The sequence below is a fragment of the Herbaspirillum sp. WTB6 genome (assembly GCF_057457785.1).
The window spans coordinates 626301-854229 of the sequence record NZ_CP176522.1 but is presented as its reverse complement, the minus strand read 5'-3'; the positions used below and the strand labels follow the sequence as shown (position 1 = coordinate 854229).

199 protein-coding genes, 3 tRNA genes, 2 pseudogenes and 1 riboswitch (2 of these 205 only partly in view) are annotated in these 227929 nt (G+C 62.2%); of the genes and pseudogenes, 128 read left to right on the top strand and 76 right to left on the bottom strand.

The window, feature by feature from the left end:
- From fdhF to ACK2VC_RS03840, 14 genes are all read left to right on the top strand, one after another.
- A protein-coding gene (gene fdhF, locus ACK2VC_RS03905) for a formate dehydrogenase subunit alpha (RefSeq protein ID WP_486732288.1) crosses the window boundary here: on the top strand, positions 1 to 225 show its final stretch. The gene continues 2604 nt to the left of window position 1, outside the view; 225 of the gene's 2829 nt are visible here — the last part of the coding sequence; its start codon lies beyond the left edge, outside the window; the stop codon is at positions 223 to 225.
- Between the two features lie 147 nt (positions 226 to 372).
- Complete coding sequence (locus tag ACK2VC_RS03900) at positions 373 to 870, top strand: DUF3305 domain-containing protein (RefSeq protein ID WP_486732287.1); 498 nt, start codon at positions 373 to 375, stop codon at positions 868 to 870.
- A complete protein-coding gene (locus tag ACK2VC_RS03895) occupies positions 860 to 1450 on the top strand; it encodes a DUF3306 domain-containing protein (RefSeq protein ID WP_486732286.1) in 591 nt (196 codons plus the stop codon). The genes ACK2VC_RS03900 and ACK2VC_RS03895 overlap by 11 nt, the downstream gene beginning before the upstream one ends.
- Positions 1447 to 3546, top strand: a complete 2100-nt coding sequence (locus ACK2VC_RS03890; RefSeq protein ID WP_486732285.1) for a 4Fe-4S binding protein — start codon at positions 1447 to 1449, stop codon at positions 3544 to 3546. Before ACK2VC_RS03895 ends, ACK2VC_RS03890 begins: the two co-directional genes overlap by 4 nt.
- A gap of 22 nt (positions 3547 to 3568) precedes the next feature.
- Positions 3569 to 4186, top strand: coding sequence for a TorD/DmsD family molecular chaperone (locus ACK2VC_RS03885; protein WP_486732284.1), 618 nt, complete (start codon positions 3569 to 3571; stop codon positions 4184 to 4186).
- Positions 4187 to 4335: 149 nt separating this feature from the next.
- A complete protein-coding gene (locus ACK2VC_RS03880; RefSeq protein WP_486732283.1) occupies positions 4336 to 4527 on the top strand; it encodes a hypothetical protein in 192 nt (63 codons plus the stop codon).
- Between the two features lie 16 nt (positions 4528 to 4543).
- Entirely contained in the window at positions 4544 to 7504 is a 2961-nt protein-coding gene (locus ACK2VC_RS03875) for a formate dehydrogenase subunit alpha (protein ID WP_486732282.1), read from the top strand.
- A gap of 94 nt (positions 7505 to 7598) precedes the next feature.
- On the top strand, positions 7599 to 8228 hold the full coding sequence (gene fdh3B / locus ACK2VC_RS03870) for a formate dehydrogenase FDH3 subunit beta (protein ID WP_486732281.1): 630 nt from the start codon (positions 7599 to 7601) through the stop codon (positions 8226 to 8228).
- A complete protein-coding gene (locus tag ACK2VC_RS03865) occupies positions 8225 to 8449 on the top strand; it encodes a hypothetical protein (protein ID WP_486732280.1) in 225 nt (74 codons plus the stop codon). The genes fdh3B and ACK2VC_RS03865 overlap by 4 nt, the downstream gene beginning before the upstream one ends.
- A 21-nt stretch (positions 8450 to 8470) precedes the next feature.
- The gene (locus tag ACK2VC_RS03860) at positions 8471 to 9628 is read left to right on the top strand and encodes a formate dehydrogenase subunit gamma (RefSeq protein WP_486732279.1); all 1158 of its coding nucleotides are present in this window, start codon (positions 8471 to 8473) and stop codon (positions 9626 to 9628) included.
- A 111-nt stretch (positions 9629 to 9739) separates the two neighbouring features.
- Positions 9740 to 10591, top strand: a complete 852-nt coding sequence (locus ACK2VC_RS03855; protein ID WP_486732278.1) for a formate dehydrogenase accessory sulfurtransferase FdhD — start codon at positions 9740 to 9742, stop codon at positions 10589 to 10591.
- Positions 10592 to 10672: 81 nt separating this feature from the next.
- Positions 10673 to 12067 carry a glutamate--tRNA ligase gene (gene gltX / locus ACK2VC_RS03850; protein WP_486732277.1) on the top strand — a complete coding sequence of 465 codons (1395 nt, stop codon included), beginning with the start codon at positions 10673 to 10675 and terminating at the stop codon, positions 12065 to 12067.
- Positions 12068 to 12125: 58 nt separating this feature from the next.
- A tRNA-Ala gene (locus tag ACK2VC_RS03845) sits at positions 12126 to 12201 on the top strand.
- A 38-nt stretch (positions 12202 to 12239) separates the two neighbouring features.
- Positions 12240 to 12315 (top strand) — tRNA-Glu (locus ACK2VC_RS03840).
- Positions 12316 to 12903: 588 nt separating this feature from the next.
- Here ACK2VC_RS03840 and ACK2VC_RS03835 read toward each other — a convergent pair.
- The 5 genes from ACK2VC_RS03835 to ACK2VC_RS03815 are packed head-to-tail and all read right to left on the bottom strand — an operon-like array spanning position 12904 to position 19009.
- Complete coding sequence (locus ACK2VC_RS03835) at positions 12904 to 14541, bottom strand: acyl-CoA synthetase (protein WP_486732276.1); 1638 nt, start codon at positions 14539 to 14541, stop codon at positions 12904 to 12906.
- A 51-nt stretch (positions 14542 to 14592) separates the two neighbouring features.
- Entirely contained in the window at positions 14593 to 15645 is a 1053-nt protein-coding gene (locus tag ACK2VC_RS03830; RefSeq protein ID WP_486732275.1) for a phosphotransferase family protein, read from the bottom strand.
- Positions 15642 to 16877 (bottom strand): acyl-CoA dehydrogenase family protein, encoded by a 1236-nt coding sequence (locus ACK2VC_RS03825; RefSeq protein ID WP_486732274.1) that lies wholly within the window; start codon positions 16875 to 16877, stop codon positions 15642 to 15644. The genes ACK2VC_RS03830 and ACK2VC_RS03825 overlap by 4 nt, the downstream gene beginning before the upstream one ends.
- Positions 16878 to 16896: 19 nt before the next feature.
- Positions 16897 to 17667 carry an SDR family NAD(P)-dependent oxidoreductase gene (locus tag ACK2VC_RS03820; RefSeq protein WP_486732273.1) on the bottom strand — a complete coding sequence of 257 codons (771 nt, stop codon included), beginning with the start codon at positions 17665 to 17667 and terminating at the stop codon, positions 16897 to 16899.
- Between the two features lie 34 nt (positions 17668 to 17701).
- Positions 17702 to 19009: a hypothetical protein gene (locus ACK2VC_RS03815; RefSeq protein ID WP_486732272.1), complete on the bottom strand. Its 1308-nt coding sequence runs from the start codon at positions 19007 to 19009 to the stop codon at positions 17702 to 17704.
- Positions 19010 to 19095: 86 nt separating this feature from the next.
- Between ACK2VC_RS03815 and ACK2VC_RS03810 the strand changes: the two genes are divergently transcribed.
- From ACK2VC_RS03810 to ACK2VC_RS03750, 13 genes are all read left to right on the top strand, one after another.
- The gene (locus tag ACK2VC_RS03810; protein ID WP_486732271.1) at positions 19096 to 19941 is read left to right on the top strand and encodes a GntR family transcriptional regulator; all 846 of its coding nucleotides are present in this window, start codon (positions 19096 to 19098) and stop codon (positions 19939 to 19941) included.
- A gap of 54 nt (positions 19942 to 19995) precedes the next feature.
- Positions 19996 to 21174: an ABC transporter substrate-binding protein gene (locus ACK2VC_RS03805; RefSeq protein WP_486732270.1), complete on the top strand. Its 1179-nt coding sequence runs from the start codon at positions 19996 to 19998 to the stop codon at positions 21172 to 21174.
- Between the two features lie 38 nt (positions 21175 to 21212).
- Complete coding sequence (locus tag ACK2VC_RS03800) at positions 21213 to 22142, top strand: ferritin-like domain-containing protein (protein ID WP_486732269.1); 930 nt, start codon at positions 21213 to 21215, stop codon at positions 22140 to 22142.
- 10 nt (positions 22143 to 22152) lie between these two features.
- The gene (locus tag ACK2VC_RS03795; RefSeq protein ID WP_486732268.1) at positions 22153 to 23064 is read left to right on the top strand and encodes a hypothetical protein; all 912 of its coding nucleotides are present in this window, start codon (positions 22153 to 22155) and stop codon (positions 23062 to 23064) included.
- Between the two features lie 26 nt (positions 23065 to 23090).
- Positions 23091 to 23975 carry a branched-chain amino acid ABC transporter permease gene (locus ACK2VC_RS03790; protein ID WP_486732267.1) on the top strand — a complete coding sequence of 295 codons (885 nt, stop codon included), beginning with the start codon at positions 23091 to 23093 and terminating at the stop codon, positions 23973 to 23975.
- Between the two features lie 43 nt (positions 23976 to 24018).
- Positions 24019 to 25077: a branched-chain amino acid ABC transporter permease gene (locus tag ACK2VC_RS03785; protein ID WP_486732266.1), complete on the top strand. Its 1059-nt coding sequence runs from the start codon at positions 24019 to 24021 to the stop codon at positions 25075 to 25077.
- Positions 25070 to 25849 (top strand): ABC transporter ATP-binding protein, encoded by a 780-nt coding sequence (locus ACK2VC_RS03780; RefSeq protein WP_486732265.1) that lies wholly within the window; start codon positions 25070 to 25072, stop codon positions 25847 to 25849. Before ACK2VC_RS03785 ends, ACK2VC_RS03780 begins: the two co-directional genes overlap by 8 nt.
- Entirely contained in the window at positions 25842 to 26555 is a 714-nt protein-coding gene (locus tag ACK2VC_RS03775; protein WP_486732264.1) for an ABC transporter ATP-binding protein, read from the top strand. The genes ACK2VC_RS03780 and ACK2VC_RS03775 overlap by 8 nt, the downstream gene beginning before the upstream one ends.
- A gap of 20 nt (positions 26556 to 26575) precedes the next feature.
- Entirely contained in the window at positions 26576 to 27469 is an 894-nt protein-coding gene (locus ACK2VC_RS03770) for an alpha/beta hydrolase (RefSeq protein ID WP_486732263.1), read from the top strand.
- A gap of 1 nt (position 27470) precedes the next feature.
- Complete coding sequence (locus ACK2VC_RS03765; protein WP_486732262.1) at positions 27471 to 27860, top strand: RidA family protein; 390 nt, start codon at positions 27471 to 27473, stop codon at positions 27858 to 27860.
- A gap of 286 nt (positions 27861 to 28146) precedes the next feature.
- Positions 28147 to 29154 carry a YeiH family protein gene (locus ACK2VC_RS03760; RefSeq protein WP_486732261.1) on the top strand — a complete coding sequence of 336 codons (1008 nt, stop codon included), beginning with the start codon at positions 28147 to 28149 and terminating at the stop codon, positions 29152 to 29154.
- 900 nt (positions 29155 to 30054) lie between these two features.
- On the top strand, positions 30055 to 31158 hold the full coding sequence (locus tag ACK2VC_RS03755; RefSeq protein ID WP_486732260.1) for a carboxynorspermidine decarboxylase: 1104 nt from the start codon (positions 30055 to 30057) through the stop codon (positions 31156 to 31158).
- A gap of 37 nt (positions 31159 to 31195) precedes the next feature.
- The gene (locus ACK2VC_RS03750; protein WP_486732259.1) at positions 31196 to 32554 is read left to right on the top strand and encodes a saccharopine dehydrogenase family protein; all 1359 of its coding nucleotides are present in this window, start codon (positions 31196 to 31198) and stop codon (positions 32552 to 32554) included.
- Between the two features lie 436 nt (positions 32555 to 32990).
- On the opposite strand, the gene ACK2VC_RS03745 is transcribed toward ACK2VC_RS03750, so the two are convergent.
- The 6 genes from ACK2VC_RS03745 to ACK2VC_RS03720 all read right to left on the bottom strand — a co-directional run bounded on the left by ACK2VC_RS03745 (position 32991) and on the right by ACK2VC_RS03720 (position 39760).
- Positions 32991 to 34169, bottom strand: a complete 1179-nt coding sequence (locus ACK2VC_RS03745) for an ABC transporter substrate-binding protein (protein ID WP_486732258.1) — start codon at positions 34167 to 34169, stop codon at positions 32991 to 32993.
- A gap of 138 nt (positions 34170 to 34307) precedes the next feature.
- On the bottom strand, positions 34308 to 36170 hold the full coding sequence (locus tag ACK2VC_RS03740; protein WP_486732257.1) for an AMP-dependent synthetase/ligase: 1863 nt from the start codon (positions 36168 to 36170) through the stop codon (positions 34308 to 34310).
- A 57-nt stretch (positions 36171 to 36227) separates the two neighbouring features.
- Positions 36228 to 37001, bottom strand: coding sequence for an ABC transporter ATP-binding protein (locus ACK2VC_RS03735; protein ID WP_486732256.1), 774 nt, complete (start codon positions 36999 to 37001; stop codon positions 36228 to 36230).
- Complete coding sequence (locus ACK2VC_RS03730; protein ID WP_486732255.1) at positions 36998 to 37768, bottom strand: ABC transporter ATP-binding protein; 771 nt, start codon at positions 37766 to 37768, stop codon at positions 36998 to 37000. Before ACK2VC_RS03730 ends, ACK2VC_RS03735 begins: the two co-directional genes overlap by 4 nt.
- Positions 37765 to 38841, bottom strand: a complete 1077-nt coding sequence (locus tag ACK2VC_RS03725; protein ID WP_486732254.1) for a branched-chain amino acid ABC transporter permease — start codon at positions 38839 to 38841, stop codon at positions 37765 to 37767. Before ACK2VC_RS03725 ends, ACK2VC_RS03730 begins: the two co-directional genes overlap by 4 nt.
- A 25-nt stretch (positions 38842 to 38866) precedes the next feature.
- On the bottom strand, positions 38867 to 39760 hold the full coding sequence (locus tag ACK2VC_RS03720; protein ID WP_486732253.1) for a branched-chain amino acid ABC transporter permease: 894 nt from the start codon (positions 39758 to 39760) through the stop codon (positions 38867 to 38869).
- 306 nt (positions 39761 to 40066) lie between these two features.
- On the opposite strand from ACK2VC_RS03720, the gene ACK2VC_RS03715 reads away from it, so the two are divergent.
- Together ACK2VC_RS03715 and ACK2VC_RS03710 are read left to right on the top strand one after the other, a co-directional pair.
- Positions 40067 to 40897 (top strand): enoyl-CoA hydratase-related protein, encoded by an 831-nt coding sequence (locus ACK2VC_RS03715; protein ID WP_486732252.1) that lies wholly within the window; start codon positions 40067 to 40069, stop codon positions 40895 to 40897.
- 95 nt (positions 40898 to 40992) lie between these two features.
- Positions 40993 to 41643, top strand: a complete 651-nt coding sequence (locus tag ACK2VC_RS03710) for a TetR/AcrR family transcriptional regulator (protein ID WP_486732251.1) — start codon at positions 40993 to 40995, stop codon at positions 41641 to 41643.
- Between the two features lie 51 nt (positions 41644 to 41694).
- Here the strand turns inward: ACK2VC_RS03710 and ACK2VC_RS03705 are convergent, their stop codons facing one another.
- Positions 41695 to 42753 carry an NAD(P)-dependent alcohol dehydrogenase gene (locus ACK2VC_RS03705; protein ID WP_486732250.1) on the bottom strand — a complete coding sequence of 353 codons (1059 nt, stop codon included), beginning with the start codon at positions 42751 to 42753 and terminating at the stop codon, positions 41695 to 41697.
- A gap of 155 nt (positions 42754 to 42908) precedes the next feature.
- Entirely contained in the window at positions 42909 to 43796 is an 888-nt protein-coding gene (gene yedA / locus ACK2VC_RS03700) for a drug/metabolite exporter YedA (RefSeq protein WP_486732249.1), read from the bottom strand.
- Positions 43797 to 44053: 257 nt separating this feature from the next.
- On the opposite strand from yedA, the gene ACK2VC_RS03695 reads away from it, so the two are divergent.
- The 4 genes from ACK2VC_RS03695 to ACK2VC_RS03680 all read left to right on the top strand — a co-directional run bounded on the left by ACK2VC_RS03695 (position 44054) and on the right by ACK2VC_RS03680 (position 47443).
- Positions 44054 to 44509: an Lrp/AsnC family transcriptional regulator gene (locus ACK2VC_RS03695; protein WP_486732248.1), complete on the top strand. Its 456-nt coding sequence runs from the start codon at positions 44054 to 44056 to the stop codon at positions 44507 to 44509.
- A gap of 42 nt (positions 44510 to 44551) precedes the next feature.
- Entirely contained in the window at positions 44552 to 45553 is a 1002-nt protein-coding gene (locus tag ACK2VC_RS03690; RefSeq protein WP_486732247.1) for an LLM class flavin-dependent oxidoreductase, read from the top strand.
- Between the two features lie 10 nt (positions 45554 to 45563).
- Entirely contained in the window at positions 45564 to 46760 is a 1197-nt protein-coding gene (gene earP / locus ACK2VC_RS03685) for an elongation factor P maturation arginine rhamnosyltransferase EarP (protein WP_486732246.1), read from the top strand.
- 107 nt (positions 46761 to 46867) lie between these two features.
- The gene (locus tag ACK2VC_RS03680) at positions 46868 to 47443 is read left to right on the top strand and encodes an elongation factor P (RefSeq protein WP_486732245.1); all 576 of its coding nucleotides are present in this window, start codon (positions 46868 to 46870) and stop codon (positions 47441 to 47443) included.
- A 100-nt stretch (positions 47444 to 47543) separates the two neighbouring features.
- On the opposite strand, the gene ACK2VC_RS03675 is transcribed toward ACK2VC_RS03680, so the two are convergent.
- Together ACK2VC_RS03675 and ACK2VC_RS03670 are read right to left on the bottom strand one after the other, a co-directional pair.
- Complete coding sequence (locus tag ACK2VC_RS03675; RefSeq protein WP_486732244.1) at positions 47544 to 48251, bottom strand: MgtC/SapB family protein; 708 nt, start codon at positions 48249 to 48251, stop codon at positions 47544 to 47546.
- Between the two features lie 45 nt (positions 48252 to 48296).
- A complete protein-coding gene (locus ACK2VC_RS03670) occupies positions 48297 to 49328 on the bottom strand; it encodes an NADP-dependent oxidoreductase (protein WP_486732242.1) in 1032 nt (343 codons plus the stop codon).
- Between the two features lie 275 nt (positions 49329 to 49603).
- Between ACK2VC_RS03670 and ACK2VC_RS03665 the strand changes: the two genes are divergently transcribed.
- The 3 genes from ACK2VC_RS03665 to ACK2VC_RS03655 all read left to right on the top strand — a co-directional run bounded on the left by ACK2VC_RS03665 (position 49604) and on the right by ACK2VC_RS03655 (position 52330).
- Positions 49604 to 50119, top strand: a complete 516-nt coding sequence (locus ACK2VC_RS03665; RefSeq protein ID WP_486732241.1) for a bactofilin family protein — start codon at positions 49604 to 49606, stop codon at positions 50117 to 50119.
- Positions 50120 to 50265: 146 nt separating this feature from the next.
- The gene (gene purU, locus ACK2VC_RS03660; protein ID WP_486732240.1) at positions 50266 to 51135 is read left to right on the top strand and encodes a formyltetrahydrofolate deformylase; all 870 of its coding nucleotides are present in this window, start codon (positions 50266 to 50268) and stop codon (positions 51133 to 51135) included.
- A gap of 34 nt (positions 51136 to 51169) precedes the next feature.
- Positions 51170 to 52330 carry a cytochrome P450 gene (locus ACK2VC_RS03655; protein WP_486732239.1) on the top strand — a complete coding sequence of 387 codons (1161 nt, stop codon included), beginning with the start codon at positions 51170 to 51172 and terminating at the stop codon, positions 52328 to 52330.
- A gap of 173 nt (positions 52331 to 52503) precedes the next feature.
- Here ACK2VC_RS03655 and ACK2VC_RS03650 read toward each other — a convergent pair whose 3' ends face one another.
- From ACK2VC_RS03650 to yjgA, 3 genes are read right to left on the bottom strand one after another with little or no spacing between them, the layout of a single operon-like run.
- Positions 52504 to 53175, bottom strand: coding sequence for an alpha/beta hydrolase (locus ACK2VC_RS03650; protein ID WP_486732238.1), 672 nt, complete (start codon positions 53173 to 53175; stop codon positions 52504 to 52506).
- A gap of 27 nt (positions 53176 to 53202) precedes the next feature.
- The gene (gene mog, locus ACK2VC_RS03645) at positions 53203 to 53808 is read right to left on the bottom strand and encodes a molybdopterin adenylyltransferase (protein ID WP_486732237.1); all 606 of its coding nucleotides are present in this window, start codon (positions 53806 to 53808) and stop codon (positions 53203 to 53205) included.
- Positions 53792 to 54385, bottom strand: a complete 594-nt coding sequence (gene yjgA, locus ACK2VC_RS03640) for a ribosome biogenesis factor YjgA (RefSeq protein WP_486732236.1) — start codon at positions 54383 to 54385, stop codon at positions 53792 to 53794. Before yjgA ends, mog begins: the two co-directional genes overlap by 17 nt.
- 94 nt (positions 54386 to 54479) lie before the next feature.
- On the opposite strand from yjgA, the gene pmbA reads away from it, so the two are divergent.
- The 10 genes from pmbA to ACK2VC_RS03590 all read left to right on the top strand — a co-directional run bounded on the left by pmbA (position 54480) and on the right by ACK2VC_RS03590 (position 66261).
- Complete coding sequence (pmbA, locus tag ACK2VC_RS03635; protein ID WP_486732235.1) at positions 54480 to 55844, top strand: metalloprotease PmbA; 1365 nt, start codon at positions 54480 to 54482, stop codon at positions 55842 to 55844.
- Between the two features lie 363 nt (positions 55845 to 56207).
- Positions 56208 to 57128: a MurR/RpiR family transcriptional regulator gene (locus tag ACK2VC_RS03630; RefSeq protein WP_486732234.1), complete on the top strand. Its 921-nt coding sequence runs from the start codon at positions 56208 to 56210 to the stop codon at positions 57126 to 57128.
- Positions 57129 to 57151: 23 nt separating this feature from the next.
- Positions 57152 to 58378, top strand: coding sequence for a diaminopropionate ammonia-lyase (locus tag ACK2VC_RS03625; RefSeq protein WP_486732233.1), 1227 nt, complete (start codon positions 57152 to 57154; stop codon positions 58376 to 58378).
- Entirely contained in the window at positions 58375 to 59607 is a 1233-nt protein-coding gene (locus tag ACK2VC_RS03620; RefSeq protein WP_486732232.1) for a Zn-dependent hydrolase, read from the top strand. Before ACK2VC_RS03625 ends, ACK2VC_RS03620 begins: the two co-directional genes overlap by 4 nt.
- Positions 59608 to 59659: 52 nt before the next feature.
- Positions 59660 to 60628: an N-carbamoyl-D-amino-acid hydrolase gene (locus tag ACK2VC_RS03615; RefSeq protein WP_486732231.1), complete on the top strand. Its 969-nt coding sequence runs from the start codon at positions 59660 to 59662 to the stop codon at positions 60626 to 60628.
- Positions 60629 to 60692: 64 nt separating this feature from the next.
- The gene (locus ACK2VC_RS03610; protein ID WP_486732230.1) at positions 60693 to 62276 is read left to right on the top strand and encodes an ABC transporter substrate-binding protein; all 1584 of its coding nucleotides are present in this window, start codon (positions 60693 to 60695) and stop codon (positions 62274 to 62276) included.
- 102 nt (positions 62277 to 62378) lie between these two features.
- Positions 62379 to 63317, top strand: a complete 939-nt coding sequence (locus ACK2VC_RS03605; RefSeq protein WP_486732229.1) for an ABC transporter permease — start codon at positions 62379 to 62381, stop codon at positions 63315 to 63317.
- A 34-nt stretch (positions 63318 to 63351) separates the two neighbouring features.
- Entirely contained in the window at positions 63352 to 64236 is an 885-nt protein-coding gene (locus ACK2VC_RS03600) for an ABC transporter permease (protein WP_486732228.1), read from the top strand.
- Between the two features lie 13 nt (positions 64237 to 64249).
- Positions 64250 to 65263 carry an ABC transporter ATP-binding protein gene (locus ACK2VC_RS03595; RefSeq protein ID WP_486732227.1) on the top strand — a complete coding sequence of 338 codons (1014 nt, stop codon included), beginning with the start codon at positions 64250 to 64252 and terminating at the stop codon, positions 65261 to 65263.
- The gene (locus ACK2VC_RS03590) at positions 65260 to 66261 is read left to right on the top strand and encodes an ABC transporter ATP-binding protein (protein WP_486732226.1); all 1002 of its coding nucleotides are present in this window, start codon (positions 65260 to 65262) and stop codon (positions 66259 to 66261) included. Before ACK2VC_RS03595 ends, ACK2VC_RS03590 begins: the two co-directional genes overlap by 4 nt.
- A 130-nt stretch (positions 66262 to 66391) precedes the next feature.
- On the opposite strand, the gene ACK2VC_RS03585 is transcribed toward ACK2VC_RS03590, so the two are convergent.
- The 6 genes from ACK2VC_RS03585 to ACK2VC_RS03560 form a co-directional block, all read right to left on the bottom strand.
- Positions 66392 to 66895, bottom strand: a complete 504-nt coding sequence (locus ACK2VC_RS03585; protein ID WP_486732225.1) for a hypothetical protein — start codon at positions 66893 to 66895, stop codon at positions 66392 to 66394.
- A gap of 106 nt (positions 66896 to 67001) precedes the next feature.
- On the bottom strand, positions 67002 to 67763 hold the full coding sequence (locus tag ACK2VC_RS03580) for a metallophosphoesterase (RefSeq protein WP_486732224.1): 762 nt from the start codon (positions 67761 to 67763) through the stop codon (positions 67002 to 67004).
- A gap of 85 nt (positions 67764 to 67848) precedes the next feature.
- A complete protein-coding gene (locus tag ACK2VC_RS03575; protein ID WP_486732223.1) occupies positions 67849 to 69024 on the bottom strand; it encodes a c-type cytochrome in 1176 nt (391 codons plus the stop codon).
- A 197-nt stretch (positions 69025 to 69221) separates the two neighbouring features.
- Complete coding sequence (gene folE2 / locus ACK2VC_RS03570) at positions 69222 to 70049, bottom strand: GTP cyclohydrolase FolE2 (protein WP_486732222.1); 828 nt, start codon at positions 70047 to 70049, stop codon at positions 69222 to 69224.
- Between the two features lie 48 nt (positions 70050 to 70097).
- Positions 70098 to 70481 carry a c-type cytochrome gene (locus tag ACK2VC_RS03565; protein WP_486732221.1) on the bottom strand — a complete coding sequence of 128 codons (384 nt, stop codon included), beginning with the start codon at positions 70479 to 70481 and terminating at the stop codon, positions 70098 to 70100.
- A 60-nt stretch (positions 70482 to 70541) separates the two neighbouring features.
- On the bottom strand, positions 70542 to 71126 hold the full coding sequence (locus ACK2VC_RS03560) for a ferritin-like domain-containing protein (RefSeq protein WP_486732220.1): 585 nt from the start codon (positions 71124 to 71126) through the stop codon (positions 70542 to 70544).
- A 319-nt stretch (positions 71127 to 71445) separates the two neighbouring features.
- Between ACK2VC_RS03560 and ACK2VC_RS03555 the strand changes: the two genes are divergently transcribed.
- The 3 genes from ACK2VC_RS03555 to ACK2VC_RS03545 all read left to right on the top strand — a co-directional run bounded on the left by ACK2VC_RS03555 (position 71446) and on the right by ACK2VC_RS03545 (position 74284).
- Positions 71446 to 72093 carry a helix-turn-helix transcriptional regulator gene (locus tag ACK2VC_RS03555; RefSeq protein ID WP_486732219.1) on the top strand — a complete coding sequence of 216 codons (648 nt, stop codon included), beginning with the start codon at positions 71446 to 71448 and terminating at the stop codon, positions 72091 to 72093.
- A 500-nt stretch (positions 72094 to 72593) separates the two neighbouring features.
- Positions 72594 to 72812, top strand: coding sequence for a hypothetical protein (locus ACK2VC_RS03550; RefSeq protein ID WP_486732218.1), 219 nt, complete (start codon positions 72594 to 72596; stop codon positions 72810 to 72812).
- Positions 72813 to 72952: 140 nt separating this feature from the next.
- Complete coding sequence (locus tag ACK2VC_RS03545; RefSeq protein ID WP_486732216.1) at positions 72953 to 74284, top strand: TAXI family TRAP transporter solute-binding subunit; 1332 nt, start codon at positions 72953 to 72955, stop codon at positions 74282 to 74284.
- Positions 74285 to 74297: 13 nt separating this feature from the next.
- On the opposite strand, the gene ACK2VC_RS03540 is transcribed toward ACK2VC_RS03545, so the two are convergent.
- Entirely contained in the window at positions 74298 to 74762 is a 465-nt protein-coding gene (locus tag ACK2VC_RS03540; protein ID WP_486732215.1) for a rhodanese-like domain-containing protein, read from the bottom strand.
- 357 nt (positions 74763 to 75119) lie between these two features.
- Here ACK2VC_RS03540 and glnA point away from each other — a divergent pair, with 357 nt between their 5' ends.
- The 4 genes from glnA (at position 75120) to ntrC (ending at position 80059) form a co-directional block, all read left to right on the top strand.
- Positions 75120 to 76535 carry a type I glutamate--ammonia ligase gene (gene glnA / locus ACK2VC_RS03535; protein WP_486732214.1) on the top strand — a complete coding sequence of 472 codons (1416 nt, stop codon included), beginning with the start codon at positions 75120 to 75122 and terminating at the stop codon, positions 76533 to 76535.
- A 171-nt stretch (positions 76536 to 76706) separates the two neighbouring features.
- Positions 76707 to 77189 (top strand): DUF4124 domain-containing protein, encoded by a 483-nt coding sequence (locus ACK2VC_RS03530; RefSeq protein WP_486732213.1) that lies wholly within the window; start codon positions 76707 to 76709, stop codon positions 77187 to 77189.
- A 242-nt stretch (positions 77190 to 77431) separates the two neighbouring features.
- On the top strand, positions 77432 to 78517 hold the full coding sequence (gene glnL, locus ACK2VC_RS03525; RefSeq protein ID WP_486732212.1) for a nitrogen regulation protein NR(II): 1086 nt from the start codon (positions 77432 to 77434) through the stop codon (positions 78515 to 78517).
- Positions 78518 to 78568: 51 nt separating this feature from the next.
- On the top strand, positions 78569 to 80059 hold the full coding sequence (gene ntrC, locus ACK2VC_RS03520; RefSeq protein ID WP_486733162.1) for a nitrogen regulation protein NR(I): 1491 nt from the start codon (positions 78569 to 78571) through the stop codon (positions 80057 to 80059).
- Between the two features lie 59 nt (positions 80060 to 80118).
- On the opposite strand, the gene prpR is transcribed toward ntrC, so the two are convergent.
- Entirely contained in the window at positions 80119 to 81741 is a 1623-nt protein-coding gene (gene prpR, locus ACK2VC_RS03515) for a propionate catabolism operon regulatory protein PrpR (RefSeq protein WP_486732211.1), read from the bottom strand.
- Between the two features lie 233 nt (positions 81742 to 81974).
- Here prpR and prpB point away from each other — a divergent pair, with 233 nt between their 5' ends.
- The 7 genes from prpB to ACK2VC_RS03480 all read left to right on the top strand — a co-directional run bounded on the left by prpB (position 81975) and on the right by ACK2VC_RS03480 (position 91791).
- Positions 81975 to 82871, top strand: coding sequence for a methylisocitrate lyase (prpB, locus tag ACK2VC_RS03510; RefSeq protein WP_486732210.1), 897 nt, complete (start codon positions 81975 to 81977; stop codon positions 82869 to 82871).
- 27 nt (positions 82872 to 82898) lie between these two features.
- Positions 82899 to 84065: a bifunctional 2-methylcitrate synthase/citrate synthase gene (gene prpC, locus ACK2VC_RS03505; RefSeq protein ID WP_486732209.1), complete on the top strand. Its 1167-nt coding sequence runs from the start codon at positions 82899 to 82901 to the stop codon at positions 84063 to 84065.
- A 17-nt stretch (positions 84066 to 84082) separates the two neighbouring features.
- Entirely contained in the window at positions 84083 to 84415 is a 333-nt protein-coding gene (locus ACK2VC_RS03500; RefSeq protein WP_486732208.1) for an MliC family protein, read from the top strand.
- 43 nt (positions 84416 to 84458) lie between these two features.
- Positions 84459 to 87059 carry a Fe/S-dependent 2-methylisocitrate dehydratase AcnD gene (acnD, locus tag ACK2VC_RS03495; protein WP_486732207.1) on the top strand — a complete coding sequence of 867 codons (2601 nt, stop codon included), beginning with the start codon at positions 84459 to 84461 and terminating at the stop codon, positions 87057 to 87059.
- Between the two features lie 3 nt (positions 87060 to 87062).
- Positions 87063 to 88271, top strand: coding sequence for a 2-methylaconitate cis-trans isomerase PrpF (gene prpF / locus ACK2VC_RS03490; protein WP_486732206.1), 1209 nt, complete (start codon positions 87063 to 87065; stop codon positions 88269 to 88271).
- A gap of 47 nt (positions 88272 to 88318) precedes the next feature.
- Positions 88319 to 89773, top strand: a complete 1455-nt coding sequence (locus ACK2VC_RS03485; protein ID WP_486732204.1) for a bifunctional 2-methylcitrate dehydratase/aconitate hydratase — start codon at positions 88319 to 88321, stop codon at positions 89771 to 89773.
- 104 nt (positions 89774 to 89877) lie between these two features.
- On the top strand, positions 89878 to 91791 hold the full coding sequence (locus ACK2VC_RS03480; protein ID WP_486732203.1) for a propionate--CoA ligase: 1914 nt from the start codon (positions 89878 to 89880) through the stop codon (positions 91789 to 91791).
- Between the two features lie 291 nt (positions 91792 to 92082).
- Here ACK2VC_RS03480 and ACK2VC_RS03475 read toward each other — a convergent pair whose 3' ends face one another.
- Together ACK2VC_RS03475 and xth are read right to left on the bottom strand one after the other, a co-directional pair.
- On the bottom strand, positions 92083 to 93078 hold the full coding sequence (locus tag ACK2VC_RS03475) for an IS30 family transposase (RefSeq protein ID WP_486732202.1): 996 nt from the start codon (positions 93076 to 93078) through the stop codon (positions 92083 to 92085).
- 194 nt (positions 93079 to 93272) lie between these two features.
- A complete protein-coding gene (gene xth, locus ACK2VC_RS03470; RefSeq protein ID WP_486732201.1) occupies positions 93273 to 94049 on the bottom strand; it encodes an exodeoxyribonuclease III in 777 nt (258 codons plus the stop codon).
- A gap of 275 nt (positions 94050 to 94324) precedes the next feature.
- On the opposite strand from xth, the gene ACK2VC_RS03465 reads away from it, so the two are divergent.
- Entirely contained in the window at positions 94325 to 95197 is an 873-nt protein-coding gene (locus ACK2VC_RS03465; RefSeq protein WP_486733161.1) for a DMT family transporter, read from the top strand.
- On the opposite strand, the gene ACK2VC_RS03460 is transcribed toward ACK2VC_RS03465, so the two are convergent.
- On the bottom strand, positions 95169 to 103958 hold the full coding sequence (locus ACK2VC_RS03460) for a glycoside hydrolase family 94 protein (RefSeq protein ID WP_486732200.1): 8790 nt from the start codon (positions 103956 to 103958) through the stop codon (positions 95169 to 95171). The genes ACK2VC_RS03465 and ACK2VC_RS03460 overlap by 29 nt on opposite strands.
- A gap of 290 nt (positions 103959 to 104248) precedes the next feature.
- Positions 104249 to 105778, bottom strand: coding sequence for a leucyl aminopeptidase (locus ACK2VC_RS03455; RefSeq protein WP_486732199.1), 1530 nt, complete (start codon positions 105776 to 105778; stop codon positions 104249 to 104251).
- Between the two features lie 37 nt (positions 105779 to 105815).
- Between ACK2VC_RS03455 and lptF the strand changes: the two genes are divergently transcribed.
- From lptF to ACK2VC_RS03440, 3 genes are read left to right on the top strand one after another with little or no spacing between them, the layout of a single operon-like run.
- A complete protein-coding gene (gene lptF, locus ACK2VC_RS03450) occupies positions 105816 to 106952 on the top strand; it encodes an LPS export ABC transporter permease LptF (protein ID WP_486732198.1) in 1137 nt (378 codons plus the stop codon).
- Positions 106949 to 108079, top strand: a complete 1131-nt coding sequence (gene lptG / locus ACK2VC_RS03445) for an LPS export ABC transporter permease LptG (RefSeq protein WP_486732197.1) — start codon at positions 106949 to 106951, stop codon at positions 108077 to 108079. Before lptF ends, lptG begins: the two co-directional genes overlap by 4 nt.
- On the top strand, positions 108079 to 108462 hold the full coding sequence (locus tag ACK2VC_RS03440; RefSeq protein ID WP_486732196.1) for a sirohydrochlorin chelatase: 384 nt from the start codon (positions 108079 to 108081) through the stop codon (positions 108460 to 108462). The genes lptG and ACK2VC_RS03440 overlap by 1 nt, the downstream gene beginning before the upstream one ends.
- Positions 108463 to 108595: 133 nt before the next feature.
- Here ACK2VC_RS03440 and cobA read toward each other — a convergent pair whose 3' ends face one another.
- Genes cobA through ACK2VC_RS03415 form a run of 5 tightly spaced genes read right to left on the bottom strand, consistent with a single transcriptional unit; the run spans position 108596 to position 113256 of the window.
- Positions 108596 to 109372 (bottom strand): uroporphyrinogen-III C-methyltransferase, encoded by a 777-nt coding sequence (gene cobA / locus ACK2VC_RS03435; RefSeq protein WP_486732195.1) that lies wholly within the window; start codon positions 109370 to 109372, stop codon positions 108596 to 108598.
- A 27-nt stretch (positions 109373 to 109399) separates the two neighbouring features.
- Positions 109400 to 110725 (bottom strand): sulfate adenylyltransferase subunit 1, encoded by a 1326-nt coding sequence (locus tag ACK2VC_RS03430; protein WP_486733160.1) that lies wholly within the window; start codon positions 110723 to 110725, stop codon positions 109400 to 109402.
- Positions 110726 to 110736: 11 nt separating this feature from the next.
- Positions 110737 to 111690, bottom strand: coding sequence for a sulfate adenylyltransferase subunit CysD (cysD, locus tag ACK2VC_RS03425; protein ID WP_486732194.1), 954 nt, complete (start codon positions 111688 to 111690; stop codon positions 110737 to 110739).
- Positions 111687 to 112460, bottom strand: coding sequence for a phosphoadenylyl-sulfate reductase (locus ACK2VC_RS03420; RefSeq protein WP_486732193.1), 774 nt, complete (start codon positions 112458 to 112460; stop codon positions 111687 to 111689). Before ACK2VC_RS03420 ends, cysD begins: the two co-directional genes overlap by 4 nt.
- A 22-nt stretch (positions 112461 to 112482) precedes the next feature.
- Entirely contained in the window at positions 112483 to 113256 is a 774-nt protein-coding gene (locus tag ACK2VC_RS03415; protein ID WP_486732192.1) for a sulfite exporter TauE/SafE family protein, read from the bottom strand.
- A 136-nt stretch (positions 113257 to 113392) separates the two neighbouring features.
- On the opposite strand from ACK2VC_RS03415, the gene ACK2VC_RS03410 reads away from it, so the two are divergent.
- The 10 genes from ACK2VC_RS03410 to ACK2VC_RS03365 all read left to right on the top strand — a co-directional run bounded on the left by ACK2VC_RS03410 (position 113393) and on the right by ACK2VC_RS03365 (position 122331).
- Entirely contained in the window at positions 113393 to 114334 is a 942-nt protein-coding gene (locus tag ACK2VC_RS03410; RefSeq protein WP_486732191.1) for a CysB family HTH-type transcriptional regulator, read from the top strand.
- Positions 114335 to 114540: 206 nt separating this feature from the next.
- On the top strand, positions 114541 to 115083 hold the full coding sequence (locus ACK2VC_RS03405) for a carboxymuconolactone decarboxylase family protein (protein ID WP_486732190.1): 543 nt from the start codon (positions 114541 to 114543) through the stop codon (positions 115081 to 115083).
- Positions 115084 to 115169: 86 nt separating this feature from the next.
- A complete protein-coding gene (locus ACK2VC_RS03400) occupies positions 115170 to 116300 on the top strand; it encodes an acyl-CoA dehydrogenase family protein (RefSeq protein ID WP_486732189.1) in 1131 nt (376 codons plus the stop codon).
- The gene (locus ACK2VC_RS03395; RefSeq protein ID WP_486732188.1) at positions 116300 to 116485 is read left to right on the top strand and encodes a rubredoxin; all 186 of its coding nucleotides are present in this window, start codon (positions 116300 to 116302) and stop codon (positions 116483 to 116485) included. Before ACK2VC_RS03400 ends, ACK2VC_RS03395 begins: the two co-directional genes overlap by 1 nt.
- Positions 116486 to 116506: 21 nt before the next feature.
- Complete coding sequence (locus ACK2VC_RS03390) at positions 116507 to 117328, top strand: ABC transporter ATP-binding protein (protein WP_486732187.1); 822 nt, start codon at positions 116507 to 116509, stop codon at positions 117326 to 117328.
- A 35-nt stretch (positions 117329 to 117363) separates the two neighbouring features.
- The gene (locus ACK2VC_RS03385) at positions 117364 to 118572 is read left to right on the top strand and encodes an ABC transporter substrate-binding protein (RefSeq protein ID WP_486732186.1); all 1209 of its coding nucleotides are present in this window, start codon (positions 117364 to 117366) and stop codon (positions 118570 to 118572) included.
- 31 nt (positions 118573 to 118603) lie between these two features.
- The gene (locus tag ACK2VC_RS03380) at positions 118604 to 119398 is read left to right on the top strand and encodes an ABC transporter permease (RefSeq protein ID WP_486732184.1); all 795 of its coding nucleotides are present in this window, start codon (positions 118604 to 118606) and stop codon (positions 119396 to 119398) included.
- A 97-nt stretch (positions 119399 to 119495) separates the two neighbouring features.
- Entirely contained in the window at positions 119496 to 120497 is a 1002-nt protein-coding gene (locus tag ACK2VC_RS03375; RefSeq protein ID WP_486732183.1) for a fumarylacetoacetate hydrolase family protein, read from the top strand.
- A 64-nt stretch (positions 120498 to 120561) separates the two neighbouring features.
- Positions 120562 to 121728 (top strand): ABC transporter substrate-binding protein, encoded by a 1167-nt coding sequence (locus ACK2VC_RS03370; protein WP_486732182.1) that lies wholly within the window; start codon positions 120562 to 120564, stop codon positions 121726 to 121728.
- Between the two features lie 114 nt (positions 121729 to 121842).
- Complete coding sequence (locus ACK2VC_RS03365; RefSeq protein ID WP_486732181.1) at positions 121843 to 122331, top strand: DUF4124 domain-containing protein; 489 nt, start codon at positions 121843 to 121845, stop codon at positions 122329 to 122331.
- A 106-nt stretch (positions 122332 to 122437) separates the two neighbouring features.
- On the opposite strand, the gene ACK2VC_RS03360 is transcribed toward ACK2VC_RS03365, so the two are convergent.
- Positions 122438 to 123592: a hypothetical protein gene (locus ACK2VC_RS03360; protein ID WP_486732180.1), complete on the bottom strand. Its 1155-nt coding sequence runs from the start codon at positions 123590 to 123592 to the stop codon at positions 122438 to 122440.
- Between the two features lie 252 nt (positions 123593 to 123844).
- Positions 123845 to 124969 (bottom strand): acyltransferase family protein, encoded by a 1125-nt coding sequence (locus tag ACK2VC_RS03355; RefSeq protein ID WP_486732179.1) that lies wholly within the window; start codon positions 124967 to 124969, stop codon positions 123845 to 123847.
- 290 nt (positions 124970 to 125259) lie between these two features.
- Between ACK2VC_RS03355 and ACK2VC_RS03350 the strand changes: the two genes are divergently transcribed.
- The gene (locus tag ACK2VC_RS03350) at positions 125260 to 126255 is read left to right on the top strand and encodes an IS30 family transposase (protein WP_486730009.1); all 996 of its coding nucleotides are present in this window, start codon (positions 125260 to 125262) and stop codon (positions 126253 to 126255) included.
- Positions 126256 to 126354: 99 nt separating this feature from the next.
- Here the strand turns inward: ACK2VC_RS03350 and ACK2VC_RS03345 are convergent, their stop codons facing one another.
- The 4 genes from ACK2VC_RS03345 to ACK2VC_RS03330 all read right to left on the bottom strand — a co-directional run bounded on the left by ACK2VC_RS03345 (position 126355) and on the right by ACK2VC_RS03330 (position 131220).
- Entirely contained in the window at positions 126355 to 128163 is a 1809-nt protein-coding gene (locus tag ACK2VC_RS03345; RefSeq protein ID WP_486732178.1) for a chemotaxis protein CheA, read from the bottom strand.
- Entirely contained in the window at positions 128163 to 128948 is a 786-nt protein-coding gene (locus tag ACK2VC_RS03340; RefSeq protein ID WP_486732177.1) for a protein phosphatase CheZ, read from the bottom strand. The genes ACK2VC_RS03345 and ACK2VC_RS03340 overlap by 1 nt, the downstream gene beginning before the upstream one ends.
- A gap of 142 nt (positions 128949 to 129090) precedes the next feature.
- Positions 129091 to 129981: an alpha/beta hydrolase gene (locus tag ACK2VC_RS03335; protein WP_486732176.1), complete on the bottom strand. Its 891-nt coding sequence runs from the start codon at positions 129979 to 129981 to the stop codon at positions 129091 to 129093.
- 159 nt (positions 129982 to 130140) lie between these two features.
- Positions 130141 to 131220 (bottom strand): gamma carbonic anhydrase family protein, encoded by a 1080-nt coding sequence (locus ACK2VC_RS03330; RefSeq protein WP_486732175.1) that lies wholly within the window; start codon positions 131218 to 131220, stop codon positions 130141 to 130143.
- A 411-nt stretch (positions 131221 to 131631) separates the two neighbouring features.
- A riboswitch (cobalamin riboswitch) is annotated at positions 131632 to 131859 on the top strand.
- A gap of 149 nt (positions 131860 to 132008) precedes the next feature.
- Between ACK2VC_RS03330 and ACK2VC_RS03325 the strand changes: the two genes are divergently transcribed.
- From ACK2VC_RS03325 to ACK2VC_RS03305, 5 genes are all read left to right on the top strand, one after another.
- Positions 132009 to 133982, top strand: a complete 1974-nt coding sequence (locus tag ACK2VC_RS03325; RefSeq protein ID WP_486732174.1) for a TonB-dependent receptor family protein — start codon at positions 132009 to 132011, stop codon at positions 133980 to 133982.
- A gap of 1 nt (position 133983) precedes the next feature.
- Positions 133984 to 134964: a FecCD family ABC transporter permease gene (locus ACK2VC_RS03320; RefSeq protein ID WP_486732173.1), complete on the top strand. Its 981-nt coding sequence runs from the start codon at positions 133984 to 133986 to the stop codon at positions 134962 to 134964.
- Positions 134961 to 135782 carry an ABC transporter ATP-binding protein gene (locus tag ACK2VC_RS03315; RefSeq protein ID WP_486732172.1) on the top strand — a complete coding sequence of 274 codons (822 nt, stop codon included), beginning with the start codon at positions 134961 to 134963 and terminating at the stop codon, positions 135780 to 135782. The genes ACK2VC_RS03320 and ACK2VC_RS03315 overlap by 4 nt, the downstream gene beginning before the upstream one ends.
- Positions 135783 to 135896: 114 nt before the next feature.
- On the top strand, positions 135897 to 136712 hold the full coding sequence (locus tag ACK2VC_RS03310; RefSeq protein ID WP_486732171.1) for an isocitrate lyase/PEP mutase family protein: 816 nt from the start codon (positions 135897 to 135899) through the stop codon (positions 136710 to 136712).
- Between the two features lie 162 nt (positions 136713 to 136874).
- Positions 136875 to 137720 carry a DMT family transporter gene (locus tag ACK2VC_RS03305; RefSeq protein WP_486732170.1) on the top strand — a complete coding sequence of 282 codons (846 nt, stop codon included), beginning with the start codon at positions 136875 to 136877 and terminating at the stop codon, positions 137718 to 137720.
- A 103-nt stretch (positions 137721 to 137823) separates the two neighbouring features.
- Here ACK2VC_RS03305 and ACK2VC_RS03300 read toward each other — a convergent pair whose 3' ends face one another.
- Positions 137824 to 139140 (bottom strand): PQQ-dependent sugar dehydrogenase, encoded by a 1317-nt coding sequence (locus ACK2VC_RS03300; RefSeq protein WP_486732169.1) that lies wholly within the window; start codon positions 139138 to 139140, stop codon positions 137824 to 137826.
- Between the two features lie 375 nt (positions 139141 to 139515).
- Between ACK2VC_RS03300 and ACK2VC_RS03295 the strand changes: the two genes are divergently transcribed.
- Positions 139516 to 139818: a PsiF family protein gene (locus tag ACK2VC_RS03295; protein WP_486732168.1), complete on the top strand. Its 303-nt coding sequence runs from the start codon at positions 139516 to 139518 to the stop codon at positions 139816 to 139818.
- A gap of 125 nt (positions 139819 to 139943) precedes the next feature.
- Here ACK2VC_RS03295 and ACK2VC_RS03290 read toward each other — a convergent pair whose 3' ends face one another.
- Positions 139944 to 140219 (bottom strand): SHOCT domain-containing protein, encoded by a 276-nt coding sequence (locus ACK2VC_RS03290; RefSeq protein ID WP_486732167.1) that lies wholly within the window; start codon positions 140217 to 140219, stop codon positions 139944 to 139946.
- A 279-nt stretch (positions 140220 to 140498) separates the two neighbouring features.
- On the opposite strand from ACK2VC_RS03290, the gene ACK2VC_RS03285 reads away from it, so the two are divergent.
- Positions 140499 to 141194 carry a VIT1/CCC1 transporter family protein gene (locus ACK2VC_RS03285; RefSeq protein WP_486732166.1) on the top strand — a complete coding sequence of 232 codons (696 nt, stop codon included), beginning with the start codon at positions 140499 to 140501 and terminating at the stop codon, positions 141192 to 141194.
- Between the two features lie 63 nt (positions 141195 to 141257).
- On the opposite strand, the gene ACK2VC_RS03280 is transcribed toward ACK2VC_RS03285, so the two are convergent.
- A complete protein-coding gene (locus tag ACK2VC_RS03280; protein WP_486732165.1) occupies positions 141258 to 142031 on the bottom strand; it encodes an IclR family transcriptional regulator in 774 nt (257 codons plus the stop codon).
- Between the two features lie 328 nt (positions 142032 to 142359).
- Between ACK2VC_RS03280 and ACK2VC_RS03275 the strand changes: the two genes are divergently transcribed.
- From ACK2VC_RS03275 to cnbZ, 7 genes are all read left to right on the top strand, one after another.
- Entirely contained in the window at positions 142360 to 142893 is a 534-nt protein-coding gene (locus tag ACK2VC_RS03275) for an ureidoglycolate lyase (protein WP_486732164.1), read from the top strand.
- A gap of 215 nt (positions 142894 to 143108) precedes the next feature.
- On the top strand, positions 143109 to 144506 hold the full coding sequence (locus tag ACK2VC_RS03270) for an amidase (RefSeq protein ID WP_486732163.1): 1398 nt from the start codon (positions 143109 to 143111) through the stop codon (positions 144504 to 144506).
- Between the two features lie 34 nt (positions 144507 to 144540).
- Positions 144541 to 145536 (top strand): TRAP transporter substrate-binding protein, encoded by a 996-nt coding sequence (locus tag ACK2VC_RS03265; RefSeq protein ID WP_486732162.1) that lies wholly within the window; start codon positions 144541 to 144543, stop codon positions 145534 to 145536.
- Positions 145537 to 145557: 21 nt separating this feature from the next.
- On the top strand, positions 145558 to 146067 hold the full coding sequence (locus ACK2VC_RS03260) for a TRAP transporter small permease (protein ID WP_486732161.1): 510 nt from the start codon (positions 145558 to 145560) through the stop codon (positions 146065 to 146067).
- Between the two features lie 12 nt (positions 146068 to 146079).
- Positions 146080 to 147354, top strand: coding sequence for a TRAP transporter large permease (locus ACK2VC_RS03255; protein ID WP_486732160.1), 1275 nt, complete (start codon positions 146080 to 146082; stop codon positions 147352 to 147354).
- 82 nt (positions 147355 to 147436) lie between these two features.
- Positions 147437 to 148726, top strand: coding sequence for a M20 family metallo-hydrolase (locus ACK2VC_RS03250; protein ID WP_486732159.1), 1290 nt, complete (start codon positions 147437 to 147439; stop codon positions 148724 to 148726).
- A 127-nt stretch (positions 148727 to 148853) separates the two neighbouring features.
- Positions 148854 to 149609 (top strand): 2-amino-5-chloromuconate deaminase CnbZ, encoded by a 756-nt coding sequence (gene cnbZ, locus ACK2VC_RS03245; RefSeq protein WP_486732158.1) that lies wholly within the window; start codon positions 148854 to 148856, stop codon positions 149607 to 149609.
- A gap of 94 nt (positions 149610 to 149703) precedes the next feature.
- On the opposite strand, the pseudogene ACK2VC_RS03240 reads toward cnbZ, so the two are convergent.
- Positions 149704 to 150051: pseudogene (locus tag ACK2VC_RS03240) on the bottom strand (aldo/keto reductase); the annotation flags it as partial.
- Between the two features lie 212 nt (positions 150052 to 150263).
- On the opposite strand from ACK2VC_RS03240, the gene ACK2VC_RS03235 reads away from it, so the two are divergent.
- From ACK2VC_RS03235 to ACK2VC_RS03225, 3 genes are all read left to right on the top strand, one after another.
- Complete coding sequence (locus ACK2VC_RS03235) at positions 150264 to 151178, top strand: PhzF family phenazine biosynthesis protein (protein ID WP_486732157.1); 915 nt, start codon at positions 150264 to 150266, stop codon at positions 151176 to 151178.
- Between the two features lie 634 nt (positions 151179 to 151812).
- Entirely contained in the window at positions 151813 to 153630 is a 1818-nt protein-coding gene (locus ACK2VC_RS03230) for an RNA-directed DNA polymerase (protein ID WP_486732156.1), read from the top strand.
- Positions 153631 to 153724: 94 nt separating this feature from the next.
- Positions 153725 to 154972 carry an abortive infection family protein gene (locus ACK2VC_RS03225; RefSeq protein WP_486732155.1) on the top strand — a complete coding sequence of 416 codons (1248 nt, stop codon included), beginning with the start codon at positions 153725 to 153727 and terminating at the stop codon, positions 154970 to 154972.
- A gap of 320 nt (positions 154973 to 155292) precedes the next feature.
- Here ACK2VC_RS03225 and ACK2VC_RS03220 read toward each other — a convergent pair whose 3' ends face one another.
- Together ACK2VC_RS03220 and ACK2VC_RS03215 are read right to left on the bottom strand one after the other, a co-directional pair.
- Entirely contained in the window at positions 155293 to 159207 is a 3915-nt protein-coding gene (locus ACK2VC_RS03220; RefSeq protein ID WP_486732154.1) for an AAA family ATPase, read from the bottom strand.
- Positions 159204 to 160463 (bottom strand): exonuclease SbcCD subunit D C-terminal domain-containing protein, encoded by a 1260-nt coding sequence (locus ACK2VC_RS03215; protein WP_486732153.1) that lies wholly within the window; start codon positions 160461 to 160463, stop codon positions 159204 to 159206. Before ACK2VC_RS03215 ends, ACK2VC_RS03220 begins: the two co-directional genes overlap by 4 nt.
- 123 nt (positions 160464 to 160586) lie before the next feature.
- On the opposite strand from ACK2VC_RS03215, the gene ACK2VC_RS03210 reads away from it, so the two are divergent.
- From ACK2VC_RS03210 to ACK2VC_RS03195, 4 genes are all read left to right on the top strand, one after another.
- Complete coding sequence (locus tag ACK2VC_RS03210) at positions 160587 to 160964, top strand: YajD family HNH nuclease (protein WP_486732152.1); 378 nt, start codon at positions 160587 to 160589, stop codon at positions 160962 to 160964.
- Positions 160965 to 161241: 277 nt separating this feature from the next.
- Positions 161242 to 162588, top strand: a complete 1347-nt coding sequence (mtoX, locus tag ACK2VC_RS03205; protein ID WP_486732151.1) for a methanethiol oxidase — start codon at positions 161242 to 161244, stop codon at positions 162586 to 162588.
- Positions 162572 to 163291: an SCO family protein gene (locus ACK2VC_RS03200; RefSeq protein ID WP_486732150.1), complete on the top strand. Its 720-nt coding sequence runs from the start codon at positions 162572 to 162574 to the stop codon at positions 163289 to 163291. The genes mtoX and ACK2VC_RS03200 overlap by 17 nt, the downstream gene beginning before the upstream one ends.
- Before the next feature lie 155 nt (positions 163292 to 163446).
- Positions 163447 to 164277: a restriction endonuclease gene (locus tag ACK2VC_RS03195; protein WP_486732149.1), complete on the top strand. Its 831-nt coding sequence runs from the start codon at positions 163447 to 163449 to the stop codon at positions 164275 to 164277.
- A 187-nt stretch (positions 164278 to 164464) separates the two neighbouring features.
- On the opposite strand, the pseudogene ACK2VC_RS03190 reads toward ACK2VC_RS03195, so the two are convergent.
- The 3 genes and pseudogenes from ACK2VC_RS03190 to ACK2VC_RS03180 all read right to left on the bottom strand — a co-directional run.
- Positions 164465 to 164709 (bottom strand): annotated as a pseudogene (locus tag ACK2VC_RS03190) (transposase); the annotation flags it as partial.
- Positions 164710 to 164773: 64 nt separating this feature from the next.
- Complete coding sequence (locus ACK2VC_RS03185; RefSeq protein WP_486732148.1) at positions 164774 to 165976, bottom strand: extracellular catalytic domain type 1 short-chain-length polyhydroxyalkanoate depolymerase; 1203 nt, start codon at positions 165974 to 165976, stop codon at positions 164774 to 164776.
- 49 nt (positions 165977 to 166025) lie between these two features.
- Positions 166026 to 166433: a CopG family transcriptional regulator gene (locus ACK2VC_RS03180; protein WP_486732147.1), complete on the bottom strand. Its 408-nt coding sequence runs from the start codon at positions 166431 to 166433 to the stop codon at positions 166026 to 166028.
- A 446-nt stretch (positions 166434 to 166879) separates the two neighbouring features.
- Here ACK2VC_RS03180 and ACK2VC_RS03175 point away from each other — a divergent pair, with 446 nt between their 5' ends.
- Both ACK2VC_RS03175 and ACK2VC_RS03170 read left to right on the top strand, forming a co-directional pair.
- On the top strand, positions 166880 to 167734 hold the full coding sequence (locus tag ACK2VC_RS03175) for a DUF6920 family protein (RefSeq protein ID WP_486732146.1): 855 nt from the start codon (positions 166880 to 166882) through the stop codon (positions 167732 to 167734).
- A gap of 284 nt (positions 167735 to 168018) precedes the next feature.
- Positions 168019 to 168795 (top strand): hypothetical protein, encoded by a 777-nt coding sequence (locus tag ACK2VC_RS03170; RefSeq protein ID WP_486732145.1) that lies wholly within the window; start codon positions 168019 to 168021, stop codon positions 168793 to 168795.
- Positions 168796 to 169030: 235 nt separating this feature from the next.
- Here ACK2VC_RS03170 and ACK2VC_RS03165 read toward each other — a convergent pair whose 3' ends face one another.
- The 17 genes from ACK2VC_RS03165 to ACK2VC_RS03085 all read right to left on the bottom strand — a co-directional run bounded on the left by ACK2VC_RS03165 (position 169031) and on the right by ACK2VC_RS03085 (position 186036).
- Positions 169031 to 169300: a TIM barrel protein gene (locus tag ACK2VC_RS03165; RefSeq protein ID WP_486732144.1), complete on the bottom strand. Its 270-nt coding sequence runs from the start codon at positions 169298 to 169300 to the stop codon at positions 169031 to 169033.
- 155 nt (positions 169301 to 169455) lie between these two features.
- Positions 169456 to 169938: a VOC family protein gene (locus tag ACK2VC_RS03160; protein WP_486732143.1), complete on the bottom strand. Its 483-nt coding sequence runs from the start codon at positions 169936 to 169938 to the stop codon at positions 169456 to 169458.
- 153 nt (positions 169939 to 170091) lie between these two features.
- Positions 170092 to 170574: an SRPBCC family protein gene (locus ACK2VC_RS03155; protein WP_486732142.1), complete on the bottom strand. Its 483-nt coding sequence runs from the start codon at positions 170572 to 170574 to the stop codon at positions 170092 to 170094.
- A gap of 34 nt (positions 170575 to 170608) precedes the next feature.
- Complete coding sequence (locus ACK2VC_RS03150; RefSeq protein WP_486732141.1) at positions 170609 to 171382, bottom strand: VOC family protein; 774 nt, start codon at positions 171380 to 171382, stop codon at positions 170609 to 170611.
- Between the two features lie 333 nt (positions 171383 to 171715).
- Positions 171716 to 172492, bottom strand: coding sequence for a 2-oxo-tetronate isomerase (otnI, locus tag ACK2VC_RS03145; RefSeq protein WP_486732140.1), 777 nt, complete (start codon positions 172490 to 172492; stop codon positions 171716 to 171718).
- 33 nt (positions 172493 to 172525) lie between these two features.
- Entirely contained in the window at positions 172526 to 173434 is a 909-nt protein-coding gene (locus ACK2VC_RS03140; RefSeq protein WP_486732139.1) for a cobalamin-binding protein, read from the bottom strand.
- Entirely contained in the window at positions 173434 to 174273 is an 840-nt protein-coding gene (gene panC / locus ACK2VC_RS03135) for a pantoate--beta-alanine ligase (protein WP_486732138.1), read from the bottom strand. Before panC ends, ACK2VC_RS03140 begins: the two co-directional genes overlap by 1 nt.
- A gap of 68 nt (positions 174274 to 174341) precedes the next feature.
- Positions 174342 to 175211 (bottom strand): segregation and condensation protein A, encoded by an 870-nt coding sequence (locus tag ACK2VC_RS03130; protein ID WP_486732137.1) that lies wholly within the window; start codon positions 175209 to 175211, stop codon positions 174342 to 174344.
- Positions 175212 to 175214: 3 nt separating this feature from the next.
- Complete coding sequence (locus tag ACK2VC_RS03125; protein ID WP_486732136.1) at positions 175215 to 175430, bottom strand: DUF3460 family protein; 216 nt, start codon at positions 175428 to 175430, stop codon at positions 175215 to 175217.
- 221 nt (positions 175431 to 175651) lie between these two features.
- Positions 175652 to 176263, bottom strand: coding sequence for a TetR/AcrR family transcriptional regulator (locus ACK2VC_RS03120; protein ID WP_486732135.1), 612 nt, complete (start codon positions 176261 to 176263; stop codon positions 175652 to 175654).
- Positions 176260 to 177702: an efflux transporter outer membrane subunit gene (locus tag ACK2VC_RS03115; protein WP_486732134.1), complete on the bottom strand. Its 1443-nt coding sequence runs from the start codon at positions 177700 to 177702 to the stop codon at positions 176260 to 176262. The genes ACK2VC_RS03120 and ACK2VC_RS03115 overlap by 4 nt, the downstream gene beginning before the upstream one ends.
- Positions 177695 to 180859 (bottom strand): efflux RND transporter permease subunit, encoded by a 3165-nt coding sequence (locus tag ACK2VC_RS03110; RefSeq protein ID WP_486732133.1) that lies wholly within the window; start codon positions 180857 to 180859, stop codon positions 177695 to 177697. Before ACK2VC_RS03110 ends, ACK2VC_RS03115 begins: the two co-directional genes overlap by 8 nt.
- 12 nt (positions 180860 to 180871) lie before the next feature.
- Entirely contained in the window at positions 180872 to 182068 is a 1197-nt protein-coding gene (locus tag ACK2VC_RS03105; RefSeq protein ID WP_486732132.1) for an efflux RND transporter periplasmic adaptor subunit, read from the bottom strand.
- A gap of 263 nt (positions 182069 to 182331) precedes the next feature.
- Positions 182332 to 184020 (bottom strand): methyl-accepting chemotaxis protein, encoded by a 1689-nt coding sequence (locus ACK2VC_RS03100; protein ID WP_486732131.1) that lies wholly within the window; start codon positions 184018 to 184020, stop codon positions 182332 to 182334.
- A gap of 108 nt (positions 184021 to 184128) precedes the next feature.
- Positions 184129 to 184401 (bottom strand): hypothetical protein, encoded by a 273-nt coding sequence (locus ACK2VC_RS03095; protein ID WP_486732130.1) that lies wholly within the window; start codon positions 184399 to 184401, stop codon positions 184129 to 184131.
- 233 nt (positions 184402 to 184634) lie between these two features.
- A complete protein-coding gene (locus tag ACK2VC_RS03090; protein WP_486732129.1) occupies positions 184635 to 185819 on the bottom strand; it encodes an MFS transporter in 1185 nt (394 codons plus the stop codon).
- A gap of 140 nt (positions 185820 to 185959) precedes the next feature.
- Positions 185960 to 186036, bottom strand: a tRNA-Pro gene (locus tag ACK2VC_RS03085).
- A 156-nt stretch (positions 186037 to 186192) separates the two neighbouring features.
- Here ACK2VC_RS03085 and ACK2VC_RS03080 point away from each other — a divergent pair.
- Positions 186193 to 187359 carry a M14 family metallopeptidase gene (locus ACK2VC_RS03080; protein WP_486732128.1) on the top strand — a complete coding sequence of 389 codons (1167 nt, stop codon included), beginning with the start codon at positions 186193 to 186195 and terminating at the stop codon, positions 187357 to 187359.
- Here the strand turns inward: ACK2VC_RS03080 and ACK2VC_RS03075 are convergent.
- The 4 genes from ACK2VC_RS03075 to ACK2VC_RS03060 all read right to left on the bottom strand — a co-directional run bounded on the left by ACK2VC_RS03075 (position 187342) and on the right by ACK2VC_RS03060 (position 193548).
- The gene (locus tag ACK2VC_RS03075) at positions 187342 to 188589 is read right to left on the bottom strand and encodes a DUF2863 family protein (RefSeq protein ID WP_486732127.1); all 1248 of its coding nucleotides are present in this window, start codon (positions 188587 to 188589) and stop codon (positions 187342 to 187344) included. The genes ACK2VC_RS03080 and ACK2VC_RS03075 overlap by 18 nt on opposite strands.
- A 207-nt stretch (positions 188590 to 188796) precedes the next feature.
- Positions 188797 to 191517, bottom strand: a complete 2721-nt coding sequence (acnA, locus tag ACK2VC_RS03070) for an aconitate hydratase AcnA (RefSeq protein WP_486732126.1) — start codon at positions 191515 to 191517, stop codon at positions 188797 to 188799.
- A gap of 95 nt (positions 191518 to 191612) precedes the next feature.
- Positions 191613 to 192182, bottom strand: coding sequence for a hypothetical protein (locus ACK2VC_RS03065; protein ID WP_486732125.1), 570 nt, complete (start codon positions 192180 to 192182; stop codon positions 191613 to 191615).
- Between the two features lie 376 nt (positions 192183 to 192558).
- On the bottom strand, positions 192559 to 193548 hold the full coding sequence (locus ACK2VC_RS03060; protein ID WP_486732124.1) for a malate dehydrogenase: 990 nt from the start codon (positions 193546 to 193548) through the stop codon (positions 192559 to 192561).
- Between the two features lie 321 nt (positions 193549 to 193869).
- On the opposite strand from ACK2VC_RS03060, the gene ACK2VC_RS03055 reads away from it, so the two are divergent.
- From ACK2VC_RS03055 to ACK2VC_RS03000, 12 genes are all read left to right on the top strand, one after another.
- Positions 193870 to 194634 (top strand): GntR family transcriptional regulator, encoded by a 765-nt coding sequence (locus tag ACK2VC_RS03055; RefSeq protein ID WP_486732123.1) that lies wholly within the window; start codon positions 193870 to 193872, stop codon positions 194632 to 194634.
- A 146-nt stretch (positions 194635 to 194780) separates the two neighbouring features.
- Positions 194781 to 195191, top strand: a complete 411-nt coding sequence (gene sdhC / locus ACK2VC_RS03050) for a succinate dehydrogenase, cytochrome b556 subunit (RefSeq protein ID WP_486732122.1) — start codon at positions 194781 to 194783, stop codon at positions 195189 to 195191.
- Between the two features lie 2 nt (positions 195192 to 195193).
- A complete protein-coding gene (gene sdhD / locus ACK2VC_RS03045) occupies positions 195194 to 195556 on the top strand; it encodes a succinate dehydrogenase, hydrophobic membrane anchor protein (RefSeq protein ID WP_486732121.1) in 363 nt (120 codons plus the stop codon).
- Between the two features lie 2 nt (positions 195557 to 195558).
- The gene (gene sdhA / locus ACK2VC_RS03040) at positions 195559 to 197337 is read left to right on the top strand and encodes a succinate dehydrogenase flavoprotein subunit (protein WP_486732120.1); all 1779 of its coding nucleotides are present in this window, start codon (positions 195559 to 195561) and stop codon (positions 197335 to 197337) included.
- Positions 197338 to 197447: 110 nt separating this feature from the next.
- Complete coding sequence (locus tag ACK2VC_RS03035; RefSeq protein ID WP_486732119.1) at positions 197448 to 198158, top strand: succinate dehydrogenase iron-sulfur subunit; 711 nt, start codon at positions 197448 to 197450, stop codon at positions 198156 to 198158.
- Between the two features lie 93 nt (positions 198159 to 198251).
- Positions 198252 to 198521, top strand: a complete 270-nt coding sequence (locus ACK2VC_RS03030) for an FAD assembly factor SdhE (RefSeq protein WP_486732118.1) — start codon at positions 198252 to 198254, stop codon at positions 198519 to 198521.
- A 78-nt stretch (positions 198522 to 198599) separates the two neighbouring features.
- Complete coding sequence (gltA, locus tag ACK2VC_RS03025) at positions 198600 to 199904, top strand: citrate synthase (RefSeq protein WP_486732117.1); 1305 nt, start codon at positions 198600 to 198602, stop codon at positions 199902 to 199904.
- Between the two features lie 210 nt (positions 199905 to 200114).
- Positions 200115 to 202970, top strand: coding sequence for a 2-oxoglutarate dehydrogenase E1 component (locus ACK2VC_RS03020; protein ID WP_486732116.1), 2856 nt, complete (start codon positions 200115 to 200117; stop codon positions 202968 to 202970).
- Between the two features lie 60 nt (positions 202971 to 203030).
- A complete protein-coding gene (gene odhB, locus ACK2VC_RS03015) occupies positions 203031 to 204278 on the top strand; it encodes a 2-oxoglutarate dehydrogenase complex dihydrolipoyllysine-residue succinyltransferase (RefSeq protein WP_486732115.1) in 1248 nt (415 codons plus the stop codon).
- Positions 204279 to 204353: 75 nt separating this feature from the next.
- Positions 204354 to 205781, top strand: coding sequence for a dihydrolipoyl dehydrogenase (gene lpdA, locus ACK2VC_RS03010; protein WP_486732114.1), 1428 nt, complete (start codon positions 204354 to 204356; stop codon positions 205779 to 205781).
- Between the two features lie 174 nt (positions 205782 to 205955).
- Entirely contained in the window at positions 205956 to 207053 is a 1098-nt protein-coding gene (zapE, locus tag ACK2VC_RS03005) for a cell division protein ZapE (RefSeq protein ID WP_486732113.1), read from the top strand.
- Between the two features lie 40 nt (positions 207054 to 207093).
- Positions 207094 to 207882: a hypothetical protein gene (locus ACK2VC_RS03000; RefSeq protein ID WP_486732111.1), complete on the top strand. Its 789-nt coding sequence runs from the start codon at positions 207094 to 207096 to the stop codon at positions 207880 to 207882.
- Between the two features lie 43 nt (positions 207883 to 207925).
- On the opposite strand, the gene ACK2VC_RS02995 is transcribed toward ACK2VC_RS03000, so the two are convergent.
- On the bottom strand, positions 207926 to 208732 hold the full coding sequence (locus ACK2VC_RS02995; RefSeq protein WP_486732110.1) for a PP2C family protein-serine/threonine phosphatase: 807 nt from the start codon (positions 208730 to 208732) through the stop codon (positions 207926 to 207928).
- A gap of 111 nt (positions 208733 to 208843) precedes the next feature.
- On the opposite strand from ACK2VC_RS02995, the gene ACK2VC_RS02990 reads away from it, so the two are divergent.
- From ACK2VC_RS02990 to ACK2VC_RS02980, 3 genes are all read left to right on the top strand, one after another.
- Positions 208844 to 209044: a YdcH family protein gene (locus ACK2VC_RS02990; protein ID WP_486732109.1), complete on the top strand. Its 201-nt coding sequence runs from the start codon at positions 208844 to 208846 to the stop codon at positions 209042 to 209044.
- A 56-nt stretch (positions 209045 to 209100) separates the two neighbouring features.
- Positions 209101 to 211149 carry a DNA repair helicase YoaA gene (gene yoaA, locus ACK2VC_RS02985; RefSeq protein WP_486732108.1) on the top strand — a complete coding sequence of 683 codons (2049 nt, stop codon included), beginning with the start codon at positions 209101 to 209103 and terminating at the stop codon, positions 211147 to 211149.
- 247 nt (positions 211150 to 211396) lie between these two features.
- Positions 211397 to 212332 carry a flagellar brake protein gene (locus ACK2VC_RS02980; RefSeq protein ID WP_486732107.1) on the top strand — a complete coding sequence of 312 codons (936 nt, stop codon included), beginning with the start codon at positions 211397 to 211399 and terminating at the stop codon, positions 212330 to 212332.
- Positions 212333 to 212361: 29 nt separating this feature from the next.
- Here the strand turns inward: ACK2VC_RS02980 and ACK2VC_RS02975 are convergent, their stop codons facing one another.
- Positions 212362 to 213342 (bottom strand): NADPH:quinone oxidoreductase family protein, encoded by a 981-nt coding sequence (locus ACK2VC_RS02975; RefSeq protein ID WP_486732106.1) that lies wholly within the window; start codon positions 213340 to 213342, stop codon positions 212362 to 212364.
- Between the two features lie 112 nt (positions 213343 to 213454).
- Here ACK2VC_RS02975 and surE point away from each other — a divergent pair, with 112 nt between their 5' ends.
- From surE to ACK2VC_RS02905, 14 genes are all read left to right on the top strand, one after another.
- Entirely contained in the window at positions 213455 to 214192 is a 738-nt protein-coding gene (surE, locus tag ACK2VC_RS02970) for a 5'/3'-nucleotidase SurE (protein WP_486732105.1), read from the top strand.
- Positions 214189 to 215049, top strand: a complete 861-nt coding sequence (locus ACK2VC_RS02965; RefSeq protein ID WP_486732104.1) for a protein-L-isoaspartate(D-aspartate) O-methyltransferase — start codon at positions 214189 to 214191, stop codon at positions 215047 to 215049. Before surE ends, ACK2VC_RS02965 begins: the two co-directional genes overlap by 4 nt.
- A gap of 41 nt (positions 215050 to 215090) precedes the next feature.
- Complete coding sequence (locus ACK2VC_RS02960) at positions 215091 to 216011, top strand: peptidoglycan DD-metalloendopeptidase family protein (protein ID WP_486732103.1); 921 nt, start codon at positions 215091 to 215093, stop codon at positions 216009 to 216011.
- 184 nt (positions 216012 to 216195) lie between these two features.
- Positions 216196 to 217224 carry an RNA polymerase sigma factor RpoS gene (gene rpoS / locus ACK2VC_RS02955; RefSeq protein WP_486732102.1) on the top strand — a complete coding sequence of 343 codons (1029 nt, stop codon included), beginning with the start codon at positions 216196 to 216198 and terminating at the stop codon, positions 217222 to 217224.
- Between the two features lie 81 nt (positions 217225 to 217305).
- On the top strand, positions 217306 to 218673 hold the full coding sequence (gene rlmD / locus ACK2VC_RS02950; RefSeq protein WP_486732101.1) for a 23S rRNA (uracil(1939)-C(5))-methyltransferase RlmD: 1368 nt from the start codon (positions 217306 to 217308) through the stop codon (positions 218671 to 218673).
- 96 nt (positions 218674 to 218769) lie between these two features.
- Entirely contained in the window at positions 218770 to 219243 is a 474-nt protein-coding gene (iscR, locus tag ACK2VC_RS02945; protein ID WP_486732100.1) for a Fe-S cluster assembly transcriptional regulator IscR, read from the top strand.
- 13 nt (positions 219244 to 219256) lie between these two features.
- Positions 219257 to 220510: an IscS subfamily cysteine desulfurase gene (locus ACK2VC_RS02940; RefSeq protein ID WP_486732099.1), complete on the top strand. Its 1254-nt coding sequence runs from the start codon at positions 219257 to 219259 to the stop codon at positions 220508 to 220510.
- A 231-nt stretch (positions 220511 to 220741) separates the two neighbouring features.
- Entirely contained in the window at positions 220742 to 221143 is a 402-nt protein-coding gene (iscU, locus tag ACK2VC_RS02935) for a Fe-S cluster assembly scaffold IscU (RefSeq protein ID WP_486732098.1), read from the top strand.
- Between the two features lie 14 nt (positions 221144 to 221157).
- The gene (iscA, locus tag ACK2VC_RS02930; RefSeq protein WP_486732097.1) at positions 221158 to 221481 is read left to right on the top strand and encodes an iron-sulfur cluster assembly protein IscA; all 324 of its coding nucleotides are present in this window, start codon (positions 221158 to 221160) and stop codon (positions 221479 to 221481) included.
- Between the two features lie 101 nt (positions 221482 to 221582).
- Positions 221583 to 222104: a Fe-S protein assembly co-chaperone HscB gene (gene hscB / locus ACK2VC_RS02925; RefSeq protein WP_486733159.1), complete on the top strand. Its 522-nt coding sequence runs from the start codon at positions 221583 to 221585 to the stop codon at positions 222102 to 222104.
- Positions 222105 to 222180: 76 nt separating this feature from the next.
- Positions 222181 to 224046: a Fe-S protein assembly chaperone HscA gene (gene hscA / locus ACK2VC_RS02920; RefSeq protein ID WP_486732095.1), complete on the top strand. Its 1866-nt coding sequence runs from the start codon at positions 222181 to 222183 to the stop codon at positions 224044 to 224046.
- 83 nt (positions 224047 to 224129) lie between these two features.
- Positions 224130 to 224468: an ISC system 2Fe-2S type ferredoxin gene (fdx, locus tag ACK2VC_RS02915; RefSeq protein ID WP_486732093.1), complete on the top strand. Its 339-nt coding sequence runs from the start codon at positions 224130 to 224132 to the stop codon at positions 224466 to 224468.
- A 44-nt stretch (positions 224469 to 224512) separates the two neighbouring features.
- The gene (gene iscX, locus ACK2VC_RS02910) at positions 224513 to 224707 is read left to right on the top strand and encodes a Fe-S cluster assembly protein IscX (RefSeq protein WP_486732092.1); all 195 of its coding nucleotides are present in this window, start codon (positions 224513 to 224515) and stop codon (positions 224705 to 224707) included.
- A gap of 103 nt (positions 224708 to 224810) precedes the next feature.
- Positions 224811 to 225197 (top strand): MAPEG family protein, encoded by a 387-nt coding sequence (locus ACK2VC_RS02905; RefSeq protein WP_486732091.1) that lies wholly within the window; start codon positions 224811 to 224813, stop codon positions 225195 to 225197.
- 176 nt (positions 225198 to 225373) lie between these two features.
- Here ACK2VC_RS02905 and ACK2VC_RS02900 read toward each other — a convergent pair whose 3' ends face one another.
- The 3 genes from ACK2VC_RS02900 to prfB form a co-directional block, all read right to left on the bottom strand.
- Positions 225374 to 226036 carry an outer membrane lipoprotein gene (locus ACK2VC_RS02900; RefSeq protein WP_486732090.1) on the bottom strand — a complete coding sequence of 221 codons (663 nt, stop codon included), beginning with the start codon at positions 226034 to 226036 and terminating at the stop codon, positions 225374 to 225376.
- A 111-nt stretch (positions 226037 to 226147) separates the two neighbouring features.
- On the bottom strand, positions 226148 to 227677 hold the full coding sequence (gene lysS, locus ACK2VC_RS02895) for a lysine--tRNA ligase (protein WP_486733157.1): 1530 nt from the start codon (positions 227675 to 227677) through the stop codon (positions 226148 to 226150).
- Between the two features lie 110 nt (positions 227678 to 227787).
- Positions 227788 to 227929 (bottom strand): peptide chain release factor 2 gene (gene prfB / locus ACK2VC_RS02890; protein WP_486732089.1); it runs 963 nt beyond the window's last position. Within the gene, positions 227788 to 227929 belong to an annotated coding region that runs on past the window's edge; the region does not span the whole gene.

The following is a 227929-nucleotide window of genomic DNA, read 5'->3' as shown; positions in this document are numbered from 1 at the left end:
AGCCTGTATGCGCGCGCCGATGAAGGTTCGCCGCCGGGCGCGGTGTTCGTGCCGTTCTGCTATTACGAGGCAGCCATCAACAAGCTGACCAACCCGGTGCTCGACCCGTTCGGGAAAATTCCCGAGTTCAAGTATTGCGCGATCCGCATTGCGCTGGGCGGTGCGCCGCCGCTGCAGGCCAGCTATGGCGGCGGCCAGGCGCTGGGGGTGATCACCGGCGGGTGAGGGCGGGGCATTGCGGTACATCGGCCGGCACGGCGTCTCAGGTCGCCGCGCCGGATTGCTGCAAAGCGGTGGCATCTGTGCCATGATCTAGCCACGCAATGGATTGACGCGCAAGACAATTCCCCCTTTTGAAAGGTGCGGTTGGTCATGAATGTCATCATGCAGCGCATCTCGCTCGACAACCGCTGGCGCCCCCATCAATGGCGGCCGCTGGAGGTCCTGAATGACGTGGCCCCGGCGCAGGGCGCCGCGCATTGCCTGCGCGATGATCCAGACGACACGCGCTGGATCTTTTCCGGATTCGATATCCAACTGTTCGCGGACGAAGCCGAGGGCTATTTCCTGAATGCCAGTTCGCCACTTCCCTGCTGGTTCATCATGTGGCGCCTGGAAGCGATCGACGGCATTGAAGTCGCAGTGCCGAAAGCCGTCACGCTTTCCTACAACGAGGCCGCGCGCTTGATGGATGGTGGCGAACAGGTTGATACCCTGCCCGCCTCGCGGCAGGTAATCGACTGGCTGCAGGAGTTCATCGGGCTGCACTATCGCCCCGAGGCCAAGAAGAAGCGCAAGAAACCCTCGTTTGAAGGCGGCGCTGCGGTCGAGGAAATGGCTCGGGCCGAAGGCGGGCGTCATGGCGGCTGACGATTTTTTCGCGCGCTGGAGCAAGCGGCGCCAGCCGGAAGCGGAGACCGTTCCGGCGCCAGTTGCCGTGGATGGTGCCGCCGCTGCTGTGCAGCCTGCTCCGCCGGAACCATCCGTACAACTGGCGCCGACCATGGAAGAGGTGAGCCGGCTGACTGCCGAATCGGATTATTCGCGCTTCATCGCGCGCGGAGTCGATGAAAGCGTCAAGCGGGCCGCCATGAAAAAGCTGTTCTCCGACCCGCACTTCAACCTGATGGATGGCCTCGATACCTATATCGATGACTACAACGTCTTCGAGCCGATTCCGCCCGACATGCTGCGTGCCCTGAATCATGCCAAGGCATTGCTCAATCCACTGGGGCAACTGGAAAAGCCGCTAATGGAGCTGGTTCAGAAAGTCGTGGAAATCGATCCGGCAATGCCTGCCGGCGCGGCGCAAGCCGCGGCTGCGGTGCTGCCGGATCCGCAGCCGGTCAGCGATCCGGCCGAACCCGGCATGCAGCAGCCCGATGTGCAGCCGCTCCCATGTGAAATACCAATAGCCACTCCGACGACTTCCGACCGAGGTACGACATGACGACACGCTTCAAGGTATGCAGCTGCAATCACACCATGCCGCTGGATGCTGCCGCCGGGGCCAAGCTGGGGGCGGCGCTGGGCACCGAGGCGCTGCCGGTCGCGCATCAATTGTGCCGTCGCCAGATCGGCGAATATCTGAATGCGATCGATGGTGTCGACACCGTGGTGGTTGCCTGCACCCAGGAGCGCCCGCTGTTTGCCGAACTGGCACAGCAAAAGAACTCAGCGGCGCCACTGCGTTTCGTGAACATCCGCGAGACCGGCGGCTGGGGCGCGCAAGCCGGAGCTGCGTTGCCAAAAATGGCGGCGCTCCTGGCCGGCGCGGCGCTACCCGATCCGGATCCGGTCCCGGCGGTCGGTTACGAATCGGGCGGCCACGTGCTGATCATCGGCACCGCTGACCAGGCGCTGCCCTGGGCCAGGAAGCTGGGTGGGCAACTGGAGGTGAGCGTATTGCTGACTGCCGGCCACGACAGCGGCGAGATGCTGCACGACCGCTCCTTCCCGGTTTTTTCCGGCAGCCGGATCGCAATTTCCGGCTGGCTCGGCGCCTTCAAGGTCAACTGGCGCCAGGACAACCCCATCGATCTGGAAGCCTGCACTCGCTGCATGGCGTGCATCGACGCCTGCCCGGAGAGTGCGATCGACCTGACCTACCAGATCGACCTCGACAAGTGCAAGTCGCATCGCGCCTGCGTCGCCGCCTGCGGCGCGATCGGCGCCATCGATTTCGCCCGCCAGGCCAGCGAGCGCAGCGGCGCATACGACCTGATTTTCGATTTGTCGAACACGCCGGTACTGGCCAGGCATCAATTGCCGCAAGGGTATTTCGCCCCCGGCCGCGACGCCGCGCGCCAGGCGGGCGATGCGCTGAAGCTGGCGCAGATGGTCGGCGAGTTCGAGAAACCCCGTTTTGTCCGCTACAAGGAAAAATTGTGCGCCCATGGCCGCAATGGAAAGATCGGCTGCACCGCCTGCATCGATGTCTGTTCCGCTGAAGCGATCAGCCATGACGGCAACCACGTCCGGATCGATCCGAACCTGTGTGCCGGCTGCGGTGCCTGCACCACCGTCTGTCCGTCAGGCGCGATCGAGTATTCCTGGCCGCGCGCAACCGATATGGGTACCCGCTTGAAAACCATGCTGGCGGCCTACCACCGCGCTGGCGGACAGCAGGCGGCACTGCTGTTCCACAGCAGGGAGCAGGGTGCGGCGCTGATCGAGCAGACTGGCCGGTTGGCGATGGTCGGCGGGCGCGGGATACCGGCGCGCGTGATCCCGATCGATGTCCATCATACGGCGGCAGTCGGGATCGACCTGTGGCTGGCGGCGCTGGCCTATGGCGCTGCCAATATCGCGGTATTGATGACCGGCGAGGAGGCGCCGCAGTATGTCGATGCGCTGGAACAGCAGATGGCCAGCGCACAGGCAATCCTGGCGGGATTGGGTTATGCCGGCACGCACGTTCAACTGCTACGGGTGGCGAATGCGGCGGAACTGGAAACGGCGCTGCATGCGCTGCAGCCGGCCGCGGTACCGCAGGCGCAAGCGAGCTTCAACGTCGCTGTCGACAAGCGTGGCACGTTGGATTTCGCGATCGATCATTTCCTGAAATTCGCGCCGCAGCCCGCCGAAGAAATCGCCTTGCCGGCCGGGTCGCTGTTCGGCACCGTCAACCTGAACACGGATACCTGCACCCTGTGCATGTCCTGCGTCGGCGCCTGCCCGGAGTCGGCGTTGATGGACAACACTGATTTGCCGCAACTGCGCTTCGTCGAAAAAAATTGCGTGCAATGCGGGCTGTGCGAGAAGACCTGTCCGGAAAACGCAATCACGCTGACGCCGCGCCTGCTGCTGACCGACGCCGCGAAAAAAGCGCGGGTGATCAACGAGGCGGCGCCGTATCACTGCATTCGCTGCCAGAAGCCGTTCGGCACCTTGCAGATGATTAACAACATGTTGAGCAAGCTGTCGCTGCACGGCGCCTTCGCCGGCAATCTGGACCGCATCAAGATGTGCTCCGATTGCCGGGTGATCGACATGATGGAAAACAAGCAGGAAGTGTCGATTCTCGATGTGAGCCGGCGGCATTGATTTTTAGGAACCAGGGACGTTCATGACAAACGAAGAACCGCTGATTGCCGAGACGCCTGGGCGCGATGAGGAACTGGCGCGGGCCGCCTGGTATGGCACCCTGGCTAGTCTCTTTTATGCGCCACCTTCACAAGAACTGCTGGACCGAATCGCCGCCACCGAATCGGGCGGCGGCGGTTTCCTCGAGGACGCCTGGCTTGGGTTGGCGGCCGTCGCCCAAACGACGGATGCCGAAGCGGTGCGGGACGAATACGAACGCCTTTTCATCGGCGTCGGCAAGCCGGAAGTCATGCTGTATGGATCCTATTACCTGTCAGGCTTCTTGATGGAGAAGCCTCTGGTCGCCTTGCGTACCGATTTGGCCGCCTTGGGCCTTCAGCGTGCCGACACAACGGTTGAGAGCGAAGACCATATTGCCGCCTTGTGCGAAGTGATGCGCTATCTGATTACGTCGGATGATTCTGTGCATTCCGGCCTGTCGGTGCAAAAAAAATTCTTTGCCGAACACCTGCAGCCGTGGGTCAATACCTTGTGGGAGACGCTGGAACGGCGAGGGGACGCGGCATTTTATGGGCCGGCCGCGCGGGTGGCACGCTGCTACTTTGAAATTGAGATGCAGGCATTTGATCTGTTCGGCTGACTTGCCACAAGGAAATTTGTCGATGGAAATGTCTTGCGCCGGCTCAAGATATTATTTGTTGCACTTGTTGGAAGAAGCTGCAATACTGCATTTTAAATAAACAATTAAAAAACGCATTTCTTCCTGTCGTATCCTTTTTGGAGACAAACATGACAGAGCAAAAGAAAATCGCGAGGCGCAGCTTCTTTGCTGGCCTTGGCCTGGTCGCAGCAGCCGGTCTGGCCGTCAAACTCTCCCCTAAGGCAAGTCCCTTGAATTCGTCTGCACCGGAAGAACCGGCGGGCGACGGTTACCGTTTGACCGAGCACGTCAAAAAATACTACCGCACCACCGCAATCTAACCAACGAGGTGACACCATGCTGTTGACTCGCAAGGGCCAGGGCGGCCAGCATTCCCACTCGCGTTTTGCGTCGAGCTTGTCCGATTCCCTGTCGCGCGCCCTGCCGACTATGGATCGGCGGATGTTCCTGAAACGATCCGGAATCGGCGTCGGTGCGGGTATTGCAGTCTCCCAGTTGGGGTTGATCGAAAAGGCAAAAGCGGCCGCCGATGACAAGCCTGCTGGCAAGAAAATCGAAGTCAAACGCACCGTTTGCACCCATTGCTCGGTCGGATGCGCGGTGGATGCGGTGGTCGAAAACGGTGTCTGGGTCCGGCAGGAACCGGTATTCGATTCGCCGTTGAACCTCGGTGCCCACTGTGCCAAGGGGGCCGCGCTGCGCGAGCATGGGCATGGCGAATATCGCCTGAAGTATCCGATGAAACTGGTCAACGGCAAGTATCAGCGCATCAGCTGGGACCAGGCCTTGAACGAGATTTCCGCCAAGCTGCTGGAAATCAAAAAGGCCAGCGGGCCGGACGCGGTGTTCTGGGTCGGCTCTTCCAAGCACAACAACGAACAGGCGGCGCTGTTGCGCAAGTTCGTGTCGTTCTTCGGCACCAACAATTGCGACCATCAAGCGCGCATTTGCCATTCGACGACGGTCGCAGGGGTCGCGAATACCTGGGGCTACGGCGCCATGACCAACAGTTACAACGATATGCAGAATTCGAAAGCTGCTCTGTATATCGGATCCAACGCAGCCGAGGCGCACCCGGTCTCGTTGCTGCATATGCTGCACGCCAAGGAAAGCGGGACCAAGATGATCGTGGTCGATCCGCGCTTTACCCGCACCGCAGCCAAGGCGGACCAATATATCCGTATCCGGTCCGGTACCGACATCCCGTTCCTGTACGGCCTCTTGTATCACATCTTCAAAAACGGATGGGAGGACAAGAAATACATCCATGATCGCGTCTACGGCATGGAGAAGGTTCGGGAAGAAGTGATGACCTGGACGCCGGAAAAGGTCGAAGACGCCTGCGGCGTGCCGGAAGCAGAAATGTACAAGGCAGCGGAGACGATGGCGAAGAACCGGCCATCCACCCTAGTCTGGTGCATGGGACAAACCCAACACAGCATCGGCAACGCCATGGTGCGGGCGTCCTGCATCGTGCAACTGGCACTCGGCAACGTCGGGGTGTCGGGTGGCGGGGCGAACATCTTCCGCGGCCATGACAACGTGCAAGGCGCGACCGATATCGGTCCCAATCCGGATTCATTGCCCGGCTACTATGGGCTGGCGACCGGCGCCTGGAAGCATTGGTGCGCCGCCTGGGGCGTCGATTACGAATGGGTCAAGAAGCAATATCCCTCGCAAGCGATGATGGAAAAATCCGGTACCACGGTGTCGCGCTGGGTGGATGCGGTGCTGGAGAAAAACGATCTGATCGATCAGGACAACAATGTCCGGGCGATCGTGTTCTGGGGTCACGCGCCAAATTCGCAAACGCGCGGCCTGGACATGAAAAAAGCGTTGGACAAGGTGGATCTAATGGTCGTGATCGACCCCTATCCGTCGGCCACTGCGGCGATGACCGCGATGAAGGTCGAAGGCCAGGAATTGAATCCGAACCGCGCCGCTTATTTGTTGCCGGCCGCAACCCAGTTTGAAACTTCGGGCTCGGTGACCGCTTCGAACCGTTCGCTGCAGTGGCGCGAAAAGGTGATCGAGCCGCTGTTCGAATCGCGCACCGACCAGATGATCATGTACCAGCTGGCAGAAAAGCTCGGATTCGGCAAGGAGTTGGTGGCGAAAATCAAACTGGTGTCCGGCAAGGGCGGGATGATGGAACCAGAGCCGGAAGACATGCTGCGCGAGATCAATCGCGGCTCCTGGACGATCGGCTATACCGGCCAGTCGCCGGAGCGGTTGAAGGCGCACATGCGCAACATGCAGATGTTCGATGTGAAGACGCTGAAATGCAAAGGCGGCAAGGATGCGGCTACAGGCTATGACCTGACTGGCGATTATTTCGGACTGCCGTGGCCGTGCTATGGAACGCCGGAGCTCAAGCACCCGGGTTCGCCCAACCTGTACGACACTTCCAAACATGTGATGGATGGCGGCGGCAATTTCCGCGCCAATTTCGGCGTGGAACGGGAAGGGGTGAATCTGCTGGCCGAAGATGGCTCCTGTTCGCTGGGTTCCGAAATCCCAACCGGCTATCCCGAATTCGACCATGTGCTGCTGAAAAAACTGGGTTGGTGGAACGATCTGACGGACGCCGAGAAGCAGGCGGCCGAAGGCAAGAACTGGAAGACCGACTTGTCGGGCGGAATCCAGCGTGTGTGCCTGAAAGTGCATGGCGTGCATCCGTTCGGCAATGCCAAGGCACGCGCGCTGGTCTGGAATTTCCCTGATCCGGTACCTTTGCATCGTGAACCCATCTATGGCACACGACCGGACCTGGTCGCCAAATACCCGACGCACGACGACAAGAAGGCATTCTGGCGCATGCCGACCCTGTATAAATCGCTGCAGCAGAAGAATGTCGAAGCAAAATTGTACGAAAAATTCCCGATCATCCTGACTTCCGGCCGGCTGGTTGAATTTGAGGGCGGCGGCGAAGAGACGCGCTCCAATCCGTGGCTGGCCGAACTGATGCAGGAAAATTTCGTCGAGATCAATCCGAAAGCTGCTGCCGACCGCGGTATTCGAAATGGCGATTTCGTGATCGTAGCAACTCCGACGGGGGCCCGTATCAAGGTCAGGGCGCAGGTCACGCCGCGCGTCGGACCCGATACTGCGTTTGTTCCCTTCCATTTTTCCGGTTGGTGGCAGGGCAGGGATCTGCTCGAATATTATCCAGAAGGAGCCCATCCGGTCGTGCGTGGCGATGCCGTGAATACCGCAACCACGTATGGTTACGACTCGGTGACGATGATGCAGGAAACCAAAACCACGATCTGCAATATCGAGAAATTTCAAGCCTGAATTGAGGTCGCACAGGGGAGTCGGGCAGCTTTCATCTTCGGCTTGATCTAAAACCGGACGGGCCCGCATCCGGTCGGACAAGGAGACAAGGCAAATGGCACGGATGAAATTTATTTGCGACGCGGAACGCTGCATCGAGTGTAACGGCTGTGTAACCGCATGCAAGAACGAGAACGAAGTGCCCTGGGGCGTGAACCGGCGCCGGGTGGTGACCATCAATGATGGGGTAATCGGCCAGGAAAAATCCGTATCGGTCGCCTGCATGCATTGTTCCGATGCGCCGTGCATGGCGGTCTGTCCGGTAGATTGCTTTTACCGTACCGATGACGGTGTGGTACTGCATGACAAGGATATTTGCATTGGCTGCGGCTATTGCTCCTATGCGTGCCCGTTCGGCGCCCCGCAGTTTCCATCCAACGGCACGTTTGGTTTGCGTGGCAAGATGGATAAGTGCACATTTTGCGCCGGCGGCCCTGAACCTGACGGCTCGCAGGCCGAGTTTGAAAAATACGGCCGTAATCGGCTGGCCGAGGGTAAATTGCCGGCTTGTGCGGAAATGTGTTCCACCAAGGCATTGCTGGGCGGGGATGGCGATGTGATCGCGGATATTTTGCGTACCCGGGTGATCCAGCGTGGCAAGGGCAGCGAGGTTTGGGGTTGGGGCACGGCGTACGGCAAGTCGCACAATCCGGAGGCGAAAGCGCCCGAGGAGAAAAAATCATGATGCGGCTTATCGGAATTTTCCTGCTGATTGCAGGCTTGGCCGCATGCAGCGAACCAGACCAGTCTTTGCGTACATCGAATGCGAAAGTGGATGGCAAGGCGTGGCAGGGCGCGCAGAATGCTTTTGTTACGCCGGGTTGGCAGCCGGGCGACAAGATGCGCTGGGAAACCCAGCTTCGTAATCGTGCGCAAACGCAGAATGAATACCTGAAGGTTCACTGACCGCATGGCGCAGGAGTCATCATGAAAAAATTGATTGCCGGCTTGGCATTGGGTTTTTCGCTGATGGTGCTGCTGACCGGTAGTGCCGTGGCCCAAAATCAAGATGCCGGCCGCGTCGTGGCAGCTCCCGGTACGCCGCAATCCATTCCGAACGTGGAATCGGAATCGCTCGATTATCTGAAACAGAATCAGGCAGAAAGGACCCGCGACCAGCCCGGCAATCTGGCGCCGACCTATCGGATCGTAAAAGAAGGGCGGCAGAATTATTCCAGCTTGCCGGCGCGCGAGGCTGGCGTACTGATCCAACCGAAGGTTCGGTTCCCGGGGCAGGCGCACGCCACGACTGCGGGGGAGGCTTGGCGCAATTACCGCAATGGTCCGCTCAGCCAGATCGGCGGCTGGATGCTGATTGTGGCGCTACTGGCTGTTGTGGCAGTGTATTTTCTGTTTGGAACGGCAAAATTGAAAGAGCGTCCGAGCGGACGGGTGATCGAGCGCTTTACCTCTCTGGAGCGCGTCGCGCACTGGACCACCGCAATCAGTTTTGTTCTGCTGGCGTTGACTGGCATTACCATGCTGTTCGGCCGCTACATCATATTGCCGCTATTCGGCCCAAGTCTGTTCGGATGGTTTTCGTTTGCGTGCAAGAATATTCATAATTTCGTCGGTCCCATTTTCACGATAGCGCTGGTCGTGGTTTTTCTCCTGTTCGTCAAGGACAATCTGGCGGAAGCAACGGACGTGAAATGGCTGACCCGGCTGGGCGGCTTGTTCGGCAAGGAAAATGTCAGTTCGGGGCGTTTCAATGCCGGCGAGAAGCTCTGGTTTTGGGGTGGGGTGGTGGTACTCGGCCTGTTTGTCAGCAGTTCCGGCTTTGTATTGAACATGCTGATTCCAGGTTTCGATTACACACGTGGAAACATGCAAATCGCTAACGTGGTTCATATCATCAGTACCGTGATCTTCATGAGCATTGCGCTTGGGCATATCTACATGGGTACGCTCGGCATGGAAGGCGCCTATAAAGCAATGGCCACTGGTTACGTTGATGACGAATGGGCAAAGGAACATCACGACCTTTGGTACAACGAGATTCAGAGCGGAAAAATTCCACGCGTCCGCAGCGAAGAGAGCGCCAACAAAACCGGCGCTGCTTATCGGCTACCGGCCGAGGGTTGAATGCGGCCTGCGTACCGGATTTGTTGTATCGTTGCCTTTGCGCGCTGATGGTCAAGTCAGCAAATGATTAATCCACCATGAAGTGTGTTGCCTGGCGCAACTTGCAAACCTATGTCGTTTCGCCCGCTGCTGTCCAATTCCAGTGCTGATCTGACCCGCGAGGTCGAAGCGGTGGACGAGCGTGGCCGGGTGTCGACCATCTCGATTCCGGCGGAACGCCCGCTGACGATGTATGTGGACAAGCGCGAATTGGTAACCTTGATGACGCTGGGAGGCGCGCCAGAAGCTTTGACGCTCGGCTATTTGCGCAATCAGCGGCTGGTCAAGAAAATCGAGGACGTTTTGTCGGTGCAGGTGGACTGGGAGGTCGAGGCGGTTGCGGTTACCACTCGCAGCGGCATTGCCAACGTCGAGGAACGCACCAAGAAACGGGTGGTCACCACCGGCTGCGGACAGGGATCGGTATTCGGCGGGCTGATGGACGAAGTGGACAAAATCCAGTTGCCGCCGGATGCAAGGCTGGCGCAGGCTGTTGTGTACAAGATTGTCGATACGATTCGGACCCAGCAATCCATCTACAAACAGGCGGGGTCGGTGCATGGTTGTGCATTGTTTTCGGCCAGCGGAGACCTACTCTATTTTGTCGAGGATGTCGGGCGCCATAACGCGGTGGACGCGATTGCCGGCAGAATGTGGTTGGACGGTATCGACGGCGATGACAAGGTTTTTTACACGACCGGCCGTTTGACTTCCGAAATGGTCATCAAGGGAGCGCAGATGGGAATTCCATTTCTGCTCTCCCGTTCCGGCACGACGCAAATGGGGCACATGGTTGCCGAGCGTTTGGGCATGTCGCTGCTCGCGCGCTGCTCGGGCAAGCATTTCCTGTTGCTGTCGGGCCGCGAGCGCCTGTTGCTGGACCCGGCGTTGGCGTTGGCCGGCGGGGCGTTGAAAGTCGCATAGATTTCGTCCACGCAGACAAGCGGGTAAAATGGGGTTTTTCCGCATCGCGGCTTTGGCTATCCAAGGCCGTTTTTATTTGCCATGACTGTGCGCACCCGTTTTGCTCCAAGCCCCACCGGTTACCTTCATTTGGGCGGTGCCCGTACCGCACTCTTTGCGTGGGCATATGCGCGCCACTTCAGCGGCACCTTCATTTTGCGTATCGAAGATACCGATCTGGAGCGCTCCACGCCGGAAGCGGTACAGGCAATCCTGGACGGCATGCAATGGCTGGGCTTGCAACACGACGAGGGGCCGTTCTATCAGATGCAGCGCATGGATCGGTACCGCGAGGTGATTGCGCAGATGCTGCAGGCAGGGACCGCCTACCATTGCTATTGCACCCCCGAGGAAGTCGAGCAAATGCGCGAACGCCAGCGTGCCGCTGGCGAAAAGCCGCGCTACGACGGCACCTGGCGGCCGGAACCGGGCAAGGTATTGCCACCAGTGCCGGAAGGGCGCAAGCCGGTGGTGCGCTTTCGCAATCCGGTCGATGGCGATGTCAGTTGGGACGACCTGGTGAAAGGTCCGATCCGAATCGCCAATCGCGAGATGGACGACCTGGTGATCGCCCGGCCGGACGGCACACCGACCTACAATTTCTGCGTTGTGGTCGATGATTGGGACATGCGAATCACGCACGTGATCCGCGGCGACGACCATGTCAACAATACACCGCGCCAGATCAACATCCTGAAAGCGCTGGGCGCCACGCTGCCGCAATACGGTCATGTGCCGATGATCCTCGGCGCCGACGGCGAGAAGCTATCGAAGCGGCATGGCGCGGTCAGCGTCATGGAATATCCGGCGCAAGGGTATTTGCCGGAAGCGATGCTCAACTACCTCGCGCGACTCGGATGGAGCCACGGTGACGACGAGATATTTTCGATGCAGGAATTCTGCTCCTGGTTCGACCTCAGCCATCTGTCGAAATCGCCGGCACAGTTCAACCCGGAAAAGCTGGCATGGCTCAACAATCATTACCTGAAGGCGGCCGATGATGACCGCCTGGCTCAGTTGGTGCGGCCGCTGCTGGAACACGCCGGCGCGCAATTTGATGGCGCCCCCGACCTGCCAGCGGTGTTGGGCTTGCTGAAGGAACGCGCCAATACCACGGTCGAACTGGCAGATGCGGCGATGCTGTTTTACCGGCAGCCGAATCCGGATGCCGATTTGCTTGCGCAGCATGTCAGTGAAGCGGTCAAGCCGGCGTTGGTCGACTACCTGGAGCGTTGTCGCAGCGTCGAATGGAATCGACAGCAATTGTCGGCGATGCTGAAAGAAGTGCTGAAGGCGCATCAGCTGAAGATGCCGCAATTGGCGATGCCGTTGCGCTTGATGATTACCGGACAGTTGCAGACGCCGTCGATCGACGCCGTGATCGCGTTGTTCGACCGTGACGTGATCATTGCCAGACTCGAGAAATATCTCGCATAACTACTGAAAGTAGATTTACACAGAGGGAAAAGCTTTGCTATAATCTCGTTTCTTTGCAGGGGGTATAGCTCAGCTGGGAGAGCGCTTGCATGGCATGCAAGAGGTCAGCGGTTCGATCCCGCTTACCTCCACCAACAAAGAGTAGTCAGGTCGGTAGTACGGACAGGTCACTGTCCCCATCGTCTAGAGGCCTAGGACATCACCCTTTCACGGTGAGTACAGGGGTTCGAATCCCCTTGGGGACGCCAAATTTCCAGATTCATCTGGTACGAAAAAAAACCCTGATTATTCAGGGTTTTTTTCGTTTCTGGATGCTACTAGTTTCTGGCTGCTACTACACAGTTGGTTTTTGGGTTATGTCACAAAACGATTGCGAACGGTCGAGAGGCAACGCTTTGCGCCAACTTCGAATTCGGTAGTATCGTACCAAGCGTGGCCGGCGGCTTTTGAGCCTCACGCGTTAGGTCTGAGATATCGCGCTTCTTCGCAATCCCTCGCCGTATCCACTGAAATTCTTCAAGCAAGAAAAATGCGCTCCTCCCGAGAGAGCACTGGGAGTGCGGGCCCTCATGCCCGCGCAGGGGTATCGCTGGTTGCGGCAAACCATCGGTATGCCGACCTTGCTGGTTGCGGGATCCTTGGCGAGTTCCGTCGGCTTGCGCTTGAAATCATTCATTGACTGGCGGTGCCATAGCTTGCCTCCGATAGTCGAACCATGCCTATCGAAAACACCCGTCCTTCAGTGGCAAATCTCATGGATTTTTTCATCTCTTTCTTAAAAACGTGGACAATAAATTTGCATTCATCAACCGGTGCTAATTTGCGGAGTGCTCCCGCTATTCAAGGCTCCTCGCCTGCTCTCGCAGGGCAAATTTCTGGATCTTGCCCGTCGCCGTTTTCGGCAACGGCCCGAGAATCACGGTGCGCGGGATCTTGAAGCCGGCTAGCCGTTGGCGGCAAAATGCGATGAGTTCATCGGCGCTGGCTTGTTGGCCTTCCTTGAGCGTGACGAAGGCGCAGGGCGTTTCACCCCATGTCGGATCCGGCCGGGCTACGACTGCCGCTTCCAGTACCGCCGGATGCGCATACAGGGCATCCTCGACCTCGACAGTGGAGATGTTCTCGCCGCCGGAAATCACGATGTCCTTGGCGCGATCCTTGACCTGGATGTAGCCATCCGGATGCACCACGCCCAAGTCCCCGGTGTGAAACCAACCGCCGGCGAAAGCTTCCGCCGTCGCCGCAGGATTGCGAAGATACCCTTTCATCACGGTATTGCCGCGCATCATGATTTCACCCATGGTGCTGCCGTCGGCCGGCACCGGCTCCAGCGTCGCCGGGTCGAGCACGCGTACCTGTTCCATATTGTGCTTGCGCACGCCGATGCGGGATTTGAGAGCAGCGCGTTCGGCCATCGGCAAGGCATCCCATTCCTCGTGCCAGGCGCAGCTCACCGACGGGCCGTAGGTCTCGGTCAGGCCATAGAGATGGGTGACGCTTATCCCCAGCGTTTCCATGGCGGCGATGATGGTAGCGGGCGGCGGTGCGCCGCCGGTCTGCACTTCGACCGGATGCGATATCGCGACCTGCACTTCCGGCGGTGCGTTGGCGAGCATGTTCAGGATCACCGGCGCGGCGCAGAAATAATCGACGCGATGCATGGCGATCGCCTCGAAAATGGCCGCGGCTTCCACGCGCCGCAGACAGACATTGGTGCCGGCCAGCACCGCCATGGTCCATGGGAAACACCAGCCGTTGCAATGGAACATCGGCAGCGTCCACAGATAGACCGCATGCTGCCGCATGTTCGAGGCCAGCACGTTGCCGACCGCATTCAAGTAGGCGCCGCGATGATGGTAGACGACGCCCTTGGGATTGCCGGTGGTGCCGGAGGTGTAGTTGAGGCACAGCGATTGCCATTCGTCTTCCGGCCAGTCGTAGGGCTCGTCGGCGCCGCCGCTCGCCAGGAAGGCTTCGTATTCGCAGTCGCCCACGAGTTCACCGGGGCCGGTGTAGACCGGGTCGTCGATATCGATCACGCGCACGGTCCGCACGAGCTTGGCCAGCACCTTTTTCACGGTGGCCGAGTATTCGCGGTCTGCAAACAAGATCGCGGCGCCGCTGTGCTCGAGGATGAAGGCAAGCGTGTCGGCGTCGAGCCGGGTATTGAGCGCATTCAATATGGCGCCGGCCATCGGCACGCCGAAGTGCGCTTCGTACACCGCCGGGATGTTCGGCGCCAGCACCGCGACGGTATCACCGCGCTGCACGCCGGCGTGCTTCAAGGCCGAGGCCAGACGGCGGCAGCGCAGATAGGTCTGGCGCCAGGTATGGCGCTGGGCACCGTGGATGACGGCCAGGCGATCCGGATAGACGGCAGCGGCGCGTTCGATGAAGTTCAGCGGCGACAGCGCCACGTGGTTGGCGGCATTCGGTTCGAGGCCGGCTTCCTGGTAGATGGGCGAAGTAGTCATGGTGTCTGCGCGAAGAGAGAGCGGAGGGTTTGGCGTTGGTTTAGCGGCGGTTCAACCGGTTTCGGCCATGGCGCGCTGCGCGCACGCCCAGCCGAGTTCTGCCAAGGGTTGCGCCTTGAGCCCCATTTGTACGGCATCGGCGGCATTGGCGTTGCCGTCGCGCGCCCGGCCGGCGATGCCCTGCAGGATAGCGGCGATGCGGAACAGGTTGTAGGCCAGGTAAAAATCCCAGTGCGCGATGCCGGCGCGGCCGGTATGGCGGCAGTAGGCGGCAATGTAGGACTGCTCGTCGGGAATGCCGAGCGCCGCCAGGTCGAGACCGCCGATGCCGCGCCACAGCGTGGCTGGGATGTGCCAGCTCATGCAGTGATAGGAAAAATCGGCAAGCGGATGGCCGAGCGTCGACAGTTCCCAGTCGAGCACCGCCAGCACGCGCGGCTCGGTGGGGTGGAATACCAGATTGTCGAGCCGATAGTCGCCATGCACGATCGAAGTCTCGTCGCCCGCCGGAATGTGCGCCGGCAGCCAGTTGATCAGCGCATCCATGGCAGCGATCCGCGTGGTCTGCGAATCGCGGTACTGGCGGCTCCAGCGAGCGATCTGGCGCGTGAAATAGTTCCCAGCCTTGCCGTAGTCCGCCAGGCCGACGGCGGCGTAGTCGACGCCGTGCAGCGCCGCGATCACGCGGTTCATTTCGGCGTAGAGCGCGCTTCGCTCAGACGCGCCCATATCCGGCAGCGACTGGTCGACGAAGATGCGGCCATCGACGAATTCCATCAAGAAGAAGGGTGTGCCAATGACTTCTGGGTCGGCGCAGTACAGATGCATGCGCGGTACCGGCACGCCGCTGCCGGCCAACGCCTGCATTACGCGGTACTCGCGATCGATCGCGTGCGCCGAGGGCAGCAGCTTGCCCGGCGGCTGCTTGCGCAGCACCAGCCGCTCGCCGCCGCTGCGCAACAGATAGGTCGGGTTGGATTGGCCGCCCGACAGCGGCGTGATTTCGAGTGGCGCCGAACCGATGTGGCCGCCGGCTTTCAGGTAGGCCTCCAGCTGCTCGGCATCGAGGCTGAAGCCGTTTTCCGGGCGTGCGGGACTGCTCATGATGCGGCAGGTCCGGACGAGGCGGCGGCGCTTGCGCCATCCCATTGCCAGAAGGCGTCGCCTTCGTCGATCAGGTATTTGGCGAGCACCATCTTGTGCACCTCGGAAGCGCCGTCGACCAGGCGCGCCTGGCGCGCGTAGCGATAGATCCATTCGAGCGGCGTGTCCTTCGAATAGCCGCGCGCGCCGTTCAGCTGGATCGCGGTGTCGGCGGCCTTGTGCAGCGTCTCGGATACGACGATCTTGGCCATCGAAATTTCCTTGCGCGCGAAATCGCCCTGATCGAGTTTGCTTGCGGCGCGCATGGTGAGCAGGCGGCCGATCTCGATCTGCATGGCCGCCTCGCCCAGCAGCCACTGCACGCCTTCGCGCTCGGCCAGCGGACGGCCCTGGCTGTGGCGCGTTTGCACATAATTGCGGGCGATCGCCATGGCGCGGCGCGACAGTCCGAGCCAGCGCATGCAGTGCGTGAGGCGCGCCGTGCCGAGGCGGATTTGGGTCGCCTTGAGGCCGTCGCCGACGCTCATCAGGCGGTTTTCGTCAGGGATTTCCAGGCCGTCGAACACGAGCTCGCAGTGGCCGCCATGCTCCTCCGGGCCCATGATCGGAATCCGGCGCTCGATGCGCCAGCCCGGCTGGTCAGCATCGAACAGGAACGCGGTGAGGCCCTTGCGCGGATCGTCCGAGGTGCGCGCAATCAGAATGAAATGCTGCGCCACGCTGGCGCCGGTGATGAACCATTTGCGGCCGTGGATCAGCCAGCGGTCGCCGCGGCGCTCGGCCGTGGTCTGGATCATGCTCGGATCGGAGCCGCCGCCCGGGTGCGGTTCGGTCATGGCGAAAGCGGAGCGCACCTTGCCGTCGATGATCGGCTGCAGCCAGCGCGCTTTCTGCGCTTCGGTGCCGACCTTGTTGAGCAGGATCATGTTGCCATCGTCGGGTGCTGCGCAATTGAAGGTCACGGGACCGAAGATCGAATAATTCATGGCTTCATAGCAGGCCGCCATGCCGACCACCGGCAGTCCCATGCCGCCGCGCGCCGGCGGCATCTGTGGCGCCCACAAGCCGGCGGCGCGCGCCTTGGCGCGCAGGGCTGCCAGCACCTCGTCGCGGATATTGTCGTGTTCGTCGTAATTGGCGCGGTCGGCTTCGACCGGGAGCAATTGCTCCGTAACGAAGGTGTTGATGCGCTGGCGGATGCCTTCGATCTCGGGACTGATTGAAAAATCCATGAAAATTCCTTGGGTAGGGTTAAAGGGAGCTGACCAGATGGCCGCCATCGACGGCGAGCACGGCACCGGTCATGAAGGCGGAAGCGTCCGAAGCTAGCAGCAGCAGCGGGCCATCCAGGTGTTCCGGTTGGCCGAGACGGCGTTGCGGTACCCGGCGGAGCAAGGCTTGTCCCGCTTCGCTGGCGAAAAATTCACGATTCAGGTCGGTTTCGATATAGCCGGGGGCCAGCGCATTGACGCGGATTCCATAACGCGCCCACTCCAGGGCCAGGGCACTGGTCAGATGGATCAGGCCGGCTTTGGCAGCAGCGTAGGCCGGTACCTGCTGCGCCACGCGCAGGCCCAGAATGGAGGCAATGTTGATGATGCTGCCCCCCTGGTGGCCGCGCATATGGCGGCCGGCACATTGCGCCACTCGCCACGCGCCATTGAGATTGACGTCTATCACTCCAGTCCAGTCGGCCTCGTCCTGGCCGAGCGCCGGCTTGGTCACCGCGATACCGGCATTGTTGACGACGATCCGGATTGGCCCGAGTTGCGCAGCGGCGTGCGCAATGGCCTGCTCAACACTGTCTGGATTCGTGACATCCATCGGCACGGCACATGCTTCGGCGCCCGCTGTGCGCAATTCGTCGGCGAATTGTTCACCCTCGGCAATACGCCGGCCGGCGAGCGCCACACGTGCGCCGGCCCGGGCCAGAATGGCGGCAAAATGGCGGCCTAGGCCACCGAAGGCGCCCGTGACCAGGGCGGTCTGGCCTTGCAAGGCCGCGGTATTGAAAATCGTCATGGTGGTAGTTCCTTGTTTGGCTGCGAGATGGAAGTCAGTGCCTTGAATTGACGGCTCGCACCAGCGAGGTCGAGGCGCTCTGTTGCAGCGATGTCCATAGCGCTTCGTCATCCCACTCCAGAGCCGCCGTCAAGGCTTCCGGGCCGGGGCCGTCAACCTGCATGAGCCAGCCGTATAAGTGTATTCCTTGCAAGTAGAGAACTTGGTGGGGCCGGACAAGCGCGGCTACCACCGGTGCAGCCGTACGTTCCTCGATTCCCCGCGCGTTTTCCGCGCAGTCGGCCAGCAGCATGCAGACAGGTTTGTTGAAATAATCAGCGATGCGCGTTCGTGCGCGCTCCAGTGCGGCGAAATATCCGGTTTCCAGCGTCTCTTCCGGCAAATGGACCTTGACGACGAGGAGGCGCTCGCTCAGTTCGACGATCAGCAAGCCTTCCTCCAGCCAATCCTGCTGGACGAAGGCGCCTTTCTTGCGGAACAGTTCGGCGATCGCCAGCCGCACGCCGCTGCCTTCGCCACCGACAAGCTGCTTCTGGAACTCCAGTTGCTCGATGGATTTTTGGGTCGTATTGAGTTCTTCCTGCAGTGTGCCGATTTTCCGCAGCAGATTGTTTTGTCGGCCGATCAGGTCTTGCTCGGCAACGGTGCGATAGCTTTCCATCCAGGCCGCGTTATGGATGCCGGTAACGCAGCCAAGGCGCTCGGTGCAGTGACGCAAGGCCTCGACGAAGCGCTTCGAGTGCACGGCATCGGCGATGGCATTGTCCGTCAGGGCCGGCAACAGCAGGACACGGCCCGGTGGCAGGCTGACATAAGCAGCCAGCGGCAAGCCGGCATCATCCTGCAGTATGGCGATGCCGGGAAAGTCGGTCAGGATCGCCTGCGGTTGCAATGCGTCGCCGACATGCTCAAAGAAGGTCAGGAACGGATCGCCGGCACGGCAATGCGGCGTGCCCGGCTCGGCGTGCGCAATAGAAGCCCGCGAAGGCAACAGGGCCGTCAGGGGTTCCAGCGGCGCATAGTCGATCACCTCCTGCAAGGTGTGGATGCCGAATGTGCGAGGTGGGGGCAGGATCAGCACCATCGTGCCACCCCGTTGCAAAAATCTGCGGAACTGCTGACGCCAGTGACGCGACACGGCAAACACTTCTTCCGATGCACGCGCCGAGAGTACATCGGGGGAGCGGCGCTCCAGCCGGCTCTCGAATTCCGGGAAGGTGCCGGCGGGATTCCATATGACAGTGTCGAACTCATCTAGCGCTTGTGGCTGCATGAACGCAAGATGATCCAGTCGGGTGCCGCCGCTGGCGGCGAGCTGTAAGTCGATAGCGGCGATTTTCATGATCAAAAAGAAGTTGACGGGCGGAAGTAATATAGCATAATGTATAGACTAATAGATGTTTAGATTACTGGACAACTTGACTACCTATGACTAAACAATCCGAACTTCAGGTCGTGGCTGCTCCCTTACTGGATCGGCAGTCGCCTTTGCCGCTCTATGAGCAGATCAAGCGGCGGGTGCTGACGATGATCCTGAGCTGGCAGCAGGAGGACGAGCGTTTTCATACTGACCTGGAGTTGAGCGAACAGTTCGGTGTCAGCCGGATGACCGTGCGGCAGGCCGTGCAGGAGTTGGTGGAAGAGGGTTTCCTGCGGCGCGTACGTGGCCTTGGAACTTTCGTCTGCGCACCGAAGATCGACGAACAGTTCACGCCTTCTATGGATTTTCTCGATCAATGGGCGATGAAGGGACGGCCCCTCAGCCTGCGGGTCCTGCATTGCGCCCTGGAGCGCCCCAGTACGCACATCGCTCGTCTTCTGGATCTGCCGGCGGACAGTCAAATCTGGAACATACATCGTCTGCGCACCGTGCAGCACGTACCGATCTCGATCGATTACCGCTATATCGATGCCGCCCGCATTCCCGACCTGAATTCAAAACAGGTGGCATCAGGTTCCTTGCTCGACCTGATTCGCAAGCAAGTCGATATCGCCTATGGCGAACTGAAGGTCGAGGCAGCGGCGGTGCGCGAAGAACATGCCGACTACCTTGGATTGTTGTCAGGAGACCCGATTCTCACGCGCGATCTCGTCTACTACGACAGTGCCGACCGCCCTGTGATGGCGGGGGTATCGCACTACCGGGCCGACCAAGTGCGTTATTCGGTGCGCGTGCCGCTGCAAGGCAGTAAGAAGGCAATGAGCGGTGTTACTGATGCGCTTGAAGTGCGCATGGGGCCAGCCAGCAAAAAAGCGGGCGGCAAGAAAAATTGAATTGAAGTGCCGAAGTATTGCGTCCAGTTAAACAAAAGGTGAAGGAGACACACCATGCTGCAACTGAAGAGCTTCATTCGTACCATGACCAAATCCCTTGCGGCTGCCGCTCTAGTGGGCGCCGCCGGCGTTTCGGTCGCCTACGCCCAAAATGCGCTGAAGATAGGCTCGATCCTGTCGGTAACCGGACCGGCCGCATTTCTAGGCGAAGACATGAAGGCAGGGATGGAAATGGCTGTTGAGGACATCAACTCGGCGGGCGGCATCCGCGGTAAAAAGCTGGAATGGGTGTTCTATGACGCGGAGAGCCAGACATCTAAGGCAATCAACGCCACCCGCCGCCTGATGTCGCAGGACAAGGTCGACATCATCGTCGGCGGCGGCAACATGAGCGGGATTGCGCTCGCCATGATCCCCATGACGGAGAAGGCTGGCATGCCCTTCATCTCTACCGAAGGTAGCATGCAGATCGTCTCACCGGTGGCCGAGCGCAAATATTCGTTCAAGAGCACGGTCGATGACGACCAGGTGCTCGATCGCGTACTCGACTATTTCGTCAAGAAAGGCATCAAGAAGGCCGCCCTGCTGGCCGACAGCAGCGGCTTCGGCCAGAGCGCGGTCGAGCAGATGAAGCGTCTGGCGTCGGCACGCGGCATTGAAATGCTGTACGAGTCATTCAATCCTTCCGATACCGACCTCACGCCGCAGCTGGCAAAGATCAAGGGCAGCGCGGTTCAAGCCATCATCTGCTGGACCGTCACCCCAGCCGGAGCAGTGTTCATCAAGCAGGCGCAACAGCTCGGCCTCGACAAGCTGACGCTGGTGCACAGCTATGGTTTTGTCGATCAACGCTACATGCGCCTGGCCGGCGATTCGGTCAAGGACCTGCTGCTGGTCAGTGTCAAGTTTCCAGTTGGCGACGATCTGCCCGACAACGACGGTGTGAAAAAAAATATCCAGGACTTGACCAAGCGCTTTGAAGCCAAGTACAAGCGCAAGCCCAATCAGTTCGTGGCGCAGACCTACGACGCCGTGATGCTGGCAAAGACGGCGCTCGAGCAGGGCGGTGCGGACAGGGAAAAAGTGCGGGCGGCGCTGGAGTCGATCCAGAACTACAAGGGTGTAGGCGGCATCTTCAATTTCTCATCTGCTCGGCACTCTGGATTGCTGAAGGACGACATCGTGATGTTGTCCTACAAAGACGGCGCATTCCGGCTCGCCGACTATAAATGATTTCAACTTTTAGCTAACCTAAATTCTGGAGCATGGCTATGACAGCAGCAGTGGCTGAACAGCACACCATCCTCGACGAGGCCAACGACATCTTTCCGCTCGACCTGGATACGCGGATTCCCAAGATTCGCGAACTCTTCCATCTGGCGACACAAAAGCAATGGGATCCGCGTACCGACATTGACTGGAGCGCCTTCGATCCATCACTCTATACCGAAGAGCAGCGCTTCGCGGCCCGCCAGTACTGGAGCCGTCGCGCGTGGAGCGAGTACGGCGCAATCTCCGAAAGCCCGGCGCTGCAAATTCGGTTTTGCCACGACAAATGCGCACCTGACCTGCGCCTGTTCTTTACCATCCGATCGCAGGAGGAAAGCCGGCATTCCGAGGTGTGCTACCGGATGGCCGAACTGCTCGGCGGATACGTCGAGCAACCGATGCACGCAGGGTTCCAAGGCTCTGTTGCAACGCATGGTGTGCGCAAGATGGCGCTCGACCCCAATGTTTCGGTCGAGGCGATTCTGGCGGCGCTGGTGTGCGCAGCAGAAGAAATCGCGTTCGATGTCTTCCGTCATTTGGTGGACATCACCCGCGATCCCGTGGCGAAGCAGATCTGTTCGCTGATCATGCGTGACGAGGTGCGCCATTGCGCGTTCGGTTGGCGCTATCTCGACCACCGTATCCCGCAGATGACCGCCGACGAAATCAAGGTCGTCGAAAATGCCGTCATCACGATGATCGAAAAAGTCGAATTGAACGGCTACCACAGTCCGTGGCTGGCTCCGGACAATCCGGCTTCACGCAGCGAAATGGAGGTCGACCGGATTACCTGGGAGGCGGGGCTAGGCGCCACCGTGGAAGAACTGGAAAAACCTATTTTCGTTGACACGGTGCAGCGGATTCGTCGTCAGATGCAAAGCTGGGGCGTCAACCTACCGACTTTTACACACCCCAAGATCGGTGAATTTTGAGCAGGAGACCATGATGATGCAGACCCAATCCACCAAAATTCTGGTTGAAAGCCGCTTTCCGCTGGAATTGAAGCGTTCGATCGTTTCGATCCGTGACCTATATGAGACCGGCAAGCAGCAACGCTGGGATCCGGAAACGGATGTCGCCTGGGGGGAATTCGCGCCCCAGAATTATGAGGCTGCCGCCCTCGATGCCGGCCGTCTTGTCTGGAGTCGCCGTGCCTGGCTCGAGTACGCTGGCCTTGCGGAAACACCAGCTATCCTGATCCGTCTCTGCCTGGAAGCCGGACGGGAATCCGATCCGAAATATTTTCTGACGATACGTAATACCGAGGAGGCCTGGCAGATCGAAAGCGCCCATCGCTTCGCGCAATTGCTGGGTGGGTATATCGATCGGCCGTCTTCGGCGCAGCAAAAGGCGCTGTTCAACCAGTATCGCCATCGTCAGGCGCTGGATGCGGAGCAGCGTGCCGATGCATTCTTCACCACCCATTCGGCAGTGGAGGATGGATTGGAGCTGGAACTCCATCGTGCCTATCTGGCCAACGCCACCGATCCGGTCGCGCACCAACTGCTGGAAAAAAGTGTCCAGGCGAAAGAGCGTCATGTCACTTTCGGCTGGCTGTACGTCGCCGAACGTGCCGCCAATTGGTCGGATGCAGACCGCGCAGCGATTAGCGCGCATGCCCACAGATATCTGCAAGAGATCGAACTATCGGGTTACCACTGCCCATGGTTGGCAGCGCCCGACGGCGAAGAGGCGATCGCTGCCGAGACGGCCGCTAAAGCCGGCCTTGGTGCGGCGACTCGTGCCACCGAGCAGGGTATTTTCGTCGAATATGTCGCCAGTGTCCGCAAGCGTCTGGGTGAATTCGGGGTGGTGCTGCCGTCACTCACTCATTCTGCCCTTGGTCAGCTGTAACTCGAAAACGGACCTGGAATTTCTCTATGGATCTTTCAACGCAAGTCATCCAGTCTCTGATCGCGGGCCTGACCACGGGCAGCATCTATGCCATTGTCGCGGTAGGTTTCAATGTCATCTTCAAAAGCACGGATGCGATCAATTTCGCCCAGGGCGAATGGGTCATGATGGGAGGCATGGTGGCCGCCACCACGTATGCCGCATGGCATCTCCCATTGTGGGTGGCTTGTGTCGTCGGTGTGCTGGTGGTGGGAATCGTCGGTGCGCTATCGCAGCGGCTTACCATCCAACCCCTGGCGAACCCCTCTCCGGTGCTGGTGACGATGGTCAGCATCGGATTGGCGATTTGTACGAAAAGCCTGGTCATGCTGGTATTGGGCAAGACGCCGATGGGCTATCCGGCTTTCTCCGGCGATGTGCCGGTGATGGTTGCAGGCGCAAGCATCCAGCCACAGAGCTTCTGGGTGCTCGGTGTGGCGGGCGTTTTCATGCTGCTGACTGACTGGTTTTTCAAGCACACCCTGTTGGGCAAGACCCTGCGCGCGACGGCCGCCGATCGCGATGCGGCGGCGCTGGTCGGAATCAGCGTCAAGCGCTCAGCCACCTGGGCATTTCTGCTGGCGGCGTTGGCGGGCGGCTTGGCGGGGGTGATCATCACGCCGCTTACCTTCACTTCTTACGACCACGGCACGATGCTGGGATTCAAGGGATTCAGCGCGGCGATGCTGGGTGGTTTGGGCAGCCTGCACGGTGCTTTTCTCGGCGGACTTCTGCTGGGGGTGGTCGAAGCGCTGACTGGCACGCTGATTTCGTCCCATTTCAAGGATGCCGTGTCGTTCATCCTGCTACTGCTGGTGTTATTCCTGCGGCCGCACGGCATGCTGGGCAAGGCCGAAATTAACAAGGTCTGAGCGCATTGCAATCTCCTATCGAATCGCTTCAATTTTCGCGAAAATGGATGACAACATGAATACGATACCTCCAAGTGCGGCCCCGCCGGCTGCCGGCGCAGTTCCCGTGGTCGGGCAACCCGGTCAGGTTCGTCCGCTGCTGATCCTGTTCGGCCTGTGGACAGTCATGCTGGCCTTTCCATGGGTTGCGGCCAGCACCTATATGGTTGGCCTGGGGGTGATGTTTTTCATCAACCTGCTCCTGATCGCCAGCTTGAACCTGATCATGGGTTACTGCGGGCAGATATCGCTGTGCCATAGCGGATTTTTCGGACTGGGCGCCTATGTCAGCGGTGTGCTTTCCGCCAAATACGGAATTTCAGCGCTCATCGGTATTCCCTGCGCCATGGCGCTTACTGCATTGGCGGCGCTCCTGGTCGGTCTGCCGGCATTGCGTCTGCGCGGGCATTACCTGGCCATGGCGACCCTCGGTTTCAATGCAATTCTGTCAGTACTGTTTGTGGAACTGGTCGACTTCACCGGTGGCCCGAACGGCCTGACCGGTGTCGAACCGATCAGTGTCGGTGGCTTCGCCCTGGATAGCGATATGCGGTTTTTCTACCTCGCATGGGCGATCGGCCTGATCGTAATGTGGGGCATTCTCAATCTGACCCGATCGCGCATCGGCCGTGCCATGAACAGTCTTGCCGGCAGCGAGATCGGCGCGGCCAGCCTGGGGGTCAATACGCAATGGCTGAAGACCGCGATTTTCGTGATTTCGGCCACATTGGCGGCGCTTGCGGGCGCGCTGTATGTCCACTTTACCCAGTTTGCATCGCCGGAAACTTTTAGCTTTTTCGCTTCCGTGCTGATGGTGGTGATGGTAGCGGTCGGCGGCTGGGGCAAGTACTGGGGACCGCTGTTCGGAGCGCTGATCTTTACGGTCGTGCCGGAGATGTTGCAGGCATTTCACGATCTCGAACTGTTTTCGTTTGGGCTGGGCATGATCGTAGTGCTGATTTTCTTCCCCAGCGGGATTGCCGGCTTTCTTGAACGCTTCGGCCGTCGCAAGGCAGCGGCCGGAATAGACGCCGTCACGGCGCGGAGGGCGACCAATGGATAACTCCGGATTCTTGTCCGTGGCCGACGTCGGCATTCGCTTCGGCGGACTGGCGGCCTTGTCCGAGCTGTCATTCGATATGAGGCAGGGCCAGGTCAAAGGCTTGATCGGTCCAAATGGCGCCGGCAAGAGCACGCTTTTCAATATCATCGCCGGCGTACTCCGACCATCGAGCGGCAGCGTTGCTTTCCGCGGCCAGCGGATCGAAGGCCTTCCCTCGCATATGCGGATTGGCCTTGGCATTGCGCGCACTTTCCAGAACCTACAGATATTCAAGGATATTACGGTGCTCGAAAACGTGATGGTCGGATGCCATTCGCGTTTCCATGCCGGCATCCTGGCTTCGGTATTGCGTACGCCGCGCCAACGGCGGGAAGAAGACCGGATTTACAGCATTGCCATGGAAAAGCTGGCGCTGCTTGGTCTCGCGCACAAGGCATTTGCAAAAGCCTCCGATCTCAGTTTCGGCGAATCCAAGATTCTCGAAGTCGCCCGTGCACTGGCCGCCGAGCCGGCCCTGCTTCTACTTGACGAGCCGGTGGCCGGAGTGCCACATGCCGAGGTGGAGCGGGTGGTCGAGGTCATCCGGGAAATCAACCGCAACGGTGTCAGCGTGCTGCTAGTGGAGCACAACATGAGCTTCGTCATGAAGCTCTGCGACGACATCGTCGTGCTGAATTATGGCCGCAAGATCGCCGAAGGAAGCGCCACCAGCGTGCGCGCCGACCCCCAGGTGCTGCAGGCTTATCTGGGAGAGGATATCGAGCATGCTTGAGATCAGCGGCTTACACGCGGCCTACGGCGCGGGCGACGTTTTGCGTGACGTCAGCATGCGGATTCCTGCCAATCAGATCGGCTGTCTGCTGGGCGCCAATGGTGCTGGCAAGAGCACGACAATGCGCAGTTTGAGCGGATTGCTGCGGCCTCTGCGCGGCAGCATACGCTTCGAGGGCGAGGCGCTCGAAACGCTGTCAACCGAACAGATCGTTGCGCGCGGCATCGTACTAGTGCCCGAAGGGCGGCGTGTTTTTGCCGCGTTGAGCGTACGTGAAAATCTCGAAATGGGCGGTTACACCTTCCTGCGGGCGCGCCGTACGACCGAATTCAAGCGCAATCTGGATCGCGTACTGGATTTGTTTCCGCGCCTGGCCGAGCGTTCCCAGCAGGCGGCCGGCACGCTCTCGGGTGGCGAGCAGCAAATGGTGGCGATTGGCCGCGCGCTCATGAGCGGGCCGCGCCTGTTGATGCTTGATGAGCCGTCCATGGGACTCGCGCCGCTGGTGGTGAAAGACATTTTCGCTTCCATCCGGCGCCTGAAGGAGGAGGGCCTGACGCTACTGATCGCCGAGCAGAATGCCAACCTGACACTGCAGAGTTCCGATTACGGCTATGTGCTGCAGGAGGGCGGGGTCGCGTTTTCCGGTTCCTCGGAGCAATTGCGCAACGAACCACGCGTACAAGCGGCCTATCTGGGCCTCTGAGCGCAATTATGAAGCCACACATGTCACATTCGCCGTCCGCCATCGACTCCGCTCTCGAAGGGAGCTATAACCTGCGAGTCCGCCATCCCGAGCGGACCATGATCTACCACGACTTTGCCGAACGCAGTGCGGTGACGCGCCAATGCCCCACAGCATTGCTGGATATGGCTTACGGCCCTGCGCCCACCAGTCGGGTCGATATCTTTCTGCCGCACGGCACCGAACCGGCTCCCTTGTTGATATTCATCCATGGCGGTTATTGGCGGGCGCTCGACAAGCGCGATTTTTCATTCGTGGCGGATGCCTACCTTGCGGCCGGCGTCGCGGTGGCAATGCCGAACTATGCTCTGGCGCCGCAGGTGACTGTCAGTGAAATCGTCGCCGAGGTGTGTTCCGGCGTCGCCTGGCTGATCGGTACGGAAGGCGCCCGGATCGGCTATGACGCCAATCGCGTCGTGGTGGCCGGCCATTCCGCCGGTGGCCATATGGCAGCAAGCGCGGTGCGCCGCGACCGCGTCCCGAGTCTCGAAGGGAAACTGCGGGGATGCGTGTGCCTCAGCGGCCTGTTCGATCTCGAACCGTTGCTGCATACCTCGGTAAACCGCGATCTGCATATGAGCTCCGCCGAGGCGCGCGCATTAAGCGTATATGACGCGGACCTGATCGATGCGCCCTTGCTGCTGGCGGCCGGCGCGCTGGAAACCAGCGGCTTTCAGGACCAGAGCCTGAGCTTTGCACTGCATTGCCGGACGGGCGGCAGGGCTGCCGAGGCCATGCTGGTGGCAGGACGCAACCATTTCGACCTGGTCGATGAATTCGCCGATTCTGGCAGCACCCTGTTTCATAAAACACTCGGCCTGCTTTGCAATCAGGGCGAGTCCACGCTTTTGATCACGGAAACTAAGGAAAACTGACATGATTCAACAACTTAACCCAGACCAGATCGCCGTGCCGGTAGGGCCATACAGCCAGGGTGTACTGGTCTCCGGTACCGGCAAATGGCTGTATATCGCCGGCCAGGTCGGCATGCGCAAGGATGGCAGCTTGGGGCAGGGAATGGCCGAGCAGGCGGATCTCGCCTGGTCGAACCTGAGGGAAGTGTTGCGCGCGGCCGATCTGGACATTGCAGACCTCGTAAAGGTCGTCACCTATGTCACCGACGAGACCCAACTTGCCGCGCTGGCTCCGGTGCGCCTCAAGTATCTTGGCGAAACCCGTCCGGCATCGACCCTGGTAGCAGTCAAGGCGCTGGCCCGGCCTGAATGGCTGTTCGAGGTGGAGGCGGTAGCATACAGGTCAATATAGAGCTTCCCTGCGGCTTGGGCGTGTACCTGTGAGCTCGCCGAGCGGTACGCGCCTAGCGCAGAATAGTTGGCACCTCAAAGGCGGAATGATGTTGCCGTTCAGGCTGCTTCCTTAGGTTCGTGCTTAGGGATATGGCGGCCCCGTTCAGCGGGCGCCTGCCGGTGCAAGCTTCCAGCGCATCTGGTGTTCGAACCGGCGGCTCTCAGGTTCCCATTTACTCCGATTCGCCGGTTTCAGCGAGTTGGCCGCGGAGTCAATTTCCAACGCATTTCCAAGTAATTTCCGAATGAATTTTCTCACTGTGTGGCATCCCGCGGTATTGCGCAAATGCTGGCCGGGGATGGCGATCGCGGCCGTGATTGCGCTGGCGGCGACCTTCGTCTCCGACAGCTATGGCGGTCCGCAATTCCTGTACGCGCTGTTCTTCGGCCTGGCTTTCCATTTCCTGGCGGGCGATCCGGTATGCCAGCCCGGCATCGAGTTTTGCAGCCGCACCATCCTGCGCACCGGCGTCGCACTGCTGGGAGCGCGCATCACCGTCGGCCAGATCGCCTCGCTCGGGATGGCGCCGATCGTGATGGTGGTATGCGGCGTAGCGGCGACGATGCTGTTCGGCTGGTGGCTGGCGCGCCGGCTCGGGCGGCCGAATGCCGAAGGACTGCTATCGGGCGGCGCGGTGGCGATCTGCGGCGCCTCGGCGGCGCTGGCGATCGCCGCGGTGCTGCCGCAGAACAAGGAAAACGAAAAATTCACGCTGCTGGCGGTGGTCGGCGTCACCACGCTCTCGACGCTGGCGATGGTGGTCTATCCGCTGATCGTCGCGTTGTTCGGCATGACGCCGGATGCCGCCGGCATCTTCATTGGCGGCTCGATTCATGACGTGGCGCAGGTGGTGGGCGCCGGCTACCTGATTTCCAACCATACCGGCGATGTCGCCACTTTCGTCAAGCTGACCCGGGTTGCTTGTCTGGTGCCGGTGGTGCTGTGCCTGTCGGTCGTCTTCAAGAGCCGGGTCGGCAAGACCGAGGTGCAAACGCAGCCGATGGTGCCGGTGTTTCTGATCGGCTTCGTCTGGTTCGTGCTGGCCAACAGCCTGGGCCTGATTCCCGCCGCGGCGGCGGACTGGATCAACCATGCCTCGCGCGCCTGCCTGGTGATGGCGATCGCCGCGCTCGGCGTCAAGACCTCGTTCCAGGCGCTGGCTTCGCTCGGCTGGCGGCCGGTGGCGATGCTGCTGGCGGAAACGGTGTGGCTGGCCGGCTTCGTGCTGATCGCGCTGACGGTGATCGGCTAAGCACGGCGCTTCTCAGCGAATCTGCGCACGATTTTTCCAATCATATTTTCGGGACAGATGGCTCGTTGCACTAAACATTTGAAACCTCGGGTATCTATTCGGCGCCCTAAATGGCTTTCGCGAAAGTAGTTGTAAATAAATGCAAAGCAGTGCAGCGGACATCCTCGCATCAAGCAAACCGTCCCGGCGCCCAGGCGTATCAGGCGCTGAGCGACAGTACCTGCTCGCTCAAGTAGGTAGGGCCACTATTGTGGCGGCAACTGTCAAGACCGACACCGCCGAAGCGCGGTGCCGGTCTTGCCGTCCTGAATTGCATTGGCCGAGGACTGCTCCGGCCGGGCTGGCGGGCTGACCGGGACGAAAGTATGGGCAAACGCAAACAAACGCTCTACTGACTTGAATGTAATTGCAACGTCGGTTATCATCGCCGATTCCGTGTTTTCGGATTATTTCATCTACTGGTTGGGGATGGCGCAATGTCAATTTACGCCCTCTTCCGATTGGGGATCGTCTCAGAATCTCTGAACACCGCCCAAGGGGAAGATTTTTCTGGCTCGCCGCGCGCGGGCCGGCACGCACCATACCCGGTGCGTCGCGAGTACCCGGTCCGGCTCCTGCGGGAGCCGGGTCCAGGCCACGCCGCCGCCGTGCGGTGCATCCGGCTGTGGGCGAACCGTCTGTTCCATCACGCCCAGCGCCGCCTGCCAGGCGCGGCGAGCAACGATTCCCGTCCCGCTCGAACACCGATCTGACGGCAAGCGCTGCGCTTGCCGCCGGCAAACCTCCCGATCCGCTTGACGACCGGGCGGCGGCGGCGCATGCCTGCTCCACTTTCTTGCCTGGCGGATCGTCCAGGACCTTAAGCCCGATCAACCCGCGACACCAAGATTTTTGCTATCGATGATTCAAACGCCCTATTACCTGATCGACAAGATGCTGTTGCGGCGCAAGCTGGAAACGGTGCAGTACGTGCGCCGACACTCGGGCGCCCGGGTGCTGCTGGCGCTGAAGTGCTTTGCCGCCTGGTCGGTGTTCGACCTGATGCGCGAGTATATGGACGGCACCACCTCGTCGTCGCTCCATGAGGTGAAACTGGGTTACCGCAAGTTTGGCGGCGAGACCCACGCCTACAGCGTCGCCTTCGCCGACCACGAGATCGAGGAAGTGCTGGATCACTCGGACAAGATCATCTTCAATTCGATCGGGCAGTTCGAGCGCTTTGCCGCCGATGCCGAGCGCCGGCGCCGTCCAATCGGCCTGCGCCTGAATCCGCGCATCAGCGCCTCCCATTATGACCTGGCCGATCCGGCGCGCCCCTTCAGCCGCCTCGGCGAGTGGGATGTGATGCGCATTGAGGCGGTGGTCGATCGCCTGGCCGGCTTCATGATTCACAACAACTGCGAGAACCGCGATTTCGAGCGCTTCTCGGAGATGCTGGCGCAGATCGAGCGGCGCTTCGGCCACCTGCTGTACAAGGTCGATTGGGTCAGCCTGGGCGGCGGCATCCACTTCACGGCCGACGGCTATCCGCTGGACGATTTCTGCCGGCGGCTTCGCGATTTTGCCGACACCTATGGCGTCCAGGTTTACCTGGAGCCGGGCGAGGCCGTGATCGGCGACACCACCACGCTGGAGGTCTCGGTGCTCGACATCCTGGACAACGGTAAGGCGCTGGCGGTGATCGACAGCTCGACCGAGGCGCACATGCTGGACCTGCTGATCTATCGGCTCGAAGCCAAGGCGGTGCCGGACCGGGGCCCGTACCGCTACATGATCTGCGGCAAGTCCTGCCTGGCCGGCGACGTGTTCGGCGAGTCCAGTTTCCCCGAGCCGTTGAAGGTCGGGGACCGCATTTCGATTCGGGACGCCGGTGGCTACACGATGGTTAAAAAGAACTGGTTCAACGGCGTGCACATGCCTTCGATTGCGATCCGCGAGCTGGATGGCACGGTGCGCGTCGTGCGTGAATTCTCGTTCCAGGACTACGTGGACAGCTTGTCCTGAGCGTAGGTTGATTCATTTTGATTGGAGACCCAGGGATATGAAACGTAATGTCCTCATCATCGGCGCCGGCGGGGTGGCCCACGTCGTGGCCCACAAGTGCGCCCAGAACAACATCCTGCTGGGCGATATCCACATCGCCTCGCGCACGCTGTCCAAGTGCCGGGCCATCATCGATTCGATCCGCGCCAAGGGCGGCCTGCAAGGTCCCGGCAAGCTGGCGGCGCATGCGCTCGACGCCATGGATATCGAAGCCACCAAGGCGCTGATCCGCGACACGCGCAGCCAGATCGTCATCAACGTCGGCTCGGCCTTCCTGAACATGTCGGTACTGCAGGCATGTGTCGAAAGCGGCGCGGCCTACCTGGACACCGCGATCCACGAGGACCCGGATAAGGTGTGCGAGGCCCCTCCGTGGTATGCCAACCATGAATGGAAGCGCCGCGAAGCCTGCGAGGCGGCCGGCGTCACCGCCGTGCTCGGCGTCGGCTTCGATCCCGGCGTGGTCAACGCCTACGCCCGTTACGCGGTCGAGACCTGGTTCGACCGGGTCGATTCGATCGACATCATCGACGTCAACGCCGGCAGCCACGGCCGCTACTTTGCGACCAACTTCGATCCCGAGATCAACTTCCGCGAATTCACCTCGACCGTCTGGTCCTGGCAGCAGGGGCAGTGGCAGGCCAACCAGATGTTCGAGCACTGCCAGGAGTGGGAGCTGCCGACCGTCGGCCGCTCGACCACCTACCTGACCGGGCACGACGAACTGCACTCGCTGTCGCGGCACCTGGACGTTCCCAATATCCGTTTCTGGATGGGGTTTGGCGACCACTACATCAACGTCTTTCGCGTGCTGAAGAACCTGGGGCTGCTGTCGGAAAAGCCGGTGCGTACCGCCGAGGGCCTGGAGGTGGTGCCGCTGAAGGTACTCAAGGCGGTGCTACCCGATCCTGCTTCGCTGGCGCCGGACTATAGCGGCCAGACCTGCATTGGCAATCTGGTGCGCGGCGTCCAGGACGGCCATCCGCGCGAGGTATTCATCTACAACGTCTGCGATCACCAGGCTTCGTTCCAGGAAGTAGGCAGCCAGGCGATTTCGTATACCGCCGGCGTGCCGGCGGTGGCCGCCGCGATGCTGATCGCCGACGGCCAGTGGGATATCGGCTGCATGGCGAATGTCGAGCAGCTCGACCCGCGACCCTTCCTGACGCTGCTCGAGCGTCTGGGGCTGCCGACCCGGGTCAAGGACGAGCAGGGCGACCGCGCGCTCGAGGTTACCGCAGGAAACCGCGCCGTTGCATCTGGCGCCTGGCCGCGCAAGCAGCTCGGCCAGGTCCCGATGCCGCGCCGCGCCGAACTGCCGCAGCCGGCCGGGCAGCACAGCGCTTTCCCGCAATGACGGTCCGCTGAGGTTTCCCTTGTGGGTTCCGGGCGGAGCGGCGCTTGCCGGCAGCGGTCGGCCGATTGCCCTTGCCGCCGTGAAGTGATGCTGGACATCATTGCCAAGACGATGGGAATCCATCCTGGCAAGCCATACCGATGAGGCGCGCCGGAAGCGCATCTGGCGCTTCATATACTCCAATACTGCTATCTGTTTTTCGTAGATATTTATTGTAGTTTTATCGCATACTCTATGAATATCGGGGGCGGTTTCTGCCTCGCTGCATTCGTTCCGGCTGCATCCGGCCGGGGCGGAGGTCGAATGGAATTTTTAGCCGAGGGATGGGAAGGCGTGAGCGCTGAACCGGTGCGGCAACCGGCTTTTCCCGGTGAGCCCGATGCCAGGAACAAAAAAAGCCCGCGCGAGGCGGGCTTGATCAAGGAGGGAGCGCTTCCTAGTAATCCAGGTAATCGGTGACCGCGGCCCATCGGCCGTTCTGGATCTGGCCGACGCGCGACTTGGCATTGCCGAGGTGACTGGTCTTGCTGAACTTGTATTCCGGGCTACCAAACATGTCGCGGCTGAAGCTGATGGTTTCCAGCGAATTGGCCAAGCTGTCCACGGTTGGATTGGCGCCGGCCTTGTCCAGTGCCTGCGCGAACATGCTCATCATCGAGTAGCCGTAGGCGGAAAATTCGCTCGGGTCTTCGTTGAAGCGGGCCTTGTACTTGGTGCCCCAGTCGCGCACATTCTTCGACGGATCATCCATGTACGGCACCGCGACCTGGAAGGTCGAGTAGAAGCCGTCCATCGCCTTGCCGCCCAGCTTGTGGATCAGCTCGGTGTAGGAGGCGGAGGTGCCGATGAAGTTCGGGTTCCAGCCGTTCTTGCGGGCTTCGCCGATGGTGCCGATGGTTTCGCGGATGACGGTGCCCATCACCACGGTGTCGCAGCCGGAATTCTTCATCTTCGCCACTTGCGACGAAAAATCGGTGGCGCCGCGCTTGTAGCTGGTTTTTTCGGTGAAGGTGAGGCCGATGTCCTTCAGTCCGATCTCGGCGCCGCGCAGGATTTCCATGCCGAAATCGTCATCCTGGTAAATGATGCAGAATTTCTTCGCGCCGCGTTCCTTTTGCATGAATTTGACGCCGCTTCTGGCCTGGTCGTAGTACGGCGCGGCAAAGGCGAATTTAAGCTTGCTGAGCGGTTCATAGACTTCGCGCGCGGCGGTCAATGGAAACAGGTTGGGTACGTTTTTATCAGCCAGCGTCGGCAAGGTCGCCATCACGACGCCGGTGCCGATGGTGCCGATCATCGCGAAGATCTTGTCGCGCTGCACCAGCTTCTGCGCCGCCAGCAAGCCTTTTTTCGGATCGTAGCCGCTGTCCTCCACCAACAGCTTGATCTTGCGTCCCTGCACTCCGCCCGCCTCGTTGATTTCCTCGACCCGCATGATCAGGCCGTTCCTGGCCTGCTTGCCGAAGCCGGCGATCGGTCCCGACAAATCCTGGATCGAGCCGAGCACGATTTCATTCTTGCTGACGCCCTGGGTCTGGGCTTGCGCCAAGCCGGCGCAAGCCAGCAAGCCCAGCAGTACGGCGGGGGCGAAGATACGGCGTGTCAACGTTTTCATATTGCCTCCTTTGGAATACGCGTGGTGGTGATGATGTGCGCTGTTATCGGTTTGCCAATCCGTAATATAGTGGAAACGAAGCGGCATTCCCTTGAATCAATATAAAAAGAAATCATTTCTTCGTCGGCCGGCGCAGCTTCATGCTTCCCGGTACATGGATGCGATCAAATCGCTGTACTTCTGGTGGACGAATTTGCGCTTGAGTTTCATTGTCGGCGTCAGCTCGTCGTCTTCCGCGGTCAACTTCTGCTCGATCAGGCGGAATTTCTTTACCTGCTCGACGCGCGCGAATTTTTGATTGACCCGTTGCAGTTCGGCCTCGATCAGCGCCTGCACCTGCGGCGCGCGGCACAGGCTGGCGTAGTTGGAAAACGGGATGTCGTGATCCTGTGCGTATTTCTCGACGTTGTCCTGGTCGATCATGATCAGGCACACCAGGTACGGGCGGGCGTCGCCGACCACCACCGCATCGGTGATATAGGGCGAGAACTTCAGTTCGTTTTCCAGTTCCGACGGCGTGATGTTCTTGCCGCCGGCGGTGATGATGATGTCCTTCATGCGATCGGTGATCTTGAAGTAGCCGTCGGCATCGACCCAGCCGACGTCGCCGGTGTGCAGCCAGCCGTCGGCGTCGATGGTCTCGGCGGTCTTTTCCGGCTGGTTGATGTAGCCCATGAAGACGTTGTCGCCGCGCACCAGCAGCTCGCCGGTTTGTTCGTCCACCCGCACTTCGTTGAACGGTGCCGCCGGCCCGATCATGCCGGGCTTGATGAGGGACGGCCGGTTGGCGGTGCCGCCGCCGGACGATTCGGTCATGCCCCACACTTCCAGCATCGGCACGCCCAGCGCCAGGTACCAGCGGATCAGGTCGGGCGAGATCGGCGCCGCGCCGGTGGCCACGTAGCGGCAGCGGTGGATGCCGATCGATTTGCGCACATTGTTCAGCACCAGTACCCGCGCCAGCCAGAACAGGGCTGCCAGCGGCATCGGGGGGGCTTGGCCTTGTTCCAGGTGGGCGGCGGCCTTGCGGCCGATGGCGAGCGCCGTCCTGTACGCGAACTGTTCCAGGCGGGTTCCTTCGGAGACGGCGATGGTGACGCCGGAATAGAATTTTTCCCAGATGCGCGGTACCGCCAGAAACACGGTCGGCGCGATTTCGCGCACGTTTTCCGGAATCGTCTCCGGGTTTTCGACGAAGTTCAAGCGCGAGCCGGTGTACAGCGAGAAGTACGCGCCCGCCAGGCGCTCGGCGACGTGGCACAGTGGCAGAAAGCACATGCGCTCATCGTCTTCATGTTGCGCCAGCACGGTGTTGAAGCCGTGCAGCGCGGCGATGATGTTGCGGTGCGATAGCATCGCGCCTTTCGGCTTGCCGGTGGTGCCCGAGGTGTAGATCAGGATCGCCAGATCCTGCGGCGAGCGGCTGTCGATGCGCTGTTCCCATTCGGCTGCGTGCTGCGGACTGGCCGCTTCGCGCGCGCGCCCGAGGGCGCGCAACTGGTCCAGGCTCATGACCTGGCTGTCGTCAAGATCGCGCAAGCCTTCCATGTCGAACACGATGATCTTACGCAGCAGCGGCAGCCGCGTGCGCACTTCCAGCACCTTGTCGAGTTGTTCCTCGTCTTCGACGAAGATATAGACCGAGCCCGAGTCCTGCATCAGGTATTCGACCTGCGCAGCGGCGTCGGTCGGATAGATGCCGTTCGAGACGCCGCCGGCGCACAAGGCGCCCAGATCGGCGAACAGCCATTCCTTGACGGTATTGGCCAGAATCGAAACGCATTCGCCCGGCTCGAAACCACAGGCGATCAAACCCTGGCCCACTTCGCGCACGATGGTCGCCATTTGCGCATAGCTGACGCTTTGCCAGATGCCGAATTCCTTTTGCCGCAGGCAGATCCGCTCGCCGCGCTGCTGAGCGGCGTTCCAGAACATGCGGGCGATGGTGTCGCCCGGGATGACGATGTCGTTGCGCGAGGCAGGGTGCTGGCTTGGTGTCATGGCATCCAGAAGTAATCGATCAGGCGCGGCTGCGCGCCGCTACTTTCCACAAGTGGTTCAACGCCAGTTCTTCTTGCGCTTCCAGCGCCGGTGGCCGCGCACACCGGAGTCTTTCAGGCCGAGATAGAACTCCTTGATGTCGTCCTTTTCGCGCAGCGCGGCGCAGGTATCCTCCATTACGATGCGGCCGACTTCCAGCACATAGCCGTAGTCGGCATAATTCAATGCCACCAGCGCGTTCTGCTCGACTAGGAGGATGGTGGTGCCGCGCTCGCGATTGATGCGGCGAATGATTTCGAAAATCTCTCCGGTCAGCTTCGGCGACAGGCCCAGGCTTGGCTCGTCCAGCAGCATCAGCTTCGGCTGCGCCATCAGGCCGCGCGCGATGGCCAGCATTTGCTGCTGGCCGCCGGACAAGAGACCGGCTTCCTGTTTCGCGCGCTCCTTCAGGATCGGGAAAAAGGCGTAGGCGGCTTCGATGTCGCGCGCCACGCCATCCTTGTCGCTACGGGTGAAGCCGCCCATCAGCAGGTTGTCGTACACCGACAACAGCGGAAACACTTCGCGTCCTTCCGGCACGTGGACGATGCCGCGCCGCACGATCTGCGCCGGGTCCTTTTTCTGGATCGCATCGCCCTGGAACAGGATCGAGCCCTTTTGCGGGTCGATGATGCCGGAAATGGTTTTCAGGATGGTCGACTTGCCGGCCCCGTTGGAACCCAGCACGGTGGCGATGCTCCCCTCCTTGACTTGCAGGCTGACGCCGCGGATCGCCTTCACCGGGCCGTAGCTGCTTTCGACGTTGTTCAGTTGCAGGATGGCGTCGCTCATGCGCTCACCCCGCCCAGGTAGGCTTCGATCACGGCCGGGTCGGCCTGCACCTCGGCGGCGCTGCCGGTGGCCAGCACTTCACCGTAGTTGAGCGCCAGCACGCGGTCGGAGACGCGCCCGACCAGCGTCATGTCGTGCTCGACCATGACGATGGTCACGCCCAGGTTGCGGATGTCTTCGATCCAGAACGCCATGTCGTCGGTTTCCTCGGTGTTCAGGCCGGATGAAGGCTCGTCCAGCAGCAGCAGTTGCGGCTGCATGCACAGCGCGCGCGCCAGTTCCACCACCTTGCGCGCGCCATACGGCAGGCCGGCCACCAGGCTGTCGCGGTAGTGCTGCAAATCGAGCAGGTCGATCACCTTTTCGATCTCGTCGCGAAACGCCAGCTCGGCACGGCGCGTGGCCGGGGTGAACAGCAACTCCTGCCACAGCTTGGTGCTGCGCCGCGTGTGACGGCCGATCAACAGGTTCTGCAGCACGGTGGCGTGCTCGAACAGTTCGATATTCTGGAAGGTGCGGGCGATACCCTTGGCCGCGATCCGGTCCGGCGGCAAATGCGAAATGGTCTCGCCGCGAAAGCGGATGCTGCCGCTGCTGGGCCGGTACAGGCCGCTGATCAGGTTGAAGGTGGTGGTCTTGCCGGCGCCGTTCGGCCCGATCAGCGTGAAGATCTCGCCTTCGCGCACCTCGAAGCTGACCTGGTTGACGGCAGTCAGGCCGCCGAAGCGCACGGTCAGGCGCTCTGCCTGCAGCATGGGCGCGCTCATTTCAGGCGCTCCGATTTCATGTAGGTTTTCTGCCGCTTGAACATGCCGCGCCGATAGAACGGGAACAGTTCGAAATAGGTGCGGATCTTGAGCCACCTGCCATACAGGCCGAGCGGCTCGAACAGCACGAAGGCGACCAGGATCAATCCAAAGATGGTGGGTTGTAAACCGGTTTGCTGTGCAATCCCCTCCGGCAGGTAATCCTTGGCCAGCACGATCAACTGCTGCGCCACGACCCAGAAGGCGGCGCCGAAAAACGCCCCGTGCAGGAAGCCGATGCCGCCGATCACGATCATCATCAGCAGCTCGATCGACTGCACGAAGGTGAACTGGTCGGGTGAAATGAAACTGATCTTGTGCGCGTACAGGGCGCCGCCGATTCCGGCCAGCGCCGCGGAAAGCGCAAAGGCGATGGTCTTGTAGCGCGCCAGGTTGATGCCCATGCTCTGCGCCGAAATTTCCGAATCGCGCACCGCGACGAAGGCGCGTCCGGTCGGGCTGCGCAGCAGGTTCAGCGCCAGCAGCGTGACGCCGACCGTGATCGCCAGCGCCAGATAATAAAAGCGTTCCTCGCTGTCGATGGCAAGGCCGAACAGGTCGATCTTACCGACCTGGATGCCGGAGTTGCCGCCGGTGACGCTCTCCCAGCGCGCCAGGATTTCCTCGACGATGAAGCCGAAGGCGAGAGTCGCGATCGCCAGGTACATGCCCTTGGTGCGCAGCGCCGGCAGGCCGACGATCACGCCGGTGGCCGCCGACAGCAGGGCCGCCGCAGCGAGCGATAGCGCGAACGGCCAGCCCCGGCTTTGCAGGTACGCTTCGGTATAGGCGCCGACCGCAAGAAAGGCCGCGTGGCCGATCGAGATTTGCCCGGTGTAGCCGGACAGCAGCATCAGGCCGAGGCCGACGATCGCATAGATCAGCACGAACACCAGTTGCGACAGAAAATATTCCGGCAGGATGAAGGGCGCGGCCAGCAGCAGGACACCCAGCACGCCATACCAGAAGCGCATGCCCGCGTGCTTCAACAGGCGGACATCCTGGTCGTAATCGGTCTTGAACAGAAAACGCATTTGCCCTCGCTTCTCTCTGGTGCAATTACACGCGCTTGCGCAATTTTTCGCCGAACAGGCCATTCGGCCGGATCGCCAGCATCAGCAGTACCACGATGTAGGCCGCGACATCCTTGAAGCCTTCCGGCAGATAGAAGCCGGAGAAGGATTCCACCACGCCGATGGTCAGGCCGCCGACGATGGCGCCGGGAATGCTGCCAAAGCCGCCGACTACGGCGGCCGGAAACGCCTTCATGCCGATGAAGCCCATGTTGGAATGGATGAAGGTAATTGGCGCCAGCAGGATGCCGGCGCAGGTGGCGACGGCGGCGCTGATGCCCCACACCAGCGCGTTCAGGCGGCGCACCGGGATGCCCATGTAAAACGCCGCCAGCTGGTTTTGCGAGGCTGCCTGCATCGCGATGCCGATCCGGGTGAACTTGAAGAACAGGAACAGCAGCGCACACAGCAGGGCGGTGGCGGCGATGATGGCGACGTGCTCCATGCTGACCACCCGCGGTTGCCCGGAACCCGACAAGGCAAAGCGCAAGACCTGATCCTTGTAGGGGACCGGCATGCTATGCGTGTCGGTTCCCCAGCCCGGAATCATGGTGACCGCGCCACGCGCCAGATAGCCGAAGCCGATGGTTACCATCACCACCGTGAACGCGGGCTGCCCCAGCAGCGGGCGCAACAGGCTACGCTCCAGGATGGCGCCGAACAGGAACATGACCCCCATGGCGCCGGCGATCGAGAGCCAGAACGGCAAGCCCAGAATGGTGGTGCCGGTCAGCCCGAGAAAAGCTCCCAGCATCATCAACTCGCCCTGGGCGAAGTTGACGGTTTCGGTGGCCTTGTAGATCAGTACGAAGCCGAGCGCGATCAGGCCGTAGATACAACCTTGCGCGACCCCGCTCAACGCGATCTGCAATGCTTGCATGTCTCCTCCGTGCAGTCGTGCTGCCTGGATGTTTTGCTTTTTTATTGATGGTTTGCTTGCAGCCGGAAGCTATCACAGTCTCCGGGAAGTTGCGAGCCAGTGTAGCAAGTTTGTTTTCGAAGAACAACCAAGCGGTTGCTTTTTATGTGGTATCGGCCTAGGATGGCCAAATGCCGGTGCCTGCCGGAGCCGATTACATGAGCCGTTGCGCATCGTATCTGCCGCGGCCGTTCGAGGAGACGCCATGCAGAAGCAGATTCACCCGGTATCGAAGGTGTCGGCTGGCGGCGGGTCGCCAGCCAGGATATGGCGCCTATCCATCAGCAGCAATGGATTCCGGTGCGGCGGGAGAACGGCATGACGCTGGACTTGCAGATCGCCGACGGCCTGGCGACGATCGTGCTCGGTAATCCGGGCGCCGTCAATGTCATGAGCATGGAGCAGATCACCGCGTTCGGCGAGGCCACCGAGCGGCTGGCCGCCAACCCCGAGGTCAGGGTGGTGCTGTTGCGCGCCGAGGGGCCGATATTCGGCGGCGGCGGCGACATCGCCAGCTTTCGTCCGGGCGCCGCCGATGCCGCTGACCAACTGCGCGAAATCGGGCGCGTGCTGAACCCGGCGATCCTGCGCCTGCGCGCGCTACGGGCAATCGTGGTGGCGGCGGTGCACGGCGCGGTGGCGGGCGGCAGCGTCGGCATGATGAGCGCCGCCGATCTGGTGATCGCCGCCCAGGACACCCAATTCAACCTGGCCTATGCGCGCATCGGCGCCAGTCCGGACGTCGGCAACAGCTGGTTCTTGCCGCGCCTGGTGGGGGCGCGCAAGGCGCTGGAATGGCTGCTGCTGTCGGATAGCTTCGATGCCGACACCGCGCTCGCAGCCGGCCTGGTCAACCAGGTGGTGCCGGCCGCGCAGTTGCGCGCTGCGAGCGAGCAACTGGTGGCGCGCCTGCTGGCCGGTGCCCACGGTTCGCAGGTGCGGATCAAGCGCCTGATCCATCAATCCGAATCGACGCCGCTGGCGCAGCAGTTGTATGACGAAATCGAACATTTCGCGCAAGCGACGCAAACGTCCGATTTTGCCGAAGGCGTCAGCGCCTTCCTGCAAAAGCGCACACCGCATTTCGGGCAAAAATGAACACACCCGGCATCGGTGGGCAGGCGCGGCCGCAAGCGCGGCGCGGTTGCCGTGCCGACGCCAGCGCCGGCCGGCCGCTATAATTGCGTCCCTGAATGAATCCCGCACCCAAAAAAAACACTTCGTCCGCCGTTGCTTCGGTCAAGCGCCGTGCGCGCGCGCAACCATTGGCGACCGCCAGCGACGACGAAGGCAATCGCCGGGCCGACCTGATACGCGGCTCGGCCCGCCTGTTTCGTGAAAAGGGGTTTGACGGCACCACGGTGCGCGACATCGCGAACGCGGTTGGCATGCGTTCCGGCAGCCCTTTCTACCACTTCAAGAGCAAGCAGGAAATCCTGGCGGCGGTGATGGAAGAGGGCCTGGTGGCCGGCCTGGCGGAAACCGAGCGCATCGTGACCAGCGACTTGCCGCCACGGGAAAAATTCCGCACGCTGGTGCGCTCGCACCTGGAAACCGTACTCGGCGAAGGCCAGGATTTCATTCCCGTACTGCTGTACGACTGGCGCGCGCTCAGCCCCGAACTGCAGGCGCGCATCATCGGCTTGAAGGATCACTACGACAAGCGCTGGCAACAGGTGCTCGGCTTGCTGAAGAAGGCCAAGCTGATCAAGAGCGACAGCAAGGTGACGCGCCTGCTGCTGCTGGGCGCGATCCACTACTGCATGCAATGGTACAAGCCGGGCAAGGGCTTGAGCCTGGATCAACTGGCGGATCAGATCGTCGAGTTTTTCCTCGGCGACTAGAGAGCGGCCAGGGGCGGCCGCGGGGGCAACCTGGCCGCCCGGGTTTGCCGGCTACTCTTGCTGCTGCAACGACGCCATGTCGATCACGAAGCGGTATTTCACATCGCTTTTCAGCATGCGCTCATAGGCTTGGTTGATCTGCTGGATCGGAATCAGTTCGATGTCGGCGGCGATGCCATGCGCGGCGCAAAAATCCAGCATTTCCTGGGTTTCCGCGATGCCGCCGATCAGCGAGCCGGCCAGATGCCGGCGCTTCAAGATCAGGTTGAAGACGCGCGGCGAAGGATGCGGCGTGGCCGGCGCACCGACCATGGTCATCGTGCCGTCGCGTTTCAGCAGCGCCAGGAAGGCATCCAGATTGTGCGGCGCCGCCACGGTGTTCAGGATGAAGTCGAAACTGTTCTTATGGGCCGCCATCTCTTCGGCATTTCTGGAGATGACGACCTGGTCGGCGCCGAGCCGCAGCGCATCCGCCTGCTTGTCCGGCGACGTGGTAAACAGCACTACCTGCGCCCCCATCGCGTGCGCCAGCTTGACCCCCATGTGGCCCAGCCCGCCGAGGCCGACGATGCCGACCTTCTGGCCGCGGCCGACTTTCCAGTGGCGCAGCGGCGAATAGGTGGTGATGCCGGCGCACAGCAAGGGCGCGGCGGCCGCCGGGTCGAGCGCGTCGGGCACGCGCAGCACGAATTTTTCGTTGACCACGATATTGCTGGAATAGCCGCCATGGGTCGGCTGCCCGCTCTCCTTCTCGGTGCCACCATAGGTGCCCGTGAAGCCGTTTTCGCAGTATTGCTCCAGCCCTTCCGCGCAACTGCCGCAGTGCTGGCAGGAATCGACCATGCAGCCGACGCCGGCCATCTGGCCGGCACGGAAACGCGTGACCTCGGCGCCGACACGGGTTATCCGGCCGATGATTTCATGGCCCGGCACCAGCGGATAAACGGTGCCGCCCCACTCGTTGCGGGCAGCATGCAAATCCGAATGACAGACGCCGCAATACAGAATCTCGATTTGCACGTCGTGCGCTCCGGGCTCGCGCCGCTCGAAATGATAGGGTGTCAGCGGCTGTGCGGCGTCGGTAGCGGCGTAGCCAAAGGATGGCTGCATGGGATCTCCTTGAATGGGTGAAGGGGCGCTGCGCTGCGGCCGGCTCCAGGCGCGGCGTGCGCGGCGGCAGCGGAAAATCGGGGGAACCTCGATTTGTTTATACACCAAAGCGGCGCGCCCGATGCGCGGTGCGACAAGCCGCCGCCCAAGCTAAGTCATGCGGCCGCCTGGCGCGGCGCGGTGGTCAGCAGCATCACGCTGGCCAGAATCACCGCCATCGCCAGCACTTCGCGCGCGCTGATGGTCTCGCCGCCGAGCCAGACGCCGAGCGCGACCGCGATCACCGGGTTGACATAGGCATAGCTCGACGCCAGCGCCGGTGAGACCCGCGCCAGTGTGTACATATAGGCCGAGAATCCGACCAGCGAGCCGATCGTGATCAGGTAGAACCAGGCCAGCCACGCCTGCCAGCTGGCTTGCGCCAGCATGGCGGACGACAGCGTCTCGCCTTTTAGCAAGCCGACGGCCAGCAGAAAGCCGCCGCCGACGATCATTTCGCTGGCGAAGCCCATCGGCCCGGGCGCCACTTTCAGTTTTTTCTGCGACAGCACCGAACCGAGCGACCAGCAGGTGACCGCGCACAGCAGCGTCAGCGCGCCGAGCGGCGAGCCGGACAGGCCGGCGCCGCTGGCCAGGAGCAGTACGCCGGCGAAGCCGATGCCGATGCCGACCCATTCGCGGCGCGTCGGCCAGTGGCCGAACCAGCCCGACCACAGCGCGAACAGCAAGGGCGTGATGGCGATGAACACCGCGGTCAGGCCGGACGCCACGGTCTGCTCGGCGATCGCTACAAAACCGGTGCCGCCAGCCAGCAGCAGCACGCCGACGATGCCGCCGTCGCGCCATTGCGCCAGTGTCGGGCTGGCAATGCCGCGCCACTTCAGCGCGCCGAACAGCAACAGGCCAGCCACCAGGAAGCGCAGCGCGATCATCAACAGTGGCGGAAACGATTCGAGGCCGATGCGGATCGCAAAATAGGTAGAGCCCCAGACCACGTAGACGATCAGCAGGGCAATCAGGACAAAGCGGGGCAGGTGGCGCATGGCGACGTATAGTAAGTTTGAAAAATGGGAGTATATGTAAAAAATATAATTTTTATCGGCGTAGATCTGTTTTGCATGTGGGAGTATGCGATTGCGTCGGGATCTTTGGACGGTTTCCCGGCGCGCCAGTCGGAGACGGGCTGGCATAGTTGCAAACTGTAATACAGTGTAGGCTGCGAATGACGATTTTTACAGTGATAGATGAAGTCTATAATTGGTTTTTTCCTTGTTTTTAATTTAATTTCGGATGATCTGCCATGAAGATAGAACTTGATGCGGTGGATGGAAAAATCCTGGAAATCCTGCAGGCCGACGCCCGCACCACGCTGGCTGAAATCGGCCGCCGCATCCACATGAGCCAGCCGGCGGTAGCGGAGCGGGTGCGCCGCATGGAGGCGGCGCAAGTCATCACCGGCTATCATGCGCGGGTCAATCCGGCGGCGCTCGGCTACCCGATCACGGCCTTCATCCGGGTCGCCAAGCGCATCCACGAAACGCCGCTGGAAGTGGTGGCCGCGCAGTTGCCGGAAATCGTCGAATGCCACTCGATCACCGGCGACGACTGCGGCGTGGTCAAGGTAGTGGCCGCCTCGGTCAGCGACCTGGAGCGCGTGATCACCGCCTTGACGCGCTGCGGCGTCACCTCCAGTTCATTGATCCTGTCTTCCAGCATCGAGCGCAAGGCGCTCAAACCGCTGGCTGCCAGTGCTTGATGCCGATTGTTTTTTCCGCTGCCGGCCCGATATATGCAACCGATGATTCCCTTTTCGATACTCGATCTCGCCCCGATCACCGCCGGCAGCAACGCCGCGCAATCGTTTCGCAATACGCTCGACCTGGCCCAGCACGGTGAACGCTGGGGCTACCAGCGCTACTGGCTGGCCGAGCACCACGGCATGCCGGGCATTGCCAGCGCCGCCACCGCGATCCTGATCGGCCATGTCGCTGGCGGCACGGCGCGCATCCGGGTCGGCGCCGGTGGCATCATGCTGCCGAACCATTCGCCGCTGGTGATCGCGGAACAGTTCGGCACGCTGGAGTCGCTGTATCCGGGTCGGATCGACCTTGGACTCGGGCGCGCACCCGGCTCCGACCAGACCACGGCGCGTGCGCTGCGGCGCAACCTGGCGTCGGACGCTGACGAATTTCCGCAGGACGTGGTCGAGTTGATGGATTATTTTGCCGACTCGGGGCGGCAGCCGGTGCGCGCAGTGCCGGGCGCCGGGCTGAACGTGCCGCTCTGGATCCTCGGCTCCAGCCTGTTCGGCGCGCAACTGGCGGCCGCGCTGGGCCTGCCGTATGCATTCGCCTCGCACTTCGCGCCGGCGCAGATGATGCAGGCGATCGCGCTGTACCGTGCCACGTTCCAGCCGTCCGCGCATTTGCAGAAGCCGTACGTGATGCTTGGCTTCAACGTCTTTGCCGCCGAAACCGATGATGAGGCGCAACTGTTGGCGACCTCGATGCAGCAAGCCTTCGTCAACCTGCGCAGCGGCCGGCCGTCGCAGTTGCAGCCGCCGGTGGCCGGGTACCTGGACAGCATCGGACCGGCCGGGCTGGCACTGCTGGAGCAAGTGCTGTCGTGTTCCGCAATCGGTGCGCCGGCTACGGTGGCGGCGCAACTGCGGGCATTCGTCGAGCGCACCGGCGCCGACGAACTAATGATCACGTCGCAGATCTTCGACCATGCGGCGCGCCTGCGCTCGTACCGGATTGCGGCCGAAGTGCGGGCTGCGGCCGGTTCCGCGCAAGCTTGAAGCATCCACCATGTTCTTTGATCAAAGCCGGGCAACCTCCCTGGCCATATTCTGCAAAGTCGTCGACAACTATGGCGACATCGGTATCTGCTGGCGCCTGGCAAGGCAATTGCAGCAAGAGCATGGCATCGCCGTCACGTTATGGGTAGATGATTTGCGCAGCTTCCGGCGCATTTGCCCGCAGGCGGCGGCCGACGCCGAAGTGCAACAGCTCGCCGGTGTGACGGTGCGCTACTGGCGCGATCAGGAAGGCGTATTTGCGGCCGGCGACGTCGCTGACATCGTGATCGAATTTTTCGGCTGCGACATTCCGCCCGGCTACATCGCCGCGATGACGCAGTGCAATCCACGCCCGGTGTGGCTCAACCTGGAAGGCTTGAGCGCTGAGGAGTGGGTGGAAGGCTGCCATACCCTGCCATCGCCCCACCCACGCCTGCCGTTGACGAAACATTTTTTCTTCCCCGGCTTCACCGCCAAGACCGGGGGCTTGCTGCACGAATCTTCCCTGGACGAGCAGCGCCGGCAATTTCAATCGGAGCCGGCGGCCACGACGGCTTTTCTAGCCCGGTTTGGCATGACGCCGGCGGAAATGGCGTCGCGGAAGGTGTCCCTGTTTTGTTATCCGCACGCGCCGGTCTCGGCATTGTTCGAGGCATGGCAAGGCGCCGATGCGGCAATCACTTGCCTGGTGCCGGAAGGCGTTGCGGCCGAGGCGATCCAGGCATTTCTTGGCGGCGAGGCCAAGCCGGGAGCGGCGCGAACTGTCGGTGCGCTCACGGTGCGCGTCCTGCCCTTCGTCGCGCAACCGGACTACGACAGGCTGCTGTGGGCCTGCGACTTGAATTTCGTGCGTGGTGAGGATTCCTGGGTGCGGGCACAGTGGGCGGGCAAGCCGTTCATCTGGCACATCTACCCGCAGGATGAAAACCTGCATCACAAGAAATTGCGCGCATTCCTGCAGCGCTATGCAGCCGGCAGCGACAATTTGATTGCCTTCTCCTGGCGCTGGAACGGCGCATCGCCGGAGGGCGTGAAGGAGCAGGCTGGCTGGTCTGAACTGTGGACATCATTTCAGGCTGGCATGCCGGAAATTGCCAGCAAGGCTGCCGATTGGCAGCGGCAAGTGCTGGCAAACGGCGATCTGGCAAGCAATCTGCTGAAATTTGCCGATTCGCTGCGGTCGGTAGCCGCCCAAAACAAGGTATAATGCACGGCTAATTTTTTAACGCCTTTCGATCAGTGTGAGCTTACTGCGCCATTGGCCATGATGCGACAGATGATCTTTATGCAATCCATTTTTTTCGTACATTCATTATGAAACCTGCAAAAGAAGTTCGTGTCGGTAACATCATCATGGTCGACGGCAAGCCCTTTATCGTGCTGCGTTCCGACGTCAACGGCTCGAGCCGTACCGGCTTTACCTATAAATGGAAGATGAAAAATCTTCTGACCAACGCACCATTTGAAAACGTATTCCGCGGCGACGACAAGTTTGACGTCGTCGTTCTCGACAAGAAGCCGGTGACCTTTTCGTATTTCGCCGACCCGCTGTATGTCTTCATGGACGAGGAATACAACCAGTACGAAATCGAAGAAGAGAACTTGGGTGAGGCGCTGAATTACCTGAAAGACGGCATGGAATGCGAAGCCGTTTTTTATGATGGCAAGGCGATTTCGGTTGAATTGCCGATCACCATTGCCCGCAAGGTGGTGTACTCCGAACCGGCAGTCAAGGGCAACACTTCTGGCAACGTCTTGAAAGAAGCCAAGATTGAAAATGCCATCGAGGCGCATTCCCATATCGTCCAGGTGCCGTTGTTCGTCAGCACCGATGATGTGATTGAAATCGATACCCGTACCAACGAGTACAAGCGGATAATTCGCAACTGAATCGGCTGAAACCAAAAAACGCTGCCAATGAGCAGCGTTTTTTTGTCCCGTTATTGTGTCGGTTTTGCGGATTCTGGATTCTGCTACGGTGGAGGCTGAGTTAATCGCTGGTAGGCGACAGACGGAAGCGCAGCACTTGCGGGTCCCGCCGCAGGTTTTCCACCAGCTGCCGGATATTGTCGGTTTGCGCGGTGCGCAGCGTCGCCCGATATTCAAACAGATCGCCATCCTGGTGAATCCCATAGCCCATTTCCTCGGCATCCAGCCCGAGCTGCGCCAGGCGCTGCGTGAGCGCCTGTTCGGTTGGAGCGTCGGCGCGGGCGAAGCCGATCGACAGGTATAAATACTGATTCGCCGGCATCAACGATTCAATCCGCTTGAACAGCGACAGCACGATCAGCGTTAGCACCGTACCGACCACGCCAAGCGTATAAAAGCCGATCCCGAACAGCACGCCGATCGCCGACACCACCCAGATGCAGGCGGCGGTGGTCAGTCCGCGCACGGTGAAGCCATCGCGAAAAATCACGCCGGCGCCGAGGAAGCCAACCCCGGTGACGATCCCTTGCATGACGCGGCTGGGATCGATGCGGGCCCAGCTTTCGACCGGCGGTTTCCAGTCGAGCGGATTGGAGGTGGCCACCATCAACAGGCAGGCGCCCAGCGCCACCAGCGAAAAGGTGCGAAAACCGGCGGCACGGCCATGATAGCTGCGTTCCAGCCCGATCAGGCCGCCTGCCACCAAAGCCGCCATGATCTGGCCGAACATGGTGCCGATCGTGGTCCAGTCGATTGCGAAATGCAGCATGTCTGTTCCTGTAAGTGAGGTCGGACGAGTGCAGCCGGCAGCGAACTATTCCGGCGCCACCTGCAGGATCAGCTTGCCGAAGTTTTTCCCTTCGAACAGCATCAGCAGCGCGTCCGGGAATTTTTCCAGGCCTTGGACGATGTCTTCGCGCGACTTGAAGCTGCCTTCCTGCATCCACCGCGCCATTTCGGCCGCGGCCAGATGGTAGCGATCGGCATAATCGAACACCACAATGCCTTCCATCCGTGCCCGGTTCACCAGCAGCGACAGGTAGTTGGCGGGGCCCTTGACCGGCGTCGTGTTGTTGTACTGCGAAATTGCGCCGCAAATGATGATGCGCGCTTTCATGCGCAGCCGGGTCAGCACGGTATCCAGGATGTCACCGCCGACGTTATCAAAATAAATATCGACGCCGTCCGGGCAGTAGGTCTTCAAGCCGTCCTTCAGATTGCCGCCCTTGTAATCGATGCAGGCATCGAAGCCCAGTTCGTTGACGACGAAATCGCATTTCTCCTTGCCGCCAGCGATCCCCACCACGCGGCAGCCCTTGTGCTTGGCGACCTGGCCCACGGTCTGGCCGACGGCGCCGGCCGCGCCCGACACCACCACTGTTTCGCCAGCTTGCGGCTGGCCGACTTCCAGCAGGCCGAAGTACGCGGTCATGCCCGGCATGCCGAGCGCGTTCAGGTATTTCGGCAGCGGCGCGATGCGCGCATCGACCTTGTAAAAGCCAGCTGTCTTGTCGTCGGCGGCGCCGACCCAGTACTGCTGCACGCCGATGCCGCCCGAGACCGTATCGCCGACCGCGAATTTGGGCGATTTCGAGGCGATCACGCGGCCGATGCCGCCGGCGCGCATCACTTCGCCGATCGCCACCGGGCGGATGTAGGACTTGCCCTCGTTCATCCAGCCGCGCATGGCCGGATCGAGCGACAGGTAGAGCGTCTGCACCAGGATTTCGCCGTCGGCGATGTCGCGCACTGGTTCCGTGCTCAGGCTCCAGTCGGATGGCTTGGGCAGGCCCACCGGTCGTGCGGCCAGGCGGAATTGCTGATTGGTCAATGCCGAGGTACTCATGCAGATCTCCTGTTGAAATTGTGATCAGAGACTATAGCTTAATTTGAACGGTCGTGCTTTTTTATTCTTCCTGCCAATTTGGAACTTTGTTCAGATGCATGCATCAATGCAAGAGTCTCATGGTTTCCATGGGACATGAATGGTGTGCCAGCTTTCTTTCCCGTTGTGCGCAAGCATGCGGAATGCCGCTTCGCCCCGCTTGCCTGGATGTCGGTGCCGACCGGTTCGATGCCTCGGCCGCATTCCAGTTCCGCAACTTAATTCAAGGAGATTCCATGCTTCGATCCGATACTTTGTTTGGCAAACGGGAAACCGCAACGCCCAATCCGCCTCTGACCAGCAGCCTGACCCCGTCCGCCGCCGCGAATATTCCCAAGCCAGCTTATCCTGCTGCCAGTACTGGCACGGTGCACACTGCCAGCACCAACGAAGTTGGCAGCAAGCTGATCGTCGGCCCCAACATCAAGCTGAAGGGTGTTGAAATCACCGATTGCGACACCCTGGTGGTTGAAGGCCGGGTCGAGGCGACGATGGATTCGCGCGTGATCCAGATCGCCGAAACCGGCGCCTTCAAGGGTTCGGCCGAGATCGATCTGGCCGAAATCCGCGGCGAATTCGACGGCGATTTGACGGTGCGCGAAAAGCTCGTGATCTACGCCACCGGCAAGGTCTCCGGCAAGATCCGCTACGGTCGCGTGGTGATCGAAGAGGGCGGCCAGATCATGGGCGATGTCCAGGTCGGCGGCGCCAGCGTCAAGGCGGTGTCGGTGGCGAAAGTCGTGTCGTCGTAAGGGCGCGCACAGCGTTCTTCCACACCGCCACCCCGGCAAACCCGGCTCGATCCCAGATCGGTCCGGGTTTTTGTTTGCCTGCGGAAAGCGTGCGACAATCAACGCATTGTCATGCGGCCATGGTCGCGCTTCCTCAGCCCTTCAGCATGAAATACGCAGAATATATCCTCACCCTCTCTTGCCTCGATCAGCGCGGCATCGTACGCAACGTTTCCGGATTTTTGGCCGATCATGGCTGCAACATCATTAATTCCGCGCAATTCGGCGACGCCCAGACGCGCCGATTCTTCATGCGCGTGCAATTCGCGGCGGAAGACTCGTCCTATGGCGATGCCGTCCTGCGGGCCGAATTCGATGTACTGGCCGCTACCATGCAAATGGACTGGCAGATGCACGATGCCGCCAAGAAACCGCGCCTGATGCTGATGGTGTCGAAGATCGGCCACTGCCTGAACGATTTGCTATTCCGCTACAAAAGCGGCCTGCTGCCGGTGGAGATTCCAGCGATCGTCTCGAATCACCGCGACTTCTATCAGCTGGCGGCCAGCTACAACATCCCGTTCCACCACTTGCCGCTGGCGCCCGGCGCCGCGCCCGAAGCCAAGCGCACGCAGGAACAGAAAATCCTGGAAATCGTGCAGGCCAACGACATCGATCTGGTCGTGCTGGCGCGCTACATGCAGATTCTGTCGCCGGAAATGTGCAACGCGCTGGCCGGTCGCGCGATCAATATCCACCATTCCTTCCTGCCCAGCTTCAAGGGCGCCAAGCCGTACTACCAGGCGCATGATCGCGGCGTCAAACTGATCGGCGCCACTGCCCATTTCGTCACCGGCGACCTCGACGAAGGCCCGATCATCGAGCAGGGCGTCGAGCGCGTCGACCATGCGATGGAGCCCGATACGCTGACCGCGATCGGGCGCGACGTCGAGTGCGTAGTGCTGGCGCGCGCGGTGAAGTGGTTCGTCGAGCACCGGATTCTTCTGAACGGCCACAAGACGGTGGTGTTCAAATAGTCGTTACGCCAGCGGGCGTATGGAGATCGGAAACATGAAAGCGGATGAGTTGCCTGAGGAAGACTGGGACCCGAAAGCGGACGATGTGCAGCGCGATCAGCGCGCCGCCTACGATGCGATGCGCGAACGCTGTCCGGTCGCCTACAGCGATTTCCTCGGCTGGACGCTGTTCCGACACGCCGACGTGATGCGCGCGCTGCACGACCCGGACACCTTCAGCAGCGTGGTCTCGCGCCATCTCTCGGTGCCGAACGGCATGGACCCGCCGGAGCACACCGACTTCCGCGCCGTGCTGAATCCCTATTTCGAACCGGAACAAATGGCCGCGTTCGAGCCGCACTGCCGCCAGCTGGCGCGGGAACTGGCGGCGGCGCTGCCGGCTGACGGCGAGGTCGAATTGATCGGCCAGTTCACCAGCTGGTTCGCGGTGCGGGTGCAATGCCGCTTTCTCGGCTGGCCGGTGCGCTTCCACGAAAAGCTGTATCAGTGGGTGCAAAAAAATCACCAGGCGACGCTGGCCGGGGACCGGTCGGCGATGGCCCGGATCGCCCATGAATTTCAGGAGTACGTCGAGGAACTGCTGCAGGATCGGCGCGGCGCCGACGCGGGCGCCGACCTGACCGCGCGCCTGCTGCACGAACAGGTGGCCGGGCGACCGCTGCGCACTGAGGAAATCGTCAGCATCCTGCGCAATTGGACCGTCGGCGAAGTCGGCACGATTTCAGCGTCAGTCGGTATCCTCGCTCACTACCTGGCACAGCATCCGGAATTGCAGCAGCGCCTGCGTACCGAACCGGAACTGTTGCCGGCGGCAAACGATGAAATCCTGCGGCTGCACGGGCCGCTGGTGACCAACCGGCGCGTCACCACCGGCGCGGTGCAGTTCGGCGAGCGCCGGATCGGCAGCGGCCAGCGCGTCACGCTGAACTGGGTGGCGACCAACCGCGACCCGGCCGTGTTCGAACAGCCCGACGAGTTTCGGCTGGACCGCGACCCGGCCGACAACCTGCTGTATGGCGCCGGCATTCATGTCTGCCCGGGGGCACCGCTGGCGCGGCTGGAATTGCGGGTGGTGATGGAGGAGCTGCTGACGCGCACCACGGCGATCGAACTGATTTCCGGGCGGCCGCCGACTCTGGCCAGCTATCCGGCCAGCGGTTATGCGCTGCTGCCCCTGCATGTACGTTGCGCCTGAGCGGCGCTACAGGGTCGCCAGGACCGCTGGCGATCTCCTATACTCGCCAAGTTGATGCCGGTCACCGGGCATGAAACGGCGTTATAGCCCGCATACCCAAGCTCTGTCGGTCGGCAAGATCGCCGGGATGATGCGGCGCCCTGGCCTTCGTAACCGCCGCCGCAATCGTGGCGTCAGCCCAGCGCATGCCTGAGCCAGGCGCCGATATCGTTGATCTCTTCCGGGCACACGGAGTGCGGCATCATGTACTCATGCCACTCGACCGGATAGCCGAGCGCGCGCAGCAGGTCGCGCGATTTTTCGGCGCGGTCAATGGTGATCACAGGGTCGCCGCGGCCATGCGCCAGGAAGATCGGCGTGTCCTGGTTGGCTGGCGTGCGTTCCGCCGCCAGCGTGTTGCCGAGCGGCACATAGCCGGACAGGCACAGGAGGCCTGCCAGTTTTTCCGGATGGCGCAAGCCGGCTTGCAAGGTCATCGCGCAGCCTTGCGAAAAGCCGGCCAGCACGATGCGCTCGGCGCGGATGCCATGCGCCTTCTCGCGCGCGATCAGCGCCTCGACCAGTTTTTGCGAGGCGCGCAAACCGGCTTCGTCTTCCCGTTTGGCGCTCTCGGTGCCGAGAATGTCGTACCAGGCGCGCATCACATAACCGTTGTTGATGGTGACCGGCATGGTCGGCGCGTGCGGAAAGACAAAACGGATCGGCGGGCAGCCGGTCAGATCCAGTTCGCGCACGATCGGCACGAAGTCATGGCCGTCGGCGCCCAGGCCGTGCATCCAGATCACGGCCGCGGTCGGGTTCGATCCGGTTTCGAGTTCGATGGTTTCCAGCGTGCTTTGGGTCATGTCGGTTCTTGAACAATAAGGGACGGCTTATTTGGGGCGGATGGCGGATTTCGGCCGGAACGCCTTGCACACCGCCTCGTCGGTTTCGAGATACGGGCCGCCGATCAGGTCGATGCAATACGGCACGGCGGCGAAGATGCCGGCCACCAATTGCTTGCCGTCGGCATCCTTCAAGCCTTCCAAGGTTTCCTTGATCGACTTCGGCTGACCGGGCAGGTTGATGATCAGCGCCGCGTGCTCCGCCGTCTCGCGCACCACAGCGACCTGGCGCGACAGGATCGCGGTCGGCACGAAGCGCAGGCTGATCTGCCGCATCTGCTCGCCGAAGCCCGGCATTTCCTTGGTCGCCACTGCCAGCGTCGCTTCCGGCGTCAGGTCGCGCCGTGCCGGGCCGGTGCCGCCGGTGGTCAGCACCAGGTCGCAGCGCTGGACGTCGACCAGTTCGATCAATGCCTGCTCGATCAGCGCCTGTTCGTCCGGGATCAGGCGCGACACGGCCTGCCACGGGCTGGTCAGTGCGGCGCCCAGCCAGTCGCGCAAGGCCGGGATGCCCTGGTCTTGATAAGCGCCGCTGCTGGCGCGGTCGGAAACCGAGAGCAGCCCGACCAGCAGTTCGTCAGGGTTCTTCTTCATCGGCACCGTCCGTGGTTTCGGGTTCTTCAGGTGCGGCCCCGGCCTGCAATTGCTTCAGCACCTGGAAAATCTCGCGATAGGCTTTGGGTGGCTTGCTTTCCGCCTGCTCGCGGCGCGCATTGCGGATCAGCGTGCGCAGATGCTGCGCATCGGCTGCCGGATGCTCGGCCAGCAGTTCGGTCAGCGCGGCATCATTGGCCAGCAGCTTGTCGCGCCGCCGCTCCAGCATGTGCATCGCATTGGTTTCGGCCTTGGAGGCGCCGCGCCAGCTATCCAGCGTGCGCTGCACTGCGGCCAGTTCCTCTTCGTCCAGCGTGCGCATTTTCTTGCCGACGTATTGCAACTGGCGGCGCCGGCCTTCATGGTTGGTGATCTGCTGGCATTCGAGGATGGCGTCGCGTACGTCTTCCGGCAGCGGCACGCGCTTGACGCGGTCGCGCGGCTGCGCCACCAGTTCTTCACCCAGTTTTTGCAGGGCGGTCATTTCGCGTTTCAGTTGCGATTTGGAAGGGCGCTCGTATTCCTGCTCGAATTCGTTGGACTGGAAGCCGCAGGAACCGCGGTTGGGATTTGGCATATGCTTGGCGATTTATTTGGCTATCGATGGCGTCGCGCCATTCTGTAAACGACTGCTATCATAACTGCTTTACCCGCATCGAAGAAATCCGCCCATGACCGCTTCCGTTTTCATCTACAGCCAAGACCAGTTGCAGCAACTCGCGCAGGACGTGTTGCGTTACGCCAAGGAAAAAGGGGCGACGGATAGCGCGGTCGAGTTCAGCGAAGGCAATGGCTTGTCGGTTTCGGTGCGCAAGGGCAAGGTTGAGACCATCGAGCAAAACAAGGACAAGGGCATGGGCGTCACCGTGTTCCTGGGCGAAGGTCGGCAGATCCGGCGCGGCAACGCCAGCACCTCGGATTTTTCGCCGCAGTCTCTGCGCGACACGGTCGATGCGGCCTACAACATCGCGCGCTTCACCGCGCCCGACGACTGCGCCGGCCTGCCGGACGCGGACACCCTGGAAATGCAGCCGCGCGACCTGCGCCTGTATGCGCCCTGGCTGATTTCGGCGCAGGAAGCGGTGGAACTGGCGCAGCGCGCCGAAGCGGCGGCCTTCGCGGTCGACAAGCGCATCACCAACAGCGAAGGCGCCGGCGTGTACGCGCAGCAATCGCATTTCGTCGCCGCCAACAGCCGCGGCTTCACGGGCGGCTATCCGTATTCGCGCCATACGATGTCGGTCGCCCCGATCGCCGGCCGTGGCGCCCACATGCAGCGCGACGACTGGTATTCGTCGATGCGCGATCCGAAAAAACTGGCCAAGCCGGAAGCCATCGGCCGCTACGCCGCCGAGCGCGCGCTGGCGCGGTTGCATGCGCGCAAACTGGATACGCGCAAGTGCCCGGTGCTGTTCGAGGCGCCGTTGGCGGCCGGCTTGCTGGGCGCTTTCGTACAGGCGGTGTCGGGTGGCGCGCTCTATCGCAAATCGAGCTTTCTGCTTGATTCGCTCGGCCAGCAGGCGCTTGCCCCGCATGTGCAGATCGTGGAAGACCCGCACGTGATCGGCGGCGTCGGTTCGGCGCCGTTCGACGAGGAGGGCGTGCGCACGCAGCGCCGCGACGTGGTCAAGGACGGCGTGGTGCAGGGCTATTTCCTGTCGACCTATTCGGCGCGCAAGCTCGGCATGCGAACCACCGGCAACGCCGGCGGCTCGCACAATCTGGCGCTGACCTCGAGCCTGACCAAGCCCGGTGACAACTTCAAGGCGATGCTGAAGAAGCTCGGCACCGGCCTGCTGGTGACCGAGCTGATGGGGCAGGGGACGAATTACGTCACCGGCGACTATTCGCGCGGCGCCGCCGGTTACTGGGTGGAGAACGGCGTGATCCAGTATCCGGTCGAGGAAATTACGATCGCCGGCAACATGAAGGACATGCTGTTGCAGATCGTCGCCGTCGGCGCCGATGCGCTGGTGCGCGGCAGCAAGCAAACCGGTTCGATCCTGATCGAAAGCATGACCGTCGCCGGCAGCTAGACCCGTGGCGCCCTGCCTGCGCCGCTTCCCGAATACCGACACTCCGCGCGCTCCCGTTCCGGAGCGCCTGCCGATTCCCCTCGCTGCCGGCACTCACTGAGCATGATTCAGAGGGTTGTCTGCTTGTCAGCGGACGCTTCCTGTAAACCCGCGGGCCGATGCCGGCCACCCGGCCCCAGCAATTCACACCCGATATCAAAGCGCAAAGCATGACCCGACGGCGAGCGCCGATGCGCCGGCGCTGGTGCTTTTCCACGCAAACCATCCGTGATGAAAACTTGTCATGAGAGCCGGCAGCGACGCAATTTTATGTGAAAATATTGTTTCACGAAAAAAAAATTGTGGTACGATTGTTTCAGTGCGATGAAACTGCATCTGAAATCGGCGAGAGACAATCCCATGAAAAATAACGCAGCCAAGCCCAGGCAAGAAAATGGATCGCAAACGATCGAGCAGTTGATCCGCAGCCTGTATGATGATTTTTCGCCTTCCGACCGCAAGCTGTCGGATGTGATCGTTGCCCGCCAGAAGGAGTTGGCAGCTTACTCCGCGACCGAACTGGCGCAACTGGCGGGTGTTTCCAAAGCCAGCGCCGCACGTTTTTTCAAGCGCCTTGGTTATCAGGATTTCAGTGATTTTCGTGCCGAAGTTCGGGCGCAGGTTTCTTCCGAGTCGCCGTTGTTCAATCTGGACCGGATACCCAAGTCGGACGACCAGCACCCCGGCTTCGCCAGTCACGCGGAAGCCGATGCGCGCAACCTGGTCGAGACGCTCGAGCGCTTGAATCCGCAAGTCATGAACAAGACCCTGGCGCTTCTGAAAAAAGCGCGTCGCATCTGGGTGGTGGGCTACCGCAACGGTTATGCCACCGCTTTTTACGCGCACGCATTGTTTTCCAATGCCAAGGCCGAAGTAGCGCTGCTCAATGAAGCCGCCGGAAATAAGGCTGAGGTTCTGGCAAATATCGAAAAGGGCGATGTCTTGTTTGCCGTCGATTTTCGCCGCCGTACTCGTCTGCTCCCCAAGGTAGTCGATGTGGCGCAGGAGGCTGGGGCCTCGGTGATCCTGCTGACCTATGCCGCGCTGTCGGGCGTGGCGTCACGGGCCAATGTCGTTCTGACCTGTTCGGTACACGGGACGGCGATCTTCGATTCCTATGTCGCTGCGATGAGCATCGTCAATTATCTCGGTACCGAACTCGTCACGCACGCCCGTTCCACCTCCCGCAAACGCATGCAGCGCATCGAGCGTGTCCACGAACTGCTCGATGATCTTGATGAATAAACCACTTTTTCATGGAAAGAAAAATGTCTTCTCTGCCTTCAATTGCTACTGACCTGTTCCTGAATCCAGCCTGCGAGCGCAATGCCACCTACGGCGATTCGCGCGTGCAAATTCTCGGCCAGCCTGCCCTCGACGTTGCCAAGTCCGAAATTCAGGCGTGGCCCGGCTATGCCGTGACGCCGCTGCATGACCTGAAGGCAATTGCCCGGCAAATGAACGTTGCGTCGATTCGTTACAAGGATGAAGGCGGACGCTTCGGCCTGGGCAGCTTCAAGGCGCTGGGCGGCGCCTATGCCGTTGCGCGATTGCTGTGCCGGGTGGTGGGCGAGCAACTGGGGCGGGTGGTGACGACCCAGGATTTGCTGACCGACGCATGCCGCGATCTGGCGCGCGCCATCACGGTGACCTGCGCGACCGACGGCAATCATGGGCGGTCGGTGGCGTGGGGAGCGCAACTGTTCGGTTGCCAGTGCGTCATCTACATTCACGCCACGGTGAGCGAGGGGCGCCGCGAGGCGATCGAGTATTACGGCGCAAAGGTGGTCCGCACTGCCGGTAACTACGACGACTCGGTGCGCCAAGCCGATGCGGACGCCAAGTCGATGGGGCGCTACGTAATTTCGGATACGTCCTATGAGGGTTATATGGACGTGCCGCGCGACGTGATGCAGGGTTATCAGTTGATGGTCGAAGAGGCGGCGCAGCAGTTGGGTGAGATGCCGACGCACGTCTTCATTCAGGGTGGCGTGGGTGGCCTGGCTGCGGCCGTGTGTGGCTACTTTTGGGAGCGTTGCGGTAGTGCGCGGCCGCGCGTGGTCGTGGTCGAACCGGACCGCGCGGATTGCCTGATGCAGAGTGCCCGCAACCGCAAGATTACTGCGGTTCATGGCGACCTGGATACCGTGATGGCCGGGCTGGCGTGCGGTGAAGTGTCGTTGCTGGCATGGGAAATTCTGGAGGCCGGCGCGGACGCGTTCGCGGTGATCTCGGATCAGGCCGCGATCGACACGATGCGCCTGCTGGCAGCCCCGGCTGCCGGCGATCCGGCGATCGTGGCGGGCGAGTCGGCCGTGGCCGGTTTGGCTGCGGCAATCGGCGTGGCGCTGCAGCCGGAGCAACGGGCGGCATTGGGACTGGACGATGGCAGCCGCCTGTTGTTCTTCGGCAGCGAGCGCGACACCGATCCTACCCTCTACACCCGGCTGGTGGGGCGCAGCGGCGAAGAGGTAATGGCGCAGGTGCAGGCATGAGCGAGCCCGTGATCAACGGCCCGCGCCTCTTGGCATCGCTGCAGGAGCTGGGCGCGATTGGCGGCCTGCCCGGGGGCGGCGTATGCCGACTGGCGCTGACCGATGCCGACAAAGAGGGGCGTGACTGGACCGTGGCCCGCATGCGCGCACTGGGCATGTCAGTGACGGTGGACGCGATCGGCAACGCGGTGGGCGTGTATGCGGGGCGGGAGGATGTGCCTGCGGTGATGACCGGCTCGCATATCGATACGGTGCGCACTGGTGGCTTGTATGACGGTAATTATGGTGTGCTGGCTGGACTCGAAGTCGTAGCTGCATTGCGCGACGCCAACCTGCGCACCAGGCGGCCGATCGCGGTGGCATTTTTCACCAACGAAGAAGGGGCGAGATTTGCTCCGGACATGATGGGTAGCCTGGTGTTTCAAGGGGATTTGTCCCTTGACGAGGCGCTGGCCACGCGCGGTATCGATGGCGCGACGGTGGGCGAGGAGTTGCGCCGTATCGGCTACGCCGGCGACGCGCCGGTAGGCCGTAACCGTGTCGACAGTTTTGTCGAACTGCACATTGAACAAGGGCCGGTGCTGGACCGCGAGGGGATTCAGATCGGAGTGGTGGAAGGCGTGCAGGGAATTTCGTGGACCGAATTCACGCTGCATGGGGTTTCCAACCACGCCGGAACCACGCCGATGAGCATGCGCAACGACGCCGGCTATGTCGCCGCTCGCGTGACCACGTTTGCGCGCGAGCTGACCGTGCGCTACGGCGGCAACCAGATCGCCACGGTCGGCGCCATGACGCTGACGCCGAATCTGGTCAACGTCATCCCCAACAAGGCCCTGTTCACGGTTGACCTGCGCAACACGGACGGCGCCGCGCTGCTGGCGGCCGAGCAAGAGTTGTGGTCTTTTGCCGAGCGCATTGCGGCGGAGGAAGGTGTGCAGTGCGAGCGGCGCATGCTGGCGCGTTTTGATCCGGTGCAGTTCGACCCGACCGTGATAGATCGCGTGGAAAACGCCGCCATCGCCCAGGGCTTGAGCCACCGGCGCATGCCCAGCGGCGCCGGCCATGACGCACAGATGCTGGCGCGGATGTGTCCAACGGGAATGATTTTTGTCCCCAGCGTGAAGGGTTTGTCGCACAACGTTCGGGAACACACGGAGCCGGCCGATCTGGTGGCTGGTGCACGGGTATTGATGCAGGTGTTGACGGGTTTGGCGGATCGTCCCTGACGATGGCCGGATTGGCACCGTTTTGATTTAGTCATCTTTTTTGGAGCGAATTGTGGCGCGTTTTGTCAATGTTGCACTCGGTCAGTTGGGTCCTATTCAGCGTAGCGATACCCGTTCGCAAGTGGTTCAGCGTTTGTGCGAACTGATGCGCGAAGCGCATGCGTTGGGGGCGGATCTGATTGTTTATCCGGAACTGGCCCTGACCACGTTTTTCCCCCGCTGGTACATCGAGGACCAGGAGGAGATCAATAGCTATTTTGAAACCTCGATGCCGAATGCGGCGACCCAGCCCCTGTTCGATCTGTCCCGTGAGTTGGGCGTCGGCTTCTACCTCGGCTATGCCGAACTGGCGCAAGAGGGTGCGGAACTGGTCCGCTACAACACTTCGATTCTGGTTGGCAAGCAGGGCCAGATCCTGAGCAAGTATCACAAGGTGCACGTGCCGGGCCATGCCGAACATGAGCCCTGGCGCCGTTTCCAGCATCTTGAAAAACGCTACTTCAAGCCGGGCCACCATTTTGGCGTCACCAAGGCATTTGGCGGCGTGATCGGGATGGCGCTGTGCAACGACCGCCGCTGGGCCGAAACATACCGGGTCATGGGCCTGCAGGGTGTGGAGATGGTACTGATCGGTTACAACACCCCGGTCCACAATGCGCCGGCGCCCGCGCATGACGACTTGTCCCTGTTTCATAACCAGCTGTCGATGCAAGCTGGCGCCTACCAGAACGGAACCTGGGTTGCCGGGGTGGCCAAGGCCGGCATCGAGGAAGGCGTCGACAGCATTGGCGGCAGTTGCCTGATTGCACCATCGGGAGAGGTCGTCACGGCTTGCATCACCAAGGGCGACGAGGTGGCCGTCGCTCGTTGCGATCTTGATTTTTGTGCCATCTACAAAAAAACCACTTTCAATTTCGACCTGCACCGCCAACCCAGGGCTTACGGCCTGATTGTCGAACGCAAAGGTGAAACGCTGGCGGCGGATGGTTCGCCGTTGGCAGCCACCGGTCGGATTGATTGAGCGCAGCGCAACTGACGTACCCTCGATTCACCTTACATCCAGTTCTTTCCGAAGGAGACACCAAGTGAAATATCGCCCGAAGTTTTCGATTCGTCTGCTGCAATCGGCAGTCCTCTCGGTTGCCGCATTGAGTGCCGGCCTGGCATTTGGCGCAACCGATCCCAAGACCATCCACATGATCCCCCAGGGCGACCTGAAGATCCTGGACCCGATCCAGAATCCGTCCTATATCACCCGTAACCATGGTTACATGATTTACGACACGCTGTTTTCTCTCAACAGCAAGGGCGAAGTCAAGCCGCAGATGGTGGACACCTACAAGGTATCCGCCGACAAGAAAACCTGGACATTCACGCTGCGCCCCGGGTTAAAGTGGAGCGACGGTACCCCGGTGACGGCTGCCGACTGCGTTGCCTCCATCAAGCGCTGGGCCGCTCGCGACGTGTCGGGCCGGCTGTTGGGCGCTGCGATTGGCGACATGAAGGCAGTTGATGCCAACACCTTCACGATGACCTTGGCGAAGCCGTTTGGCCCGGTGATTGAAATGCTGGGCAAACCGTCGTCGAACGTGCCGTTCATGATGCCCGAGCGCGTGGCGAAGACGGAGGCGAGCGAGCAGATCAAGGACACCACCGGTTCCGGCCCCTTCATGTTCAAGCGCGATGAGTGGGTACCCGGCAGCAAAGTTGTGTACCTGAAAAATCCGCACTACGTGCCGCGCAAGGAGCCGGCTGATGGCTTGGCAGGCGGGAAGGTGGTCAAGGTCGAACGCGTGGAGTGGAACGTGATTCCCGACCAGAACACCGCCTTGTCCGCATTCAAGAGCGGGGAAATGGATGTCTACGAACTGCCGCCGGCAGACTTCCTGGTGCCCCTGTCCGCCGACGCCAACGTGAAGCTGGCTGTGGACCCGCTGGGCAATCAGGGCTGGCTGCGCCCGAACCATCTGGCAGCGCCATTCAACAATCCCAAGGCCCGCCAGGCGCTGATTTACCTGGTGAACCAGGATGAGTATCTGGCCGCTGCCGGCTATCCGGCCAAGTACCGCCACCCCACCTGCACCGCCTACTTCATGTGCGGCAGCGTGAACGACACGAAGGCTGGCGCGCAACCCTATCAGGGCGGTCAAAACCTGGAAAAGGCCAAGCAACTGATGAAGGAAGCCGGCTACAAGGGCGAGAAGGTGGTGGTTTTGGCACCGTCCGAACCGCCGATCCAGGCCGCAGCCGCGCTGGTCACGATCCAGAACCTGAAGAAAATCGGGGTGAATGTCGAGGCGCAGGCGATGGACTGGGGTACCTTGCAGGCCCGCCGCGCCAAGAAGGACGGCTGGAACATCTTCCACACCTATTCGGTTGGAGCTGACGTTTATTCGCCAGCGGTGAATGCCTACGCGCAAGCCAGTTGCGATGCCGCTCCGTCCGGCTGGCCCTGCGACGCCGAACTGGAAAAGCTGCGGGCTGAATGGGTTGCCGAAAGTGACCCTGCCGCGCGCAAGGCGCTGACCGACGCCATCCAGGCCCGCATGTATGAAGTTGTGCCTTACGTGAACTTTGGCCAGTTTTTCCAGCCTATGGTGTATCGCAGCAACTTGAGCGGGGTTCTGAATGTCGGTATTCCGGTGATGTGGAATGTTGAGAAAAAATAATCCGATGAAGTGATGCAGGAACCACCGTCGACCAAGGCAAACTCAGGCCCGCCTTGGTCGGTCGGTGGCAAATCCGGCCCTTAAAACAAGCAGAGACCTCTAATGTATTTTCTGATTAAACGGATTGCCGCAGTCGTCCCGGTGATGGGCGTGGTGGCTGTGATTGTGTTCCTGCTATTGAGGCTATCGCCCGGCGATCCTGCCGTGATCATCGCCGGCGACACCGCCAGCGCACAGGACATCGAACATATCCGACGTTCGCTAGGGCTCGATCAGCCGCTATTTCAGCAGTTTTTTCAATGGATCTGGCGCATGCTGCAAGGTGACTTCGGCACCTCGATCTTCACCGGCATGCCGGTCCTGACATTGATCATGCAAAGGGTTGAGCCCACGCTGTGGCTGGCAGCGTTGACCATATTGTTTGCGGTTGTGTTCGCGCTGCCGATGGGTATCTGGGCTGCCTGGAAGGCGGGAACCTGGGTTGATCGGCTGATGACCGCCATGTCGGTCCTGGCATTTTCCCTGCCGGTGTTCCTGATTGGCTATGCCCTGGTGTACGGATTTTCAACCAAGCTGGGTTGGTTGCCGGTGCAGGGCTTCAAAAGCCTGTCCGACGGCTGGACTCCCTTCATTCGCCACCTGATCCTGCCGGTGATCAGTGGTGGTCTGATCTACACCGCTTTGCTGGCGCGCATGACGCGGGCGACCATGCTGGATGTATTGGGCGAAGACTATATCCGGACCGCGCGCGCCAAGGGCTTGCTGCTGCCGCGCCTGCTGCTGCGCCATGCACTCAAAAACGCCGCCGTACCGATCGTCACCACGATCGGCCTGGGTATTGCCATGCTGCTGGGAGGCGTGATGGTCACGGAAAGCGTGTTCGCGATACCAGGTATCGGCCGTCTTACGGTGGACTCCATTTTGCGGCGCGACTACCCGGTGATCCAGGGCATCGTGCTGGTGACCTCGATGGCTTATGTCCTGATCAATCTCGTAATCGATTTGCTGTACGGATTGTTTGATCCGCGCATCCGTTACTGAACCGAATACCGCTTTCATATAGGACTTTATCAAGATGGATGCCACCCTTGAGCGTCTGGAGCGGCGCATCGCACGCGAAGCGCGTCAGCCCCGCCTGTTGCGCTTTGCCAAACGCCACCCCATGCTCGGCTTCGGCCTTGTGCTGCTGTTGATCATGGTCTTCATGGCTGTATTCGCGCCATGGCTCACCGCGTACGACCCTACCGAGATGAACCTGATTCAGCGTCTGAAACCGGCGTCTGCGGAGCATATCTTCGGCACCGACGCCATGGGCCGCGATATATTTTCGCGCACGCTGTATGGTGCACGCGTGTCATTGCTGGTCGGATTCTGTGTGGCGCTGTTGAGCGTCGCCGTCGGTATCCTGATCGGCACGGTGGCTGGTTTCAGTCGCTGGCTGGATGCAATCGTCATGCGCATCATGGATGGGATGATGGCCATTCCCGGCATCTTGCTGGCGGTGGCATTGATGACACTGATTCAGGCCAGCGTCCAAACCGTGATCATCGCCATTGCGCTGCCAGAAATCCCACGCGTGGTCCGACTGGTGCGTGCGCTGGTGCTGACCATTCGTGAGCAGCCTTATATCCAGGCGGCGGAAGCCATGGGTACACGCCTGCCGTTGATTCTGGTGCGCCATGTGGCGCCGAACCTGATCACACCGCTGATTGTCCAGGCCAGCTTCATCTGCGCATCGGCCATGATTTTCGAAGCGTATCTGAGCTTTCTGGGAGCGGGCACGCCGCCTGAAGTGCCGAGCTGGGGCAACATCATGGCCGACGGGCGCTCGGTGGTCCAACTGGCGTTTGGGGTGATCCTGTACCCGGGTCTTTTCCTCGGGCTGACGGTGTTGGCGGTGAATCTGATCGGCGATGGCTTGCGTGATCTGCTGGATCCCCGCATCGCTAAAAAATTGTGAGCAGAAATCAAATATGAGCACTCCCATACTTGAAGTTGATAACCTGCACTTGACCTTCCCCAGCCGCGACGGGATTACCCGGGCGGTGGAGGGGGTTTCCTACCAGGTGCATGCGGGCGAAATGCTGGGCGTGGTCGGGGAATCCGGCTGCGGCAAAAGCGTGACGGCAATGGCTATCCTCGGCCTTTTGCCGCCGGCGCCGGCGACGCACGCGACCGGGGCGATCCGTTTCCGCGGCGAGGATCTCTTGCAAGCCAGCGAGCAACGCATGCAGGAGATCCGCGGTAATGCGATTTCTATGATCTTTCAGGATCCGATGACCTCGATCAATCCGGTCTTGACCGTTGGCGAGCAGATTGCCGAAGTTCTGATACTGCATCAGCGCATGGGGCGCAAGGAAGCTTGGGCGCGGGCGGTCGAGCTGCTGGCCCTGGTCAACATCCCCGATCCGCAGCGGCGCGTGAAGGAATACCCGCACCAGTTTTCGGGAGGCATGCGGCAACGCGCCATGATCGCCATTGCGCTTGCCTGCAAGCCCGCCGTCTTGATCGCCGATGAACCGACTACGGCACTGGACGTCACGATCCAGGCGCAAATCATGGATCTGCTCGATCGCCTGCGGCGCGAAACAGGAACCGCCATCGTGCTCATCACCCACGATTTGGGAGTGGTCGCCGAAAGCTGCGACCGGGTGGTCGTGATGTACGCGGGACGCAAGGTGGAGGAAGCTGCGACGCCGGATCTTTTTGCGCGGCCCAGCCACCCATATACCCGAGGCTTGCTGGGTGCCATCCCCCATCTGGACACGCCTCTGACGCAGCCCCGCACACGCCTGTCTGAAATTCCTGGCATGGTGCCGTCGCTGCGCACCGCAGCGGTGGGATGCCGGTTTGCTCCTCGCTGCGCATTGGAGGCGGATGTTTGCCGAAAACAAATTCCGCCATTCAAACCGGTTGTCGTTTCGAATCAACTGCATCGTGCGGCTTGCTGGCAGACCACGATTGTCTCTGAAGAGGTTGTTGCATGAGTGCTATTCCTGTTGAAGTTGGGACGCCGGACAAACCGGGTCAAAAGCCGGCCTTGCTGGAGGTACGGAATCTGGTCAAGTATTACCCGGGCAGCAGCGGTTGGCGCCGGCCGCGTCCGATCAAGGCGGTGGATGGCATCTCCTTTTCCATCGGCTATGGTGAAACCCTGGGACTGGTGGGGGAGTCAGGGTGCGGGAAATCCACTGCTGCCAAGACGATCTTGCGCTTGATCGAGCCGACGTCCGGAGCAATCGAGCTGGAAGGCAAGGACGTGGCAGGCTTGTCATCGGCCAAGTTCCGCCCCTATCGGCGCGACATGCAGATCGTGTTTCAAGACCCCTATGCCTCACTGAATCCGCGCATGCGCGCGCGGGATATCGTGGCGGAGCCCTTGCGGAATTTTGCCGATCCGGGCGGGTGGGATGACGAGCGGGTTGCTGCGCTGTTTGAGCGCGTCGGACTTGACAAGGCCGCCATGCGCAAGTTTCCCAGCGAGTTCTCGGGCGGCCAACGTCAGCGGCTTGGCATTGCGCGCGCGCTCGCGCTCAACCCCAAACTGATCGTCTGCGACGAACCGGTGTCCGCGCTTGACGTTTCCATCCAGGCGCAAGTGATCAACCTGCTGGAGGATTTGCAACACGATCTGGGTTTGTCTTACCTGTTCGTGGCCCATGATCTGGCTGTGGTGCGGCATATCAGTCAGCGTGTGGCCGTGATGTACCTGGGCCGCATTGTCGAAATCGGTCTGGTGGGCGAACTGTACGCGAACCCGCGCCATCCCTACACGAAGGCGCTGTTGGCGGCGGTACCCAAAGTGGGTGTCGGCATGGCGCGCGAGAAGACCCTGCTCAAGGGTGATATTCCCAGCCCGGCAAACCCACCCTCGGGTTGCACCTTTCGGACCCGCTGTCCGATGGCGCGAAAAGAATGCGCTGAAAGCGCCCCAACCCTCGAGCCGCAGGGTCAAGAGCACTGGGCAGCCTGCCATTTTATTTGACCAAACCGGTAAGAACCGACCAGAGCCGGAATGAAAGCCGGCCGGCCGCGCCCGCGATCGTTTTATCCGCGCTCTGCGGGCGCATCGCCGCTGCCGAACCACCGCTCAGGAAGCCGGGGTCGGCGCGGGTTTATTGGAGCGGCTCGCGCCGCTCCAGCTTCCAGTACACGGCGGCTGCCACCATGCCGAAGATCAAGTGGGCCACCAGCGTTGCCCAGCCGCGCATCTCGCCAAACCACGGGAATGCCCGTTCCATGCCGTAAAAGTTGAACAGGTAGATGACCAGGCCAAAGACGGCGCCGGCCAACAGCGCCATGCCGGCGCTGGAATCAAGACTGAATGGCGCCATGATGGCGGCCAGAATCATGCCGAAAGCAATTCCCAGCACATAGTGCGTGACCAGTGCGGCGACCACCACTGTCATGCTGAAACCGGCCGACTGCAGGACACCTGGTCCCATGATAAGGGCCGCTACCCGATGCGCGGTATACCAGGGGCCGGCCTCGCCAAAGCCGGTACTCCAGAGTAATTCCAGCACCATCAATACCGCGCCGGCGACAAATCCGGAAGCCACGGCCATTGGCCAGTCCGGCAGGCGATGCTGCCAATGGTGGGCATGCATGTGAAGTTCCATATGACCTCCGAAGCAAGCGGATAAAAACTTCAGTCTAGTATGGAATTTTCAGGATTCAATCCTGGAAGAGGGCCGCAGGAAAAGATGCATGCCGTACGGTCAGGCGTTAGATGCTCACCACCAATTGCGGATCGAACGCGGGATTCTCCGGGGTTCCCGAGCGGGCATAGCCGCGCGGATTGCAGAGCACTCGGGTGCTGCCGACCGGATAGTCATAGCTGTCATGTACATGGCCATGCACCCACAAACTCGGGCTCCAGCGTCGTAGTTGCGGCTCCAGATCGGAAACGAAAGCCGGGTTGACCGGCGAGCCGGCATACTTCGGATTGATGCTGCCGCGCGCCGGCGCATGATGCGAAACCACGACCGTCGGGCCGGCAAACGGCTCTGCGAACCGCTCTTCCAGCCAGGCAACCGCCTGGTCAAACAATTGCCTCGATGCGGCGGGAGTAAACCGTTCGGCGGTGCTGTCACCCAGCGTGATGCGGCTGAAGTCACGAATGAACTGGCTCGCCACCGCCATCGACGTCGAGCGTTCTTCCTCGCTTTCCAGCAAGCGAAAATCGCTCCATAACGTGCAACCCAGAAAGCGCACGCCGGCAATCTGCAGTTCGCCTCGATCCAGCACGTGGATTCGGCTGCCGGCGCTCAGGGTTTGCAGTGCCTGCAGCGTGCCGGAGAGGCTGCCGCCGTAGAATTCGTGATTTCCCGGGACGTAAATCACCGGCTGCGCAAATTGGCGGGCCCATTCAATCGCTTGCTGCGGGCGGGAGATATCACCGGCCAGGATGACGACATCGCAATCCGGCGCCGGTACTGGCATTTCGGCCACGCTCAAGTGCAAGTCGGACAAGACGGCCAAGCGCATGGATCAATCCTTTCGGAAAACGAGAGATACCGAACTGGAGCGGGAGTCTTCCGCTCTCCCGCTCCAGAGCTTATCGGAAATCCCGTTATAGCGACTTCAGATATTGCGCCAGATCGGAAACCTCGGCGGCGGTGAGGCCGAGCGCCATCTTGCCATTGTAAGCCTTGACCACATCCTCCAGCGTGGCGGCACTGCCGTTGTGGAAATAGGGCGCATGCTGCCAGACGCCGCGCAGCGGTGCGGTCCGGTACATCTTGGTGGCGCTGCGCGAGGCGTAGCTGGGCGCACCATTTGGTTCCGGTTCGCTGGCCACCTCGCTCGGCAGGTGCAGGCGCAGGTTGGCGTCGGTGAATTCGCCGCCGCTATGGCAGGTGGCGCAGCGGCCGGTGGTGGCGAAGATCAGCTTCCCGCGGCCAGCCGCAGCGGCATCGAAGCTGCCGGCGGGCGGCGTTGGTGCCTGCAGCGTCAGTTGATACGCCTGCAGTGCCGGCAGCTTGGCGCTGATCAGGTCATCGGTGCCGTTGGTGACATTGACGCCGGTGCGCGTATCGGAGAACGAGCCGTGTCCACCCATCTGCGTGACGCCGACGTAGCGGTTCCAGTAGGCAAGGTCGTCGCCATCGCCGGTCGATGTGATCTTATGGATGCCGTTCAGGCCATAGGCCGGCGGAATCACCTGCGGACCATTCTTGCCGTCGAAGTTGAAGCGCGGATCGTACTTGCCCGGCCCCCAGGAATTGTAGACGGCCTTCTTCACCGCATCCAGCGCCGGCGACAGCGCGATGATGGCACCCGGGTTCAGGTCGCGGTTGGGCCAGCCGTCCAGCCGCTTGCCGATACCTTTCGCGAAGGAGTCATCCACTGTCGAATGGCACAGCGCGCAGGTGATGCCGACCCGGGTCAGCGTGTCCTTGCCATTGACGACCTCGACCTTGCCCTTGACGCCGACCACTGCATTGAGTTTCAGCAAGGTGATCGTGGTGGCAGGACTTTTCAGGTCGACACTGCCGTCCTGGATGGCCTTGACGACCTCGGCTGGCAAGGCTTCCGCATCGACTTTCAAGCCGACCGACAGCGCGGTGACCGGATCGACCGCAGCGCTGATGACTTCATGCATGCGCAGGGTGTCGGTCCATTGCGTCTCGTCGCCAAAAGTATCGTTGCGGAAGATATCCTTGCCTTGCGCCGCGAGGACGGGATCGATTGCTGGAGGCGAACTATCGGCCTGCGGGGTGCTGCCGCCGCAGGCGGCAAGCAGCACGGATGTTGCTGCCGCCAGGCAGACGCCGCGAAGGGCGCGCGCCCTGAAAACAAACCGGCGCGGACGCCGAACTCGACCGGCTGTTGCCCGCGCCCTGTTGCGCGTCATGCCGGGTATGGTGGTAAAAGCCATGACCAATCTCCTTGATGGTGCGTGCAGCAAACAGGCTGCAACTGTGCGGTACTCGGGAACAGGGATCAGTGCGTTGCGGGCTGGCTGTCCTTATCCTGCGAGTCCGATCGAACGATCCGTGCAAACGCTGAATGGTTATGGATCGATTCGAAGTTTTCCGCTTCCACGACATACGCGCCGATGCGTGCATCCTGGTTGAGCGAAAGCGCAACGTCCCGCACCAGGTCTTCGACAAACTTGGCATTTTCGTAGGCCCGTTCGGTAACGTATTTTTCGTCCGGCCGCTTCAGTAGGCCGTAAACTTCGCAGGACGCACTGCGTTCGGCGATGGTGACCAATTCCTCGATCTCCATTTCGCCGCTCAACGTCGCCTCGATGCTGATATGGGAGCGCTGGTTATGCGCGCCATAGGCGGAAATCTCCTTGGAGCAGGGGCAAAGGCTGGTGGCTGGAACGATCACGCGCATGCCGAAATCGGACCGGCCGTCGACCGTCGCGCAGGCACGCCATAGAACGTCGATATCCAGCAAACTCTGCACGCGTGATACCGGCGCGGTTTTCTTCATGAAGTACGGAAACTGCATTTCGATCATGCCGCTGCGCGCGTGCAGCCGCTCCAGCATATCGAGCGTCATCGCCATGAAGCGGCGCTGGTCGAGCGGTGCTGACTGCGCTTCCAGCATTTCGATGAAGCGCGACATGTGCGTGCCCTTGACGGCGGCCGACAAGCCGACCGTCATCGACAGGTTCGCAACCGTGGACAGGGCCGAGTCGGCCGAGGCGATCGTTACCGGATAACGCACGCCCTTGACGCCGACGCCGTCAATCACCAGGTTGCGGCGATCTGGCTGCGACTGGATATCGGGCAGGATTAATCGTTCAGGGGCATTCATGGCGGGCATCCTTTCTTATGGTGTTGGCAGGGGGCGCAGGTATTTCCGCTACTTCTGGCTTTTCAAATAGGCGATCAGGTCGGCGCGATCCTTGGCGTCCATGACGGAATAGCCCATTTTTTGTCCGGGGATCAGTTTTTCCGGGTCGGCCAGCCACTGATCCAGGGTTTTCTCATTCCAGATGACGGTCGATCTTTTGAGCGCGGGACTGTATTCATAGCCAGCGACCGCGCCTGCCTTGCGTCCAAAAACACCGCGATGCGAAGGACCAACACGGTTGGCGTCAACCGAGTGACAGGCGAAGCAGCGTGAGGAGTACAGCTCCTGGCCATGCTTGACGTCGCCGCCGGCCTCGGCCAGCGCCGTATTGATGCAGGCCGTGGCGATATACAGGTAGGACGCTGCAATGCATAGGTGAATCAGGGTTTTCATGGTGATATTCCCTCTTGAAAAATTGACCGGCTGAAAAATCAATCTTCAGCCGGTCATGCATCACGCGCCGAACAGCATTGCTTTGGGCAAAGGCATGCCAAGCGTCTGATTGAGAACCGCCCAGTGGGCAACTTCGTCGGCAGCCAGGCGCGCCGACACCTTGGCGAAGGAGTGATCCTTGAAGGCCGGGATGACGCCGAGATAAGCATTGGTCGCGCCCAGTTCCAGGCCCAGTGCCAGCTTCAGCACGTCTTCTTGGGTCTTGAGTTGCGCTGCATTCAGCGCCTTGGCATAGGCGTCGAGCGATTTTTCCTCCACCGGCTTGCCGCCCAGCTTGGTGATGGCGGCAATCAGCAGGTCGCGATGCACCTTGTGGTCGTCCTGGAACCTGACCGCCACCGCCAGGACCGGCTTTTGCAGCAAGCCGCTCTTTGCGCCCAGCGTGTAAGCGTTGATGCCTTCATGCTCCAGGCCGAGAGCGGTGTTCAGGATGCCGACGTCATTTGCCGCATCGTCTTTGCTGCCGGCGGCACGCACCGATTGCCCGGCCAGCAACAGCACGGCGCCGGTTGAGAGAGCCGCAGTCGTGGTTCCACGCAAAAACAGACGGCGGGACGGGTTTTCCTGCGAGAGGGTTTTGTGCATTTTCTTGCTCCATAAAATAATGGCCCGGTGCTGCCGGAGATGTCTCCATTTACAGGCAGGGCGCTGTTCCTACTACAGCTGAAAGGCGCTGTCCCAGTTCTCCGTGAAAGATTCGCTTGCGCGGCAGTGCCGAAATCTTCAACGCGCTGCGTGTTACGGAATCGATCACTTGTGATGCAGGATAAACCACTTAAATTACTTTGTACAGTTAAATATGTTTTTAATGGCGTATTAATCGAATTGATATAGAATGTCCCTCATTCATCCGTGAATGGCTGGCATGTCGCCACGGCGCGTTGAGGCGTCAGAGGGAGTATCAATGCTTGAAATACTGGGGGTCCGGCAGAAGGAATTGCTGAAGCTGCTGCTGAAAAACAAGAGCGGCATGACGGCGGATGAGTTGTCCGCCCAGTTGGGGGTTACCCGCAATGCGGTGCGCCAGCATCTGGCTACGCTTGAGACCGACCGCCTGGTGGAAAAATCGGTGACCCGGCCGTCCGGCGGACGACCGCAACAATTGTATGTGCTGACCGAAAAAGGGCACGAATGCTTCCCGCGCCAGTATTCATGGTTTGCCCAATTGCTGGTGGAATCGTTGATGCAGGAAAGCGGCACGGAAGGTCTGGGAGAGCGCCTGGGAGCGATGGGCACGCGTGTAGGCGCGCAACTGCGGGCGCAATACCCGGACTTGAAGACGCGAGAAGAGAAGGTGCGCAAGTTGTCCGAAATCATGCAAGACATCGGTTACAGCACGCATACGCCCGGCGCCGCAGTGGGCGATGCCCCGGTGATTGATGCGGACAATTGCGTCTTTCATCACCTGGCGATGAAAAATCCGGATATCTGCCAGTTCGATCTGGCGCTGGCGGCGAGTTTCACCGACAGCAAGATCGACCATCTGGAGTGCATGGCGAAGAACGACAATATATGCCGCTTCAAGTTTGATCCGAAGACCAAGCCCACATAGGAATGATTTATAAAGTCCGCGATTATATGAATTATGAATAATGGCTATCAGTCGAATAAATTGGCTGCTTATGCTGCGCTGCGATATAGTTCGTTCGTCTCCTCCGATTCCTCCTAGAATTGGATTTAGCCCGCCGCCGCAAGGTGCGCGGGCTTTTTTTTGGTGCGCCGCAAAAATCGATCCCGGTTGTCCGGCGCGCACGGTGCTGCCATTCCCCCGGTTTGGCACAAGTCGCGGCGCATGCGAACTATTCAAACTGATGCGCATCCCAGATACAGGCAGGCAAAGGGACAGGCAACATCGGGCTCAAGCCTGGACAGGAGGAATCCATGCATCGAGCACCCACCCCGGCTCCGGATAGCGAACCGTCCGAAGGCGACGATCCGATTCCAGCCGAAATTCCCCAGCGCGATCCGACTCCGCACCAGGAGCCGGTTCCGCCTCAAAATCCGAGCGCGCGGCCACGGTCGACCGTGCGCCGCGCATGACTGGAGAAGCGCATGACGGGGCGCATCTTGAAGAGCGGCTCGCATATTGCCCGCATGGCGGTGGCGGCGCAGCCGGGCGGTACATTCGAGGCGCAAGTCTATGTGCGGCTGGCGCGCGAACCGGAAGTGGCGGAAACCTATATCCCGGCCGGGATTTTCGACACAGAAGAAGAAGCCTGGGCAGGCGCCAGGCAGCGCGCGACGCGGGCACTGGCGGAGCACGAATTCTAAGAGACTGCGCTAGCGGCGGGTTATGGTTGCAACAGGTCTGGCGACCCGTTTGCCTGTCCCGCCTTTCAGCCCGCTCCGGTAGCTTGCATAATTTCCGCTTTCTTGGCATGGTGGGGCAGCTATTTTGAGACAGGCTCGTCATGCCCCGCGTGTTCCGTTTTTTCCGATTTTCGATTCGAGACTTGCTGGTTACCGCCGGCCCGGCGCTGCTGGCGATCGCCGCCCTGTGCGGGCTGGCATACTGGCTGGTGGATCCTTCCCCGCCGTCGCATCTGACGATTTCCACCGGCCAGGAAAATAGCGCCTATGAAGAATTCGCCAAAAAATATGCAAGCGCGCTGGAAAAAAATCATATCCGGCTCGCGCAAAAACCCTCGCTCGGCTCGCAGGAGAACCTGCAGCGCCTGAACAACCCGGCTGCCGGTATCGACATCGCCTTCGTGCAGAGCGGATCGACCGATCAGGCGGAGGCCGAGCGCAAGGGCTTGATCTCGCTTGGCAGCCTGTTTACGGAACCGGTCTGGCTGTTCTTTCGCGACGGCCGCGATGTCGGCCGGCTGTCCGACCTGAAAGGCTTGAAAATAAATGTTGGCCCCGAAGGCACCGGCGTGCCGCGTCTGTTCCGGCAACTGCTGGACGTCAACGGGGTCGAGCCGGGTCAATTGACACTCGGCGCGCTGGAAAACACACCGGCCACGGTGGCGCTGCTGGACGGCAGTATCGATGGCCTGGTGTTCAGTTCGGCGCCGGATGCGCCGCTGATCCAGATGCTGCTGCAAACGCCCGGCATCCGCCTGCTGGATTTTGCCCAGGCCGAAGCGTATACGCGGCGCCTGCCGTTCCTGTCGCATGTGGTGCTGCCGCGCGGGATCGTCGATCTGGGGCGCGATTTGCCGCCGCACGATGTCCATCTGATCGCGCCGACGGCGACGCTGGTGGGGCGCGAGACGCTGCATCCGGCGCTGATCGATCTGCTGGTGCAGGCGGCGGCCGACATCCACGGCAGCGCCGGCTGGTTTCGCAAGCAGGGCGAGTTTCCGACCGCCAGCTACACCGAAATCCCGGTCGCGTCGGAAGCTGCCAAGTTCTACCGCAACGGCCCGCCGTTCCTGCAGCGCTATCTGCCGTACTGGATGGCCAATTTCACCGAGCGCATGTGGGTGGTGCTGGTGGCGCTGGGCGCGCTGCTGCTGCCGCTGTCGCGCATCGTGCCGCCGCTGTATGTGTGGAAGGTGCGTTCGCGCGTGTTTCGCTGGTATGCGCAACTGCGCTCGGTGGAGCAGGCGATTGAAGAGGTGCCGCCACAACGACGGCGGCAAGACCTGCCGCCCCAGTTGGCGCGCCTGAACGACATCGAGGAACGGGTCAACCGGATTTCGATTCCGCTATCGTTTGCCGACGAGTTGTATGGCTTGCGCGGTCATATCAACCTGGTGCGCAAGCGGGCGCTGTATCTAATGCACGCGCAGTAAGCCGGGTGGCCCGTTACGCCCCGAGCCAGGGCAGTCCGGCGTGGCACCAGCCGCCCACGGTTTTGCGGTGGCCGGCGGCATCCTTACCGCCTTCGAAGCCTTCCAGGATGTCGAAGCAGTTGCGGTAGCCGTGCTCGGTCGCCAGCCTGGCCGCGTGCTGCGAGCGCACGCCGGAACGGCACAGGAACAATAGTACGCTGTCTTTCTCCGCAACCTGCGCCAGTTGCGACAGGAACTGCGGGTTTTGCGCACCGCCTGGATAGCCGTTCCACTCGATTGCCGCTTGCTGGCTCGGCAGGATATCGACTCGCCCGACCCAGTCGCGTTCGGCGTTGGTGCGCACGTCAACCAGTTTAACGTCGGGCTTGGCTTGCAGCAGCGCATATGCTTCCTGCGGGGTCACCGCGCCGGCATAGGGCAGGTTGGCGGCGCGCCCGCGCGCGCAGGCGGTTTCTAGAACTTCAACGGAATTGATCATGGCGAATACCAGGAAAATCGGAATTTAATTTTATGCCATTCCTGAAACAATGGGGCGTAGCGCAGGCGGGGCCGAGTTGCCGCTGCAATACGGCAGAGCATGTGCGCACCAAATTGGTGCATACACGGTTTTTTGCACGATTATCGTGCATTGGCGGGCTCTCTGACGTCGAACCTGGCCGTAATTTTGGTGGCATGGAACCTGCTATCATTCCACGCCAAGTTCCGGCCTGATTGCATGCCGGACGACACCACATCGCGACGCGCGCTGGCCGGAGCGGGTTTTCTGCTCCAGCTTGTCGACGTACAAACTGATGCATTATTGACGCAAACCAGTGGCTCAATTTAGGAGATTTTCATGGCAATGACCGCCGCAGAGGTGTTGAAGATGGCGAAAGACAACGAAGTCAAGTTCGTCGACTTCCGTTTTGCCGACACCAGGGGCAAGGAACAGCACGTGACGGTTCCGGTTTCCCATTTCGACATGGACAAGTTCGAATCCGGCCATGCCTTCGACGGCTCGTCGATCGCTGGCTGGAAGGGTATCGAGGCGTCCGACATGGTGTTGATGCCGGACCCGAACACCGCCAACATCGACCCGTTCATGGAAGAGACCACGCTGTTCATGCAGTGCGACGTGATCGAACCAAGTGACGGCAAGGGCTACGACCGCGATCCACGCTCGATCGCCAAGCGCGCCGAAGCCTATTTGAAGTCGTCCGGCCTGGGCGACACCGCCTACTTCGGTCCGGAACCGGAATTCTTCATTTTCGACAACGTGCGCTGGAACGTCGACATGTCCGGCTGCTTCGTCAAGATCGGTTCCGACGAGGCCTCCTGGTCGACCGGCGCCAAGACCGAAGGCGGCAACAGCGGCCATCGACCGACCGTCAAGGGCGGCTATTTTCCGGTGCCGCCGGTCGACAGCTTCCAGGACATGCGTTCGGAAATGTGCCTGATCCTGGAATCGCTCGGCATCCCGGTCGAAGTGCACCACCACGAAGTCGCCGGCGCCGGCCAGAATGAGATCGGCACCCGCTTTTCGACGCTGGTGGAGCGTGCCGACTGGACCCAGAATACCAAGTACGTGATCTGGAACGTGGCCCACACGTACGGCAAGACCGCCACCTTCATGCCGAAACCGATCGTCGGTGACAACGGCTCCGGCATGCACGTGCACCAGTCGGTCTGGAAGGACGGCAAGAACCTGTTTGCCGGCGACGGCTATGCCGGCCTGTCGGATTTCGCGCTGTACTACATCGGCGGCATCATCAAGCACGCGCGTGCGCTGAACGCGATCACCAACCCCGGTACCAACTCCTACAAACGGCTGGTGCCCGGCTACGAAGCGCCGGTCAAGCTGGCGTATTCCGCGCGCAACCGCTCGGCGTCGATCCGCATTCCGCATGTGCCGAACCCGAAGGGTCGCCGCATCGAAACCCGCTTCCCCGACCCGCTGGCCAATCCGTACCTGTGCTTCGCCGCCTTGCTGATGGCCGGCCTGGATGGCGTGCAGAACAAGATCCATCCGGGCGAAGCGGCTTCCAAGGATCTGTACCACCTGCCGCCGGAAGAAGACAAGCTGATCCCGACCGTTTGCTCCTCGCTCGAGCAGGCGCTGGAAGCCTTGCACAAGGACCGCGAATTCCTGACCCGCGGCGGCGTCTTTTCCGACAACATGATCGATGCCTATATCGAACTGAAGGAGCAGGAAGTGCAGCGCATGCGCATGACCACGCATCCGGTCGAGTTTGACATGTATTATTCGATCTAATCCCCCGGCCCGGCTGCGGCGCCATCAGGAAAGACGGGAGCATTGCCCCCGTCTTTTTTATTTGTGGGAAGGGTGCCAGCCGACCGCGCCGTTGTGGTGGTGGTCGTTTGTCAAGCCTTGGCCGTTATCCTAAAATGGGCGCCGATAGGTTCGCTCCATAGAAGAAGGTGTATGAAACGTCAGTTCCCCGTAATCTTGCTGTTGGCCGTTGCCGCCAGTGCCGCGCATGCACAAAACGAGGTGTATTTGTGCGTCGACCAGAATGGCACCAAGGAATACAAGAATACCGGCGCCACCAAGGGTTGCAAGAAGGTCGATCTGCCGCCGCTGACGATCACCGCACCGGTGAAACGGGCCGCGCCCGCAGCGGCTGCCAAGGCGGCTTCGGCACCGGCCGATTTCCCGAAAATCGACGGCGCCACGCAAAAGGCGCGCGACAACGACCGCAAGCAGATCCTGCAGGACGAAATGAAGCGCGAAGAGCAAAAGCTGGCCGATCTGAAGAAGGAATACAACGACGGCGAACCGGAGCGCCAGGGCAACGAGCGCAATTACGCCAAATATCAGGAGCGGGTGGCGTCAATGAAAGAGGCGATCGAACGCAGCGAGAGAAACATCGAGGCCTTGAAGCGCGAGATGGGCAACCTGAAGTAGGCTGCTGCACGGCGCTTACGCAACATCAGGCCGCCTGCTGCGGCCTTTGTTTTTTTATCGCCGATATCGTTGGTTTTTTCCTATACTATTCTGAAAATGATGGGGTATATGGAAAATATGTCCGTATCAAAAACGGAAATTGCGGTTGATGATGGGAGTATATGAGCGGGGCCGAGTTGGATGACGATATTCCGGCAGCGTCCCGCAACCGTTTCCGGCTCCTTCCTTTTTCTTGCCGATCGATGAAAACACCGCTTGCCCACTTTGACGGCCTCGACCTGCTGGCATCGGCGGTATTGGTCCTGGATGCCGGCGCGCGCATCGTGTACGCCAACCCCGCCGCGGAAAGCCTGCTGGAAAGCTCGAAGAAGAGCCTGCTGCATCAGCCGCTGCGCGAGCTGTTCCTGAATGGCGAGAGCCTGAGCGAGGCGTGCCGCCAGGCCGCCCAGCATCAATTCGCCGATCAGCGCCAGGATTTGACGCTGGAACGCCCCGGGCGCGAAGCACTGCAGGTGCATTGCATCGTCACCGCGCTGGACGACCCGGCGCGGCCGGTACTGATCGAGCTGCGCGAAAACCTGCAGCAGCGCAAGCTGAACCGCGAGCAGCGCCTGCTGGACCAGAGCGTTGCCAACAAGGAGCTGATCCGCAACTTGGCGCATGAAATCAAGAATCCGCTGGGCGGCATCCGCGGCGCGGCGCAACTGCTGGAACTGGAGTTGCCGGAGCTGGAGCTGGCCGAGCGGCGCCGGCGCGAATTGCGCGAGTACACGCAAGTGATCATCAAGGAAGCCGACCGCCTGCAAACGCTGGTGGATCGCCTGCTGGCGCCGCACCGGCGGGCGCAGGTGGTGGGCGACGTGAATATCCATGAAGTCTGCGAGCGGGTGCGCAGCCTGATCCTGGCCGAGTTTCCGCATGGCCTGACGATCACGCGCGATTACGACCTGTCGGTGCCGGAGTTTCGCGGCGACAAGGAACAACTGATCCAGGCGGTGCTGAACGTGGCGCGCAACGCGGCGCAGGCGCTGGCCGCGCGCATCCGCGCAGGCGATGCCGAGTTGACGCTGCGCAGCCGCATCGCGCGCCAGGCGACGCTGGCCGGGGTGCGCTACCGGCTGGCACTGGACTTGCATATCATCGACAATGGTCCGGGCATCCCGCCCGACATCCAGGAGCGTATTTTTTACCCGCTGGTGTCCGGCGGCGACGGCAGCGGCCTAGGGCTGACGCTGGCGCAGAATTTCGTGCAGCAGCACGGCGGCGTGATCGAATGCGAGACCCGGCCCGGATATACCGATTTCAGGATACTGCTGCCGCTGCCTTGACCCATGGCGGCAGCCAACACGGAAGCCAAACCGATGGAAGCTGAACCGGCCATGAAGCCGATCTGGATCGTCGACGACGATGAATCGATACGCTGGGTGCTGGAAAAAGCGCTGGCGCGCCAGAATCTGGCGAGCGCAAGTTTTTCCAATGCCCAGGACGCGATCGAGGCGCTGCGGCATGGCACACCGCAGGTGCTGGTCACCGACATCCGCATGCCGGGCGAATCCGGGCTGGCCTTGCTGCAGGCAGTCAAGGCCGCACATCCCGGCCTGCCGGTGATCATCACCACCGCCTTTTCCGATCTCGATTCGGCGGTGGCCGCGTTCCAGGGCGGCGCCTTCGAATACCTGGCCAAGCCGTTCGACGTCGACCGCGCGGTCGAGCTGATCCGGCGCGCCCTGGCGGAAAGCGTGCGCGAGGCGAATGTCGAGCAGGCGGTGGGCGATACCGCCGAGATGCTGGGCCAGGCGCCGGCCATGCAGGACGTGTTTCGCGCCATCGGCCGCCTGGCGCAATCGCACGTGACGGTGCTGATCACCGGCGAATCCGGCACCGGCAAGGAACTGGTGGCGCGCGCACTGCACAAGCACAGCCCGCGCGCGGCGCAGCCGTTCATCGCGCTGAACACGGCGGCGATCCCGAAGGATTTGCTGGAATCCGAATTGTTCGGCCATGAGCGCGGCGCCTTCACCGGCGCCCAGGCGGCGCGCCGTGGGCGCTTCGAGCAGGCCGAGGGCGGCACCCTGTTTCTCGACGAAATCGGCGACATGCCGTTCGACCTGCAGACGCGGCTGTTGCGCGTGCTGTCCGACGGCCATTTCTACCGGGTCGGCGGCCATCAGCCCTTGAAGGCCAACGTACGCGTGATCGCCGCCACTCACCAGAACCTGGAACAGCGCGTCAAGGAGGGCTTGTTCCGCGAAGACCTGTATCACCGGCTGAACGTGATTCGCCTGCGCCTGCCCAGCCTGCGCGAGCGGCGCGAAGACATTCCGCTGCTGGCGCGCCATTTCCTGGCGCAAAGCGCGAAGCAACTCGGCGTCGAGCCGAAACGGCTGTCGAATGCGGCGCTGCGATTCTTGAGCGGGCTCGACTTGCCCGGCAACGTGCGGCAACTGGAAAACCTGTGCAACTGGATCACCGTGATGGCGCCGGGACAGACAGTCGGGATCGAGGACTTGCCGCCGGAACTGGTGGCGGCACAAGGCTCGCATCCTGTGGCGCCCGCGGCGGCCCATGCCGGCAGCGTGGCCGCCGTAGTCCCGGATGGCGGTCTCGTGGCCGGCGACAACGTCGCGCAGAAGAGCGTCAGCGCCGACTGGATGAGCTTGCTGGAACAGGCCGCGGCCGGCATGCTGACGGACGGCCGCGCCAACATCATGGCTACCCTTGGCCGCGAATTTGAAGCGGCGCTGATCAAGGCCGCCTTGAAACATACCCACGGCCGCAAACACGATGCGGCAATCCGGTTGGGCATCGGCCGCAATACCATCACGCGCAAGATCCAGGAATTTGCCATCGACGGTGCGCGCGAGGATTGATACGGATTCGCGCCTTGTTTCCCTCTTTGATTGCGAGTCCGTACAAGGGCCGGCGCGCCCTATCTGGTTGAGTTCGGCCGCTTCAGTTTGCGCCACAGCGTCGTGCGGCTGATTCCAAGGTGCTTGGCCGCCGCTTCGCGATTGCCATCAAAGCGCGCCAGCACCTGTTCGACCGAGTCGATTGGTACCGCGGCGCCGCGCGCTGGCGGCGCGCCGCTTGCCAACGCCTGGCCGAGTTCCGGCGCGGCCGCCAACATGAAGCTCGAGGTAAGCGCCTGCAGCGGCTCGGCGGCCAGAAACAGCGCGATGCGCTGCATCAGGTTGCGTAGTTCACGCACGTTGCCGGGCCATGCATAGCCGGCCAGCAGCGGCGCGCAGGCGGCCACTTCCGCATGCAGGTTCGGGTGCGGGCGGGCACCGAGCGCGGCCAGCGCATTCTTCAGGCACCACACCGTCAGCGGCACCAGATCCTCGGGCCGTTCGCGCAGCGGCGGCAGCGCCAGCCGCAGCACGCCCAGCCGGTAGAACAGGTCGGCGCGGAACAAACCCTCCTTGACGCGCTGTTCCAGGTCGCAGTGGGTCGCGCTGACGATGCGCACGTTGACCGGGATCGGCCGGGTGCCGCCGACGCGCACGATTTCGCGCTCCTCCAGCACGCGCAGCAAGCGGGTTTGCAGCGGCAGCGGCATTTCGCCGATCTCGTCGAGAAACAGCGTGCCGTGGTTGGCAGCCTCGAACAGGCCGGCATGACCGCCGCGGCGCGAGCCGGTGAAGGCGCCTTCCTCGTAGCCGAACAATTCTGATTCCAGCAGTGATTCGGCCACCGCACCGCAATTCAGCGCCACGAACGGCTTGTTCACGTTGCCGTGCGCGCGGATGCTTTCGCGGTGGATCGCCTGCGCCGCCAGTTCCTTGCCGGTACCGGTCTCGCCCTGGATCAGCACCGTGGCTGGCGAGCGGGAAAACAGCACGATCGCTTGCCGTACCCGCTGCATCGCGTCGGAATCGCCGCGGAGGTCGTTGATGCCGTGTTTGGCGCGCAGGGTGTCCACCACTTGCGGCAGTCGGCCGCGCACCGCTTCCAGCCTTGTCAAGCGCGCCAGTTCCAATGCGTCGCCAAAAGCCTGCCGGATCGAAGCCGGTGAATAGACGAAGATGCCGGCCAGGCCGGCTTCCTGCGCCAGGTCGGTAATCAGGCCGGCACCGACCACGGCCTTGATGCCGGCCGCCTTCAGCTCGCTGATCTGGGTGCGCGCATCTTCTTCGGTGACGTAGGTGCGCTGGGCGATCTGCAGGCCGAACACGGTCTGGAATTCGGCCAGTTCCGGCATTGTTTCCTGGTAGGTGACAACCGCGACCGCCGGCGTGATCCTGCGCGCCCGCGCCAGCGCCGCCATGACATCGAAGCCGCTGGCCTTGGCGATCACCACCGGTACCGCCAGCCGGCTTTTCAGATAGGCACCGTTGGAGCCGGCGGCGATCACGGCATCGCAGCGCTCGGTAGCGAGACGTTCGCGGATATGGCGCACCGCGTCTTCGAAGCCGAGGTTGATCGGTTCAATCGTCGCGCGGTCGTCGAATTCAAGCGTGATGCCGCGAAACAATTCGATCAGGCGCGAGACCGAAACGGTCCAGATCACCGGTTTGTCGCTATCGGGCATGGAGTAGGAAGCGGGTGGCATGTCTCAATCTATGTTTCAAGCGTTTCAATTGTAACGTACATTGAAACAAGACAGGTCTGGATATTTTTGACGGGCAATGGCTGCCGTGCCGCTAAGTATCTGAATCCGCAAGCATCCTGGATAATTGGCAAAAATACGAATTGTCGATCCGGCAAGATGTGAATCTTGGCACGCTGCTTGCAATAGAGTGGCAAGCCTCTTTTCATGAAACATCCCATCGCACAGGATTACCTATGACACTTCGTTCCGCAGGAGCTGCCTTTCGTCAGGCGGTGCAAGAAGAATCGCCGCTGCAGGTGATCGGGGCCATCAACGCCAATCACGCGCTGCTGGCCAAGCGCGCCGGCTTTCGCGCCATCTATCTGTCCGGCGGCGGTGTCGCCGCCGGTTCGCTCGGCTTGCCGGATCTCGGCATTTCCAATCTCGACGACGTGCTGACCGACGTGCGCCGCATCACCGACGTCTGCGACCTGCCGTTGCTGGTCGACGTCGATACCGGCTTCGGCGCCTCGGCCTTCAACGTCGCCCGCACTGTCAAGTCAATGATCAAGTTCGGCGCGGCGGCCATCCATATCGAGGACCAGGTCGGCGCCAAGCGCTGCGGCCATCGGCCCGGCAAGGAGATCGTCGGCAAGCAGGAGATGGTCGACCGCATCAAAGCCGCGGTCGATGCCCGCACCGATGACGATTTCGTCATCATGGCGCGTACCGACGCGCTGGCGGTGGAGGGGCTGGAGGCTGCGCTGGAACGCGCGATTGCCTGCGTCGAAGCCGGCGCCGACATGATCTTCCCGGAAGCGATCACCGAGCTGTCGATGTACAAGACCTTCGCCGACGCGGTCAAGGTGCCGGTGCTGGCCAACATCACCGAGTTCGGCGCCACGCCGCTATATACGGTGGAAGAGCTGAAGGGTGTTGGCGTCGGGCTGGTGCTGTATCCGCTATCGGCCTTCCGCGCGATGAACAAGGCGGCCGAGAACGTCTATACCGCGATCCGCCGTGACGGCACGCAAAAGAACGTGGTCGATACGATGCAAACCCGCATGGAGCTGTATGAGCGCATCGACTACCATGCATTCGAACAAAAACTGGATGCGCTGTTCGCGCAGCAGGGCCAGAAAACCAAATAACAGCTTAACGCAAATGAGGAGAGCCACATGAGTGAAGTACGCAACGAAGCACAAGCTGCAGGCTTCAAGCCGAAAAAATCGGTCGCGCTGTCCGGCGTCACCGCCGGCAACACCGCGCTGTGCACCGTCGGCAAGACCGGCAACGACCTGCATTACCGCGGCTACGACATTCTCGACATCGCCGATACCAGCGAATTCGAGGAAATTGCGCACCTGCTGGTGCACGGCAAATTGCCGACCACGGCTGAACTGAAAGCCTACAAGGCCAAGCTGAAGGCACTGCGCGGTTTGCCGGCCAACCTGAAGGCGGCGCTGGAATGGCTGCCTGCGTCCTCGCATCCGATGGACGTGATGCGCACTGCGGTCTCGGTACTCGGTTGCGTATTGCCGGAGAAGGACGACCACAATACCCCCGGCGCGCGCGACATCGCGGACCGCCTGATGGCCTCGCTCGGCTCAGCCTTGCTGTACTGGTACCACTACAGCCATAACGGCAAACGGATCGAAGTCGAAACCGACGACGACTCGATCGGCGGCCACTTCCTGCACCTGCTGCATGGCGAGAAGCCGTCCAAGCTCTGGGAAAAGGCGATGCACACTTCGCTGATCCTGTATGCCGAGCACGAGTTCAACGCCTCCACCTTCACCGGCCGCGTGATTGCCGGCACCGGTTCCGACATGTTTTCCGCGATCGCCGGCGCGATCGGCGCTCTGCGCGGCCCGAAACACGGCGGCGCCAACGAGGTCGCGTTCGAGATCCAGAAGCGCTACGACAATCCGGACGAAGCCGAAGCCGACGTCAGGAAGCGCGTCGAGAACAAGGAAGTCATCATCGGCTTCGGTCATCCGGTCTACACTGTTTCCGATCCGCGCAACAAGGTGATCAAGGAAGTTGCCAAGCATCTGTCGAAGGACGCTGGCTCGATGAAGATGTTTGACATCGCCGAGCGGCTGGAGTCGGTAATGTGGGACGTCAAGAAGATGTTCCCGAATCTCGACTGGTTCTCGGCCGTGTCGTATCACATGATGGGCGTGCCGACCGCGATGTTTACGCCGCTGTTCGTGATCGCGCGCACTTCCGGCTGGGCCGCGCACATCATCGAGCAGCGCATCGACAACAAGATCATCCGTCCTAGCGCGAACTACGTCGGGCCGGAAGACCTGAAGTTCGTGCCGATCGGCAAGCGCAAGTAGGCCGGAGCCGCGAGCGAATGAAGCTGCGCATACTCTGCCTCCTGCTCGCCGCCACCTGCATCTCCGGGGCGGCGGGCGCGGCAGGCAAGCCGGCGTATTTTGCTGCGCGCTACGCCTGCGAGGACGGCCTGCGAATACGCGTCGCCTACCCGGTCGATCACCTGGCCGGGCATCCGATCACCCTGCGCTTCGGTGGCAGGCGCGTGACGATGCGCCATGCGGTGTCCGCCTCCGGCGCCCGCTACGAGAATCGTGGGGAGCGGCTCGAATGGTTCATCAAGGGCGACCAAGGCATGCTGATTGACGGCGCGGCCGGTCGCACCGTCCATTGCAAGGTTACGGCACCCTGAAAACGGAAGGGCGAACCTTCCTCATCCTGAGATTGACTTGTACATGAATACTGCATACCGCAAACCTCTGCCGGGCACCCAACTGGATTATTTCGACACGCGCGCCGCGGTCGATGCGATCCAGCCCGGCGCTTACGACAAGCTGCCGTACACCTCGCGCATCCATGCCGAAAACCTGGTGCGCCGCTGCGACCCGGCGATCCTGGCCGATTCCCTGAAGCAACTGATCGAACGCCGCCGCGATCTGGATTTTCCGTGGTTCCCGGCCCGCGTGGTTTGCCACGATATCCTCGGCCAGACCGCGTTGGTGGATCTGGCCGGCCTGCGCGATGCGATTGCCGACAAGGGCGGCGACCCCAGCCAGGTCAACCCGGTGGTTCCAACTCAGCTGATCGTCGACCACTCGCTGGCGGTCGAGTACGGCGGCTTCGACAAGGAGGCGTTTGCCAAGAACCGTGCGGTTGAAGACCGCCGCAACGAAGACCGCTTCCACTTCATCGACTGGACGAAAAAAGCGTTCAAGAACGTCGACGTGATCCCGCCGGGAAACGGCATCATGCACCAGATCAATCTGGAGCGGATGTCGCCGGTGATCCATGCGCGCGATGGCGTGGCCTTTCCCGACACGCTGGTCGGCACCGACAGCCACACCCCGCACGTTGATGCGCTGGGCGTGATCGCGGTCGGCGTCGGCGGCCTGGAAGCGGAAAGCGTGATGTTGGGCCGCGCCTCCTGGATGCGCCTGCCGGACATCGTTGGCGTGGAGCTCGCCGGCAGGCCGGGCCCGGGCATTACCGCCACCGACGTGGTGCTGGCGCTGACCGAATTTTTGCGGCGCGAAAAAGTGGTCGGCGCTTATCTTGAATTCTACGGCGAGGGCGCCGCCGCGCTGACATTGGGCGACCGCGCCACCATCTCCAACATGACGCCGGAGTTCGGCGCCACCGCGGCGATGTTCTACATCGACCAGCAGACCATCGACTACCTCAAGCTCACCGGGCGCGAAGACCAGCAGGTGAAGCTGGTGGAAACCTATGCGAAACAGGCCGGCCTGTGGGCCGATGCGCTGCAGACCGCGGAATACGAGCGCGTCCTCAAGTTCGATCTGTCGACCGTGGTGCGCAACATGGCGGGCCCGTCCAACCCGCACAAGCGCCTGCCGACCTCCGACCTGGCGACGCGCGGCATTGCCGCCCGCTGGGAAGAAGTCCCTGGCCAGATGCCGGACGGCGCCGTGATCATCGCGGCGATCACTAGTTGCACCAACACCAGCAATCCGCGCAACGTCATCGCTGCGGCCCTGCTGGCGCGCAACGCCAACGCGCGCGGCCTGACGCGCAAGCCCTGGGTAAAATCCTCGCTCGCCCCAGGCTCCAAGGCGGTCCAGCTCTACCTGGAAGAAGCGAAGCTGCTATCGGAGCTGGAGCGCTTGGGCTTCGGCATCGTCGGCTTCGCCTGCACCACCTGCAACGGCATGAGCGGGGCGCTGGACCCGAAGATCCAGCAGGAAATCATCGACCGCGACCTGTACGTCACCGCCGTGCTGTCCGGTAACCGCAACTTCGACGGCCGCATCCATCCTTACGCCAAGCAGGCCTTTCTCGCCTCGCCGCCGCTGGTTGTCGCCTATGCGATTGCCGGCACCGTGCGCTTCGACATCGAAAAGGATGCGCTGGGCACCGGCGCCGACGGCAAGCCAGTGACGTTGAAGGACATCTGGCCAAGCGACGAGGAGATCGATGCGGTGATCGCCGCAAGCGTCAAGCCCGAGCATTTCCGCAAGGTATATGAGCCGATGTTCACCTTTACCAGAGGCCAGGGCGAGAAGGTCAGTCCGCTGTATGATTGGCGGCCGCAGAGCACCTACATCCGGCGCCCACCATACTGGGAAGGCGCGCTGGCCGGCGAACGCGCGTTGCGGGATTTGCGGCCGCTGGCGGTGCTGCCCGACAACATCACGACCGACCATCTGTCGCCGTCCAACGCAATTCTTCTGGATTCCGCTGCCGGCGAATACCTGGCGAAGATGGGTTTGCCGGAGGAGGACTTCAACTCTTACGCCACTCACCGCGGCGACCACCTGACTGCGCAGCGCGCCACCTTCGCCAATCCGAAGCTATTCAACGAAATGGTGCGCAACGCCGACGGCAGCGTGCGCCAGGGTTCGCTGGCGCGCATCGAGCCGGAAGGCCAGGTGGTGCGCATGTGGGAGGCGATCGAAACCTACATGGCTCGCCGCCAGCCGCTGATCATCATCGCCGGCGCCGACTACGGCCAAGGCTCCTCGCGCGACTGGGCCGCCAAGGGCGTGCGCCTGGCTGGGGTGGAAGCAATTGCGGCCGAAGGCTTCGAGCGCATCCACCGCACCAACCTGGTCGGCATGGGCGTGCTGCCGCTGGAATTCAAGCCGGGCACGACGCGCCTGACGCTGGGCATCGACGGCACCGAAACCTTCGACGTGATTGGCGAGCGCAAGCCGGGCGCCGATCTGACGCTGGTGATCCGCCGCCGGAATGGCGAGCGCGTCGAGGTCCCGGTGACCTGCCGGCTTGACACTGCCGAGGAAGTCTCGATCTACGAAGCAGGCGGTGTGCTGCAGCGCTTCGCCCAGGATTTCCTCGAATCGTCAACCAAGGTTGCCTGAACCATGGCTCATCTACCCCAGATCAGGATTCCCGCCACCTATTTGCGTGGCGGCACCAGCAAGGGCGTGTTCTTTCGGCTGCAGGATTTGCCGGCGGCTGCGCAGGTGGCAGGCGCGGCGCGCGATGCGCTGCTGTTGCGCGTGATCGGCAGCCCGGACCCGTACGGCAAGCAGATCGACGGCATGGGCGGTGCGACTTCAAGCACCAGCAAGACCGTGATCGTCGGCAAGAGCAGCCGGCCGGATCATGACATCGATTACCTGTTCGGCCAGGTCTCGATCGACAAGCCGTTCGTCGATTGGAGCGGCAACTGCGGCAACCTGTCGGCGGCGGTGGGGCCGTTCGCGATCGCCAACGGCCTGGTCGATGCCGACCGCATCCCGCAGGACGGTGTCGCTACTGTGCGCATCTGGCAGGCCAACATCGGCAAAACCATCATCGCGCGGGTGCCGATCACTGGCGGCGCGGTGCAGGAAACCGGCGATTTCGAGCTCGACGGCGTGACCTTCCCGGCGGCCGAGGTACAGCTCGAATTCATCGACCCGGCCGCAGAGGAAGAGGGCGTGGGCGGCGCGATGTTCCCGACTGGAAACCTGGTGGACGATCTCGAAGTGCCGGGTGTTGGCACGCTGAAGGCGACCATGATCAACGCCGGCATTCCGACCATCTTCGTCAACGCCGAAAGCCTCGGCTATACCGGCACCGAATTGCAGGACGCGATCAACGGCGATCCCAAGGCGCTGGCGATGTTCGAGACGATCCGCGCCCACGGCGCGCTGCGCATGGGCTTGATCAAGCATCTGGAGGAAGCCGCCAAGCGCCAGCACACGCCGAAGGTGGCGTTTGTCGCCAGACCGGCCGACTATATTGCCTCCAGTGGCAAGAAAGTCGCCGCCGGCGATATCGACCTGCTGGTGCGGGCGCTGTCGATGGGCAAGCTGCATCACGCGATGATGGGGACCGCGGCGGTTGCCATCGGCACCGCCGCCGCGATCCCGGGCACGCTAGTCAATCTCGCCGCCGGCGGCGGTACGCGCCAGGCGGTGCGTTTCGGCCATCCCTCGGGCACCTTGCGGGTTGGAGCAGAAGCGATCCAGAGCGAGGGCAGCGGCGAATGGAGCGTCACCAAGGCGATCATGAGCCGCAGCGCCAGGGTGTTGATGGAAGGGTGGGTACGCGTACCCGGCGACGCGTTCCAGGAAACCCGCTGAAGAGCCAAGTCGCCGATTTTCGGAGCCGATTCAACATGAAACCTGATATGAAATCCGATTTGAAATCGACCAGGCGCCCCAAGTGGGACCAGGTCCTGACCGATATCGTCGACTACGTCACCAAGTACAAGATTAGCTCGAAGCTCGCCTACGACACCGCCCGCAACTGCCTGATCGACACCCTCGGCTGTGGCCTGGAGGCGCTGGAATATCCGGCCTGCAAGAAGCTGATGGGGCCGATCGTGCCCGGCACCGTGGTGCCGCACGGCGCCAAGGTGCCGGGCACGCAGTTCCAGCTCGATCCGGTGCAGGCCGCGTTCAACATCGGCGCAATGATCCGCTGGCTGGATTTCAACGACACCTGGCTGGCGGCCGAATGGGGCCATCCGTCGGACAATCTGGGCGGCATCCTGGCCACCGCCGACTGGCTCTCGCGCAACGCGGTCGCGGCCGGCAAGAAGCCGCTGACGATGAAGGACGTGCTGACCGGCATGATCAAGGCGCACGAGATCCAGGGCTGCATCGCACTGGAAAACTCATTCAACAAGGTCGGCCTGGATCACGTGGTGCTGGTCAAGGTGGCCTCGACCGCGGTGGTGGCCGAGATGCTCGGCTTGAGCCGCGACGAAATCCTGAACGCGGTGTCGCTGGCCTGGGTCGATGGCCAGTCGCTGCGCACCTACCGCCACGCGCCGAATACCGGCTCGCGCAAGTCGTGGGCGGCGGGCGACGCCACCGCGCGCGCTGTGCGCCTGGCGCTGATGGCGAAGACCGGCGAGATGGGCTATCCGTCGGTACTGACCGCCAAGACCTGGGGCTTCTACGATGTGCTGTTCAAGGGCCAGCCGTTCCAGTTCCAGCGCAAGTACGAGTCGTATGTGATGGAAAACATCCTGTTCAAGATTTCCTTCCCGGCCGAGTTCCACTCGCAGACCGCAGTCGAGGCGGCGATGAGCTTGCACGCGCAACTGGCGAAGGCCGGCAGGTCGATTGAGGAAATCAAGGGAATCACGATCCGTACCCACGAAGCCTGTATCCGCATCATCGACAAGAAGGGGCCGCTGAACAACCCGGCCGACCGCGACCACTGCATCCAGTACATGGTGGCGGTGCCGTTGATCTTCGGCCGCCTGACCGCCGCCGACTACGAGGACGGCGTCGCCGCCGACCAACGCATCGACGCCTTGCGCGAGAAGATCGTCTGCGTCGAGGACCCGGCCTTCACCAAGGATTACCACGACCCGAAGAAGCGCTCGATTGCGAATGCGCTGACGGTCGAATTCAAGGACGGCAAGAAGTTGAAGGAGGTCGTGGTCGAATATCCGATCGGCCATGCGCGCCGGCGCAAGGAAGGCATTCCGCTGTTGGAGGCGAAGTTCAGGACCAACCTGGCGCGCCAGTTCCCGGCCAGGCAGCGGCAATTGATCCTGGACGTGTCGCTCGACCAGAAGAAACTGGAAGCGATGCCGGTGCACGAGTATGTGGACTTGTATGTGATTTAAGCCGGCAGACCGACGACCCCGCCCCCGGGCCGGGCCGCTGCTGCCAAAATCGAAAACGGTGCGACTGCAAAAAAGCCGCGCAAGCATTTTAATTCGGAGGAGACATGGATTACGCGGAATTCTACCAACAGTCGGTCAACGATCCTGAGGCCTTTTGGGCGCGCGAAGCGGGGCGCATCCACTGGCACCAGCCGTTTTCGAAGGTGCTCGATTATTCCAGGCCGCCATTTGCCAAATGGTTCGTCGGCGGCCAGACCAACCTGTGCTACAACGCGGTCGACCGCTGGGCCACGAGCCAGCCCGAGGCGGCGGCGCTGGTCGTGATCTCGACCGAGACCAATAGCGAAAAAGTGTTTACCTTTGCCGAACTGCTGGCGGAAGTCAACCGTACTGCGGCGATGCTGCAATCGCTTGGGGTCGCCAAGGGCGATCGCGTCTTGATCTACATGCCGATGATCGCCGAGGCGATCTTCACCATGCTGGCTTGCGCGCGCATCGGTGCGATCCATTCGGTGGTGTTCGGCGGCTTTGCCGCCAACAGCTTGGCAACCCGCATCGATGATGCCAAACCGAAGCTGATCGTTTCGGCCGACGCCGGATCGCGCGGCGGCCGGGTGGTGCCGTACAAAGTGCTGCTGGACGATGCCATCAACCGCGCGCAGCACAAGCCGGCCGCGGTGCTGATGGTCGATCGCGGCCTGGCGCCGATGGCGCTGGTGGCCGGGCGCGACCTGGATTACGCCGAACTGCGCGCCGCCCACCTGGAGGCGCAGGTGCCGGTGGTCTGGCTGGAATCGAACGAACCATCCTACATCCTGTATACCTCCGGCACCACCGGCAAGCCGAAGGGCGTGCAGCGCGACGTCGGTGGCTACGCGGTGGCGCTGGCGGCGTCGATGGACTACATCTTCTGCGGCAAGCCGGGCGAAGTGTATTTCTCCACCTCCGATATCGGCTGGGTGGTCGGGCACTCGTACAACGTCTATGGGCCGCTGTTGGCCGGCATGGGTTCGGTGATCTACGAAGGCTTGCCGGTCTTGACGACCACGCCGCCGGACGCCGGCATCTGGTGGCGCATCGTCGAGAAATATCGCGTCACGCGCATGTTCTCGGCGCCGACTGCGGCGCGCGTCCTGAAGAAACAGCCGCAGGAATTCATGACCAAGTACGACATTTCCTCGCTGAAAACCCTGTATCTGGCCGGCGAGCCGCTGGACGAATCGACTTCGCAATGGATCGCCGGCGCGCTCGGCGTGCCGATCATCGACAACTACTGGCAGACCGAGACCGGTTGGCCGATCCTGACCGTGGCCAAGGGCGTGCAAGATACGCCGACGCGGCTGGGTAGCCCGGGCCTGCCGATGTATGGCTTCAAGGTAAAGCTGCTGAACGAAGCGACCGGCGCCACCTGCGGCACCAATGAAAAAGGCGTGCTGGTGATGGAAGGGCCGCTGCCGCCGGGCTGCATGCAAACCGTGTACGGCGACGACGCCCGCTTCGTCCAGACCTACTGGTCCACCTTCAGCCAGTTCGATCCGCCGCAGCAGGTGTATTCGACCTTCGACTGGGGCATCCGCGACGAGGACGGCTACTATTTCATTCTCGGTCGCACCGACGACGTGATCAACGTCGCCGGTCACCGGCTGGGCACGCGCGAGATCGAGGAAAGCATTTCCAGCCATCCCAACGTTTCGGAAGTGGCGGTGGTCGGCGTACAGGACCAGGTCAAAGGACAGGTGGCGGTGGCGTTCGTGATCCTGAAAAATTCGGACGTAGCTGCGACAGCCGAATCGCGCCAGGCAGTCGAAGCCGAAATCATGGCGGTGGTGGCGAAACAGATCGGCGCACTGGGACGGCCGGCGCGCGTGCATTTCGTCAGCGCGCTGCCGAAGACGCGCTCCGGCAAGCTGCTGCGGCGCTCGATCCAGGCGCTGTGCGAGGGCCGCGATCCGGGCGACCTGACCGCGATCGAAGATCCGAACTCGCTGCAGCAGATCAAGGCGGTGCTGGCCAGCTGAGCGAGCACCTCCCGGATGGTCGTGAAAAGCCGCGCGAATGATCGGCAAAGAGTGCGGCTAATCACATATGCAGCCAGGGCTGTTAATGGTTTGCGCTAAATGCCCAATTTGCCTGTCATTCCCGCGGTCTTTAGCGGGAAAACGAAGTTTCGAGGAACGGCCATCCAGCGGCGTTTTTCGTGCGCTGATCCGGCGCAATAGGGTGTTTGCAGGCGATGAACGGCCCTAGGTTCCCGCCTACGCGGGAACGACAGGAAAATAATTAACGGCCTGCGGGCCCAGCACGCGGTTTCAAACACGAAGTGCAACATGGGCTAAATCCAGAGGAAGTGTAGCAAGGTTGTAAAAGACCTCATGCGGGGTTCTGTAACCAAGGCATTTGCGGGGGCGGTGGTTGAGTTTGTCGACGGCGGCCTGGAGCGCTTGCTGGCTGACGGTTTTCAGATTGGTGTTCTTCGGGAAATACTGCCGGAGCAAGCCATTGGTGTTTTCATTCAGGCCGCGCTCCCAGGAATGATAGGGGCGGGCAAAGTAGACATCGGCCCGCAGGCGGGCACTGATCAAGGCGTGGTCGGCGAATTCCGATCCGTTGTCGAAGGTGATGGTGTGGCACACCCGCCGATGCGGGCTGAGCAAATCGACCACCACCGCACCCACGCCCTCGGCCTGCTTGCTGTTGGCTGGGGCGGCCAGGGTGAAGCGCGACCGCCGTTCCACCAGCGTCACCAGCACCCCTTGCTGGCCTTTGCCAATCACGGTGTCGCCTTCCCAATCGCCCAGCCGCAGGCGTTGCTCGACCATCAGGGGACGATGCTCGATGCCGATCCGGCCCGGCAGGATTCCCCGACGCCGCCGGCCGCTGCCGTGGCGCTGGCGCCGGGGTTTCTGGCTGCGCAAGTGCCGGATCAAATCGCCGCCGCCACGCCGATCGGCGTAGATCCGTTGATAGACGCTCTCATGACTGATGCCGATCGGGCTGCCCCGTTCCAGCGTCAGGCGGTGGATCGCTTGTTCGGGCGACAGGTCCAGGCGGATATAGGCCTGAACCGCCAACCAGGCGGCGTCGGCAACCCGGCTCGCATTACGACTGTTCTGTTGCCGTGCCAAGGCTTTATCGTGTGCCTGGCCAGGCCGCCATTGATGCACGCCCCGGTTGCGCCGCAGTTCGCGACTGATCGTCGAGCGATGCCGCCCCAGCCGGCGCGCAATCTCGCTGACTGAATGATCGTCTGCCTGCAGTTCGTGAATTTGGTATCGTTCGTCTCGGGTGAGGTGCGTATAGCGCATATTCGGCAACTTTCGACTGGCTGGTCAAAGGGTTCGAATGCTAGCGCATCTCGCCCTCCTTCCGTTGATCGGTGTTGCACTTCGTGTTTGAAACCGCCGCAGGCTGGGCTGGAGTATGCTGTCAAGGTGAATATATTTAGGACGGAATTGGCTGGTAATGCCTGGAGTATATGGTTCCAGGCAGATCACCACGGTCAAGCCGGGGGCAAATCGAGCGTCGCCACCACCGGCGCATGATCCGACGGCTGCTGCCATTTGCGCGGCACGCGGTCGATCTGGCAAGCGCTGCAGCGCGCCGCCAGCGCCGGCGACAGCAGGATGTGGTCGATGCGCAAGCCCTTGTTGAGCTGGAAGCCGAGCTGCCGGTAATCCCACCAGCTGAACAGTCTTTCCGGCTGCTCGAACAGCCGGAACGCATCCCGCAGTTCAAGCTCGCCCAGGCGCCGGAATGCCGCGCGCTCCGGCTCCGACACCAGTACCGAACCCTGCCACGCCACCGGGTCGTGCACGTCGCGGTCTTCCGGCGCGATGTTGTAGTCGCCCACCAGCGCCAGTTGCGGGTGCGCCTTGCATTCCTCGGCCAGCCAGGCGTGCAGTCCATCCAGCCATTTCAGCTTGTAGCGGTATTTGTCGGAATCGACTGCCTGCCCGTTCGGTACATAGGCGCAGATCACGCGCACGCCTTCGATCGTGGCCGCCAACAGGCGTTGCTGCTCATCCTCGAAATGCGGATTGTTCTTGATCACATCGGTGATCGGGTGGCGAGCCAGGATCGCCACACCGTTATAGGTTTTCTGGCCGGCGAACACCACGTGATAGCCGGCCGCCTCGATCTCCGCCACCGGAAACTTGTCGTCGGTGGTCTTGGTTTCCTGCAGGCCCAGCACATCGACCGGATTTTCCTGCAGCCATTGCAGTACGTGCGGCAGGCGCACTTTCAGCGAGTTGATATTCCAGGTGGCAATTTTCATGAAATCGTGAATCCTATTGCGGGTGCGGCTTGCGCCGGCTATTTGTGGCCCGGTCCGAGCTGCCACGCGCGGGAAGCGCATTTGCGGGCTTGCCGAATCATCGAAGCTGCGATGTTACCGTACCAACCCATTATCTGTGCGTCCTTTGGTCTTGCTGTAACCGGCGCCATCGTCGATCAATTCAAGCGCAAGAAACGGAGTGCCTGCGGTTCCGATCGCTTCTATATTGTGAGTGTGCGGCAGATGCCGCATTCAACCTCACGCACGCTTTCACCATGAACCCTGTCGAACTTGTCTTGCTGGCCGCGATTTGGGGCGCATCGTTTCTATTTATGCGGGTTGCGGTGCCGGAATTCGGGCCGATCGCGTTGATTGCCGTGCGCGTCGGCATCGCCGCCATCGTCCTGGCTCCCGTTCTGCGGACCGCCATCGCGCGCAGCCAGTTCCGCGCCGCGGCCTGGCCGTTGCTGGTGGTCGGCGTCACCAATTCGGCAATCCCGTTTTGTCTGCTGGCCTATTCAACGTTGTACGTCGATGCCGGTTTCGACTCCATCCTGAATGCGACGACACCGCTGTGGGCGGCGCTGATCGGCGCAGCGGGGTTCCAGGTATCCATGGGCCGTCAGCAAATTGCCGGCCTCTTCATCGGCCTGGTTGGGGTCGTGACCCTGGTGTGGGACACGCTCGACGCCGGCAGCGCGGGCGTACCCATGGCGATTGTTGCCGCGCTGCTGGCGGCGTCGTTTTACGGATTTGCAGTCAACTATTCAAAGCGCCACCTGGCCGGAATACAGCCGTTCGTGGTCGCCTTTGGTAGCCAGTTCTTTGCCTCGCTCATCCTGCTGCCGCTGGCTTTGCTGGATTGGCCGCAGCAGGCTATCGCATCCTCGACCTGGGCTTGTGTGGCGGCGCTCGGCATCGTCTGCACCGGGTTTGCCTACATCCTCTACTTCCGGCTGATCGAGCGCGCCGGCGCCACCTATGCCGCCTCCGTCACTTTCCTGATTCCAGTTTTCGGGCTGGTTTGGGGCGCAGTCTTTCTTGGCGAGAAAATCACCATGACGATGATCGGCGGCTGCCTGATCGTCCTGTTCGGGACGGCGCTCGCCAGTGGAAGGCTCAAGGCGCGGGCCGGCTCTGCGGCGTGAAACCGGAAGCGAGCGGATCTTCGGACGGCAGTCGAACCTCGACCGCATGCGGCTGGCCGTCGTCGACCAGCAGCAAGGCGCCGCCGTCTTGCACCGCGCCATCGACGCTGATGCGGACGGCGCCGCCGCTGTCTTGCACCACGGTGATTCGGTACGGCGTCTGGCGATAGCGGTAATCGAGCGCGAAGCCGCTCCAGTGCGGCGGCAGGCAGGGCGTAAAGGTCAGGCGGTCGACGTTTAGCCGCACACCCAGCAGCGACTCCAGGATCAGCCGGTACATCCAGCCCGACGACCCGGTGTACCAGGTCCAGCCACCGCGCCCGGTATGCGGCGCCACCGCGTAGACGTCGGCCGCCACCACGTAGGGTTCCGCCTTGTAGCGGGCAATCGCTGCGGGCGAATCGCCATGGTGGATCGGATTGATCATCTGCAGCAATTCCCAGGTGCGCTCGCGGTCTCCCAGTTGGGCGAATGCCATCGCCGTCCAGATCGCCGCGTGGGTATACTGGCCGCCGTTTTCGCGCACGCCGGGCACATAGCCGCGAATATAGCCCGGGTTCAGGTCCGATTTGTCGAACGGCGGATCGAGCAGTTGTATCAACTGGTAGTCGCGCCGCACCAGGCGCTGGTTCACTGCATCCATCGCCATTTGCGAACGCTCCGGATCGCCGGCGCCGGACAGCACCGACCAGCTTTGCGAGATCGAATCGATCTGGCATTCCTCGCCGGCAGCCGAGCCGAGCGGGGTGCCGTCGTCAAAGTAGGCGCGGCGGTACCACCCGCCATCCCAGGCATGGCTGCGCACGTTTTGCCGCAGCTTGGCGGCCTCGCCGGCGCAATGCTCGGCAAAAGCCGTGTCCTCGCGCAGGCGCGCCAGCCGGCCGAACTGTTGCAACACTTCATACAGGAAGAACGCCAGCCATACGCTTTCGCCCCTGCCATGTTCGCCGACCTTGTCCATGCCGTCATTCCAGTCGCAGGAGCCGATCAGCGGCAAGCCGTGGACGCCGAAACGCAGGCCGTGCTCGATCGCGCGCATGCAGTGCAGGTAGAGACTGCCGCTTTTGCCAGAATGGCCGGGCAGGTCGTAGTACGAATCTTCATCCGGATTCACCGGTCGGCCTTCGAGGAAGGGCGCCTGCTCTTCCAGCACACCGGAATCGCCGGTGGTGAACACATAGCGGCAAGCGGCCAGCGGCAGCCACAGATAATCATCCGAACACTTGGTGCGCACGCCGCGGTCGGATGGCGGGTGCCACCAGTGCTGCACGTCGCCGTCGACAAACTGATGGGCGGCGCACAGCAGCAATTGCGCACGCAGCAGCTCCGGCCTTGTATGCACCACCGCCATCGCATCCTGCAATTGGTCGCGGAAGCCGAAGGCACCGCCGGACTGGTAATAGCCGCTGCGCGCCCATAGCCGGCAGGCGATGGTCTGGTACATCAGCCAGCCGTTGGCCAGCACGTTGAGGGCCGGGTCGGGGGTGTCGATCCGCACCGCCCCCAGCGTGTGGCGCCAGTATTGATGCACCGCTTCCAGGGTTTCATGCGCCGCCACCGAGCCGCGGAAGCGGCGGATCAGGCCGCTGGCATCGGAACTGCGGCGGCCGGCTACTCCCAGCTTGAACACGATTTCGCGCTGCTGGCCATCGGCCAGTTCGAACGGCACCTGGATTGCCGCGCACGGATCAAAGCCGGCGCCGACCTTGCCTGACAGGCGCAGCCGCTCCATCGCCGCCGGGTGCTGCAGGGAGCCGTTGCGGCCGATGAATTCGCCGCGGTCGCCGGTGAAGGAGCGGGTCATGTCGTCGACATCAAAGAATGCGATTCGGCCGACGAATTCGGTGTTGTATTCGTTGTGCGCAAACAGCGCGCCGGTATTCGGATCGGCCTCGGTCGTAATGTACATGTTGGACTTGGCGCGCAAATCGCCCAGCACCCATTCGACGTAACCGGTGGCCGACAGTTGCCGGGTGCGGCCCGATTCGTTGCGTACCTTCAGTACCGAGAATTTGACTCCGGCGTCGAGCGCGATATACACCCATAGTTCCGAATGGATGCCGCCTTCTTCATGCTCGAATACGCTGTAGCCGAAGCCGTGTCGCGTGACATACGGCCCAGTTCCGGGGACCGGCCCCGGGGTAGGTGACCAGAAGCGCGCGCTTTCTTCGTCACGCAGGTAAAACGCTTCGCCGCAAGTGTCCGATACCGGGTCGTTGTGCCACGGCGTGAGGCGGAATTCGTGCGCGTTCTCGCTCCAGGTATAGGCACTGCCGTGATCCGAAATGACGCTGCCAAAATTTTCGTTGGCCAGTACGTTGACCCAGGGGGCGGGCGTACTCTGGCCGGCGGCAAGCGTGATCACGTACTCGCGGCCGTCCGCGCTGAATCCGCCGATGCCGTTGGACAGGAGCAGGCCGGGCGCGGCCGCAGCCGATGCCGGCTTCGGCGCTGCCGGCGCCGCGGTACGAGCAGGCTGCAGCTTCAGGCGCGGTATCCGCACTTCGGCTCTGGGGTGGCGATTCACCTGTTCGGCCAGATTGCCGCTGTCATCGGAGATGATCGCGCGCGCCACGGTCTGCAGCAGTACCCGGTCTTCGGTTGAAATCTGGTCGCCGGGACGCACGAAAATCCCGCCCGGACGATCCACTACATGTGCTTCGATGCCGGCGGCAATCAAGCCCATGATCTGTTCCTGCAGCAGTTGCCGGTAGCCGGCGTGGTCTTCGTTCCAGATGACCAGGTCGACCGCCAGCCCCTTCAGGCGCCAGTAGGCGTGCGCCTGCACCAGTTGGCGCACGATCTCGATGTTGGCCGGATCGCGGATCTGGCACAGCACGATCGGAAAATCGCCGGAAATCGCGTAGCTCCACAGGCCCGACTGGCCGCGCCGGTTGCGCAGCAGGATGCTGGCGTCGGCCCGCAGCGAAGCATTCGGATAGATCACGCTGCTCGCCAGCCGGTTATATAGTTGGGCGTCGGCTTCGGTTGCGTTCAACTGGCGCAGCACCACCTGGCTATGGGTCCAGGCCAGTTCGAATACGCGATCGGCCAGGCGTCGGTCCTGGTATTTGCCGATCAGCGCCAGGCATTGTTCGCGCGTCTCGGCGGCGCCCGTGACGATGTCGACAATCGCGGTCTGCTCGGGTTCGAGCGTGATCCGGTAGCGGATGGCGACGATCGGATCGAGCACCGAACCCTGGTGGCCGGACAAGGCACCCGCGGCGAGCAGCGCCTGCGGCGCCTGGGTGGTACGGTTGCGGCCGATGAACTGCATGCGGTCGGTTTCATACGAAATCTCGCCAACCTCGGCGCCGTGCACCGCCATCAGATGCAGCAGCCAGGGCGGCCGTTCGCCTTCCGAGCGCGGCCGCCGGGTGCACAGGATGGCGCGCTGGCGGTCCAGGATTTCGGTCTGGACGAACAGGTTGCTGAAGGCGGGGTGGGCGGCGTCGGCGGCGGCCGGCGCCAGCACGACTTCGGCGTAACTGGTGATTTCGACCGTGCGCCGGGCGCGCGCGCGATTGGTGATGCGGCTGCGGCGCAACTCGATATCGTCTTCCGGCGACACCACGATTTCGGTGTGCGTGTCGAAATCGTGGTCGCGCCGCCGGAACTCGGCCCGCCCCTCGGAGAAAATCACTTCATAGCTTTCCGGCTGCGTCAGCGTCGGCTGATAGGCGGTGGACCAGAAGGCGCTGCCGGCGACATCGCGCACATAGCAGAAGGTGCCCCACTCGTCGCGTGTGCTGTCCTGGTGCCAACGGCTGACGGCCAGCTCCTTCCAGCGGCTGGCGCCGCCGCCGGCGTTGGTCACCATCACGTGATAGCGCCCATTCGACAGCAATTGCACTTCCGGCAGCGGCGTGTTGGGAGTATTCAGCACCCGCACCGGAACCTCCATGTTGCTGGAGGTGGCGGTGCGGATGATCGCCAATTCGGTGGTGTTGGAGTAGAAAGCGGCGGTTTTCGGGATTTTTTCGTGTAATAACAGGGCCGTGGCCTGAAACCGCGGGTCCGATGCAAAGCGTCGCTGCATCGGGCGATCCAGCAGCAGGTAGCCAAGCGCCAACAGGCTCATGCCTTGATGGTGCGCCATCCACGACTGGATCAGCGCATACGGCTTGCCGCGCGGCAGGCGCGCCGAGCTATAGTCGATCGCTTCGTAAAAGCCGAAGCGCGACAGGAAGCCCTCGGCCGCCAACCGCTGCAGGTTGGCGCACGCCTCTTCCGGCGCCACCATCAGTGCCAGCGTCGAGGCGTAGGGGGCGATCACCAGGTCGTCCGCGAGGCCGCGCTTCAAGCCCATGCCCGGCACGCCGAAGGCGCGATACTGGTAGTTGAGGCTGGCGTCGAACGCGTTGTAGCCAGATTCCGAGATACCCCACGGCACGCCGCGCTGCTGGCCGTATTCGATCTGGCGCGCGACCGCCGCACGATAGGTTTGATCCAGCAGGGTGCGCTCAAAGGTCGGCATCACCAGCAGCGGCATCAGGTATTCGAACATCGAGCCGCTCCACGACAGCAGCAGCGGCGCGCCGCCCACCGTGGTCAGTTGGCGGCCGAGCGCGAACCAGCCTTCCTGCGGCAACTGGCCCTGGGCGATGGCGACGAAGCTGGCCAGGCGCGCTTCGGACGCGAGCAGATCGTAGAAGCTGTTGTCGCGCCGGCGTTCGCTGACGTTGTAGCCGATCGCCAGCAGGTGGTTGCCGCGGTCGTACAGGAATTCGTACTCCATCCAGGCCATGGCGGTGGCCTGCCGTGCCAGTTGCTCGATGGCGGCAATGCGCTCGCGCGCGTGCTGGCTGGCGATCGCAAGCAGGGATTGCAGTGCCTCGGCTTCCACGGTTTCGGCGACTGCAATTCCGGCTTCCTGCATGGATGCGAATGCCTGCGCGGGCCGCGCCGGCAAGTCGCCATCCAGTTGCGCCAGCTCGCTCAGGCTCGGTATGCGATCCAGCTCGGGCCGCTGCTGCCACCAGTCGGCGGCGGCCGGCGGCAAGGCCCACGGCGCCAGAAATTCCAGCTCCTCCTGCAATGCCGTGTACTGTCGCTGCAGCGCCGCCAGCCACCAGGCCAACTCGTCCTGGCCGGCGTCCGGCGCCAGGTCTATCCGGAACAGTTCGACCGCGGTGCCGACCCGCCCCAGCAAATCCACCGCCTCGTGCAGGGTCAGCGTCGGGGCGTGCGCCATGGACCTCAATTCGGCGGCGATTGGTGCCAGCCTGGCGCCGCCGGCTGTCCCGGCGGCGTCGATCACGATATGCAGCGTATCCAGCAAGCCGGCGAACACCGGCGGCTCGAAGATGTTGCGGTTCATCAATTCGAGCAGACCCGGTGCCAGCGTCAGCAGATGCCCGGCCAGGTTGCCGCTGTCCACCGTGGAGACGTACATCGGATGCAGTGGCTGCAGCGTTCGGGTGTCGTACCAGTTGTAGAAATGACCCTGATGCTGCTCCAGTTTCTGCATCGTGACGAAAGTGTTGCGGGTGCGCTCGAGCAGTTGGCCGGTCCCGATATAGCCGAAATCGTGCGCGGTCAGGTTCGCCAGCAGCGCCATGCCGATGTTGGTGGGTGAGGTGCGATGGGCGATGACGGCCACCGGCTGCTGCTGGATGTTGTCGGGCGGCAGCCAATTGTCTTCCGCTCCGACGTAGGTTTCAAAGAAGGCCCAGATTCGGCGCCCCAGCCGGCGCAGGAAGATGCGCTGCTCGCGGCCCAGTTCAACTTCCACGCGCGCCTGCGGCCGGCTGATGGCCCAGGCGACGGCTGGCGCCAGCAGCCATAACAGCAGGATCAGCGAGGCCGCGTCCAGTGCCGGCCGACGCCATGCCGCCAGCCACAGTGCGGCCGCCAGCGCCAGCAACGGCGCAATCCACATGTCACGGTAGCTATCGAGGATGCCGGCACGCTCCGGCCCGGCGTCGCAGTATGGATTCCATTCCAGCAGTCGGCGCCGCGTCACCAGCATGCGCCAGTGGGTACGCAAGACGGCGTCCAGGTTGGAAAACGCTTCATACGGCAGGCAGATCAGCGTGAACAGCGCCTGCCCGAAATGGCGCCCGGCGGCATATAGCGCGTTGACGACATGCGGCCGCCACAATACGTCGTTGGGCTTTTGCAGCAGGTCATACAGCGATGCGCACAAGGACGGAATCAGCAGGATGCCGATCACGGCCCAGGTCCAGAACCAGGGCGCGGCCAGTTCGCTCCAGCCCAGCAGTAACAGCAGCACCAGTGCCACGGGCACCACGCTGCGGCGCAGGTTGTCGAGAATTTTCCAGCGCGACAAGGCCGACAGGGGGTTCTTGCGACGCCCGCCGCCCTGCTGCGGTATGCGCGGCAACAGCCAGCCTGCCACCTGCCAGTCGCCGCGCACCCAGCGGTGGCGTCGCCGCATGTCTGCGCGGTAGCTGTTCGGATATTTTTCATACAGCTCGACATCGCTCAGCACGCCGGCGCGGGCGTAACAGCCTTCCAGCAGGTCATGGCTCAGGATGCGATTTTCCGGCAGGCATTCCAGTGTCTGTTCGAAGGAGTCGACCTCATAGATGCCCTTGCCGATGAAAGATCCTTCCCGAAACAAGTCCTGGTACACATCCGATACCGCCCGGGTGTAAGGGTCGATGCCGGGTTCGCCGCCCCACAACTGGGCATACAGCGACGCGCCGCTGCCGGCCAGGCTGGCCGCCACGCGCGGCTGCAGCACGCCATAGCCTTCCACCACGCGCCGCTTGTCGGCGTCGTACCGGGCGCGGTTCAGCGGGTGGGCGATGGCGGCAACGAATTTCCAGGCGGCGTCGCGCGGCAACTGGGTGTCGGTATCGAGCGTGATGACGTAGCGCACCTCGGACAGGATGCCGGTATTGCCGACGATCAGCGAGAAGCAGTCGCGCGCGCCGCCGCGCAGCCAGGCGTTCAGCTCGCCCAGCTTGCCGCGCTTGCGCTCGTAGCCCATCCAGATTCGCTCGACCGGGTTCCAGCGGCGCGGACGGTGAAACAGGGAAAAAATATCACCGCCAGGATCCGGGCTTGGGTACTTCTGGTTCAGTTCGATAATGTGCTGCTGCGCCTGCTGCAGCAATTCGGCATCGCCAGGCATGTCAGCCGCGGGGGCGTCGGTAAAATCGGTCAACAGGCAGAAATGCAGATGAGGGCTGCGATTTGCCAGAAAGCGTACTTCCAGCGCCTCGCACAGCTCCTCGATGTCCTGGCTGGCACTGAGCATGGTCGGTACCGCTACCAAGGTGCGTGCATGCGCCGGAATTCCCTTGGCAAAATTCATCCTCGGCAGCGACCTGGGCGTCGCCAGAATGGTGGCCATCCAGTTCAATAAGGCAATCGTCAGGTGGCTGCCGGCAATCAGGCACAGCAGGGCCGTTACCGCCAGCAATACGCCATGCACGCCGTCCTGGTAAGCCTTGATGGTGAGCGCCGCGCACAGGCCGATGGTCAGTAGCGAGATGCTGGCCAGATAGATCGGGAACGGCGTGCGGCGTGCCAGCCGGCGCCAGGCTTCGATGCGCGGTGGCCGCATCTTGGCCGCTTGTTCGAGTTGTCGCAGGCCGGCGTCGACCAGGAAAAATCCGACGTGACTGCAGCGGTTACTGCGGCCGTGGAGCGTCGCGCTGGCGGCGCTCAGGGCGATTGCCTGTTGCGCCACTTCCGACTCCGACCAGGTCGAATAGCGCGCAATTCTTTCGACGCAATGCCGATACAGGTCGCGGGTGGCAAAGTCCATCAGATGGTAGGTTCCGGACGGATCGGTTTCGAGAATCCGTTCGACCAGGCTCATGGCCTCGACGAATTTGCGCCAATTCATGCTACCCAGAAAGCGCAGGCTGCCAATGCTGTTGGAAATCGAAACCTGGTCGGCCGCCTGTTGCTGGATTTCGCTCAACACCATCTGCTCGATGGTGGTGCCGGACTGCGCCAGGCGCTGCTCGATCCAGGTCAGTGGCAGCGCCAGCGCCGGCCCTTGCCCCTGCAGGCGGCGTGCCAGTTCTGCCACGAATGATGCCTGCATCGGCGGCTCCGAGCGCGCCATGTCGGCAATCACCACGATCAGGTTGCTGGGGTCTTTTTCCGCGGTTTCCGTCATTTGATCCGACCAGGTGTCGGCCAGATTGCGATTGACCCGGCTGATCGCTACCCGCACCGCCACGCGCCGCAGGTTTTCGATCAGCGCCAACCGCAGCATGATCGGAATCGCCCACAGTTCACCCAGCTTGAGCGAAGTCTCCTGCTGGTAGGCGGCAACGAAACGGCTCAACCCCTCCTGGTCAAGCCGGGCGTCGCCATGGGCGATGACTTCCAGCGCGATGTCATAGACGCGCGGCAAGCCGGCTGACGGCCCGCGTTGCAGGCACGGCAGTTCGCGGTTGTAGTTTTTCGGTAAATGGCGCTTGGCGGTGCGGATCTGCTCTTCGATCAGGTAGAAGTTGTCCAGCAGCCATTCGGAGGCTGGGGTGATCTGGCGTCCCTGGCTGATGGCTTCGATCAATAGTGTGCAGGACTGGCTGAGGATCCGCTCGTTTTCCGCCAGGCGGCGCAGCAACTGATTTTCCGCGTGAGCCTGACTCAATTGGTGCGAGCGCGCCAGCGTCTTGCCGTGCTGTTCCATCTGGCGCGTACTGAACAGTTCTGCCCGCAATGGCGGCTCATCGTTCCATGCGTTGTGTGAAGTCCCCGGCTTGCGCAAGGCAAAGCCGAGCGGCGGGAAATTGGCCCGCAAGGTCTTGTTGACGGATTTCAATTTCATCTGCCTTCCTATTCCTCGAAGCGGGAATGGCCCAGATAAAAAAACCGATGGTAAGCGGGACGATGCGTTTGCGTTCACCGCCGTATGCAGTGCGCCTGGCGATCGAATCGATTGGTGCGGCATCTGCTGTCACACCCTGAGTGGGACTGCGGATTCGTGGTGTTGTTCCACGATAAGAGGGAGATGCAGCGGGGCGGCGAGGCCGGGGACTGAATTGGCGTCTGCTGCCGAGGGAGCGGACCGGTGCGGCGAGTCGGGCCGGCGAGCAACGTTGCCCGCCGGGTTGGGTGCTATTGTGTGGTCGAGGCGGCGCGGTTGATCAGGAACCGCGTCAGCAGCGCCACCGGGCGTCCGGTGGCGCCCTTGGCGGCACCGCTTTTCCAGGCGGTACCGGCAATGTCCAGATGTGCCCAGGTGTATTTGCGCGTGTAGCGCTCGAGGAAGCAGGCCGCCGTGATGCTGCCGGCCGGTGGGCCGCCGATGTTGGCCATGTCGGCGAAATTCGATTTCAACTGTTCCTGGTACGAGTCTTCGATCGGCATGCGCCAGGCGGTGTCGCCGCTGGCGCGGCCGGCGGCGAGCAGTTCTTCCGCCAGTTGGTCGTGCTTTTGATCGTGGCGCGTGAACAGGCCGGAATTATGGTGCCCGAGCGCGGTGATGCAGGCACCGGTCAGGGTCGCCAGGTCGATCACCACGGCCGGCTTGAAGCGCTCGACATAGGTCAGCGCATCGCACAGTACCAAACGCCCTTCGGCATCGGTGTTCAGGATCTCGATGGTCTGGCCCGACATCGAGGTGACGATATCGCCCGGCTTGGTGGCGCGCCCGGAAGGCAGGTTTTCGCTGCTGGGGATGACGCCGATCACATTCAGCTTCAGCTTCATTTCGGCCACCGCGCGCAGGGTGCCGAGCACCGAGGCCGCGCCGCACATGTCGTACTTCATCTCGTCCATGTTGGCGCCGGGTTTCAGCGAAATGCCGCCGGAATCGAAGGTGATCCCCTTGCCGACCAGTACCGTCGGCGCATCTTTTGCCTTGCCGCCCATATATTTGAGGACGATGAACTTGGGCGGTTCTTCGCTGCCGTGGGTGACCGACAGCAGGCTGCCCATCTTCAGCGCCTGCATCTGCTTGCGGTCCAGCACTTCGACGCCGAGCTTGAATTCCCTGGCGAGTTTCTTGGCGGTGTTGGCAAGATAAGTGGGGGTGCAGACATTGCCCGGTAGATTGCCGAGGTTCTTGGTCAGTTCGATCCCGTCGGCAATCGCCTCCGCTTGCAGCAGGGCGCTTCTGGCCGTGCCGGCGGTGGCCGAGGCGACTAGTAGGGCGAGCTTCTTGAGGCCGGGCGCGACCGCTTCCGGTTTGCTCTTCATCACATCGAAACGATATGCCTGTTCGCGCGCCGCCAGGATCACCTGGTTCACGGCCCAGCCGAGGTCGCGATCGACGACGGTATCGAATGGTAGCGCCAGGATGGCGTCGTTGGCGCCGAGCGTGGAAAAGACCCGCAGGGCGGCGCTCACCGCGCTCGAGAAATTCTTTTCGACGAGGGCATCGGCGCTGCCCAGGCCAAGCAGCAGTACGCGCTCGGCGGCGATGCCTTCAATATTGCGCAGCAGCAGCGTGGAGCCGGGTTTGCCGGACAAATCGCCCGATTTCAGCGCGGCGCTGATCGCGCTGTTCTGGCCGAACGCTTGCGTGATCGCCGGCATCGTCTTGTTTTCAAACACGCCGATCGCGATGCAACCGGTGCGCAGTGCGCCGATTGCGGTTTTCGCATCGAATCCCTTAGGGTCATAGCCCTTTATGCTAAAGTCCATTGCTTGCTCCTTGTCGACCTGCAATTATAATCTCCCGATGATTTTCCAGCGTGCCCTCCGCCGCGAACTGCTTAGCGCCGCCGGCGCGGTATTTACGACGCTTTTTACCATTACCATCACCGTGATGCTGATCAAGATCCTGGGCCAAGCGGCCGGGGGACAGGTGGCGTCGCAGGACGTGCTGGCGCTGATCGGCTTGCAGGCGCTCAACTATTTGCCGATCCTCCTGATCCTGACCGGCTTCATTTCGGTGCTGCTGGTGGTCACCCGCAGTTACCAGGACTCGGAAATGGTGGTGTGGTCCGCTTCCGGCCTGAGCCTGCTGCACTGGGTCGGTCCGGTGTTGCGTTTCGGCTTGCCGCTGCTGGCAATGACTGCGGTGCTTAGCTTTGCGCTGACGCCGTGGGCCAATCGGCAAAGCGCCGAATTCAAGGAGCGCTTTGAAAAGCGCGAGGACATTGCCCGCATCTCTCCGGGGAAATTCCAGGAATCCGGGGCCGCCGACCGCATCTTTTTTGTCGAGGCCTTGTCGGACGATGCGAGCAGGGTCAAGAACGTCTTCGTCAATACCGTCGAGAACGGCCGCACCAGCATCGTGGTGGCAAAGGAAGGGCGGATCGAAATCGACGCCAGGGGCGACAAGTTCGTGGTTCTGGACAAGGGCCGGCGCTACGATGGTGTTGCTGCCCAGCCGGATTTCAAGATCATGGAATTCGAGCGCTACGGCGTGCTGGTGACGCCGCACGGCGGCAAGCTGGTTGGCGACCAGTCGGCGCGTTCGCTGACGACCGCGGATCTGCTCAGGAATCCGAATGGCTTGAACCGCGGCGAGCTGCTATGGCGTCTGGCATTGCCGCTGATGGCCTTGTCGCTGATGCTGCTGGCGATTCCGCTCGGTTTCGTCAATCCGCGCGCCGGCCGCTCCGCCAATTTGCTGATCGCGCTGCTGCTGTTCGTCACCTACAGCAACATGGTCAGCGTCTTGCAGGCGTCGGTTGCGCAGCAGCGGCTGTCGTTTGCGCTGGCATGGTGGCCGCTGCACCTGCTGGCCCTGCTGATCGTCGCCGCATTGTTCTGGTGGCGTCTGGCGGTGAACAGCCGCTTTCATCCCTTGCGGCTGTGGTCGGCCGTCAAGCGCGCCATGCAGGCGAAACGCAGCGAGCAGCCCGTATGAAAATCCTGGAACGATATTTTGCGACCGAAATCCTGCGCTCGGTGCTGTTCGTGCTGGTGGCGTTCCTGGCGATCTTCGCCTTCTTCGATCTGATCGGCGAGCTGCAGTCGGTCGGGCGCGGCGGCTACCGCTTGCAGCACGCCTTCCTCTATGTGCTGATGGGCCTGCCCGGCTATGTCTACGAACTGATGCCGATCGCGGTCCTGATCGGCACCATCTATGTACTGGCGCAGATGGCGGCCAGCTCCGAATTCACCATCATGCGCGTGTCCAGCATGTCGACCCGGATGGCGGGCTGGATCCTGTTCAAGATCGGCATCCTGTTCGTATTGATCACGGTACTGTTCGGCGAATTGATTTCACCGGCGGTGAGCGGGCTGGCCGAGCGGCTGAAACTGCAGGCGGAAGGATTACCGGTATCGCAGGAATTCCGTTCCGGCTTGTGGACCAAGGATCTGATCCGCGAGCACGGCGTCAGCGGCGCGGTGATCGGTTCGCGCTTTTTTAACGCGCGGTCGATTCGCCCGGATGGCCAGTTGCAGGACTTGAAATCGTACGAATTCGATAGCGACTTTCATCTCGCCGCGATCATCTCCGCCAAAAGCGCCGAATACGAGGGCGAGAATGTCTGGTTGCTGTCGGACGTGGCGGAAACGCGCTTCGTCAGCGCGGCTCCGGGGCAACCGGTCACGTCGGTGACGACCACCCGCAGCGCCAGCCGGCAACTGGTTTCGGAAGTGACGCCGGATATCCTGTCTGTGCTGTTTGCCGATCCGGATCGCATGTCGGCCTGGGATCTGGCCGCGTATTCGCGCCATCTGGCGGAAAACAACCAGCGCAACGAACGCTATCAAATCGCCTTCTGGAAGAAGGTGGTGTATCCGTTTGCGGTATTCGTGATGCTGGCGCTGGCGCTGCCGTTTGCCTATCTGCACTTCCGCGCCGGCGGCGTCAGCCTGAAGATCTTTACCGGCATCATGATCGGCGTCAGCTTTCAACTGGTCAACAACCTGTTTTCCCACCTCGGTTTGCTCAACACCTGGCCGCCGCTGGCGACCGCGGCGGTACCCGGCTTGCTGTTCTTGTTGATGGCGATCATGGCCCTGTGGTGGGTCGAGCGGCATTGATGGAACCGGTCCAAAGCGGATTGATCCTGTTCGCGCACGGCGCGCGCGATCCCGCGTGGCGCACGCCATTCGAGGCGGTGCGGCAGATGGTGCAGGCGCAACGGGCAGCGACACCGGTGCGGCTGGCGTTCCTGGAACTGATGACCCCCGACCTCGCCACGGCGGTCGGGGAGCTGGTGCAGGATGGCTGCAGCGAGATCACGGTGGTGCCGTTGTTCCTCGGCCAGGGCGGCCATGTGCGGCGCGATTTGCCGGCCCTGATTGCGCAAGTGCAAGGCGATCACCCGCAACTGGCGCTGCGCGCGGTGCCGGCGGCGGGCGAAGATCCGGCGGTGCTGGCGGCCATCGCGCAATACTGCATCGGCGCGCTCGGCCGCCGGTAGGCCAGTTGTCGAATTCGGATTCAGGAGTATCGTGTAAAAGGGCAGGTTATATGCCCGTATTTGGCTTGCTATTGTGGCAGTATATGGATGAGTCGAGAGGCTGTCCGGAACTGCGGACTGCGCGGCCGGCGCGTCATGCCGCCTTGCTTGCGATGCATCCATCGTCACCAAGTGCGGTAACGCGCGTCGCCAGCGCCGCGCCGATCATCATTAGCACCGGCCCTTGCCATTGCAATTGACTGCGTTCCAGTTCGCGCAAGCGCATTCGCAGCACGCGCTGCTCGGGCCGGCTGCAGTTTTCCACCAGTACCACCGGCGTATCGGCGGCATGGCCGGCGGCCAGCAGCGCGCGCGCGCTGGCCGCCGCTTCCCGACCGCCCATGTATTGCACCAGCGTGTCGCAGTCGGGCAGCCGGGTTTCCGGCGGCTGATCGGGCGCGGCGCTCGATGTGAAAAAGGCGACGCTGCGAGCCACACCGCGTTGCGTCAGCGGCTGGCCGGTGGCGGCGGCGGCGGCCAGGGCTGCGGTAATGCCAGGCACCACTTCGACTTCGATGCCGGCCGCTTCCAGCGCCCGCAATTCTTCCTCGGCGCGGCCGAACAGCATCGGGTCGCCGCCTTTCAGGCGCACCACCAGCGCGTGTTTCCTGGCGTAATCGACCAGTTGCTTGTTGATGAAAGCCTGCGCGGTGGAGCGCTGGCCGCAGCGTTTGCCGACCGCGATTTTTTTCGCTTGCGGGCATAGCTCCAGCATTTCCTCGCTGACCAGGGCGTCGTGCAGCACGACCTCGGCCTGCGCCAGCAGGCGCGCGCCACGTACGGTAATCAGGTCGGCGGCGCCGGGACCGGCGCCGATCAGGTAGACCTTGCCGGGAGCGGGCGGATGGCGGGCGGCTGGCAGATGAAGCATGCGGATTCCTGTGGCGGTGGGACCGATTCAGGGCAGCCGGATCATGCCGGCGGCGACGGTCTGGTGGCTGGCCTGGTCGATCAGGATGAAGGCGCCGGTGGCGCGAATCTGCTGGTAGGCGTCGGCGGCAATCGCCTGCTGCAGCCGGATCGACACGCGGGCGATGTCGTTCAGCCGCAGCTCGCTGGCCGGGCGCCGCTGCTGAGTATTGATATCCAGCAGCGATTCGATTGCGGTGACCTGCGCCGCGACTTGCTGCGTGGTGTGCTTCAGCCAGTATTTGCGGCGCAGATCGAGCGGTTCCTCGGACAGCCAGCAGAGGTCGGCGTCGACGGTTTTCAGCAGCGCCGGCGGCTGTTCGGCCGAAGCCAGCATGTCGCCGCGCGAAATGTCCAGCTCCTCGGCCAGCAGCAGCGTGACCGACTGGCCGGCGCGGGCCGAGCCGAGCGTACCTTCCAGCGTGCGGATTTCGCGTACCGTGGCGGCTTGGCCGCCGGGCTGGGTCAGCAGGCGGTCGCCCGGGCGCACGGTGCCGGCTTCGATGCGCCCCATGTAGCCGCGAAAGCCGGTGCTTTCGTGGCCGTTGTGGCGCGCCACCAGTTGCACCGGGAAGCGCAGCGGCGCCCGATCCAGCGCATCGCCGACGGCCAGCGATTCCAGCAGCTCGATCAGAGTCGGGCCCTGGTACCACGGCATCCGGCTGCTGGCTTCCACCACGTTGTCGCCGGCCAGCGCCGACAGCGGAATTGTCCGCACATCGTCCAGGCCGAGCTGGCGCGCGAACTCCTGGTAGGCGGCGACGATGCGCGCATACACGCTTTGATCGTAATCGACCAGATCCATCTTGTTGACGGCCACCACCACGTGCGCGATTTTCAGCAACTGGGCGATGGTCGAGTGGCGCTTGGTCTGGGTCAGCAGTTCGACGCTGCCATCCGCCCCCAGCTTGACTTTCGAGACGTCGATCAGGATTACGACGGCGTCGGCGGTGGAGGCGCCGGTCACCATGTTACGCGTGTACTGCTCGTGGCCGGGCGTGTCGGCGATGATGAACTTGCGTTTCGGCGTGGCGAAATAGCGATAGGCGACGTCGATCGTGATGCCTTGTTCGCGTTCGGCTTCCAGGCCGTCGGTCAACAGCGACAGGTCGATCGTGTCGCCAACCGTGCGCTTGTGCCTGGAACGCCCGATAGCATCCAGTTGATCGGCGAAGATGCCTTTGCTGTCATACAGCAGGCGGCCGATCAGCGTGCTCTTGCCGTCGTCGACCGAACCGGCGGTGATGAAGCGCAGCAAGCCTGAGCTGTTTTCGCCGGCGGCCGGACCGACCTGTTCTGTCTGCGTTTTCAACATGGCGGCGGCCATCAGAAATACCCTTCCTTCTTGCGTTTTTCCATCGATGCTTCGGAGGTCTGGTCGTCGGCGCGGGTGGCGCCGCGCTCGGTGATTTGCGTCTGCGCGGTTTCGGCGATGATGGCCTCCACCGTGGCGGCCTCGGAGGCGACCGGGCAGGTGCAGGAAATGTCGCCGACCGTGCGGAAACGCACCGTTCGCGTTTCCACCGTCTCGCCGTCGCGCGCCGGCGTCAGGCACGTTACCGGCACCAGCATGCCGCGCCGTGGGATCACCTGGCGCCGATGGGCGAAATAGATCGACGGCAGCGCCAGTTTTTCACGTCCGATGTATTGCCAGATGTCCAGCTCGGTCCAGTTCGAGATCGGAAATACCCGCATGTTTTCGCCCGGATGCACGTGGGTGTTGTACAAGTCCCAGAGTTCAGGCCGCTGCGCCTTCGGGTTCCATTGGCCGAATTCGTCGCGGAAGGAAAAAATCCGCTCCTTGGCGCGCGCCTTTTCCTCGTCGCGGCGGGCGCCGCCAATGCAGGCGTCAAACTGGTGTTCGGCGATGGTTTCCAGCAGCGTCACCGCTTGCGCCGCATTGCGCGAATCGGTTTGCGGCTGGCGCAGGCGCACGCTGCCGCGCCGGATCGACTCCTCGACCGAGCCGACGATCAATTGTTCGCCCAGTTCGGCCACGCGGCGGTCGCGGAAGGCGATCACTTCGTCGAAGTTGTGGCCGGTGTCGATGTGCACCAGCGGAAACGGGAAGCGGCCTGGGCGAAACGCCTTTTCAGCCAGCCGCAGCAAGACCACCGAGTCCTTGCCGCCCGAAAACAGCAGCGCCGGCTTGCTGCATTCGGCCGCGACTTCGCGCAGGATGTGGATCGCTTCCGATTCCAGCCATTGCAAGTGGCGGTCATTCAGCAGCTGTATGTCGCTGGCCGGCTCTTCAAATATTCGTTCGACGACGGTATTCATACGGTTCTCGGCTTCGGGTGATGACCGGCCGGGTCCGGCTCGGTCGCTTGCTTGATTCGGACCAGCTTGCCGTCCACCACGTGCAAGCCGCATTCTTTCGATTCCGGCGTTTCCCACCACCAGCGGCCGGCGCGCAGGTCTTCGCCGGGGGCTACCGGGCGCGTGCAGGGGGCGCAGCCGATCGAGCGGTAGCCCTGATCGTGCAACGGGTTGTAGGGCACATGGTGGGCATGGATGTAATCCCAGACGTTCTGTTCCGACCAATCGGCCAGCGGGTTGAACTTCGCCATGCCGTGGGCGGCGTCATGCTCCTCGATCGCCAGCGTGCTGCGCGTCACTGACTGGCTGCGGCGCTGGCCGGTGAGCCATGCGCGCCGGCCAGCCAGCGCGCGCTGCAACGGTTCCACCTTGCGGATGCGGCAGCACTCGTGGCGTAGCTCGACGCTGTCGTAGAAGGCGTTTTCGCCGTGCCGCGCCACATAGTCCCGCACTGCTGCCGCTGCCGGTTTCCAGGCAGTGATCTGGTAACCGTAGATATCCTTGACGCGCGCCAGCATGTCCAGGGTTTCGGCATGCAAGCGTCCGGTATCGAGTGTGAAAATGCTGATCGGCAGAGCCTCGCGCAAGATCAGGTCGGTCAGCACCATGTCTTCCGCCGCCAGGCTCGAAGCCAGCGCTGCAGGCGAAAAATCGGATGCGATGCGCGCCAGCGTGGCCTTGGTCGCGGCAACCAGGTGGTCTAGTTGCAAATATTGGCTGTCATGATGCATGGGTGCCTCGAATCGGATCGAATCAGTAAGCCAGCTTGATGGCGACCCCGGTCAGCATGGTCGCCAGCAGGCCGCGCAGGAATTTTTCGGGAATCGAGCGCGCCGCCAGCGAACCGAGGGTAATGCCGGGGATCGAACCCAGTAGTAGCGTCGCCAACAACTGCCAGTCGATCGAACCGAGCCACCAGTGGCCGAGCGCGGCAACCGCGGTCAGCGGCACCGCATAGGCGATGTCGGTGCCGACGATTTCCGCCGCCGACAGGCGCGGGTAGAGCAGTACCAGCAAGGTGGCGCCGATGGCGCCGGCGCCAATCGACGAAATCGTCACCAGCGCGCCCAGCAAGGCGCCGGTCAGGACGGTGAGCAGCGCCAGCCGCCGGCCTTGCAGGTGTCTTTCCGGATGGGCGTCCAGCCAGTTCAGCATGCGCCCCTTGAACAGCAGCGCGATCACCGTCAGCGAGACCGATACCGCGATCGAATAGCGGATGAAGCGGCTGATTTCCGGCGTCAGCGCACCAAAGTGGTTCAGTCCCAGAGCGGCCAGCACGGCTGCGGGCAGCGCGCCGAGCGACAGGCGGCGGACGATTTGCCAGTTGACGGTGCCGGAGAAGCGATGCACGAAGGTGCCGGAAACCTTGGTGATCGATGCGAAGGCCAGATCGGTGCCGACCGCAGCGGAAGGCGAAATGCCGAACAGCAGCGTCAACAGCGGCGTCATCAGCGACCCGCCGCCGACGCCGGTCAGCCCGACCAGCAGGCCAACCGTAAATCCGCATGCGACGAAAGAAAGAGTCATATTGCCCCTTACAAAGTAGGGAAATCGTAATAAACTCCCCCTTTATTCCAAAGTACATAGTATTTATTTGCTTATATGTGCATTTCGCATAGCTGAATCGCAAGTACGCGTTCGCTATCGTCATTCAGGGACTGCAATGAATCTTCATCAGTTGCGCTTCGTACGCGAAGCCGTGCGCCAGAATTTCAACCTGACCGAGGCCGCCAAGGCGCTGTTCACGTCGCAACCTGGGGTGTCGAAAGCCATCATCGAGCTGGAGGAAGAACTGGGCGTGGACATTTTCCTGCGCCACGGCAAGCGGATTCGCGGGCTGACCGAGCCGGGGCGGGCGGTTCTGCAGTCGGTGGAACTGGTGCTGCAGGAAATTGACAGCCTGAAGCGGATCGGCGAGGAATTCGCGGCGCATGACAGCGGCAGCTTCACGATTGCCACCACGCACACCCAGGCGCGCTATGCGTTGCCGAAAGTGGTGCAGGCGTTCGCCCTGAAATTCCCGAAGGTGCGCTTGTCGTTGCTGCAGGGCAGTCCGCGCCAAGTGGCCGACATGGTGCATAGCGGTCAGGCTGACCTCGGAATTGCGACCGAGTCGATCGCCGCCATCGAGGGCCTGATTACCTTGCCCTCGTACCAGTGGGAGCACGTGGTCGTGGTGCCGCCCGAGCACCCGCTGCTGAAGTCAAAGGCATTGACGCTGGAAGAGATTGCCGGTTATCCGCTAATTACCTACGACAGCGCGTTTGCCGGACGCAGCAAGCTGGACCACGCATTTTCGTTGCGCGAACTGAAGCCGGACATCCTGCTGGAAGCAATCGACGCCGACGTCATCAAGACCTACGTCGAGCTGGGCATGGGGGTCGGCATCATCGCCGGCATGGCGTTTGACGCCGAGCGCGACAGCGCGCTGCGCGCGATTGCGGTCGGCCATCTGTTCGGCACCAACGTCTCGCGCATCGCGCTGAAGAAAGGCGCCTATCTGCGCAGCTATGTGTACACCTTCATTGAACTGCTGACGCCGACCATGAACCGCAAGCTGATCGAGCAGGTGATGGCCGGCGAGAAGGAAATGTACGAACTATGAGACGGCCTGCCGTGACAGCCGGGTAAAAAAATCGCTGTTAAAAAAGGAGGAGAGGACGATGGCATGACGGTTGTTCCTAAGTAAGGGTGGATGCGGGATGGTTTCAAATTCGAAAAACGCATAACGAAATAACTTTATATTCGTTTTTTGTTGGAATGATTCTCAATAGAATCCATGGCATCTCAACCACCTCAAAGATTGCCATCATGAGCCGCCTTGCCATCCAAACCATCGATTCCGCACCTGCCGAAGCCAAAGAACGCCTGCTGGTGGCGCAAAAGAACAATGGCTTCCTGCCGAATCTGCTGGGTGTGCTGGCGAATGCTCCGACTGCGCTGGAAACCTATCAGGTGGTCGGCGCCATCAATGCCCGTACCGGTTTATCGGCGGCCGAACGGGAAGTGATCCAGATCACTGCCGCCGTGCGCAACGGCTGCGGCTTTTGTGTCGCCGGCCACACCGCTGTCGCACGCAAGAAAGTCGCGATGCCGGAAGACCTGATTGCAGCCCTGCGCGGCACCCAGGCGTTGAGCGATCCGAAACTGAATGCGCTGGCGCAATTCACGCTGGCCGTGATCGACCAGAAAGGCCAGGTAGCCGATGCCACGCTGGGCGACTTCCTGGCTGCCGGCTACAGCCAGGCGAATGCGCTGGAAGTGGTGCTCGGCGTCAGCCTCGCCACTCTGTGCAACTACGCCAACAACTTGGCGCAAACCCCGATCAATCCCGAGTTGCAGGCATTTGCCTGAGCGGCACAGTCCCTCGTTCGGTTCCGCGGCGCCGTCGAGCGCCGCTGTCGCTATCCCCATTGAATTGTCTGAAAAGGAGTTGCTTCATGAGCCAGTCCGAACCCGCGGCCGCATTGCTGGAGGCGGTGGCAGCCCAGGTGCAAGCCGAGTTGGCGCCGCTGGTGACTGCGATCGACCGGGAAGGCGAGTTTCCAGCCGACTATCTACGCAAGCTGGGCGCGCTGGGTGGATTCGGCGCCAGCGTGCCGCGCGCCGCGGGCGGCCTCGGGCTTAGCCTGGCGCAGCAGATCGAAGTCACGGCCGAGGTGGGCGGCGAGTGCGGCGCGACCGCGTTCCTGGTCTGGTGCCAATCCAGTTGTGCCTGGTATTTGCAGCACGCGCCGAACCCGGCGGTGCGCGAGCGCTACCTGCGGAAAGTAGCCGGTGGCGCCCTGTTTGCAGGCACCGGCATGTCGAATGCGGTCAAGCATCTGGCCGGGCTGGAGAAAATCCAGTTGCAGGCGAGCCGCGATGGCGACGACTACATCGTCAGTGGCAACCTGCCGTGGGTATCGAATGTCGGCGTGGATCATTTGGCGATCGTCGCGGCCGCGGTTGAAAACGGCGGTTACGTGATGTTCGCGATCAAGGGCGACGCCCCCGGCCTGCAATTGCACTCCTGCCCCGAATTTTCCGGGTTGGAAGGCACGCGCACTCTGAACCTGCGTTTTAAGGAGGCGCGCATTGCCGCCGACCACGTACTGGCGCATCCGCATCAGTTTGCGTCGTATCTGGCACGGATCAAGGCCGGGTTCGTGCTCGGCCAGACCGGAATGGGTTTCGGTGTGATTCAGGGTTCCCTGAAAACCATCCGCGAAAGCAACGTCACGCACGCTGCGGTCAACGCCTTCCTGGATGACCAGGGTGCTGAGTTGGCAGTGGAGCTGGCCGGGTTGAAGGCGCAAGCGGCAGCGCTGGCGCACCAGGCGCAAAACGGCGATGCGCCGATCCTGGAGGCCTTGAAAGTGCGCGCGCGCACGTCCGAGCTGACCCTGAAAGCCGCACATTCCGCCGTGCTGCATGCCGGTGCCAAGGGTTATCTGATGCGCCATCCGGCGCAGCGGCGCCTGCGCGAAGCTGTGTTCGTCTCCATTGTTACGCCGGCATTGAAGCACTTGCGCAAGGAGATTCACGACCTCGAGCAGGCCGCATTGCGGCCGGCGGCGGAGGCGGCGTAATGACCCAGATAGCGGCCAAGGCGGTGCAATGGATGTGCGGTCCGTGCGGTTTCATCTATGACGAAGCGGTCGGCATACCGGAGGACGGCATTCCGCCCGGCACGCCGTTTGCCGACATCCCGGACGATTGGGAATGTCCCGATTGCGGCGTCGGCAAGACGGATTTTTTTCTGCTTCCGGACTGAGGGCCACATGAAGGGAAACGCATGACCCGCGCAACCGGATCAGAACGGCCAATTGTCTTGAATGCGCAGCAGATCGAGCTCAGCTATGGCCGCGCCAACCAGCCGGCCAATACCGTACTGCGCGATTTTTCGCTGCAACTGGCAGCCGGCGAAGTGGTGGCAGTGCTCGGCCCGAGCGGCGTCGGCAAGTCCTCGCTGCTGCGGGTGCTGGCCGGGCTGCAGGCGCCTGACAAGGGTACCGTGCATGTGCATGGCGAACGCTTGCAGGGGCCGCATCCGCGTCTGGGTTTCGTGTTCCAGGATCCGTGCCTGCTGCCGTGGCTGACACTGGAGGAGAACGTCGGTTTCGGCCTTGACTTCAAGCATCAGCCGCAGATCAGCATCGCCGAAAAAAAGGAGCGAGTGCGCTCGGCGATCGCCGAAGTCGACCTGCAGCGCGCGGCGGCGCGCTATCCGGCCGAACTCTCGGGTGGCATGGCGCAGCGCACCGCATTGGCGCGCAGCTTGGCGCGGCAGCCGGAAATCCTGTTGCTGGACGAGCCGTTTTCCGCGCTTGATGAAATCACCCGCAGCGAGATGCAATCCCTGCTGCAGCAGATCACCTCGCGCCATCAAACTTCGGCGGTTCTGGTCACGCACGATATCGACGAAGCGCTGATCCTGGCCGATCGCATCCTGCTGATCGGCCTGTATCCGGGCCGCCTGATCGGCGAGTGGCATATCGACCTGCCGCATCCGCGCGACGAGGTTGCGGCCGAACTGACCGAGGTACGAGTCGAAATCGTGCAGGCATTGCGCGATGCCCGGCGCGCGATTCCCAACCCACACCATGTGCATGCCTGAGGCAGGCTTTAGAAAACGACAAGGAAAACCGATTCATGAAAACCAAACCCGCACCCGACAACCTGGTCGCCGCAGGGCGCCGCGAATTCCTGAAACGCTCGACGGCAGTCGGCGCGATGGGTGCGCTGCCTCTGTTGCAGAGCGCCAGCCAGGCGTTGGCGGCCGAGCAGAACGAGCCGGTCAAGATCGGCTACCTGCCGATCACCGACGCTGCGCCGCTGCTGGTCGCGCATGGCAACAAGATTTTTGAAGCGCAAGGCCTGCAGGTCGAGAAGCCGCGCCTGTTCCGCAGTTGGGCGCAGATCATCGAGGCGTTCCTGGCCGGTCAGGTGAATGTGGTGCATCTGCTGATGCCGATGACGATCTGGGCACGCTACGGCAGCAAGGCGCGCGCCAAGGTGGTGGCATGGAATCACATGGAAGGCTCGAGCCTGACGGTGCTGCCGGAAATCAACAGCCTGGCCGACCTGGGCGGCAAGACGGTGGCGATTCCGTTCTGGTACTCGATCCATAACGTGGTGCTGCAGCACCTGCTGCGCGGCCAGGGCCTGGAAGCGATCAGCGAAGGCACCCCGGGTCCGAAGCAGGTCAAGCTGGTGGTGATGTCGCCCGGCGACATGCTGCCGGCGCTGGGCACCAAGCAGATTGCCGGCTATACCGTGGCCGAGCCGTTCAATGCGCTGGCTGAAACACTGAAGGTCGGCAAGATCTGGCGCTTCACCGGCGATGTCTGGAAGGATCACGCCTGCTGCGTGGTGTTCATGCACGAGCGCGACCTTGAGCAGCGCCCGGAGTGGTCGCAGAAAGTGGTCAACAGCATCGTCCAGGCGGAAGCCTGGATCCGCGATCACCGCGACCAGGCCGCGCACCTGCTGGCGAAGGACAATCCGGCACAGTACACGCCGCATGCCTACGACACGCTGGCGCAAGTGCTGGCGCCGCACGAGGAGTTGACGCCCAAGTACAGGGCATCGGGTGCCGTACGCAATACCGACTGGAACGAAAAGCGGATCGATTTCCAGCCGTATCCGTTCCCCAGCTACACCGAAGAACTGGTGAAGATGCTGAAGCAAACCACCGTCCTCGGCCGCAACGATTTCCTGCAGGCGCTCGACCCCGCCTTCGTGGCGCGCGATCTGGTGGACGACCGCTTCGTCAAGAAAGCGATTGCCGATGTCGGTGGCCTGAAGGCGTTCGGCTTGCCGAATTCGTTCACGCGGCGCGAAACGATTGCGCCGAAATAAGGCGATGCGGCCATTGCACCAGGAGCAGATCATGGAAACGATACTCAAACTGTCCCGCCACTCCCCGCGCAGCGCACAACTGCTCCTGAGCCTCGGCGGGCTGGCGACGCTGGTCCTGCTGTGGGGCCTCTCGACGCAGTGGCTGCAACACAGCATCTCGCTGGCCCAGTTGTTGAGCCCGAAAGAAACTTTCGACAGCCTGGTTCAATTGCTGGCGCAGAATCAGTTGACCATGCACACGCTGACCAGCATGAAGCGGGTGCTGGTCGGCCTCGCGTTGGCCCTGGTATTGGGAATTCCGATCGGGCTCGCGGTCGGCACTTCGCGCATGCTGGAAAACAGCACCAACAGCGCATTCCAGTTCCTGCGCATGATCTCGCCGCTGTCGTGGATGCCGATCGCGGTGATGGTGTTCGGCATCGGCGATGCGCCGATCTACTTCCTGCTGAGCTTCGCCGCCGTCTGGCCGATCATCCTCAACACCGCCGCCGGCGTGCGCCAGCTCGATCCGAAGTGGCTGATGCTGGCCAAGAGCCTATCCGCCACGCGGCGCGAAGTGCTGTTCAAGATCGTCATGCCCGGCATCCTCGGCAATATCCTGACCGGCTTGCGGCTGGCGATCGGCATCGTCTGGATCGTGCTGGTGCCGTGCGAAATGCTGGGCGTCAGTTCCGGTCTCGGCTACTTCATCCTGGATACCCGCGACCGGCTGGCGTATTCGGAATTGATGGCGGTGATCGTGCTGATTGGCGCGCTCGGCTTCCTGCTGGACGGTCTGGCGCAAAAACTGTATCGGCGCTGGACTCACAGCACGCAAGGCAATTGAGCGCGATTCCGTCCGCAGCGATCGGCGCCGCGCGCGTTTAGCGGTATTTGCCGCAGGCTATAATCGGCCATCTTTGTGCAGACATTCAGGATGACCGATGAAACTTGCCACTCTCAAGGACGGCAGCCGCGACGGCCAACTGGCCGTGGTGGCGCGCGACCTGAAAAGCGCCGTGCTGGCGGACGGCATCGCGCCGACGCTGCAGCGGGCGTTGGACGACTGGAACTTCATCGCGCCGCAACTCGAACAGCTTTATAGCGACTTGAACGATGAGCGTGCCCGGCACGCGTTCGAGTTCAATCCGAAGCGCTGCATGGCGCCATTGCCGCGCGCCTTCCAGTGGGCTGACGGTTCCGCCTATGTCAACCATGTCGAACTGGTGCGGCGCGCGCGCCATGCCGAGATGCCGGAATCGTTCTGGCACGATCCGCTGATGTACCAGGGCGGCTCCGACGATTTCCTTGGCCCGGCCGACGACATCGTGCTCGGTTCGGCCGAATGGGGCATCGATTTCGACGGTGAAGTGGCGGTGATCACCGGCGACGTGCCGGTGCAAAGTGCGCCGGAGACGGCGGCGCAGCAGATCCGGCTCTTGATGCTGGTGAATGACGTTTCCTTGCGCAACCTGATTCCGGCCGAGCTGGCCAAGGGCTTTGGTTTCCTGCAGTCGAAGCCGGCCACGGCCTTTTCGCCGCTGGCGGTGACGCCCGACGAACTGGGCGGCGCCTGGCAGGATGGCAAGGTCCATCTGCCGCTTCTGGCCACCTGGAACGGCGTGCTGGTTGGCAAACCGCAGGCTGGGGTCGACATGGTGTTCAACTTCCCGCAATTGATTGCGCATCTGGCCAGGACGCGCAACGTGCGCGCCGGCTCGATCGTCGGTTCCGGCACTGTTTCCAACAAGGATGCCAGCAAGGGTTACACCTGCATCGCGGAAAAGCGCTGCCTGGAAACGATTGCCGACGGCGCGCCGAAGACGCCCTTCATGCAGTTCGGCGACACCATCAAGCTGGAAATGCTGGATGCGAATGGCAAGTCGATATTTGGCGCCATCGACCAGACCGTGGTGCAGCATGCGGCCGGCGGCAGGGCGCGCTGAGCGCATGCTGCAGCAAAACCCGTTCCAAGCGGTTTCTTTTTCACTTTTCATTTCGGAGAACCACATGCAATTTCGACCCTTGCGCTGCCTCGCCGGCCTCTCCCTGCTGGCGCTGGCCTTCGGCAGTTCGTCCGCGTTCGCCCAGATCAAGATCGGCGTCAACATCTCCACCACCGGCCCGGCGGCCGCGATTGGTGCCCCCACCAAGAATGCGATGCTGCTGTGGCCGAAGGAAATCGCCGGCCAAAAGGTCGAGTACTTCATCCTGGATGACGGCTCGGACGCCACCAACGCGGTGCGCAATGTGCGCAAGCTGACCACAGAACAGAAGGTCGACGTGATTGTCGGCCCGAATACCACGCCGAACGCTCTGGCGCTGCTGGACGTGGTGTCCGAAGCGCAGACGCCGATGATCACGCTGGCCGCTTCCTCGTCGATCGTCGAACCGATGGACGCCAAGCGCGCCTGGGCCTTCAAGATGCCGCAGAATGACTCGCACATGGCGACCATCCTGACCCAGCACATGGCCGATCACGACATCAAGACGGTCGCTTTCATCGGCTTCAACGATGCCTATGGCGAGGGCTGGTGGCGCGAATTCGCCAAGCTGGCCGAGCTGCGCAAGATCAAGGTGCTTGCCAGCGAGCGCTACGCCCGCACTGACACCAGCGTTACCGGCCAGATCCTGAAGATCATGGCGAGCAAGCCGGACGCGGTGCTGATTGCCGCTTCGGCGACACCGGCGGTGCTGCCGCAGAAAACCCTGGTCGAGCGCGGCTACAAGGGCCGGATCTACCAGACGCATGGCATCGGTACGCTGGAGTTCCTGAAGGTCGGCGGCAAGGATGTCGAGGGCACTTTCTTCCCGACCGGGCCGGCGGTGGTGGCCAAACAACTGCCGGCCGCCAACCCGGTGAAAAAGACCGCGCTGGATTTCACCAATCGCTACGAAGCTGAATACGGCCAGGACACGACGACACAATTCGCCGCCGACGCTTGGGGCGCCTACCTGCTGATCGCCAACGCCGTGCCGCAGGCGCTGAAGACTGCGCAGCCGGGCACGGTACAGTTCCGCAGCGCGCTGCGTACCGCGCTGGAAAACACCAAGAACCTGACCGTGCCGCAGGGCGTGATCAACATGAACCCGCAAGACCACGTCGGCCTCGACCAGCGCTCGCGCGTGATGGGGCAGATTCGCGGCAACAAGTTTGCCTATGCGTATGGCGGTTGAGTTTGCCGGCTTCGCTCGGTGATTAATTAACGTGAGCGTCAGTGAAACCAGGGGTAGAGCTTTTTGCGGTTGTTTATGAAAATCCGACCTTGCCCCTGTTTATCCAGATCATCGATGCCGAATAGACAATTTGCCAAGCCGGGGGCAACCACGTTGCTCGCACTATTGGTATCTGCTTCGAGTTTGGTGTTCGCCCAGAATCTGCCGTCGCCTTCCAGGGCTGTGTATAAATGCGATGTCGCTGGAAAGAAAGTCTATTCGGACTCACCTTGTCTTGGCGCTGAGAAGATTGATGTCGAACCAACGCGCGGACTCAATAAATCCTCCGGCCGTACGTTGGTCGGCCCTGACGTCAGTCGGGAGCATCGGAGAGAGGCATTCGCCGACGCTGTCCGCCCCTTGACCGGGATGGATGCGAAACAACTGGATGTCCAGTCTCGCAGGATGAAGCTGAGCGCGGATGCGCAGCGAGAATGCCGCCGCCTGGATGCAAGCATTCCGGCCGGCGAAAGTGAGGAAAGGCGCGCAACCGGACAGGCGCTGGCGCAAGTTCAGATTCGTTTGCTCGGCATGCGGAAACGCTTCCGGGAACTGGGATGTTGAGGAAAATACCAGGAGCCACAGTATCGTTGTGGCGCTGGCCCAACTCCAGAAATCGGGAGGCGTCCCGGACGGCGCGCCAATTTGGAAAATTTTTCCGGAGGCACGATCAGTTTTCAGGTTCGGGCAGCTGCAGGTCCGAGGTGTCGGCGCATACCCAGCGCAAATATTCGCGGGTGGTGTCGATGCAGCCGCCATCCTGATAGACACCGCTTGGCTCCCGGTGCCGCAGCATTTCCCGCATGATGCGCTGTGTCTCGACCGGGTCCGCGATCGATTCGCGCACGTGCTGTTCAACCAACGCTTCATCCATTCGCAAGTCGCCGGCCGCATCGCGGAAGGTCGCGTTTCGCCAATGATAGATTTCGAGGCATTTCCTGGTGAGCGTATAGGGTTGGGTTGATTGCCAGAAATTGTTGAATAGGCCATTGCCGAGATACAGGACCCAGGATCCCTCGTAGCCGCTGGCATCCGACGAGTGGGCATCGGGGTTGCGGAACCAGACCCGGTCTCCGGGAACGTAATACTTAAGCGGCAGCGGGTCGGTCATTGAGCCGTGTTCGCGCAGGAACACCTGGTGGAATTCGCCCGACATGATGGCGCGCGATTCCCAGTGTCGCTGCAGCCGCGCGAGCAGGTCCGGATTGCATACCGTTAATTCCTGCGCAACCCCGAGCAGGATCACATACTCGCTGGCGCGGTAGCAGGAGAATCCGTAACGGATGCCGGAGGCATCCGGTTGGGTCGCCTTTTTCAGCGCGGCGATCAGGGATTTGCCGGGCAAAAGAGTGAATCCGCGGCCCTTGGCGTAGGTCCAGTAATCGGCCGGCCGCTCGGCCTCGCTGGTACGGAAGGAAAGTTCGGTCTTGCGCGCCGCGGCGACGATGTTTTGCCGGATGCGGACCGCCGATATCAGTTCGGCGCAGGACGGAAACTGGAACGGGCGTGGACCGAGCAGCATCGCCAGCAGGATTTCCCGTTCCAGATCGGGGCCGCTCTGATCCGTGCCGAGGCCGAGTCTTCGGCATAACTGCAGGGTGTCGAAATCGGGCGCCCATTCGTTGCGGAATTCGCGGCGCAGGCTGAAGCGGGCAGCGGGGCCGCCGGCCTCCGATTCCTGGCTTGTTTCCACGTACTGCCGGAGGGTGAGCCGATCGAGAAGACCGAGGAATTTTCGTGTCTCCGCGTTGGTATCCGCGGCGCTGGCTCCCTGTAGCAGGATCCCGCCGCTGGTTTCGTCCCTCCCGTTGCACGATGCCGCCATGCGCGCGTCTCCCCGCTTTCGCTGAACGTATCTGTTTTATCCGCCGGCCATTGCAGCGGTTTTGTTTTTGCAAGGGCAGCATGCGCTGCCGATGTGCTCGTGCTGATTCCGAAGCAGCGGGGTTTCCCGCACGAACGAATGGGCGACAGACTACTCCCGGCGACCTGTGGCGGTCAATCGGGGTGGTTGGTCGTGATGGCTTGAGCGAGGGATTCCTGCCGGCCGGCGATCTTGCAATACCGGCCGCCGGGACTAGCGGTTTTTGAAATGCGGCAAAGGGATCGGACTGGAGGGTAGTGGCAGGCGGCCGAGAGGGAGTTCGATCCAGTGGTGGAATGCCGCTCCGGCCGCCAGGCTGGCCGCCCATGCCAGCAGCATGCCGCACGCCTGTACCAGGGGCTCGGCCGGCGCAAAGCGGGTGAATGCGGCGTTTACGATCAGGCATACCGGAAAGTGAACCAGAAATACCGAGTAGGAAATCCGCCCCAGGCGGTTGATCAGGGCCGTTCCGCGCCCGCTGTCTGTGAGCCGGATGCGGCCGGCCAGTGCCAGCAGGCATGCGACGGCCAGCGCCAGCGCAATGCGGCTACGGAAATCGATCGTCAGCGCCGCCAGCGTCGGCAGCACGATCGTTGCCAATAGAAGCAGGGAGGTGGCTGGCGGGCGGGTTCGATCGCCGGCCCACCATGCCAGGATGCCCAGCCCGTAGCTACCGAAGAAATACAATGCCCAGGCATCCCAGTCGGCATCCCGATTGAAGTACAGCAGCGAGGTGCTGGCGACCGCTGCGATCAGGACTGGCCGCAGCCATGGCGTCGGCCGCCTAGCGGTGAGGTTGCCGGACCACCACAGCAGCAACGCGGTGACGGCATACAACTGGAAATCGATGGCGACATACCAGGCGCCGGCCGACACCGCTTCATAGCCGAGGATGTCATGCAGCAGGAAGACATAAGATAAAAGCTGCGGCAATTGCGGGAGCGCTGATATCGAGTCGTGTTCCATCCATTGGCCGGCCCAGGCCGAGGCCATGATCGCCAGCCCGGTCGCCGCCAGGAATGGCGGTACCAGTTTGGCGTAGCGCCGCCACACGATTGCCAGCGGATTGGGAAGCGCCGCATGGCCTTTCGGGCACAATGACTTGGCCGCCAGGAAACCTCCGATTACCAGGAATACCTGTACCGCGATGCGCGCATCGGAGCCCAGCCAGTCGATCAGTTCCGAGGCCAGCGGCCGAGCATGGTCCGCCATCGGGCCGTAGAACGCCAGATGGTGTAGCACGATCAATTGCGCGGATACGGCCTTGAGCAGGTTGATGACGCAAAACGGCGCGTGGCCGGTGCCATTGACGGCACCGGGAAATGAAGATGGTGTCACGGGGAATGTTGTTATTGCTGTTGCCCCATTTTACTTCGTTGGCGGTGAACGTGTACTGCGTGCGCGACGCATGGCAAAGGGGCGCTGCACATCACCGCTGGTGACGGCAAGCTTTTCTTATCCCTTCAGATCTTTATCCGGAGCCGTTCCAGATGCGCCGAATTCGGATTGCCGAAGCCAGTCAATCCGACAGGCGGTTTCAAAGACGAAGTGCAACACCGATCAACGGAAGGAGGGCGAGATGCGCTAGCATTCGAACCCTTTGACCAGCCAGTCGAAAGTTGCCGAATATGCGCTATACGCACCTCACCCGAGACGAACGATACCAAATTCACGAACTGCAGGCAGACGATCATTCAGTCAGCGAGATTGCGCGCCGGCTGGGGCGGCATCGCTCGACGATCAGTCGCGAACTGCGGCGCAACCGGGGCGTGCATCAATGGCGGCCTGGCCAGGCACACGATAAAGCCTTGGCACGGCAACAGAACAGTCGTAATGCGAGCCGGGTTGCCGACGCCGCCTGGTTGGCGGTTCAGGCCTATATCCGCCTGGACCTGTCGCCCGAACAAGCGATCCACCGCCTGACGCTGGAACGGGGCAGCCCGATCGGCATCAGTCATGAGAGCGTCTATCAACGGATCTACGCCGATCGGCGTGGCGGCGGCGATTTGATCCGGCACTTGCGCAGCCAGAAACCCCGGCGCCAGCGCCACGGCAGCGGCCGGCGGCGTCGGGGAATCCTGCCGGGCCGGATCGGCATCGAGCATCGTCCCCTGATGGTCGAGCAACGCCTGCGGCTGGGCGATTGGGAAGGCGACACCGTGATTGGCAAAGGCCAGCAAGGGGTGCTGGTGACGCTGGTGGAACGGCGGTCGCGCTTCACCCTGGCCGCCCCAGCCAACAGCAAGCAGGCCGAGGGCGTGGGTGCGGTGGTGGTCGATTTGCTCAGCCCGCATCGGCGGGTGTGCCACACCATCACCTTCGACAACGGATCGGAATTCGCCGACCACGCCTTGATCAGTGCCCGCCTGCGGGCCGATGTCTACTTTGCCCGCCCCTATCATTCCTGGGAGCGCGGCCTGAATGAAAACACCAATGGCTTGCTCCGGCAGTATTTCCCGAAGAACACCAATCTGAAAACCGTCAGCCAGCAAGCGCTCCAGGCCGCCGTCGACAAACTCAACCACCGCCCCCGCAAATGCCTTGGTTACAGAACCCCGCATGAGGTCTTTTACAACCTTGCTACACTTCCTCTGGATTTAGCCTATGTTGCACTTCGTGTTTGAAACCGCGACAAGATTAAGCAGAGTATGTTGAAATAAATGCCATAATCCGCCCGGAATGGGCGGTTATGGATAGGAGTATGTTGATAGTGGGGCGGTTTTCTAGGCGGCCAGGCGCGTGCTGTCGCGGCAGCCGTCGAGCAGGAACGCCAGTCCGATCACCAGCACCAGTTCACCCTCGGCCGAGCGCGCCGTGCCGTTGATGCCGGTCACCGCCAGGGCAGTCAGCGGCTTGATTACCAGGTCGGCTGTGCTGTCCACCGCTTCCACCGCCAGGATGTAGGGTTGCGGTGCCATGATCACGATGCCGACCTGTTCGGTGCCGGGTGTGTAGCCAAGCACGGCGGCCAGCGAACGCACAGGCAGTGGCCGTCCCTGGTCGCGCAGGACCGGCGCGCCACCCACCTTGTCGAAGTCGTCAGGTAATTCCACCACGCGCTGCACCACGGCCATCGGCAGCGCCAGGATCGCGCCGGCGGTGCGCACCAGCAGGGTCGGTACGATCGAGAGTTCGATCGGCAGCCGGATCAGGAAGCGGGTGCCGCGGCCCATCACCGAATCGATCCGAATCGCGCCGCGGTGCTTTTCCACCGCGGTGCGTACCACGTCCATGCCGACCCCGCGCCCGGAAACGCTGGAGGCGACCTGCTTGGTCGAGAAGCCAGGCAGAAACACCAGGTTCAGCGCTTCTTCATCGGTGGGCGCGGCGTTCTCCGCGATCAGCCCCTTGGCAATCGCTTTCTTGCGCAGTTCGTTGGGATCGATGCCCTTGCCGTCGTCGCCCACCTCGATCATCACGCTGCTGCCTTCCTGCCAGGCTTTGAGCGTGATCGCAGCCTTGCCCGGTTTGCCGGCTGCCAGCCGCACCTCGGCGTCCTCGATCGCGTGGTCAAGCGAGTTGCGCAGCATGTGCACCAGCGGATCATAGAGGCTGTCGACCACCACCCGATCGACCTCGGTTTCGGCGCCTTCGATGACCAGCTCGACCTCCTTGCCGAGGTCCTTGGCCAGTTCGCGCACCAGGCGCGGGAATTTCTGGAACAGCCGACCGACCGGCTGCATCCGGGTCGAGAGCGTGGCGCGCTGCAGCTCGGTTGAATAGCGTGAAGCGCGGTTCAGGGTTTCGGCCAGCGCCGTCATCAGTTCGGTGGCGGCATCCTCGAACTTGAATTGCGCGAGCTTTTCCAGCAGCACGCTGGCCTGGTTGGCCGCCTGCACCGATTCTCCGGCCACTTCCAGCAGCGCGTCCAGCTTGATGGCGTCGATGCGGATGCTGTCTTCCTTGACCGGTGCTGCGGCAGCGCGGGTTTCCGGCTGGCGTCGTTCGATGCCGTCCCAGCCGCTGGCGGCGGCGCCCGCTGCCGCGGTGGTTGCTGCACCGTCGATCGCCGCGCCGTCGGTTGCAACTGGTTCGGCTTCGAGGCCGGTCACCGCATGGTACAGCGCCGCCCAATCGGGGCCGCTTGCGGCGGATGAATCGGGGTTGCCGGGCGGGGCTGCGGCGGCCGGTGCGGCGGTCGGTGCCGCTCCGCCTTCGATTGCCTGCTTCAGGATCGCTTCGAGCGAACCCGGCATCGCGGATAACTGTTCCGGCTGGGCGCCGTTGGCCAGATCGGTCAGTTGGTCGGCCACAAAGCCGCTGGCTTGCAGTGCCGCTTCGATCGCGATGCCGGTTACCGGCGCCTTGCCGGTACGCAGCGCGTCAAACAGATTTTCGGTCAAATGGCAGGCGGAAACCATGGCCGGCAGTCCCATGAAGCCGGCGCCGCCCTTGATGGTGTGGAACGAGCGGAACACCGCGTTCAGCGTTTCCATGTTATCCGGCTGCCGTTCCAGCGCCAGCAGGTGTTCCTCGACGTTGGTGGCCAGCTCGAGCGCTTCCACCACGAAATCCTTGAGCATGTCGTCCATCAGAAACCCAGGCTCTCAAGCAGGCTGTCGACGCCGTCCTGCTCCATGGCGGCACCGGGCGTGGAAGGGCCTTGCATCAGTTCGGCCGGGCGTGCCGCCGTTTCGGCTTGCGCGGCCAGCAGCTCGGCTGGCGCATTGTCGCGCAGCAGTTGCGCCAGTTCGCGTTCGGCGGTGTGCGTGATGGTGACGATTTTCTTGATCAACTGGCCGGTGATGTCCTGGAAATCCTGCGCCATCATGATTTCCAGCAGCCGCGCCTTGGAGGCTTCGGCGGCATCCGTCACGGTAGCGGTGAATGCACGCGAATCGCTGGCCAGTTGCTTGAATTCCTCGATGCCGAGGTTGCCCGCGTACAGCGCTTGCCAGCGGTCGCCGATTTCCTTCGATTGCCGGGCCAGTTCCTCCTGCAGCGGGATGCCCTCGTCGATCACGTTCAGCACCTTGTTCGCAGCCTGTTCGGTCAGCGTCGCCACGTATTCCAGGCGGCCCTTGGCATCGGTGATTTGCGAGGCGACGTCGGACAGCGAGCGGTCATAGCCAAGTTCGCGCAGCGAATCGTGCAGCAGGCGCACGATGCCGCCCAGGCGTTCGTACATTCCCTTGTCGGCTACGTTTTCGGGCTGGCTCGCCGCGGCGGGGGTGGCACTGTCGGCGTTGGCAACCACTGCCTCGACGGCCGGCGCCGCACTGGCCTCGCTGCTCACCGGCGGAGTGCTGGCGCCGCCATGTTGCTGCGCCGCCGATATTTCGTCGAATAAAGCATCCAGATCAACAGCGTCATCCATAGTCAAGGCTTCTCCATTGTTTCAGCGAGCGGGTCCGGCATGGGTGCCGGGAAATCGGGTTACAAGCGGCGCCTGCGCGCAGGCCGGTGTTTATGCGGCGCATCACAGTATATCGGCAGCGCCGCGTCAATCTGTAGGTGCCTCATGCCGGTTTCGCCTCGGTGCACGCCGATCGGTCATGGTGCGATGGCGACCCCAGGAAATCGATGACGGCCTCGAACAGCGGTTCGCCAGCATCGGCGAAGGCATCGCAAATCGTCAAGTGATTGGCGGTGGGCAGGGCGATGTCGTTCCGATGGCCGGCGTTCCAGGCCTGGCCGATCAGCGCATTCTGGCGCTTGAATTCGTCCGATTCGAGGCCGCCGACGGCGGTGATGAAGGGCGTCGCCAGCGCTGGCGACAGACCGGCCGGCGACAACCGCGCGGCGCGCTGCGGCGTCAGCCGCAAGTCGGACTGGACGAACGGCGCATGAACCAACGGCGCGAGATCATACAGGCCGGACAACAAAATCCCGGCATGCAACAGATCGGGCGGCAGGTCGCTCTCGAGTTGGGGCCAGTCGCTGGCCAACAGCATCGCCGCCAGATGGGCGCCGGCCGAATGGCCGGCCACGCAGATGCGCGCCGGGTCGAAATCATAGTGCTCGGCATGGCGGTACAGCCAGATCAGCGCCTGTTGCTGCTGGCTGACGATCTGCTCGATGCCGGCTTCCGGTGCCAGCGTATAGTTGGTCAGCGCGACATTGAAGCCGGCGCGTGTGTAGGCTGGCGCAATGAAGGAAAAATCGGATTTGTCGAGCGAGCGCCACCAGCCGCCGTGGATGAACACTAGCAATGGCGCATCGCTGCGGCTGGCCGGGAAGAAATCCAGACGCTCGGCGGGAGCGCCGCCATACGCCAAGTCGAGCAGCGCCGCGCTGCCGCGCCGCACCCGTTCCGATTCGCGCACCCAGCGCGTGAAGACGTAGGGGTGATCCGGAATCGCGGCGCGCGCGTCGTACTGCTGGCTGTAGTATTCGATGGGGTCTTGCATCAGGAGCAGGCCGAAAAAGTTGCTCTAGTTTAACGTTTTGTGCTCCCGTGCGCACTGTCAAAGTAGGTTGATTTCGCGGGCGGACGCCGGTCAGCGCTTCCTGCACGGATCGCGGCTGGTTTGTATGCTCTTGGCTGGGCACTGCCGCAGATATCGGCATTACTCGAAATTGCCATTTGAGAAATTTTTGAATGATCCGGTGGCAGCTTCCTGCGCCAAGGAAAATTCTGTTGCGTACTCGCGGTAGGTGAGGGCGGATTGCCGGATCAGATCGCGCTTGCGCTGGTCCAGACGCGCAATCGGACGTGCTGGACGGCCACCCCATAGCCAGCCGCTTTCCATTACCTGGCCCCGCGTGGTGGTAGAACCGGCGGCGAGCAGCAGGTCGTCCTGCACTACCGTACCCGGCGCCAGCGTGCTTCCCATGCCGACCAGGACCAGATCGCCTACCGTGCAGTCATGCAGCAGCACGTTATGGCCGATGGTGGTGTCTTTCCCGACCATAACCGTGCGTTCGCTCGACCGCAAAATGCTGTTGTCCTGTACGTTGGCGCCGGCTGCGATGGCGATGCCGTGGCCGCCATCGTCCACGACGCAACCGAACCACAGGCTGCTCCCTTCTCCCATACGCACTTCTCCGATGCCGCCAACCGTGGCTGCGAGATATCCCTCCGCATTGCTTGCCGCCCCAGCCAGATAATAGGTACTCGGCACCGCCGATGGAAGCGCCAGCGCACGCGTGCGGATACGGTCGTGCAGCGCGTCCAGTTCAGCCGCATCGACCGGGCGCACCGGGACTGCCGGCACGCCCTCGCACCAGTGGCCGGGCGGCAGCTCGCTGCGCGGGAAGACCACCGAGCCGCGCGCAACCACCGAACCATGGCCGATCACGCTGCCATCGAGAATCGAGACATCGTCTTCGATCACGCAATCATTGCCGACGGTGCAGGCATGTACCACGGCGTTCGCACCGATGGTCACGCGGTCGCCGATGGTCGTGCCGTAGACGGCATGCGCAATATGGACGGTGCTGTGCGCGCCGAGATGCAACTCGCTGCCCGCCTTGATCACATGGCCGTCGGCGCGCAGCACGGCAAAGGGCTCGAGCACGGCCCCGGCTCCCAGCGTGACGCGGCCCAGGACGGCGCTGCCGGCTGCGGCCCGCAAGGTGGAGCATTGCAGTGACGGGGTGATGCCGTGGTAGGGCAGTACGAAAGGTGTATTCGGAAGCGGGTTCATGGTGGAAGGCGCGATAGGTAACGAGGCTCGCCGGCTGCGGCAGCTGGTACAAGCCGATTCGGCGTACCGGCGGGCAGTGGTCCAATTCAGGCACCTGCCCGAAGCAATATCGAGCGGACTGCGGCTTGCGGCTGTAGCCATCCCGCAGGCCGGGAAACGACGGCCAAGTTTATGGCTTCCCACGGGAAAAAGATAGGGTTGTCGTCAATGTAGGGAGTGGAGTCCGGCGTGCACATGATGGTCTTCCAGAAACCGGTCGCCGGTTTGAACTTGCAGCGGCAAATGGCCCGGATTTTGATCACAGGCTTTTCAATCCACGAATATTGCATGGGCATCGGGCTATGCCCGGCCTCCATAAATGAATTGCGAAACGATAGCTTTCTTGAGATTGACTCGGGTGCTGCCGCCCACATACACTGGCATGGTTTTGGTGCACGCCGGCATGTTCATGCCGGCAGTTAAACGGGAAACACGGTGCTTCGAAAGAATGGTTGAAGCCTGCGTGTGCTGCCCCCGCAACGGTAAGCAAGTGTCGCTTCGGCGACTGGCCGCCTCTCAATACCACTGTGCGCTTTTGCATGGGAAGGTAAGGCGGACCGATTTGTGAGCCCGGATACCGGCCAGAACAGGTGGAAGTGCCGCGAACGGGGATCTTTGCAACCATGAAGCCATGTCAGCGCGAACCTGCGCCGCACATAGCTCATTGCTGTTTTCGATTCCTGTCAGGGCCTTCTGTTGAATCCGGTGTGCGGGGACGCAGGCCGGAGGTTCCCAATCGAAAACACATCATGACTTCTTCCGTTTTTCGCAACGGTGCTGGCGTTGGGCCAGCGCTCGCGCTCGTTTCCGTTTTTTCCATTCTTGCCGCCGACACGCTGGCCCAGGTTCCGGCCTTAACCGACATCAGGCTGGAGCCGGTGGTCGTGACCGCTTCACGCTTCGCCAACGATCCGGCGTTCAGCCCGATTGGCGCCACCGTGATCAGCGCCGAGCAAATCCGCGATGCCGGCGTCGCCGACGTCAATCAGGCGATCCGCAAGATCGGCGGCGTCTATGGCCGCCAGAACCTGGTCGGCACGCAGGACTATTCATTGGATTTGCGTGGCTTTGGCGACACCAGCGATCAGAACATGGTGATCCTGCTGGACGGCGTGCGATTGTCACAAAACGAGCAGGCGACGGCCTTGCTGTCGTCGATTCCGATCGAATCGGTGGAGCGCATTGAAATCGTGCGCGGTGGCAGCAGCGTGCTGTACGGCGAAGGCGCCACTGGCGGCACCATTCAGATCATCACCAAGCGGGTGCAGCGCAACCAGTTGCGCGGTTCGGTGGCGGCCGAGGCCGGCTCCTATGGCCACAAGGAACTGCGCGCCTCGCTGGCCAAAGGCTGGGACAATTTTGCGCTCGATGCAAACCTCAGCAAGCAGCGCGCGGACAACTATCGCGCCAACAACGCCGCCGACCAGGGCAATTTCACCGGCGGCATCCAGTGGGGCGACCAGCAGGGCCGGGTCGGCCTGCGGGTGGATTCTGCGCGCCAGAATTCGCGGCTGGCGGGACCGCTCTCCCTGGCGCAATTCGAAGCGGACCCGCGCCAAACCGTAAAGCCGAACGATTTCGCTTCGTACGATGTCGATCGTTATACGCTGTTTGGCGAGCGCCGCCTGGGCGCCTTCGAGCTGGCGGCGGAATTTTCCCATAGCGAGAAGACCGGCAGGCTGTTTGAAGACTATGGCGGCGGCTTCAGCACCGCCACCGAAGCCCGCACCCGCGTCAACCAGTTTTCTCCGCGCCTGCGCCATCTATCGGCAGCCGATGGCTGGAAAAATGAACTGGTGGCGGGCCTGGATTTTGCGAACTGGTCGCTGGCCAGCAACACGATCAGCATGTTCGGCAGCCAGGAGCAGGCTTCGCAGAAATCGAAAGCGGTCTACGTCCGCGACCAGATCGTGCTGAATGACAGGGCGCGCGTGGCGCTCGGCGCCCGACATGAAGTGTTCGACAAGGACGCCGCGAATGCGGGCGCCAGCACCTACCGCGAGTCGTTCGGCCTGAATGCTTGGGACTTGCAGGGCTCCTATGCCTTCACGCCGGCGGTGCTGGCATTTGCCAAGGCCGGGCAAAGCTACCGCGTGGCCAACGTCGACGACAACCGCTTTACCAGCACGCCGAACCATCCGCTGCGGCCGCAGACTTCGCATGATCTCGAACTGGGCGCCACCTTTGGCGATGCCGGGCGCAAGCTGACCGTAAAATGGTTTGAACATCGCCTGAAAAATGAAATCATGTTCGATCCTCCGACCTTTACCAACGTGAATCTGGACCCGACCCGGCGCCGTGGCATTGAACTGGAAGCGCGGGCCCGCCTGAGTGCGCAACTCACCGCACTGGCGAACTTCCAGCATGCCAGCGCCACGTTTACCGAAGGGCCGAACGCCGGCCGGGAAGTGGTGCTGGTGCCGCGCAATACCGCTTCGGTGCGCCTCAATTGGACGGCCGGCAAGCAGAGCGCCGACGCCGGCTTGCAATGGGTGGACCGCCAGCGCTATGGCAATGATTTCGCCAATACCTGCGGTGCGCTGATGCCGTCGTTCGTCACGCTGGATGCGCGCTATGCGCTGCGGCTCGACAAATGGGAACTGGCCGTCTCCGGCAGCAACCTGAGCGGGCGCGATTATTTCAGTCGCGCCTATGGCTGCCGGGGCAACGTCTATCCGGACCCGGGCCGCCAGTTGAAGCTCACCGCGCGTTACGACTTCTAAGATGAACTTCCGCCGCGCGCTGCTGATCGCCGGCTGGCTGGCGCTGCTGGCCATTGTCGCGTTGACGGCGGCAGTGGCCTGCGGCAGCAGCGGCTGCCGCATTTCTTCTCCGCTGGATGAAGTGGCCTGGGCGCTGCGTCTACCGCGGGCGCTGGCCGCGTTCGCGGTCGGGGGCCTGCTGGCGCTGGCCGGGGCGCTGATGCAAGTGCTGCTGCGCAATCCATTGGCCGATCCCTACGTGCTCGGCTTGTCCGGCGGCGCTGCCGCCGGCGCGCTGGCGGCGATGCTGGCGTCCGGTTATTTCGGCTTCGCGCAGGATGGTGCCGCCGGCATCGGCGCGGCGCTGGGGGCAGCCGTGGCGCTGGCGCTGCTGTTCGGGCTGGTGCGGCAATCGATGCGGCAATTGTCGGTGACGCAATTCGGCGCCGGCCATCGGCTGATTCTGACCGGCGTCATGATTGCCGCCGGCTTTGGCGCGCTGATCACGCTGATGCTGACGCTGGCGCCGGATGCGCAATTGCGCGGCATGGTGTTCTGGCTGATGGGCGATCTGGAAGACAGCCGTTTTGTCGGTCCGGCCTGGGGCGTGCTGGCGCTGGCGGCCGCGTGGGCGCTGCGCCATGCCGGCCAGTTGAATCTGCTCGGGCGCGGCGAAAGCTTCGCCCAGTTGCTGGGCGTGCCGGTAGTGCGGCTGCGCATCGCCACCCTGTGCGTGGCGTCGCTGGCGACTGCGGCGGCGGTGACGGTGGCCGGCACCATCGGCTTCATCGGGCTGGTGGTGCCGCATGCGATCCGGCTGGCGCTGGGCAACGACCAGTGCGTCCTGTTGCCGGCCTCGGTGCTGGCCGGCGGCGCGCTGCTGACGCTGGCCGATCTGGCGGCGCGCACCGTGGTGGCGCCAACCCAGTTGCCGGTCGGCGTCATCACCGCGCTGATCGGCGTGCCGGTGTTCCTGTGGCTTACCACGCGGAGCCGCACATGAGCGCGCAGCTGATGACTGTCGGCTTGCGCATCGAGGCGGGCGGCAGATTGCTGTGCCGCGATCTCGACTGGCAGCCGGCGGGCGGCGAATTCTGGTGCGTGCTGGGACGCAACGGTGCCGGCAAGAGCACCTTGCTGCATACGCTGGCCGGCCTGTTGCGGCCGGCGGCGGGACGGATTTTCCTGCAGGGCGAGCCGATTGACGCCGTGCGCCCGCAACTACTGGCGCGCCGGCGCGGCTTGCTGGCGCAGCAGCAGTTCGACGCCTTTTCCAGCAGCGTGCTGGAAACCGTGATGAGCGGCCGTTATCCATATCAATCCGGCTCCGGCTGGGAAAACGGCGAGGATCGACGCCTCGCCCTGGCTAGCCTGGCCGCGGTCGGCCTCGCGCAATATGGCGCCAAGGATGTCTGTGCCTTGTCCGGCGGCGAACGACAGCGGGTGGCGCTGGCGACCTTGCTGGCGCAGGACCCGGATTTGCTGCTGCTGGACGAGCCGACCGCGCATCAGGATGCGGCGGCACAGATCGTGGTCATGCAATTGGCGCGCGATCTGGCGGCACCGGCCGGGGCAGGGCAGGCGCGCGGAAAAACCGTGATCGCCGCCTGCCACGACCTGAACCTGGCGGCGCGTTTTGCGACCCACACATTGGTCCTGGGCGACGGCCGGCACTGGTTGGGAACGGTTGCCGAGGTGATGACGGCGCCGGTGCTGCAGCAGGCATTCGGCTGCGGTTTTCGTATCATCGACAGCGCGCATGGCCGTTTGTTCGTGCCGATTCCCGGCGCCGACCCGGACGGCCTGGCGGGAAGTCCATAAGTTCGGCGGTTCTTTAGGGCCGGCGCAACCCGGGGCGCAAGCGCCAATCTCCGCCCTCGAAATTTGGTGTATATATAGCAAGCTAGCTCACGCCAAACTTCCACGAGGGACGCCATGCCGACTCAATTCGAAAAAGGAGCACGCTTTCGCGCGCTGCATCAACGGGAGCGCGCGTTCGTCATTCCCAACCCGTGGGATGTCGGCACCGCGCGCTTGCTGGCGGCGCTTGGCTTCGAGGCGCTGGCCACCACCAGCGCCGGCCATGCGTTTTCGCTCGGGCGGCGCGACAACACCATTAGCCGCGAGCAGGCGCTCGAGCACATCGCGGCGCTGGTGTCGGCGACCGATCTGCCCGTCAGCGCCGATCTGGAAAACGGTTTTGGCGATGCGCCCGAAGCGGCAGCAGAGACCATCCGCCTGGGCGCTGCCGCCGGCCTGGTCGGCGGTTCGATCGAAGATGCGACCGGCCGTGCCGGCGAGCCGATCTATCCGTTTGAACTGGCGGTCGAACGCATGCGCGCTGCGGCGGAAGCGGCGCACGCACTGCCATTTCCGTTCACATTGACCGGCCGCGCCGAGAATTTCCTGCATGGCCGCGCCGACCTGGCCGACACCATCAAGCGGCTGCAGGCCTATCAGGAAGCCGGCGCCGACGCGCTGTACGCACCCGGCTTGCGCAGCGAGGCGGACATCGCCACCGTAGTCAGCGCGGTCGATCGGCCCGTGAACGTGCTGATGGGATTGCCGGGGTTGAGCGTGGACCGCCTGTCCGCCATTGGTGTCAAGCGCATCAGTACCGGCAGCGCCTTGTCGCGCGCGGCGCTCGGTGCGTTCTTGCGGGCCGCGCGTGAAATGCGCGAGCATGGCACGTTTACCTTTGCCGATCAGGCAATCGGCTACGCCGATATCAATTCGATGTTCAAACCTTAAAGGGCTGCGCGGCGCGCCACCTTCTGGTCCGGTAATTTTTCCAATAAAAGTTGGAGTATGCTAAAAAGTTGCAGTACTTGATTGCGAGATTTTAGATTCAGTCCTGGAGTAGCTGAAAGAGGCGGTAACCGCCAGCGCAATCGTTCGCCGCAACCCAAGCCCATGTCGCGCCTGCAGATATTTCTGTTCACCACGCTCTCGATGCTGGCGTTTGCCGGCAATTCGCTGCTGTGCCGGCTCGCCCTGCGCCAGACCGAAATCGATGCTGCCAGCTTTTCATCGATCCGGATCTGCAGTGGCGCGCTGGTGCTGTGGCTGATCGTACGGGCGCGCTCGGAACGCATCGCCAGCGCCGGCAACTGGTCTTCCGGCTGTGCGCTGTTCGCCTACGTTGCCGCCTTTTCGTTTGCGTATGTCAGCCTGCCGGTCGCCTCCGGCGCACTGCTGCTGTTCGGCGCGGTGCAGGCGACGATGATCGGCTATGGTTTGTGGAATGGCGAAAAGCTGAGCGGCCGCCAAATCCTTGGTCTGGCAATCGCGCTGCTAGGCCTGGTCGGCCTGTTGCTGCCGGGGTTGTCAGCGCCGCCGCTGCACGGTTCGCTGCTGATGGCGGTGGCCGGTATCGCGTGGGGCGTGTATTCGCTGCGCGCGAAAGGCGCGATCGATCCGGTGCGCGTCACGGCCGGCAATTTTGCGCGCGCGACACCGTTCATCCTTGCGCTGAACCTGCTCCTGCTGCCGACGGTCGTGCTGGACCGCGCCGGCGTTCTGTACGGCCTGGTATCCGGCGCGCTGGCTTCGGGTGTCGGCTACGTGTTCTGGTACGCGGTGCTGCGGCAACTGAGTGCCACCAGCGCCGCCACGGTCCAATTGAGCGTACCGGTACTGGCCGCGATCGGCGGCATCGCCTTCCTCGGCGAACCGGTGACCTGGGACCTGTTCATCGCATCGGCAGCGATTCTGGGCGGCATCGCGCTGGTCACGATAGGGCCACGGCAGATTCGGTGACGGTGCGGAGCGCAGAGATGTCGGATAGATGGCGTATGCGTGGAATTTGGTGCCCTCTCAAGTAGCCTTGCCGGCCTTTCCCGTGCGCCACCAGGAATGAAGTTCAGGGCGCCGCCGGCGTGACGCGCCAGACCACGTTGCCGACGTCATCGGCCACCAGGAAGGCGCCAGCCTGATCCACCGCGACCCCGACCGGGCGGCCATAGGCGTCGCCGTCCGGACTCAGGAATCCGGTCAAGATATCTTGCGGCTGGCCGGCCGGGCGGCCTGCGGCGAAGGGCACGAAGATCACCTTGTAGCCGCTGCGCGGTTTGCGGTTCCACGAGCCGTGCTGGCCGACGAAGGCGCCGCCGCGGTACTGCCCGGGTAACAGATCCTTGTCATAGATGGTCAGGCCGAGCGAGGCGGTATGCGCCCCCAGCGCGTAATCGGGAATCATGGCGCGCGCCACCAAGTCGGGGCGCGGCGGCACCACCCGGTGATCGACGTGCTGGCCATAGTAGCTGTACGGCCAGCCGTAAAAACCACCGTCCTTGACCGACGTCATGTAGTCCGGCACCAGGTCGCTGCCGATTTCGTCGCGCTCGTTGACGGTGGTCCACAAGGCGCCGGTCTTCGGTTCCCACGCCAGACCGTTGGGGTTGCGCAGGCCGGATGCGAACAGGCGGCTCCTGCCGCTGGCACGGTCGACTTCCAGAATCGCGGCGCGCCCGGTTTCCTTGTCCATGCCGTTCTCGGCCACATTGCTGTTGGAGCCGACCGTCACGTACAAGTGCGCGCCATCCGGGCTGGCGATCAGGTTCTTGGTCCAGTGGTGGTTGATCGGGCCGGCCGGCAAATCGGCCAGCCTGACGCCGGGCGCGGTGATCTCGGTCTGGCCTTCCCGATACGGAAAGCGCAGGATCGCATCGGTATTCGCGACATAAAAATCGTTGCCGACCAAAGCCATGCCAAACGGCGAATTCAGGCCCTTGAGAAACACGAAACGCTCTTTCGCGGCGCCGTTGGCGTCGAGGCCGCGCAGCAAGGTAATCCGGTTGGCCGACGGCGTCGCCGCGCCCGCGCGTTGCATGACATGCTTCATCACGAAGCCGCGAATGCCGCTGGCGTCCTCGGGTTTCGGCGGTGCATTGGTTTCCGCCACCAGGACGTCGCCGTTGGGCAAGGTGTAGAGCCAGCGCGGATGATCCAGGCCGCTGGCGTAGGCGGCAACCGAGAGGCCGGCGGCGGCGGTCGGCCTGCCGCCTGCCGGCCAGCCCTTGGCTGTGGCGATATGGATCGTCGGAATCCAGGTCGGATGCGGCGGCGGCAGCACCGGGTGTGGACCGATTCCTGCCTCGACCGGCAAGGTCGCCATTTCCCCGCAGCCCGGCAGGCTGACCAGCAACGCGCTACAGAGGGTAAGAAGTACTTTTCGCATCAGTTTCTTTATGCGGGGCGGCAGGGCGCCGCCAACCGTTCGCCGCATTGGCCAAGGCAAGCCACGAATGCCTACCTTAAACCAGCCATCGAAAAAAGTTTGACCGATCACAGACACGGTTGTTGCGCTTGCCTGGAATCCATGAACCCGATTTGGCCGCTGTCGCAAGATAAGCCGTTTTTTATGCTCCCGGCTGCGCCACGTCAAACTGCCGTCATATCAGATTGATAGCATGTGTCATGTTCTTCGGAACGCCCCTAGCTTTGAAATAGCTACCACCGGAGCCGGCGGTTGGGAAATATACCGGCACCAATTCAGTCGTTCTACCAGGCTTTTGCTGCACCGCCAGGCGGCAAAAACCGCCGGGAGCCCACCATGAAACAGTTACTTGCACTTGCCGCCTGCGCGTCCTTTCTTCTCTTCAATTCCGCCTTGGCCCAAACCGCGGCGCCCGACGCGGCACCCACCGCCCAGCAGTCGAGAATGACTCAGTGCAACAAGGATGCCGCAGGCATGAAAGGGGAAGAGCGCAAAGCCTTCATGAAAAACTGCCTGTCCGCAAAACCGGCGTCCGCCGGCAATACCCAGCAGAACAAGATGACGCAATGCAATAAGGAGGCTGCCGGCATGAAGGGCGACGAACGCAAGAAATTCATGAGTGAGTGCCTGAAGAAATAGGAATCGCCCGTCTGATCAGACCGCGATGGCGGGCTTTTTTCGTGTGCCGCGCCGATCTTTCCGGCAGCGTCCGCAGGACTGAAAAGCGCGGGTCGAGTCGCCGCGCCTGCGGGTCCTTGTTTCCGCTATTTTTCCAGGAGGTCGTCCCGCTTCTGCAGGTACTCTTCGCGGCTGATGTCGCCGCGCGCATAGGCTTCCTTCAGAAGATCGAGCGCCGACGCCGTCTGCGGTTGCTGCGGTTTGTCTACGCGCTCGCCGGGGCCGCGCGGTTTGGCGAACAGGTATTTCAGCAGTGCAAGAATCACCAACAGCGGCACGCCCCACATCAACAGCATCCACAAGCCGCCGATCAGCATGCCGCCTCCCCCGAACATCCAGCCATGGTCGTATGGGCCGTACATGATGCCTCCCTGGAGCAAAACGCCGGATTCGATCGGATGCAGCGTCAAAATTTTCCCGCGCCACGCAATCAAGCCAACGGTATACCAATCCGATCGCTTCGATTACATTGAAGCCGGGCATGACTCTGCACTCAGCCAGTCGAATATCGGCTCTCTTGGCCCGCTACAATTTGATCATCCACAAGCTTCCAGTGAAATCGGGTGCAAGGCCTGCCTGCGGCAGCCGACTGCTTCCGGATCGGTTGAAGTTCAACATTGGCTTATCAGGAGACTCATGCAATGGTGCACGGACACTTTGAATTTCATAAGGCAGACAGAATCGGCTGGCTGCGAGCGGCGGTGCTGGGCGCCAATGACGGAACCATTTCGGTCGCAAGCCTGGTGGTCGGCGTTGCAGTTTCCGGAGCGTCACAAGGCAGCATTCTGCTTACTGGCATCGCCGGCCTGGTCGCTGGTGCGATGTCGATGGCGGCCGGCGAGTATGTCTCGGTTCAGTCGCAGGCCGATACCGAAAACGCCGATCTGGAAAGGGAAAGGCGGGAACTGGAAGCGCATCCCGAGCGCGAACTCGCGGAACTGACTTCAATTTATGTGAGCCGGGGTCTCGATCAACCGCTGGCGCGGATGGTGGCGGAAAAGCTGATGTCCGGTGATGCGCTTGGAGCGCACGCCCGTGACGAACTCGGTATTACCGAGACTCTGCGGGCGCGGCCGATTCAGGCGTCGCTCGCCTCGGCACTGTCTTTTGTGGTCGGCGCCATTGTTCCAATCGTCACTGTATTGCTGGCGCCGACAGCCTGGGTGACCGAGCTTGCATCCGCGACCGCGCTGGTCACTTTGGCCATTCTGGGCGCAATCGCCGCCTATGTTGGTGGCGCGTCGGTCGCCAGGGGTGCGATCCGTGTGGCTTTCTGGGGAGCACTCGCAATGGGGCTGACCGCCGGCGTCGGCAAGCTGTTTGGTGCGGCGGTGTGAGATACCGGCAGGCGCGGCAGGGTGCCTGCGGATCCCCCCGCGGTCAGGCTCGGCAAGGCAGAGCTACTGACGCAGAAGCCCGGTCAAGTCCCGGGCAGCGTGCTGGAGCAAAGGAAGAATGTCGGCAACGCGCGATTCGACCATGCGCGTACTGATCGCCGCTACCGAAATCGCCGCAATGGGCGTTCCGTTTTCGTTCAGCACAGGAAGTCCCACCGCCGTCACGCCGGGCGCCGCGAAGTTGCCGATCAAGGCGTAGCCGGCAAGACTGGCGCGTCTCCAGTGATCAAGCAATTGCCCGGCGTCGAGGTCTCCATACGCGCTCAGACGGTGTTCGACGGCGTTGATGATTTCCGTCACTTCAGCATAGGGCAGCGTACTGAGCAGCGCGAGGCCACCCGCATTGACGCCCAGCGGCTGGCGTGCGCCGACCGGCACGGCCGGCGTCTGGATCGCATACGTACCTACCGAGCGGGCGATGCAGACGGCATCGTTGGCGCTGCGTATGAATAGAAAGGATGTGTCTCCCGTCGCTTGGGAAAGCGCGCTTAGCACCGGTTGGCAAATATCGCGCAGATTGAACTGATGCGCGGCCGCGAGTCCCAGCTCGAAAACCAGCGCGCCAAGACTATAGCGGCGCGATTTCGGGTCTTGAGTCAGCATTCCTTCCTCAGTCAGCGACTTCAACAGTCGGTGCGCCGTGGGGTGCTCGAGTCCCATTTGTTCGGCAAAGTCGACCAGACGAATGCCGGGGGCAGGGTGGGCGGCAACAAGCTTGAGCGCCCGAATTGCGCGCTTGACAGTCTGCGTGCCAGACGAATTGAGCGATGGATGCATGGCACCCCCTCCTGTAATGTCCATATAGTGGAATGAAATGGAATGAGGTTGACTCGTAGATGCCGCTCAACCTATGATGATTTTACTCTTTGGATAAATAATAATTCCATTATATGGACTAAGTTGCCGCAGTAAGTTGTGCGACAACAAGAATACCAGGCTGACCTTGTTCCCGGTATGGGGCGTGACCTCAGGGTGTAACAGGCGCTCGGCAATGTCCGAGCCGACTGCCGCTCCAATGGGGCAGGTACAGAGCCGATTGATAATCTTCCCGAGATGGCCTGGGTTGGCTGGAACAACAGCAAAGCACGGGCCAGGGGGATAAGTGATGAGGTTTGACATGGACGAGGCGAGCCCTCAAAGGCGGCATGTTTCATGCCAGCCGCTGACTGCGGAAGGCTTTGCCCGCTTCGGTATGCTGATCGACCCGAACGGTGTTGCGCCTGAAATGATCAACGATGGCACGACCAGGCGCTATTCGGATCTGGCGGCGCTGGATTTGAATGCCGATGCCGCCAAGCCGAAGATTGGCGTATATGTGTCGAGCGCCCGCAGCTTTCCGCTGCAAATTGCCAAACTCGAGCGGCACCGGCAATCCAGCCAAGTTTTCGTACCTCTCGGAATGCACCGGTTTGCGCTGGTGGTGGCGCCAGGGGCGGAATCTCCCGAGCTGGACGGCATTGCGGCGTTCGTTACGTCTCCTGGCCAGGGAGTCAGCCTGCATCGCGGAACATGGCACCACAGCTTGATCGCGTTAGGCGAGGGCGACCGCTTCATCGTCATCGATGGCGGAAACTACCGCGTTGATACGCAGGAGCACACGCTGGTCAATCCGCTCTGGCTCGCCAATCCGCTGGAATAGGCCACAGCGCCGACACCTCAACCCCCGAGCGAATCCAGACCACGCCTGAAGCGTGCCCGAGCTACTCGGTACCGGGGTGCCGATCCACACCTGATCCAGATGGTCGAGATCACAGAACAATTATTGTCGATTTGCCGTTAAACCGCCTGTCGCCTCAAGTGCCATACCGCGCACGCTGACAGGCAAGGGTTTGCCGGCTCAAGGGAGAATCACTGATGAGCACAGCATATGTATCCATGGCGAACTACGCCCGTCGCCTACGGGAGCGCAAGCTCGCCGCCGTCGAGTTGATCGAGGAATGCGAGGCGCGTTTTCAGCGTCATGAGCCGAAGTTCAATGCCTACAAGACCTGGAACGGCGCAGGCGCGCGGGCGCAGGCACAGGCGGCCGACCTGTTGCTGGATCAGGGCCAGGATCTGGGCCCCCTGATGGGTCTTCCTGTGTCCGTCAAGGATTTATACGGTGTGCCGGGATTGCCGGTGTTCGCCGGTTCGGATACCGAATTGCCCGAGGCTTATCGGCAAGCGGGGCCGGTCGTCCAGGAGGTGATGCGCCAGATCGGCGCCATCGTCGGCAAGACGCATACGGTCGAGTTTGCCTTTGGCGGCCTGGGTGTCAATGCGCACTGGGGGACGCCGTTCAACCCCTGGTCGGCGGAAGGCGCTCGCGTGCCTGGCGGCTCCAGTTCCGGCGCGGGGGTGTCGCTGGCGCAGGGCAGCGCGCTGCTCGCATTGGGAACGGACACCGCCGGCTCGGTCCGGATTCCGGCTTCGCTGACCGGGCAGGTCGCACTCAAGACGACCTACGGGCGCTGGTCGAATCAGGGGATCGTTCCGCTATCGTCGTCCCTCGATACCCCGGGGCTGTTGTGCCGCACGGTGGAGGATCTGGTGTACAGCTTCTCGGCGATCGATCCTGCATTGAGTGCGCATGCGGCACCGGTGGTCGAGCCTGAGTCCTTGTCCGGTTTGCGCATTGGGGTTCCAGATAATTTCTTTTGGAGCGATGCCGACCCCTCCATCGTGGCATCGATTGAAAATGCCATCGGCAGCCTCTCTCGTGCCGGCGCGAAAGTCACACGGCTGTCCCTGCCCCTGTGCGACGAGGTGTATGACATCTTCTGCAAGGGCGGTCTGGCGGCATCGGAACTCGCTGCTTACATGCAGATGAACTTTCCCGAGAAAATCGCGCGTCTCGATCCGGTGGTGCGCGCGCGCGTCGAAGGAGCCGACCAGGTGTCGTCGGTGGAATACCTGCGGCGCAAGGCGGTCCTACAGCAAAGCGGCCTGCGCGCGGCGGCGGTATTCGCTGGCGTCGATGTGCTGCTGACGCCCACCGTCCCGATCTCGCCGCCGCTGCTTGCCGACATCGGCGAGATGGCCGCCTACGGCCGGGCGAATCTGCTCACCTTGCGCAACACCTCGATCGTCAACCTGTTTGGCTGGTGCGCGCTCAGCATGCCGGTCGGCCTCGACGCCAACGGCATGCCGGTGGGCATGCAACTGATTGCACCGCCGATGCACGAGCCGCGTCTGCTCGGCATGGCGGCGGCGATGGAAAGGCATCTCGGCAACGGGATCCAACTTCTCGGATCGGCGCCGCACACGCGCTGATCAGTTTTTCACCCTAGTCAACCAAGGAGACTACATGTTTAAAAATAGCTGGAAACATATCGCGCTGGCATCGGTGTTCGGCGTCTTGAGCGCCGGTGCGGCCAACGCGGCCGATTTCAACTTCACGTTTGCGCACGTTCTGACCGAGAACACGCCGAACGCCAAGGCAGCGATCAAGTTCAAGGAGGAAGTCGAGCGCAATTCCAAGGGACGGATCCAGATCAATATCCGCCCGGCGGCTCAGCTTGGCGGCGACGTCGAGATCATCGAGCAGACGCAGATGAATGTGGTGCAGATTGCGATTCCTCCAACCGGCAATCTGGCGAACTTCGAGCAGAAGATGTACCTGTTTGACCTGCCATTCCTGATGACCGACATGAACGCGGTCAAGCGCGTGCTCGACGGCGCGGTAGGCCGGCAGTTGCTGGAGTCGCTCGACAAGAGCAACCTGTACGGCGTCAACTACTGGGGCGCGGGCTTTCGCCACATGACGAACAACGTCCGTCCGATCACCGGCCCGGATAGCCTGAAGAACATCAAGATGCGCACGCTGCAGGCGCCGGCAATTCTCGCCACCTACCGTGCCTATGGCGCCAACCCGACCGCGATGGCGTATACCGAGGTGTACAACGGTCTCCAGCAGGGCGTGGTCGAAGGACAGGAAAACCCGTTCGCCAATATTGCTTCGATGCGCTTCTATGAAGTACAGAAGTACATGACGCTGACCGGCCACACCTACCACACCTACGCCGCCGTGATGAATAAAAAGGCATGGCAGTCGCTGCCTCCCGATCTGCAGAAGGTCGTGCGCGCCGCCTTTGATACCGGCCGCGATTACGCGCGCCAGCTGACCGACGAAGAGGACGTCCGCATTCGCAAGGAGATCCAGAGCAAGATCCAGATCCAGGAGCTGACGCCCGAGGGTCGTGCCGCGTTCATCGAGAAATCCAAGCCGATCTACAAGGAATTCGAGAAGCGCATCACGCCGGAAGTACTGGAAAGCGCCATGAAGGCGGCCGCAGGCAAATAAGCCGTTGCCTGGGGGACTGACATGATTGAAGCACTCAACAAGATCGTCGACCGTATCGAGAACGTGCTGGTGGTGGTACTGATCTTTATCGCCACCAGTGTCGCCATCATCCAGGTGGTGGCACGGTACGTATTCAACAACTCGCTGTACTGGTCGGAAGAGCTGATCCTGTATTCGCTGATCTCGATGAGCTTTCTCGCCGCGAGCATGGGAGTGCGGCACTCGGCTCACATCTCCGTCGAGGCGGTGTACGCCTTCGTCGGTCCCCGCGCGGCCCGCAATTTGAAATACGTCGCTGCCAGTCTCGGCGTGGTATTTGCGGGCACGCTGATCTATTACGGATCGAGGCTGTACCTGAACACATCCGACATGGGGCAGCTTTCCCCGGCGATGCAGATACCGGTGGCATACATCTATCTGATCATTCCGGTTGCCGGCGTGTTCATGGTGATCCGCTACCTTTCGGTGTTCAGTAATCTTGCGCGCGGAATTGAGAGCAGTTCTTCCGTTGCGAACATTAGCGTGACTTAAAAAGAGAATTTGATGGTATCCGCTCTCGTTCCTATTTTTTTCAGCCTTCTGCTGTTCGGCTTGCCGATTTTCGCCTCGCTGGCGCTCGCGGTCACCGCGGCGCTGCATTTTTTCGGAGGCGTTGATCCGCTGGTCGTGCCGATGCGCATGTTCTCCGGCATGAACAACTTCTCCCTGATGTCGATTCCGTTTTTCATTCTGGCGGCGGAATTGATGCGCATCGGCGGCTTGTCCGACCGCCTGATCGAATTGGCCAAGGCGCTGATCGGCTGGCTGCCGGGCGGCCTGGCCGCCGCCACGGTCCTCGCCTGCCTGTTCTTCGGGTCGATTTCCGGCTCCAGTCCGGCCACCGTGATCGCGATCGGCACGATCATGTATCCGGCCATGGTCGCCGCCGGTTACGACAAATACTTTTCGATCGGCCTGATCGCCACGGCCGGAACGCTGGGTCCGATCGTGCCGCCCAGCATTGCACTCATCATCTACGGCTCGGTCACCGGCACCTCGGTCGGCAAGCTGTTTGCTGCGGGCCTGCTGCCGGCGCTGCTGATTGGCGGGCTTCTGATCGCCTACAGTTGCTGGTATTCGATACGGCGCAACTATCCGCGCGATCCTTTTCCCACGTTCAAGTCGATCTTTCACGCGTTCAAGCGCTCGGCCTGGGGCCTGGGCTTGCCGGTGATTCTATTGGGCGGCATCTATAGCGGCGTGTTCACTCCGACCGAATCGGCCGCATCCGCTTGCCTGTATGGCTGGATCGTCGGCGCGCTGGTATATCGCAGCATCAGCATGCGGGATTGCCTGGAGATTCTGCGCAACACCGGCCTGCTGTCCGGCACGCTGCTGCTGATCACCGCGGGCGCCTCGGCATTTTCCTGGATTCTGGCCAGCACCGGCGCCCCCACGCAGCTTGCGACCCAGGTGCTTTCCGGCACTGATTCCCCGGTCGTGATTATGTTGCTGTTCAACCTCATCATGCTGGTGGCGGGATGTTTTCTCGACAGTGCTTCGGCGATCATCATCCTGTCGCCGCTGATGCAGCCGATTGCCGCCCAGGTTGGCGTGGATGCGATTCACTTCGGCATCATCACCCTGGTCAACCTGTCGGTTGGCATGCTGACGCCGCCGGTCGGCCTGAATCTGTTTGTTGCCATGGGCGTGGCCAAGATGACGCTGTACGAAGTGTTCCGGGCTTCGCTGCCGATGATCGGCCTCATGCTGGTGGCACTGGTGATCGTCACTTATGTGCCGGCGTTGAGCATGCTGATGCCGAACCTGCTGTTTTGAGGCGGAACGACATGGCATTGCTGATCAGGCGAATCTGTCGCCAAGCGTATCTCATGCCTGCGCTGACGGCGGGGGCTGTAGCATGAAGCAGCCTGTCCTGCGCTCGACCGGGGGCATGCATGACGACGCGCGGGCCGCGATGGCGCAGGTCAAGCCCGAGCGCCTGATCGGCATGCAGCGCGACCTGGCGACGTTCGGCGCGCTGGGCGGCGGCGCCATTGCGCGCGAGGCCTTGACCGCCGCCGATCTCGATGCCCGCAGCTCGCTGCGCAGCCGCTTTAGCGCTGCGCATTACCGTTGGCTGGTCGACGATGCGGCCAATCTCTTTCTGCGGCGCGCCGGAGACGACGAGAGCCTGGCGCCGGTGATGACCGGCAGCCATATCGACACCCAGCCGATAGGCGGCTGGCTCGACGGCGCGTACGGCATCATCGCCGGGCTGGAAGTGATGCTCGCATTGGATGACGCGGGCATCCGCACCCGCAGGCCGCTTGAAGTCGCTGTCTGGACCAATGAGGAAGGATCGCGATTCAAGCCCGGCGCCATGGGTTCCAGCGCGTTTGCCGAGCCGTCCCGGTTGTCCGGTTTTCTCCAGGCGCGCGACAGCGCAGGCATCAGTTTTGAAGCCGCGCGCGATGCCGCGCTGCAGGCAGCATCCCATGCCACGCGAGTTGCGCTCGGGCGCCCGGTGCATGCCTATCTGGAAGCGCATATCGAGCAGGGTCCGGTGCTGGAGGCCGGCGGCCATACGCTGGGCGTGGTCACGGGAATACAGGGCGTACGCTGGTTCGAGATCACCGTTCACGGCAGCAGCGCGCATGCCGGCACCACGCCGCATGCCGCGCGGCAGGACGCGCTGATGACGGCCGCGCGCCTTGTTACCCAAATCGGCGAGGTGGTTGAGCGCCGCGCCGATGAGGCACTGCGCGTCACCGTCGGCCGTTTCGAAGTGGCTCCAGGCTCGATCAACACCATTGCGAACCGGGTCCTGTTCACGATCGACCTGCGCCATCCGGATGAAGCCGTGCTCGAGCAACTTGAAACCGCGTTCCAGTCCATCGTCGAGACGGGCGCCGGAAAATGCCGCTGCGACATGCGCAACCTGATGCGGCGCGCTCCCACCGTTTTCGATCCTCAAGTGCTGGCGGGGCTCGACGCCGCGGTGCGCGAGTGCGGCGTGCCGTCCAGCCGCCTGGGGTCGGGCGCCTTCCACGATGCGATGTACTTGGCCGACGTTTGTCCCACCGCCATGCTGTTTGTCCCCAGCCTTGGCGGCATCAGCCACAATCCCGCCGAAGATACCGCTGAAGCGGATCTGGTTCACGGCGCCCGCGCGCTTGCTGGTGCACTCACCGCACTTGCCATCGCATGAATCCCGGTGGACGGAATGAAACGCAGGCATCGACCGTGAAGCTGCACCGCGCAAGTGCGATCTCGCCGGCTGAATTGCCAGTCCGCCCATCCCAGCAATTATTCGAACTGTCATAAGGAAACTCATCATGTCCAGCGCTCAGGTTTTTGCCGCAGGCAACTATCGATTCGTCCCTGCCGTCTTTCAATACTCGGGAGGCGTTGCCGCCGAACCCGGATACCGCATCGAGCGGGTCCAGTTCAGCAAGCCGGTTCCGCTGAATGAGGGTTTTCGTCGCATCGAGGCAATTCTGCGCGCCGCCGGACGTCCCTTGACGGCATTTTGCGCTTGCGAATTGCGCTCCCCCGCGCCGTTTGATGAAGCGGGTTTTGAGGCCTTCAACCGGATCTATACCGGCACCCTTGCGCGCTGGGATATTTTTGACGGAACCAGCAACCCGGTGGCGCGCAGCAACGTCTGTCCCGCGCTGAATCCGCCGGGCGATCCCAGCCTCCACGCATTCTCGTACACGGTCCCGGAGCAGGATGCAAAGCCTTCGTTCGTGATCGCGGGAAGTGCCGAAGCGCCAGAAGGCAAGGGCAACTACCAGGACCACATCATCCGTCGCGGAGACCTGTCGGTGGCGGGCTTGCGCGCCAAGGCCGCGTGGGTACTGGGTGAAATGGAAAGACGCATGGCCGTGCTCGGATTCGACTGGTCGGATACGACAGCCGCGCAGCTTTATACCGTGCACGACATTCATCCATTCATCGCCGAGGAACTCGGCGCCCGGGGCGCCATGCACGCCGGCCTGACCTGGCATTTCACGCGACCGCCGGTAGCTGAAATGGAATATGAGATGGACTGCCGCGGTGTCTATTTTGAAAAGGTGCAGCGGGTCTGACGCCGCCCGTTCGACTATTGGCGCGGCGCCCCGGGAATCCACGAGCTGCGCTAAACCTGTATCAGTGTTTTAAGCGCCAAGTCGGGTTGCCCGTTCAAATCATGGCAAGCGGTTGCGGCCCGTCCGGCAATGGAAACGCCTGATCCAGTTGCGCCAGATCTTCCGGCGTCAATTTCAGATCTAGCGCGGCGCGGTTTTGCTGCACATGGCCCAGCGTCGCCGCCTTGGGAATCGCGATCACGCCCGGCTGGCGCAGCACCCACGCCAGGGCTACTTGCGCCGCCGTCACGCCATGCCTGGCGGCGATCCGCGCCAGTTCCGGCGACTCGGCCAATCGCCCTTGTCCGATCGGTGAATACGCCATCAGCGGCAGGCCGTGCGCCTACGCTTGTGGCAACAGATCGACTTCGATGCCGCGCCGTGCCAGATTGTACAAGACCTGACGTCCCGGCGCAGAACGGGAAAGTAGTTTGAGGTAACGAGCGAAGCCTCGTGTTCCTGATTTTATTGATTATGTGGCGTCTTCGCCTGCGCTGCCGATCGATCTTCACGGAGTTTCCTGACAAGAAAGCTATGCTTTAATCGACGCTGGCGGCATCGGTCGGCCGACTCTTGCTGCGAGACGAATTACTGCAAACTATCTGAGAAAAAATCATGCCCTATCTGCGCTACCGCCTACTCAACGTATTTGCCGAAACTCCCTTCGGCGGCAACCCTTTGGCCGTGATCGAAGACGGCAGCAGCTTGTCCGACACCGACATGCAGCGCGTAGCCCGTCAATTCAATTTATCGGAAACCACCTTCCTGCTGCCATCCGCGCGCGCCGTCGCCCGAGTCCGCATCTTCACCCCGAGCTATGAAATGCCGTTCGCCGGTCATCCGACCCTGGGTTCGGCGCAAGTCGTGCGCGAAATGTTTGGTGCCGGTGACGACTTCGAGCTGGAGATGCAGGCGGGGCTGATCCCGGTGCGGGCCGAGGGCGAGCGCTGGACCTTATCGGCGAATCCGCCCACCTATCGGCCGATGACGGCCACGCCGGCCGAACTGGCCGCCATGCTGAACCTGCCCGAGGAAGCCATCGCCGGCCCGGCCATGTGGGTGAATTGCGGCACAGAACAACCGATGATTCCGCTTGCCAGCGTCGAATACGTGCATGCCTGCCGGCCGAATCCTGCGCTGGTAGCGCAATTCAGCACGAACTGCGCGGGTCAGGCGAAGGCCTATGTGTTCGCCCGCACCCCGGAGGGCTTCGAAGCGCGCTATTTCTGGATGGCTGACGGAACCAGCCTCAGTGAAGACCCCGGCACCGGCTCCGCCTGCGCCAATCTGGGCGGATGGTGGCTGGCGACCGAGGGCGAAAAACCACTTAGCGCCCGAGTCAGCCAAGGCACGGCGATCAATCGCCCAAATCTGCTGACCTTGGAAGTGCAGGACCGCCAAATCCGTGTCGGCGGCCGAGTGGTGGAACTTGGGGGCTGGAGAACTGCACTGGTGATCCAGGCAAGCTCGAACAGGCACCACACGCTGATGTCACCTTGCGTGGTGCGCCATGGCCATCGATTGAATTGATATGTGGTGCACGCGTTCTGGAAAGACGGGAATGCCAGAGTGCGCTGGTGTCGGACATGCTGAATGGTCGCGGTGCGACTATTTGGGGAGGGTTGAGTGTTCTTCGAATGTCCGCTTCAGACCGGCCCTTGCCAGCACCTGACGCATTCACGGTTACAGGCTCATTTTGGTTGTTCGGGCGACAAGGACTTCCCGCTACCGACAATCATTCTCAAGGTCGTAGCGCGGGCGTGCGATTCCATCGCGCATGACTTTCACATCTAGTAATATTCGTTGCTGCTGGTAGCGGGCGAGAACAAGAACCGCCTTAACCGACTGAGCGGCCACTTTGATGATGGAAGGTGGCGACGCTGCAATTCTGCCTCGAACTTTCCCTGAGGATGCTGAAACTATGCCGTTTCCAAAGATCGCAGCACGATTGGAGAACCTGCAGCGGGCATGGCAATGGATTCGGTCGAATCCGGACCGCACCTACAAGTCTCACTTCAGGGAGCTTTAGTCGGCCTACGCGACCGCCGATGGGGCGCTGCTTAAGCATCTGAAGAGCCGGCTAGATCGAAGCATATTCGATCCATCCGACGCGTGCAAACTGTTCCTGCCAAAGCCTTCGGGCATTCTTCGTCCGTACACACTGTTGGGCATTGAGGACCAAATCGTCTATCAGGCGATGGCCAACGTCGTTGCTGAACGACTCAGCCCCCGAGTCAGGGGCAAATACAACCGCCAAGTGTTCGGACACCAGTACGCAGGCGCCTCCAGTCTATGGTTCTATCGAAAATGGACAGAGGGCTATAGGACTTTCAACAAGTCTGCTGAAAGCGTGTTCGCAAGGGGCTTTGTCTGGACTGCAAGCTTCGACCTGACGGCGTTCTACGACAGCATTGATCACAACGTGCTGCGTCATATGCTCAGTGGGATTGGCTTGGATCATGACTTCTGCATGGAGCTGACACGACTTTTAAACAAGTGGACAGCCACGACGACACAGATATACCACGACCACGGAATCCCGCAGGGACCATTGAGCTCGGGCTTGATCTCCGAGGCGGTACTCAAGCACTTCGATGACAACTTTCACACCCGTTTCGATGTCAAGTACTTCCGGTACGTTGATGACATCCGCCTCTTCGCAAAAAGTGAAGATCACCTTCGGCACGCGCTGGTTTCGTTGGATCGGCTGAGTAAAGACGTAGGCTTGTTTCCTCAGTCGGGCAAGATCGATATCCACCGGGTGACGAATATTGGGGACGAGTTGAAGTCTGTCAGCTCACCAGTAGAGACCGTGTTGACCGGTCCAGTGCCTGACCAGCCCGGCATCCGGCGAAGGCTCGCCGAGCTAGCTTCGCGCGAAGGCGGTTACCGGGTGACAGACTCAACGCGTTTCAAATTTTTGCTTGCTAAGGCCGATCCGTCCCTGCGCATTCTTGACCGACTCTGGCGAGTCTTTGAACACGCGCCGCACTACTACCCACAGGTTTCCGCGTACCTCCAGAAGTTTTCTGCGCTGCCCGATAAGCATGGCGACCGCCTACTGTTTCATATCCAGACGCAGGATCTCTATCCCGCGATCAGAGCCAGCCTGGTCACGGCCGCCGATGATCGGCTTTCGGCAGCACGCACCAAATGTCTGCGCACTTCGCTAAAAAGGCTCTGGGCGCCACGTACAAGCACGCCCGAATTGACGGTCGCCTTGTGGAACGCGCTCCATCACCTGTCGCACCTGACCGAGCGCCAGACTGACTATGCACTGCTGTATTCCCGAGCGCCTTGGCTACGGACACGGCTGCATTTCGGCATGCCGTGGTTTGAGATTTCCGAAAGTCGGCGAGAACGGCTCCTGAACGCATCGATGCGAAGCAGAGATGCCGATGTGGCGCTTGCGGCGGCGTGGCTTGCTGCTCTGTTGGACTGCAAGATTCAAAAGCCAACCCGCGACATTCATGCACTGGCCAAAATCGTGCTGCGAGAGAACGGCAAGCTTAAGCGAGCCGGCGCCAAGGTCTGTGGCATACAACAGGCGGTGCTCGAAATGACCGGTGTCGCCAGTGAAGTGAACTGGCGAAAATTCTTTGGAAATAACTATCGTCACGCCGAGTCAAAAATCGTCGCTTGTAAGGGCTATTTCAAGACGAATCCGACTGCCTGGGTGAGCATGCTCGATGTTTTTAACGATCTTTTCGTCGACGACCTGTTCAAGCGTGACGGAACAATAGGAGCTCGCAACCTTGGCAACTTTGGCGGGGTGATTGGAAACAAGGCCTTCATGGCCAAGTTCCCAAAAACATATGCCTATGTGCAGGCCGTTCACGCGAAGCGTGGCGAAAGCGAGCTTTCTCACCCAATCGTAAAGACAACCAAAGCTCCCACTGGGCGCATTCCGTTCAAATGGCTAAGAACTGGCCGAAATCTCATGACCGCAGCCCTGGCTGAAGTAAAGGCTGCAGGATATTAATGGAATATACCGATGGAGCTAAGCCTGATACGGATCGGTAAGTACGGCGAGCATGAGCCTCGGTTCTTCGCTGACAAACACTTGGAACAGGGCGATGGAACAACTTGAACAGACACTTGCAACCGTTCACGCGCTTCTGCGCGCCGAGGGCATCAGCGAAGCTGCCTCCATCGTGCGCGACTATCCCGCGCAGTCGGAGCAGACGGGCTACGATAATTGGAACGGGGGCACAAACATCTGGGAGGTTCAATTCCAACTCCCCGCACAAGACTATGCCTGTCTTGGTGCAAAGCGCAGCCAATTGGAAGAGCAAATTACTGCAAGACTAAAGACAGTCCTCGAGCACGAATCCCAGGACTGGTACTCAGCCAAGATCGTGCCGGCGAAGGAACGGCGAGCGGATTGGAGATCGGAAACCTCAGATCTTCCGCGGCAAGTCCGCGTCAACATACTAGACGGCCTCCGACTGGACAGTGTGGCATGGCACGGTCAGTTGGATGACGTCGAGTTCTTGAGTCGCCTGTTCGACCTCGAGAGACTTCCGTCGACTGACCGTCGGTTCAAGGACGCGGCCGGTGATATCTGGCAGCATCGCTACAACAACGACGATTGGGACAGCGACTGGGTCTTCACCGACAGCCGATTTGGACTCATCGACGGGCCGGCTGACCAGTTCCTACGTTTTCTCTGCGAAGTAGTGCACCCAGTGGTTCGTCCCGAGCGCGACGAGGTGCTCAAGCTAGTGCTCCACTTCAACGACCAGCTTCGGCCTGCCGGTTGGGAGCTCTACGAGGAGGAGCGCATCGCCGGCCGGCCACGTTTTTCGTTCCGCCAATTGCGCAGCAGCTCTTCCCGTGCCGTGCTGCGAGCCAAGACGGTGGCAGACGCGTTGAACGCTGGCTGGATGGCGAAGGAGATTGAGCGGCTAGAGAATGCAATCGATCGAGACCCAGCCCTGGCCATCGGCACAGCCAAAGAACTGATCGAAACCTGCTGCAAGTCCATCCTGACAAAGCGAGGTATTATCTTCACCAAATCCGATGATATTGGCGACCTTACCAAGAAGGTCGCCAAGGAGTTGCAACTCGTACCAGAAGGAATTACTGACGAGACGAAAGGAGCGGAGAACATTCGCCTGATCCTTCGTAATCTGACTCAGCTCACCAACAACCTCGCGCAACTGCGTGGCCTCTATGGCACTGGACACGGGCGGGATGGTCAGTATCGCGGACTCCATCCGAGGCATGCCCGACTTGCGGTCGCCTCGGCGGTTGCTTTCATCGACTTCGTATCGGAGACGTTTAGCCACAGAGAAGGTTCAAGGAAGGGGGGCAACCTGTGAGCCGTATTGGATAGCCGTTCCAATGTCGCTTCTAGCGACTGATCCAAGTGTCAGCTTACGGTCAGAGACCGAGGTTGAGCGAGGACAGGAATGCTGGACCAAATACTTGGTCGTTTTCGGTTGATGCCCGCTCTTGGCGTTGGATTCAACTGGTCAATGCAACACACTAAACACTGGGTAGCAGATATTCAAGAAACCTGGATGACCGTCTGGTTCGGATCGATTTGAAGCTTTCTCGCTCCGATACATCGTGTAAAATAGGTTTTCGATTTACATCAGTGTTTGTCTGCCAATTTGGCGGAATTTTCCAAGGTTCGATCTCATCCAATCCCCACCAGACTTCTTCCCCCCGCCGTCCTCTGCACCAACACCTTGGTCGCGATCCGTTCCGTCATTTCCTGCACATGCGAGATCACGCCGACCTTGCGCCCCATCGCCTGCAGGCCGTCGAGCGCATCCATCGCCACGCGCAGGGTGTCGGCATCCAGGCTGCCGAAGCCTTCGTCGATGAACAGCGATTCGACCCGCACGCGGTTGCTGGATAACGAGGCGAGGCCGAGCGCCAGGGCCAGCGAGACCAGGAAGGATTCGCCGCCGGACAGCGAGTGCACCGAACGCAATTCATCCCCCATGGCCTGATCGACCACCATCAGCGCCAGCGTGTCGCTGACGCGTTGCAGCCGGTAGCGGCGCGACAGTTCGTTCAGGTGGCGGTTGGCGTAGCCGAGCAGGATGTCGAGCGTGATTTGCTGTGCGTAGTTGCGGAATTTCTTACCGTCGGCGGAGCCGATCAGTTCGTTTAGTTGCGCCCATACCCGGTAGCGGGATTCCTGGCTGGCGATGCTGCCGAGCATGCCGGCGGCTTGTGCGCGCCGCGCCTGGTCCTGCTTCAGCTCCAGTTGCAAGGCGGTGGCGGCGGCGTTGGCATTCTGGCGCTCGGCGGCCAGCGCCTGCAGTGCGCGCTGCAGCGCGTCGATCGGGCTGGCGCCAAGGTCGGCGGCGCGCTGCGGTGCGGACGCATCGGCTTCACCCGGCGGCTGGGCGGCATTGGCGCTGCCGTCTTCTGGCGGCCGCTGTTGCTGGTGCGCTTGCCGTTGCAGGCTGCGTTCGTGCAGCACGGTGGCGGCTTGCTGGGCTGCGGCGTCGATGGCCTGGAGCGCGGCGCGTTCGCTGTTGATCCAGGCGGCGGGGTGCGCCAGCAGCGCGCGCAGTGCGGCCGCGTCGAATGTCGTTTCCGCTGCGGCGCCGGCGACGTCGGTGTGCGCGCGATGGGACTTGGCGAAATCTTCGATCCAGTCCTGTAGATCTTGCTCGGCGGCCTGCGCTTCGCGCTGGTGGCTGGCGAGGCGCGCTTTGGCTTGATCCAGCGCTTCCTGGTGGCGGGTTTGGTTTTGCCGGCTGTCGATGCTGGCCTGCGACTGCTGGGCCAGCAGGGTTTTGGCGGTGTTCACCGCTTCCGCCAGGCGGGCTTCGACCTGTTGCACCGGCTGGCCGTCAAACAGGGCTTGGCGCTGCACCTGTATGTGTTTCAGGTTGGCGTCGCTGGCGGTGAAGGCGCCGGCCGCGCGCTGCTGTTCGAGTTCCGCCTTGTGCAGCGCTTCCTGCAATCCTTTCGTTTCCAGCACCAGCGTGGCGTGCCGCTGCCGGCCCTGATCGCGCGCCGTGCAATGCGCTTGCCACTGGCGAGCCTGCTCGGCGCATTGCGCATGGAAGGCGCCGGGGTCGGCCTGCCACTGGCGGCGCCAGCGGCGCGGGTGGTCGCCTGGGTCATGCTCGGCGCGGACGTTGTCCGCGCGGGCTGGCTCGTCAGCGGTGTCGGGGGCGTCGAAGGCGGCGTCGAGCTGGTTCAGGCCGTCGTCCAGGCGTTGCCGGGTTTGCCGCAGTTGGTCGTCGCTTGCGCGTTGCCGGCCCTGGATCTCGGCCAGCGCGGCCTGCGCGGCTCCGGCGGCTTCTTTGCGCGCGCTGTGTTCGCTGGCGGTATGTTCAAACGTGGCCTGGGCGCGGTCCCTGGCTTGCGCGGCACGGCGCCAGTCGTCCTCGATTTGCTGGATCTCGCGTAATTGGTTTTGTACGCTCTCGCGCTGGCGGGCGCACCAGTCGGCGGCCGCTGTGGCCGAGTCAGATTGCAGCTCGGCGGCCCATTCCGCCGCCAGCGGATGCGCCTGGCACTGCTCGCGCAGGCCCTGGCTGGCGGCCTGCAATTGCTGCTGTTCCTGCCCGATGGCGTCCAGTTGACGGCGGTGGCTGGCGGCGTCGGCGCTGTGGATGGCGTGCTGCCGCTGCGCGTGCTGCTGTTGCTGGCGGCAGTGTTCGACTTCGCTGTGCAGGCTGGCGAGCATGGCGCGCAGTTGCGGGTGGGCGCTGGCGTAGGGATGTTCGGTGGCGCCGCAGACCGGGCAGGGCGCGTCCGTTTCCAGCGCGGCGCGCAGGGTTTCGACGTTGGCGCTGCAGGCGGCTTCGGCGTTTTTCAGCGAGCGCTCGGCTTGCGCCTGAGCGGCGGCGAGTGCCGGCAGTTGGGCGTTGATCCGGCCCAGAGCCGCTTCGGCCTCGGCCACGGCTTGCTGGCTGATGCGCGCCTGGGCGTCCAGCGCTTGCCGGCGGCTTTCCTGCTCGGCCAGTGCATGCCAGGTTTGCTCGGCGCTGGCGAGTTGATCGCGGCGCGTCTCGGCGCCTTGTTTGCGCGTTTGCAGCGCGGCGCTGTCGAAACCGGCCAGCAGTTGCGTGGCGTGCTGGCGCTGCTGGTCGGCTTCTACCAGGGCGGTGGCGGCGGCGGTCAGGGCGGCTGCGGTGTTGCCGATCAGGGCGTTCTGCTGCGCTTCAGTTTTCGATAATGTTGCCAGTATGCTTTCAATTCCGCTTATTTCATTGCGGGAATGATGTGCTTGTGTAAGGAGTATATCCCAGCGCGGCCACTGTTCCGCGAGCGGTTGCAGCGCCGCGTGCTGCGCCAGCCAGCGCTCGGTGTCGTGCTGCTGCTCTTGCGCCTTGCCTAGTTCGGTGTGCTTGTCGCGCAGGTGTTGGCGGGCCTGCGCGGCGGCCTGTTCGGCCTCGGCCTGGGTTTGGTGCGCCTGGCGATGGCCGGGCAGCAAGGCCTCGATGCGGGCGTCCAGCGCCTTGGCCTGATCCAGCATCGGAGCGGCGGCGGCCTGCGCCTGTTCGGCTTCCTGCAGGCGGCCTTGCGTGATTTGCAAGGCGGCTTCGGCCTGCAGGCAGTGTTGCTCGGCGACGTGCAGCTTGTCCTGGCATGCGGCGATGGCGTTCTGGTCATTGGCGAGGTCGCGCGCCAGCCGCTCCACTTCTGCCACCAGCGGCCGCGCCGCTTGCACCGATTCGATCCGCTGCAGCTCGGCGCGGCGCGCGGTGGCGGCGGCTTGCTCGGCTTGGCGCAGTGCCAATTGCTCGCGCGCCAGTTGTTCATTGCGCCGGAATTTTTCATCGTCCTGATGCCAGCGCAACGCGGTCTCGAGCGTATGCTTGCGCAGATCGAGCGCGGCGACGGCGGCATCGGCCGCCTGGCTGTCCTGTTCCAACTGGCGGCGCGTGTCGTCGTCCAGCGGTTTCTGGTCGGCCAGGCGGTCGGTAAGGCGTTGCAATTCCTGCTGCTCCTGCTTGGCGCGGGCGTGGGCGCGCTGCGACAGCGTGCTGTAGATGGCGCTGCCGGTCAGGGTTTCCAGCAGTTCGCCGCGCTCGTTGTCGTCGGCCTTGAGGAAGGCGGAAAACTCGTTTTGCGCCAGCAGCACCGCGCGCGTGAATTGCTCGAACGAGAGGCCGATGCGGCGCTCGATCTGGGCCAGCACTTCGCGGTTGGTGCCGCCGATCGGCTGCAGCTCGGGCAATTGCGTCAGGCTCATGCGCGTTGGCTGGAGGTTGCCACTCGCTTTGCTGCGCGCACGCCGCACGCTCCAGCGGGCGCGGTAGCCGATGCCGTCGGTGCCGACAAAATCGACCTCGGCATATCCGTCGGCGGTACCGCGCCGCAAAAGGTTGCGCGCATCCTGCTGGGTGACGGCACTGTCGCCGACGTCCGGCACGCCGATGCCGCCGGCTTTGAACAGGCGCGGCGTTTTTTCATACAGCGCCATGCACAGCGCGTCGAGCAGGGTGCTCTTGCCGGCGCCGGTCGGGCCGGAGATGGCGAACAGGCCGCTTGATTTCAGCGGCTCCTGTTCGAAATCGACTTCGAATTCGCCGGCCAGAGAGGCCAGGTTCTTGCCACGGATCGCGAGGATTTTCATTGCGGCTCCTCGGCCGGGTTCAGCATCAGTTCGGCAAACGCGGCGCGCAGCTCGGGCGGGGCGTCGCTGTCATAGCGGCCGCGATACAGGCGTTCGAAGATGTCGTCGGGCTGCAGCCGCTCCAGTTGCTCCGGCACGACGGAGGCCGCGCTGGCGGTTTTGGGGGTGAAGCTGGTGTCGATCCTGGCCAGGCGCACCGGCTTGCCTTCCAGCGCCGCTTCGATGCGGGTGCGCAGGCCGGGTTCCGGCGCGGCGAGGCGGATGCGGACTTCCAGATACGGATGGCGCTCCAGATCCGGCGGCGATCCATCCGCCGCCGACACCGGCAGCGCCTCCAGCGCCGCCAGCGCTTGATCCAGCGGCGCCGGCTGTTGCGGCACGCGCAGCAGCTCGACCGCGCGCGGCACCGGCAGCGGCGTGATATCTGTCACGGCTGCGCCGTCCAGATCGACGCGTAGCACCTGGTGCGGGTAGCCGATTTCGGCAAACGACAGCGGCAGCGGGCTGCCGCAATAGCGCAAATGCTCTTCCTTGCCGACGCGCTGCGCTAGATGCAGATGGCCGAGCGCGGCGTAGGCGATGGTCGGCTCGAAGATGCCAGCCGACAGCGCCTCGCTGCCGCCGATGACGATGCGGCGCTCGGAGTCTTGCGAGATTTCGCCGCCGACCATGTGGCAATGGCCGAGCGCGATGATCGCCTGACCGGGCTGGCGCCGCGAGAGCGCGTGCTGCAGCGCATGGCGGTACAGCAGCGCGATGCCTTCCATGTAGGGATCGCCATCGGTATCCGCAGCGGCTTCGACGCGCGGCACGTCGCCGGGGCGCAGGAACGGGATCGCCAGGCACCAGGCGGCGATTTGCCCGCGCCGGTTTTTCAGCGGCACCACCAGTTTGTCCAGATCGATGGCGCCGTCCGGCCGGCGCGGCACGAAGCCGATCACGGTCGCGTCCAGCGTCTCCAGCAACGGCCCCGGCGCTTCCAGCCGCCCGGGCGAATCGTGGTTGCCGGCGATGATGACGATGTTCAGGTGCGGCGTCCGCGCCTTGGCTTGCTGCAGGAAGCGGTACAACTGCTTTTGCGAGGCGGCGGACGGGTTGGCGTTGTCGAAGATGTCGCCGCAGATCAGCAGGCCCTCGGCCTGTTCGGCGGCGAGGGTGTCGAGCAGCCAATCGAGAAACCGTTGATGCTCGAAGCCGCGTTCGAAGCCGTGCAGCGTCTGGCCCAGGTGCCAGTCCGAGGTGTGGATGAAGCGCAAGGCGGGGTCCTTTGGTCCGGATTCGGGTGGCCGGATGGGGTGATATATTGATTGCTAATATAACTGATAGGACTTCCGCCGTGCCGCTACGCACGATGGAATCCACGACGCCGAGGAATCACGATGTTGCAGAAAAAACCGGACAGCGCCAGGCTGGACAAGATCGTCGCCGACGCCCGCCGTCAGGCCGAACAGCGCGAGCAAGGCTATCGCGAGCGGGCCCTGAAAATCTATCCGTGGATTTGCGGCCGCTGCATGCGCGAATTTACGCTGAGTAATCTGTCGCAATTGACCGTGCACCACCGCAACCACAATCACGACGACAATCCGCCCGACGGCAGCAACTGGGAATTGCTCTGCCTGTACTGCCACGACAATGAGCATTCGCGCTATCTGGAGGCGGACCGGCAGGGCGGCTCGGGGCAGGGTGACGGCAAACTGGCGGCGGCGACCCACAATCCGTTTGCGGGCTTGTCATCTTTGGTCAAGAAAAAATCTTGAGGTGAAGATGCGCGCCGGTGCTCGGCCCGTGGCATGGTGCGTTCAAACAAGGCAAGCCGCGTTTCCCTGAATTAAAAATAGGAAACGAGGATTTGACCAATATCAAATCGAGAGGGGGAGCACCCGACCCCTCTCCAGTAAAAACCTCCCTACCATTACAAATGAGGCGTGGTTCCCGCAATGGGCTTTCGAGGCAATTGAGGCCGGGAACCCATGTCATGCCCCTGTACAGATACCGCAACTGGAAGAGGCATGCGTAGCCTAAAGGAGGCGAGCCATGAAGATGCGTACCCCGGATTGCCGACTTGCCGCTGTTTCGTCTGCGCTGGCCGCATTGCTGCTGGCACCGGCCGGCCTTGTCCTGGCCGATGAGACCTGCAATTCACCCTACATGGCGGGCCTGATCAAAGGCCAGGAAGACTACATCCATGTCTGGACCTTGGGCGTCGACGGCATGGGCGACGGGTCGGACAAGCTAGTCACCGTTGACGTCAATCCTAAATCGGCAAAGTACGGCAAGGTCATCGATTCCGTTTCGGTCGGTGGACGTGGTGAAGCGCACCACATGGGCTTCACCGACGACCGCAGATACCTTTGGGCCGGCCGCCTTGACGATAACAAGATTTTCGTCTTCGACGTCGCCACCAATCCGGGCAAGCCCAAGCTGATCAAGACGATTACCAATCTGGCGCAGAAGAGCGGCTACGTTGGCCCGCACACCTTCTATGCCTTGCCGGGACGCATGCTGGTCGGAACGCTGTCGAACGACAAGGACAATGGCGGCGTCACCGGTTTGGTCGTGTACAACAACAAGGGCGGCTATGTCGCCAAGTATGACATCCCGGTCACCACGGTCGGTGGCGTGCAGGGCGACGGCTATGGCTATGACATCGCCATCAATCCGCAGAAAAACGCGCTGCTCACATCCAGTTTCACCGGCCGCAAGAATTACATGACGGAGCTGGGCCAGCTGATCAAGGACCCCGAGGCGATGAAGCGATTCGGCAACACCATGGTCATGTGGGACTTGAAGGCGATGCAGCCGCAAAAAGTATTCAGCACGCCGGGGGCGCCGCTGGAAATCCGCTGGTCGCTCAAGGAGGGCGATAACTGGGCCATCACCGCCTCCGCATTGACATCGAAACTCTGGCTGATCAAGCAGGATGCCAGCGGCGCATGGCAAGCCAGGGATGTGGCGGCCATCGGCGACCCGGAAAAGATTCCGCTGCCGGTCGACATCTCGATCGCGGCCGACGGCAAGTCACTGTGGGTCAACACCTTCATGGACGGCAAGACGCGGCTCTTCGATCTCTCCAACCCTGAGGCGCCGAAGCAGGTGTATGAGAAGGTAACCGGCAAGCAGGTCAACATGGTCAGCCAGAGCTGGGACGGCAAGCGCGTGTACGTCACGAGCAGCCTGCTCTCCAAGTGGGACAAGGCCGGCGCCGACGATGAGCAATTCCTCAAACTGTACAGCTGGGACGGAAAGGAGCTCAAGGAACAGTGGCAGATCGACTTCTACAAGGAAAAACTCGGTCGTGCGCACCACATGAAATTCACGGCCAAAACCCCAAAGAGCGCGGCGACGGACGCGGGAGCTTTGAGCATTGCGGCAACTCGCTGATCGAACACTGACGAAATTCTGGAAGTGGCAATTCGTCGCCATTGCCGTGGCGGCCCTGTGCGCCGGCGCGGTGCAAGGCGCGACAACGGAAGTCGCGCTGCCGCAACGCCCGCGACAGGAGTTCATCCCGCCGCCGCCGGGCAGCTACACCTTGCAGGTCATCCAGCAAGCAGCCGACGGCAATGTGCTCGACATCGACGGCCACGCCTACAAGCTCGCTCGCTACACCACCGGCCGCATCACGCTGCTCAGCTTCATCTATACCTACTGCGTCGACCCGATCGGCTGCCCGCTCGCCTTCGAGACCTTCACCGGTTTGCGCCAACGCTTGCTGGCGACGCCGGAGGTGGCACGGCAGGTACGCTTCGTCAGCCTGTCTTTCGATCCGGTCAACGACACGCCCATGGCGATGAAAGCCTACGCCGGCAAATTTGCCGATCCCAACAGTCCGCTGCGCTGGGATTTTTTAACTACGCGTTCGGTGGGCGAACTCAAACCGATCATTGACGACTTCGGACAGGACGTGGAGGTCCAGCTCGATGCCAACGGCCAGCCGACCCGGTTGTACAACCACATGTTGAAGGTTTTTTTGATCGATGGGCAAGGGCGCGTGCGCGAGATATACACGCTGGCCTTCCTGCTGCCGGATGTGCTGTTCAATGATATTCAGACGCTGATTCTGGAGCAGCGGCGCACTCGATAAGCTGAGCCTGCGCCGTGGATTTTTGTTCTCCAGCTCGGACTCGGGCGCGCCCCAGGCCGGTCGATATTCGCAGCCGAGCCACGCGACTCCGCCCATTGCCAAAAATTAATGTAATGATAATATCCGGCCATTGACGTTTTCCTGTGGAAACGAATATGGCGAGACGGCAGCAATCCGTGTTTGAAGACCTGATGGACATCGCCGCCATGCTGCCCTGGCAGGTGGCGCTGGCCTTGGCGGTGGCCTCGTATTTCGGATTCCATCATCTCGCCTCCCTGCCTTCGACTCTGATCGGCGCTCGCACCCCGCAGCAATCGCTCGGCGACGGCCTGGTGCGGCAATTCATGATCACGTTCTCGATGATCCTGCAATACCTGGTGCCGCTGGCTTTCGTGCTCGGCGCCTTCATGTCCGCCCGGAAGCGGCGCCGGCAGTCCGAATTGCACGCTCAGGTGGCGAGCGCACCGCATCGCAATGCGCTGGAAAACATGTCGTGGAGCGAATTCGAAGGCTTGACCGCCGAAGTGTTCCGGCGCAAGGGCTATACCGTGGCCGAACGCGGCGGCAACGGCCCCGACGGCGGCGTCGATCTGGTCCTGCACATGGGGCGGGACAAATATCTCGTCCAGTGCAAGCAATGGAAAACCATGAAGGTCGGCGTTGCTACTGTGCGCGAACTGTATGGCGTCATGGCTGCGCATGGCGCGGTCGGCGGGTTCGTGGTCGCATCCGGTGCCTTCACGGAGGATGCGCGCAGCTTTGCCGAAGGCCGGTCGATCAAGTTGGTACATACGGAGGCGTTGCTGCGCCTGGTCAGGGAAACCAGCGGCGGTACGTCAGCCGGGCAGAGAGCCACGGAGGCTCCGAGCTGTCCTAAATGCGGAAGTGAGATGGTGCAGCGGACGGCCAGGCGTGGCGACTTTGCGGGATCGGTGTTTTGGGGATGTTCGCGTTATCCCGCGTGTCGGGGCATTGGCAAAGACTGAGAGGGAAACGCTGTAGAACTACTTGTCCTCTGAATCACTTTCGACCTTTCGGAAGGGTCGTATTCGGCCACTTGCGGTCCGTCGTGCTAGCTAGGCGGCCGTCTTAAAACTGTTACCGGACGTTCTGCATCGAAGTGTGAACGGTCGCGCCCGACCGAGGCCGTGTGCAAACGGACTCATATTGAGGCTATGAGATGAGAGGATTGCGCCCTCTTGTTGAGGGCTCAGCGGCTTTCAAGATCGCCCGGTCTATCGCTTCATTGCTGCAATCAACGCCGTCGCTCCCAACGATCTGCATCATCCGCTTCTGTTGTATGCCAGAGCGTGCAAACTCATCTCCGTTCGCACCTTTGGCAGGGTTTTCGTCAGGAAGTGCGTGGCGCCCATCCATGCCTTAAGAGTACCGAACGGGTGCTCGACCGTGCACGGCCGGATCATTGCCAGTTCCGGCCGTGCAATCTGGACCAGGCTTGCAAGCACAGGCTTGCGTCTATTTTCACTCCGGCTTCCGTGCATGCGTGCGGAAGAAACGCAGCATTTCCCGTGAAGCATCAGGCCCCTTCGGATCAGTGTACGAACCATTGCTGCTTCCACCAGACCAGGCGTGCCCGGCACCATGCACAGTCCATTGTTCGGCAATCGCTCTTCCTTCTGCATCGTGACGGATGGTCCTGGTATAGGCACGGCCATTCGGCACCGTACCTCTTTCCACTTTGAGCGTCGACTCCTTGCTGACGTCGCCTGCTGCGCAATCCGATTGAGGAATGCATTGCGCGAATATATGGTCGCCATTGCAGGGATGTACGGTGATGTCGCGATCGCCATGGAACACGATGGCCGGAATCGCTTGTCCAAGTGGCGCGGACGCTTGGGAGCGTGTTCCCTGCCGGCCCTTCTTTGCACTGCCGTTCTTCATGGTCGCGAATGCGGACGGCATGTCGTGCGCCACGCCGTAAGGCAGGCCGGAATGAATGCCGACAGCGGCGTACAGCTCGGGATAAGTCGCGCCCATCACCGCGGCCATCGCGCCGCCTGCGGACAAGCCAGCGACATAGACGCACTTGGGATCGACGTTGTAGGCGCGGATGACCTCGCGCGTGATGTCGGCAATGATGGAAGGCTCGCCGCAGGCGCGCTGCTGATTTTCCGGCTTGAACCAGTTCCAGCAATTCGATCCGTTCGCGGCATGCATCTGCGCCGGATAAACGACGAGGCAATTGTTTTCTTCGGCCACCGCGTTCATGCCGGTGCCGGCGGCGAAGTCGTCCGGGTGCTGTTTGCAGCCATGCAGCATGACGACCAGCGGCAGCGACTGGCCGCCTTGCTCCTTGTAGCAACTGGGGATATACAGCTTGTAGGCGCGCGTGCCTGCACCGTTGGTGCACGAGCCCGACAAGAAGCGCCCTTTACCGGCAAGGTCAGCTTCGACGCTCTGTTCCGGCTGCCGCGCCGACGCGCCTTTCCATTTGGCGTGAGACAGGTTGCGCAAACGCGTCAGGATGTCGGCGCCCTGTGGCTGCTCTGCGTCGGGCGCCGGCGGGTTGATGTCGTGCAGTTCCGGCGCTTGTGGCAGGAATGCGCTCCAGTCGGGGTGCTGCGATGCTGCCTCCGATGAGGTGGCGCCATGCAGCGCACGCTGGATCGCTACGGTTGCCGCCATCGGGCCTTCGGTTTGTAACAGCTCGGTGGCGGCGCGCATTTGCGCGAGAAAGCCGTCATTGATTTTCATGGAATTCTTTCCGGCATGGCTAAAAAATCCGTCCGGCCAAAGCGGCCTTGACGGCGGCGCTGGCGTGCAAGGCACCCAACACGGTGACAGAGTCGATGGTGGCCAGCGCCAGCTCGGGCGTGACATCCGCACCGATGCTGGCTAGGCCCAACACCTGTATCTGCAATTTCTGTCCTGCGGCGCGCACCGCCTCCAGGTCGGCACGCGAGTAATGCTGCAAGCCAAGCACCAGGCTCTTGCGCGCCACCGTTTGTTTGATGACGTCGCCATGCGCCTGCAACTGGTTGCGGATGGCGGTACGGATCAGGTCGGTACGATTGGAATAGAAACCCTCTTGCACCAGCAGGTCGATCTGCCCAAGATCGACCGGCCCGAGATTGATGGTGATTTTTTCTGTCTCGGCTACTTTTAGCCGAGCGTCTTGCATTACTACTTCGCGTCCCATTTTTGCCATTTCACCATCCTCAAAACATCTATATACCATCCATACAGATGGATTTTAGACGTTTAAGACGACATGTCAAGCCGGCTTGCGATGCTATTTCCTTGTAGAGAGCTGATTGAGACGCGCCGTTTTTGCCACATCGCAATGGTGTTTCTGGAATGGCATGAAGATCGGCTTTTGACCAGGCCCGGCAGGTCGCCCACACATGATCAGCGGCCGGTATCGCTGCAGAACGGACCGTGACACCAACATGTCGACGGACCACAACGGGTCGGAAGCACCTCTTGCCAAACTTCCGCTATCGACCAGGAGCAATCAGACACCAATTGGGCCTATTCTTCGCTGCTTTCCCAATGTTGCCGTCCGAGCGCAAATTCGGCTAGTCTGCCGTTCAAGTTCCACAGACAGCGCCATTCCACGCCTTCACCATGCTCAAAATACTGGTCATCCTCGGCTTGGTCCTGATGGCGATTGCCGCCGCAACCATCGCATATGGCGCATCCCAGTGGGCGGATCGCACCAGGGAGTTGCGCGCAGGCCTCGAAGCGGCCCGCATGCCAGTGCAACCCCCAGTGGTGGATTTTCGTGAACTCGAAGGCTTGCCCGCGCCGGTACAGCGCTACTTCCGTATTGCCCTCAAGGAAGGCAATCCCATGGTGGCCGGCGTCCATGTCCAGCACCACGGCACCTTCAATATGAGCGAGACAGCGGAGCAGTGGAAGCCGTTTGCCTCCGATCAGAAAGTGGTCACCCGACGTCCCGGCTTTGACTGGGACGGCCGGATCACGATGCTGCCCGGCTTGGCGGTACGAGTGCACGATGCTTACGTTGCCGGTGAGGGCACCTTGCATGCTGCCTTGCTCGGCCTGATTACCGTGGTGGACATGCGCGGCACACAGGACGTGGCCAGAGGCGAGCTGATGCGATTTTTGGCTGAAGCGGCATGGTACCCCACGGCCTTGCTTCCCAGCCAAGGCGTCCGATGGGAAGCCGTCGATGCGCACTCGGCACGCGCTACGCTGGTCGACAGCGCGATCAGCCTGACCATGCTGTTCAGCTTCAATGAGCAGGGTTGGATTGAAACCGTACGTGCCGATGCGCGTGGCCGCACGATAGGTGACCGGATCATCCCCACGCCTTGGCAAGGGCATTTTTGGAACTACCAGGAGCGGGACGGCATGTATGTGCCGCTGGAGGGCGAGGTGGCATGGCTGCCGCCGGAAGGCGCAAAGCCGTACTGGCGGGGCCGTATTACTGCGATCGCCTATGAGTTCGCCAGATGACCGAAGAGATGCTCCAGCCGGTTTCGCATTCAGGGCCTGCTTCCCCGCTGAGGGGCCGGAACTGCCGCATCCGGCCATAAGCCGTCATCTGATCTTAGTCGCGCGGATCGCGGCTTTAGGCTGGCCCCTATCATCTCTAAGATTCCATCACGATACCGAAAACTGTCGGGTACCTCAAAATTTTCCAGATAACCGAGTATGTAATCATTGTTGTTTTCAGAGGTTAGAATTCGATAGCAACTATAAAAATGGGGGCGCCGGTGCCAAGCTTTGTACGGGATGTGATGGTCCGAAATATCGTTTTGGACGACGAGGCAATTCAAGAACTACACAGGGTTATTTTGCAGCGAGTCGCAGTACACAACGCGAATACGCAAGATTCGGAACGGCAGCTAACACCAGTGTATATTGTCAGATTCGATAATCGCGGATACAGAACGTTCTCCGAAAATGAGGCTTGGGACTACTACAAGAGTGCTGACGCGGTAGAGAGAGTCGTGTTGCAAGCCGAGAGCGTCATTGGGTTCAAAGAGAATCATATGGTTGGGGAGCAAATAGAAATACGACTCGACACCGACGCTAACGGCTCCTCTCATATTATCGTTGGTGGAGATTCAAAGGACTGGGTGGAGACTACGTTCACGGCGCTCGAAGGGGTACTGAATCGCCGGAAGAGCACTGCGACAGCAATCGCCCGAACACAGTGGATGGTGCTGGCGTTGCAACTTATTGGTGTTTTTGCTGGCCTCTTACTGTGCTTATGGCTAGCGACTCTATCAGCGCCATATCTCAAGGACGTTGAGTATCCCCGTGCCCTCGCCTTCGTATTTTGGTTCCTGGTCTACAGCAATCTGTGGGGCTACATTCAAAGGCAGGCGCTTACTGGAATTTGGGCTCTATTCCCAAATGTTCGATTCAGTAGGAAAGGCGAACATTGGACGCAGGTATTAGTACGCAAAGGGCTTGAAGCTGTTGGCGTGGCCGTTTTCCTTTGGGCTCTTGCGTGGCTGACAAAGTGGGCGGCATCGGTTATTGGTCCATTCGTGACTTTGGCCACATGATCGTGTTCTCCTATCACATTGAACAAAAGTAACTGTCACCGACGGCAGGTCACCGCATCATGTGGGCAGGCACACTGCATCCGCTTGGTAGCCGCGTACGAACATAGCATAAGGCAGGCTGAATGACCGCTTCGGGTCGCTTTGAGACGTTCATGGCCTAACCTCACCGTTTCAATCCAACGCCGGTGTGCATAGAAACCCGCCGTACGCCAAAGACCTAACCCTCCCACATCCATCACAGGCCTTCAACCGTGCACTTGGACGGCCGATATTGATAACCGAGCCAGCCGTCATAGCCGAGCTGATCGAGCAGCCGGAACTGGTACGGATAATTGACTTCGCCGGTGTCCGGCTCGTGGGGTTCCGGCACGCCGGCGATCTGGATGTGGCTGATGTGGGGCAGGTATTGCTTGAGCGTGACCGCGAGGCCGCCTTCCATGATCTGGGCGTGGTACAGGTCCATCTGCACCTTCAGGCTCAGTGAGCCGACTTCCTCGCGGATCATGTGCGCCTCCTGCTGGAGGGCGAAAAATAGCCCGGCATATCGCGCTGATTGCTCGGCTCAATCAAGAACCTGATGCCGCGCCGCGCACTGAGCGGCGTGGCGCGGGTTGTCGATGTAGTGGTGCGACAGACGGAGTGTTCGGCGCCAGGTCACCCTCAGGCATGGTCGTAAGCCTGTTGGATCGTGGCGATGTCGATTTTTTTCATGGTCATCATCGCGTCGAAGGCGCGCTTGGCCGCCGCGCGATCGGGGTCGGCTATCGCCGCCATCAGCGCGCGCGGGGTGATCTGCCAAGACAATCCCCAGCGGTCCTTGCACCAGCCGCATTCGCTTTCCTGGCCGCCATTACCGACGATGGCGTTCCACAAGCGGTCGGTTTCGGCCTGGTCGTCGGTCGCGATTTGAAACGAGAAGGCCTCGTTGTGCTTGAAATGCGGGCCGCCGTTCAGCCCCAGGCAGGGGATGCCGGCGACGGTGAATTCGACCGTCAGCACATCGCCTTGCTTGCCGTCGGGGTAGTCACCCGGTGCGCGGAGGATGGCGCCGACTGCGCTGTCGGGGAAGGTTTCGGCATAGAAGTTGGCGGCGTCGAGGGCGTCGCCGTCGTACCACAGACAGATCGTGTTCTTGCTGGTCATCTCCTGCCTCCTGAAAAATTGAACACCGGCGTCCGCCAGCGTCGAAACAACTCCAATCGTCCACCTTGCGGCACCGTGCTCTGCCGGATGGTCGGCCGGTGAGCGCGGCCAGGGCGTGCTGTGGCGCGGCTGGCCACAACGGGCGTGGCCAGGTCAGAGCCGCGCCACCAGGGCGGCAAGCTGGTCCGTCGCCTTGCCCCAGCCTTCCTGAAATCCCATTTCCTCATGACGCTGGCGGTCGGCGCTGGTCCAGTGCAGCACGCGCGCGATGTAACGGGTTTTGCCGTCGACTTCCTCAAACGTCAGGATGCCGGTCATGAACGGTTTTTCCGACGGCTCCCAGGCGCTGGTGTAGGCGTCGGTAAATACCAGCCGCTGGTTGGGCACCACCTCCAGATACACGCCGCGATTCGGGAATTCCTGGCCTTCGGGGCTGCGCATCACGATCAGGCTGGAGCCGCCCGGACGCACATCGAGTTCGGCGGAGGCGACCGTCCACGGCAAGGGACAGAACCATTGCTTGAGCAGGGCCGGCTCGGTCCAGGCCCGGAACAGCTTGACGGGCGGCGCGTCGATGAGGCGGGTCAGGCCCAGTTCGCGCGGGTCACTGTCCATGGTTTTTGCGGTATCGCTCATCTGCCAGTCTCCTTGGATATGTTGGGGTTGGACTTCAGGGCTTGGAACTCAGCAATGCAAAAAAGGCGCCCTGGGGGTCGAGGCACTGGACGATCCACATGTCACCGGGCACCTGATGCGGGCCCATCACCACCTTGCCGCCGGCCGCGTTGTTGCGTTCAATCGCGGCGCTGACGGCGTCGACATTGAAGTAGTAGAGCCAGAACGGCGCCGGCGTTTCTGGCGTCTTGGTCATCATGCCGCCGATCGCGCCGTTGCCGGCGGCGAAAAGCTGGTACACGCCGAGCGCTCCCATGTCCATTGCCTCGGCCTTGGTCCAGCCGAACAGGCCGGAGTAGAAATCGAAGGCGCTGGGGCCGTCGCCGGCGTGCAGCTCGTGCCAGCCGATGGTGCCGATCTGTCCCGGTTCGGTGCCGGCCGGCGGCGCTTCGTCCATGCCGTGAAACAGCACGAAGGTGGCGCCGTGCGGGTCGGCGACCACGGCGAAGCGGCCGACGCCCGGGATGTCCTCGGCCGCGCGGTGCAGCTTGCCGCCCTGGGCGACTATGCGCGTCACGTAGCCGTCGACGTCGTCGACGCCGATGTAGCCGATCCAGCCCGGGCGGGCGCCGGCGGCGCGGGCCTCGTCCGGAATCGCCATCAGGCCGGCGATCATCGTCGGTCCGGCGCTGAATATCGTGTACGGATGATCCGGCACGCCGGCCTCCTTGCTGTCCCAGCCGACTACCTTGCCATAAAACGCGGCGGCGGCCTGGGTGTCGCTGGTCATCAACTCGTACCAGACGAATTTTGCTTGCGAGATAGCCATGTCTCTACTCCTGGTGGGGAATCAAAACAACCTGTGCAGGCAGCGTCGCGCCGAGGTCGAGGCTAGCCACCCGCCATTCGCATGGCTTGGCGAGCGCCCATCCGGGTGGTGCGCAAGCGTCGCTGGCCGCTTTGCCAATCTGTTCGATGGCATCAGCGCCCGCTTGTTCCTGGTAGGTTCCACCAGGAAAAAAACCGTCTGGGCGGTGCCCGCCGCCGTACAGGCCGCATCATTGGCGCACCGCATCCTTGGCAAGAAAAATACGCGCGATGGGATGATGCTCCGGTGGCGCCAACGAACGGGCGCGGCGATTTTGGGGAAAGCGCTGCCCGTTCAGCCGCGCTGTCGCAGCCAGCCCAGGCCCTCGACAGTGCCGTGCGCCGGCCGATACTCGCACCCCACCCAGCCGTCATAACCCAGTTGATCCAGCAGTTGAAACAGGTAAGGGTAGTTGACCTCGCCGCTATCCGGTTCGTGCCGCTCCGGCACGCCGGCGATCTGGATGTGACCGATGTGCGCGAGGTGTTTTTTCAGCGTGGTGGCAAGGTCGCCTTCCATGATCTGCGCGTGGTACAGGTCCATCTGCACCTTCAGGTTTGGTGCGCCGACTTCTTCCCGGATCGCGTGCGCCTCGCCCTGCAGTTGCAGGAAGTAGCCCGGCATGTCGCGGCCGTTGATCGGCTCGATCAGCAGCGTCTTGCCGTGTTGCGCGCAGGCGGCGGCGGCGTAGCGCAGGTTGTCGATGTATACCGCGCGGAAGGTGGCACGGTCGGCGCCGGCCAGGATCAGGCCGGCCATCGCGTGCAGATTGGGCGTGCCGAGCGCCACGGCGTATTCCAGCGCAACGGCGACGCTTTGCCGGAATTGCTCCTGCCGCCCGGGCAGCGCGGCGATGCCGCGTTCGCCGCCGGCCCAGTCGCCGGGCGGCAGGTTGAACAGGACGTTCTGCAAGCGGTGCTCGGCCAGCAGGCGCGCGATTTCCTGCGCGCTGAAGTCGTACGGGAACAGGAATTCGACCGCCCGGAAACCGGCGCGCGCAGCCGCTTCGAAGCGCTGCAGGAACGGCACTTCGGTGAACATCATGCTCAGGTTGGCGGCGAATTGCGGCATGGCGATGACTCCTCTCGATGGTTGTTTGACGCTTCAGCGCCGGCTGCGCGCCAGTTCCAGTTGCCGGCATATCTGTTCGGCGCCATCCACGATGCGCGGGCCGGGGCGGGTCAGCAGGTCGGCATCCAGCACAAACAAATCGTGGCGCGCGACCGCGCTGAGTTGCGGGAAGCGCATCCAGTCGGCCAGCTCGTCGGGCGCGCCGCCGGCACTGAGTATGACCTCCGGATTTTGCGCCAGCACCGCTTCGCGGCTGACGGTGGGCGTCAGTTGCGGCAGCGCGCCGAATACGTTCTGGCCGCCGCACAGGCGCAGCGCGGCCGATACCAGATGAGCGTCGTTCAAGGTCATCAGCGGCTTGCGCCAGACTTGGTAGAAGACCCGCACCGGCGGCCGGTTGCGGTAGGTACTGTCGAGCCCGGCGAGCCGGGCGCGGAACGCGGCGGCGGCGGCGTTGCCGGCGGCTTCGGTGCCGGCCAGCCGCGCCAGCCGTTCCAGCGAGGATGCCACGCCGGCGAAATCGCGCGGCTCGGATTCGAATACCGGGATCGCCAGCGCGCGCAGCTTGGCGATTTGCGCCGCCGAGCTGCCGCTGCGCCAGGCCACCACCAGATCGGGTTTGAGCGTGACGATCTTTTCCAGGTCGAGCGCCGAGGCGCCGCCGACCGAGGCAACATTGCGCGCCGCCGGCGGATAGTCGCTGTACTGGCTGACGCCGACCAGCGCGGCGCCGGCGCCGGCGGCGTACAGCAATTCGGTCGCGTGCGGCGCCAGGCTGACGATGCGGCGCGCCGGCGCCGCCAGCGTGACCGTATTGCCTTCATCATCGACTGCCGTCGGTGCTGCCTGCGCCGGATCGAGCCACAGCCACGCGCAGAGCCCGGCCAGGGCCAGCATGCGCCCGGTCCGGCGCACGGCGGCACTGGATGGCGCCGTGCGCATCAGATTTCCAGGTTGTCGATCAGGCGCGTGCTGCCCAGCCGGGCGGCGGTCAAGACCACCAGCTTTTCGCCGCGAGCCAGGTCGCCGGCGGCCGGCGGCTGCAGGTCGGTGCGCTTGCGGATTGCGACGTAATCGGGTCTCCAGCCGCGTGCGGTCAGCCGCGCCACCGCTTTTCGTTCCAGTTCAAACACGTCCAGATGGCCGCTGCGCACTTCCTCGGCGACTTCGTTCAGGGTGCGAAACAGCGCCGGCGCTTCGGCCCGCTCCTCGGGCGACAGATAGACATTGCGCGAGGACAGCGCCAGGCCGTCGTCGGCGCGCCAGGTTTCGGCGGCGATGATCTCGGTCGGGATCGCGAACTGCCGGCACATGTTGCGCACGATCATCAATTGCTGGTAATCCTTCTTGCCGAACACGGCGGCGCGCGGCTGCACGCAGGAAAACAGCTTCAACACCACGGTGGTGACGCCGGTGAAGAAGCCGGGGCGGAATTCGCCCTCCAGGATGTCGCCCAGGTCTTCCGGCGGCCGTACGCGGTATTCCTGCGGTTCCGGATACAGGTCCTTTTCGGTCGGCGCGAACAGCACGTACACGCCTTCCTTTTCCAGCTTCTCGACATCGGCCTGGAAGGTGCGCGGGTATTTGTCGAAATCCTCGTGCGGGCCGAACTGCAGGCGGTTGACGAAGATCGAAGCGACGATCGGGTCGCCGTGCTTCCTGGCCAGCCGCATCAGCGACAAATGGCCCTCGTGCAGGTTGCCCATGGTGGGCACGAACACGGTGCGCAATTGGCCGCGCAACTGGTCGCGCAATTCTTCAATGGATGAAATGATTTTCATGGGAAGTCTTGAGGTGGCAAAAGGGAAAGGGCGAAGCGAAGCGAAGGCTGCGGCATCGAGCGCGGCGCTTAGCCGGGCGAGTAGGTCAGCCGCACGTAGATCGGCGCATAGGCTTCGGCCTGGGTAATCTCGATCAGGGTTTCCTTGGCCAGTTCGAGCAGCGCAATGAAGTTGACCACCACTACCGGCACCCCGCGCGAGGGCTCGAACAGGTCGGCGAATTCGACAAAGCGGGTCGATTGCAGGCGCCGCAGGATCGCCGTCATGTGCTCGCGCACCGACAATTCCTCGCGGCTGATGGTGTGGCGCGTGGTGAGCGTGGCGCGCTTGACGACGTCGGCCCAGGCGGCGCGCAAGTCGTCGGCGCTGACATCCGGCCAGCGCGGCACCAGGCTTTGCTCGATGTAAATCTGGGTGCGCACATAGTCGCGCCCGAGCTGCGGCAGCGCGTCGATCTGGTGCGCCGCCAGTTTCATTTGTTCGTATTCCAGCAGGCGCCGCACCAGTTCGGCACGCGGGTCCGCCACTTCCTCGCCGTTGTCGGCCTTTTTGACCGGCAGCAGCATGCGCGACTTGATTTCGATCAGCATCGCCGCCATCAGCAGGTATTCGGCGGCCAGTTCGAGATTGGTGCGGCGGATCTGGTCGACGTATTCCAGGTACTGCAGCGTCACCTGCGCCATCGGAATGTCGAGGATGTTGAAGTTCTGCTTGCGGATCAGGTACAGCAGCAGGTCGAGCGGGCCCTCGAACGCTTCCAGGAAGATTTCCAGCGCGTCGGGCGGGATGTACAGATCATTGGGCAACCGGAACAGCGGCTCGCCGTATAGCTTGGCGAACGCCACGCCATCCACCACGTCCGGAGTGGAGTCGATCCCTTGCAGCAGGGCGTCGGCCGCGCCGGCCGGCAGCGCGGCCGCGGCGGGCGTCGCGCTCACGCCTTAGCCCTTGTTCAGATGGTAGTAGACGTACTCGGTTTGCCGTACCCGCGAGGCGTCGGCGCGGCGGCGTTCGTCGAGATCGAGCGGCGCCTTGTCCCACAGCAGCGCGCGCCCGGCTTGCTGCTTCGCTTCCAGGCTCGGATCTTTCCGCTTCAATTCGGCGATGAACTTGGTGTGATCGGATTCGTAACGCTGATACTGCTTGGAGAATTTCATGGTGTCGTGAGGTCGGGCCGGAGTTTCAACTGGGGGCTATTCTACCCTGTCTGGACGCCGATTCCCGCTGGCGGGCACGGTCGCATGGCGCCGCGGAATTTGGCGGGGAATTGGCGGAGTACTCGGCGTGTTTTAAAAAATATGGAGTATGTTTTAAAAATTGATATTTAATGGCCGGAATAGGTCGTATACATGAGGAGTATGTAATTCCAGCCAGTGTGTCACGTGCCATCCGGGGCTGCCAGCAGCGACGGCAGGAACTCCTGCAGCGCGGCTTGCAGCAGCGCATGATCGAAATCGGGCTGGCGCGCTTCGCGCACTTTCATCCCTTCCCACAGGCATTGCAGCAGCAAGGCCACCGTTTGCGTCTGTGCCGGTGCGATCCCGAGCCCGCCGTCGCTCTTGGCGCGGCACAGCCAGGCGCGGAACTCGGCATCCAGGATCTGATCGGAGGCGCGTACCGCAGCCCCGATCGCGGGGTCGCGCGAGGCTTCGGCCGAGATTTCCAGGAACAGCGCCGGGTCGGTTTGGCGCGATGAATTGCCCTGGTCGCGGCCGAATGACTCGGCGATTTGCAGCGCGAGGTCGGTGCGGCCGTCGAGCTGGCGCATTTCCTCGCGCGCCAGTAGCAGTTGCTGCTCGATGATGGCGAGCACGATTTCACTCTTGCTGCCGAAGTAGCGGTAGATCAGCCCTGGGCTCATCTGCGCGGCATCGGCGATGTTGGCCATGCTGGCGGCATGAAAACCGTGTTCGATGAAACACTTCTCGGCCGCCGCCAGGATTCGTTCGCGCTGCGCCAGCGCCCGCATTTCTGCCGGTGTCGCGTTCATTTCTGCTCCCGGTGTTCCTGCCAGCCGCCACCCAGCACCTTGTACAGCGCCACGCGGTTGGCCTGTTCCGCCAGTTGCGTGGCCACCAGCGATTGCTGCGCGGCGTACAGCGTGCGCTGGGCGTCGAGCAGCACCAGGTAGCTGTCGCGCCCGGCCTCGTAGCGTGCGCGCGAGAGCTGGTCGGCGCGCGTGGCGGCCGCCAGCAGCGCCTGCTGCGAGGTTTTTTGCTCGGCCAGCGTGCGACTGAGGATCAGCGCGTCGGCGACTTCGCGAAATCCGGACTGGATCGCTTTTTCATATTGCGCCAGCGCGATGTCGCGCTCGGCGGTGGACAGGCCCAGGTTGGCGCGCAGGCGGCCGCCCTGGAAGATCGGCAGATTGACTTGCGGTACGAAGCTCCAGACCCGCGTGCCGCTGGCAAACAGGTTCGACAATTCATTGCTGGCGCTGCCGATGCTGCCGGTCAGGCTGATCGAGGGGAAAAACGCGGCGCGCGCGGCGCCGATGTTGGCGTTGGCGGCCCGCAACTGGTGCTCTGCTTGCAGCACGTCCGGGCGCCGCAGCAGCACCTCGGCCGGCAAGCCGGCCGGCAGCGCGCCCAGGCCGCTGACCTGAAGGTCAAAGCCGCTCGGCAGCAAGGCTGGCTCGACCGGCGCGCCGACCAGCAGCGCCAGTGCATTGACGTCCTGTGCCACCTGGCCGGCATAGCGCGAGACGTCGCTGCGCGCGGTCTCCAGCGCGGTCTGTGCCTGGGACAGGTCGAGTTCCGACACCGCTCCCAGCTTGTGGCGCTGCTCGCTCAGGTGCAATGCCTGCTGGCGGTTGGCGAGCGTGGCTTGCGCCACGCGCTGCAATTCCTGGTCGGCGGCCAGCGTCAGGTAGGCGTTGGCGATCTCGGCTACCAGGCTCAACTGGGCGCCGCGGCGTGCTTCTTCCTGGGCAAAGTATTGTTGCAGCGCGGCCTGGCTCAGGCTGCGCACGCGGCCGAACAAATCCAGTTCGAAGGCGGCTACGCCCAGGCCGGCGCTGTAGGTCGGGGCGGCGGGCGCGGCATCGCCGCCGCGCGTCACGGTGGCGTTGGCGCCCAGCGACGGCAACTGATCGGCGCGCCGGATGCGGTACTGGGCGCGGGCGCGCTCGACGTTCAGTACCGCCACCCGCAGATCGCGGTTGTTGTCGAGTGCGCGCGCGATCAGTTGCGCCAGTTTCGGATCGGAGAAGAAATCACGCCAGCCGATGTCGGCCGTCGTGCCGCCGGCGGTATCGGGAGCCGGGGCCGCGCTTGTTCCAGCCACGCCATAGGCGCCGGTGGTCGGGGGCAGTGGCCACGCTGGCGGAATGCCGGCGTCAGCCGCTGGCAGCGCCGGCTCGAGGCTGGCGCAGGCGCTGACCGACAGCAGCACTGCCAACGCCAGGGTGGTGAACATCGGCTTAGTCATGAGAGGGTACTCCTGCGGCAGCGTCGGCAAGCGGCGCTGCAGTGGCGACGGATGGCTTGCGGCCCACGAACAGCCGCTCGACCACCACGAAGAACAAGGGAATGAAGAAGATGCCGAGCAGGGTGCCGACGATCATGCCGCCCAAGACGCCGGTGCCGATCGCGCGCTGCGCGCCGGAGCCGGCGCCGCTGGAAATCGCCAGCGGCAAGACGCCCAGGCCGAAGGCGAGCGAAGTCATCAGGATCGGCCGCAGGCGGTCGCGCACGGCGGTCATGGTGGCCTCGATCAGCTCCATGCCCTTTTCGAGGTTTTCCTTGGCGAACTCGACGATCAGGATCGCGTTCTTGCTGGTCAGCCCGACCGTGGTCAGCATCGCCACCTGGAAGTAGACGTCGCGCTCCATGCCGCGCAGCGTGCCGGCCAGCACCGTGCCGAGGATGCCGAGCGGCGCCACCAGCAGCACGGCGGTCGGAATGGTCCAGCTTTCATACATCGCGGCCAGGCACAGGAACACGATCAAGAGCGACAGCGAGTACAGCATCGGCGTTTGCGAGCCGGCCTGGCGTTCCTGGTAGGACAGCCCGGTCCACTCGATGCCGACCCCTTTCGGCAACTGCGCCACCAGTTTCTCGACTTCGGCCATGGCGTCGCCCGAGCTGACGCCCGGCGCCGCTTCGCCGTTGATCTCCATTGCCGCCACGCCGTTGTAGCGTTCCAGGCGCGGCGAACCGTAGTCCCAGTGCGAACCGGCAAAGGCCGAGAGCGGCACCATCTGGCCCTGGTTGTTGCGCACGCTCCAGCGGTTGAAGTCCTCGGGCACCATGCGGAACGGCGCATCGGCCTGCAGATAGACCCGCTTGACGCGGCCGCGGTCGATGAAGTCGTCGATGTACTGGCCACCCCAGGCGGCCGACAGCGTGCCGTTGATGGCCTCGGTAGAGAGGCCGAGCGCGCTCGCCTTGCGGGTGTCGATATCGAGGCGGAACTGCGGCGTGTCGTTCTGACCGTTGGGGCGGACGTTGGTCAACAGCTTGTTCTGCGCGGCCGCGCCCAGGAACTGGTTGCGCGCCGCGGTCAACGCAGCATGGCCAAGGTTGGCATTGTCTTTCAGGTAGAACACGAAGCCGGCGGAGGTGCCGAGTTCCGGCATGGCCGGCGGTGCAAAGGCGAAGGCCAGCGCATCCTTGATCTGCATCAGCGCCCCCATCGCGCGGCCGCCGACGGCAGCCGCCGAAGCTTCGGGTGCGGTGCGTTCGCTCCAGTCCTTCAGCTTGACGAAGGCGATGCCGGTGTTCTGGCCGGTGCCGCCGAAGCTGAAGCCCTGTACGCTAAAGATCGACTCGACCGTCTCTTTTTCGTTTTGCAGGAAGTGCTGTTCCACTTTTTCAATGGTTTCCATCGTGCGCTGCTGGGTCGCGCCGACCGGCGCTTGTACCATCGCGAACAGGATGCCCTGGTCTTCGGCCGGCAGGAACGAGCTGGGCAGGCGCAGGAACAGGAATACCATTACTGCCGCCAGCGCCGCGAAGATCGCCATGAAGCGTTTGCCGCGCGTGACGATCCCGTATACGCCGCCCTGGTATTTCCTGCTGCCGCGCTCGAAAGTGCGGTTGAACCAGCCGAAGAAGCCCTTGTCGCTGATCTGGTGGCCTTTGGCGAGCGGCTTCAACATGGTCGCGCACAGCGCCGGCGTCAGCACGATCGCGATCAGCACCGACAGCCCCATGGCCGAGACAATGGTGGCCGAGAACTGGCGGTAGATGACTCCGGTCGAGCCGGCCATGAAGGCCATCGGCACGAATACCGCCGACAGCACCAGTCCGATGCCGACCAGCGCGCCGGTGATCTGGCTCATCGATTTACGCGTGGCTTCCAGCGGCGACAGCCCTTCCTCGCTCATCAGGCGTTCGACGTTTTCCACCACCACGATCGCGTCGTCGACCAGCAGGCCGATCGCCAGCACCATCGCGAACATGGTCAGCATGTTGATCGAGAAACCGAGCGCGGCCAGCACGCCGAAGGTGCCCAGCAGCACCACCGGCACCGCGATGGTCGGAATCAGGGTGGCACGGAAATTCTGCAGGAACAGATACATCACCAGGAACACCAGCACGATCGCTTCCAGCAAGGTTTTCACCACGCCCTTGATCGAGACCGCGACGAACGGCGTGGTGTCGAACGGCACCACGGCGGTCAGGCCGGCGGGGAAGGTCGGCTTCAATTGTTCCAGCGTGGCCTTGACGCCGGCGGCGGTATCCAGCGCGTTGGCGCCGGTGGCTAGCGAGATGGCGGCGCCGGTGGCGGCCTTGCCGTTATAGCGGCTGATGAAGTCGTAGTTTTCGGCGCCCAGCTCGACCCGGGCGATGTCGCCCAGTTTCAGGACCGAGCCGTCCTGGTTGCTGCGCACCACGATGTCGCGGAATTGCTCGGGTGTCTGCAGGCGGTCTTGCGCGGTGATGGTGGCGTTGATCTGCTGGCCCGGGATGGCCGGCGCGCCGCCCAACTGGCCGACCGCGACTTGCGCATTTTGCGCCCGCACCGCAGCCATCACGTCGGCTGGCGCCAGGCGGTAGGTATCCAGCTTGTTGGGGTCGAGCCAGATCCGCATCGCATACTTGGAGCCGAACACCTGCAGTGTGCCGACGCCCGGCACGCGCGACAGCGGATCGACCAGATTGGCGACCACGTAATCGGAAATGTCATCCTTGTCCATGCTGCCGTCTTCGGAGACGAAGCCGAGCACCATCAGGAAGCCGCTGCTGGCCTTGCTGACGTTGACGCCTTGCCGCTGCACTTCCTGCGGCAAGAGCGGCATCGCCAGCTGCAGCTTGTTCTGCACCTGCACCTGGGCCGTATCCGGGTTGGTGCCGTTGGCGAAGGTGAGCGTGATCGAAGCGGCGCCGCTGGCTTCGCTGGTCGACGAAAAATACATGAGCCCGTCCAGGCCCTTCATGTTCTGTTCGATGATCTGCGTTACCGAGTCTTCCACTACCTTGGCCGAGGCGCCCGGATAGACGGCGTTGATCGTGACCGTCGGTGGCGCGATGGTCGGGTATTGCGAGATCGGCAGCTTGGTGATCGACAGGGCGCCGGCCAGCATGATGATGATGGCGATGACCCAGGCGAAGATCGGGCGATCGATAAAAAAACGTGCCATATCGGTCGTCCTTTATTGTTTCTTGGAAGCGGTGGCGGGGTCGGCGGCGGCGGTCTTGGCTTCGGCCGGCGCTGCCTCGCTGGCTTGCACCGGCATGCCCGGGCCGATCTTTTGCAGGCCTTCGACGATCACACGGTCGCCGGCCGCGAGGCCCTCATCCACCAGCCATTTGTCGCCAATGGTGCGGCTGGCCTGGACCTGGCGCGGTTCGACCTTGTTGTCCTTGTTGACCACCATCGCGATGGCATTCCCCTTCGGGTCGCGCGCGATGCCTTGCTGCGGCACCAGGATGCCTTCCGCGCGCTGGCCCTTGCTGACGACGGCACGCACGTACATGCCCGGCAGCAAGATGTTGTCCGGGTTGGGAACAGTCACGCGCAGCGAGAAGCTGCCGGTGGCCGGATCGACGGTGACATCGGTGAAGGCCAGTTTGCCGGGGTACTTGTATTGGCTGCCATCCTCCAACAGGATCGTGACCGGGACGTTGCGGGTGTCGGTCAGGGTGCCCGCCGCCAGTTCTTTGCGCAGTTGCAGCAGCTCGCTGCTGGATTGGGTCAAGTCGACATGGATCGGGTCCAGTTGCTGCACGGTGGCCAGGGCCGCCGGCTGATTGGCGGTCACCAGCGCACCCTGCGTCACCGAGGATTTGCCGATGCGGCCGCCGATCGGGGAGGTGATGCGCGCATAGTCCAGCACGATGCTGTTGCGCTGGACCGCGGCTTGCGCGGCCTTGACGTCGGCTTCGGCCTGCAGCAGCGCCGCAGTGGCATTTTCATTGTCCTGGCGGCTGATGGCGTCGATCTTGGCCAGTTCGGCTGAGCGGGTGGCGTTCAGGCGGGCCGAATTCATGCTCGCCTGCGCGCGCGCCAGCGCGGCCTGCGCGCTGGCGAGTTCCGCCTGGTAGGCGGCATCGTCCAGTTGGTACAGCGGCTGGCCGGCCTTTACCGGTCCGCCTTCGGTGAACAGGCGGCGCTTGATGATGCCATTCGCCTGCGGCCTGACCTCGGCCACCAGCGAGGCGTTGGTGCGGCCGGGCAATTCACGCGTCAACGTTACCGGCTCGGTCTTGAGCGTGACCACGGTGACCGGCGTTGCCGCGGCGCCCGGATTGGACGGTGGTGCGGCCTGCGGACTGCACCCGATCAAGGCTGCACTTGCCAGCATGCCAATGAAAATCAGACGGGAGGGAATTTTGTTGTATGAGGTCATGACGGGCCTTGATCGTGTTTTGAAAGTTGTTCTCTGTATCACGAGGAGGAAAAGCGAAAGGGCGAAGAGTAAACGTTTATTCTCATTTCCGCAAGGACAAATTCCCCGGCCTTGCCATGCGGCGCTGGATCTTGGATCGGCTTGTGCGACCGACGCTCACGCTTGTTGGGGGCGGTGATTGCCGGGGCGAGGCAGCGATGGCGACCCGATTTAGCTTTCTGATATCGCATGCGGCGATCGGCCGCACATGGCGGTCGACGGCCTCAGGCCGCGAGGTTGAGCAAGGCGTGGTTGTCTGGCTGCGGGTCGCCGTGCGCCAGCGGTGTTGCCGGCGAGGATATCAGCAGCGGCTGTCCGGACGCCATGCCGAACGGCGCTGGGATGGCGGCTGGCGAGGGGGTTGGGGAGGCGTTTTCTGCCAGTGTAAAAAAATCGACTGCCCGGCGTAAATTGAAGGCCTGCCGTTGCAGGTTTTCGGCGGCGCCGGCCGATTGTTCCACGAATGCGGCGTTATGCTGGGTGGTGCGCTCCATTTCAAGGATTGCGCCATTTGCCTGCTGGATGCCGATACTCTGCTGCTCGCTCGCGCTGCTGATGTCGCGGACGATGTCCGCCACCTGCCGCGACGAACCGACGATCTGCTGCATGGTCTTGCCGGCCGCGGCGCTCAGCCGGTCGCCATGATGAATTTGCCCGATCAAGCCGTCGATCAAGCCGTTGATTTCCTTTGCCGCCGCGGCCGAGCGTTGTGCCAGCGTGCGTACTTCGGCGGCCACCACGGCAAAGCTGCGCCCTTGAGCGCCGGCGCGTGCCGCCTCGACTGCGGCATTCAGCGCCAGGATGTTGGTCTGGAAAGCAATACCGTCGATCACTCCGCTAATCTGCGCCACCTGGCCGGAATCCTGTTTCATCCGGCTCATGGTGCTCACGACTTCGGCAATATCCCGGCCGCCGCGGCCGGCCAGTTCGGCGGCCGACTCTGCCAGTTGCCGCGCATGGCGCGCATGCTCGGCGTTCTGCCTGACGGCGGCGGTCACCTGCTCGATCGAACTCGCGGTTTGTTCCAGGGTGACGGCCTGGGTTTCGGTGCGGTGCGACAGATCGGCGTTTCGTTCCACCATTTCGCCGGCGGCGGTGCTGAGCACGTCTGCTTCGTGCCCAATGGTGCGGATGGTGGCGGCCAGGCTGCCATTCATCGTCTGCAAGGCGTTCAGTAACTGGCCGCTCTCATCCTGCCGCCCGCCGCCGATCTCGACGTCCAGCTGCCCGTCGGCAATTTTCTGGGCGACCGCGACCGCATGGCTGAGTGGCTGCACGATGCTGCGCGTCAGCATCCAGGCGAACAGGATCCCGAGACCAAGCGTCAGACCACCCAGTGCCATCAGCGTCAGACGGCTGGAGCGATACACTTGAGCCGATTCCAGGGCCAGCACCGCGGCCTGCTGTTTCTCGTGATCCAGCAGCGCACGAATCGCACCGGTATAGCGCTCGAATGCCGGCTCCAGTTCGGTCCCAGCCAGGCGCTCGACATCTTGAATCTTGCCCACCGACTTCAACTCGAAGATCCGTGCGCGCAGTTTTTGATAGGCGGCTTCCTGTTGCGCGATGGCGGCGAGCAGGACCTGTTCCTCGGCGCTATCGCCGCGGACGCCGGCGCGCAAATCGGCAATCAAGCGGTCGCCGCCCTGCAGGCGGCCCATGAAGTAATCTTCCAGTTCCAGGCTGTCGCTTTTGGCGATCGCCATCGCCCGCGTGCCGTTCAGGCTGACCGCGCCCAGCCAGTCGGCGGCCTGCTGCTGCTTGGCAAGCTTGTCGTGCACCAGATGTTCGGCCATGGCGTTGACCGCATGCAGGCGCCCGATCGCGATCCACACGATCAGGCCCATTACGGCCAGCACCAGCAAAAAGGAAAGAAACAGCCGCGGCCCGGTCCGCAGTTTCGGCAACCTCATGGCGCCACCTCCGATCATCGCCCGCGTGCGTACCGGGCTCGCGGGTAGTCTAAGCGGGCATTGTTACCGGGCAATTACCGGCAGCGGCTGTTCCTCAAGCCATCCTGCTTATTTTGCAGCCGGCATTTCGCCGGTCGGCGCTTTGGCCGGTTCTTTCGGCGCGCGCGGAGCCGCGTGGCGGGTCTTCGCCGCGTGGCGCTTGGCCGGTTTGGCGGCCGGTTTCATCTCGGCTTGAGAACGGAGTTCGGCCGCATGCTGCTCGACGGCAGCAGCCTTGGCAGGGTCGGTGCTTTCCGTAACGCCCTCGACCAGACCTTGCGCCAGCGTTGACGCGGCGATGGCAACCAATATGGCGGCCAGCATAAGCGGTGATTTTTTCATGACGGATTTCCTTTCGGCTCGTTGGATCTACAGTCGTCGGACTGGACAAGTTGTTAACGAGTTCCGAGGACAAGCGGCGGACAGGAAGCGGCGGGCAAGTTGTAACAAGATGTAGAAGGCGCTGCATTCAGCGCCTATCGAAGCGGGAACGAACCATCTCTCCCGCTCGATGTTGCACTTCGTATTTGTGCCGGATTGTCGGGAATCCGGCCGGGACAGCGATGCGCCGGGAATCAGTTGTCGGCGCGCGACAGTCTCTGCGCCGCCCGATACTGCGCCATCCACAACAGTGCCGTCGCCACCAGCGCCAGCGGTGCCAGCGAACCAAGGTTGATCCAGGTCCAGCCCTGCTGAGTGATCAGCACGCCGGAGGCGAACGAACTGGCCGCAACGCAGGAAAACACGCAGAAATCCATCGCTCCCTGCGCCTTGTTTTTTTCGTCCGGCAAATACGCCTCGGTCAGCAAGGTACTGCCGCCGATGTACAGGAAATTCCAGCCCACGCCCAGCAGCAACAGCGCCAGCACAAACTGCATCAGCGCCACGCCCGACAGTGCGATCAGCACGCAAATCACCATCAGCACCACCCCGGCGGCCATCACCGGCAGCACGCCGAAGCGCTTGATCAGATGGCCGGTGAAAAAGCTCGGCACAAACATCCCCAGCACATGCCACTCCAGCACGATCGCGATATGGTCGAACGGGTGTTCGCAGATCTGCATTGCCAAGGGGGTGGCCGCCATCAGCAAATTCATCACGGCGTAACCGAGCGAAGCGCCGGCTACCGCCACCAAAAATACCGGCTGGCGGGCGATCTGCGAGAGCGGCCGGCCACTGGTCGCGCCTGCCGCCGGCGCCTGATGCGGCGGGAAGTCGATGAAACTCATGATCAGCAACGACAGCAGGGCCACTCCGATCAGGGCCAGATAGGCGCCGACGAACGGTGTCGGCAACAGCGTACGCGTGGCATTCGCCAGATTCGGGCCGACCACGGCGCCGACGATGCCGCCCGCCAGCACCAGCGAGATCGCCTTCTCCTTGAAGCCGGGCGCCGCCAGTTCGGGCGCCGCAAAGCGATACAGCGACGCATTCGCGCTGTAATAGCCGGCGATGAAGGTCGCCGTCACCAGCAGCCAGAACTGCTGCGAAGCCGCCGCCCATGCGCAAATCGCCGCCGACAGCGCCGCCACCAGCAGCCCAATCTGGAACGAGCGCTTGCGCCCCAGGCGCCGCTGCGAGCGCGCCACCAGCGCCGTGGACAGTGCCGCCCCCACCACATAGCCGGTCACCGGCAAGGTCGCCAGCCAGCCAAGTGGCGCCAGCGCCAGCCCGACCAGGCCGTTGATCGCGATGAAGGTGACGTTATTGGTGAGGAACAGGCCCTGGCACAGCGCCAGCAGGAAGAGTTTTCGGTTCATGGGGCAGGACGGTTTTTGAGATGGCGTATTTTCCACTACTGCGCCACTTGCGGGGGTTTTGTCTGTCGTTCCGGAACGCTTTCGGCGGCACCAGAAGAAAGGCCGGCAGTGATCGAAATCACTACCGGCCTTGTGTTTTTTGGTCGGGACGGAGTGATTCGAACACTCGACCCCCTGCACCCCATGCAGGTACGCTACCAGGCTGCGCTACGCCCCGACGAACTGCGAATTATAGCAGAGCAGGGTGTGGATTTGGGCAGGCTGGCGCGCTTTCATCATCGTGTTTCACGCCGCACAAACCAGCCGGCACTGCGCGATAATCGGCGGCAAGCAAGGCGCTGCATGGCGGCTCCGTTATCCTGAAGGGAATTTCATGACGATCAAGATCAGCGATCAATTTGAGGCCGGCGCAATTGAAGTTGTGCGCGCCGAAGCGGCGCAAGCGATCGAACTCAATCTGCGGCCGGATTCGCATGCCGATATCCGCCAGTGGTTTTATTTCCGCCTGCAAGGCGCACGCGGCCAGGCTTGCGGCATACGGATTCTGAATGCCGGCCAGGCGGCCTTTGCCGCCGGCTGGGAGAGTTACCAGGCACTAGCCAGCTATGACCTCGAACACTGGTTCCGGGTGCCGACCAGTTACGACGGCCAGGTCTTGAGCATCGCTTTTACGCCGCAGCAGGACAGCGTCTACTTCGCCTATTTCGAGCCGTATTCGTGGGAGCGCCACTTGCGCCTGCTGGGCCGGGCGCAGGCGTCGCCGCTGGTGCGGGTGGAAGACCTGGGTTCGACGCTGGATGGGCGCGACCTGAACCTGCTGCAGATCGGCAATCCGGCGGCTGACAAGAAGGCGTGGGTGATCGCGCGCCAGCATCCAGGGGAAACCATGGCCGAGTGGCTGGTCGAGGGGCTGGTCGACGCCTTGCTGGACGCCGCCAATCCGCTGGCGCGGCGGCTGTTGCAGCGTGCGGTGCTGTACATCGTGCCGAACATGAATCCGGACGGCGCGGTGCGCGGCAACCTGCGCACCAATGCGGCCGGGGTCAATCTGAACCGGGAATGGATGGCGCCGTCATTGGCACGCAGCCCCGAGGTGTACCTGGTGCGCGAGCGCATTGCCCGGATCGGCTGTGATTTCTTTCTCGACGTGCATGGCGACGAAGCCTTGCCGTACGTATTCGTGGCCGGCAGCGAGATGCTGGAGGACTTCAGTGCGCAACAGGCGGCCGAGCAGCAGTTGTTCATCGACGCTTTCCGCCGCGCCAGCCCGGATTTTCAGACCAGGTACGGCTACGCCAGCAACAAATACCGGGAAGACATGCTGAAACTGGCGTCGAAATATATCGGTCATACCTTCAAGTGCCCATCGCTGACGCTGGAGATGCCGTTCAAGGACAACGCCGAGTTGCCGGATGCCGGGCTTGGCTGGAGCGGTGCCCGCAGCGCGCGCCTGGGGGCGGCGCTGCTGCAGCCGCTACTGGAGCTGTTTAGCCAGGATGCCGGGCATCCACCTGCCTGGAATTCAGTGGAAATGCTCTGAACCGGCCGCTGCGCCCTCGGGCATTTCGGCATGCACCAGTTCGGCGTCCTGATCCGGGTACAGTGGGGCGCCGCAGTCTTCGCAGAATTCCAGCGGAAAACGTTGCCGATGGCGCTTGATGCGGGTGATACCGCACTCGCGCAGCAGCGTCAGGATTTCCTCGATCGGCGTCTTGGCCGGGCCGGCAAGCTCCGTTCCGCCGGTGGCCAGGGCTGTCTCGCCGTGCTCGTCGTCTTCCTGCCCATACAAGGGCCAGATCACGCCATACACCACCTCGCGGTTCTCGCCGACGGAAAAGCCAATGCGGTATTCGTCGATGTTGCCGTCGGCAGTTTCGGCAAAGCTGCCGATGCTGGCCTGCAGCTCCTGCGATTCGACGCCCAGAGTCGAGGTCAGGTAGAAGGCGGCGGCGCGAATCGAGGCCGGGCGGATCTGCCTGTCGGCCTCGCGGCAGGCCACGAAATAGGCGTCTGGCAGCAGCAGCTCGATGCCGCAGCCGGGCATCGCGCGCGTGACATTGGGCGTCGCCTGCGATCGCCATATTTTGAGGGCGGCGGCGCGCGCTGCGCCATAATCGGTATGGCCGGCTGCAGCCTGCCAGCCGAACAGCGGCATGCCGGCCGGCGCGCTGACGGCGGCCAGCAGAAAGCGCACGTCGGCTAAAAACGGTGCGGTATCGGGCGGGTTGACGAGGCCGCCCACCGGCGTGTTTTTCAGCGCCGCCTGCGTCATGCGCTGGGTCAGCGTGAAAATTTCGCTGTGCGTGCGCGGTAGCTGGTCGATAGAAAACAGGGTTGGCGCCAGCGCGGCCTTGACGTCGGCCGCCAGAATGTGCGCATGCAAATGCGCGGAGAGTGCGGCCAGGATGTCGGCCGGGATTGGACCGGCCGGGATCGAATAGCGGGTCCAGGCCAGGATTGGCATGGCCACCAGCAAGCCATCCCAGGTGACGCCATCCTGTTCGATCACGCACGATTCGCTGCCGGCTTCGGCGGCGTCCATCAACACTTCATAGGCATCCGGCTCGCTGGCGAACAGGCGGTCGAGTGCCGCATCCAGCGCATTCTGGTGGCCGTTTTTCAGCAGTTTGTGAACCAGCAGTTCGAGGTGGCGCTCCCACGCGCGCTGTTCGATGCGGCTGCCCGACTGCAAGATCGCGCGGCAGAAATTCATCAGGCGCAGGCTGTCCGCGGATGGTTTGGAAGCAGAGGTTTTGGAGAGTTGACGCATGACGGGTCCGGTTCAGCGAGGGGCAGCGGGAGTCGTATTGTAGAGGATTCCCGGAGGTGCGGTAAAAAAGGGAGTATGTAAAAAAACATCTGTTTTTTGCAGTAAATTAAAGAGAATTTAAATTTACTCAGTACAGTATATAAGGTGGTTGACGGTAAAAAAGCCGGACGCTCGCGCGTCCGGCTGGTTGATGGTCAGCGCCGGTGCTTAGGCTGCCAGCAATTGACGCAGCACGAACGGCAGGATGCCGCCGTGGTTGTAGTAGTCGACTTCGATCGGCGTATCGATGCGCAGCGTGACTTTGACCTCCTGGCGTTCGCCGTTGCTGCGGTGGATCACCAGCGTGACTTGCTGCAGCGGCTTGATTTCACCTTCCAGGCCGGTCACATCGAAAGTCTCGTCGCCCTTGATGCCGAGCGTTTGCACGCTGTCATCGCCGATGAATTGCAGAGGCAAGACGCCCATGCCGACCAGGTTCGAGCGGTGGATGCGCTCGAACGAGCGCGCCACCACGGCCTTCACGCCCAGCAGTTGCGTGCCCTTGGCGGCCCAGTCGCGCGAGGAGCCGGTGCCGTACTCTTCGCCGCTGATGATCACGGTCGGCACGCCGTCCTTGACGTAGCGCATGGCGGCGTCGTAGATCGACATCTGCTCGCCGCTTGGCTGGTGAATCGTGATGCCGCCTTCCACCCGCGAGCCGTCCGCGGTCGGCGGAATGATCAGGTTCTTGATGCGGACGTTGGCAAAGGTGCCGCGCATCATGACGTCATGGTTGCCGCGGCGCGAGCCGTAGGAGTTGAAATCGGCTTTCAGCACGCCGTTTTCCTTCAGCCACTTGCCGGCCGGGCTGCTTTCCTTGATGGCGCCGGCGGGCGAGATGTGGTCGGTGGTGATCGAGTCGCCGAACACGCCCAGAGCGCGGGCGCCGGTGATGGCGGTGGCAGCAGCCGGCGGCTGCATGCCGAAGCCTTCGAAGAACGGCGGCTCGGCGATATAGGTCGAGCCCGGCCAGTTGTAGACCTCGCCTTCGGCGACGCCGCTGATCTGTTCCCACAGCTTGCCCGGGTTGTCCTTGATCGCCGCGTAGTTGTCCTTGAAGGTCTTGCCGTTCAGCGCATGCCGCATCAGCTTGCCGATTTCCTGCGAGGTCGGCCAGATGTCGCCGAGATAGATGTCGCGACCCTTGACGCGGCCCAGCGGCTCGGTCATCAGGTCGATCATCATGTTGCCGGCGATCGCGTAGGCCACTACCAGCGGCGGCGAGGCCAGGAAGTTGGAGCGCAGGTTGGGGTGGATGCGGGCTTCGAAGTTGCGGTTGCCGGACAGCACCGCGGCGGCGATGATGTCGTCCTTGGCCAGTGCTTCGTTCATCGCCGGAGTCAGGTCGCCAGCGTTGCCGATGCAGGTGGTGCAGCCGTAGGCGGCCAGGCCGAAGCCGACTTTTTCCAGGTACTCGAACAGGCCGGCCGCTTTCAGGTACTCGGTGACCACGCGCGAGCCTGGCGCCAGCGAAGTCTTGACGTGGCGCGGGATTTTCAGGCCGGCTTCGACCGCCTTCTTGGCCAGCAGGCCGGCGGCCAGCATTACGCTCGGGTTCGAGGTGTTGGTGCAGGACGTGATGGCGGCGATCAGGACGTCGCCGTTCTTGACCTTGACGCCATCCGAAGTCACGTATTGGGTGTGCAGATCTTCTGCCTTCTTGTTGAAGCCGCCTTCGGCCACCGGTTTGACGAACAGGTCCTCGAATGTGCTCTTGACGTTGCCGATCTCGATCCGGTCCTGCGGCCGGCGCGGGCCTGCCAGGGATGGGCTGACCGAACCCAGGTCGAGGCTGACCACCTTGGTGTAGTCGATTTCGCCGGATTTCGGCACGCCGAACATTTTCTGTGCGCGGAAGTAGCCTTCAAAGGCGTCGATCTCGGCCTTGCTGCGGCCAGTGCCGCGGAAGTAGTCGATGGTGGCTTCGTCGACTGGGAAGAAGCCCATGGTGGCGCCATATTCCGGCGCCATGTTGCCTAGGGTCGCGCGGTCGGTGACCGATAGCGAAGCGGTACCTTCGCCGAAGAATTCGACGAACTTGCCGACCACTTTTTCCTTGCGCAGCAGTTCGGTGATGGTCAGCACCAGGTCGGTGGCGGTCACGCCTTCGCGCAGGGCGCCGGTCAGGTTCACGCCCACCACGTCCGGCGTCAGCATGTAGACCGGCTGGCCCAGCATCGCGGCTTCCGCCTCGATGCCGCCGACACCCCAGCCGACCACGCCAATGCCGTTGATCATGGTGGTGTGCGAATCGGTGCCGACCAGCGTGTCCGGGTAATACACGGCGCCCTTGTCGGTCGCCTTCTTGTGCACGCCGCGCGCCAGGTATTCCAGGTTCACCTGGTGCACGATGCCGAAGCCCGGCGGCACCACGCGGAAGGTGTCGAACGCCTGCATGCCCCATTTCATGAACTGGTAGCGTTCGTTGTTGCGCTGGAATTCGATCTTCATGTTGAGGTCGAGCGCCTTCTTTTCGCGGAAGTGGTCGATTTGCACCGAGTGGTCGACCACCAGATCGACCGGCACCATCGGCTCGATCCGTTTCGGATCCTTGCCCATTTGCTTGGCGGTGCCGCGCATCGCGGCCAGGTCGACCAAGAGCGGCACGCCGGTGAAGTCCTGCAGCACCACGCGCGACACCACGAACGGAATTTCTTCAGTGCGGGCGGCGTTCGGCTGCCAGTTGGCCAGCTTGATCACGTTTTCTTCGGTGACTTTCTTGCCGTCGCAATTGCGCAGGACGGATTCCAGCACGATCCGGATCGACACCGGCAGACGCGAGATATTGACGCCGAGCTTTTTTCCCAGTGCCGGCAGTGAATGGAATTTGCCCGATTTTGAATCCGTTATTTTGAATTCCTTGAGCATGTTCAAAGTATTGCGGGACATAGCCTCTCCTTAGATTGCAAACCAACAGGTAGCAGAATTATTGAATCAAACTTGTTATACGACTACGTACAGCCGGCGCCGATGGTCTTGCCGCCTTATTTTTTTGCCGCTACCGAAACCGCCTCGGGTGCCGCAGCCTTGCCTGCTTGCGCAGCATCCTGCGCAAGCAGGCCGGTTCCGCTTGGTGCGGGAGCGTCTTTCAGGGCGATCTGGGCTGCGCTCTTGCATTCATTGGCCAGTTGCTGCCCCTTCCTGGAATCCAGCAAAATCCCCTTGGCCGGGATGCCGATCCAGATCAGGCCACGCTTGCGGCTTTCAAACCGGTTGGCTCCAGTGGTGGTGCCGACGCGCTCCAGCCGAATCAGGCGGTTCTGCCAGCGCAAGGCGATGTGATCTTGATCTGCCAGGTTGGCGTGGATGGTCAGCTTGTTGCCGAGTTCGCAGGTGTAATCGACCGCGACCGAGCCGCTGACGTCCGGTTCCGGATCATCCGCGTCCTCCTTCGACGCAGCGGGTTTTTTAGGTGCTGCCTTGGTTGTATGTCTGGCCTTCTTGGCCGGAGTTGGGGTGGCTGATTTTTGCTCGCCTGCGGCCTGGGCAATCGGCGCCAGGGTCAGCGCCGTGCCGAAGGTTAGCGCCGCCAGGGCGGCCAGGTATTTTTTCATGCGACGATCTCCATGGCTGTACGTTGGAAGTGCGGTCTGATCCGGCCCTGATGCCTTGTCATGTGGTGGCTTGAACGGGGAGGGCGGTACCGCTGGTTTTGGGCTTGCGGTCGCTGCCAAAACCCGGCTGCCAGTGTACAACTTGTGCCGGTGTCATGGTGTCGCTTGTTTGATGCGAGCCACCGTTGCTGCAGGTTTCGGACATGGATGGAAGCGGTGTCATCATCGGCACGTTCTGCCCGCTTGGAAGGTCGGCCCTGGAAAAGTGCATGTGCAACGCTGATCGTGGCGGTCGCCAATGAGTCGGTAAGAGTGTTTTGGGCGGTGTGTGGCGGCAGCCGGAAGACGCCGGATGCCACCACGCATCAAAACAACGTCAGCCCAGCAGGTGTTTGACGCCTTCGCGTTCTTCCAGCAGTTCCTTCAGGGTCAGGTCGATCCGCTCTTGCGAGAAGGCGTCGATCTCGAGGCCCTCGACGCGTTTGTATTCGCCGTTTTCGGTGATTACCGGAACCCCGAAGATGATGCCTTCCGGGATGCCATACGAGCCGTCCGACGGCACGCCCATCGTGGTCCATTTGCCATTGGTGCCGAGTACCCAGTCACGGATGTGGTCGATCGCGGCGTTGGCGGCCGAGGCGGCCGACGACAGGCCGCGCGCCGAGATGATGGCCGCGCCGCGCTTGCCGACCGTGGGCAGGAATACGTCCTTGTTCCAGACGTCGTCGTTGACCAGCGCCTTGACCGATTGGCCGTCAGCGGTCGCAAAGCGATAGTCGGCATACATGGTCGGCGAGTGGTTACCCCAGACGCACAGTTTTTCGATCGACGAAACCGGCTTGCCGATCTTGGCCGCGACTTGCGACAGCGCGCGGTTGTGGTCGAGACGCAGCATGGCGGTGAAGTTCTTGGCCGGCAGATTCGGCGCCGATTTCATCGCGATATAGGCGTTGGTGTTGGCCGGATTGCCGACCACCAGCACCTTGACGTTGCGCGAGGCGACCGCGTCCAGCGCCTTGCCCTGCACCGTGAAGATCTGGGCGTTGGCTTCCAGCAGGTCCTTGCGCTCCATGCCCGGGCCGCGCGGACGGGCGCCGACCAGCAGGGCGACGTCGGCATCCTTGAACGCGGTCATCGGATCGCTGTGAGCGGTCATGCCGGCCAGCAGCGGGAAGGCGCAATCGTCGATTTCCATCATCACGCCGGTCAGCGCCTTTTGCGCCTTTTCGTCGGGGATTTCGAGCAATTGCAGGATGACCGGCTGATCCTTGCCCAGCATGTCGCCGTTGGCGATGCGAAACAGCAGTGAGTATCCGATCTGGCCGGCGGCGCCGGTGACGGCAACGCGCATGGGGGCTTTAGCCATGTTTATTCTCCAAAGTGGTGATGATGAAATCGATGATGAGTCAAGCGAACGGCGTGCTGGCGAAAAACCGCGGCCGGAAAACCCTTAATGATACCGTTGAAAATATGTCCGGTCAGCAGTGCGCCGATCCGTGATGCGATTCATACCGGCTCCCGCGCCGGCGGCCTTGCGCCCGCCCGTTGCGGCAAATCCGGGAATATCCGCCCGCGAGTGTAGGCGCGTGTGCAGCGCCTGTCAACGGAATCATCTATCTTATATAAGACATCTCAGTCATAAGTTTTGCTGGACGTCAGGGGCGGTTGTATGGTGAAATGGGGAGCTATGAGTTCCATTCCCACCAATCTGATCGGCAACGCGGCATCCGGTGCCGGCGCTACCTTCAGTCCGCTCTATCAGCAAATCAAGGCCTTGATTACGCAAAGCCTGCAGTCCGGCGAGTGGAAGCCGGGCGAAATGATCCCGAGCGAAGTGGAGTTGGCCAACCGCTACAAGGTTAGCCAGGGAACGGTGCGCAAGGCAATTGACGAGCTGGCGGCGGAAAACCTGGTCATGCGTCGGCAGGGCAAGGGTACCTTCGTTGCCACCCATCACGAGGCGCGCGCTGAGTTCCGTTTCCTGCGCTTGATGCCGGACGTTGGCGAGGCCCATCCGGCGCGCAGCAGGATCATCGAAACCAAGCGCCTGCGGGTGCCGGCGGAAATCGCGCGCCTGCTGGAAGTGAAGTCGGGCGATCCGGTGATTTTCATCAAGCGCGTGCAATCCTTCGACGGCATACCGACCATCCTCGAGGAAATCTGGCTGCCGGGCACGCTGTTCAAGGGTTTGACCGCCGAGCGCCTGAGCGAATACAACGGCCCGATGTACGGCCTGTTCGAGACCGAGTTCGGCACGCGCATGATTCGTGCCACGGAGCGGATTCGGGCCGTCACGGCCCAGCCTGAGGTGGCGGCATTGCTGGCGATCGAGGTTGGTACTCCGTTGCTGAATGTGGAGCGCGTGTCCTATACCTACGGCGACAAGCCGGTCGAAGTGCGGCGCGGCCTGTATTCGACCGATCACCATCACTATCAGAACGAATTGAGTTGAAAAAATAATGCGTCGGTGCGCATCAGCCAGATGCGGCCTTTTCCACTCGGCTGGAAAATTTATTGCCGCTCGCACACAATACGTATTGGTGTGCAGCGCAAAATAGGCGAAAATTGCAGGATTGATCAAGTAGGGGAGGTTTTGTTATGTCAGATGCGGCGAAAAGTGCCCGGCCACAATTTCGTAATATTCATATTTTTCAGATTCTTGGTTACCGCATGCCATTTGCGGCGCTGGTTTCGATCCTGCACCGGATCAGCGGATTACTCCTCTTCATTTTCCTGCCTCTTATCCTGTTTCTGCTCGATAAAAGCCTTCTTTCCGAAATTTCCTTCGAATACTTCCGTGGATTCATTTCCGGCTGGTTCGTCAAGCTGATCATCCTCGCCCTTTCCTGGGCTTTCCTGCACCATTTTTGCGCCGGCGTTCGCCATTTGGTGATGGATCGGCACATCGGCTTGAGCAAGGAAGGCGCGCGCCGTTCGGCGGTTGGCGTGCTGGTGGTGAGCTTGCCGCTGGCGGCACTGGTTGGGTTGAAACTGTTTGGAGCATTTTAATCATGGATGACAATTTTGGATCGAAGCGGCTGGTGGTGGGCGCCCATTACGGCCTGAGGGACTGGATGGCGCAGCGCGCCACCGCGGTGGTGATGGCGGTGTACACCGTGATTTTGCTGGTGTGCTTCTTCAGCGCAAAAAATTTCAGCTATGAAGGCTGGGCCGGGATGTTTGCCCAGCAGTGGTTCAAGGTTGCCACCTTCGTGACCATCGTCGCCTTGATTTATCACGCCTGGGTCGGCGTGCGCGACGTCCTGATGGATTATGTGCACCCGGTTGGAATCAAGCTGGTATTGCAAGTTGCCACACTGGTGTGGCTGATCGCTTGTGCCGGATGGGCGGCACAGATTTTGTGGAGAGTGTAAACGTGGCAACCATCAAATCCACAATTCCGTCGCGCCGCTTTGACGTGGTGATTGTCGGTGCCGGCGGTTCCGGCATGCGCGCTGCGCTGCAATTGTCGGAAGCTGGTTTGAGCGTAGCGGTATTGTCCAAGGTGTTTCCGACCCGTTCGCATACGGTCGCGGCCCAGGGCGGCATCGGCGCTTCGCTTGGCAACATGGCGGAAGACAACTGGTTCTGGCATATGTTTGACACCGTCAAGGGCGGTGATTACCTGGGCGACCAGGATGCAATCGAATTCATGTGCCGCGAGGCGCCGAACGTGGTCTACGAGCTGGAGCACTATGGCATGCCGTTCGACCGCAATCCGGACGGCACGATTTATCAGCGTCCGTTCGGCGGCCATACCGCCAATTTCGGCGAAAAGGCGGTGCAGCGCGCCTGCGCCGCAGCCGACCGCACCGGCCACGCAATGCTGCATACGCTGTATCAGCGCAACGTGCGCGCGAAAACCCATTTCTTCGTCGAATGGATGGCGCTGGATCTGATCCGCGATGCCGAAGGCGACGTCCTGGGCGTGGTGGCGCTGGAAATGGAAACCGGCGAATCGATGATTTTCGAAGGCAAGACCACGATTTTTGCCACCGGCGGCGCCGGCCGCATTTTCGCTGCCTCCACCAATGCCTTCATCAACACCGGCGACGGCCTGGGCATGGCGGCACGCGCCGGTCTGCCGCTGGAAGACATGGAATTCTGGCAGTTCCACCCGACTGGCGTTTCCGGTGCCGGCGTCCTGATTACCGAAGGCGTGCGCGGCGAGGGCGGCATCCTGATCAATAGCAACGGCGAGCGCTTCATGGAGCGCTATGCGCCGCATTACAAGGATCTGGCGCCGCGCGACTTCGTTTCGCGTTCGATGGACCAGGAAATCAAGGAGGGTCGCGGCTGCGGTCCGAACAAGGATCACGTGCTGCTCGATCTGCGCCACATCGGCGCCGAGACGATTCACAAGCGGCTGCCGTCGATTCTGGAAATCGGTCACAAGTTTGCCAACGTCGACGCCACGCGCGAACCGATCCCGGTGGTGCCGACCATTCACTATCAGATGGGCGGCGTTCCGGCCAACATCCATGGCCAGGTGGTGGCGCCGAAAAACGGCAACCCGAACGAGCCGGTACACGGTCTGTACGCGATCGGCGAATGCTCGTGCGTATCGGTGCATGGCGCCAACCGCCTGGGTACCAACTCGCTATTGGACCTGCTGGTGTTCGGCCGCGCCGCCGGCAACCACATCATCCAGAGCGACCTGCGCGCCCGCAGCCACAAGCCGTTGCCGGCGGATGCCGCCGACTTCGCGATGGAGCGGCTGGCAAAGCTGGAAAACAATACCGGCTCCGAGCGGGTGCAGGACGTCGCCAACGCGATTCGCGGCACCATGCAGCATTACTGCGGCGTGTTCCGCACCGACGAATTGCTGCATCAGGGCTACGACAAGATCATGGAACTCGACGAACGGCGCAAGCATGTGTCGTTCAAGGATAAGTCGATGGTGTTCAACACCGCGCGGGTGGAGGCGCTGGAGCTCGACAACCTGATCGAAGTGGCCAAGGCGACCATCACCTCGGCCGCGGCGCGCAAGGAATCGCGCGGCGCCCACGCGCATCAGGACTATGAAGAGCGCGACGACCAGAACTGGATGAAGCACACGCTGTATTACTCTGAAGGAAATCGCCTCGAATACAAGCCGGTGATCACGAAACCGCTGACGGTCGAAAGCTTCGCACCGAAGGCGCGCACATTCTGATTTGCCGCTGGCAGAGATCGGCAGGGAATGACCGACAGGGAGCGCTGGCGTTGCGGCGCCACCTCGTCCGGCGTTGAATTTTTGTCTCGCTATTTTGATAAGGCCCGACCATGGCACGTACCATCAAACTTCAAATCTATCGCTACGATCCGGACAAGGACAGCAAACCCTACATGCAGGACGTCACGGTCGAGCTGAAGGATACCGACAAGATGCTGCTGGATGCCTTGCAGCGCATCAAGTCCGACGTCGACGATTCGCTGTCGATCCGCCGTTCCTGCCGCGAAGGCGTGTGCGGCTCGGACGGCATGAACATCAACGGCAAGAACGGCTTGGCGTGCATCACCAACCTGAACGAGCTGAAGCAGCCGATCGTCCTCAAGCCCTTGCCCGGATTGCCGGTGGTGCGCGACCTGATCGTCGACATGACGCAGTTCTTCAAGCAGTACGATTCGATCAAGCCGTTCCTGATCAACAATACGGTGCCGCCGGAGAAGGAGCGCCTGCAGACGCCGGAGCAGCGCGAAGAACTGGATGGCCTGTACGAATGCATCCTGTGCGCCTGCTGCTCGACGTCCTGCCCGTCGTTCTGGTGGAACCCGGATAAATTCGTCGGTCCGGCCGGCCTGCTGCAGGCCTACCGTTTCCTGGCCGACAGCCGTGACGAGGCCACCAGCGAACGGCTGGACAACCTGGAAGACCCATATCGCCTGTTCCGCTGCCGTTCGATCATGAACTGCGTCGACGTCTGCCCGAAGGGTCTGAATCCAAATGCGGCCATCGGGAAGATCAAGGAATTGATGGTCCGACGCGCCGTATAAGGGAGTATTGTGTAATTTCCGTTTGTTTATCTGCGGAATTGATGAGCGGGGTTGGCAGTATCGCCTCGTGTCGAGTAGACAGAAGGTCTTGCAATGGCAGTTACCCACCAATCCGACCCGGCCAAGCGCGCGCGCCTGCGCTGGCGTGCGCGGCGCGGCCTGCTGGAAAATGATCTGATCCTGACGCGTTTTCTGGATGCGCAGGAAGCCGAATTGACGGACGACGAGGTGGAGGCGTTTTCCCGCCTCCTGGAATTGCCCGACAGCGAGCTGATGGATCTCCTGCTGACCTCCAGGGAGCCGACCGGCGAACTGGATTTGCCGAACGTGCGTGCGCTGCTGGCGAAATTGCGCGCGGCCTGACGACCCGGTTTTGTTTTACGCGTTGCCTGCATTCCGTTTTTAATTAATGACCCACAGCCTTAGCAAGAAGGAAGTGCCATGACACAATCTGATACCAAAGCCACGCTATCGTTTTCCGATGGCACTCCGTCCCTTGATTTCCCGATTTACAAGGGCACCATTGGCCCGGATGTAATCGATATTCGCAAGCTCTACGGGACCACCGGCAAATTCACCTACGACCCGGGCTTCATGTCCACCGCCGCCTGCAATTCCTCGATCACGTATATCGACGGCGACAAGGGCGAGCTGCTGTACCGCGGCTATCCGATCGAACAGTTGGCGACCAATTGCGACTTCCTGGAAACCTGCTATCTGGTGCTGAACGGCGAATTGCCGAACGCGGAACAGAAAAGCAAGTTTGTCTCCACCGTCACGCAGCACACGATGGTGCATGAACAGATGCAATTCTTCTTCCGTGGTTTCCGGCGCGACGCGCATCCGATGTCGGTGCTGGTGGGAACGGTGGGCGCACTGGCCTCGTTCTATCACGATTCGCTCGACATCAATGACCCGCATCACCGCGAAGTGTCGGCGATCCGCCTGATCGCCAAGATGCCGACGCTGGTGGCGATGGCGTACAAGTACTCGCTTGGCCAGCCGTTCGTCTACCCGCGCAACGACTTGTCGTACAGCGCGAATTTCATGCGCATGATGTTCTCGACGCCGTGCGAGGAATACAAGGTCAACGACGTGCTGGTGCGCGCGCTGGACCGCATCCTGATCCTGCATGCGGATCACGAGCAGAACGCTTCGACCTCGACCGTGCGCCTGGCCGGTTCGTCCGGCGCCAATCCGTTCGCCTGTATCGCGGCCGGCATCGCCTGCCTGTGGGGTCCGGCGCATGGCGGCGCCAATGAAGCAGCGCTGAACATGCTGAAGGAAATCGGCTCGGCCGACAAGATCGGCGAGTTCGTCAAGCAGGTCAAGGACAAGAGCTCCGGCGTCAAGCTGATGGGATTCGGCCATCGCGTCTACAAGAACTACGATCCGCGCGCCAAGCTGATGCGCGAAACCTGCTATGAAGTGCTGAACGAACTGGGCTTGGAAAACGACCCGTTGTTCAAGCTCGCGATGGCGCTGGAAAAAGTGGCGCTGGAAGACGATTACTTCGTGTCGCGCAAGCTGTATCCGAACGTCGACTTCTACTCCGGCATCGTGCAGTCGGCACTCGGCATCCCGGTCTCGCTGTTCACCGGTATCTTCGCGATGGCGCGCACGGTCGGCTGGATCGCGCAGTGGAACGAAATGATCTCCGATCCCGAACAAAAGATCGGCCGTCCGCGCCAGTTGTTCATCGGCTCGGCAAAACGCGACGTCGAGCCGATCGGCAAACGGTCCTGATCGGCCGCAGCATGAGAAAAGAGCGAGCTTTCCCAGCTCGCTTTTTTTGTTGGATGGGCTTGTATGATATGCTCGCGGCCTGCACGAATTGATTTTTGAAGTACAGCCCTTCCCCACAACTTGATGTGCGATCCGCTAACCGGTCAGGCCGTGTCGCGGAAGGTTAGATTAACCCGCTAATCTCGCGAAACGCGAAGAAAGGTGAGCAAGATGATGCAGCAATACCGCTCCAGTTCCTATTTATCCGGCGGCAACGCGCCGTATATCGAGGAACTGTACGAGTCCTATCTGAACAATCCCGGTTCCGTCTCCGAGGGCTGGCGCGCCTATTTCGACGCCATGCAGCACGTGCCGGCCGTGGATGGCACGACCCGCCCCGACGTCGCGCATGCGACCGTGATTGCCTCGTTCGCCGAGCGCGCCAAGCAGGGGCCGATCCGCACCGTGGTCGCTTCCGCCGACGCCGAACTGGGGCGCAAGCGCGTTGCGGTCACGCAGTTGATCGCCGCCTATCGCTACCTCGGCACGCGCTGGGCCAACCTGGACCCGCTGCAGCGCCAGGAGCGGCCCAGCATTCCCGAGCTGGAACCCGGTTTTTACGGTTTCACCGATGCCGACATGGATACGGTGTTTACCATCAGCAATACCTACTTCGGCACTGAAACCGCGACCTTGCGCGACCTGCTGAACATGCTGCGCGACACCTATTGCCGTTCGATTGGCGTCGAATTCATGTACATGAGCGATCCGGCGCAAAAGCGCTGGGTGCAGGAGCGGCTGGAATCGGTGCGCTCCACTCCCACTTTTTCCGCCGAGAAGAAAAAGCATATCCTCGACCGGCTGACCGCAGCCGAAGGCCTGGAACGTTACCTGCACACCAAATATGTCGGCCAGAAGCGTTTTTCGCTGGAAGGCAGCGAAAGCTTCATCGCCGCGCTGGACGAAGCGATCCAGCGTGGCGGCGGCAAGGGCCTGCAGGAAATCGTGATCGGCATGGCGCACCGCGGCCGCCTGAACGTGCTGGTTAACACCCTGGGCAAGACGCCGCAGGAACTGTTTGCCGAATTCGAAGGCAAGCACGCGGAAGACCTGCCGGCCGGGGACGTCAAGTATCACCAGGGGTTTTCATCCGACATCACGTCGCCGGGCGGCCCGGTACACCTGTCGCTGGCGTTCAATCCGTCGCACCTGGAAATCGTCAACCCGGTGGTCGAGGGTTCGGTGCGGGCGCGCATGGAGCGGCGCAATGACCGCGATGGCTCGCAGGTGCTGCCGATCCTGGTGCATGGCGACGCCGCCTTTGCCGGCCAGGGCGTAGTAATGGAAACCCTGAACCTGGCGCAAACGCGCGGTTACGGCACCAGCGGCACGCTGCATATCGTGATCAATAACCAGATCGGCTTCACCACCTCCGATCCGCGCGACTCGCGCTCGACGCTGTATTGCACCGATGTCGTCAAAATGATCGAGGCGCCGGTGCTGCACGTGAATGGCGACGACGCCGAAGCGGTGGTGCTGGCAACCCAGATCGCGCTCGACTACCGCCTGGAATTCAAGAAGGACATCGTGGTCGACATCGTTTGCTACCGCAAGCTGGGCCACAACGAACAAGACACTCCGGCGCTGACGCAGCCGCTGATGTACAAGAAGATCAGCCAGCACCCGGGAACCCGCAAACTGTATGCCGACAAGCTGACGGCCCAGGGCACGATCGACGCCACCACCGGCGACGCGATGGTGGCGGCCTATCGTGAAGCGATGGATAGCGGCAAGCATGCGGTCGATCCGGTCATCTCCAACTTCAAGAACAAGTTCGCGGTCGACTGGATGCCGTTCCTGAACCGCAAGTGGACCGATGCCGCCGAGACCTCGGTGCCATTGGCCGAACTGAAGCGGCTGGCGGCGCGGATTACCGCCGTTCCGGACAATTTCAAGGTGCACCCGCTGGTCGAAAAAGTGCTGGCCGATCGGGCCGCGATGGGCAACGGCGACCTCAAGCTGGACTGGGGCATGGGCGAACACCTGGCGTTTGCCTCGCTGGTGGCTTCGGGCTACGCCATCCGCATTACCGGCCAGGATGCCGGACGCGGCACCTTCATGCACCGGCATGCGGTCCTGCACGACCAGAACCGCGAGCGCTGGGATGCCGGCACCTACATTCCGCTGCAGCACGTGTCGGACAAGCAGGCGCCGTTCCGTGTCATCGATTCGGTGCTGTCGGAAGAAGCCGTGCTCGCCTTCGAATATGGCTACTCGACCGCCGAACCGAACACGCTGACGATCTGGGAAGCGCAGTTCGGCGACTTTGCCAACGGCGCGCAGGTCGTGATCGACCAATTCATCAGTTCCGGCGAAGTCAAGTGGGGCCGCGCTTCGGGGCTGGTGATGATGCTGCCGCACGGGTATGAAGGCCAGGGGCCGGAACACTCGTCGGCGCGCCTCGAGCGCTTCCTGCAACTGTGCGCGGACAACAACATGCAGGTGGTGCAGCCGACCAGTGCGGCGCAGATTTTCCACCTGCTGCGGCGCCAGATGATCCGCCTGTTCCGCAAGCCGCTGGTGATCTTCACGCCAAAGTCGCTGCTGCGCAACAAGGATGCCGGCTCGCAACTGGCAGACCTGGCCAAGGGTTCGTTCCAGACCGTGATCGGCGAAGTTGATGAAAAAATCGACGCCAAGAAGGTCAAGCGCGTGATCGCCTGCTCCGGCAAGGTGTATTACGACCTGGTGAATGCCCGCACCGAACGCGCGCAAAACGACACCGCCATCATCCGCATCGAGCAGCTGTATCCGTTCCCGCACAAGGCTTTCGCCACCGAACTGAAGAAGTTTCCGAATTTCACGGAACTGGTGTGGGCGCAGGACGAGCCGCAGAACCAGGGCGCCTGGTTCCAGATCCAGCACAACATCTTTGAAAACATGGAAGCAGGGCAGAAACTGGCCTACGCCGGACGCCCGGCTTCGGCCTCGCCTGCGGTCGGCTACTACGACAAGCACTACGCGCAGCAGAAGGCGCTGCTCGACACGGCGTTTTCCAGGCTCAAAGGTTTTATCCTGACCAAATAGAAACCTGCGGCGCCGCCAGAAGCTGGGGCGCCGCACGAACAACCCGAAACGGAGAGTTACATGGCAATTCATGAAGTCAAGGTTCCGCAACTGTCGGAATCCGTCGCCGAAGCGACCTTGCTGCAATGGCACAAAAAAGTCGGCGAACCAGTCGCGCGCGATGAAAACCTGATCGACATCGAGACCGACAAGGTGGTGCTGGAACTGCCGGCGCCGGCCGCCGGCGTAATTACGCAGATCCTCAAGGCCGACGGCGCCACCGTGGTGGCCGACGAAGTGATCGCACTGATCGATACCGAAGCGTCGGCCAGCGTTGGCGCGGCCCCGGCTGCGGCCGCCGCCGCCGCCGCGCCGGTGGCAAGTGCCGCCGCTGCCGCCCCGGCCACATCTGCCGCCTCGGCGGTGGCGATGCCGGCTGCCGCCAAGATGCTGGCCGAGAACAGCCTGTCCGCCGGTGCTGTTGCTGGCAGTGGCAAGGACGGCCGCATCCTGAAGGGCGACGTGATCAATGCGCTGGCCACCCAAAGTGCGCCGCAAGCAGCGCCGGCAGCGGTCGCGCGGCCGGTCTTGCAGGCAGTGCCGGTGGCAAAACCGGCCAGCACCGAGAACCGGCCGGAAGAGCGAGTACCGATGAGCCGCCTGCGCGCGCGGATTGCCGAGCGCCTGCTGCAGTCGCAGGCCACCAACGCGATCCTGACCACGTTCAACGAAGTCAACATGCAGCCGGTGATCGACCTGCGCACCAAGTACAAGGACAAGTTCGAGAAGGAGCATGGCGTCAAGCTCGGCTTCATGTCGTTCTTCGTCAAGGCCGCGGTCGCCGCGCTGAAACGCTATCCGATCATCAATTCCTCGGTGGACGGCAACGACATCGTGTATCACGGCTATTTCGACATCGGCATCGCGGTCGGCTCGCCGCGCGGCTTGGTGGTGCCGATCCTGCGCGACGCCGACCAGATGTCGATTGCCGACATCGAAAAGAAAATCGGCGAGTTCGGCGCCAAGGCGAAGGATGGCAAGCTGACGCTGGACGATCTGTCCGGCGGCACCTTCTCGATCTCGAACGGCGGCATCTTCGGCTCGATGCTGTCGACGCCGATCATCAACCCGCCGCAGTCGGCGATTCTCGGCGTGCACGCCACCAAGGACCGGGCCGTGGTTGAAAACGGCCAGATCGTGATCCGCCCGATGAACTATCTGGCGCTCTCCTACGACCACCGCATCATCGACGGCCGCGAAGCGGTACTCGGCCTGGTCGCGATGAAGGAAGCGCTGGAAGATCCGGCGCGCCTGCTGCTCGATCTGTAAGCCTGCATAGGGGCGTGCCCGCCAGGCGGCGGGCAGCCCCGCGGTTCCCGTTTTTTGAATACATAAAAGGTTGTTATGTCCAAGCAATTTGATGTGGTGGTGATCGGCGGTGGCCCGGGCGGGTACATCGCGGCGATCCGCGCGGCCCAGCTCGGTTTCTCCACCGCCTGTATCGACGAATGGAAAAATGAAAAGGACGGCCCGGCATTGGGCGGCACCTGCACCAACGTCGGCTGCATCCCGTCCAAGGCGATGCTGCAATCGTCCGAGTACTACGAGCATGCCGGCCACGGATTTGCCGCGCATGGCATCGAGGTCAAGGGTCTGAACCTGAACCTGGGCCAGATGCTGGGGCGCAAGGATGCGGTGGTCAAGCAGAACAACGACGGCATCGCCTACCTATTCAAGAAGAACAAGGTGACGTTCTTCCATGGCCGCGGTGCCTTCGTGAAAAGCGACGCCGGCGGCTACCAGATCGCCGTCAGCGGCAAGAGCGAGGAAACCATCAGCGGCAAGCATGTCGTGCTCGCCACCGGGTCCAATCCGCGCGCCTTGCCGGGCGCCGCGTTCGATGAAAAACTGATCCTGTCGAACACCGGCGCGCTGGCGATCGATGCTGTGCCGAAGCGCCTGGGCGTGATCGGCGCCGGCGTCATCGGGCTGGAAATGGGCAGCGTCTGGCGCCGCCTGGGCGCCGAAGTCACGGTGCTGGAAGCGCTGCCGACCTTCCTCGGCGCGGTTGACGAGCAGATCGCCAAGGAGGCGCAAAAGCTGCTGGCGAAGCAGGGTTTGACGGTCAACCTCGGAGTCAAGATCGGCGCGGTTGCGGCCGGCAAGGACGAGGTCACGGTCGAATATCAGGATGCCGCCGGCGCAGCGCACAAGGCAGTGTTCGACAAGCTGATCGTCTCGATCGGCCGGGTGCCGAACACCATCGGCCTGAATCCGGACGCGGTCGGGCTGCAACTGGACGAACGCGGTTTCATCGCGGTCGATGCCGAGTGCAAGACCAATCTGCCGAACGTGTGGGCGGTGGGCGACGTGGTGCGTGGGCCGATGCTGGCGCACAAGGCCGAGGAAGAGGGCGTGGCGGTGGCGGAACGGATCGCCGGCCAGCACGGCCATGTCAACTTCAACACGATTCCGTGGGTGATCTACACCTCGCCCGAGATCGCCTGGGTCGGCAAGACCGAGCAGCAACTGAAAGCCGAAGGCGTCGCCTACAAGGCCGGCACCTTCCCGTTTATGGCCAATGGCCGCGCCCGTGCGCTGGGTGATACCTCGGGCATGGTCAAGTTCCTGGCCGACGCCGCCAGCGATGAGATTCTGGGCGTGCACATGGTGGGGCCGATGGTGTCGGAGCTGATTGCCGAAGCGGTCGTGGCGATGGAATTCCGCGCCTCGTCGGAAGACATCGCGCGCATTTGCCACGCCCATCCGTCGCTGTCGGAAGCGACCAAGGAAGCGGCGCTGGCGGTGGACAAGCGGACCCTGAATCTCTAGTCTCTTGTCGATGCATCGCCTGCGCTCCTGCCGTCCGCCGGTGGTTCATGCGCAGGCGCCGCTCCCGGTACCGTCCGGGAGCGGTTTCCGTTCATATACTCTCAGTATATATAGTCAATTCCGGGTATCGAAAGGACTTCTCGTTCCGATACTCCCGTATTTATCGGATTCCGAATGAATGTCCAGGAATTCTATGCCGACGCGCTGAAGCAGCGCGGTTTCCAGGCCGACCCGGCGCAGTTGCGCGCGGTGGAACGGCTGCAGCGCGCCTACGACAAATGGGTGGCGTTCAAGGCGCAGCGCTCCAGCCGCTTCAAGCGCCTGATCAATCGGCCCGAAGTGCCGCGCGGCCTGTACATGTGGGGTGGAGTCGGGCGCGGCAAGTCGTTCCTGATGGACAGCTTCTACTCCGCGGTGCCGGTGGTGCGCAAGACGCGCCTGCATTTCCACGAATTCATGCGCGCGGTGCATGCGCAACTGGACGAATTGAAGGGTGTGGCGAATCCGCTGGACCAGGTGGCGCTACGGATCGCGAAGAAATACCGGCTGATCTGTTTCGACGAATTTCACGTGTCGGACATTGCCGACGCGATGATTCTCTACAACCTGCTGCGCGCGCTGTTCGAGCATGGCGTCAGCTTCGTGATGACCTCCAACTACGAACCGGATACCCTGTACCCGGACGGCTTGCACCGCGACCGCATGCTGCCCGCGATCGCCTTGCTGAAGGAACGGCTGGACGTGATGAATATCGACGCCGGCATCGATTACCGCCGGCAAGTATTGGAGCGCATGCAGGTGTATCACATGCCGCTCGGGGCGGAAGCGGATCGGGCTTTGCGCCACGCGTTTGCCAGCATTGCCGATACCGCCGACGAAGACCCGCGGATTCGCATAGAATCGCGGGAAATCAAGGCGCTGCGGCGCGCCGGCGGCGTGATCTGGTTCGATTTCGCCACCTTGTGCGGCGGTCCGCGCTCGCAGAATGATTATCTGGAAATTGCCAGTCGTTTCCATACCGTGATCCTGTCGCAGATTCCTGCCATGTCGGCTGCGATGGCCGGCCCGGCGCGGCGCTTTACCTGGCTGATCGACGTGCTGTACGACAGCAAGGTGAAGCTGATCATGTCCGCTGAAGTGACGCCGGAACAGTTGTACACGCAAGGAATGCTGGCCAATGAATTTCATCGCACCGTGTCGCGCATCATGGAGATGCAGTCGCGCGAATACATGCAAGCCGGGCGGCGTGGTGCGGTCGCTGCCCTGGCTTGAACGCCTACCACCATGACGGGAAACCATGCCTAGGATTTGCATGCAATGCCGGGACGTCCCGGTTGCCGCACCTACTCCGCGCGGCCGCCGCGGGGTCGCGGCCGCGCTGGCGCTGGCCCTGACGCTGGTCGTCTTGCCGGCTTTCGCGCAGAATGAGGAAATCGCGGCATGGGCCGCGCGCCACGGCGCCGGAACGATCCAGTCGGTCGAGGCAGCCGACCAGGCATTGGCCGAAGCCGAAGCGCAACGGCAGCAGGTCGAGGCCCGCTACCTGGCGGCACAGAACGTGTGCTACGACCGCTTCTTTGTCTCCAACTGCCTGGAAAAAGCCGCCGAGCAGCATCGCGCCGCGCTGCAACTGATTCGACCGGTGGAAATCGAGGCCAATGTCTGGAAGCGCCGCGCCAAGGTCGACGAGCGTGACCGCAACCTGGAACTGCAGCGCGAGCGCGACCGCGAGGAAGCACTGGAGCGAGCCGAACAGCAGCGCAGACGGCAGGCCGAAACGGCACAGAAAACGGAGCAGAAGGCGCGCGATGCCCAGGCGGCCGAGGAAAAAAACCGGCTGCACGAAGGCCAGGCCGACCGGCGCGCCGCCGAGCACGCCGCGCGACTGAAAAAGCAGGAACAGGCGGAAGCCGCCAAGGCTGGCGAGCGCGCCAGAAACGTTGCCGAATACGAAAAAAAGCGGCGCGAAGCGGAGGCACGGCAGCGCGAGATAGCGATCAACAAGGCGGAAAAAGCTCGCAACAAGGCCGCTCAACCAGGTGCCGCCGGTTCGGCGCCCGCCACGCCGGCGACCGCACCCGCGTCGCCGGCCAAGCCCTGAACGCCAGCACCGGGCTGGCGTTTCAGGCCGGCGCGCTGCCGTTTCAGACGGCGCGCCGCATCTTCTTGGCCGTATAGTTTTTCTCTTCCTGCGGCGGCGGTGCCAGCTTGACGATGGCGAAGGTGCAATTGTCGGCGGCACTGCCGGCGGCGCGCTCGCGCGCCTTGCGGATCAGCATTTCGGAGGCGTCGCGCGGTGAATTCATCGCAAGCGCGGCGCCCAGTTCGGGTTCGCTGAAGTAATGCCAGAGGCCGTCCGAACATAATAGGAAATGGTCGCCGGCGCGCAATCCACGATGGCGGCCGACGGTGACATACGGCTCCTGCGTGCTGGAACCGAGCACATTCACCAGCACATTCGATAGATGGTGGTTTTTGGCTTGCTCGCGCGTCAGCTTGCCGCCGGCAACCAGTTGCTCCACATACGAATGGTCGATCGTATGCTCGATGAAGTTCGGCCCGTCGAAGCGGTACAGGCGGGAGTCGCCGACATGGGCCCAGATCGCCTCTCTGTCCGGCGTCAGGACCAGCACTACCATGGTGCTGTGCGGCTCCTTTTCGGCCGACAGGCCGGACAGCTTGATGATCGTGTGCGTGTCGCGGGCGATGGTATGCAGCATGTCCTCGACCTGGTCGGTCAGCGGCGAGAACGATTCGAACGCCTGGCGCGCCGAGCGGATCACCTGTTCCGCCGCCAGCGCGCCGCCGCTCTTGCCGCCCATGCCGTCCGCCAGCACCGCCATCATGTAGCCGGGCGCCTTGGGTGCGGCCAGCAGGGCCACCCGGTCCTGCTGCTCGGCGCGGTCGCCGATGTGCTGACCGGTTCCGCCTTCTATCTTGTATTGGCTCATTCGTCTGGGTAGATTAAACTGCGCTGTGTAGGGAGTCCGGCAAGCAATGATTGTACGCAATCGTGCCGCCACTGAACTTGCCAATTCCGGCACTTGTACCACAAAGATCGAATGACCACCCCCGAAGACATCCAGCGCCGCATCATCGAGCTTGAAGTGGAACACCGCGACCTGGACGCTGCCATTCAGGTGCTGGTGCAAGATCGCACACATGACGAACTGCAGTTGCGGCGATTGAAAAAACGCAAGCTGCAACTGAAGGATCATATGACCTTGCTGAAAATGCAATTGATTCCCGATACTCTGGCTTGAACCTCCATGCAGCGCCCTATAGGGGCTGATGTTTCATTTCTTACCCTCCCAGCACTTTGACCGAAGATTCTTCCGCCGCTGCACCGGGCGCCCATGACGCCGAAATCGAACGGCTGTTTGGCGCGGGCGGCGCGCTCGGCCAGGCGGTCGGCAACTATCGTCCGCGACCATCGCAGACGGAAATGGCCAAGGCGATTGCCGCCGCGATCGACGGCCAGCAGACGCTGATCGCCGAGGCCGGCACCGGCACCGGCAAGACCTTCGCCTACCTGGTGCCGGCGCTGCTGTGGGGCGGCAAGGTGATCGTCTCGACCGGCACCAAGAACCTGCAGGATCAGTTGTATCTGCGCGACATCCCGACCGTGCGCGCCGCGCTGCATGCGCCGGTGTCGGTGGCCTTGCTGAAGGGGCGCGCCAACTATGTGTGCCATTACCACCTGGAACGCACCCTGCAGAATGGCCGCCTGACCTTGCGCGAGGATGTCGGCTACCTGCGCGAGATTTCCCGCTTCATCAAGACCACCAGTTCGGGCGACAAGGCGGAATTGTCGAAGGTGCCGGAAAATGCTCCGGTCTGGAATCTGGTGACCTCGACCCGCGACACTTGCCTCGGCGCCGAATGCGCGTATTACCAGGATTGCTTCGTGATGAAGGCGCGCAAGGAGGCGCAGCAGGCCGATGTGGTGGTGGTCAACCACCACCTGTTCTTTGCCGACGTCGCGTTGAAGGACACTGGCGTGGCCGAACTGCTGCCGTCGGCCAATACCATCATCTTCGACGAAGCGCACCAGTTGCCGGACACTGCGACGCTGTTTTTCGGCGACACGGTCTCGACTTCGCAAGTGCTGGAACTGTGCCGCGACGTGCTGGCCGAAGGCCTGTCGCATGCGCGCGACGGCGCCGACTGGGGCAAGCTGGTGCTGCCGGTGGAGCGTGCCGCGCGCGAACTGCGGCTGGCGTTTCCGCAGGACGTGGTGCGGCTCGCGGTGCATCAGATCGCCGCCTCCAGCGTGTTTTTCAGCACCCTGGAAAGCTTGAAGGCGGAATTGAAAAACCTGCTGGCGGTGCTGGAGACGCAGGCCGAACGCGCCGAAACCATCGAGCAATGCCGCGCCCGCGCCATCGAGCTGGCGGCGCGGCTGGATGGCTGGAACAATCCGGCGGCCCACGCCGCGGTTGGAGTCGGAGCGGCGCCAGAAGAGCGGGTGCAATGGGTCGAGGCGTTTTCTTCCTCGCTGCAACTGCACCAGACGCCGCTCTCGATCGCGCCGATCTTCAGCAAGCAGCGCGAAGGCGTGGCGCGTGCCTGGATTTTCACCTCGGCCACGCTGGCGGTAAAAAACAATTTCAGCCATTACACCGCGCAAATGGGCTTGGGCGACGAGCCGGCGCAGACCTGGCCCAGCCCGTTCGACTACGAACGGCAAGGTTTGCTATATGTGCCGCACAGTCTGCCGGCACCGAACTCGCCGGACTATACCGATGCCATGATCGACGCCGCGCTGCCGGTGATCGAGGCGGCTGGCGGCTGTACCTTCCTGCTGTGCACCACGATGCGCGCGGTGCAGCGCGCGGCGCAGCGCTTGCGCGACGAGTTTGCCGAACGGAAATGGCCGTTTCCGCTGCTGGTGCAGGGCGACGCCGGGCGCACCGAGCTGCTGGACCGTTTCCGCGCCGCCGGCAACGGCGTGCTGATCGGCAGCCAGAGCTTTTGGGAAGGGGTCGACGTGCGCGGCGATGCGCTGTCGGTGGTGATCATCGACAAGCTACCGTTCGCGCCGCCCGACGACCCGGTACTGGCGGCGCGCATCGAAGTGATGGAAAAGAATGGATTGAACGGCTTCATGCATCATCAACTGCCGGAAGCGATCATCAACCTAAAGCAGGGCGCGGGCCGGCTGATCCGCGACGAGACGGATCGCGGCGTGCTGATGATCTGCGATCCGCGCCTGATTTCAAAAGGCTATGGCAGGCGCATCTGGCAAAGCCTGCCGCCGTTCAGGCGCACCCGCGAACTTGAAACGGTGCGGGCGTTCCTGCTGCAGGGGGCCTCCGACGACACCCATCCCGCCGATCAGAAACTGGGGAGTATGTTGCAAAAATAATTACAAAAAGCGCGATGGCGGTCCGATCTATCTGGAGTATGAACTACCCCAGCCCCGCGGCGGGCGCCGACGAAAGGGTTCGATTTGACAATCGTTTGCAATCGGAGTGGCCGTTTGATCGCGCTTGATGCTATAAGACGCTGGTGAACATGCATTGGGTTATTGCGGCCGGCGCAGCCGTTGCCGCTGCGCGCCGACCGACCGATTGGTCAGTGTTCGTGCCTCTGAATGACAGTGAGTATTTGCCATGGCTGAGACACCTTCCTCCCTTACCCGAATTCCAGTCAATGAAGTGGCGCTTGGCCAGCCTCTGCGGTGGCCGGTGTACGATGCGCAGGGCAAGCTGCTTCTGCAGCGCGGATTCGTTGTCGCCAGCGAATCCCAGTTGGAAGGGCTTGTGGCTAATGGCTATTTTGTCGATGCCCGCTGGCAGGCACTCAACGTCGGCCGCCCCGCCCCCCACAAGTCCAAGCGGATCATGCATGCCGGCGGGCGGCGCATGGAAGAGCCCCCCGCGGCGGCGGTTGCCGCCAAGGAAACCATAGTGCGCATGGAAGATGTGCGCTGGCGTGTTGGCGAAACCCTGTTCTTGCAGGTCGCCGAAAACCCGAAGATCCGCTACTCGGTACCGCTGCTCGGTTATGCCAGGCAACAGACGGTTCTGGTCGGCCCGCCGATGGTGGATGGCAAGCTGGAGTTCGTACGCGAAGGGCAGCCCTTCGTGGTACGCGCCTTCGTCGGCAAGAAGGCGTACGCATTTAGCGCGGCGGCGGTGAAATCGATGCTGATACCCCATCCGTACCTGCATCTGTCGTGGCCGAAACAGGTCGGCTGCACCGTGGTGCGCCAGGACTCGCGCGCGCCCGTCAATATCATCGCTGCGGTGTCGCTCGACGAGGAGCATGTGGCGGCTGCCACCTTGAGCGACCTCAGCGTCGGCGGCTGTTCGGCGCTGCTGAAGCAGCCGCTGGGCGCGCCGGGCGAGCAAGGGCGGATCAAGTTCCGGCTCTGCGCCGCTGGCGTCGAGGAATACCTGAACCTGAAAATCATCCTGCGCTCACTGGCGTCGGCTTGCGAGGACAGCGGGGAGTTGCGGCACGGACTGGAGTTCGTCGAGGTATCGACGCGCGAACGGCTGATCCTGAGCGCGTTCGTGCATCAGACCCTGGTCGATCTGGATTAGCCCGGCGCGTGCGCCGGGCAAGACAGCTGCTAGCGCTGCGGCTGAATCACGATCTTGCCGGTCACCTTGCGCGCCGCCATGTCGTTCAGGGCCTTGGGAGTCTCGGCCAGCGCATAGCGGCCGGAAATATGCGGCTTGATTTTGCCCTGCGCCAGCCAGCCCATCAATTCGCGCATCGCGGCCAGGTTGGCCTGCGGCTCGCGGCGCGCGAATTCGCCCCAGAACACGCCGACCAGCGAGGCGCCCTTCAGCAGCGCCAGGTTCAGCGGCAGCTTCGGAATTTCGCCATTGGCAAAGCCCACCACCAGGTAACGGCCGCGCCAGCCAATCGAGCGGAACGCCGGTTCCGCATACACGCCGCCGACCGGATCGTAAATCACATCCGGCCCCTTGCCGTCGGTCGCGGCTTTGATCGCCTCGCGCAAATCCTGGGTGCTGTAATTGATGGTGGCGTCGGCGCCATGCGCCTTGCACACTTCCAGCTTTTCGTCGCTGGAGGCGGCGGCGATCACGCGCGCGCCCAGCGCCTTGCCGATTTCGATCGCCGCCAGCCCGACGCCGCCGGCCGCGCCCAGCACCAGCATGGTTTCGCCGGCCTGCAATTGCGCCCGATCGACCACCGCGTGGTGCGAGGTGCCGTAGGTGAGGGTGATGGCGGCCGCAGTGTCGAAATCCATCCCGGGCGGCATCGGCATCACGGCCGCGGCCGGGGCCACCACTTGCTGGGCGAAGGCGCCGTTGCCGATGAAGGCGATCACGCGATCGCCCGGCTTGACGTGCGTGACGCCTTCGCCCACCGCGCGCACCACACCGGCCAGTTCGCTGCCCGGCGTGAACGGTAGCTCGGGTTTAAACTGGTATTTGTTCTGGATGATCAGCACGTCCGGAAAGTTGACGCCGGCGGCTTGCACTTCGATGCTGACCTGGCCCGCTGCGGGCAGCGGCTCCGGCAGTTCCTCTACCGTCAGCGTGTCGGGCAGGCCCCAAGTCTTGCAGAGTATCGCTTTCATACTGTCTCCATAAAGTGCCGCATAAAAAAGAACGATCGTTTGATTTAATGATTATGCCGCAAATGTGCCGCCTGCGATCGGGAGGTGAGGTTGCTTCGGGTAAAATTCCGGTATGAAAATCCTGATCAGTAACGATGACGGCTATCTGGCGCCGGGCCTCATCGCACTGGCCGATGCCATGGCTGCGATTGCCGACATCGTAGTGGTGGCGCCGGATCGCAACTGCTCCGGCTGCTCCAATGCGCTGACGCTGGAGCGGCCGCTGTCCGTCTACCGCGCCGAAAACGGCTTTTATTTCATCAATGGCACGCCTTCCGATTGCGTCCACGTCGCCCTGACCGGCTTGCTGATCGATACCCCCGATCTGGTGGTCTCCGGCATCAACCAGGGCCAGAACATGGGCGACGACACCCTGTATTCGGGCACGGTGGCGGCGGCAACCGAGGCATTTTTGTTCGGGATTCCGGCGATCGCCTTTTCGCAGGTGGACAAGGGCTGGCACGAACTGGATGCGGCAGCCAAAAAAGCCCGCGACATTGTCTTGCACCGTTTCGAGAACCTGCAAAAGCCGTATTTGCTGAACGTGAATATTCCCAACCTGCCATATGCAGACTTGAAGCCGCCGCGGGTAACCCGGCTCGGCCGCCGCCATGCCTCGAGCGGTGTGATCAAGGCCCAGGATCCGCGCGGCAAGGACATCTACTGGATCGGCCCCAGCGGCCAAGCTAGAGATGGTGCCGCCGACACCGATTTTCATGCCGTTGCCGCGGGGCACGTCTCGATCACGCCGCTGCAACTCGATTTGACCCACGTTGCGCAACTGGATGCGTTGCGGAAAGATATGGCATGAACCAGAGGCCCCGGCGTTTTCCATTGCCGCTGTCTTCCGTGGTCCAGCATCCGGACAGAACCAAAAATACCCGGTCCGCGAGTCGTGGCGTGATTGCAACCCCGCAAACCGCGACTCGCAATGCGGCGCTGGATCTGGCGCGCGCGGCCAAACCGAAATCCTCAGCCAAATCAGTGTCGATGGCGCAAGTGGCACCAGTCCTGCGGCCGGCGCCGCTGGTATCGGACGCGGTGCGCAAGGCCATGGTGGCCAGGGTTGCGCAGCAAGGCGTGCGCGACGCCGGTGTGCTGGCGGCAATGGAGGCGGTACCGCGCCACCTGTTCATCGAACCGGCCCTGGTCAGCCAGGCCTATATCGACGCCTCTTTGCCGATCGGCTACCAGCAGACCATTTCCCAGCCGTATATCGTGGCGCGCATGATCGAAGTGCTGCGCGACAACCAGCAGGGCGGCCGGCTGGAACGGGTACTGGAAATCGGCACCGGCTGCGGCTATCAGGCAGCGGTGCTGGCGCGGCTGGTCGGGGACGTGTATTCGATCGAGCGCATCAAGCCGTTGCACGAACTGGCCAAGACCAATTTGCGGCCGATGCGCATTGCCAATATTCGCCTGCATTATGGCGATGGTATGCTCGGCCTGCCGCAGGCGGCGCCGTTCGACGGTATCATTCTGGCTGCGGCCGGGTTGCAGGTACCGTCGGCACTGTTGGAGCAGCTGGCGGTCGGCGGACGGCTGGTGGCACCAGTCGGCGGCGCGCGCCAGATGCTGGAACTGATCGTGCGCGTCAGCAAATCCGAATGGCGCCGAGAAACACTTGAACATTGTCATTTCGTGCCGCTGTGTGCCGGCACTGCCTGATTAAACAATGGCTGGTCCAATCAAAGTCTGAATCTATGGGAATGACGAAAATTCGTTTGATGTGCATGACAGGGCTGCTGGCCTTGCTGACCGCGTGCAGCGTCACCCCGCGCAAACCGGCGCCGGTGGTGGACCGCGCGACGGGCGCGGACGCCGCGGCCAGCACCGCGCCGGCGCCGGCCGGTCGCGGGTATTACACGGTCAAAAAAGGCGACACCCTGTACCGGATCGCGCTCGAATTCGGCCAGAGTTCACGCGATATTGTCGCTTGGAACAACCTGGCCAATGCCAACGACCTCAAGGTCGGCCAGGTGTTGCGCGTGTTGCCACCGGATGCGGGGCCGGCGTCCGCTGGGGTGCAGGTGGGCAGCGTGCCGGCCAGCCCGGGGGTCGAGGTGCGGCCGCTGGGCGCCGCTCCGGCTGTCACAGCGCCGCCGCGCGGCGCCGAAGTGGCCAACAAGAGCGGTCCGTCGGGCGAAAAGAAACCCTATTCGGAAGCGGCCTTGGCCGAGATGCAAAAACCGGATGGTGCCCCGGCGGCGGCGCCGCCGCCTCAACACGCCGACCAATCTGCCAATCCGGGCGATAGCGAGGACGACGGCATTGCCTGGATCTGGCCCACCGATGGCAAGGTTATCGCCGGCTTTGACGACGGCAAGAAAGGCATCGATATTGCCGGAAAACTTGGCCAGCAGATCCTGGCGGCCGGTGCCGGCAAGGTGATGTATGCCGGCAGCGGCATCCGCGGTTACGGCAACCTGGTGATCATCAAGCACACCAATAATCTGCTGTCCGCGTACGCGCACAATAAAACCATCCTGGTGAAAGAAGGTCAGAGCATCAGCAAGGGACAAAAAATTGCCGAAATGGGCAATTCCGATGCTGATGCGGTGAAATTGCATTTTGAAATCCGGCGTCAGGGAAAACCAGTCGATCCAGCGAGATTCCTGCCGAAGCGTTGAAACGGCCGGGCCGGATCAAGCCTGGTTGGCCGCAGACGCATTATGCGGAGAGGCAGATGGCGATCCATGTGGCAACGACCGCACTTCAAAACTGGGGGGGCGTCCGGATCGCGGCCGGCAGCGGGGCAAAGGCGGCACTGCTTTCCCTTGGCCCGCAGCGCAACCGACACGGAGGTCAGGCCGGATGACCCGCGATGCCCACCATCCCTTGAATGGCTCGAACGGCCCGGCGGACGATGCCGATCGGCTGTCGTTCGATCCGCTGCATGCCGGAGATGCCGCCCGCGAGAGCAATGACGCCAACGAGGAGATCGACGCTGGCATCGTCGTGCCGCTGGCGAGTCGCGATGAATTGAAATCGGTCCTGGCGGCGGAACTCTCGACCGATACCACGCAGCATTACCTGAACCAGATCGGTGCGCGGCCGTTGCTGACGGTGGCCGAGGAAGTGCATTTTGCCACGCTGGCCAAGCAGGGCGACTTCGCTGCCCGGCAAAAAATGATCGAACACAACCTGCGGCTGGTGGTGTCGATCGCCAAGCACTACGTCAATCGCGGCGTGATCTTGCTGGACCTGATCGAAGAGGGGAATCTTGGCTTGATGCGCGCCATCGACAAGTTCGAGCCGGAGCGCGGGTTTCGTTTTTCCACTTACGCCACCTGGTGGATACGCCAGAATATCGAGCGGGCCATCATGAACCAGGCGCGCACGATCCGCTTGCCGGTGCACATGGTGCGCGAGTTGAACCAGATCCTGCGCGCCAAATACTATCTCGAGGCGCAGCAACGCGACGGTCGGGATGCCACCATCGAGGACATCGCGCAACTGGCCGGCCGCCCGCTGGAAGAAGTGCAGGACATCCTGGCGCTCTCGGATCATGTCGCCTCGCTCGATACGCCGTTGGAAAACGATCCGCAAGCCAGCCTGATCGACATGCTGCCCGGAAATAGCGAAGACGGGCCCGATGCGCATGCCGAACATCAGGAAATGATCCTGCTGATGCGCGACTGGCTGAAAAAATTGTCCGACAAGCAAAGACTGGTGATCACGCGTCGCTTCGGCCTTGACAACAGCGATCCGGCGACGCTGGAGGAACTGGCGGCCGAGATGGGTGTGACGCGGGAACGGGTGCGGCAGATCCAGCAGGAATCGCTGGCCAAGCTGAAGCGCACCTTGGCCGGGGTTGGGGTCGGCCGCGATTCCCTGCTCTGAACGGCCTGCCTTGCGGCATAATTGCAGCCGTCCTGCGCCGGCGAGCCGCCCGGCGACGTCGCCACCCATTCACCGAATTTTATGCCGCAGCCTCCACTCGAAATCGAATCACTGGACATGGAGGCGCGCGGCGTCGGCCATCTGAAAAATGAAGACGGTACTCCCGGCAAGGTGATCTTTGTCGACGGCGCCTTGCCCGGCGAACTGGTCAGCTTCGAATCGTTTCGTCGCAAGTCGAAATGGGAGGCGGCAACACTGACTGAAGTGCATCGGGAATCCGCCTTGCGGGTCGCGCCGAAATGCCGCTTTTTTGGCGTTTGCGGCGGCTGCGCCATGCAGCACGTCGAACCGACCGCCCAAGTGGCGATCAAGCAGCGGGTGCTGGAAGACAGCTTGTGGCATATCGGCAAGGTCAAGCCGGCGACGGTATTGCGCCCAATTTACGGCCCGACCTGGCACTATCGTTATCGGGCGCGCATCTCGGTTCGCCACGTGCGCAAGAAGGGCGCGGTACTGGTGGGTTTTCGGGAACGGAAATCGCCCTACGTGACCGACATGACCAGTTGCGAGATATTGCCGCCCGAGGTCTCGGCGCTGCTGGTGCCGTTACGCGCCCTGATTGCATCCTTGTCGATCGTCGATCAGGTGCCGCAACTGGAGCTCGCGGTGGGCGAGGGCGAGCATGAAAAGAGCACGGTGCTGGTGCTGCGCCACATGGCAGCGTTGACTGAGGACGACGAACAGTTGCTGATCGCGTTCGCAGACCGGCATCGCATCGAGTGGTGGTTGCAGCCACAAGGCCCGGACAGCGCGCGGCCGTTTTATCCGGCGGTATCGCGCTTGCATTACCAGTTGCCGGAATTCGGTATCCGGATGCCGTTCAAGCCTACCGACTTCACCCAGGTCAACCACCAGGTCAATCGCGTGCTGGTGGCGCGGGTAGTGCAATTGCTGGATCTGCAAGCCGACCAGCGCGTGGCCGACCTGTTTTGCGGGCTTGGCAACTTTACCTTGCCGCTGGCAACCCGGGCCCGTGCGGTGCTGGGCATCGAGGGCAGTGCCGCGCTGGTGGAGCGCGCGCGCAGCAATGCCGAGTTGAATGGCCTGGCGGGGAAAACGAGTTTTGCCTGCCGCAACCTGTTTGAATTGAATCCGGCCGACCTGGTGGCATTGGGGAAATTCGACCGGCTGTTGGTCGATCCGCCGCGCGATGGCGCTGCCGCCCTGTGCGCGGCCCTGGCGGCACTGCGGGAAGGTGAACAGCAATTCAGACCGGCGCGGATTGTCTACGTTTCCTGCAACCCGGCCACGCTGGCGCGCGATGCCGGCATCCTGGTGCATGAGGCCGGTTATGTGCTGCAGCAGGCCGGGGTGGTCAACATGTTTCCGCATACCGCGCATGTCGAGTCAATTGCCGTGTTCGAATTGGCGGCAGGGCGGAATACCTGACAAATTTACTCGGGTTTGCTACAATCGGCTTTCTGGAGTTCCTCAACGAACGCGCCTTTTTTGCTTGGCGGGGCGCGCAAGCCGGAGTGTTAAACCATGCGCTTGACCACCAAAGGCCGTTTTGCAGTGACCGCAATGATTGATTTGGCGCTGCGCCAGGATGAGGGGCCGGTTACGCTGGCCGGCATCAGCGCGCGCCAGGATATTTCGCTTTCCTACCTGGAACAATTGTTTGGAAAGCTGCGGCGGCATCAAATCGTGGCATCGGTGCGCGGACCGGGAGGCGGATATAATCTGGCGCGCCCTGCGGAAGACGTTACGGTGACGCAAATCATTGTCGCGGTGGACGAGCCGCTCGATGCGACCCAGTGTGGCGGTAGAAAAAATTGTCGCCCGGCGTCGGACGATGGCGGCGGCCGTTGCATGACGCACGAGCTATGGTCGACCCTGAACCACAAAGTGGTCGAGTACCTGGATTCGGTTTCCCTGCAGGATCTGGTAGACCAGCAAAAACGGGACAAATCCGAACAAAGCGTGGTGGTCGTGCATCGCCCGCATGTCGTAGCGTAACTGGAGTGAATCAATGAATGCCCCCTTTCAAACCCGGTTGATCGATACCGCGGATGCACCGCATTTTCCGATTTACATGGATTATTCGGCCACCACCCCGATCGATCCGCGGGTAGCGGACAAAATGATCCCGTATCTGCGCGAGCAGTTCGGCAACCCGGCTTCGCGCAGCCATGCCTATGGCTGGGCGGCGGAAAAAGCGGTGGAGGAAGCGCGTGAGCAAGTGGCGGCGCTGGTGAATGCCGACCCGCGCGAAATCATCTGGACCTCGGGCGCGACCGAGAGCGACAACCTGGCCATCAAGGGCGCCGCCCAGTTCTATAAATCCAAGGGCAAGCACATCGTCACGGTCAAGACCGAGCACAAGGCGGTGCTGGACACCGTGCGCGAGCTGGAGCGCCAGGGGTTCGAGGCGACCTATCTGCAACCCCAGGACAATGGCCTGATCACCGTGGCACAACTGGAAGCCGTGTTGCGGCCGGACACGATCCTGGTGTCGGTGATGCTGGTCAACAATGAAATCGGCGTGATCCAGCCGATTGACGAAATTGGCGAGTTGTGCCGCAAGAAAGGCATCATCTTCCATTGCGACGCCGCGCAGGCGACCGGCAAGGTGCATATCGATCTGGAAAAGAGCAAGGTCGACCTGATGACCTTCACCGCGCACAAGACCTACGGTCCGAAAGGGGTCGGCGCGCTGTACGTGCGGCGCAAGCCGCGGGTGCGGATCGAGGCGCAGATGCATGGCGGCGGCCACGAGCGCGGCCTGCGCTCGGGCACCTTGCCGACCCACCAGATCGTCGGCATGGGCGAGGCGTTTCGCATTGCCAGGGAAGAAATGGACAGCGAAATCGTGCGCATCACGGCCTTGCGCGATCGCTTGGCGCGCGGCCTGCAGGAAATGGAAGAGGTGTACATCAACGGCGACATGGTGCATCGGGTGGCGCATAATCTGAACGTCAGCTTCAATTACGTCGAAGGCGAGTCGCTGATCATGGCGATCAAGGAACTGGCGGTATCGTCCGGTTCGGCCTGCACCTCGGCCAGCCTGGAGCCGTCCTATGTGTTGCGGGCCCTGGGGCGCAGCGACGAACTGGCGCACAGCTCGATCCGCTTCACCTTCGGCCGCTTCACCACCGAGCAGGAGATCGACTTCACGGTTGCGCTGATCAAGCAAAAGGTTGCCAAGCTGCGCGAGTTATCGCCGTTGTGGGACATGTACAAGGATGGAATCGACATCGCCTCGGTGCAATGGGCGGCTCATTGACTCATTGCGGGACAGAGTTTATGAGCCGCCGCAGCGCGGCGAGTTACTCTGTCCCCAACTGATCAAAAGAAAGGTTGAGCAAGGTTGACTCCCGCAGAAGGATAGGTCGGGCAACCGTAAAACGACACCAGGTTCCGGCTTTCGCCGGAACGACGGGAATTTGAAATTTGCGGGACAGAACATAGCTTGACCAGCGGTGCTGTTCCACAGATCGGAAACAAGGAGCAACAAATGGCGTATTCAGACAAGGTTCTCGACCATTACGAAAATCCGCGCAACGTCGGCGCTTTCGACAAGGGCGACGCTACGGTCGGAACCGGCATGGTGGGCGCGCCGGCGTGCGGCGACGTGATGAAATTGCAGATCAAGGTAGGCGCCGACGGCGTGATCGAGGATGCCCGCTTCAAGACCTACGGCTGCGGCTCGGCGATCGCGTCGTCGTCGCTGGTGACCGAATGGGTCAAGGGCAAGACGCTGGATCAGGCGTTGGCGATCCGCAATACCGAAATTGCGGAAGAACTGGCGCTGCCGCCGGTCAAGATCCATTGCTCGATCCTGGCCGAGGACGCGATCAAGGCCGCGGTCAATGATTACCGGGCCCGGCAAGAGGTCGCGGCCGAATCGAATCTTTGACGAGGAGGACAATCATGGCGATTACAGTCACTGAAAAAGCAGCAGCGCGGATCGGCCACAGCCTGGCGCAGCGCGGCAAGGGCATCGGCCTGCGCCTGGGCGTTTCCACCAGCGGTTGTTCCGGCCTGGCCTACAAGCTCGAATTCGTCGACCAGGCGAATGCCGAGGACCAGGTGTTCGAGGCGCACGGCGTCAAGGTGTTCGTGGACCCGAAAAGCCTGCCGTATCTGGATGGCACCGAACTGGATTTCACGCGCGAAGGCTTGAACGAAGGCTTCAAGTTCCAGAATCCGAACGTGAAAAGCGCGTGCGGCTGCGGCGAGAGCTTCCACACCTAGCAGCCGCAAACCTGGCAGCCGAGGCGCGGCATCCAGCGCCACACGATATGCGATACATGGACAAGCCTGTTGCGCAAAACAGGCTTTTGTTTTACCTGATCATGCAAAACCACTTTCAGCTTTTTCATTTGCCGCAACGCTTCACCCTCGATCCGGCGGCGCTGGAAGCGGCATACCATGAAGTGCAGAATCAGGCGCATCCGGATCGCTTCGCCCATGCCACCAGCGCCGAGAAGCGGGTGGCGACGCAGTGGGCCACGCGCGCCAATGAGGCGTATCGCGTCTTGAAGCAGCCGTTGAAGCGGGCCCGCTATCTGTGCGAGCTGAACGGGATGGAGTTGCGGACCGAATCCAACACCGCCATGCCGCCCGCGTTCCTGATGCGGCAAATGGAGTGGCACGAAGCGTTGGACGAGGCCAAGGCGCAGCGCGACGGCGCCGCGCTGCAGCAACTGGAACGCGAGGTTGATGCCGCCTACAGTGACGCCTCCGCCCGCACCGGCGCCTTGCTGGACGCCGAAGACTTCAATGCCGCCGCGCACATGGTGCAGCAATGGATGTTCCTGGAAAAATTTTCAGACGACGTTGCCGCCGCCGTTGAGCGCCTGGCTGCCGATCGATAGGAACGCAGCGTGCTCGCCGGCCTCTTGCGCCGGCGTCCACGGCAATCACAACCCGCCTTACCGGCAAGAATTCAACATGGCTCTTCTGCAAATTTCCGAACCCGGGATGTCCACCGTACCGCATCAGCATCGGCTGGCGGTCGGCATCGATTTTGGCACCACCAATTCGCTGGTGGCGACGGTGCGCGACGGCATTCCGGAGTTGCTGAATGATCCGCAGGATCGGACGCTGCTGCCGTCGGTGGTGCGTTACCTGGCGGATGGAACGGTGCAGGTCGGCCATCAGGCGCTGGAGGCGCAGGTGGCTGATGCCGGCAATACGGTGGCCTCGGTCAAGCGCTTGCTGGGGCGCGGCCGCCAGGATATTGCGCATATCGAGAGCTTGCCCTATGCGTTCCAGGATGCGCCCGGCATGGTGCAACTGAAGACCGCCGCCGGCATCAAAAGCCCGGTAGAAATCGCCGCAGAAATTCTGTCCAGCCTGCGCCGGCGCGCCGAAGGGGCGCTGGGCGATGCGCTGCTGGGTGCGGTGATCACGGTCCCGGCCTATTTCGACGATGCCCAGCGCCAGGCCACCAAGGACGCCGCCCGGCTGGCCGGGCTGAACGTGCTGCGCCTGCTGAACGAGCCGACCGCGGCGGCGATCGCCTACGGACTGGATCATGCTTCCGAAGGGATTTACGCGGTCTACGACCTTGGCGGCGGCACCTTCGACATTTCGATCCTGAAGCTGACCAAGGGCGTGTTCGAAGTCCTGGCCACCGGCGGCGATTCGGCGCTGGGCGGCGATGACTTCGACCACCGCCTGTTTTGCTGGATCATCCAGCAGGCCGGACTGGCGCCGCTGTCGGGGCAGGATGGCAGCCTGCTGATGGCAAAGGCGCGCGCCGCCAAGGAGCAGCTGTCGAGCCAGGCCGAGACGCGCATCGACGCCGTTCTGCAATCGGGCGAAGAAGTGCATCTGAGCCTGTCGGCGACCGAGTTTGCCCAGATGACGCAGCACCTGGTCGCCAAGACCGTGGCCGCCAGCCGCAAGGCGCTGCGCGACGCCGGGCTGGGGGTAGATGCGGTCGATGGCGTGGTCATGGTCGGCGGCGCCACGCGCATGCCGCACGTGCAGCAGGCGATTGGCGAGTATTTCGGCAGCGCGCCGCTGACCGACATCGATCCCGACAAGGTGGTGGCGCTGGGAGCGGCGATCCAGGCCAATCTGCTGGCGGGAAACCGCGCTCCCGGCGACGACTGGCTGCTGCTGGACGTGATTCCGCTCTCGCTCGGGATCGAGACGATGGGCGGCCTGGTGGAAAAGCTGATCCCGCGCAATTCCACCATACCCTGCGCTCGCGCCCAGGAGTTCACCACCTTCAAGGACGGCCAGACCGCGCTGGCGATCCATGTGGTGCAAGGCGAGCGCGAGTTGACGGCCGATTGCCGGTCGCTGGCCCGCTTCGAGCTGCGCGGGATTCCGCCGATGACGGCGGGCGCGGCGCGCATCCGCGTTACCTATCAGGTCGATGCCGACGGCTTGCTGTCGGTAGCGGCGCAGGAATTGCGCTCCGGCGTCGAGGCCGGGATCACGGTCAAGCCGTCGTATGGCTTGAGCGACGAGGAAATTTCCAGAATGCTACAGGATTCATTCGGCGCCGCCGACGTCGACCGGCAGCAGCGCGCGCTGCGCGAACAACAAGTCGAGGCCGAACGCATCGCACTGGCGACCGAGGCGGCGCTGGCGGCGGACGCCAAACTGCTGTCGGCGGCTGAGCGCGATGCCATCGCCGGGCTGTTGCAAGCGGTGCGGGCACAGGCGGCAGGCGGCCAGCTGGCGGCGCTGCAGGCAGCGGTCGAAGCTTTGGCCAGCGGCACCGAAGAATTCGCCGCGCGTCGCATGAACCGCAGCGTGCATGCGGCCTTGGCCGGCTGCAAAGTGGATGAGCTGGCTTGAGCGCGGCACCCGCTTGGCCGCGCATCCACCCTCACCATGCCCGTGACGTGGGCCGAAATTCATCACCAGCGAGGTAGACCCAAGTGCCCCAGATTGTTGTATTGCCCCATGCTTCCCTGTGTCCGGACGGCGCCGTGATCGACGCCCCGGCCGGCCAAACGCTGTGCGACGCGCTGCTGGCCAGCGACATCGAAATCGAACACGCCTGTGAAAAATCCTGCGCCTGCACCACCTGCCACGTGGTTATCCGGGAAGGTTTCGGCAGCCTGAATCCGCCGGAGGAGGGCGAGGAAGACCTGCTGGATATGGCCTGGGGACTGGAAGCGACTTCGCGCCTGTCCTGCCAGGCGATCCTGGGCGACGAAGATCTGGTGGTCGAGATTCCGAAATACACCATCAACCACGCGCGCGAAAATCATTAAATGCCGTTCGCGGCACAGCGGCCGAACGGCTAAGGATGCAGACAATGAAATGGACCGACACCATCCGCATCGCGGAAGAACTGCACGATAAATTTCCGCAAGTCGACCCGCTGGCGGTGCGCTTTACCGACCTGCACAAGTGGGTGTGCGAGCTGGACGGTTTTGACGACGAGCCGAATCGCTCCGGCGAGAAAATCCTGGAGGCGATCCAGCAGGCCTGGATCGAGGAAGCCGATTGAATCCCGATCGGCGCTAGAATTGGCCGGCCGCGGCGCGCTTCCAGGCCGGATAGCCGCCGTCGGTTACGCCTCCCGCATTTTCACCATCTGTTAAAGGGACCCGATGCCAGTCCAGATCACCGCGCTCTCTGTGGCGCTGCACGCGATTCTTCTCTTGACCCTAGCGGTTCTGGTGATGCTGGAGCGCGGCCGCCACAAGGTCGGCCTGGGCGATGGCGGCCATGCCAGCCTGTCGCAAGCCATCCGTGTACACGGCAACGCGGTCGAATACGTACCGATCGCCTTGCTGCTGCTGCTGGTGTATGAACTGAATGGCGGCAGCGGCACCCTGCTGCATGCCTGCGGCGGCTTGCTGCTGGTCTCGCGCATCGCGCATGCCTGGGGCTTGAGGAAAAGCTCGAAAGAATCGGTCGGGCGCGCAGCAGGGGTGGTGGGGACCTTCATCGCGACGCTGGTCTTGATTGGCGCGAATTTGCTGCGGGTGCTGTAGCAGACGACGTTTGCCGCCTGATCACCGCGGGATAACTATACTCCCAGTGCGATGATTGAATTCCGCCCATAAAATGGGCGGATATTGAACATACTCCGTTGATACTGTAAAAATAGGGTCAGAGTCAAATTATTTGACGGTAGCCACGAACCCGTTGCCGTGCTGCCGTCCGACAATCACCCGCGCGAGGTCAGCGCCCCATTCACTACGCGAACCGGGTCGCCAACCTGCCAGCCGTCCGGGCCGGATTGAGGGAAGGTGCGCAGCGTGCCGTTGTCCATCCGCACCCGCACTTGATAGCTGGTCGTGCTGCGGGAGCGTTTTTCGACTTCATTGCCGGCATAACCGCCGCCGACCGCGCCGGCAACCGTCGCCAGCGTGCGGCCATTGCCGCCGCCCACCTGGTTGCCGAGCAGGCCGCCGACCACCGCGCCGGCCGCTATGCCAAGCCCGCTTGGTTGCGCGGCATGCTGGATCGCCTGGATCGATTCGACCCGCCCGCAACTGTTGCAGATCGCCGGTGCCTGGGCGACGGGCGCCGGCTGCTGCGCATACGCCGGTGGCGCGGGTGGGTTGGTTCGGGTGGCCGGCGCCGGCCTGCTGGCAGCGAGCCTGGCGGCAGGTTCTTTCGGAGCCGGGGCCGGCGCGGTCTGCGCTAGCGGTTCCAACGGTGCTGCTGCCGGGCTGAGCACGGCGCTCGCAGCCGGCCCATTGCCGCTGTGAGAACTCGGGAACATGCCGGTCATGGCGGCTATCCCGGTCAGGCTGGCCAGGGTTACCGCGACCGCAGCGGTGGCGACCAGAGGGTGAATGCGGTTGGGCGATTTGGTAGTTTCCATTTTTTTTCCTGCGTCCTGTGCGAATGTGAAAAGTATCGCGCACCAGTTGCCGGAAAAAAAGCGGAAATCTGTGTCAGCAGTAAGCGTTTGTAACCGCGCGGCGTGGTTGGGTTAATCCTCGCGGCGCAGGTGCGGGAACAGGATCACGTCGCGGATATTCGGCGAATCGGTGATCAGCATCATCAGGCGGTCGATGCCGATGCCGCAGCCGCCGGTCGGCGGCAGTCCGTATTCCAGCGCGCGGATGTAGTCGGCGTCGTAATACATTGCTTCCTCGTCGCCGGCATCCTTGGCTTCGACCTGGGCGCGGAAGCGCGCGGCCTGGTCTTCGGCATCGTTCAATTCCGAGAAGCCGTTGGCGATTTCGCGGCCGGTGATGAACAGCTCGAAGCGCTCGGTGATGCCGGGCAGCGTGTCGGAGGCGCGCGCCAGCGGCGACACTTCCACCGGGTAGTCGATGATGTAGGTCGGTTCCCACAACTGCGCTTCGGCGGTTTCCTCGAACAGCGCCAGCTGCAGCGCGCCGAGGCCGGAAATGATGTGCGGCGTGACGCCGAACTTCTTCAATTCCTGCTTCAGGAACTCGGCGTCATGCAACTGTTCGTGGGTGTAGTGCGGCGCATACTTGTTGATGGCGCCGATGATGGTCAGGCGGTGGAAGGGTTTCGACAGATCCAGCTCGCGCCCCTGGTAGGTCAGGGTAGCGGTGCCGTGGGCATCGATCGCCGCCTGCCGGATCACCGCTTCGGTGAAATCCATCAGCCATTTGTAGTCGACGTAGGCCGCATAGAATTCCATCATCGTGAATTCCGGATTGTGGCGCGGCGACACGCCCTCATTGCGGAAGTTGCGATTCACCTCGAACACGCGCTCGAAGCCGCCCACCACCAGCCGCTTCAGGTACAGCTCGGGCGCGATACGCAGGAACATTTCCATGTCCAGCGCGTTGTGGTGCGTGATGAACGGCTTGGCCGCGGCGCCGCCTGGAATCACGTGCAGCATCGGCGTCTCGACTTCCATGAAATCGTTCTTTTCCATGAAGCGGCGGATCGACGACATGGCCGCGGTGCGCGCCTTGAAGGTGCGTCGCGTTTCTTCGTTGATGATCAGATCGACGTAGCGCTGGCGATACCTGGTTTCCTGGTCCGACAGGCCGTGGAACTTGTCCGGCAGCGGCCGCAGCGACTTGGTCAGCAGCCGCAGATTGGTCACCTTGATCGACAGCTCGCCGGTCTTGGTCTTGAACAGCGTGCCTTCAGCGCCCAGGATGTCGCCCAGATCGTAGTGCTTGAAGGCGTCGTGCGCCGCCTCGCCCGCCAGTTCGCTGGTGATGTAGAGCTGGATGCGGCCATCGGCCTTCGGCCCGGAGGCATCCTGGATCGTCGCAAACGAAGCCTTGCCCATCACCCGCTTCAGCATCATGCGGCCGGCCACCGCCACCTTGACTTCCTGCGCCGCCAACTCCTCGCGCTCGACTTCGCCGTATTGCTCCTGCAATGCCGCCGCCTTGTGTGCTGGACGGAAATCGTTGGGGAAGGCGACGCCGTTCTGGCGCAGCGCGGCCAGCTTGGCGCGCCGCTCCGCAAGAATCGAGCTTTCGTCTTTTTCGGCCTGCAGCGCGGAGTAGTCGTCGTTCATCATGGTATGAGCAGTGTTGTCGGCGCGCCGCGCGCTCCCCAGCAGAGAGCGAATCGGCGCGCCGGTTTCGGTTTTCAATAAAAGTCGCCGCCGGGCGGCCGGCGGCGCGGGTGTTACACGCCCTGTTTCAGCGAAGCGGCGATGAACTCGTCCAGTTCGCCGTCCAGCACGGCCTTGGTGTTGCCGGTCTCGAAGTTGGTGCGCAAATCCTTGATGCGCGACTGGTCCAGCACGTAGGAGCGGATCTGGTGGCCC

What these genes read in the sequence shown, in the direction of transcription:
- ACK2VC_RS03900 (WP_486732287.1), top strand. Translation starts at nt 373, where the DNA reads ATGAATGTCATCATGCAGCGCATCTCGCTCGACAACCGCTGGCGCCCC.
- ACK2VC_RS03895 (WP_486732286.1), top strand. Translation starts at nt 860, where the DNA reads ATGGCGGCTGACGATTTTTTCGCGCGCTGGAGCAAGCGGCGCCAGCCG.
- ACK2VC_RS03890 (WP_486732285.1), top strand. Translation starts at nt 1,447, where the DNA reads ATGACGACACGCTTCAAGGTATGCAGCTGCAATCACACCATGCCGCTG.
- ACK2VC_RS03885 (WP_486732284.1), top strand. Translation starts at nt 3,569, where the DNA reads ATGACAAACGAAGAACCGCTGATTGCCGAGACGCCTGGGCGCGATGAG.
- ACK2VC_RS03880 (WP_486732283.1), top strand. Translation starts at nt 4,336, where the DNA reads ATGACAGAGCAAAAGAAAATCGCGAGGCGCAGCTTCTTTGCTGGCCTT.
- ACK2VC_RS03875 (WP_486732282.1), top strand. Translation starts at nt 4,544, where the DNA reads ATGCTGTTGACTCGCAAGGGCCAGGGCGGCCAGCATTCCCACTCGCGT.
- fdh3B (WP_486732281.1), top strand. Translation starts at nt 7,599, where the DNA reads ATGGCACGGATGAAATTTATTTGCGACGCGGAACGCTGCATCGAGTGT.
- ACK2VC_RS03865 (WP_486732280.1), top strand. Translation starts at nt 8,225, where the DNA reads ATGATGCGGCTTATCGGAATTTTCCTGCTGATTGCAGGCTTGGCCGCA.
- ACK2VC_RS03860 (WP_486732279.1), top strand. Translation starts at nt 8,471, where the DNA reads ATGAAAAAATTGATTGCCGGCTTGGCATTGGGTTTTTCGCTGATGGTG.
- ACK2VC_RS03855 (WP_486732278.1), top strand. Translation starts at nt 9,740, where the DNA reads ATGTCGTTTCGCCCGCTGCTGTCCAATTCCAGTGCTGATCTGACCCGC.
- gltX (WP_486732277.1), top strand. Translation starts at nt 10,673, where the DNA reads ATGACTGTGCGCACCCGTTTTGCTCCAAGCCCCACCGGTTACCTTCAT.
- ACK2VC_RS03835 (WP_486732276.1), bottom strand. Translation starts at nt 14,541, where the DNA reads ATGACTACTTCGCCCATCTACCAGGAAGCCGGCCTCGAACCGAATGCC.
- ACK2VC_RS03830 (WP_486732275.1), bottom strand. Translation starts at nt 15,645, where the DNA reads ATGAGCAGTCCCGCACGCCCGGAAAACGGCTTCAGCCTCGATGCCGAG.
- ACK2VC_RS03825 (WP_486732274.1), bottom strand. Translation starts at nt 16,877, where the DNA reads ATGGATTTTTCAATCAGTCCCGAGATCGAAGGCATCCGCCAGCGCATC.
- ACK2VC_RS03820 (WP_486732273.1), bottom strand. Translation starts at nt 17,667, where the DNA reads ATGACGATTTTCAATACCGCGGCCTTGCAAGGCCAGACCGCCCTGGTC.
- ACK2VC_RS03815 (WP_486732272.1), bottom strand. Translation starts at nt 19,009, where the DNA reads ATGAAAATCGCCGCTATCGACTTACAGCTCGCCGCCAGCGGCGGCACC.
- ACK2VC_RS03810 (WP_486732271.1), top strand. Translation starts at nt 19,096, where the DNA reads ATGACTAAACAATCCGAACTTCAGGTCGTGGCTGCTCCCTTACTGGAT.
- ACK2VC_RS03805 (WP_486732270.1), top strand. Translation starts at nt 19,996, where the DNA reads ATGCTGCAACTGAAGAGCTTCATTCGTACCATGACCAAATCCCTTGCG.
- ACK2VC_RS03800 (WP_486732269.1), top strand. Translation starts at nt 21,213, where the DNA reads ATGACAGCAGCAGTGGCTGAACAGCACACCATCCTCGACGAGGCCAAC.
- ACK2VC_RS03795 (WP_486732268.1), top strand. Translation starts at nt 22,153, where the DNA reads ATGATGATGCAGACCCAATCCACCAAAATTCTGGTTGAAAGCCGCTTT.
- ACK2VC_RS03790 (WP_486732267.1), top strand. Translation starts at nt 23,091, where the DNA reads ATGGATCTTTCAACGCAAGTCATCCAGTCTCTGATCGCGGGCCTGACC.
- ACK2VC_RS03785 (WP_486732266.1), top strand. Translation starts at nt 24,019, where the DNA reads ATGGATGACAACATGAATACGATACCTCCAAGTGCGGCCCCGCCGGCT.
- ACK2VC_RS03780 (WP_486732265.1), top strand. Translation starts at nt 25,070, where the DNA reads ATGGATAACTCCGGATTCTTGTCCGTGGCCGACGTCGGCATTCGCTTC.
- ACK2VC_RS03775 (WP_486732264.1), top strand. Translation starts at nt 25,842, where the DNA reads ATGCTTGAGATCAGCGGCTTACACGCGGCCTACGGCGCGGGCGACGTT.
- ACK2VC_RS03770 (WP_486732263.1), top strand. Translation starts at nt 26,576, where the DNA reads ATGTCACATTCGCCGTCCGCCATCGACTCCGCTCTCGAAGGGAGCTAT.
- ACK2VC_RS03765 (WP_486732262.1), top strand. Translation starts at nt 27,471, where the DNA reads ATGATTCAACAACTTAACCCAGACCAGATCGCCGTGCCGGTAGGGCCA.
- ACK2VC_RS03760 (WP_486732261.1), top strand. Translation starts at nt 28,147, where the DNA reads ATGAATTTTCTCACTGTGTGGCATCCCGCGGTATTGCGCAAATGCTGG.
- ACK2VC_RS03755 (WP_486732260.1), top strand. Translation starts at nt 30,055, where the DNA reads ATGATTCAAACGCCCTATTACCTGATCGACAAGATGCTGTTGCGGCGC.
- ACK2VC_RS03750 (WP_486732259.1), top strand. Translation starts at nt 31,196, where the DNA reads ATGAAACGTAATGTCCTCATCATCGGCGCCGGCGGGGTGGCCCACGTC.
- ACK2VC_RS03745 (WP_486732258.1), bottom strand. Translation starts at nt 34,169, where the DNA reads ATGAAAACGTTGACACGCCGTATCTTCGCCCCCGCCGTACTGCTGGGC.
- ACK2VC_RS03740 (WP_486732257.1), bottom strand. Translation starts at nt 36,170, where the DNA reads ATGACACCAAGCCAGCACCCTGCCTCGCGCAACGACATCGTCATCCCG.
- ACK2VC_RS03735 (WP_486732256.1), bottom strand. Translation starts at nt 37,001, where the DNA reads ATGAGCGACGCCATCCTGCAACTGAACAACGTCGAAAGCAGCTACGGC.
- ACK2VC_RS03730 (WP_486732255.1), bottom strand. Translation starts at nt 37,768, where the DNA reads ATGAGCGCGCCCATGCTGCAGGCAGAGCGCCTGACCGTGCGCTTCGGC.
- ACK2VC_RS03725 (WP_486732254.1), bottom strand. Translation starts at nt 38,841, where the DNA reads ATGCGTTTTCTGTTCAAGACCGATTACGACCAGGATGTCCGCCTGTTG.
- ACK2VC_RS03720 (WP_486732253.1), bottom strand. Translation starts at nt 39,760, where the DNA reads ATGCAAGCATTGCAGATCGCGTTGAGCGGGGTCGCGCAAGGTTGTATC.
- ACK2VC_RS03715 (WP_486732252.1), top strand. Translation starts at nt 40,067, where the DNA reads ATGGCGCCTATCCATCAGCAGCAATGGATTCCGGTGCGGCGGGAGAAC.
- ACK2VC_RS03710 (WP_486732251.1), top strand. Translation starts at nt 40,993, where the DNA reads ATGAATCCCGCACCCAAAAAAAACACTTCGTCCGCCGTTGCTTCGGTC.
- ACK2VC_RS03705 (WP_486732250.1), bottom strand. Translation starts at nt 42,753, where the DNA reads ATGCAGCCATCCTTTGGCTACGCCGCTACCGACGCCGCACAGCCGCTG.
- yedA (WP_486732249.1), bottom strand. Translation starts at nt 43,796, where the DNA reads ATGCGCCACCTGCCCCGCTTTGTCCTGATTGCCCTGCTGATCGTCTAC.
- ACK2VC_RS03695 (WP_486732248.1), top strand. Translation starts at nt 44,054, where the DNA reads ATGAAGATAGAACTTGATGCGGTGGATGGAAAAATCCTGGAAATCCTG.
- ACK2VC_RS03690 (WP_486732247.1), top strand. Translation starts at nt 44,552, where the DNA reads ATGATTCCCTTTTCGATACTCGATCTCGCCCCGATCACCGCCGGCAGC.
- earP (WP_486732246.1), top strand. Translation starts at nt 45,564, where the DNA reads ATGTTCTTTGATCAAAGCCGGGCAACCTCCCTGGCCATATTCTGCAAA.
- ACK2VC_RS03680 (WP_486732245.1), top strand. Translation starts at nt 46,868, where the DNA reads ATGAAACCTGCAAAAGAAGTTCGTGTCGGTAACATCATCATGGTCGAC.
- ACK2VC_RS03675 (WP_486732244.1), bottom strand. Translation starts at nt 48,251, where the DNA reads ATGCTGCATTTCGCAATCGACTGGACCACGATCGGCACCATGTTCGGC.
- ACK2VC_RS03670 (WP_486732242.1), bottom strand. Translation starts at nt 49,328, where the DNA reads ATGAGTACCTCGGCATTGACCAATCAGCAATTCCGCCTGGCCGCACGA.
- ACK2VC_RS03665 (WP_486732241.1), top strand. Translation starts at nt 49,604, where the DNA reads ATGCTTCGATCCGATACTTTGTTTGGCAAACGGGAAACCGCAACGCCC.
- purU (WP_486732240.1), top strand. Translation starts at nt 50,266, where the DNA reads ATGAAATACGCAGAATATATCCTCACCCTCTCTTGCCTCGATCAGCGC.
- ACK2VC_RS03655 (WP_486732239.1), top strand. Translation starts at nt 51,170, where the DNA reads ATGAAAGCGGATGAGTTGCCTGAGGAAGACTGGGACCCGAAAGCGGAC.
- ACK2VC_RS03650 (WP_486732238.1), bottom strand. Translation starts at nt 53,175, where the DNA reads ATGACCCAAAGCACGCTGGAAACCATCGAACTCGAAACCGGATCGAAC.
- mog (WP_486732237.1), bottom strand. Translation starts at nt 53,808, where the DNA reads ATGAAGAAGAACCCTGACGAACTGCTGGTCGGGCTGCTCTCGGTTTCC.
- yjgA (WP_486732236.1), bottom strand. Translation starts at nt 54,385, where the DNA reads ATGCCAAATCCCAACCGCGGTTCCTGCGGCTTCCAGTCCAACGAATTC.
- pmbA (WP_486732235.1), top strand. Translation starts at nt 54,480, where the DNA reads ATGACCGCTTCCGTTTTCATCTACAGCCAAGACCAGTTGCAGCAACTC.
- ACK2VC_RS03630 (WP_486732234.1), top strand. Translation starts at nt 56,208, where the DNA reads ATGAAACTGCATCTGAAATCGGCGAGAGACAATCCCATGAAAAATAAC.
- ACK2VC_RS03625 (WP_486732233.1), top strand. Translation starts at nt 57,152, where the DNA reads ATGTCTTCTCTGCCTTCAATTGCTACTGACCTGTTCCTGAATCCAGCC.
- ACK2VC_RS03620 (WP_486732232.1), top strand. Translation starts at nt 58,375, where the DNA reads ATGAGCGAGCCCGTGATCAACGGCCCGCGCCTCTTGGCATCGCTGCAG.
- ACK2VC_RS03605 (WP_486732229.1), top strand. Translation starts at nt 62,379, where the DNA reads ATGTATTTTCTGATTAAACGGATTGCCGCAGTCGTCCCGGTGATGGGC.
- ACK2VC_RS03600 (WP_486732228.1), top strand. Translation starts at nt 63,352, where the DNA reads ATGGATGCCACCCTTGAGCGTCTGGAGCGGCGCATCGCACGCGAAGCG.
- ACK2VC_RS03595 (WP_486732227.1), top strand. Translation starts at nt 64,250, where the DNA reads ATGAGCACTCCCATACTTGAAGTTGATAACCTGCACTTGACCTTCCCC.
- ACK2VC_RS03590 (WP_486732226.1), top strand. Translation starts at nt 65,260, where the DNA reads ATGAGTGCTATTCCTGTTGAAGTTGGGACGCCGGACAAACCGGGTCAA.
- ACK2VC_RS03585 (WP_486732225.1), bottom strand. Translation starts at nt 66,895, where the DNA reads ATGGAACTTCACATGCATGCCCACCATTGGCAGCATCGCCTGCCGGAC.
- ACK2VC_RS03580 (WP_486732224.1), bottom strand. Translation starts at nt 67,763, where the DNA reads ATGCGCTTGGCCGTCTTGTCCGACTTGCACTTGAGCGTGGCCGAAATG.
- folE2 (WP_486732222.1), bottom strand. Translation starts at nt 70,049, where the DNA reads ATGAATGCCCCTGAACGATTAATCCTGCCCGATATCCAGTCGCAGCCA.
- ACK2VC_RS03565 (WP_486732221.1), bottom strand. Translation starts at nt 70,481, where the DNA reads ATGAAAACCCTGATTCACCTATGCATTGCAGCGTCCTACCTGTATATC.
- ACK2VC_RS03560 (WP_486732220.1), bottom strand. Translation starts at nt 71,126, where the DNA reads ATGCACAAAACCCTCTCGCAGGAAAACCCGTCCCGCCGTCTGTTTTTG.
- ACK2VC_RS03555 (WP_486732219.1), top strand. Translation starts at nt 71,446, where the DNA reads ATGCTTGAAATACTGGGGGTCCGGCAGAAGGAATTGCTGAAGCTGCTG.
- ACK2VC_RS03550 (WP_486732218.1), top strand. Translation starts at nt 72,594, where the DNA reads ATGACGGGGCGCATCTTGAAGAGCGGCTCGCATATTGCCCGCATGGCG.
- ACK2VC_RS03545 (WP_486732216.1), top strand. Translation starts at nt 72,953, where the DNA reads ATGCCCCGCGTGTTCCGTTTTTTCCGATTTTCGATTCGAGACTTGCTG.
- ACK2VC_RS03540 (WP_486732215.1), bottom strand. Translation starts at nt 74,762, where the DNA reads ATGATCAATTCCGTTGAAGTTCTAGAAACCGCCTGCGCGCGCGGGCGC.
- glnA (WP_486732214.1), top strand. Translation starts at nt 75,120, where the DNA reads ATGGCAATGACCGCCGCAGAGGTGTTGAAGATGGCGAAAGACAACGAA.
- ACK2VC_RS03530 (WP_486732213.1), top strand. Translation starts at nt 76,707, where the DNA reads ATGAAACGTCAGTTCCCCGTAATCTTGCTGTTGGCCGTTGCCGCCAGT.
- glnL (WP_486732212.1), top strand. Translation starts at nt 77,432, where the DNA reads ATGAAAACACCGCTTGCCCACTTTGACGGCCTCGACCTGCTGGCATCG.
- ntrC (WP_486733162.1), top strand. Translation starts at nt 78,569, where the DNA reads ATGAAGCCGATCTGGATCGTCGACGACGATGAATCGATACGCTGGGTG.
- prpR (WP_486732211.1), bottom strand. Translation starts at nt 81,741, where the DNA reads ATGCCACCCGCTTCCTACTCCATGCCCGATAGCGACAAACCGGTGATC.
- prpB (WP_486732210.1), top strand. Translation starts at nt 81,975, where the DNA reads ATGACACTTCGTTCCGCAGGAGCTGCCTTTCGTCAGGCGGTGCAAGAA.
- prpC (WP_486732209.1), top strand. Translation starts at nt 82,899, where the DNA reads ATGAGTGAAGTACGCAACGAAGCACAAGCTGCAGGCTTCAAGCCGAAA.
- ACK2VC_RS03500 (WP_486732208.1), top strand. Translation starts at nt 84,083, where the DNA reads ATGAAGCTGCGCATACTCTGCCTCCTGCTCGCCGCCACCTGCATCTCC.
- acnD (WP_486732207.1), top strand. Translation starts at nt 84,459, where the DNA reads ATGAATACTGCATACCGCAAACCTCTGCCGGGCACCCAACTGGATTAT.
- prpF (WP_486732206.1), top strand. Translation starts at nt 87,063, where the DNA reads ATGGCTCATCTACCCCAGATCAGGATTCCCGCCACCTATTTGCGTGGC.
- ACK2VC_RS03485 (WP_486732204.1), top strand. Translation starts at nt 88,319, where the DNA reads ATGAAATCCGATTTGAAATCGACCAGGCGCCCCAAGTGGGACCAGGTC.
- ACK2VC_RS03480 (WP_486732203.1), top strand. Translation starts at nt 89,878, where the DNA reads ATGGATTACGCGGAATTCTACCAACAGTCGGTCAACGATCCTGAGGCC.
- ACK2VC_RS03475 (WP_486732202.1), bottom strand. Translation starts at nt 93,078, where the DNA reads ATGCGCTATACGCACCTCACCCGAGACGAACGATACCAAATTCACGAA.
- xth (WP_486732201.1), bottom strand. Translation starts at nt 94,049, where the DNA reads ATGAAAATTGCCACCTGGAATATCAACTCGCTGAAAGTGCGCCTGCCG.
- ACK2VC_RS03465 (WP_486733161.1), top strand. Translation starts at nt 94,325, where the DNA reads ATGAACCCTGTCGAACTTGTCTTGCTGGCCGCGATTTGGGGCGCATCG.
- ACK2VC_RS03460 (WP_486732200.1), bottom strand. Translation starts at nt 103,958, where the DNA reads ATGAAATTGAAATCCGTCAACAAGACCTTGCGGGCCAATTTCCCGCCG.
- ACK2VC_RS03455 (WP_486732199.1), bottom strand. Translation starts at nt 105,778, where the DNA reads ATGGACTTTAGCATAAAGGGCTATGACCCTAAGGGATTCGATGCGAAA.
- lptF (WP_486732198.1), top strand. Translation starts at nt 105,816, where the DNA reads ATGATTTTCCAGCGTGCCCTCCGCCGCGAACTGCTTAGCGCCGCCGGC.
- lptG (WP_486732197.1), top strand. Translation starts at nt 106,949, where the DNA reads ATGAAAATCCTGGAACGATATTTTGCGACCGAAATCCTGCGCTCGGTG.
- ACK2VC_RS03440 (WP_486732196.1), top strand. Translation starts at nt 108,079, where the DNA reads ATGGAACCGGTCCAAAGCGGATTGATCCTGTTCGCGCACGGCGCGCGC.
- cobA (WP_486732195.1), bottom strand. Translation starts at nt 109,372, where the DNA reads ATGCTTCATCTGCCAGCCGCCCGCCATCCGCCCGCTCCCGGCAAGGTC.
- ACK2VC_RS03430 (WP_486733160.1), bottom strand. Translation starts at nt 110,725, where the DNA reads ATGTTGAAAACGCAGACAGAACAGGTCGGTCCGGCCGCCGGCGAAAAC.
- cysD (WP_486732194.1), bottom strand. Translation starts at nt 111,690, where the DNA reads ATGAATACCGTCGTCGAACGAATATTTGAAGAGCCGGCCAGCGACATA.
- ACK2VC_RS03420 (WP_486732193.1), bottom strand. Translation starts at nt 112,460, where the DNA reads ATGCATCATGACAGCCAATATTTGCAACTAGACCACCTGGTTGCCGCG.
- ACK2VC_RS03415 (WP_486732192.1), bottom strand. Translation starts at nt 113,256, where the DNA reads ATGACTCTTTCTTTCGTCGCATGCGGATTTACGGTTGGCCTGCTGGTC.
- ACK2VC_RS03410 (WP_486732191.1), top strand. Translation starts at nt 113,393, where the DNA reads ATGAATCTTCATCAGTTGCGCTTCGTACGCGAAGCCGTGCGCCAGAAT.
- ACK2VC_RS03405 (WP_486732190.1), top strand. Translation starts at nt 114,541, where the DNA reads ATGAGCCGCCTTGCCATCCAAACCATCGATTCCGCACCTGCCGAAGCC.
- ACK2VC_RS03400 (WP_486732189.1), top strand. Translation starts at nt 115,170, where the DNA reads ATGAGCCAGTCCGAACCCGCGGCCGCATTGCTGGAGGCGGTGGCAGCC.
- ACK2VC_RS03395 (WP_486732188.1), top strand. Translation starts at nt 116,300, where the DNA reads ATGACCCAGATAGCGGCCAAGGCGGTGCAATGGATGTGCGGTCCGTGC.
- ACK2VC_RS03390 (WP_486732187.1), top strand. Translation starts at nt 116,507, where the DNA reads ATGACCCGCGCAACCGGATCAGAACGGCCAATTGTCTTGAATGCGCAG.
- ACK2VC_RS03385 (WP_486732186.1), top strand. Translation starts at nt 117,364, where the DNA reads ATGAAAACCAAACCCGCACCCGACAACCTGGTCGCCGCAGGGCGCCGC.
- ACK2VC_RS03380 (WP_486732184.1), top strand. Translation starts at nt 118,604, where the DNA reads ATGGAAACGATACTCAAACTGTCCCGCCACTCCCCGCGCAGCGCACAA.
- ACK2VC_RS03375 (WP_486732183.1), top strand. Translation starts at nt 119,496, where the DNA reads ATGAAACTTGCCACTCTCAAGGACGGCAGCCGCGACGGCCAACTGGCC.
- ACK2VC_RS03370 (WP_486732182.1), top strand. Translation starts at nt 120,562, where the DNA reads ATGCAATTTCGACCCTTGCGCTGCCTCGCCGGCCTCTCCCTGCTGGCG.
- ACK2VC_RS03365 (WP_486732181.1), top strand. Translation starts at nt 121,843, where the DNA reads ATGCCGAATAGACAATTTGCCAAGCCGGGGGCAACCACGTTGCTCGCA.
- ACK2VC_RS03360 (WP_486732180.1), bottom strand. Translation starts at nt 123,592, where the DNA reads ATGGCGGCATCGTGCAACGGGAGGGACGAAACCAGCGGCGGGATCCTG.
- ACK2VC_RS03350 (WP_486730009.1), top strand. Translation starts at nt 125,260, where the DNA reads ATGCGCTATACGCACCTCACCCGAGACGAACGATACCAAATTCACGAA.
- ACK2VC_RS03345 (WP_486732178.1), bottom strand. Translation starts at nt 128,163, where the DNA reads ATGGACGACATGCTCAAGGATTTCGTGGTGGAAGCGCTCGAGCTGGCC.
- ACK2VC_RS03340 (WP_486732177.1), bottom strand. Translation starts at nt 128,948, where the DNA reads ATGGATGACGCTGTTGATCTGGATGCTTTATTCGACGAAATATCGGCG.
- ACK2VC_RS03335 (WP_486732176.1), bottom strand. Translation starts at nt 129,981, where the DNA reads ATGCAAGACCCCATCGAATACTACAGCCAGCAGTACGACGCGCGCGCC.
- ACK2VC_RS03330 (WP_486732175.1), bottom strand. Translation starts at nt 131,220, where the DNA reads ATGAACCCGCTTCCGAATACACCTTTCGTACTGCCCTACCACGGCATC.
- ACK2VC_RS03325 (WP_486732174.1), top strand. Translation starts at nt 132,009, where the DNA reads ATGACTTCTTCCGTTTTTCGCAACGGTGCTGGCGTTGGGCCAGCGCTC.
- ACK2VC_RS03320 (WP_486732173.1), top strand. Translation starts at nt 133,984, where the DNA reads ATGAACTTCCGCCGCGCGCTGCTGATCGCCGGCTGGCTGGCGCTGCTG.
- ACK2VC_RS03315 (WP_486732172.1), top strand. Translation starts at nt 134,961, where the DNA reads ATGAGCGCGCAGCTGATGACTGTCGGCTTGCGCATCGAGGCGGGCGGC.
- ACK2VC_RS03310 (WP_486732171.1), top strand. Translation starts at nt 135,897, where the DNA reads ATGCCGACTCAATTCGAAAAAGGAGCACGCTTTCGCGCGCTGCATCAA.
- ACK2VC_RS03305 (WP_486732170.1), top strand. Translation starts at nt 136,875, where the DNA reads ATGTCGCGCCTGCAGATATTTCTGTTCACCACGCTCTCGATGCTGGCG.
- ACK2VC_RS03300 (WP_486732169.1), bottom strand. Translation starts at nt 139,140, where the DNA reads ATGCGAAAAGTACTTCTTACCCTCTGTAGCGCGTTGCTGGTCAGCCTG.
- ACK2VC_RS03295 (WP_486732168.1), top strand. Translation starts at nt 139,516, where the DNA reads ATGAAACAGTTACTTGCACTTGCCGCCTGCGCGTCCTTTCTTCTCTTC.
- ACK2VC_RS03290 (WP_486732167.1), bottom strand. Translation starts at nt 140,219, where the DNA reads ATGTACGGCCCATACGACCATGGCTGGATGTTCGGGGGAGGCGGCATG.
- ACK2VC_RS03285 (WP_486732166.1), top strand. Translation starts at nt 140,499, where the DNA reads ATGGTGCACGGACACTTTGAATTTCATAAGGCAGACAGAATCGGCTGG.
- ACK2VC_RS03280 (WP_486732165.1), bottom strand. Translation starts at nt 142,031, where the DNA reads ATGCATCCATCGCTCAATTCGTCTGGCACGCAGACTGTCAAGCGCGCA.
- ACK2VC_RS03275 (WP_486732164.1), top strand. Translation starts at nt 142,360, where the DNA reads ATGAGGTTTGACATGGACGAGGCGAGCCCTCAAAGGCGGCATGTTTCA.
- ACK2VC_RS03270 (WP_486732163.1), top strand. Translation starts at nt 143,109, where the DNA reads ATGAGCACAGCATATGTATCCATGGCGAACTACGCCCGTCGCCTACGG.
- ACK2VC_RS03265 (WP_486732162.1), top strand. Translation starts at nt 144,541, where the DNA reads ATGTTTAAAAATAGCTGGAAACATATCGCGCTGGCATCGGTGTTCGGC.
- ACK2VC_RS03260 (WP_486732161.1), top strand. Translation starts at nt 145,558, where the DNA reads ATGATTGAAGCACTCAACAAGATCGTCGACCGTATCGAGAACGTGCTG.
- ACK2VC_RS03255 (WP_486732160.1), top strand. Translation starts at nt 146,080, where the DNA reads ATGGTATCCGCTCTCGTTCCTATTTTTTTCAGCCTTCTGCTGTTCGGC.
- ACK2VC_RS03250 (WP_486732159.1), top strand. Translation starts at nt 147,437, where the DNA reads ATGAAGCAGCCTGTCCTGCGCTCGACCGGGGGCATGCATGACGACGCG.
- cnbZ (WP_486732158.1), top strand. Translation starts at nt 148,854, where the DNA reads ATGTCCAGCGCTCAGGTTTTTGCCGCAGGCAACTATCGATTCGTCCCT.
- ACK2VC_RS03235 (WP_486732157.1), top strand. Translation starts at nt 150,264, where the DNA reads ATGCCCTATCTGCGCTACCGCCTACTCAACGTATTTGCCGAAACTCCC.
- ACK2VC_RS03225 (WP_486732155.1), top strand. Translation starts at nt 153,725, where the DNA reads ATGGAACAACTTGAACAGACACTTGCAACCGTTCACGCGCTTCTGCGC.
- ACK2VC_RS03220 (WP_486732154.1), bottom strand. Translation starts at nt 159,207, where the DNA reads ATGAAAATCCTCGCGATCCGTGGCAAGAACCTGGCCTCTCTGGCCGGC.
- ACK2VC_RS03210 (WP_486732152.1), top strand. Translation starts at nt 160,587, where the DNA reads ATGTTGCAGAAAAAACCGGACAGCGCCAGGCTGGACAAGATCGTCGCC.
- mtoX (WP_486732151.1), top strand. Translation starts at nt 161,242, where the DNA reads ATGAAGATGCGTACCCCGGATTGCCGACTTGCCGCTGTTTCGTCTGCG.
- ACK2VC_RS03195 (WP_486732149.1), top strand. Translation starts at nt 163,447, where the DNA reads ATGGCGAGACGGCAGCAATCCGTGTTTGAAGACCTGATGGACATCGCC.
- ACK2VC_RS03185 (WP_486732148.1), bottom strand. Translation starts at nt 165,976, where the DNA reads ATGCGCGCCGCCACCGAGCTGTTACAAACCGAAGGCCCGATGGCGGCA.
- ACK2VC_RS03180 (WP_486732147.1), bottom strand. Translation starts at nt 166,433, where the DNA reads ATGCAAGACGCTCGGCTAAAAGTAGCCGAGACAGAAAAAATCACCATC.
- ACK2VC_RS03175 (WP_486732146.1), top strand. Translation starts at nt 166,880, where the DNA reads ATGCTCAAAATACTGGTCATCCTCGGCTTGGTCCTGATGGCGATTGCC.
- ACK2VC_RS03170 (WP_486732145.1), top strand. Translation starts at nt 168,019, where the DNA reads ATGGTCCGAAATATCGTTTTGGACGACGAGGCAATTCAAGAACTACAC.
- ACK2VC_RS03165 (WP_486732144.1), bottom strand. Translation starts at nt 169,300, where the DNA reads ATGATCCGCGAGGAAGTCGGCTCACTGAGCCTGAAGGTGCAGATGGAC.
- ACK2VC_RS03160 (WP_486732143.1), bottom strand. Translation starts at nt 169,938, where the DNA reads ATGACCAGCAAGAACACGATCTGTCTGTGGTACGACGGCGACGCCCTC.
- ACK2VC_RS03155 (WP_486732142.1), bottom strand. Translation starts at nt 170,574, where the DNA reads ATGAGCGATACCGCAAAAACCATGGACAGTGACCCGCGCGAACTGGGC.
- ACK2VC_RS03150 (WP_486732141.1), bottom strand. Translation starts at nt 171,382, where the DNA reads ATGGCTATCTCGCAAGCAAAATTCGTCTGGTACGAGTTGATGACCAGC.
- otnI (WP_486732140.1), bottom strand. Translation starts at nt 172,492, where the DNA reads ATGCCGCAATTCGCCGCCAACCTGAGCATGATGTTCACCGAAGTGCCG.
- ACK2VC_RS03140 (WP_486732139.1), bottom strand. Translation starts at nt 173,434, where the DNA reads ATGCGCACGGCGCCATCCAGTGCCGCCGTGCGCCGGACCGGGCGCATG.
- panC (WP_486732138.1), bottom strand. Translation starts at nt 174,273, where the DNA reads ATGAAAATCATTTCATCCATTGAAGAATTGCGCGACCAGTTGCGCGGC.
- ACK2VC_RS03125 (WP_486732136.1), bottom strand. Translation starts at nt 175,430, where the DNA reads ATGAAATTCTCCAAGCAGTATCAGCGTTACGAATCCGATCACACCAAG.
- ACK2VC_RS03120 (WP_486732135.1), bottom strand. Translation starts at nt 176,263, where the DNA reads ATGAACGCGACACCGGCAGAAATGCGGGCGCTGGCGCAGCGCGAACGA.
- ACK2VC_RS03115 (WP_486732134.1), bottom strand. Translation starts at nt 177,702, where the DNA reads ATGACTAAGCCGATGTTCACCACCCTGGCGTTGGCAGTGCTGCTGTCG.
- ACK2VC_RS03110 (WP_486732133.1), bottom strand. Translation starts at nt 180,859, where the DNA reads ATGGCACGTTTTTTTATCGATCGCCCGATCTTCGCCTGGGTCATCGCC.
- ACK2VC_RS03105 (WP_486732132.1), bottom strand. Translation starts at nt 182,068, where the DNA reads ATGACCTCATACAACAAAATTCCCTCCCGTCTGATTTTCATTGGCATG.
- ACK2VC_RS03100 (WP_486732131.1), bottom strand. Translation starts at nt 184,020, where the DNA reads ATGAGGTTGCCGAAACTGCGGACCGGGCCGCGGCTGTTTCTTTCCTTT.
- ACK2VC_RS03095 (WP_486732130.1), bottom strand. Translation starts at nt 184,401, where the DNA reads ATGAAAAAATCACCGCTTATGCTGGCCGCCATATTGGTTGCCATCGCC.
- ACK2VC_RS03090 (WP_486732129.1), bottom strand. Translation starts at nt 185,819, where the DNA reads ATGAACCGAAAACTCTTCCTGCTGGCGCTGTGCCAGGGCCTGTTCCTC.
- ACK2VC_RS03080 (WP_486732128.1), top strand. Translation starts at nt 186,193, where the DNA reads ATGACGATCAAGATCAGCGATCAATTTGAGGCCGGCGCAATTGAAGTT.
- ACK2VC_RS03075 (WP_486732127.1), bottom strand. Translation starts at nt 188,589, where the DNA reads ATGCGTCAACTCTCCAAAACCTCTGCTTCCAAACCATCCGCGGACAGC.
- acnA (WP_486732126.1), bottom strand. Translation starts at nt 191,517, where the DNA reads ATGTCCCGCAATACTTTGAACATGCTCAAGGAATTCAAAATAACGGAT.
- ACK2VC_RS03065 (WP_486732125.1), bottom strand. Translation starts at nt 192,182, where the DNA reads ATGAAAAAATACCTGGCCGCCCTGGCGGCGCTAACCTTCGGCACGGCG.
- ACK2VC_RS03060 (WP_486732124.1), bottom strand. Translation starts at nt 193,548, where the DNA reads ATGGCTAAAGCCCCCATGCGCGTTGCCGTCACCGGCGCCGCCGGCCAG.
- ACK2VC_RS03055 (WP_486732123.1), top strand. Translation starts at nt 193,870, where the DNA reads ATGAGTTCCATTCCCACCAATCTGATCGGCAACGCGGCATCCGGTGCC.
- sdhC (WP_486732122.1), top strand. Translation starts at nt 194,781, where the DNA reads ATGTCAGATGCGGCGAAAAGTGCCCGGCCACAATTTCGTAATATTCAT.
- sdhD (WP_486732121.1), top strand. Translation starts at nt 195,194, where the DNA reads ATGGATGACAATTTTGGATCGAAGCGGCTGGTGGTGGGCGCCCATTAC.
- ACK2VC_RS03035 (WP_486732119.1), top strand. Translation starts at nt 197,448, where the DNA reads ATGGCACGTACCATCAAACTTCAAATCTATCGCTACGATCCGGACAAG.
- ACK2VC_RS03030 (WP_486732118.1), top strand. Translation starts at nt 198,252, where the DNA reads ATGGCAGTTACCCACCAATCCGACCCGGCCAAGCGCGCGCGCCTGCGC.
- gltA (WP_486732117.1), top strand. Translation starts at nt 198,600, where the DNA reads ATGACACAATCTGATACCAAAGCCACGCTATCGTTTTCCGATGGCACT.
- ACK2VC_RS03020 (WP_486732116.1), top strand. Translation starts at nt 200,115, where the DNA reads ATGATGCAGCAATACCGCTCCAGTTCCTATTTATCCGGCGGCAACGCG.
- odhB (WP_486732115.1), top strand. Translation starts at nt 203,031, where the DNA reads ATGGCAATTCATGAAGTCAAGGTTCCGCAACTGTCGGAATCCGTCGCC.
- lpdA (WP_486732114.1), top strand. Translation starts at nt 204,354, where the DNA reads ATGTCCAAGCAATTTGATGTGGTGGTGATCGGCGGTGGCCCGGGCGGG.
- zapE (WP_486732113.1), top strand. Translation starts at nt 205,956, where the DNA reads ATGAATGTCCAGGAATTCTATGCCGACGCGCTGAAGCAGCGCGGTTTC.
- ACK2VC_RS03000 (WP_486732111.1), top strand. Translation starts at nt 207,094, where the DNA reads ATGCAATGCCGGGACGTCCCGGTTGCCGCACCTACTCCGCGCGGCCGC.
- ACK2VC_RS02995 (WP_486732110.1), bottom strand. Translation starts at nt 208,732, where the DNA reads ATGAGCCAATACAAGATAGAAGGCGGAACCGGTCAGCACATCGGCGAC.
- ACK2VC_RS02990 (WP_486732109.1), top strand. Translation starts at nt 208,844, where the DNA reads ATGACCACCCCCGAAGACATCCAGCGCCGCATCATCGAGCTTGAAGTG.
- ACK2VC_RS02980 (WP_486732107.1), top strand. Translation starts at nt 211,397, where the DNA reads ATGGCTGAGACACCTTCCTCCCTTACCCGAATTCCAGTCAATGAAGTG.
- ACK2VC_RS02975 (WP_486732106.1), bottom strand. Translation starts at nt 213,342, where the DNA reads ATGAAAGCGATACTCTGCAAGACTTGGGGCCTGCCCGACACGCTGACG.
- surE (WP_486732105.1), top strand. Translation starts at nt 213,455, where the DNA reads ATGAAAATCCTGATCAGTAACGATGACGGCTATCTGGCGCCGGGCCTC.
- ACK2VC_RS02965 (WP_486732104.1), top strand. Translation starts at nt 214,189, where the DNA reads ATGAACCAGAGGCCCCGGCGTTTTCCATTGCCGCTGTCTTCCGTGGTC.
- ACK2VC_RS02960 (WP_486732103.1), top strand. Translation starts at nt 215,091, where the DNA reads ATGACGAAAATTCGTTTGATGTGCATGACAGGGCTGCTGGCCTTGCTG.
- rpoS (WP_486732102.1), top strand. Translation starts at nt 216,196, where the DNA reads ATGACCCGCGATGCCCACCATCCCTTGAATGGCTCGAACGGCCCGGCG.
- rlmD (WP_486732101.1), top strand. Translation starts at nt 217,306, where the DNA reads ATGCCGCAGCCTCCACTCGAAATCGAATCACTGGACATGGAGGCGCGC.
- iscR (WP_486732100.1), top strand. Translation starts at nt 218,770, where the DNA reads ATGCGCTTGACCACCAAAGGCCGTTTTGCAGTGACCGCAATGATTGAT.
- ACK2VC_RS02940 (WP_486732099.1), top strand. Translation starts at nt 219,257, where the DNA reads ATGAATGCCCCCTTTCAAACCCGGTTGATCGATACCGCGGATGCACCG.
- iscU (WP_486732098.1), top strand. Translation starts at nt 220,742, where the DNA reads ATGGCGTATTCAGACAAGGTTCTCGACCATTACGAAAATCCGCGCAAC.
- iscA (WP_486732097.1), top strand. Translation starts at nt 221,158, where the DNA reads ATGGCGATTACAGTCACTGAAAAAGCAGCAGCGCGGATCGGCCACAGC.
- hscB (WP_486733159.1), top strand. Translation starts at nt 221,583, where the DNA reads ATGCAAAACCACTTTCAGCTTTTTCATTTGCCGCAACGCTTCACCCTC.
- hscA (WP_486732095.1), top strand. Translation starts at nt 222,181, where the DNA reads ATGGCTCTTCTGCAAATTTCCGAACCCGGGATGTCCACCGTACCGCAT.
- iscX (WP_486732092.1), top strand. Translation starts at nt 224,513, where the DNA reads ATGAAATGGACCGACACCATCCGCATCGCGGAAGAACTGCACGATAAA.
- ACK2VC_RS02905 (WP_486732091.1), top strand. Translation starts at nt 224,811, where the DNA reads ATGCCAGTCCAGATCACCGCGCTCTCTGTGGCGCTGCACGCGATTCTT.
- ACK2VC_RS02900 (WP_486732090.1), bottom strand. Translation starts at nt 226,036, where the DNA reads ATGGAAACTACCAAATCGCCCAACCGCATTCACCCTCTGGTCGCCACC.
- lysS (WP_486733157.1), bottom strand. Translation starts at nt 227,677, where the DNA reads ATGATGAACGACGACTACTCCGCGCTGCAGGCCGAAAAAGACGAAAGC.